This is a genomic window from Vibrio sp. 1580, assembly GCF_033340055.1.
Genome location: NZ_JAWOVT010000004.1, coordinates 57,672 through 288,357, shown reverse-complemented (window position 1 = coordinate 288,357; position 230,686 = coordinate 57,672). Strand labels below are relative to the sequence as shown.

Genomic DNA, 230,686 nt, shown 5'->3' with positions numbered 1-230,686 from the left:
TTTCTTGTTAAGAAAATGCCGCGAAGAACGCGGCATTTCTATATGTAATATCATCAGATCATCATTACCAGATAAGCGTATGGTGAGAAGCTAAGCGCAATGACCACTTGCCATTATTCGCATGGCGGTGCCATATGAATGACAGCTAAGCCCCCCAAAGAGGTTTCACGGTATTTTTTATTCATATCTTTACCAGTCTGATACATGGTTTCGATAACTTTATCTAACGAAATTAAGCATTTACTTGTGCGCTTTAATGCCATACGCGATGCATTAATCGCTTTCATTGCTCCCATGGCATTTCTTTCAATACAAGGTACTTGAACCAAGCCGCCAATCGGGTCACAAGTCATACCCAATGAATGCTCCATCGCAATTTCCGCAGCAATACAAATCTGCTCGTTACTGCCCCCTCTTAGCGCTGTTAAGCCAGCGGCAGCCATGGATGAAGAAACCCCAACTTCTCCCTGACACCCCACTTCTGCACCAGAAATTGACGCGTTAGTTTTATATAAGATGCCGATAGCGCCGGCGACTGCGAGAAAGTCTTTTAGCTGTTTAACATCGAGCTCTTTGATGAAGCGATGGTAGTACATCAATACCGCCGGAATCACCCCTGCTGCACCATTCGTTGGAGAAGTGACGACTTGCCCTCCTGCTGCATTTTCTTCACTAACCGCAAAGGCGAAGAGATTGATCCAATCCATGATCTCCATCGGATCGTTTTCAACTGCAGCGTTGGCTTCGAGCTTTTTCAAAAGGTTTGGTGCTCGACGAGTGACATTTAGACCACCTTCCAAAATCCCTTCCGTATCGAAGCCACGTTGCATGCAGAGCGACATCACTTTCCAAATTTGCTCTGCTCTTTGGTTAATTTCTTCGTCTGAGCGAAATGCGAGTTCGTTTTGGAGGATCATGCCTCCCAAGCTGAAACCGTTCGTCTCGGCTTTTTCCAGCATCTCATCTGCGGATGTAAACGGAAATGGTACTGCGACCTCATCTTGTTGCGTGCCGTTCTCTAGTTCGTCGGCGGTGGCGATGAATCCGCCCCCAATGGAGTAATAAATTTCAAACGCTACTTGATCTCCAGCAGCGTCTAATGCCGTAATCGTCATGCCATTTTCATGCAGGGGAAGGTTGTCGCTATGAAAGACGATGTCATGGTCGTAGCTAAACTCAATCTGGTGTGTACCGGCGAGCATGAGCGTATTATTGTCTATGGTATTTTGTAGCGCACTTTTGGCACTGCTCATTTTGATGGTATCAGGTTTATTTCCCATCAAACCAAGGACCGTGGCTCGGTCTGTATGGTGCCCTCGACCTGTCAGTGACAATGAGCCATAAAGGTCCACTTGCACCCGATGCACTTTCGCCATAGAGTCGCTAACTAGCTGAGTGAAATGGAATCCGGCAAGCATAGGACCATTAGTGTGGGAGCTGGATGGCCCGACACCAATTTTAAATATATCGAAAATCGACAGCATAATTGACTTCCTTTAGCAGTGAACCTTTATAAAGGTCTCTAGAACAGTGTTGTTAACTAGATGTTAAAGCTTGTGGGTCGGGAGTGAAAGAAGATTTTTGTAACACTGCCAACTAAGCGCGAGATTTTAAAATGAAGTTAGACAACATCGTCATCGTTTTAGGTAAACGCCTCGTCAATAACAGGTTGACCTCTGAGGGCATAACCAGAGTCGAAGCTTTGTCTTGTAGGACTGCATCACTACCGATAGAGCGAACGGTGATTGTTTTTTGTGGCGGAGTAACGCAAGGACAAAGTGTTTCTGAAGCAGAGGCGATGTACGCGTATTTTAGAACCCTAAACGCAGACTCTGTGAATCCGTTCCCTGAACGTCATATACTCTTAGAAACGGAGTCGTTGAACACGTTTCAAAACATGCGTTATGTTTCCCAAGTTTTGTGCAAAAGTGGGTTGTTCGAGTTATGGTTGGGGCATCCGGTTGAGGTTATCTTGCTGTCTAATGACTACCACCTCGAACGAATCATTGATATCCAGAATTTGATGGATGAGCAAGGCTTATTACGAGTACTTAAATCCGATTGCGAATCCATGGGGGTGACCCTCAATATTCCACTGGATATCAGCAAACATATTAGCGTGCCATACCCACATAAAGGGCTTATGGCGGACACATTCTTGCTACTCGATGAACTCACAACCTACCGAGTTTATTTAGAAGGGGTCAAGCATGGCGTATTTTTCCGAGATTTATCAATTGTCCGAAAAAAGCCACTTATGATCGCAAGAGATACTATTCACAAATTGCTCTCTTTACCGCTCGATAAAGAGGCTTTGCAACATATTGAAGAAATGAAAAAGGCCGTCGAAATGACGGCCTTGGATGAATCTGTAGGTGCTGCGGAAAAGGCATTAAGTATCTTCCATCCGATACTGACTGCATTGAACCGTCGCTTTGATCCTGAGTCTATTCATTAAGCTCGCGTTTTGTGCGGACGGCGCTTAATGCGATCAAGCAGTAGCAAAGCAGTTCTATACCTTCTTCTGAGATATTTTTAACATCACGGATGTAATTTTCGTCCATCACTTGTTGCCAAAAACTACCCATACCATACAAACGAGAGAAGACTAATAATAGCATTACAGCACCAACTAATAGCTTCATATGTGGCACCGTTAAAATGGTCGCCATTTCGTTCATGGTACCTTTACCACCTTGGTAAGCTTTGGCGCAAGCCAGTGCGGTGACAGCAAGTGCTGGGAAAACCCAAGAGCCATGATGAATCATGTCTGTCCAATAGTCCGTTTCGCGAATAATCAGTACTGCAAAAAATCCTGCAATCAAAATAGCCGCATGCTTTAGCTGAGGCTGTTGTTTCGATAAGCTGAAAAACGACCATGATGCAATAGCAAGCATCACAAGCTGGAGCGTTTCTGTAACGGAAAGCTCGCCAAGGCTTGATCCCAACACGACATAATCAAGACGAAGACTAAGGTTAACGAGAATACTTATAGCGACAATCATCAAGGCGTTTAAGCTTGATTTATAGATAATGCGCTTTGATTTTTCAGTAACAACGTTGCTTGGGGCTGACTCGGCTTCTTTTACTATTTGTGTTTTCATCTTGCTCACCTGTCCCAGAAAATGTGGAAGAAATGTGAATTAGTGTGATCTGTGTTTGGAATTTTATTGTCCAAGTGGAAAGTTATGTCAGGGGAATGTCAAGAATAGAACACTGTTCGATATAGGGTCGATGTGCGGTAAAGTCAGAGATATGTAAAAACAACGTAAGAACACTTTGATAAATCAAATAAAAAAGGAGCCCAAAGGCTCCTAAGTGATAGAGGGAAGGTGACGTATCGATAAAAATAATTAGTAGTTGTCACCCTCATTTTCTTTGTGATTCTCGCGATAGTATTCCCATTGCTCGACGCGTTCATTGTCCGACAGCACACAGTAAGTGACACGTTCGCCGTTTTCCGACACGGTATCCAGCTCACCACCTTGCTGAACACAGTATACGGCTGCGGGATTTGCAACGGAGGTATACTCAGTTGATCGGGTCGCTCCCTCGTAAGTTGAACAACCAGCCAGTACCAATGTTGCAGCCATAGCCATCATTAAATTTGTCTTTTTCATTCTTTATCTCCGCATGGGGTGGGCGAGTATTGTATTGATTATAGGCAACTTTAAGAGATTATTGTCTTATCGATGTTAAAAGTAAGAGGGACGTATAAGAATTTAGATATTCTCATTTATTGCTGATTAGCACGTCACACTTCTGTTCTTGGCGTATTGTTGTGAAGGTCATATCAATCACTTCCTGACAAGCGCTCGAACGTACCTGGCCTACAACAATGATTTAAAGTGTGAAATTCGGTAATATGCGCACAAAACATTGACCGTGGTATTTTCGATGAGACATTTAAAATCGACCGTTCATCCAGACATAGAGCATTTGGATGACAAAATTGTTTTTCAGCGCAATGCAGCGCGAGCCATTGTACTTGATGGTGAAGATGTGCTGTTGCTCTATACAGAACGTTACCATGACTACACGCTACCAGGCGGTGGTATTGATGATGGTGAAGATGTCATTGCTGGATTAGTCCGTGAATTAGAGGAAGAAACGGGCGCCCAAAATATACATGGTATTAAGCCTTTCGGAATCTTTGAGGAGTTTCGTCCGTGGTACAAGGATGACGCTGACGTGATGCACATGGTGTCGTATTGTTATACGTGTAAAATCGAACGTGAGCTAGGCGAAACGGCGTATGAAGATTACGAAGTTAAAAATGGAATGCGCCCGGTATGGATGAACATACACGAAGCAATTGCACACAATGAAAAAACGATGGCAGAAAGCCCGAAAAAAGGCATGAGCATTGAGCGCGAAACGTTTTTACTTCAGTTGATTTCTAAAGAATTACTATAAACAGTTAGTTTGCATCATTACGACTTAGCTTCTGTTGGCTCTATTGTGGGCAAAGATTTTAGAGCAATAAAAAAGTCCGGACTCCCCCCCGGAACCCGGACTTATTCCAGACGCGCAAGCGAAGCGTCATCTTGATATGTTAGATTTGTTTCGAACTATGAAAACAATAGCTGTTTTACATTTAGTGTGTAAATAATTATTAGGTCTGACCATTGGTTTTCATGTTTTTTTGCAAACGCAATGTGACGCATATCTACCCAATTGCCAAGCGCAATTGGGGCGCTTTTTAGTAAACCACTACTCTTTCTTATCTTTGAGATACCTTACCTCAACTTTTTTGCACACGTTTGCATAGAGATCACGAGTTTTCAAATCCGCCGAACAGGATCTTGTGATTTTACGTTTCTCTGACATTGAGCTCTGTCGTAGCTTTTATCACAAATTAACTAGCGGAGGCAGTCGGCTAAAGTCGACCAGCGGTTGTGAAATCATAGGAGCGTCTGGAGCAAATAAGAGTAAAGGTTGAAATGATGAGGATTGTAACTGACCGATATCTATCAACTTTTCCAATGCATAGAAGCGGCTGACATATTGGCGAGTCTCGTTAGGCAGCGTGAGTTGTTGGAAATCTCGACTTCCTGCTCGCTGAATAGCACGTGCAACACGTCCTTCTCCGGCATTGTATGCAGCTAAAGTGAGAGCCATATTTTGATCGAATTTGTTGTATAAAAACGCCAGGTACTTGAGCGCGGCCGTTGTGCTAGCTTCTGTGTCAAAGCGATCGTCTTGTTTTGTATTTATCGTTAATCCGAAACGTTTCGCTGTGGCTGGTATCAGTTGCCAAAGTCCGGCGGCGTTAGCGTGAGAAACGGCTTTGGGGTTGTAAGAAGATTCTAACATTGGCACTAAGGCTAGGCTATTTGGTAATGAGTGGTTTTGAAGCTGTTTGAAAATGTGGTTAATTACCGGTTTGGATGAATCGAGACGCTTGGCAATTTGTGGTTTGTATGGGGCTAATACTTGATACTGCGTTTGAATATCGACAGCATTTGGTTTTGCCTGGCATGTGAATGGAAGGTAGGACAGAAAGGCAATAAAAATAAAAAGGCCTACAGTACTCAGCCGAGATGGCGACTGAATCTGTAGGCAAGACGAACATCGTTTAGAACGATTTATCTTCATAAGTGTGTTGCACAGGTTGTTTGAGTTGACTGACCAACTCATGGAACGCCGCAGAGCTGTGGCCATTGCTCTGATTGTATTGTTGGCACTGACTTACCAACGTTTCCAATAGCGCCCATTGTTTTCTAGCTTGCATACCTATTTGGGCAGGCAAAGCATTGAAAATTCGTTTTACGCTGGCGTCATTACACGCTAACCCCAGCGCTCGCATACACTGGCTCCTGTCATTGGCGGAGCGGCTGAGTTTATTGAGTATCGGCATTTGTTTCTGAACATTGTCGTTCAGTGCCTCTCCATCAAACTTTAAGTACAATACCTTTTGCTGCTGAAGCAAAGGAAGCAGTTGTTGATAAAGCTTAATATCCTCAGATATAGAGCGAACAAATTGTTGAATTCGCTGCGATACTGCGCTTGCCATGATGTCTTCCTAGCGTTTTATTACTCGTGACCTGTATGGAACTGCATGATTGCCTTGGATAGCACTTTTGTATCTAGGCTAAGTTCACCACGCGCTAATGCGTTGCGTACTTGTTCTACTTTTTCCATATCAACATCAGGTAGTGATGCCATTTCAGCTTGAGCGCGATCTATCGCTACGGTATTCGCTTGAAATGCAGGCTCGTGTACTTTGCTCTGTTCGACGACGTCGACAGGCTGTTTGCTTGCTTGCTGTAATTTTGTTTGTGGGACATGACCGCCCGCGACTTTGTCGATTTTCATGCTGTGGTCCTCATCATCATGTTCTAAATTAAGTAGGCGGTTAGAATGTGATAAACATTAAATATTTTTTTTGTACTCGAAGTTCAGTGTTACTGACGAGAGCCAAAATTAAAAAATGTTACCCCGAGTCAAAAAATCAAAATTGAGTATGAACCTGGTTTAATCCAGTTACGACTGCTCTTATGACCTTGCCCGAACTTGGGTTTTCCACGTCAATTTGTTGCCCTTTCGCTCCATCTTCTAAGGCGACTCCTTTTGTGCTGGCACTAAATCCATTTTTGCTCGCAATGACTATGACTTCATTGCCTTTCTCGATTAGAGGTGGGGCCGACAAATTGGATGGATTAACCACTTGTCCAGCCCTCAAACGACGAGAGGTTTCTAAGCCTACTGCTTGCTCGGGGCGAGTATAAAAATCGTCTTGGCGAGAGATGGTTCGGGTTTCAAGCTTTATGTGTTTAGCCGTTACGACTTCATTTCGGCCAACCGTGGTTGTCGCGACTAAAACAGGCAGAGTCAGTGAAGACTTTATCGTAACGTTAATTCGCCATGGTGATGCGATATTGTCGCAGCTGACTGAGCGCTTGAGGTTACCGACTGGCAACGTGTTGTTGTCACGACCTGTGATAACTAAAGGCGATTGACATTCTGGCAAGTGATTGGCAGAACCGGGCACCCACATGTCGAAGTCCAGTTTGTACTCCCCCCACTGATTGGAGAGCGCTACGCGATCCACCTCTTGTTCGAAATCCGTTGCTACAACGGATTTTATCTCTTCAACGCTGAGGGTTTTGTCATTGGTGTTGGCGAATGCTTGTTCTGATGTCAAAGCGAGTAACGTCAGCATTATTGTTGAGGAAGTGGACACTTTCCTCTTGTTTTTAATGCTTTCCGAGAACCGGAAGTTTGGCTTCCATCCTTGTTTGTAAGTCATTGATATATATAGCTATTTTTTATGGCACGTATCTTGTTTGTATGTTGGCGTATTCGAGCCAACTGTAAGGAAGATGCATGGCGATCACATTTGAAAATGCTTTAGGAGTACATCCAGAGGCACTTAATTTTCGCGTTCAGCGTACCAAAGTCCTCGCCAGTAACCTAGCAAATGTTGACACCCCTGGGTATTTGGCGAAAGACCTAAGTTTCACCACCGTAATGAACCAAGTAACGGCAGGTGGTGTGAACAAACCGGTGCCAAAGTTCCAGGTTCAGGCCCAATACTCGGTGCCTTACCAGAATAGCAAAAATGGCAACACCGTAGAGCTTGGTGTTGAACAAGCAAAATTCACGCAAAACAACATGGACTTTCAAACTAGCCTGACGTTTCTCAACATGAAATTTAATGGCTTAGCGAAAGCGATTGAGGGACGTTAATTATGTCATTCACTGATATTTACTCGATCACTGGTTCCGCGATGACAGCACAAACTGTGCGTCTGAATACGGTAGCCAGTAACTTAGCAAACGCAGATGCAGTATCTGCAAATCCAGAAGATGCTTATAAAGCGCTTAAGCCAGTATTTGCGACTGTGTACCAAAAAACGCAAATGACAACAGAAAATGGAGCTTATCCCAATGCAGAAGTTCGCATTGTTGACGTTGTTAAAAATGCTGGAGATGTAGAGAAGCGTTTTGAGCCGAACAACCCACTGGCTAATGATGAAGGCTATGTGTTTTACCCAGATATTGATGTAGTTGCTGAAATGGCAGACATGATGTCCGCAACACGCAGCTTCGAAACGAATGTTGAAGTATTAGCCAATGTAAAAAGTATGCAGCAAGGTCTGCTTAGATTAGGGCAGGGCAGCTAATGAGTATTGCACAATACACCCCTTTATCGTCTGACGCTCCAGTAAATACAAAAGCAAAAGACAGCAACGGTATCTCACCAAACCCTAAAGACATGAACAGCGCTTCTTCATTGGAGAATGAGTTTATTTCTTTGATGGTGGCTCAAATTCAAAACCAAGACCCACTTAATCCCCTTGATGGTACGGAATACGTTGGTCAATTGGCTCAGTTCTCGCAGGTACAAAGTACCGAGAATATGTCTAAGACAATGCAACAGAGCATGGTGTTACTGGACAACATGCAAGTGCTATCAACAGCGGGCCTTGTTGGGCAAACGGTTTACGTCAATGCGGATGAATTTCAGCTTGGTGAAGACGTACAAAACGGAAAAATCGAACTCGCTCATAGCTCAAACCAAGTCACGTTAGTTGTTAAAGATGAATTTGGTCAATCAACTAAAGTGCCACTAGGTGCTCACGGCAAAGGTGACGTCGACTTTTCAATTAATCCTGAAGAACTTGGTCTTAAACCAGGCAAATACTCAGTGGCCGTAGAAGTGCAAGAAGGGCAAGCAAGTCCAAATGTGCTGATGGCAGGCACTGTTGAGCAAGTGCGCATTCCTAATACCGGTGGCGCAGCATTAGTCAATGTCCATGGCGTTGGCAACGTTCCTTTCTATCAAATCACTCAGTTTGGTGCTTAACCAAATACGGAAATCAGAGGTCTATTTATGAGTTTTAACATCGCACTAAGTGGTCTGGACGCGACCAACACAGAGCTAAACACAATCAGTCACAACATTGCCAACGCATCAACGTATGGTTTTAAAGGTGGCCGCACAGAATTCTCCGCTGTATATAACGGCATGCAACCTGGTGGTGTGGAAGTCGCGTCAATTTCACAGAACTTCGACAAAGACGGCAGTATCACAGGAACTGGCCGTGCGATGGACCTAGCTATTAATGGCGGTGGCTTTTTTGTTACTAAAGATAATATGGGTCAAATGTTGTACACACGTTCAGGTGTGTTCTCAACGGATAAGAACAACTTTGTTACGGCTAACAGCGGTGCAAAGCTTCAAGGTTACAGTGTCGATAGCAACAACAACCTAATGACAGGTTCTGTGGGTAATATTCAGGTATCGACTTCCTCACTGAATGCTAAAGCAACAGACAGCTTAGATTTTGTTGCGAACTTCGACGCAAGCGCGTCTGTTATTGATAAAGCCGTAACGCCATTCAATCCAAAAGATCCAAGCTCATTTAACTCGTCTTACACAACAAAAGTCTACGACTCACTGGGTAACTCGCACACGGTAACTCAGTACTTTACTAAGACTGCTTCTAACTCGTGGGAAGTGAACGTTCAAGTAGATGGCGGTACGACGCCAGTAGCAACTGTGCCTGTAACGTTTGGTAAAGACGGCTCGCTTTCAGCACCAACTGCGCCGTTTAATGTTTCATTCCCTGCTGCAGGCGCGAACGCGATGAGTGTAGACATTAACCTGAAAGGCAGCACGCAATTTGGTGCAGCTTTTGGCGTAAGTACTAATAGTCCTAACGGTTACACATCAGGTGAACTTGCAGGTGTACGCGTTGAAGGTAACGGCATGGTTTACGCGACTTACACTAACGGCCAATCACAGCTACAAGGTCAGGTTGTTCTTGCTGATTTTGCAAACACACAAGGCTTAGCGAAAGTGAGTGGAACATCATGGACTCAAAGCTTTAGCTCAGGTGCTCCAATTATGGGTGTTCCGGGTTCAGGTACGATGGGTGACCTAACTCCGGGTGCATTAGAAGGTTCTAACGTTGACTTAACCAGCGAGCTTGTTGCTCTAATGACTGCACAACGCAACTACCAAGCAAACGCAAAGACAATTTCTACCAGCGACAAGCTTACTCAAGCTTTGTTTAACGCGGTGTAATGGGAGTTTTGCATGGATAGTTTGTTATTTACGGCAACGTCGGGTGCCAGCCGAGTTCTTAAAGCGCAGCACGTTCGTTCAAACAACTTATCAAATGCTGATACTGCGGGTTTTCGAGCGGATATGGAGCGTGTGCGTAGTGTAGAGATGCAAGGCCCAGGTTTTGATGGTCGCACTATGGTTGTGACCAACTCTGCCTCAACACGTTTCGACGCTGGCGATATTGTGAAAACAGGACGTCCGTTGGACGTTGCGGTTATGGGGGAGGGATATCTCTCTGTAGAAACCCCAGCGGGTAACGAAGCTTACACCCGTGCAGGCAATATTCAGGTCGATACTTTTGGCGCTCTAACAATCAATGGGTTCCCTGTCCTCGGTGACAATGGTCCTTTGGTTGTACCGGATTATCAAAAGATTGAAATCAGCGAGCGTGGTCAAGTCTCAGTGATCCCACCAGGTGGCGGCGCAGAAATTGTGGCAGGCACTTTGAAGTTGGTTAAACCGGAAATTAATCAACTGCAAAAAGAGAGCGATAGCTTGCTGCACAGCGTAGATGGCGTGCCATTCGCGGCAGATGAAACCGTGCAACTCTCTCCTGAGCACATTGAGGGCAGTAACGTATCTGCTATTGATGAATTGGTTAGTGTGATGTCGCTGACGCGCAACTTTGAAATGCAAGTTCGCATGATGAAAACGGCGGAAACTCTAGCAAAAGCTGGTAACAAATTAATGGCGGCGAGCTAAGTCTCGCCCCGCAAGGAGTAAAAAATGCATTCAGCATTATGGGTAAGTAAGACAGGCATGGCAGCGCAAGACACGAAGATGACTGCCATTTCTAACAACCTAGCAAACGTAAACACGGTTGGCTTTAAGCGTGACCGAGTTGTATTTGAAGATCTTTTCTACAGCATTCAGCGTCAACCAGGCGCACAAGTAGACCAAGTTAACGAACTACCAAGTGGTATTCAGCTAGGTAGCGGTGTTCGCGTTGTTGGCACACAAAAAGTGTTCACGCAAGGTAATACCCAAAACACAACGCAAGAGTTGGATCTTGCTGTAATGGGTCAGGGTTTCTTCCAAATAGAAAACTCGGACGGACAGATCATGTATACACGTAATGGTCAGTTCCATCGAAACTCAGAAGGCTTAATGGTGAACAGTCAGGGCCTGCCTTTAGAGCCTCAAATCCAGATCCCAGACAATGCGGTCTCTTTCTCTGTGGGTGTTGATGGCACAGTGACTACAACAACAGCAGACGATCCAACACCTCAGCAGCTTGGTCAAATTACACTTGCAAAATTCATCAATCCAGCCGGCTTAGAGGCCATGGGTGGCAACTTATTCCGTGAAACGGAAGCCAGCGGTCCAGCTGATGAGCTGATTGCAGGAGCTGATGGCGCCGGCATTATCAAGCAAGGTGCACTGGAAGGGTCAAACGTACAAGTAGTAGAAGAGATGGTCGACATGATCACCACTCAACGTGCGTATGAGATGAATGCGAAAGTGGTCTCTGCTGCAGATGACATGCTGAAGTTTGTTTCGCAATCAATGTAAGTATGAAATTGGTGATGATGAAGGAAAAAGCAATGAAATGGCTTTCTAAGAGTTGGGCAGTAGCCGCCGTGTTGCTGGTGGGATGTGCTGGCCGTCAGGAATTTATTCCGCCTGAGCCGAATGCTGAGGAATATGCACCACCAACGCTCGATTACACGCTGCCGGAAACCCAATCTGGTAGCCTTTATCGTCACCAATACACGATGACTCTGTTCCAGGATCGTCGTGCTTACCGAGTTGGCGATGTATTAACGGTTCAATTATCAGAAGAAACCTCATCGAGTAAAAATGCGGGTACTAAGTTCGGTAAAAGTTCAGCAATTAACTTTGTGGCGCCGACCATAGGCACGAAAACTATCGATGAGTTAGGGGTTAGCGTGGATGGCAAACGTAACTTCGATGGCAGTGCATCAAGTTCACAAGGCAACAAGCTTCAAGGTGCCATTACGGTAACGGTACACGAAGTATTACCTAATGGCGTATTGCGTATCAGCGGTGAAAAATGGCTTCGTCTGAATCAAGGCGACGAGTTTATTCGTCTAACCGGTATCGTCCGTGTGGATGATATTAACCGCAGTAACCAAGTTTCTTCTCAACGAATTGCTGATGCAAGAATTACCTACGCAGGTCGCGGAGCGCTAGCTGACAGCAACGCAGCCGGGTGGCTAACTCAGTTCTTCAACAGCCCATGGGTACCTTTCTAATGAAGACAATGCAATCTTTCTTTATGTCTCTCCTATTGGTGTTGACCTTGGGACTACCAGGCACTTCACGTGCTGAAGCGGAAATTCCGATCATGGACTTGGTCGATGTTCGCGGCATTCGAGAAAACCAACTGGTTGGTTATGGTTTGGTGGTTGGCTTAGCCGGCCAAGGTGACCGAAACCAAGTGAAATTTACCTCTCAATCTATTACCAACATGCTACGTCAGTTTGGGGTTCAAATTGATGACAGTATGAACCCTAAGCTACGAAATGTGGCTTCTGTGAGTGTGACAGCGTCCGTTGATCCAATGGCAGGCCCAGGACAAACGTTGGATGTGGTTGTGTCTTCAATCGGTGATGCAAAGAGCCTTCGTGGTGGTACGTTATTGCTAACGCCTTTACGTGGTATTGATGGCGAAGTGTACGCGATTGCGCAAGGCAACGTGGTTGTGGGGGGCTTATCTGCAGAGGGGCGAAGTGGCTCCAAAGTAGAAGTGAACACACCAACGGCGGGTCGCGTTCCGAATGGTGCGACTTTAGAGAGAGAAATCAAAACCGATTTCAACCAACGTGATGAAATCACCCTAAACCTGCGCAAGCCTAGCTTCACTACAGCAAAAAATATTGCGCGTGAAATTAACAACACTTTTGGACCTAACGTTGCAGTTGCGATCAATAAAGCTCGCATTGATATGCGTGCACCAAAAGATACACAGCAGCGTGTCGTCATGATGTCGATGCTTGAAGAAATGAGCGTTGTTGAAGGCCGTAAACCTGCTCGTATTGTCTTTAACTCTCGCACTGGCACCGTGGTGATCGGTAAGAGTGTCAAAGTGAGTGAAGCAGCAGTAAGTCACGGTAACTTAACCGTGCGAATTTCTGAATCACAACAAGTTAGTCAGCCTAATGCGTTTGCAAATGGCGATACGAAAGTCGTTAACCAAACGGATCTTGATGTGAATGAAGATCTCGCTCAGATGGTGATTTGGCCTCCAGGCACGGAACTTAACACCATAGTTAATGCGGTAAATAGTTTAGGTGCCACGCCTACAGACTTGATGTCTATCCTGCAAGCTTTGAGTGAAGCGGGTGCGTTGAACGCTGAATTGGTCGTGATATAAGGAGTTAAGGATGAAGCTAGACAGTACCAATGAACAAACTCAGTTAAATTCGATGCTTTATCACGACAACAGTGCATTGGCTAACATCAAGCATAGTCGTGATCAAGAAGGCGCACTTGAAGTCGTCGCAGGTCAATTTGAGGCAATGTTCCTACAAATGGTGTTACGCCAAATGCGCAGCAGTAGTGATGCTCTTGCTGATAAAGACAGCCCGTTTGCCAGTCAGCAACAAGGGGTATTCCGTGATATGTATGACGGACAGCTGGCGATGGAACTAGCAAAGAAACAGAGCTCAGGCATTGCCAATATGCTCATCCAGCAGCTGAGCCCGTCTATGCGTGAGGTTGCTTTCGATGCTGCGCGCAACATCTCATCCGCTAACGATGGTAAAGGTTCGAATTCTGAATCTATCTCACAAGTAGATTCTAAAGAGGTGGAGAAGAATTCAAGCCTATTTAATACCGCTTCTCAAGCCGTCGCCTCTGTTAAACAGGTATTCGGTGAGGCCGGTATGACTACCGCGTTTTCTCAGCCGTTGATCAGAAAAATGGAGCTGTAAATGAACCTAGTTAATATTGCCCTTTCAGGTTTAGGCGCGAACCGTGTGGCCCTAGACGTAACCGCGCAAAACGTGGCAAACGTGAATACCGTGGGTTACAGTCGTCAACAAGCGTTGATGGCGTCTGTCGATGATGGTAAAGCCAATCGCTTAAGTCCAGGTTTAGGGGTAGAAGTCACTAGCATTCGCCGCGTTACTGATCAATTTCTGATTAAGCAAACGTGGTCGACTAACAGTATGGCGGCATACGCATCTGGATACACCAGTAACATGAGTCAGCTGGAGAATACGCTTGGTGCCGATGGTTTCAGTATATCGGCTGGCTTGGACTCGCTAAACGCTGCGCTTAACGATGCGACCGTTAAGCCGGAATCCATACCTTACCGCCAGCAGATCATTAACGAATCTGAAGCTTTGGCCCGCCGTTTTAATACGCTTACCGAGTCTTTATACAATCAACATAAAGACATGAGCGACCAACGTAATGCAGCGCTTAACCACGCGAATAGCCTTATGGAAAATATCGCGAAGGTGAACAAGCAACTGGTAGAGATGCAAGGTACAGGTGGTAACCCATCACAGTTAATGGATGAACGAGATAGGTTAATCGGTGAGTTATCTCAAACCATTGAAATCAAAACAACACAGCAGCATGACGGCAGTGTTCAGGTCACACTAACCTCTGGTCAACCGCTTGTGATGGGTACGGACCATGGCAAACTGGAAGCCATTCCTGACCCGAGTGATCCTTACTTGGCGGACTTACACGTCACGTTCTCGAATCAAAGTTTTGCGATTGGTGACTCGCTTGGTGGCAAATTAGGTGCGATTAATGACTATCAAACCGAAGTGTTGAAACCAAACCAATTGGCTCTGAATGACATGGCGAAAGCTCTCGCGGATGAATACAACGCCGTGCTTGCAACTGGCAAAGACTTAAATGGCAACCCAGGTAAACCTTTGTTCAGCTATGACCCAGCAAACCCTGCAGCCAGTTTGGATATTACCAAGCTAACTCCAGATGAGCTTGCGTTCTCAAGTGATGGAACACCTGGTAACGCAGATGCGTTGCAATCATTGATCGAGTTAAGCAACAAGCCAGTGGCGGTATCAGGTTACGGCTCAGTAAGCTTGAACGATGCCTTTAGTTCAATGGTGGGTCAAACCGCAATTAAAGCACGCCAAGCTAATGCTGATTATCAAGCGAAGTTAGCCATGAACAAGCAAGCGCACGCAGCTCGCGATAATGTTAGTTCCGTAAACAGCGATGAAGAAGCGGCTAACCTAATGATGTTTGCTAATGCGCACAATGCCAACATGAAAGTGATCAGCACAGCAAATCAACTGCTCGATTCTATTCTGCAGTTATTCTAAGAGGAAAGTTTAGATGCGAATTAGTGACAATCAATTTAGTCAAATGATGTTGCACAGCTTGCAGAGCAATAGCGCGGGATTAGGCGAAGCTCTGCAACAGATGTCTACTGGCAAGCGCTTAACCAAGCTGTCTGATGATCCAATGGCTTCGATCAAGTTGCTTAACTTAGACCGAGAAACCAGTGCGATTGCTCAGTACAAAAACAACATTGAAAACGTAAAAACGACGCTATCGAGTCAAGAAACCCATTTAGATTCGATCAAAGAAAGCTTAAAAAGCATGCGAGACATCGCGCTTTGGGGTGCGAACGGCTCTCTTACTGACGAAAGTCGTGGCGGTATGATTACAGAGCTTAAGAGTTACCGTGACTCTATTGAGTCGTCTTTTAACGCGCAGGATGAAGAAGGGCACTACCTTTTCTCTGGTACTAAAACGGATACTGCGGCTGTAAGTAAAGCGAGCGGCAGCTACGTAATTGAAGGTAATAGTGACAAGCGCGTAGTAACAATTGCTAAAGGTGTCACGATGGATTCCAATATGACTGCAAAAGAAATATTGGACCTTGGGGGAGGCCATAACGTGCTTAACCAAATTGATGCGCTGATCAAAGAGTTTGAGAGCCCTACCGCCAACTTCAGAGCTGAAGTTGAGGCGAGTATCAGCGCTATCGACGATACTTTTTCAAACGTACTAGGGACCATGACTGAGATTGGTGGTCGACACAACAACTTAGATCTTGTTGGTGGCGCGCACAGTGAAAACAAGCTGTTCGTTGACAAAGTATCTGGAGACCTCTCTGCTCTGGACTATGGTGAAGCGTCGGTACGATTGAGTAATTACATGGCCGCTTTGCAAGCAACGCAAGCAAGCTATGTGAAGATCGATGGTTTGTCGCTGTTTGACCGTTTATAAGGTTAGGAAGTTCTTTTTATGGTAATGAGTACAGTAGAGGTTAGACCCCATAGCATACGCTTAGGTGGACAAGAACAAGCCTCTATCATGCCGACCCGTTCTGCAGACTCAAGTACGGCAATTAAACCGCGCCCGGCGCAAATTCAGGCTGACACTGCGTCAGCCTACTCTGTATCTGGTATTCAGCTTACGCAGGGTCAGCAGCAAGCCACGGCGGTTCAGATCGCGTCCAAATCGCTGCAGGTGATTGGCAAAGAGCTCACGCAAATTAAACGTGGTTTGACGCAAGCTATTAATCAAGGCGTACAAAATGTTCCTGGTTTGCAGGATACATTGGTTCGCTCTAAAGCCACCATCCAAAAAGTCGTTGAGCAAGCACGTTTCGATGGCCAGAAAGTCCTAAATAACGAACTGCACTTAAAACTGGATAAAGCGGATATTCGTCGCTTTTCTATTCCAGGTTTGAATGTTCATCGCTTAAGCGACAAGGCCGAGCAAATCCGTTTGGATTTTCCTCAAGGTCAAGCGGTGATGATTCATTTTGATGGACAATCAGACGGTGAGCGAACGGTCAAAATGCTGGATCGCAGCTTGATTGCGTTAGGAATGCGAGCCTCATTAGCCGATGATGGCAGCATTTTATTTGAAGCCAGAGACAACGCTTATCAACAAATGCAGCAAAAGGTGATGGTAACGGGGGAAGGGCACCGATTCCCTGCGGGACAGCCTAACGTTTTGAACTTAAAGTCTGAGCCAGATGGTATTGCGGAGCTCGGGTTTGATCTAGGCTCACGCGACGGCATCAAGCAGACGATTGCCAAAGTAAATCAGCATCTGAAACAAGTTCAAACGAGCTTGCAGGAAGCGAAAGCTTTTCATGGTGAACTGAATACTCAAATGCGTTCTATCCAACCCAAAACCGCACAGCTTTCAGTCAATGAGGTGAATGCAAAACTGGATGGATTCATGCAAAAGTCTGGCGAGTTTACTTCGACTTTTCAGGCATTGAATGCGCAAGCAAACGTGCGTCGTCATACTGTGGTCGCTTTACTGAAGTAACGAACACTCCAATGATTCCCGGCTTTACACTGTTGTCGTCCCCCAATAACGAAAACAGCGCACTGTCGGGAATCTCTCTTTGACTCGTCTAGGGCTCGAGTGCTTTTGCCACCGAACGATTCAATTTCTGGAATAGCCATCCAAGTGCTATCAAAGATGCACCTAAGCCTAAGAAGCTTATTGCTCGCCAGAACCCATCCAGAGAGCTCACATCCCATAAGAATACTTTCAGTGCGACACCGGCAAGGACCACTAGACCGACACGCTGCATCATCAGCCCCTGTTGGGTCACGCCGCGCCAAGTCAGCAATCCACCTACGAGCAAGCCAGCCACTGAATAACTGAACAACTCTGCCATGCTGGTTGGCTGATACAGCATCATCGATGTGGTTTGCCAGAATTGACGGATAGACATCCCCAACCAAATGGCTGCAAGTAAAAAGCCTAGACTAGCAATCGCAAATCGATGAACTTGCAACGTATTCCAGCGTTTAAAGGTTGCGATAAGCAGGATGCAAGCTGGTAACAGCCAGCCGATACTCAGCATGTTAAAGATGGGAAGTGCTTGTGCCGAGACGTTATCAGTCACCAACGGCGATTCTGCCGTATTAAGCAAAATAATCAATATAGCGAACGCGCACCAAAGCAAGTAACTATAGATTTCGTAGATACGGCTTAAGCGTTGCGCAAATTGGCTGCGGTAGCTGTATACCAAACCCATAACTAATGCTTGATTGGCAAAGACTGCCGCACTTGTGAAGTCGATGTGCCCCAAGTAACCATATTGCCCCGTTAACCAGTAGTTAGTTTGGGTGAACAATGCCATTAAGAATACATGTAAAAACGCCCCTTCAAACCAGTTGGTCAGTTCTCGGTCCACTTGTTTTAGTGTTGAACGAGCGTAAGACAAGATGAAGAGAGAAGGCATATAACTCACAAGAACCCAAGCCCAATGCCCAGCTTCTACCGGTTGCCATTCGGGTATGAAAGGTAGCAGCGTGAGTCGGATAACCAGTATTCCCATTGCCACTTTAATCGCCCAACTCGCAGGTCGAAACAACCCGACTTGAGCCTGTAAGGCCATTATCGCAACTTGTATTGAGATTGCTGTTGTTAACCAAGTATCGCTCAACCAAACAAAAGCAAGACCTACGATTAAAGCATGCATAACGGCAGAGCATTCTAATGCCAACGAACGTGCACGCTGACCAAGCACAACGTAGTAAGTGGCCATCAATGCGCAGAATGCAGTCCAATACCACAGGTAGCCTTGCATAAATTCGTCAATATAAAACAACGTAATTAAGCTCATCGCGGGAGCCAGTACCAGCAGAAGCAGCCCACTGAGTTGCGAACGGTCACTAAGTGATTGGCAATATGTTCGATAGCAGATCAGCGCAATACTCACCGCCAATGCGAATAGGATGCTAGCTTCTCGCTCTAACATATACAGCGCATCAAAAGCGATAGTAAGAACAATCAGCGCGGTTGCCGAGACGAGAATGGATGGCAAAAATACACGTAATGACCAGCCTGTACGAAGTGCTGGTAGCCAGATGATCGCAACAAGCAGCGTATAACAGTACGCCATTTGTAGAGTGTTCAGCTCCGGCATTCTGGTGACGGCAGAAAAGGTCAATAAAGCAGTTGCGAGAGCGGTAGCGATCGGCGAGTTTGTCCACTTGCTTTGATAGTGACGAAAGCGAGGATTGAGCATCCAACCCATTCTCGGAACCGCGAAAATGAGATACAAAGTGATGGAGAGATAAATCGCGAGCCACGAGAACAACCGTTCTGTTGGTACACTCTCAATCAACAGCAACATCCAAATGACATGTGGAATCGCGATACTTGGCGTAATCCATGCCCTACGCACTTTTTGCATCAATAAGGTCGCCGCGAACGAAATTGCGCAGATGTATCCGGCTAACAAGAAGTAGTTGGGTTCATTACCCCCAATCCACAGTGGTGCTGTGTAGCCACCAATTAAGCCAAGCACGGCCATTAACGGCCCTTGTCGCAATGATAATGCTAAACTGAAAAATGCCGCTGAAGCCAAGATGATCAACGAGATACTCGGCGTTAGCATTTGATAAACCACAAAGGCAAAAATGACGGTGCAGTAAATGCCCGTTAATCCCGTACCGGTAACAGCAGCAGGAACATACGTAAAGCCTTGGGCTCGTGCTGCCCGTTGCGGATTCTGTTGTTCTTTACGGTGAAACCACTCGCCAACAAGCACCATAAGTAATGAGATCACAAAGGCAAAGGACACTCGCATAAATGGCGAAAACTGGATGTGACTACCAATCACCTGTACGAGATAACCTCCACCGATCAGCATGGCCAATGCGCCTACCCAAACCAACCAATTTTCTTGAATGTTGCTAAGCAGGCTCTGAACTTTACTCTGAAGGAATGACTCATTTTCTTGACTAAAAACATCCAGTTGCACTTCTCTTGTCTGGGCGTACCCTTGATTCGCAGCGCTCTGGTCCAAGTCTAGGTTGGTAGCTGGATCATGTTCCCCAGAGGATGAGACATCTTTCTGTGGTGATTCTATGTGAGGTGACGTCGCTACAGATGGTGTGTCTTTTTCGATGCTGAATTGTTGGTGCGCTTGTTGGTTTGAGCCCCCATGGACACTGGCTCGTAGTGATGTGACTTCCTCACGAAGTTTGGCTAGTTCTTTTTCTAAAAGTGCAGCTCGGTTGGCGGCTTTCACTCCGATGAGGATGGCGAGACACGCCATGAACAGTGCTAGTATTACGTACAATCCATTTCTCCTTGCGTACGTCGCGTGACACACGATTCTTAACTTTGAGCACTTACGCTAAAGCTTAGTTCATGCTCTATGCCTTAGCCTCATATAGTGCTAGGTTCCGCGCTTTCTTCAGAAATCATTCTACATAATGAAACTCAATGCGTAATGATGAATTCGACAAAGTCGCACACTTGTGTGCCACTTTAAGACCTGATGAACAAAAATGAGTCGTTAAGTCATTGGGGGTCAACTATATTCATAATTCTGATGCGATCGCCAAATGACTTCAAACATGTGCGTTTCGTAGCGATGTCATCGAAGGTCAGTCGTTTGATTTGCACGTTCGGTTGTTTCTATTTGACCGTAAGGCTGAATGTATTCGGGTATAGCGCATTCACGCGAAAAAAGACAAAAACAGGTAATTATTGATGCAAGTGGGTAATGAAGCGCTGGTGCTGTCAGCGGTTGGGGTTATTGGTTTAGGTTGCCAATGGTTAGCTTGGCGATTGCGTTTGCCAGCGATTTTATTTTTGTTGTTGGCAGGGCTGATCGTTGGGCCATTTATGCAGTGGTTAAACCCTGATGAGATATTAGGTAATTTGCTCTTTCCGTTGGTCTCTTTAGCGGTGGCAGTGATTTTATTTGAAGGCAGTTTGACCTTAAATTTTAAAGAAATTCGTGGCGTGAGTGGTTCGGTATGGAGCATTGTTTCCATCGGGGCGATCATTTCGTGGGCGGCGACCAGTATTGCAACACACTATTTCCTCGGCTTTACTTGGGAGCTTGCCATGTTGTTCGGCAGCTTAACCGTAGTAACAGGGCCGACGGTCATCGTGCCACTTCTACGAACCGTAAGACCTAACAGTACGCTTGCTAACATTTTGCGATGGGAAGGGATTTTGATTGACCCGCTCGGTGCGCTTTTTGTTGTGATGGTTTACGAGTTTATCGTATCTCACAGCGCGATAAATAGCGTCGAAGTGTTTGGGACGATCATTGCTGTCGGTGTCATGCTAGGTGCGGCCTCAGGCTATGCAGTTGCGACGATCATGCGTCGCTCTTGGCTACCGGAATATTTGCAGCCATTTGCGGTTTTGATGGTGGTTCTAGGTGTATTTTCGGTCTCTAACCACATTGAGTCTGAAGCTGGGTTACTAACCGTCACCGTAATGGGTATGTGGCTCGCAAACGCTAAAGACATCAATATTCAGCAAATTCTGCACTTTAAAGAGCATTTAACCATTTTACTGATCACCGGATTGTTCATCTTCCTTGCGGCTCGAATCAGTTTGGATGATTTTGCTGCGCTAGGTAGCGGTGCGTTATTGTTATTTGTATTTATGCAGTTAGTGTCGCGTCCGTTATCGATTTTTCTTTCAACCTTCCGCAGCAACTTGCGTCTCAAAGATAAGCTGTTTTTGTCTTGGGTTGCACCGCGCGGTATTGTTGCTGCTTCGATTTCGTCTCTTTTCGCGATCAAATTGACCGAATACGGCATTGATGAAGCGATTTTACTGGTCCCTATGACCTTCATGGTGATTATAGGAACGGTCGTGTTACAAAGTGCGACGGCACGTCCTGTAGCGCTGACATTGGGCGTCGCAGAGCCAGCACCACGCGGCTTCTTGTTGATTGGTGCTAACCGAGTAGCAAGAGAAATAGGGCAGGCGTTGTCGCGTTATGACCGTCGCGTATTAATGACTGACTCAAACTGGGAGTACATCAGTCAGGTTCGTATGTTGGGACTGGATTACTATTACGGCAACCCTATTTCTAGTCACGCGGACGACAACTTGAACTTGATAGGAATAGGTCAAGTGGTTGCATTAACGCCCGATCAGCATTTCAACATTATGGCTTGCATGCAATTCGTCGACGAGTTTGGGGAAGATAAAGTTCACTGCTTACAAAAAGTGAAAACCAACAGCAATGACAGCGAGAAGCACTCCGTGGCTCAGGAGTACCATGGTAAATTGCTGATGGGCGGCAATGTAAGCTATACCCAGCTAGCCAGTATGTTAAGTCGTGGTGCAGAGGTTAAACACACGAAATTGAGCGATAACTTCACGTATCAAGATTATTTAGCGCATCACAAAGGTAGTTCAGTTGTACCGCTGTTCCATGTAGAAGAAAAAGGAAAAATTCAATTCTGTGATGATCCCGAACAGTTTGAACCAACGACGACAAGCACTGTTGTGTCGCTAATTCTGTCGGACAGCGTAAAGTAAACTACAGAGCAATGTGATCCATTTGCATCATGGGTATCGTACGCTGATTATCTCAATTTGAAGAGAAACTTGCCGGCTTGTTGAAAACGGAAAGCGAGTTTCTTTTCTTATAATGTCAGGGGCAGTCGAGATTCATTACTCGTTTCGGAAAAGTAATCCGGCAAATTCACAAAATTCGCATTGACGTTACTGATAAGGATCGCAATACTGCGCGACTGTTTTACTTTAGGGTGACATTATGGCTCCGCAAACTAACCGAAAAGATTTACACCTAGATGCTGTTTTACATCATGATATGAGCATGAAGCATAAAACGGCGGGTTTTGAGTCTGTCGAGTTTGAACACTGTGCGCTGCCAGAATGTGACTTTCACGCGATCGATTTATCGACAGAGTTTCTTGGTCATCAATTAGCGCTACCGTTTTTGATTAGCTCGATGACTGGCGGAGCAAAAGACGCAGAAACGATCAATTGTCGTTTAGCTGAAGCAGCAAGTGAATTAGGTATTGCCATGGGTGTGGGCTCGCAACGGATTAGCTTAGAAGAAAGTCAGCATTCGGGCTTGGGTAAAACCATTCGTGAGTTGGCGAAAGAAGTACCGTTGTATTCCAATCTTGGAGCCGCTCAATTGCTCGATAAAGGTAAACTCGATAATGCGCAACGTGCGGTTGAGGCGATTCAAGCCGATGCCTTGTTTGTGCACGTTAATCCAATGCAGGAAGCGTTTCAGAAAAATGGCGACCACAATTGGGTTGGTGTTTTCCAGGCAATTGAGATGCTTAAATCTCGCGTGAAGGTTCCTATCATTATCAAAGAAGTCGGTTTTGGTATTAGCGGACACGTTGCGCAGCGATTAATTGATGCTGGTGTGGATGCAATTGACGTTGCGGGCGCGGGTGGCACAAGCTGGAGTGCGGTTGAAGGGTATTGCCAAGATAATCCGAAAATGCAGCGTGCAGCCGAGCTTTTCCGCGATTGGGGTGTCCCTACAGCAACATGTTTGGCTCAAATCCGCGCACTGCATCCTACATTACCCTTGATCGCCTCGGGAGGTGTTCATAACGGACTTGAAGCGGCGAAAGCCATTCATTTGGGGGCTAATCTCATTGGGCAAGCTGGTGCGGTATTAAAAGCTGCGACGATCAGCACGCAGTCTGTCGTCGATCACTTTGAACAAATGGCATTAGAGCTGCGTTTAACGTGCTTTGGTACTGGCTCTTTTAAGGTTGGTGAGCTAACAAAAGCGCGCTGCCTATAGCTTTTAGAATGGCGCGCTTTACACAGAGTCGCTCAATAATTTTTCGATGTCTTAACACGTAGACTGATAATTTCGTTATAGTTGATACAAAAGTCACTTCAGCTAGTGACGCCTTTATTCAGACACTTGAATGGGCACGTGTTGAAGAGATTGAGTTTAATTTTACTATTGTTTGCAACTGGAACCTTAAATTTATGAAAAAACTAGTCATGCTGATGTTGGCGGCTTCTGCTTTGACCGCTTGTAGTGATGAAGTGGGCACTGAAGGCTGGTGTAACGACATGCGCGATAAGCCAAAAACAGAATGGACAGCAGACAACGCGGTAGACTTTGCAAAGCATTGTGTTCTGCAAGATGGTGTCGGCAGCGAGCAATGGTGTGAAAACCTGAAAGATAAGCCGAAAGGTGACTGGACTGCAAACGAAGCGACCAGCTTTACTAAACACTGCATTTTTTAAGCACAGCGGAAAGCGCCTTTTCTGAGGCGACATTCTGTGAGGTAAACACCAAGCGTTATTGCTTGGTGTTTTTGTATCTAAAATAGCTCTATTTTTCACGTGTCAGCGCACTTCCCTCTGAATGGAAAGTTTTACATTTTCGTTTCATTTTTGAAAACCTGTATTGCCTGTCTTTAATTTTTCGTATTGCAATGGCATGGTGTCGAGATAGCCATCTAATTCAATTAGATTCATAACAAAAAGGAATTCAAATGGAAGTACTAAAAGGCTCATGTCTGTGCGGCAAGGTAAAGTTGGAAGTGGCAGATGAATTTAAGTACATGGGAAATTGCCATTGCTCTGAATGCCGCAAGTTCACAGGTTCTGACTATTCATCTGCCGGTGGTATTGCGTTGGATAAACTGCTTATTATCCAAGGGAAAGAAGATATTCAAACTTATCAGAAAAGCGAAAATACCATGCTATGCTTTTGTCGCCACTGCGGATCGAGCCTGTATTCGAAAAAGAACAATGGGATCGTCAATATTCGCCTTGGTATCTTGGATGACACACCTTCTCACAAGCCTGATTTCCATATTTTTGTCGCATCGAAAGCGCCATGGATCGAGATATCGGATAACCTGACTCAATTTGATGCAGGGCCCAGATAGTAGAGTTGTTGTAGATAAGTATTTAGAAACAGAGCGCGTTACAATACGCTTGCGACGCGCTCTGTGCTTTTACTTTGTATATTAGAACGGAGACGACTATTTGGCGTCTTGTAGTTCTTCTAAGCCACCGGCATTGTGCAGATTCGTAAAGCCTTGTGATTGTAAGTATTGATACGCTTTGCCAGAGCGGTTACCACTGCGACAGTACAACACGATAGCTTGATCTTTATCGACGTCTTGAAAATGTTTATCAAGTTCAGATAAAGGGAAGTTGACGGCATTATCCAAATGCCCTTCAGAAAACTCTTGCGGCGTGCGCACATCGACAATCATCGCGCCCTTGTCAATCAATTGCCACCCTTGTTCAGCGCGTTCAGAAGCCGACACGTTGGGGGAGAGGAAGCTCACGCACAACGTTGCAAGAAATAGAGATACGGCCTTTTTCATTGTTTGATTATCCTTTTTAAGAGTACGTAACCACTCTAGATTTGATTGAGCATATTTTCCATCATAAAGAGATGCTAAGTAGTTGTGAATGCGATAATTCGATAGAAAATTTTATTTAATTTAATAAAAAATTTTTATCAAATTCACCTCTTGAACTCTAATTTTTCGACCTTATTATTTTCATCGAAAGCGAGCTGTCGACTCGCAAATCCATCTTGATGTTTATTTTGTCTTTTATTTTTGGTTCCAAGTAGGAGGCACTTAAAAATGAAAATTCGTCCTTTAAATGACAAGCTAATTGTTGAAAGACAAGAGGTGGAAAATAAATCTGAAGGGGGAATCGTTTTAACTTCTCAGTCGGTGAAAAAATCAAACCGCGGGAAAGTCATCGCTGTTGGTTTGGGTAAACGCCTCGAAAATGGCGAACGCGCTGCGATGGAAGTCAAAGTGGGCGACCAAATCATTTTCAATGACGGTTACGGCGTGAAAACCGAGAAAATTGACGGCGCAGAATACTTAATTCTGTCCGAATCTGATGTGTTAGCAATCGTTGAGTAATTATTTTTGTAGTAGTTTTTTGAGGAGATAACCATGGCTGCAAAAGACGTATTATTTGCTAATGACGCACGTCAAAAAATGCTGAAAGGTGTGAACTTACTGGCGGACGCAGTAAAAGTGACACTAGGCCCGAAAGGCCGCAACGTTGTGCTTGATAAATCTTACGGCGCGCCAACCATCACCAAAGATGGCGTGTCTGTAGCGAAAGAAATCGAACTGAAAGATAAGTTCGAAAACATGGGCGCACAAATGGTGAAACAAGTGGCGTCCAAAGCGAATGATGAAGCGGGGGACGGTACAACGACGGCTACCGTACTGGCGCAATCTTTCATCAATGAAGGTCTTAAAGCGGTAGCCTCTGGCATGAACCCAATGGACCTAAAACGTGGTATCGACAAAGCCACTGAAGCGGCGGTTGAGAAACTACGTGAAATGTCTAAGCCATGCAGTGACAAAGAATCCATCACCCAAGTGGGTAGCATTTCTGCAAACAGCGATCGCGCGATCGGTGAAATCATTGCAGAAGCGATGGAAAAAGTGGGTCGCAATGGCGTGATTACGGTTGAAGAAGGCCAAGGTCTAAACAACGAATTGTCTGTGGTTGAAGGTATGCAATTCGACCGCGGTTACTTGTCGCCATACTTCATCACTAACCAAGAAAATGGCAGCGTAGAGCTAGACAACCCTTACATCCTATTGGTGGACAAAAAAGTCAGTAGCATCCGCGAGCTATTGCCTGTATTAGAAGAAGTGGCGAAATCTTCTCGCTCGCTATTGATCATTGCTGAAGACATCGAAGGTGAAGCGCTAGCGACATTGGTTGTGAACAACATGCGCGGCATCGTGCGTGCGACTGCGGTGAAAGCGCCTGGCTTTGGTGACAACCGTAAAGCGATGATGGAAGACATTGCGGTACTAACTGCTGGTACGGTCATCTCTGAAGAAATCGGCCTAGAGCTCGAAAAAGCAACGTTAGAGCAACTAGGTAGTGCGAAGAAAGTGACCATTACCAAAGACACAACAACCATTGTGGGTGGCGCAGCAGAAGCAAGCGCGATTGCTGATCGTGTGGCTTCGATTGAAAAACAAATCGAAACAACCACTTCTCAATACGACAAAGATAAGCTTCAACAACGTGTTGCGAAGCTATCTGGCGGCGTAGCGGTGATCAAGATCGGCGCTGCAACCGAAGTTGAGATGAAAGAGAAGAAAGATCGCGTGGACGATGCGCTACACGCTACTCGCGCAGCGGTTGAAGAAGGTATTGTTGCTGGTGGTGGTGTTGCCCTAACTAAGATCGCGAAAGAATTGGCGGATCTAAAAGGCGACAATGATGACCAAAACGTGGGTATCCGAGTTGCGCTACGTGCAATGGAAGAGCCTCTTCGTCAAATCGCAACTAACGCAGGTGACGAAGCTTCTGTTGTGGCGAACGCTGTCAAAGCTGGTGATTCCGATTACGGTTACAACGCTGCAACAGGTGAATACGGCAACATGATCGAAATGGGCATCTTGGACCCTGCGAAAGTAACACGTTCAGCGCTTCAATTCGCAGCGTCTGTTGCTGGCTTGATGATCACCACTGAAGCGATGATCACCAACCACGTTGAAGACAAAGAACTTGATATCTAACGTCATCAACCGTTAGTGATTAAGTAAGCGTTAAAATAACAATAACATTGCAAAACCTAAGCGGGCTCGCTTGAGCCCGCTAATCAGTCATTTGAGGTAAGTGTTATGACCCGTTTACCTGCGTTTTCTTTCTCAATATCTGAGCCGGGCGGTAATGAAGCTTCGTCAACGTGGCCGACTGCTATTCACTTCCCCCTCGTTCCAGCTGGGCCAGAGTTTTCGATCGAAAATGCTCTGCCTAAACGTCCGACAGTGACGATATTCACTATCGATCTGTCTCAGTTATTTAAAGGGGACGCTCGGGTCATCCATTAACTGTATCGAAACAGCCAGCGCACGTTGGCTGTTTTTTTCTAATTTAAAGTATTGAAAATGTAGATTTTTAATTGATTACTGCCACTTGTTCAATGATCAATTTGAATTGGGATAATCGGACCGCAAGCGTACTACACCTTTAAGCCCAGCATCGCGCCGAAAATGATCAATCCCGCCCCACATGCTTGATTGAGTCGATGCTTAATCTTCAACAAGAAAGCTTGTAGCTGGGATGACGTGAATAAAACAGCAACGATAGAAAACCAAATACCATGCAGCGCAATCATATAAATCCCGTAAAAAAAGGCGATGTGTTGCTGACTAGAGTCGGGAGAAATCACTTGGCTAAAAATACTCAGAAAAAACAGCATCGTCTTGGGATTGAGTAAATTACACAGAAATCCCTGCATGAAAAATCGCCACATTGAATACTCGCTCTGTTGAATGGTTTCTGAGTTTGACGCAGGCTGCGAGGAGAATATTCCTTTAATCCCAAGGTAGACAAGATAAGCGGCCCCAAGATAGCGCACGAGATTAAACAACCATTCATTTTGTGAAATTAAGTAACTGATCCCCAGCATGGAGTAAGCGATGTGGATGCTTATCGCCATGCTGATACCAATCGCACTGTACACGCCTGCTTTTCGTCCTTGATTTAAGCTATTTCTTAATACCAAAACAAAGTCTGCGCCAGGGCTAATAACAATAAGCACACCTAATAACGCAAGAGTTACAAATTCCATATCGGTTTCCTGTTTGAATGATGAAGTCTGGGATGTAGCGGAATTGTAGGCGTCTTTATTACTGACTATAATCGAAAAATATTCCCATATTGGTGAGAAAAACTCACAGATGCGTCACCTGAAATCTTTTTATGTCTTCCACGTTGCGGCGAGTTCTTCAAGCTACACTGAAGCGGCTGACAAACTAAACATTACCCACGGAGCCGTGAGTAAGCAGATCAAGCAACTTGAGCAATATCTGTCTCAACCTTTGTTCTTCAAAGAGGGCAGGAAAGTCGTGTTGACGGCAGAAGGCGAATTACTCAAGACATACACAGAAACGGCATTCCAAACGCTAGAAACAGGCGTGAATACGCTTATTCAAGAGAAGCATCAGCATCTTGAAGTGTCTTGTGAACCGACATTAACCATGCGCTGGTTGATGCCAAGGTTGGCCGCGTTTAATGATGAACACCGTGCTGATGTTCGTTTGTCGACGGCTGGTGGCCCGGTAACATTAGGATCAACTGGGCTTTCGATGGCGATTCGTCGAGACGATTTTGCGCAGCATCACGATTACGACAAAACCATTCTTGTGGAAGAGTGGGTGGGGCCGGTATTTTCTCCTGAGTATTGGCAATCCATTAAAGACAATTTGAAAGCAGCTCGATTGTTGAATAGCCAAACCAGACCGAATGCTTGGGCGGATTGGCAGCAATCAACACGTTGTGAAACTTTCAACGGCAACACTCAGCAATCATTCGCGCATTTTTATTTTTGCATACAAGCCGCGGTGGATGGCTTAGGCGTCGCAATGGGATCGTATCCTTTTGTCATGGACGATATTAAGCGTGGTAATTTGGTCGCACCATTTGGGTTTTCTCCATCAAGTTGCAATTACGTTTTATTGAGTCAAGATAAAAAGCGTACAGAACTCGAACATAAATTTATCACGTGGTTACAAACGCAAATGGCAGAGTGTGTGCCACTGTCATCACAGCAGATTAAGCAAGGCGAATAGAAGGCGTAGAGCGAGATTACGTCAGTCAGTTTTATGGAAAAAGCTTAGGAAATTGGAAATGGAAAACCTCAATATTGTTGAAATCAAATCATTTGTTCCGGCGAAAGATTACGCGCTATCAAAACGCTTTTATGAGGCGATTGGCTTTGAAATGGCGTCGGACTTCGGTGATGTAGCATACTTCTCTCAAGGTAGCTGCGCGTTTCTTTTACAGAATTTTTATGAGCCAGAACACGGCAATAACTTCATGATGCACTTGCTCGTAGAAGACGCAGAAAGCTGGCATCAGCACTTATCCAAAGTGGGTCATGAAGAATTTGGTTCGCGTTTGACAGAGCTAGTCGAGCAACCTTGGGGCATGCGCGAATGTTGTTTGTTTGACCCTAGTGGCGTTTTATGGCGAATTGGCCAGAACATGAATACTGACTAACGCCAGTCTTATTTTCACCACATCTACGCGCAGATATTGAGATCTCGATATCTGCGCGTTTTCTTTTTTTACTTAGCCTTGCCAACGTTTGTAGCGCACTCACGCCTTTTTCGAGGTGGTGTGCGATGGGCTAACGCCAAAAAACTCCTCAAGCAGCATGGCTTTGAGTTCCGCTCTGACTTCTGCGCCACCGATTAACGCCAAAAGTGCGAGTCCTCCTGGAATAAGGATGACCATTAATATCGGTCTTAAAATATACGAAAAGCAGAAGATGGTCGGGAAGAAAATCAATCCTTGGCCTAGTTTGTTTAATACGTACATGAGCGATTCCTTTTGTTTTTATATAAAATGAGCATGCTCAATTTTATAAATGAGCACGCTCAATTTGTCAATCTCAACCACGCAAGGTATGATCCTTTCAGGTTCATTAAGCAGACACATCAATGACGAAGCGACAACAAACCAGAGATAAAATTCTAAAAGCCGCATGGGCATCTTTTGCTCAAAATGGCTATGACATGACGACCACAAGGCAGATAGCGAGAGAAGCAGGAGTAGCCGATGGCACAGTGTTTAGCCATTTCCCGACTAAACTGTCGATTTTGCGCGAAGGGATGCTGGCGCAACTGCAACAGATCAGCCAAGAAACGCTAGTCAGTGTGGAAGGTAAAACCGATATCGACATTGGTTTGGCGCTGACGGAGAAATACTATCGCTACTATTTTGCGAACGTTGAGCTGAGCCGAGCTTTGTTGAAAGAGGTGATTTGGGATTTGGATTATTATCAGTCGTTTAACCAAGCTTTGTTTCAATCTGTAAACGGAAGCTCCGTCCTTGAGGGAAAAATACCGCTGATTTTTGACTGCTATTTTATGACGTTAATCTCGCACTTGAGCCGTGCAGAACCGGATGTTGAAGCGGCACTTGAAGAGCTTCATGCTAAGTTTCAGCAAATCATTGCGACTGCATAACATGGCCCCAACGCAGGAGCTGAAAGAATATACTGCCTGTCATTTTATTTGCTGGGCTCCCATTTTCTCGTTTCAGTTGGCGTCTCACCAAATAGCCGCTTGTAGCTTTGACTGAACTGCCCGAGATGGAAAAAACCAAAGTCAAAAGCGATTTCTGCAATTGTTCGATTATCTTCAGGGCTTTGTAGCACTCTACGTACTTGATTCAGGCGCATTCGATGTATGAACTGCTTTGGGGAAGTATTACAGCAATGTTCAAAGGTGTACTGTAGTGTGCGACGACTGACGTGTACTGCGTCACACAGTTCACTGACGGTTATCGGCGTACGGTAGTCTAGATCCTGTAGCTGTTGTTTTATACGGTGCATCACGTGTTGACGATGAGAGATTGATATCGGATGGCTCGTGTGCAGTGAACTGAGTGAGAACAACTCCAGCACAATATCTTTTAAGATTGCTTGATGTGTGGTTTCAGACCATCTTGGCTCGGCGGAACCAAGTAACATGCCTAAGCAGTATTTAAGTTGTTGAATGTGTTTTTCCGTCAACCCCGTTAAGTGCAATGTGTTGTTTTGGATGCTCCCAAGCTCAAGTTGATTTTCTATGATGTGAACGAAGTTTTTGTCGAGCACTATTCCATAGATAGAAAACTGCTCCGGTGTCATTAACTCAAAATCAGCGCCACCTTGCCTAAGCAAAAGTTGGCTTGAATTAAACTGACTGTGATTTAGGTGTAGCGGCTTATTTTCCGTACTCAAACCCAACCAAATACCTCCCTGTTCAATCCTGCATTGCTGTCTTAGCGAGCGGTTACTGTCTTCACGAAATACATGGAAATTGGGAAATCGTCGTTCTCGAATTTGACCTAAAAATCGACCATCGCTGAGTTGGTCATATTCCTGTTGCCAGTTTATCAGACTCGCAGCTTGTTGGTTTGCATCCTTAGTGTGATGGATGCACAGCATTGGTGCAGTTTGGGGCATTTGGTTACTCATCCTTGTGATGCTCATTCCTTTTTTGTGAGTCATGTTGGAGCAGTATTTACATAACTCATTGTTTATTATTGGTTTATAAATGTTGCCAGTTTTTGATAACGCTACGGAACACATTTGGCAATACTTTCTTAAAGCTTATTGATAGTTCAGCAAAAAGCGAACCAAATAGTGAAGAGGAAGAGCAATGACGGCAACTTATCGTCGGCAACAAGGAAGTAAAGTCTATACCTTTAAGTCATTAGCTGACTTGATGGCGAAAGCGACACCGGAGCGCTCAGGCGATGCGTTAGCCGGGGTTTGTGCTCAGTCAGCGGCAGAACGTGTAGTCGCACAAATGGCGCTGTCTGAGTTACCACTTAAAACGTTTCTTAACGAGGCGGTTATTCCATACGAAAGCGACGATATCACTCGCCTAATTATCGATACGCATGACCTTGCAGCCTTTAAGCCGATTGAGCACTTGACGGTCGGAGATTTTCGAAATTGGCTGCTGAGTGAAGAAGCCGATGGTGAAACGTTGGCTAAAATTCGTCAAGGTTTAACACCAGAAATGGTGGCCGCAGTCAGTAAGATTATGCGCAACCAGGATTTGATTCTCGTTGCTAAAAAATGCCAAGTTGTCACGGCTTTTCGGAATACGATTGGTTTGCCGAGTCGCCTGTCTACTCGCTTACAGCCGAATCATCCCACTGATTCTCTCAACGGTATCGCAGCGACCATTTTTGATGGTCTGATGTACGGAAATGGCGATGCGGTTATCGGTATCAATCCGGCAACAGATAATGTACCTCAAGCTATTAAGTTAATGAACTTAATGGATGAGGTGATTCAACACTATCAAATACCGACTCAGTCTTGTGTGTTAACTCATGTCACGAACACGATCGAAGCCATTGAAATGGGTGCACCAGTCGATCTCGTTTTTCAGTCGATAGGCGGCACGCAAGGGACGAATGATACCTTCGGAATCGACTTGTCGATTTTGAAAGAGGCCCATGAAGCCGCGTTGTCTTTGAATCGAGGTAGCGTAGGAAACAATGTGATGTATTTTGAAACCGGACAAGGTACAGCGCTGTCTGCGAATGCATTTCATGGGGTCGATCAGCAGACTTGTGAAGCCCGCGCTTATGCTGTCGCGAAACAGTTCGATCCTTTGTTGGTTAATACTGTCGTTGGGTTTATTGGCCCTGAGTATCTGTTTGATGGCAAACAGATCATTCGTGCTGGGCTTGAAGATCATTTCTGTGGAAAGTTGCTTGGTTTACCTATGGGTTGCGATATCTGTTACACCAATCATGCCTATGCCGATCAGAATGACATGGATAACTTGCTGACACTATTAGGTGTGGCCGAGTGCTCGTTCATCATGGGTATTCCAGGGTCTGATGACATCATGCTCAACTATCAAACTACCTCATTTCACGATGCCCTTTACGCAAGAAAAGTACTCGGTTTGAAGCCAGCACCAGAGTTTGAAAAATGGTTAATGGAGATGCAGATTTTCGAGAGCGTGCAAGACGTTCGGTTAAGTGAGCAAATCTCTCGCTCGTTTTCGGGAGCAATTAACCAACTGAATAAGGGGTATTCTCATGGGTAAAGTAATCACCATTGCTCAGTCCCCACAAGATGAGTCTGGAGTTGTCACACACAACCCTTGGGGCAAGTTACGCGACTTCACCTCTGCTCGGATCGCTCTGGGTCGCAGCGGAAACAGTGTACCAACCAACGAGTTACTCTCATTTCAGCTGGATCATGCCCAAGCTATGGATGCAGTGCATTGCAGTTTGAATGTTGACTCTCTCGTTGCTGGTTTATCGGACTCTTACTCGATTCTTGAAAATACCTTAGAACCTCCAGTGGTAGTGAGCAGTCAAGTGAGTGACCGGCTTATGTACCTGCAAAGGCCCGATCTAGGAAGGCTGCTTGATGAATCTTCTTGGCAAACGCTCAACTTGATAGCAAATGAGCATAACACTGACATTGATCTTGCGATTGTTATTGCTGATGGACTTTCTTCCGTCGCAATTCAAAATCATGCCGTGCCTGTTGTTACTCGATTGATTTCTCTTTTAAGCGCTGATGATGAACATCAATGGAAATTCGCACCTATCACAGTCGTAAAGCAAGGAAGAGTAGCGGTAGGGGATGATGTTGGTGAATGTTTTAACGCCAAGGCCGTGCTGGTTTTAATTGGAGAGAGACCCGGTCTAACTTCTCCGGATAGCATGGGTATGTATCTCACTTGGGGGGCTAAACGAGGCTCTAAAGATTCCCAAAGAAACTGCATTTCCAATGTGCGCCCTCAGGGGCTCAACTATGACGATGCCTGTGAACGCGCATTTTACTTGCTCAAGGAGGCTCGAAAATTACAACTGTCAGGAGTGAATCTGAAAGATCGCTCCGATATCAATGAGCCAAGTGGCGCAAGCGTTGAAGATAAACACAGCGACAACTTTTTAATTTCATCAAAGTAGAAGGATTTACTATGTCTAAACATCAGGAGTACTTGGCCAAAAGGCAGCTAAAAAGAGGCACCGCAGGTTGGATTTTACTTGCTGGCTTAGGTGTCTCGTATGTTATATCTGGTGACTTCGCCGGTTGGAACTTTGGCATCGCTCAAGCAGGATGGGGAGGCTTTCTTATTGCTGCTATCGCGATGGCAGTAATGTATTTCACGCTAGTATTGTCTTTAGCTGAAATGTCTGCGGCTATTCCTGCTGCGGGTGGTGGTTACAGCTTCGCAAGACAGGCGATGGGGCCGACAGGTGGCTTTTTCACTGGCTTATCAGTTTTGATTGAATATGCGCTCGCGCCTGCTGCGATAGTGATTTTTATTGGCTCAGCAGTGAATGAATTGGTTGGTATCGATGGCCCTGTTGTTTACGCACTTTTCTACGCCGTCTTTATCGCTATTCATATGGCAGGGGTTGGCGAAGCTCTCAAAGTAATGATGGTCATCAGCGGTTTGGCTGTGCTAGCTATTCTCATTACTGCTGCTGTGCTTATTGGTCACTTTGACGTTAATAACTTATTCGATATTGCTCCGGCGACGGCTCAGGCAACAGAAATCTTGCCGTTTGGGTGGTATGGCGTATGGGCTGCGTTGCCATTTGCAATGTGGTTGTTTCTTGCGGTTGAAGGTGTGCCTTTAGCGGCAGAGGAGGCAAAAAATCCGGCAAAAGATGTTCCCAAAGGCATCATTGGTGCGATGCTGTTTTTATTGCTAACCGCAACTCTCGTAGTCGTCCTTTTGGCTGGTGCGGTTGGCTCAAAGGTCATAGGCGATAGCGCGGTGCCATTAGTTGACGCCCTAAAGCTTACGGGCAATTCAACGGTAGCAATGGCCGTGAACTTACTTGGATTGGCTGGCCTTATCGCTTCTTTCTTTTCAATCATTTATGGTTACAGTCGCTTGGTGTTTGCGCTTTCCCGCGCGGGTTATTTACCGCAAACTTTGTCATTAACCAGTGACAAAAAAGTGCCTTCTCGTGCGCTTTTGGTTCCGGGCGTTTTTGGGTTCTTGGTTTCACTTACGGGTGAGGGGGACTTAATCTTGGCGATGGCTGTTGTCGGTGCGACTGTATCGTACGCATTAATGTCCTTGAGCCATATTTTATTGCGAATTAAACAGCCGGAATTAACTCGTCCATATAAAACGCCTGGTGGGATAATTACTTCGAGTATTTCTCTGGTGCTTTCTTTGGTCGCAATGACAGGTGTTTATGCTTTTGATCCCTCAGCCTTTTTTATGACAATGGGATTGTTTCTTATCGGTGGTGTTTATTATGGGTTATACAGCCGCAACAAATTGGTGGCAGCAACCGCCGAGGAAGAGTTTGCCATGCTGTCTGTAGCAGAGCTAGAGCTTGAATCAGATGTCGTACGATAGTCACTTTGATTCTTGTTATTCAGCATATTAAGGGAGCCATAGGCTCCCTTTGTCATTTCTATCAAAAGTGCATAGCGCACAAATGCATCACTTTAACTTTATAAGCGGTTAATCATGTGAAAGTCTAGTCTGGATAACGATGGCGAAGATCCATCACAGGTAAAGGTTAAGTTTTCAAGGAAAGAGCATGATAAACAAGGTATTTAATACACTTTTGGGAACAGAGTTACCGATTATTCAAGCGCCAATGGCTGGTGTGCAAGACAGCCAAATGACCATAGCCATCAGTAATGTTGGCGGGCTTGGCTCGTTACCTTGTGGAATGCTGAACAAAGACGCCATCGTAAAAGAACTTCAATTTATCAAGCAGGCAACTAACCGACCGTTTAACCTCAATTTCTTTTGCCATGAAATGCCGGAATATGACGCCAACAAGCACGAAAAGTGGCAAAAAACGCTGCAACCGTATTTTTCCGAGGTTGATGCAACCGTTCAGGCTCAGCCAAACGCTCCGACAAGGATGCCTTTCAATCATGATATTGCTGACGCGATTGAACCATTTGCACCGCCAGTGATCAGTTTCCACTTTGGTTTGCCAGATGATGATCTGTTAGCTCGAATTAGAGGGTGGGGAGGGAAGATCCTTTCGTCAGCGACTACGGTGGACGAGGCACTTTGGCTAGAAGCAAAAGGCGTTGACGGCATTATCGCCCAAGGCTTGGAGGCTGGTGGACACCGAGGTATGTTTTTATCGGATGATTTAACTACTCAATTAAGTTTGATGGCGTTATTACCACAAATCGCCAAACGGGTGAATTTGCCCGTTATTGCTGCAGGCGGAATCGCTGATAGAAGTGGGGTGGAAGCCGCGTTGAGATTAGGAGCGAGTGCCGTTCAAGTTGGCAGCGCCTATTTGTTGTGTGATGAGGCGAAAACATCGTCTTTACATCGATATGCCATTGCCAGTGAACGCGCGCAACATACCGCTGTGACCAATGTTTTCTCGGGCCGACCAGCGAGAGGCATTGTGAATCGCGCGATGTCGGAGCTAGGCTACATCAGTGAGTTTGCGCCGAAATTCCCATACGCCTCCATTGAAATGGCTCAACTAAGAGCGCTTATGGAAAAGCAAAACCGAGATGAATTCACACCGTTGTGGTGCGGACAAAACTCGTCGGGTTGTAAGGAAATATCGGCGGCAGAAATGACATTGTCATTAGTGGAAGGCATCGATTTAAACTGATATGCATCTTGCCTTTTAAAGCGATGCTGACTGAATGGTTACGAGTTATCCCTGTATTTATGTAGTAAATCTAATGGGATGTGGCAGTAATCATTCGGAAAGTTTGTGAGTCTGTCTTGGTGCTCATCATCACTTGGCACATAATTTGTGAGTGGCAGTACTTCTACGGCGATCTTGTCGGCGTCCGGTCGTGCTGCGATAAACGCTTTCGCGATGGTGAGATGCTGTTCGTTTTGGCTATAAACACCAGTACGGTACTTCTCACCTACGTCTTCACCTTGCTTGTTAACGCTGTAAGGGTCGATTATCTCAAACAAATACCCCATTAAAGTTTCAACCGAAACTTGCTCAGCATCGAACTGGGTTTTCACGCACTCTGCGTAGCCATCGTATTCGGATTGAGTGTTATCCGTTGTGCCATTTGCTCGCCCGGCTTCTGTGTTGATTACGCCCGGAAGGTGGCGCATAAATTCTTGCACGCCCCAAAGGCAGCCGCCTGCGAAGTAAATTTCTTCCATTACTTTGATCCTAGTCTCTATCGTTGTTGGGATGTAGGGAGTTAACCCCTCTTCTTCCATCCCATTTTCGTTGCCCTATTATCTGTTGATGGGAGCGATATTCGCAAGGTACAGCTTGGCTAATCAGACCACGCGTTTTTTCCTTTTTACTTTCAAGTTCTTTTCATATGAAACATCAGGTGAGTATACTGTAAGCTCATCAATAAGGAGCGAACCTGTGAACCCAAGACAAAATGAAATCCTGCAATTAGTGAACGACCGTAAACGCGTTCAAGTCACAGAGCTTTCTGACATCATTGGCGTGTCGGGTGTGACCATCAGACAGGATTTGAACTTTCTGGAGCAACAGGGCTACCTAAAGCGCGTTCACGGCGCAGCTACCGCGTTGCAAAGTGATGACATTGATGCCCGTCTAGAAGTACGTTTCGATATTAAACAATCGCTCGCAAACCAAGCTGCGGATTTGGTCGCACCGAATGAGACAGTGCTGATTGAAGGAGGCAGTGCCAATGCGTTGTTGGCTCGGACATTGGCTGAGCGCGGCGATGTGACCATTATTACGCCATCGGCGTATATCGCCCATCTCATCCGTAACACTTCTGCCAACATTATCTTGCTTGGTGGCGTATATCAGCACCAAGGCGAGAGCTTGGTCGGACCGCTGACTAAGTTGTGTATTGAGAACATTCATTTCAGCACGGCCTTCTTGGGTATTGACGGCTTCCATCAAGACACTGGCTTTACTAGCCGCGACATGATGCGTGCTGAGATCGCAGAAACCATCATTGCGAAAAAAAGGCGCAATATTGTTCTAACGGATTCTAGTAAATTTGGGCAAATTTATCCCTCATCAATTGGTAAGACTGACGAAATATCAGTGCTGCTGACTGACAAAGCCGCTCCGAAAAGCGACCTTGAACAAATCAAAAAGCGAGGTGTGGAAGTTATATTAGGCTGATTAAGCCACGCTTCGTTTTCGCTTCGCGAGCATTGCTGTTGGGGAGAAACCGGTGACTAGCATAGTGCCGCTAAGCACTAGAATTGTTCCTATGATGGTGTTAGAGCCGACGGGCTCATCTAGCACCAAGTAGCCCCATAAGATACCAAAAACAGGAACAAGAAAAGTGACAGTCAGTGCTGACGCTGGGCCGATATCAGAAACTAAGCGGAAATAGAGCAAATAAGCGAACCCTGTGCATACAACGCCGAGCGTGACAACAGAGCTCCATTCGAAATGACTTGGTTCTGCACGCATTGGTAAGAATGGTAGCAGCGGCAGTACCCAAATAACCGCCGCCCACATGCTGCCGTGAGCATTGTCAAAAGCAGGTACTTGTGGCGCATTTTTAGTGTAGTTGGTAGCAATGCCATAGCTGAAAGAAGCCATCAAACTGGCGGCAATAGGGAGCATGGCTTCTTCACCTATGGTTGAAGTATCTAAGCCGACCAAGACTGCAACGCCTCCAATGCCTATTAGCATACCGAGAACAGATTTCGCTGTGAGTGGGCTGCGGTACCAAACAAAGCCAACTAGTGCTCCCCATATTGGGGCGGTTGAGTTCAATATTGCTAAAGTTGATGCATTCAGTGTCTGGGCTGCGTACGCAAAGAGTAAAAATGGAACTGCGCTATTGAATAAGCCAATAATAAAGAAGTGTTTAGTATGCGCAGTTAACGTGAGTTTCTTTTTCAAATATACGGCGATCAATAACAAAGCGACGGCGGCAAATGTAACTCGAAATTCGATTAAGTAAGCCGGCCCGAATGTGTTGGCGGCGACTCGCATAAACAGAAACGAGCCACCCCAAATAGTAGCGAGGCAGAGTAAGCGAAAAAAACTGACGGCAGTCATTTGACATCCTTGGTCGAGGTCTAGCGCCTCATCGATTAATTGTTGCGCTAACAGTGAATTAAACCAAGGATGAGGTCAACCAGAAATGTAATGCCAGTTCCGGATCTGGCTAGCTTGGGCTCACGTTGATGGTGTGTTGTTGATTTATGATGACTTAATGGCTCTCTGACCATACTGCGAATTCATTTCCACTCGGTTCAGTGAAGTGGAATCGACAGCCGCCGGGGAATTCGAAAATAGGGCGGATAATTTTTCCACCATGCTGCTCTACTTTTGTCTGAGTGGCCTGAATGTCTGAGCTATAAAATACTAAAAGTGCGCCACCATTTGCGGTTTGGTTTATAAACTCAGATTTGAAGAATCCGCCATCCAACCCTTGTCCTGAAAATGCAGAATATTCTGGACCATAATCGGTAAAGCTCCAGTCAAAAGCACGCTCAAAAAATTGTTTGGTCGCACTGACATTAGTGGAACCAAATTCAACGTAATTCAATTTTTCATGTTGATGCATGGTGAAATCCTTCTCGGTTACTATCGTTTCTAGGCGAACTTTTCTACGATGATGTCGTCCGCTTTTTCGACAAATAATGCGCCATTATCTCTGAGCTCTGTCAGCACATTCTCTACATTATCAGGCAGCACCGCACGAGTTGAAGCAAGATTAACTACCACATTGTAGCCAAGTTCCAGCGCTTGCATGACGGATTTTTTCACGCAAAAGTCTAAGGCAAGGCCACCGATAACTAAGGTATCAATCCCGTTGAACTTTAGAAATTCATGCGCGCCTGTCGTTTTGGTGTCGGCAATATCATGGAAAAAAATACCGTAAGGGTGTGCGTCAGGATCCATACCTTTATTAACTTGAAAATCATAGTCCAACACGGGTGGTAAGCCATCTAGCAGCTCAGAACCTGTTGTGCCAAGCACACAGTGACGGTTCCACTTTATATCCACATTCGGTAAACCAACGGGCTCAAGCATATTGGCTGGCGATTCTGCATCCCATTTTGCTTTCGGTGGGTGCAAGTCACGACTGACCAGTTTTAATCGGCCTTTAGCATGATTGTTCAAAAGCTCCGGTACGATTTCCAACGCACCTGCAACGGGCAGTTCATTTGGACATAACTCACTAAAGCCTTTCTCTGGATCAACGTCGATCACTGCTGTAGTTTGATAGTTTACTCGAACAGTCATGGCAGACTCCTTGTCTGTCTGATTGTCTGCGTTTATCCACGCAAACAGTTTTGAAAAAAGGTTACTTCGTCGCTAGTCAGCGTATATACCATTGCGGGTTTTCCACCTTTGCCTTTGTTGGTAGAAGCGACTTTATTAGTGGGTTTTAGTACGCCTGAATCTATCAAGCGGCGCTTAATCGTCATTCGGCTGATATCAATACCAAACTCTTGATAAGCAGAAATGATGTCCGCAACCAAAAACTCTTTGTCTAATGCAAACAAAAGAACCGATGTGTATTCAATGGATGCACGAAGCTTTTGCCACGCTTTTTCAATGGTTTTTTGATGATCAAATGCGAGGGTTTCTTCTCCATTGAGAATAGCCTGTAGCGAAAACCATTTAAGTTGGCATTCCGGTACACCTGCATTATTTATTTGCTCTACATTGTTACGATCAACTAAGGCGTAGTGCGTAATGTTTAAGCTCCAGTCTTCTGGATCGCGCTTTGGATCACCGTCGATAAATGCTTCGCTAAAATGGCGAGGGTAGGTATGGATTTTCTCACGGCAAATTCGGCGACGCGCCGCTTCAAAGTTTTCATCGGCCGGGCGTCCGCCTTCACTGGTTAAGTCTTTATCAAAGACAAATCCGCCCGGTAGTGCCCAGACTCCATGGTATGGCCGATTTGGATTTGAACGTTTAATCAACAACACTTCCAATCCCTTATCGGCACAGCCAGATAGCCTGAATGGAATAATGTCGACAGATACGATCATGGTTGGGTCCTAATATTGATTTGTAAGTAATCTAGCGCATAACAAGTGGTCAATCAATGGGTAAGTAACGAGTTGTTAGAAACGTTTTCGGTAGTGTTCTTAATACGGTTTGAGCATAAATTTACGGATGACTCTGACTTATTCACAATACTTGCTCGAATTCTAGACAAAAAAACCTTATAAAAATGAGTGGTTAGTAACAAAAGTTGACAAACTATAGATGGGTGTTTATTGTTTACGCAAATTAGTTAGTAACAAAAAGTTATATACCCAGGAAGGGCATGTAGAAGGGCACCTAATGACCACCAAACTATTTTCTTCCCGCATCATTCAAAGCGCTTTGGATTTCGATGTCTACAAAGTCAATATGATGAGTGCTGTAACAGCGCTTTACCCTGATGCGATGGTGTCATATAAGTTTATCGTGCGCAGTGAGGAAGACCTCTCTGAGCTTTTGCCCGAGGTAAAAGCCGAAGTCCTTAAACTGCAAGATATTCAATTTACGCAAGAAGAAATTGAATATATTAAGCGTGTCGCGCCTTACCTGAATCCTGACTTTGTTGATGCACTGCGCCATTTCCGTTTCAACCCACAAAGTGATGTCTCTTTCCATAATAAAGCCATGGCTGATGGCTCAAGCCAGTTAAGAATTACCATTAACGGCTTGTGGCGAGATACCATCTTGTACGAAACGATCATCATGAGCATCGTGTCTGAAGTTCGTAGCCGTCAGCGTTGGTCAGATATCCCTGTTGCGCAATTTACCACTGTTTTAGAAGAGAAAATTCGGCACCTAAAGTCGGAACTAAAACGTCGTAACATCACTAACTTTAAATTTTCTGACATGTCGACGCGTCGACGTTTTTCCTTCCAAGCTCAGCGCACTATGCTGGAATATTTGTGCCAGGAAGTGCCGGAATGTTTGACAGGAACAAGCAACTATCACTTAGCAAAAGAGCTAAACTTGACGCCTATCGGCACCGTTGCTCATGAATGGTTTATGGGACACCAAGCTCTGGTGAATGTGCGAGATTCGCAAAAAGTGGCGTTGCAACGTTGGCAAAAAATGTTTAATGGTGCACTAGGTATTGCGTTAACCGATACGATTGGTATCGATGCTTTCCTTAAAGACTTTGATGAAGAACTAAGTAACGCGTACTTCGGTGTACGTCACGATAGTGGTTGCCCTTATAGCTGGGGTGAAAAAATGATTGCACACTACCAGTCGCTGAATATAGACCCATTAACAAAAACACTGGTGTTTACCGACGGACTTAACTTCGAACAAGCGTTAGATATTTGCGAGTATTTCCAAGGACGTATTCAGGTGAGTTTTGGTATCGGTACTTTTCTTGCCAATGATATGGGTGATTATGTCAATAAAGATGGTGAAGCCTACCAGCCACTTTCTATCGTGATAAAAATGGTCACGTGCAATGGTTCACCGGTCGCCAAAATCAGTGACGAACCTGAGAAAGCCATGTGTGAAGATATCTTCTTTTTGATGAATCTCAAGCGCCGCTTTGAACAACCTCTTGATTTAAATGAGTGTCGTAAAATGATTGATCGTTTAGAAACTGAAGGTCAAAATTATCTCATCGACGCGTAGGCGTTATCCTCTCTCCATGATAAGCACCCTCTATCGTTACGACAAATTTATATAGGTAAACGTGGAGGGTGATTTCGTTATAGTAATATACAGAAGTAACCAGATACAGCGCAGGAAAGCACTCAAAAGTTGATGTGTTATCTGCCTTTGATTGGTGTAAATCGATACGTTACAGCATCGTGGACGGTGTATCTCATCCGACACTAAACTCAGTCTAATCACGTAGTTTATTCCCACGTACCATGAGCTCACTCGGGTATAGACGTCTATCTGCTTTTATGACTTTGGGCTTCACGTAGTTGCTTGAATCAGGAGTCAAAATGAACCTAGTAGTACATTTGCAAAAGAAAGCGATCCGAAAATATGGCTATGAGATGGCCACTCGCCAAGCATGGAAGTGTGGTATCAAGGCAAATCTTGTAAAGCGCGTGATTGGCCTTTTTAAAGGACAAATTGTTTGTGTGGTTGAAGGTTGCCGAGCAGAGTTTTCTTCTCCTCTTAATAACCCCCTTCACGAAGATGGCAAGCAGGGGCGATATGTGTTTGTTGGCGGTGTATGCTGGGAACCAAATAACATTATAGCGCCTGGTTTCCCTGATTTTATGTTTATGCACGTGCGTAATCTAAGCCACCGTCATAAGTATTTAACGGATGACGAACTATTTTTGAGCTTGGCTTAAAAATAAATCTCATAGACTAGTCCAGTCCAATCATAATCAGTAGTGATACAGTTTTAGCTCTGTTGACATTCTGCTGAGTGTTTCTTGACGTATCTCTTATAAAACAGTGTTTCTTTACTTGTTAATAACAGAGGGTTTGTTTTCGTCTGATGTGATTTCCCTTTTGCGATTTACCATAACGCTCATCAAAGCAAACCATACTGGGATGTAAATCATGAATATGAAATCTATCGCAATTGCAACGGCAGTTGTTGCTGTACTAGCAGGCTGTAAAGACAAAACGCCACCAGCTCCAACTCAAGCAAACATTACTTTGGTTGAAGCGGTGACTGAAACGGTGAAAAAGCCGCACCAAGTATGTAAAGATGTGGTAGTAACCGAGCAAGTTGCCCCTGCGGATGACAATAAAATTATTGGTACGGTTGGTGGCGCAGCAGCTGGAGCTGCGCTGGGCAACCAAATCGGTGGTGGCTCAGGTAAAGTGATTGCAACTGCAGCTGGTACGATTGCTGGTGCACTGACAGGTCGTAAGATCCAGGAAAATGTGCAAAAAGGTGATGTAGTAACAACGACGAAAAAACAGTGTCATACAGAATATACGACATCTGATAAAGTAGTGGGTTACGACGTCACTTACGAAGTTTCAGGTGCACCAACGACGGTTCGTTTGGCGAGCAAGCCAGCGACAAAAACGTTCCCAATTCAAGATGGTAACGTTGTTCTACCACAATAGTTAGCGACTTAACCGAAGCGATTAACAAGCCCTTTTATCTTTGAGATGAAAGGGTTTTTTCACATAAGCGGCGTTTTCATCTGTTTTCCCATTGGAATGTGCGGCCAGAAATACCCGTTAATTTCCGCGTTCGATACAATCACTTTTCTTAAAGTACGAACGGAAAAAACATGGAAGATTTTTACCTGACCGAGCACGGTCTGGCTGGTTATTTCGAAGCGCAATGGTTCGACAAGTTCATTGAGGATCAACAGATTGAGATGATAACCAGTCGCTCAAAACAAGTCCCACTTTCTTTTTTGTCATCACCTCACTGCTCCCAAGTTGCTGATTTTATTGCGCAGGCGGTAATCGAAAGCAGCGTTCAGCCGTATTCCCTACTTGAGGTTGGGGCGGCGCTGGGAAGAAATTATTATGAGTTAGTGCAACGCTTACCTAACCTTAGAGAAGCGACGCTTGTGGAGCCTTCAAATAGGTTAATGGATGGCTTGAAGCAACTATTAATAGAAGAACAACGCGTCGAGCTTACTTACCTTCACGATGTGAACACCTTAAACACTTTAGAGGTAGAGAATAGAGATATCGTACAGAAATGTGCTCATGTTGATTTGACGCTAATTAACCAGCCTTTTGAGCTTGATACTCTCCAATCTCGCTTTGATTTAGTCGTATGTTTAAATGTGATTGATCAATGTGAGTCGCCACTTAGCGTGATCAATGCTCTAAAAAAAACCACCAAGGTGGGTGGGCTGATCGTTGTCTCTTGCACTTATCAGTGGAACGCGAAACACATCAAAAATAAAGAAGAGGCGGTTGATGATATCAAAGAATACTTTGCTGAAGGCTGGCGTCTAGTGTCGGAAGCCGATCATGAATATCGCATCCGGTTTAATGATCGCTTTGCAAGGCAGTTTTTATCTCACGTAGTCGCTTACGTAAAAACCGATTAGAGCCACATAAAAAAACCGAGCACTTACGGCTCGGTTTTTTAGTCTTTGGGTTAGAGCACAACTTTAAGTAACGTGCGCTTCTTGTTGCTCTTGCAACTTTTTCTTGCGACGCTCTCGTTTAGAAAGCCAAACCAGAGGCACAACAATCATAATGGTTCCTATTGCCATAAATATATCAGGCACTTCTCCAAACCAAATCAATCCCACAAACACGGCACCAATTAAGCCACTGTATTCAGCGCTGGCAATTTTGTTGCTATCGATCGAGCGGTAAGCGATGACACATGTTGCTGCATAAATCATGATGAACAAACTTGAGCCAGCAGCAACAGGGAAAGCACTCCAGTCCCAAGGTTCTGCTTCGATCAGAACAAGCAAGAAGGCTACTGGAATACCTGCCAAGTTTGTCATCAATAACGTTTGCATCACAGACTGATTTTTTGGCAGTTTTCGAATGAGCAAGTTATTGATTGCTAAAGTAATTGCAACAACTAAAGCTGAAATGGCTGCCCAATCGATTTGGTCTGGACGAATGATGACCAATACACCGGCAAAGCCCATTATCGCTGCGGCGACCGATTGCTTAGACAACTGTTCTCCAAAAAAGATTGCTGCAAGCGGCAACATGATTAATGGCGCGGCGTAAAAGATCGCGTTCGCAGTTGCGAGCGGTAAAGATGAGATCGCCAAAACCATGAATATTGCACCAAGTAACCATACGTGAGCGCGAACAGCATGCCACTTAAACCCTTCAAGAAAAGGCGCATTTTTTGTTAGCAAGTAGACTGGCAGCAGGAAAAGCACCGCTGAAATTTGTCGGAAAAAGACAAATTGAAAAATAGGCACTTCATTTCCGACACTTTTAATTAAAGAGTCCGAAAGCACCGCAATGAGATTTCCAACAATTAATAGCAGCATCGCTGCTCCGACCGATGTAACTTTCACTTTTTCCTCTCCTCTTTCTTTGCCAAAGAGTAGGTGATGTCATAGGATGAAGTGAAGTGATATTTATTAGTTTAAGTATGAGATTTTTAGATAATGAAATTGCCACCACTTAGAGCGGTTCACTGTTTTGAATCTGTTGCCAGAAACTCTAGCTTTTCGCTTGCTGCTGAAGAACTCAATGTGACGCAAAGTGCCGTTAGCCACCAGATACGATTATTAGAAGATTACTTGGGTGAATCATTGTTTATCCGCCAAGGCAGAAAGCTTTCTTTGTCCGATACGGGCACCCGCTATTTAGAGGATATTAGCCCAGCAATTAGCTCAATTGCGATGGCCAGCCAAAAGGTGCGAGAAGGGGACAAAGGCAGCATACGGTTGGCGATTTATAGCTCGCTTGCCGTAAAGTGGCTTATTCCGCGTTTGTCTGATTTTAAGCGCTTACATCCAGAAATCGATCTGACACTCAATATGGTCGTTGGTGATCCTGAACAGACAGACAGCGTTGGCGATTGTTTTATCACGGTAGAAAAGCCAAAGCGAAACTACATGTCGGTAAAGTTATACGCGGAGACGCTGTATCCGGTCTGCAGCCATAAAATCTGGAAAGAGTTACAAGATCAACCAATTCCAGAAGCGCTTTGGCGATACCCTATTTTGTCGACAGACTCAATTTATCGTGAGAGAGGAAAAGACTGGGCTGAGTGGTGCAGAGCGGGCGGTTACACCTTGCCGAAAGATGTCGATGTTCAACATTTTAGTCATATGTTGTTGGCAATAGAGGCGGCGCGTTATGACCAAGGCATCGCATTTGCGAATGATTTTATGCTTAATGAAAGAGATAAAGCGCACGATTTGGTGTATATCCCTTCGCATGGATTGGAAACCGGCGACAGCTTTTATTTTATTCATAAAAAGAGTCGAGCCAAGCAAGCGGAAATCATCAAGCTCACTAACTGGTTGAAGCAGCAATGCTTGTGAAATGACTAAATTGTCAAAATTAAGAAAGAAAGTGGCAAAGTTGTGTCTAAATATTTCATGTTTTATTGAGTTTTTATTCATTAACATCCACTTGGTTTTGAAACCAAGTGAAATGGATAGCATGGCATGCTTAAGGATGGGCAAAACACAACCTCAATAATTAACAGGCAGTGAAATACAATGTTTAAAAAAACATGGCTAATGACAGCCCTTCTAGCAACATGTTCTGTTGCAAACGCAGCTCCTTACGTTGGTGCATCTGTAGGTCAAGCATCGTTTGGTGATGTTAATGGCTCTATCAATGGTGGTGGTACTAACGCTAGCACTAAACTTAAACTTGAAGATGACTCAAGCCTTTCAGGCAAAGTATTCGGTGGTTACAAATTCAACGAATACATTTCTCTAGAAGCAGCCATTGGTGGCTACGATGCTTTAGACGGCAAAGTTGTTACTGTTGGTGATATGAAGTATCTATCGATTCAGCCAAAAGCGACTCTACCGATTGGCGATCGTTTCAACCTTTTTGCTAAAGCTGGTCTTTCTTACTTCAATGCTGAATTCAAAATTAGCAACTCTGTGATTGACGGTAGCGCAGGCCATACCACCATTTCTGACAGCACTGTAACAGGCATGTACGGTTTAGGCGCAGAGTTCGCTATTACTGAAAACTTTGCTCTACAAGTTGAATGGGAATACATGATGCCTGAGCTAGACATTGCGAAATTTGGCAATGAAAAAGTAACGGTTGATGCAGACATCAATGTATTCTCTGTAGGTATGAGCTACCGTTTCTAAGAATACTTATTCAAGTTACCTCTTGGCTTAGTAAACGTTTTTGACTTCTGTTGGTCGAGCTGAGTCCAAGCTTTGAATTTGTTTAGATATAGCACAGGAAGTTTAGTTGCTAAGCGTCCTGTGCTATTTTTTTGCTTTGGAATAACTCTTAGGAATCTTTGTGAACGATGTCAATCTTAGGTATCTGGATCTACTGTTAAAGCACTTTGAACCTCACCAGTATCACCTTGTTACGCTTTCTGAGCTAGAAGCGGTGATTTGCACGTCGAGGCGCAATGTTTCTATTGTGATGAAAAAGCTTGCCACTTACGATTGGGTCGATTGGCAACCTGCGATTGGCCGAAGTAACGCTAGCCGTCTCAGTATTAATATTTCCCTCCAACAAGCGATGACCGAGTTTTTGGTTGAGGAGCTTGGCAGAGGAAGAATGAACTCAATAACGAAACTTATTGATTGGTTCGGTCAAACCGCGGTTAGAGCACTAACTATCGCTTCTGAAAAAGTGAATCGATTGAATGAATCAAATAACGCTATTTTGATTTCTTCTTACCCTTGGGTATCCAAAATCGACCCTGCGAATACTTACCGTCACACTGAATTACACGTCGCGAAAAGCGTTTATGACGTATTGCTGACCCAAAATTCCAATGGTGGTATAGAGCCATCGTTAGCACACGAATGGAAAATGGAAGGCAAGGTAATGACGTTATGGTTGCGGCCGGGCATATATCGCCATGATGGTGAACCCCTTAACATACAGGATGTGGTTTGGAGTATAGAAAGACTCAGGGAGATAAAAGGACCAGTTCACGAGCTCTGGCAATGCATTGATAGCGTGGTTGCAGAAACATCTAACTGCTTAAAAATCATATTGAAGCATCCGAACAAGTTGTTTCCATACATGCTAGCAACTCCTCATGCGTCTATTCTGTGTCGAGATGTCGTCTCTTTCGGTTCTAGTTATTCCTACCACATCGGGACTGGGCCATTTAAAATTAGCGGCTGGAACCAGGAGAGTATGACTCTTGAAGCGCACAAAGAGTATTTTTCAGCACGCGCATTGTTAGATCAAATAACGCTGTCTCATGGTGATGTTAAAACCTTAAATATGTTGAGCTTTAACCAAAGCTCCGATCACGTTGAAGTGGAAAAAATTAGCGCATTTTCATATCTGACCTACCGCGAACGCGTGGAATCCCAACTCACAAAAGAGACTTGGTATCAACTTGCTGATTACATCCATGTGCAAAAGCGAATTTATGATGCGCCAAGTGCCGTTGACAGCATTCAGTTAGAGACTCATGAGCAAGATTTATCAATAACAGATGGTGGTGTGATACCTAAACTGAAAGGTAAAGTGGTATTAGCTGAACCTGTCTGGACGATACCGAGTCTAATTCGCCATTCCGAATGGTTGCACAGTGTGATTCGTGCAACGGGATTGGAGTTGGAGATCGTCGTTATTGATGACATTAGTTTTCCTGAGGTAGTGTCTCACCAAGCAGATTTGCTCTTCATTGAGGAAGTCATGGAAGCACCATTTGAATATGGCATCTTCGAATGGCTGTCGATAGCAACTGGACTGCGTTTTAGTTTTGATCAAAGCCAGATGTTAAGCCACAGAGAAAAGGTTCGCAGGGCGATGGCAGATGATGACTCGCTTCAGTCTTTATTAAACCTAGAGAAAGCGTTGCGCGATCAGTACCTATATTTGCCTTTGTTTGTTGGCTACGAAGAAGTGACAAAAACACAGCAAGTGCGAGGTGTGCAGGTGAAGAATACAGGCTATAGCGATTTACATAGGTTATGGATTGCTCATTCACACTAGAGTCTGTGTTCAAGATTATGCAAATGTCCAACGCATAAAGCCATCGAAATGATGGCTTTATAAGGGCGTATCGGATTAGAAGTTGTACGACACACTTGCGCCAACAACCCATTGGTTTGCACTATCAACGATAGATGAGTCGCTGATACCGCTGCCTAGGCGCGTGTATTGTGTCATTTGACTTACTTGCCAGTTGTCGTTGATTGGCATAACAAGTTTGTAGCCCACACCATAGCTTACCGTTGAATCACCTTTGTATGCTTTGCGGTTTGCGTTTGCTTCGCGTTGTTTTACACCAAAGTAGTAATCTACGTAGTCTTCACTTTGATAAGTTAGGTTAGCAAAAGGAACAAAATCAACACTACCGAATTTCATGATGTGGAAGTAAGTCGCGCCCGCTAAGTAACCTTTGTAAGCACCACTGATATCGTGCTGAAGGTACGTAGAAATGACGTTGTTTTGATCCAGTGTAAAGTCTGCGTTTAAACCTAGATCGACGGCGAAGCGGCGTTTATCTGTGCCTTTCAGGCTTTTCGCTGTATCACCGTCGCGCATTACACCGCTACCTACAAGGTAGGCACTCATGTTGATTAACTCATTGGTGTTACCGAAGAAGCGGTAGTTAATGCCACTTAGGTCGGCATTAAAGTCGTCACCATGGTAACCACCGTTGAGAATTGGTGCTGTATTATGCTTTTGATCTTTGAAAAGATCGCTGCCTTGAGCCACACCAGCTTCTACGTTCCAACCGCCTTCGTTGTTGTAGATGTTACCGTTACGAATGTAAGTATCGCCAGCGAAAGCTGAGCCAGCAGCTGTCAGAGTAAGTAGTGCAATTAATGTTTTTTTCATCATTTTTCCGAGTTGTTCTGTTTTGTTTTGAACACTGTACAAAATGACGTTGTAAGCATCTATCGGCAAAGCGTATGGAAATGTAATGAACAATCAGGGTAAGAAGCAGAATGTTGCTTCAGAATAGAAAGGTTGCTGGAATAGCTTTCGTTAAAACAGCGAAAAAATCCGAGCTGGGGTGGCTCGGATTTGGGGTATTTATCAGGTATTGATACTAACTTCTTACTGTTTCGTTAAGTTGTATAGTGGTGCTAGGTCACCCGTTACTTTTTCGCCATTCATGTCTAGCTTCATAAGTACGTTTTCACCAACAAAGTACTGGTTTGGTGCATCTTCATTTGTCAACGTTACGATGCTGCCATTTGCGTCCCAAGTGAATTGACCTTCAGATTTTGATTGACCGTCTTCTTTGTCTTGGTAGCTTTCTTCAAGTACGTAAGTGCCATCTTGATTTAGTGTGATGGTCATATCGATACCAGCACAATCCGCGCAAGGTAGTGTTCCTTTGTAGGTGCCGTTCCAGTCCAGAGCACTTTGTGCGTTGTGTTCAGAGTCTACAAATGTCTCTTCAGTAATTACCTGTTCTTCTTCTACTGGTAACGTGTCAATTGTCTCAGTCGTAACGTCTGCACTGGTGGTGACTTCAGTTTCCGTTGCCTGAGGTACTTCAACTGCGCTTGTTTCGGCAGGTTTCTCATCTTGACAGCCTGCAAGAATGATTACCGCGCCTGTTAGTGCCAACATTGTCTTTTTCATTTTATCCCTCTTTAAATCAAGATTTTGTATGAGAGTAATAGTAGACATTTATCGGGGATTTGCGTCATCAAAAAGCAATAGAATGATCTAACTATGTCAATAAAACCGGATATGAGCATGAAATTGTCAGGAAAATCAGAACAATGTAAATGTTGATTTGGGTATCAAGCTTGAGCCCACAGATAAATATCTAAAAAGGGGAGTGGGAGCGAGTTAATTGATAACAGCCCACATTATTGTGAGTTGTATTATCAACATCATCTAAGAAACGTTATTGAAGCTTGAGCGTGAAGTGCCTCGTTTTGTGCTTCGTTGATCAGAAAACAGCTCCGCAATAACCTGACGATTTAATTCGCCTTTCAAATGGCCGTGCTCATCGATGACGGGCAGTGAATGTTCACACGACATGACTTCAGTCAGCACTTGCTCAATGGCTAAATGTGGAGAGATGATAGGCACCTCTTCATAGATATCATCACGCCAATCTGATAGGTGAGTTAACTTCGCTGCGTTTAGCAATCCTTGCTGTGTTATCACGCCTTGATAGCCTGCATTGGTCTCATGGTAGGCATAATCACGTTTAACACGTTTCATTTCACTCAGCGCATCTTCAATGGTTTCAGCGCGAACACAGTACGAAGGTGGCTGCATCAGCGTTTCGACCGTCAGTGCTCGCGCTCTATTGACGTCTTTTACAAAGGCTTCAACGTACTCATCGGCAGGATGCAGTAAGATTTCGTCTGGTGAACCTTGTTGGACCAGTTCACCGTCTTTAAGAATCGCGATGCGATCGCCAAGTCGAAGCGCTTCATCTAAATCATGAGTAATGAAAATAATGGTTTTGTGCAGTTTCTGTTGCAGCTCTACCAACTGATCTTGCATTTCGCTTCGAATCAGAGGGTCCAATGCTGAGAAAGCCTCGTCCATCAACAGTATTTCGGCGTCGGTAGCCAGTGCCCGTGCAAGGCCCACACGCTGTTGCTGTCCACCCGATAGTTGAGCAGGATACTGGTGCTCATAACCCGTCAGTCCAACGGTTTCTAACCATTCATTTGCTTTTTCTAAGCGCGCCTCTTTACTCATTCCCTGAACTTCCAAACCATATGCGATGTTGTCGATAACAGTGCGATGAGGCAGCAAGCCAAAGCGTTGGAACACCATAGACATCTTGTGACGGCGAAACTGTTCAAGTTCTTTGTTAGAAAGTTGCATGACATCCACCCCTTCTACCAAGATCTGCCCCATGGTTGGATCAATTAATCTATTGAAGTGGCGAATCATGGTGGATTTTCCAGAACCGGATAATCCCATAATGACAAAAATTTCACCCTTTTGAATTTGCAGGTTGATGTCTTTTAGTCCGACCGTGTGGCCCGTTTCCGCTAAAACCTGCTCTTTACTATGTCCCAACTTAACGCGCTCAATCACGCTATTGGGTCTGGTACCGAAGATTTTATAAAGACCGCTGATTTCGATAAGTGGACTAGTCATTTTTTAAATCTCCTAAATGAGCTTGAGTGCGTTTCGCATACGCTTGTGAAGCACGATCAAAAAGGATTGCTAGGGCGACAATGGCTAAACCATTGAGAAGACCAAGAGTGAAATATTGATTGGTAATAGACTTTAGAACAGGCTGACCTAAACCTTTTACCCCAATCATTGATGCGATGACCACCATTGACAGTGCCATCATGATCGTTTGGTTAATTCCCGCCATGATGGTTGGCATTGCAAGCGGAAGCTGAACCCCAAAAAGCCGTTGCCGAGTGCTGGCACCAAATGCGGTTGCGGCTTCCAATACTTCTTTATCAACTAGACGAATGCCCAAATTGGTTAAACGAATAACCGGTGGAATCGCGTAGATCACTACTGCGATAAGGCCAGGAATTTTCCCGATGCCCAATAACATCACAACTGGAATGAGATACACAAATGCCGGCATGGTTTGCATGACGTCGAGTAATGGTGTTACCACCGACTGAATGCGATTAGAGCGCGCCATAGCGATGCCTATAGGGATACCAAGTGCGATGGCAAGCATAGTACATACAGTGATGATACTGAGCGTACGCATAGTGTCTTCCCACATTCCAAAATAGCCAATCAGAATCAGCGAACCAAAACATGCAGCGGCCAGTTTCCAAGAGCGGCTGGCGGCATAAACGAGAGTGGTGCAGACACCTAAAATAATGAACCAAGGTGTAGAAATCAGAAGTTTTTCAAACCAGACAAGAAACGCAAGGAGTGGATCAAACAGAGACTCAATGAGTTCACCATACTCGCGAGAGAAATCTCTGTAGGCGCCGTCGAGTGTTTTGCGAATCGCCCTGAGATCAGAGGCATCCATTTCCGGGAATTCGCTGAGCCAATTTGAGTCAGACATATGTACTTCCTTTTTCTGATATACCTAAGCGCTCTCAAGAAACTTAATTTGGCAAGAAGAGTAGGGCACCTAGGCCAAGTAATGTTCGTTCGACAGGTTCTGTATCGAAAGTATTACCCTTTAAGCTCAGGCCAATGTCGTCAAACTTCTCTTTTTCGTTTCTTAGGTATACATCCTTTTAAATAAAACAATCATTAGTGTTCAAACTAATGATTTGCTTGGATTATAGTTTTTCTTCTTCAATAAAATGAACACATTAGCGTGTATTTGTATGAAAAATCTGCGCAAACTAACGTTTTTATTATCCGGTTAATTAGAATTGATCTTTTTGTTCGTTTGTCATCAAAATCCCTAAATTATTAGATGTCTAATTAATGCTGATGTATTACGTATTTGTCGTGTTGATTTTTGCAAACTTAGTTTATTGGCATATGCTAAAAATGTTATTGGCATATGCCAGTTTAAGGCGTAATTTGACTCTGTGTTTTTGAGGGACAATGATGGCAAGACCAAAGATAGAAAGACGAATATGCGGACGTGCGGCTCACCATTGCTTTAAGCCCAATGGCATTCCATTTAATCAGTTGGAGCAAGTCGCCATATTACCAGAAGAGTTAGAAGCGCTACGTTTAGCCGACTTAGAGGGGCTTAGCCAGCAGCAAGCTGCGGAGCAGATGGGCGTTTCTAGACAAACTTTTGGTAACACAGTAAAAAGTGCAAGATTGAAAGTCGCAAAAAGTTTAGTTGAAGGTCATGCATTAGTTTTTCCGAATGAGGAGTCAAACTTATGATTTATGCTATTCCTAATGATGGTGAGCGGGTGGCAAACCACTTTGTAAAAGCACCATACATTGCTATTTATTCTGATACTGACGGTATGCTAAAAAACTTAGCGAACATAGCTTCTATGCCACAAGCGGGTTGTAATGCGAAGTCTCAGTTGATTCAGTCTCTACAAGGGTACAATGTGGATGCTGTTCTTGTGCGAAATATCGGTGAACGTGTATTGGCAAAGCTACTTAGCAGTGGCACGCCAGTATTTAGGCTGTCTACTCGTAGTTCCTTGGAAGATGTGCTTGCGGTTCCAAGAGAGCCTTTGATTGAGCCCTCTCAAGGACGCCCATCAAACAATCATAAGAAAAGTGTTCACAAACAAAAAGGCGGCTGCGGCTCCTGTGGTTGTGGTGGCCAAAAATCAAAACCCTCCTTGTTGGCAAGACCTAAGGCGCTACTCAAAGCAACATCTAGCCCTGCTATACTTAAGCTAGAGTCGATGGCTAATAAGGCAGGTTAATATGGTTTGGTTATTTACCTTTCTTGGTTTTCTCGCAATCATTTTGTTGATGTCACTTGGCGTCATTTTTCACAACAAGCGCATTCAAGGAAGTTGCGGCGGTTTAAACAACGTCGGTGTTGATAAAGTATGCAACTGCGAAACCTCATGCGCAGAACCTGAAAGGCGTTTATATCAAATCTCAGAGCCTAACTCATCACCTGAGCGCTAAGGCTTTTGGCCCATTGCGGCAAGGTTTGCCGAAACCAGTCCAAATACTTGCTGGTCTGCGGATTCTCTCTGGAGACCAGTATGTTGACTACCTCGACAACGATCCACGCTTTTGCTAGTCCGATATCGCGCGCCAATTCTGTTGTTTCACCTTTCTCTGCGCACTTTATATATTTGTCTGCTACGTTCAAGTAATCATCAAATGTGCCCATGCCCTCGATGAGCGGCGCTAAATCTATCGCGACATGCCCTGTAGAAAAGCGCTCCCAGTCGAACAGCACCAGCTCGCCATTTTGGCGCTGTCCCCAGTTTCCTGCATTGGTGTCTCCGGAGATCAAGTTCTGCCCATCGAAAAGGTGCGCCGATCGTTGTTGTAGCTGGTGGAAGAACTGTTCTGTCTCTGAGCCCAGTTTAAGTGTTGCGAGTGCTTGTTGAGTCGCTTGTGGTGTCCACTGGTGGCGGTGATAAACACCATCTGATGTTGGTGGAAGTCGGTGCAGTTTGACGAGTTGTTCAATGACTCGATCATCTTCAAGTAAGAATGCTTGCTCGACTGCGTGGGGAACGTATTCAACGTACAGAACGTTTTTCTGGTCGTCGAGTTGAATCAAGCGCGGTACGTGTATTCCAAGCGCGTTAAACTGCTCGGCATAGCGTTGATAAAACGCCACTTCTATTTGAGTAGGGTTACGTTTTTCTATTACTTGGACGCCATCTTTTTCGATGAGAAAAACTTTGGCACTGCCCATTTGGTTGAGTTCTTGTTGCGACACCGGACTTCCTGTCTTCATGTAGAGAAATCTCACCTTAATCGCTGTACTCACGTTTGCCAATAGCCACGACAAAGTGCCTCAAAAATATTAAATGCAACTGTTTAAATATGATTTTGCTGTGAGTGTCTAAATTTTACACAGTCTCGCCTGTACTCCGATAAATTCGTTCTACGCTTACTATTCGTCTTAATAAAGGAGAACCAAAATGGCTGTAATGAAGCAGGATATTCCAAATCGTGTAACGGTTTACCATGACAATATCGATCAAGAACAAGAGCTGAAAAATGCGATGCTGCCAGAGAAACCGCGCTACTTTAACGGTGCTCCGACTTACAAAGCGAACAGCATCGAAGAGTTTGAAAGCAAAATCAGTCAGATAGGTTTGTCTCTCGATAAATAATTTTTCTTTTACCTAAAAGCGCCCTCAAAATGAGGGCGCTTTTTTGTTTATGTGATTGATTTGAATCTTAGGGAATTAACCTTGTTGTGCACTGCCTTGGCAGACCTGTTTTTGCACTGCTGGTGGCGCGGGCTCGTAATGGCTTAAAGTCATACTAAAACTGCCTTCACCACCCGTGATGGAGCGCAATCGACGAGCGTAATCTTGCAGCTCATTTACTGGTGACTTGGCTCTGAGTAAAGTGAAGCTGCTGTCTATTGGCTCGGAGCCTTCGATTAAGCCTCGGTTTCCAGATAAATCACCAGAAACATCGCCAACATTCGCGGTTGGGATGTGCAGTTCCATCTGGACAATGGGTTCTAGCACAATAGGATCTGCGTTGTTAATCGCATCTAAAAAGGCTTTCTTACCTGCGATGACAAACGCTATTTCTTTCGAATCGACGGAGTGATATTTACCGTCATAAACGGTGACTTCCACATCCTTAATTGGGTTGCCAGAAATCGCGCCTTCCTCTAACGCTTGCAAAATACCTTTTTCAACAGCAGGAATGAGCGCGGTTGGAATGGCGCCACCCACCACTTTGTTGATGAACTTAAATCCGGCACCACGTTCGAGTGGACGAACCTTCAATTGCACTTCACCAAATTGGCCTGCACCGCCACTTTGTTTTTTGTGTCGATAATGCCCTTCGGCAGGTTTGGTGATGGTTTCAAAGTATTCGACGCTTGGTTGGCAGGTTTCGACGTCCAGTTTGTACACGTTCGCCATCTTTTCTAATGCGACTTTGAGGTGAAACTCCCCTTGGCCGCTGATGATGGTTTCGTTGGTGCGAGCGCGATGTTCGATGCGCAGCGAAGGATCTTCACTGGCAATTTTATTCAGCACATCTCCTAATTTTTGCTCATCTCCACGCTTAAGAGGCTTCAAGCACAAAGAATACATGGAGTCAGGAAGGTCCAACGTTTTGAGTTGAACACCATCTTCTTCGTGAGAGTCATGAACGATTGAATCGAATTCGAGATCATCCACTTTGGCTAAAACGCAGAAGTCGCCTGCAAGCGCGCGAGGGATCTCGGTTCTATCTTTGCCCTGCAGTTGATATAAGTGCCCAACTTTAAATGCCTTGTTGCTTTCGCCAATATAAAGCTGGCTGCCCGCATTGATTTCACCCTGATACACACGTAAGTAGGCAAGTTTTCCCATATATGGGTCGACGCTGACTTTGTACACGTGTGCGACGGTGTGCTCTAAGGTTTCGCAATTTACTTTGATTTTTTTGCCGTTCTTTTCCAGTAGAGGAGGGTTACCCTCGTTTGGCATGGGCATGATCTCCGCCAAGGTGCGCAGCAGCAACTCGACGCCCGCGCCGGTTTGTGCTGAGACAAAACAGACCGGAATCACATGTCCAGTTCTCAGTGCTTCTTCAAACGGATCATGCAGTTGCTCTGCGGTGAGTTCAGAGCCTTGTTCCAGATACAGTTCCATCAGTTCTTCATCGACTTCGATGACTTGGTCAATTAAGGTCTCATGAGCTTCATCTACTGTTGCAAGTAAGGTTTCTCGTCCCAATTCTGGTTCGAAATAGCAGTCAACTACAGATTCCCCGTCAGTCGAAGGTAAGTTGATCGGCAAGCAGTGGTCACCAAAATGCTCAACGATGTTCTCCATCAATCTCTCTAACTGATTACCGTGGTTATCGAGCTTATTGATGATGATCATCTGACATTTTTGCTGCTCTTTTGCAAAGGTGAATAAGCGATCGGAAGTTTGGTTAAGCGGTGTTTGAGGGTCGATGACAAGGGCGGATGTTTCAACGGCAGGAAAAACGCTGATAGTACGGCCAAGTAACTCGTTTTGTCCCGGAGTGTCGATGATATTGAGCCGGTGTTTATTCCAGCGCAGTGCGACTGGCGTTGCTTCAATACTGTGTTGATATTGGATGGATTGAGGGTCGAAGTCGGTAACAGTATCGCCTTTTTCTACGCTGCCTAAATGGTGGGTGGCATCGCAGGTGAAGAGCAGTTTTTCTATCAGTGTGGTTTTACCGGTCCCGGTTTGACCGACAAAAGCGATATTGCGTATTTTATTGATAGGCATAAAGCCTCCTTGCAAGATGGCGTGAAAAACCTACGAATTGCTAGGAAGTGGGTTGTTATAGAAACCCACGCACTGCATTGGAGTAGGGCGGGATTACCGCCTATTCGTTTTCCACGTCATTTTCCGGATGACTCGATGCATAAGACCACCTTCTTGGACTACTGGAATCTTAGCATGCCTCAATAACCATATAATCTATGTGATTTATTTCATGATGGGGCTGATTGTTTTTTAATCGAGATCATAAACTCAGAGGTTCTGACTTTTGGAGCAAAACCTCTGGATTGTTTAGGCTATTTGGAAAGAACGATTTCGCCGTCGCGATAAACCAAGCTTGGCGTTACATCTTGTCCTAGTAACACCGGGCCATCAAGATCGACAACGCTTGCCTGAGCAGCAATAGGTAACGCGGCTCGCATCGCCAGCGACGTCCCCAACATACAACCGGACATGAGGCTAAAACCGAGTTTTTGGGCGTCGTCGGCTAATAATAGTGCTTCAGTGAGCCCGCCAGTTTTATCTAGCTTAATATTCACCATTTCATATTTGCCAACCAACTGATGCAATTGCTCTCTGGTGTGACAACTTTCATCGGCGCAAAGTGGAATGGGGTGCGGAATGCTGGCGAGTACGTTATCGCAGTCTTGTGGCAACGGTTGTTCGATCATGGTGATGTCTAGCGGTTCGAGTTGAGCAAATACCGTCGCGAGGTCGAGGCCTTGCCACGCTTCATTCGCATCTAAAACAATTTGCGCGTGCGGCGCAGCATCGCGTACTGCTGCAACGCGCTCAAGCACGTGTTCACCATCCAGTTTTACCTTAAGCAGTTTTGCGCCTTGGCTAAGATAAGCTTGTGCGTGTTTTGCCATCGCTTGCGGCGTGTCGATAGAAACCGTCATCGCCGTCACAATCGCCTCTGGTAACGTAAAGAGGTCGTGAACCTGTTGCTTGTGGCTCAAAAGCGCGTGAAGATGCCAAAGGGCGCAATCCAATGCATTTCTTGCCGCCCCCGCGGGCAATAACGATTGAAGCTGGCTTTTGAGAACCATGACATCAGCTTCGCCTTTGGCATACAAACTTTGCAGTTCATGTGCGGCGTGAGAAATCGCCTTAATCACCGATTCAACCGATTCACCATAACGAGGGTATGGCGTGCATTCACCTTGGGCGGTCATGCCTCGATGTTCAATTGTCACTCGGACTACGTGGCACTCTGTCCGACTGCCGCGAGAGATGCGAAATGGTGTCGCCATGGCAAGCGTGACAGGTTCTACATGAATTTTCATCTCACTAGTTTTCCCTAAACCACAGTTATTTTCTAAACCGTAAATGTTTCTTAAATCGTAAGGAGCCTATCTGCAACCGCATCAACGCCAAAACGTACAGGGTCGGTGACGGGCACTTGGTATTTGTCGCTCCAATCCTGGCATAACTGGGCTGCATCTTCTTCGCTGAGCGCCGAAGTGTTTAAGCAAATACCCACTAATTGAGCGTTTGGATTTGTTAGGCGAGCAGCGGCCAGATTCGCTTCTATCGTTTGTTCAATGGTTGGCAAGCTCGCATGTGGTAAGTTGCGGATGTGCGGGCGACCAATCTCATGGCACAGTATCAGAGCGTCAGCTTGTGCGCCGTGAAGTAAGCCCAAACTTACGCCAGCAAATGAAGGGTTAAACAATGAACCTTGCCCTTCGATGATGTCCCAATCGTGATCGGTGAACTCAGGGCTGATCGCTTCTACTGCGCCGGAGATAAAATCGGCAACTACAGCATCAATCGAAATGCCACTGCCTGCGATGAGAATTCCGGTTTGACCCGTTGCTTTGAACTCTGCACGACAGTTTTTACGCTTCAATGCATACTCAATGGCAAGGGCAGAGTACATTTTGCCAACGGAGCAATCTGTTCCTACAGTAAGTACTCGCTTGCCTGCACGAGCTTTGCCATTGCCGACCTTGAGCGGGGCATCATAATGGCGAACATCATACAGTTTGGTTAATCCGCGTTGTTCTAGATCGGCAAGAGGATCAAATTCCGCCAAACGTTGGTGCATGCCCGATGCAATTTCAAATCCCATCTCTGCCGCTTCAAGTAAGGTTGCTTGCCAAGCTTCGGGAATGACGCCTCCTGGATTTGCCGTGCCGAGCACCAGCGTTTTTGCTCCTTGCTGCTGCGCTTGTTGTAGTGTCATGTCGGTTAAACCAAGCGATACGGTTTCTGGCGTCAGGCGGATTTGGCCAAGACAAATCTCAGGTCGCCATTGGTATATGCCACGCGCGGTTTTTGCTGCGAGTGGATCGGTTACATCGCCAAGAAAGAGTAGGTAAGGTTGAGCAATTTGCATGATGGTTCCCTTCGTCATCGTTATTGCTCATTAATGTAGCCAGACTGATTTAGGAAACCGAATGCTTATTTGTTAGGCAGGCATAACTTCAGGTTATACCTTTAAACCATTTGTTGTTTTAGGGCGGTGATAAATTGCTTTGTCGCAATGGATTGAGGTGTGTGCTCTGCGAATAAAACAGAGACGGAGAAGGACATATTTGGCTCCAAAGCATGCACGGAAACGGCATTATCTTGGCGATATTGTTTTGCAGTCCAAGGGTCTACAATCGCGAATCCTGCTTCGTTTTTCACCAGTTCAGCCGCCGCGGAGTAGCTGCGGACGGTGATGGCATGTTGATAATGTTCGTCACGCGCCGATAAGGTTTGATGCAGCAATAAGCCCAGAGGGTCTCGGCTATCTAAACCGATAATGGGTAAATCGTGACTGATGAGTTCTTCTAAAGTGACGGTTTTTTCTGTGGGTATCGCTGCGCTTTTAGGGGCAATTAGCGCCAAGTTTTCTTTTAATAACATGTGTCCCATGATCGCTGGTGGCGTTTCTTCACCGAACGCAATGGCGACATCCAATTCATGTTTCAGTAAACCTGAGCACAGCTCATCGCGATTGGCCGTTAAGAGCTCAAAGGAGATGCTGTGCTCTTTCGACAACAACGCGACAGTCGGCGTTAACAAGTGTGCGGCCAAAACAGGCGGAGCACCAACTCGTAAATGTTGAGTTCCCTGTTTGACTTTGTTGGTCAGAGAGCGAAATTGTCCGAGTTGTTGATAGACTTTTTCAGCCTCTGGCAATAAGGCTTTGGCTTCTTGAGTTGGAACGAGACGGCCCTTTACACGCTCAAATAAAGCGAAGCTCAGTTGTTGTTCTGTATGGGCGAGAACTCGAGTGACATTAGGTTGGGAAACGTGCAGTAAGCGAGCCGCGCCTGACACCGTTCCTGCTTGCATAATGGCGTAAAAGACTTCTAATTGCCTTAAGTTCACTGCGATTTCTCTCTGCTCATGTTGGTCACCTCAGAATACCCAACCTTGCTGATAAGCGATAGAGGCAAAAGTGCTGGCGTAAAAAATAGGAAGACGATGTTGGTTGCCTTCCTATCTCGCTTTTTCAATTTCTCAACTTCTCAATTTCTCAACTTCTCAATTTCTATGCTTCACTTTGCTGCTGCATGAAGGGGCAGGTCGTTAAACGGCTCGACGTCTCGGCTGAGTAATCCCATCAAAATCACTGCCAATACCATGACAGCAGCTGCGATTGCAAAACCGTATTGTGTTAGTTCGTAATGACTCAATATTGCAATCAGGACGTAACTGAGAGATTGAATGGTGGTGGCAAACATGCTGATGCCGCCATCGACGCGACCTCGTTGATGAACCGCTACGGTGTGATGCATCCAGTTGACTCTCGCAATGCGATTTAGCGCGTTAAATACGCCAAACAGCGCCGTAAACAATAAGATGGTCAGCGGGCTCATCGCAAAACTCATCCCGATAAGCGCAAAAGAGACCATAACCATCGAAGCGAACATAATGTGGCTATGGGAGGAACGGCTTAGCACTTTGGTGACAATAAAGCCGGTTAGCAACGAGCCGAGGCCAAAACTGATGTTGAACCCTGCAAACCAATCGCCAGAGATGCCTTGTTCAGAAAACCAAATCGGTACCAGTTTGCTCAAATACGTCAATGCAGGATAAGAGAGGCAAGAGAGCAGAATAAAGCCATAAAATCGGGGTTCGAGACGGAATATTTGTTTGCTCTCTTTGAGTTGCGCGATGAAAGCAACGGATTTTGATGCCCTTAATTGTTGGGTATAAGGCGTCAGAATATAGAACATCGCTGCTAACGCAGAGGCGCTGGCCGCAAACAAAGCAAACTCTTTCATACCCCACATTTCAAGCAAAACAATACCCAACGCGCCAGCTCCGAGGGTTGTGGATTGCATTACAATTTCTTGCTGACCCGAAATTTTCGCATACTCATGGTGCTGATAATTTTCTTGGGTGAAAGCGTTGTTGGTCGTCCATGCAAAATTACTCGAAACCCAATACACCAATTGTGCAAAAGCCAGCAACCAGTGTGACTCGAACCCTAACCAATAAGCAATGAACACCACCAAAGCCATACCCGATTGAATCCATTGATTGAGCACGAGTAGTACTTTGCGTGAATGTCGGTCAATTAAAGTGGAAAAGAAAGGCGTTGCTAGAAAAGAAATCGCGGTGCAGCTCAGAGAAACTAAAGCGACGAATGTACCCATGTTAGGTTCGGAAAGCATGACCCATGGCAGTGCCATCATGAATAAGCCAGAGGAGATACTGTCGAAGAAGCGGCCAGCTAAGTACGGCTGAGTTTTATTTTTCATTATGTTTGCCTCTAACTCCCGATGGATTTCAAAAGGTTGATGTCCAACTGTCTTGTGTTTAACAACCAAGTCGTTCGCGCTGAACACATTATCTTGAGATCGCCGGGGTTTAGCGTTAATTAAGATGGTGCAACTTTAAAACCTCAAGTAAACTTGAGGTAAAGCATTTTTTTAACAAAATTGATACACAGGGAGTCAAGGATGGAAATCAGCGTAGGAGAAGTGGCAAAACGTTCTGGAGTGAAAGTATCTGCCCTACATTTTTACGAGCAAAAAGGACTGATTTCGAGTTGGAGAAATCAAGGTAATCAGCGTCGCTACCATCGCAGTGTGTTGCGCCGTGTTGCGGTGATCAAAGCAGCGCAGCAAGTTGGGTTGTCGTTAGAAGAAATTAAACATGCGTTAGATGAACTGCCGAAACACCAAGCCCCTAACAAAGCGCAATGGGAAGAAATGGCAAGCCATTGGCATGAACAGTTAGAACAAAAGATTCAAAAACTTAAAGCGTTGCAAAACGATTTAGGCGGATGCATTGGCTGCGGGTGCTTGTCGTTAGAAACCTGCGCACTGCGAAACCCAGAAGATGTATTAGGGAAAGACCACTCGGGGTCGAACTTAACGTTAGAAGAAGAGTAGCGATTATCTCTATTCTTTGTCGAAACTGTCGACTACGATCGCGCCCATCGAAGCAGGCATTGTGATGACGATAACGCGCTTTATCGCAACCAAAGGCTCATTCATGAGTGGCAGCTTATCAAGACAGAAAAGAACTAACGCTACCACAACGGCCGCAATGAGGTACGCGATAACCACACGAAAAATAAAGATGGATACGCGATTCTTGATGTGGCTTTGAAACACGCTTTGATACGCGAAAAAACTGAGGAAAATGACAGAAAGACTTAACAGCATGAGCAAGTTTGCCATTGGTAGGCTCTCACCCAATCGCCACGCCTCCTCCGAAAATGAGATCGGGACTGCTAGGGCAAAAGCACCAACCAATACTTGGCTAGCGTCTTCTAGATTAAAGTGGCTGCTCATGCTGTTTATTCCATTATTCGCTTGCTAGATGTAAGAGCTTTTCAAAACGCTCATTACCGTGCAGCAATTCGAGGTCTCGTTCTTCGGCAAGTAAATCACGAATGGATGGGCTGTATTCAATTGCGCGTTCCAAGTCTTCAATAGCTTGCTCTTCGATACCAAGGCGAGAGTATGCACACGCGCGTTGATACAGTGCAGGGCCGTTGGTGTAATCGACTTCAAGTACGCGGTTACAAATGCTAAGTGCCCAATGGTATTCGTTGATTTCCATCGCTGCGTCGGCTTTGTAAGTCAACGCTTCTAAATCACCTGGACGAATTAATAAGATTTCATCATAGATTTCAATACGTTGTTCTGGAGTTTGAGAGCTTTGTGCACGTAGCCATAAGTTATGGATCTCGTTGATTTTCTCAATCTCTTTGTTGTTTTCACTGATAATGCGAGTTTTGCGTTTTAAATCTCGCTCAAGGGCGACAAACTTTTTCTCGTATTCTTGGGCGATCTTCTCCAATCGTTTATCAGCCATCTCTTTGGTGTTGTGTTTAAACTCGCGCAGAGATTGCCATCCGACAAAGGCAATCAGCGATGCGACACCAGCAATGATGTAGAAGAAGTATGTAACGGTCACGTTGGCATAGTTCAACGATTTATCTGCGACCGTTAGCTCGCGATCGGTGATCTCTGTGATCATTCGCTTTTCTAGGCTTTGATAGTCCTGACGTAGCGCTTTTAGTTCATCTAAAATATAGCGTTCCATTAATGGTCTATCTAACAGATCCGATTCTGAATACTTTTCCTCCGATGCCATTGTTGGCAAGGCAAGTATCAGCGAGAAAAAAATACCAATAAATAAGCGCATATAACGTCCTTTCACGAGAAGAGTACAGATAGACCATGCAACAATAGCAAATAGCACAAACGTTTAGCAAAGTTATTACAAAAGAAATAACAGTCGTCTACGTAGAAGTCATATTCTTGTTGTTTTTCAGTTTGTTCCTGGTGGTTATTTGTTGTGATATCTTTTATCCTCCTTGCGAATTTATGATTAATGGAGTGAGCATGGACGCGCGAGCTAAGGATTACTTAGAACAATTCCTAGAATTATTATCACCAGAACAAAGGGAAGCTGTACCATCAGTCAGTGCTGACTATTATTGTGCCGACGAATACAACGCGAATGTATGCGCAGATTTGGTTCGTATTGGACAGAAAACTGCATCGTGCAGTTTGGAGCTTTGGTATCGAGAACATGGTGAAACCATGCCCCAAGTCGGTCATTTACAAGTAGTGACGAATTGGGATGGGGACCCGGTTTGCGTGATACGAATTACTGACGTAAGTACATGCAAATATGAGGATGTAACCGCAGAGTTTGCCTTCGCAGAAGGCGAAGGTGATAGAACCTTAAACTGGTGGCGTGATGCTCATACTGCATTTTTTAAAGCTGAATGCGATGAGTTGAACATCGATTGGCATGAGAAACGTACGCTGGTTTTAGAGCGTTTTGAAGTGGTGTATCCCGTCAATTAATCTCTGATAGCAGCACTGATTTGAAGTGCTGCTTTCTTTACTGAGAGACCATTTTTAGCGCTTTCGAGCGGTCACACTAAACATGTGCCAATGTTTTTGGCTTCCGACTACAGTGGTCCCGCCTTCATCTCTTTCATGCAATGAAATGAGGTCGTAACCTTCGAATAAGCTTTCCACTTCCTTTTTTGTTAATGCGGTAATGTTTGGGTGCATTTCGGAGGTAACCCAGGAGTCTTTCACTCCCAAGAAATCGCCGCAGAAGATACCGCCCGGTTGTAATGCGCTGTCTATTTTTGTCCAGACTTGTTTGAAGCCTGTGTCAGGGCAAAAGAACAAACTGGCATTTGCGATAACCAAGCTGCACTGAGGGTAATTAAATTCAGTAAAACAGCACTGCGAAACCGAAAATCGTTTATTACCTTCAAAGCGTGTTAAACAAGTTTTTACTGCATCTTCATTGCTATCACATGCGTGAACCTTAAATCCCTGTTCGAGTAGAAAGTGGCTGTCTCGACCTATTCCGCAGCCAATATCAAGAGCGACTTTGCCTTCTATCTTAAGTCGGTTTAGGGCATTTTCCACGTTTGGGCGGTGAGGTTGGCTTAAAATTTTCTGATAGTATTCATTCCATTGCGCTGGCATTGAACTTCCTTATGTTGGTTGTGTCCCCTGCCCAAAACTAGCGTCCATTTTGTTTTGCTTGACTGGGGAGGTTTGTAGTATTGGCAGCTGTTATAGCTGATCTTCAATTGGTAATATTCCGGAGAACCAAGCGCCCATTTTTCGCCATACTCCTGCTTCTGGTTCGGAGTCGTATTCTTCGCCTGTTTTTACGTCGGTCCAGACAATGTCCCCGTCGCGCAGAGTTAAGGCATAGGCGTTACTCGACAGTTGACTCGGCAGTTGTTCTAGAAACATTTGCACATATTCTGGCTGTTCGATAACAACGGCCATTTCGGTATTCAAAGCGGCCGAACGTGGGTCCCAGTTCATCGAACCAACGAAAAGTGTTTTGTTATCAATCGTCATTGCTTTAGCGTGTAAACTTGCTCTGCTACTCCCCGTGAGGCTCCACTTACTTTTGAGTTTCGCGCTCGCTTTTACTTCCCAAAGCTTTATTCCAGCTTCGAGTAGATCTTTTCGATATTTTGCGTACCAACCATGCACGGCAAACACATCGTTAGACGCGAGGCTATTGGTCACAATCGTGATATCAACGCCTCGCTTGGCCGCGTTACTTAATGCTTGAGTACCTACTTCAGTTGGAACGAAATAGGGAGAGATGAGCACAAATGAATCCTCAACACTTTTAACCAGCTCCGTTAAATTATCAATAAGTTGGCTCTCTCGGGTCGCGACTTTATCGGGCAGATCAAACCATACTTTCGCTTCTCCCCAGTAGAGCTTGAGTTTGCCTTGTTTTAGATCTTGGTACATATCCAGTTGAGTGAAGTCATAGCGGCCGGTTGAAAACTTTTCCTCTAACCGGAGTTTATTGACCTGCTTTTGAATCGCTTGGTCGGTAATTTGCTGTGAATTCGGTGTAATCCATTCCATTGGTATCGAATAGGCGCTATTCCAGTAGAGGTCGAACTGATCGGCAGTTTGTTGTACCGCCTCACCATAGAGCAGAAGATCAAAATCACCAAACTCAACTTGCGATTCAAAAGAGAAGTATTCATTGCCGATATTTCTACCTCCGACAATGGCGGAAACACTGTCTGCAATCAGAGACTTATTGTGCATACGACGATTAAGGCGTTTAAAATCGCTAGCAAGAGCGAACCAACGGGAGTCGCGATACTGATGCGGGTTAAATAAGCGGATTTCTATATTAGGATGTGCATTGAGGGCAGCCATCACATCGTCGTTTCGCTTTTGCATATCGTCAAGCAACAGCCTTACTCGAACACCACGCTTTGCCGCTTCATACAAGCGCCACGTTATTAGCTGACTCGTTTCGTCACCACGGTAAATATAGTATTGAAGATCAAGGCTTTTCTGGGCGGACTCGATCAAAGAGGTTCGAGCAAGAAGGGCATCGTGTCCCTGATTTAACGGTGCAAAGCCAGTTATGGACTTAGGGTCTCTCCCGTAAGCTTCAAAGTACTGCGCAAGAACAGAATCCTTTTGATAACCGAGCTGAAAGCTGGTGGACTTTTCACTGGCGTCATTCAACGATACGGATGAGCATGCCGATAAAATAGTGAGCAGCGAGGGGAAGAGCAACTTGGCGAGCGTTTGTAACAAAGCACATTTCCTTGTCTTACAGAGTGTTACCTACTCCAAATTATAGACTTAAGCTGACGCCACATGCACCCAGAACCGTTTGATAACGAGCGATTAATCAATGAATTGCCATAGAGCCTGCACTAAGTTCAACTTTTAGAGCGCAGATAATCATTTATTTTAATTATCATTATGGCCGTATTGGTCATAATCACTAATATCTGGTGATTATGACCAATAGCACACTGGATAAAATAATGGTTTTTATATAACCATATGATTTCTAATAAATAAATGCTTGGCATGTCATTTGCTGTTTAGAATAAAAGTTAAGTCAGAGCAACTTGCGCAGTTGGTTAATTTTTTGTTAATTTTATTAACTTTGAATTGGCAATAACTATCTAGTTCGCTGCTTAAAAGACTAGGCAAGTGCCGCTTTGATGTTTATTCAAATTCAATTCTCTCACCACCATGCTTACCGGGAGCAATGGACTGAATAAAAGTGTGGTGTTGAAAACAACAATAAAAAAGGATTTTCGATGTTAGCAAAACCCATATTACGTTGGCTTTTACCCTTCGTCGTCGTTGGAGGCTCTTATGCAGGATATGCTGCAATTGCCGCAACTGCGCCGGAAAAAGAGTCAACCAAAGATGCAATTACAGAGCCTACTGTTCAGGCTTCTTCTCTTTTTCCTACCGATCACAAAGTGGTGATTACCAGTCACGGAGAATTAGTCCCTTTTGAAAAAACACACCTTTCCGCGCAAGTTAGTGGTGAAGTTACAAGTTGGCACCCGAATTTTGTGACGGGTGGCATCGTAAAACGAGGAGAGGTTCTTTTCACAATTGAAAGTGACAACTATGAAGCGTCGGTTTTACAAGCTGAAGCCGATTTAGCTAGTGCACGCGCAAACTTGATTGAGGAACAAGCGAAAGCCGAAGTGGCAAAACGTCAGGCAAAGAGACTGAGCGATAAGCAAGTGACGGATCTGTATTTACGCAAACCTCACGTTTTGAGCGCACAAGCCCAAGTGAAGTCGGCTCAAGCGGCACTCAAACGAGCAAAAAGAGAGTTAGAAAATTGCAAAGTCGTTGCACCTTACGATGCGCTGGTTGTTGAGCGTGATATTGGTGTTGGTCAATTTGTTACATCTGGTTCTCGAGTTGCCACGTTAAACAACATCGAAGTGGCAGAGGTGCACGTACCCATTGCCGGTTTTGATAGTGCATTTTTACCTGAATCCATTGGTGAACTCACTGCGACAGTGACGCAGCAAGGTGTGTTTTCTACCACTAGAGAAGGTCGAGTAGTTCGTGATCTAGGCATGATTGATAGCGCTACCCGAATGATTAACATGGTCATTCAAATCGCGGACCCATACGGTGTCGATAACCAGCTGCCTCCAATTAAATTCGGCTCCTACGTTGAAGTGAGCTTCACTGGTAAGGAACTTAAGCACATCTACCGCTTGCCACAGGAATTAGTTAAAAACCGTACCGTGTGGGTGGTGAATGGCGATAATCAACTTCAACCCAGAACCGTCACGGTTTTGAGAGCAGAAGGTGAGTTTTTGCTGGTTGGCGAAGGTTTAGAGCAAAGTGATAAGTTGGTACTGACCTTACCAGAGTACCCTCAAAAAGGCATGGCGGTACAAATCGCAAAAAAGAGTGACGACTCCGAAACCGTCGTACAGTAAGTAGGAGTATGTCATGGAAGATACTAAACAAAAGGGCTTAATTGCCTATTTTGCGAATAATCCCGTCGCTGCCAACCTTTTGATGGTGTTCATCATTATCATGGGTGTGGTGAGTTTTCTCTTTATTCAAAGGCAGATGTTTCCGAATATTGAGGTGAACTACATTGATGTTCGTGCGACTTATCCTGGCGCTTCTCCTCAAGAGATAGAAGAGAGTATTCTCGTTAAGGTCGAGGAATCGATTAAAGACGTCACCGGGATTAAAAAAGCAGTCTCAACGGCCTCTAGAGGTAGCGCGTATGTTTCCATCGAGGTAGACGTTAATGCCGATATCAAGCGTGTCTTGGATGATGTAAACCAACGTATTGATACCTTGTCTAACTTACCAGCGGGTATGGAACCAATCAATGTCTACCAAGTTGAATGGCGCCAAGATGTAATCGAAATGGGGTTAGTTGGGGACCGACCGCTCGAGGAGCTTAAACTGCTTGCTAAGCAAATCGAAGATGAATTACTTCAGTTAGAAAACGTCATGCTGGTGTATCTGAGTGCGCCAGAAGAAGAAATAGCGATTGAAGTTGACCCACTTGTTCTTCGTAAATACGACCTGACGTTGAGCGATATCAGCAGCGCGATCAGCCGTTACTCAGCCAACTTTTCTGCGGGCGAAGTAAAAACAAACTCAGGGATGATTGCAGTAAGGATTGAAAACCAATACTACCGTGGTGATGAGTTTAGAAATATTCCTGTAAAGCTTGGCGCAAATGGTGCAAAGGTTCTGTTGCAAGATATTGCCACAATAAAAGATGGCTTTACGGAAGAAGAGCGCTACTTTGAATACTCAGGTCAGAATGCGATCTACATGTCTGTTGAAGCAACTCGTGACCAGAACATTATCCCTGTTGCACAGTCCGTTCGTAATTATATTGAAGCAAAAAACAAGACATTGCCGCAGGATGTTAAGCTCAAAGTCTTAGTTGATACGACTTACTATTTAAATGGGCGTCTCGACATGATGTTGAAAAACTTGCTGCAAGGCGCTGCATTAGTCGCGATTATGCTGACCATTTTCCTACGTTTCCGCTTGGCTATGTGGGTAATGATTGGGCTACCTGTCTGTTTTCTCGGTGCCGTAATGATGATGCCTGCATTAGGGATCACGGTAAACATCGTGTCTCTTTTTGCCTTCATTATGGTGCTCGGTATTGTAGTTGATGACGCCATCGTGATGGGAGAAAGTGCGTACAGTGAAATCGAAGAAAAGGGCGGTGGCGTCGAAAACGTGGTTCGTGGTGTAAAACGTGTTGCCACACCAGCCACTTTCGGTGTGTTAACCACAATTGCTGTGTTTGCCCCTTTCTTGTTGTCTAGCGGTATTGATAGTGCCTTCTTTTATGGTATCGCGGGGGTCGTGATTCTTTGTTTGATCTTCAGTTTGATTGAATCGAAGCTGATCCTACCAGCGCACTTGGCGCATACCCATTTTAAGCCAGTTAAACCAGGTGGCTGGCGTGACCGATTTAACCAACGTTTTTTTGGTTTTGTAAATGGTCCATATCGTAACTTTGTAACAACATGCACCCATTGGCGCTGGACAGTGTTTGCGGTGTTCTGTGGTTTACTGCTGATCAGCGCGGCTTTGATCAACGCGAATTATGTTCGGGTGATCCCTAACCCTAAAGTGCCGACTGACTATCCTTCGATCACTATTGAAATGAATGATACCGTTTCAAGTGAGCAGACAATCAGTGCACTCAAGACTATTGAACGTGTCATGCAAAAGATCGAATCTGAGACCATTGCGGAACATGGTCAAGGAATGATTCGTGATGTGCTGTCGTACAACAGAAGCCGCACCGAAGGTCGAGTATTAGTACCTCTTGTTGATGAAGAGTTACGCCCGTTCAATACATTTGAACTGGCTCGACGTTGGCGTGAAGCTATGCCTGTTATTCCAGGTATGAAGAGCATCAAAATCCGCGAGCAGAGTGCGGGTGGTGGTGACAGAGATGAGTTTGGTTACTTGTTGTTTGGTTCTAACATCAATGAGCTCAACGAGGCTGGGCGTTACTTGATAGAGCGTTTACAGCAGGAAGAAGGGTTATATGATATTTCATCTTCTATTGATTCTGGAAGCAAAGAAGTACTCCTGTCTCTTGCGCCTGTAGCGTACGATCTCGGTCTGGATCTCACCATGATCGCAGAGCAAGTTGGTGGCAGCTTTTATGGTGGCGAAGCACAGCGCATTATTCGTGATGGTGAAGAAATTAAAGTTATGGTGCGTTACCCGCAATTGACGCGTGAAGCATTCTCATCATTGCGTTACGCTGTGATTACCACACCAGCAGGTAAGAAGGTCATGCTAGGTGATGTGGTGAAGATCAATGAGCAGCCGGGCGTGAGTAGCATTCGACGTGAAGGCGGGTATCAAACCGTTTATGTTTATGGTTCCATAGACGAAGAATTGGTTGAGCCTCAAGAAATCGTTAAGGTCATTGACGACAATATCTTGCCGGATATGAAGCAAGCGTTCTCGAGTGTGAAAACAGAATTGGGTGGTGATATTGAAGAGCAGGCTGCGCAGCGTAATGAACAGATTTTGTTCTTTATTGCAGGCATGATCATCGTCTACATCTTGTTAGCTGTACCGTTAAAAAGTTATACCCAACCTTTGATTGTAATGTCCGTCATTCCGTTTAGTCTGACGGGGGCGATTTGGGGCCATTTCTGGCTAGGTTTAGACATCAGTATGATGTCGACATTTGGTTTGATCGCCGCTGCTGGCGTGGTTATTAACGACTCTCTGGTTATGACAGATTACGTAAACCAAGTGAGAGAAAAGGGTATGAACATCAAACAAGCGGTTGTTGAGGCGGGTTGTGCTCGTTTTCGAGCTATCACGCTCACCTCAATAACGACGTTTGCGGGTGTATTGCCGATAATGTTTGAAACGAGTTTGCAGGCGCGTTTTGTCATACCGATGGCTGTCGCTTTGGGCTTTGCGGTGTTGTACGCAACGGTTCTGACTTTATTGTTGGTGCCTTGTTTGTATTTAATGCTTGAAGATATTAAAAATATTTTCAGATCGATTAAGAGGTTTATCCATCGTTTGATTAATCGTTTCAGAAAGTCGCCAGTGACGTCGAGCGTTGAAGCAAGCGTATCGAGTTAACAAGCTTGATGTTAACGATTAGGAGCAGCCTTCGGGCTGCTTTTTTGTTTCCGCATTTTGATTCAAAGTGATTTTTTAGTGGGCAGTTACGTAATTATCTGATGAGAAAACTGCCTGACAAAGTATTTCTAATATGTATGTTTCTAATGTTTTAAATTCGCATGGTTAATTTGACACTTGGTTAGCGAAATTTACCAGACGAAGATAACGTTGAATATGAGGCTTTATTTAAGTTGTTGAAAAATAACAAAATAAAAGTTGGCATCGTATGTGCAATATATAAATTGTAATTAAAATTAACTGCTAATCCTCAAGGAGCTTATTATGAAAAGCGTATTTCTATCTACTCTAAGTCTTATTGCTGTAATGTCATCACCAATCGCTGCTGCTAACACTTTAGACAAAGAGGAGTGGAGCTCAGATTTACGTCAGGACTTTTCTGAGATGAAACATGAAGCTATAGCAGATATTCAGCAAATGAACATGGATGCCATTCACGCACGTGATGAGCGTATCGTGAAAAACATTAAAGATGAGCAAGAACAGTTAGTAAAGGTAACGTGCCACAAAGAGAAAGCAAGCAAGTCATAAACGCCGCTAAAAGAGACTAACAGACGAAAATGAATCCAATACGAGTTCGGTGTTAGTTAGCAGTAAGCACTGACCTTGTTGCTCAACTTGCCAGCCTTTTAAGGCTGGCTTTTTTGTTTCTCATTTCATGGGTGGAGATCAGATCCTCAAGCTTATTATCAATAGTTGGCGTGTTTGATGAGCTATTGCTGGATGGAGCGGATGTAACTTTTAAAAGTGTAGATTTCAGTAAAGTGGAGGTGATGTTAGATATTTAAAATTTAGAAAAGATCCGATCTCCTTTTTGACCTTCATAATACCTTAGTATGTGGTTCACTTTTATTTGAAGAGGGATTAGTAATGACTTGGGAATTTATTGAAAGGAAAGAGGCTTTTGATTACATTGGGCTAAATAATAAGTCGGTTAATGAGGTTGAACAATTCTTACATGGAAGAGTGAGACTTTCAGCTGCACTCTTTAGCAATAAAAAACTATACTTATCAAGACAATCCCTCGTCATGCTTGCGTCTCTGAATGAATATGATCAGAAGCAAGTTGTCAAAGAAATGTATTTTCTTTCATCTAATCCAAGCACACCCTCTGTAGTTAGACACAAACGCAATCCATTGCTTCGAATATTTCGAACTAGGTATCCCTTCAAAAATTATCATTACTTATTAACTTGTATCCTTAGAGACGGGAAAGTTGTAATTCATGATATTGCTTTTGATCGACAGTTGCATGGTAAGTCTATTTTTAAGCATTCACATCAAAGAACCCAAATGTATCATGTGAAGAAAGAAACAGGTAAAAATGGTGAGTATAATGGAGTGCAGAACAATGATGAAGCAAAGTTATTGTTGGCTGAGTGGGACCACACTAAAGCTCAAGTAACTCATCAAGTCAATACGCTTCATGCAACGGTAAATGGAATGTTGAATGATTATGAGAAAGCGGCGACACTGATGGGGGTACATACGCAGGTGGCGTACAAAGAAGATAAGCCAACAGAGTATACGTTGTTTCACAACCCTTCTGATAATGCGAAGCTGGACCTTATTGAATGTGTTTATGACAAAACTCGTTTACTTCGCACAATGCTCAACACCTAGCAGCAGTAATGAAACAATGTGCAGAGCAGGGTAAGGAAGTAAAATGGACAGTGCATAGCCAAGGTGCCATTATTTTTAACTCTGCTCTTGAGTATGTTAGAAAAAATAATCCGAGCTTAAGACTATTGAATCAACAAATCGTTGTGCATGCAGGGGGAACAAATACAACGAAGATAGGGAAAAATGCACAGCAGCTTGGTTTGAAAGTTAATTACACAAAAACCCGAACGAATCCCTTTGATATTGTCCCAAATATTGCTGCGAGACAAACTCCATTATCTGCAAGTAGTCTCGTTCGTTGTTGTAAATTCTTGGGATTAGTGATGAATGGAGAGGTCACAGAGAGCCCACATACATTACCCTATTTCGGTGTGGAATCTTATCGACGACAACTGATGATGTCTGGTAATAATATGGCTAGTAAACGTTTAAAAGATATTGATGAATATTTAAAGAACAAGGGTTAGATATATGGGCCTTATTAAAATGTATAAAGATGGCTTTCGAGGAAAGCCAGATTTTGCAAACTTGTTACATAATGTATTCCAGATAGATGACTTAGTGCTGTCATTTGAGTGTCCGAACAACATATATGAAGGACATGTATACCAAGATTTTATTGAATTACAACGGTTCAATATTGATTCAAAAGTAGAGCGGCATGAAAAGTTTATAAAATTGGCCACGATTTATTTCTCTTTTCAAAATAAAATAATAAATCCACTATTACCAATCAATAAACAAGGTGGTTTATATATTCGGTTAAGGATTAAATCTTCAGATAAATATATTACTAGTGTTAATGAACTATCTTCATTTATAGAGAAAGAGTACGTGGATTTTTATCATGCTGTAGAGTCACCTGACGGCTCTCGAAAAGGTGATCATACAGAGTTGATGAATGATGCCATTGCGTACGCAAATCATCGTTGGGGAATGGACCCGATAAACGAAGAAAAAAAGAGAGCGAAAGAAGAGTTCCTTGTAGGAGAGTTTCTTCGTGGTTACCCTCCAATCAAATGCCAAGATATCAAGATTGGTGAAAATACATTTTCAAAATATGTAGAAGGAAATTTGGAGTATAAAAAAGACTATCGAAGAGTGTACAATTTGCCTATCAAAAATGAGTTTTACTTTAGTATTGAATTTTTATATGAAATCGAGCCTATGTTTGCTCAAAAAAAGTTTTTAGATTGGGTAAGACACGCGGATGAAATCTTTGAAAAAAATGTTTTAGAGTTGCTAGCACTGTCTCCGCTTATTGATTCACATACTACCTCCAAATCCGAAAGGTTGACAAAAAAAAGTTGATCCAGAGCGTTCATACTTAACTTAAAGAAAAAAGCCCGCGAAAAATGCTTTCACGGGCGAAAAAAGGGCACCAAATTGGGTGTCTATTCATTTTGGAGGTGGTCGAACGTCCATATAAAACTGACAATAGGCTTGGTGAGAGGCTTACCACCAGCACGACCAACGAGGCTAAAGTTAACATTGTTGTAATGATTGTTAAAATGTTAATTCTTCAATCAATGTTTTCATTATCGTGAGTTTAAATTGTGAATGTGTTGCCTGCGTGTATTTTTACTCTGTGAAATTCCGTTTTTGACAATAAGACATATTATAAATCTTGTGTTGGTTATTTGATTTGGTTATATAAAACTCAACATACTTAATCCTTAACTGTTCATATTCACACTTAATGAGACACAATAACCCTCTGTTTGTTAAGTGATTGTGTGTTTTTTAACGCATTGGTATTGAACAAAAAGCGACCTAAGCCGCTCTTGTGCATTTTGATAAGTTTACTTATCAGTCGTTTTAGATTTCTTCGTGCTTATGGACTAGGCCGAAGTCAGCTAAAATGGCATACGCAGCAGGGATCATAAACAACACCAGCAGAGTGGATGCGAAAATACCAAACACGATAGAGATAACCAGTGGTTGGATAACCTGTGCTTGCAAACTGGTTTCAGTCAGTAACGGAAGCAAACCTGCTGCAGTGGTCATTGATGTCAGGAATACTGCTCTAAAGCGTTCCCGACTGGCTTTGACTACTGAGTCGTGCACATTATCCCCTTCATCGACATGATGGCGTATGTACTGAACTAACAGAATCGAGTCATTCACCACAATCCCCGCTAGTGAGACAAAGCCCATCATACTCGGCATACTTAATGAGTGACCGAGTAGGATGTGTCCCCATACCACGCCAATAAAGGCGAGTGGAATCGCAAGCATGACGACGAATGGTTCCAAATAACTGCGGAATTGGTAACTCAGAATCGCAAACACGCCAAATAAACCAAGCAAGAAGCCTTTACCCATTGATGCGCCAGTTTCAGCGGTATCTTTGGCTTCGCCTTCAAAATCAAAGCGAAGACCAGGATACTTTTGCATAAGCTTTGGCGCCTCATCCTGTTGGAACTGACGAATAATGGCGGTTGAGTTGGCTTTCGTATTGTTGATATCGCCGAATACGCTCACAGTCCTCAAGCCATCAATGCGCTGGATTCTTACGTAATTACGTTGGAAATCCAAAGTCGCAATGGTTGCGAGGGGGATTTGACTGCCATCGGACAAGATAATCGGAAAGTTTGCCAATTGCTGTAAGTCACCGGCTTGTGCTTTATCGAGGCGAACTTCGATTGAAATGTTTTCTACCCCAACTTGGATCTCGTCTGCGGTTTGGCCAAAGAAAGCTGCACGCAATTGATTGGCGATGAGTTGGCCGTTAATCCCGTAAGCTTCTGCGCCCGGACGCAGTTTTACCAAGACTTCTTCTTTACCCATACGCATGTCATCCAACACGCCATGGACACCGTCAAACTCATTTAAGTATTGTTGAATGTCGATAGAGGCGGCTTTGAGCGCATCCAGTTCATCATGCTTCGCTCGAATTTCAATCGCTCGTCCACCCGGCCCCATGGTCGGTTGTTTAAATACCAGCGAGATAGGATCGGCAAGTTCACCAATGTCTTCACGCCATGCGTCGATAAATTCATCGATGAGTGTGTTACGACTCTCGGCGCCCAGCAAATCCAGACGTACCGTGGCAATGTGAGGGCCAGATTCATTCGCGTCGGCGTTAGCGTTGAATTGACTGGTAATGTGTAGAACCAATGGATTGCCGTCTTCCACTTTCTCTGTCCATTCTTTATCTAGCTTTTGAGCGGAAGCGACGATCTTATCGACGACAGCTTCCGTTTGAGACAGAGAAGAACCCGGAGGAAGAATAATACGCGCTTCTGCAATGTCGCCATCCAATTCAGGGAAGGGTTGGAACTTGAGTAAACCACCTACTAACGTGGCCGCGGAGATAAGAAGCAAGGCAACCACACCGCCCATAAAGGCATAGCGATACTCGACCACTTTATCTACTGCGTTGACCAAGGTGGTGTTGCGGAAGTTTTCAAAAGAAGCGAGCAGCTTTTGTTTGAACTTCGGTGTTTTTCGCTCTTGCTTTTGTTTGTGTAGTGAGTGAGAAAGGTGGTTAGGTAGAATCAAGAAGGCTTCCACCAAACTTAAACTCAGTACGAGGATCAGAACTTGAGGAACCGCTTTAAGTACCGCACCCATTTCACCTTGCAAAAATAACAAGCTACCGAAAATACACACCGTAGTTAAAAAGGAAGAGATGACCCCCGGCAGTACCTTTTTCACTCCTTTTATCACGGCATCATCGATCTCTTCTCCTCGGTCGAGGTGAGCGGCAATCGATTCGGCAATAACGATGGCGTCATCCATCATGATACCGATGGCCATGAGTAACCCGACCAAAGACATGATGTTGATGGACAGGCCAAGTTGCGCCATCAAAAATAACCCACCTAAGAAGGCAACAGGTAAACCAGCTGCGACCCAAAAAGAGTAGCGAAAACTAAAGAACAACCACATGGTGGCGAAGACCAGAATGATACCTTGCCAACCGTTTTTGACCATCATGGTCAGGCGATCCCAAAGCACGGATGAAAGGTCATTGGTCATTTGTAGCATCACACCGTCTGGCGCGATGGCTTGTTGTTCTTCGACAAATTGAGCAACACGTTCTTTAATGCGCAGTGCATCGTCTTCTTTGTTTTTGCTGACTTTTAGTAGGGCAGAAGGGTGACCATCGAAGAGGACTTTCTGTTCGTCCAATTCAAACCCGTCGGTAATCGTCGAAATATCTCTTAGACGGATGATTGAGCCATTTGTACCAGAGCCCACGACGATAGTCTCAAGCTCTTCCGGCGTCACGCGTCGTTCGTCAAAGCGGATCAGAAAGTTCTTATCTGGCGTTTCGACATTACCACTTGGCAACTTGACGTTTTGACGACCAATCTGGTCCGCAATATCACCAACACTCAAACCAAGTTGTCGGATAGCTTGAGTGTCTAACTCTACTCGGTATTGGTGGTCAGAGAAGCCAGCAACTTCAACCAAAGAGACATCGTAATCGATTTTTAACGTGCGTTTAAGCTGTTCGGCATACGCTTTTAGCTCTGGCCATGTGGTATCTGCGGTGATGGCGACATCCACAACTGGCTCGTTCCAATCGAGCTCTTGGACCACAGGAGATTCAATCTCTTGTGGGAAGTCGTTTATCGAGTTGATCTGGGTTTGAACATCAACCAGCATGCGGCCGATGTCGGCTTCTTCATTCAGTTTTAAGATAAGACGCGCAGAACCCTCAATCGCTTCACACTGAGTTTCTTTGATGTTGGCAAGGCCATCGACAGCATCTTCCATTCGGATACAGATGCTCTCTTCTACCTCTTGAGGGGAAGCGCCGGGGTAAACCACACCAGCTAGGATGTAGGGCGGATCAAACTCAGGAAAAGTTTCACGCTTAATCGTGGAAAGTGAAGAAATCCCCAATATCAGCAGCGTTAGCATCAGCAAGTTGGCTGCTGTTGGATGCTTGGCGAAGAATCGGATCATGAATCAGACTCCTCAATAGCCGTTTCTGACTGTTCAGGTGACTCTTTCAATAGCATGCCGTTAATCGCAGGCAGCAAATCGTTGATGATCAGCTTCTGACCTTGCTCTAGTTCACCATCGATCACCACTTGGTTATTGCGACGATATAACACTTCAACCGTGACGACTTGCAGACGGTTGTCATCTCCCATCAGGTAAATCTTATCGCCATGAAGCGCACGCTCTGGGATGACCCAACTCGGGTTCTCTTGTCCCTCAATCAAGGCACGCACAAACATGCCGTTCACCAATGGAGGCGCAGACGTTGGGTTTAATGCACGGTAGTCTTGTTCAATTTCCAGAATCACACCGGCAGTCGCTTGGCTTGGATCAACCGTTTCACTGATGCGTGCAACTTTCGCAGGCCAGCTTGCAGAGAGGTTACCGCTGCTGAGTTCAATGTTGGCATGAATCGCATTCATATCAGGTTGTGGAATACCAGATTCATCGCGGACAAACTCACCGATGCTCGCCGCCAAAGTTTGCATGTCATGAATGGATAGTTGAGCTTCCACTTCCATGACATCAATACCATGTCCTGTCACCATGGTTTGTTGGAGGTTAACCACTTGCTTTTTCTCAATTTCTACGTCAGCAATACGCAAATCGTAAGGAAGCGTGATGATGGTCTTATCAAGCGAGCGTTCGGCCTCATCCACTTTTGATGCATTAACTTTAACTAGGGCTTCCGCGACTCGTTTCTCATCCGGCATCAAACCAATTTGATTTTCAATATCCAGTACTAACTTACGTTGAGAGAGTGCGCTTTGCTCTTGCTGATCTACATCCGATTGAGACGTTAGGCCTTTTTTACGTAGGTTTTGCTTACGGTCTAACTCTTTGTTGGCGATAACCAGACGGTTGGCTTCTATCTTGAGGGTGCTTTTGAGATTCGCTTCTTCTTGGTTCAGCTTAGCCAGAGAGGTTTGGGCAGATTTGAGATCGGCTTGAGCTTGAACCAGTTTCAACTCGTAATCGAGCGGGTCGATGCGCAAGATTTCTGTCCCTGCTTGCAACACTTGTCCTTTTTCCAGTTGCGGATGGCGGTAGACCACTTTACCCGTCACTTCGGCTATCGCTTTCCATTCCACTTTTGGGGTGATCTTGCCAAACCCTATGGCTACTGGAGCAATGGCTTTTAGCTCAAGTGGAATCGTCTCGACCAACCGTGCACGATCTCCAGAGGGTTTTACGGGCAAATCTGGTTTGAGGCTAATCGCCAAAAACAGAATGACGACCCCCACCGCAAGAGCAGGAAAGAACAGCAGCTTTTTATTTACTTTCATATTGGTCGCCCGAGTCTAAAAATCCATGTTTCATCAGTTGTATGTTGTGTTCGAATAATCGGTTCAAGAAGGCTTCAGAAAGTTCAATGCCATGAATGGCGAGCAGTGCTGGTGGTGCCATAAAAGGAAACACCATCAAGCTGATGTAAGAGACGCGACAAAGTTGAGGGTCGGCGTCTTTTCGTAAAACGCCACTGTCGATCAACTTATCAAAGATCACGCCTTGCATTGGCTTGCTGATATCTGCGAAGACTTTTTCGAGCAGTTTGCGTTGGGTTTCCGATGGGGGCATATTCATAACTTGGGCAACTAAGCGTGGGAACTGTGGTACCTTGATCATTTCGCGGTAGTAGGTGCGCATTAGATCGAGAAAGTTTTGCTCGTTACTGTTGGATACCAACGTCTGCATCTGCTTTTGCATCGGTGACAGTGTTTCGCGCAACATGGTCTCGAACAAGCCTTCTTTGTTGCCAAAGTAGTAACGAATCATCGCCACGTTCACGCCTGCTTTCTGCGCGACTAGGCGAGTAGAGACCTTGTCATAAGCCATAATGGTGAAGAGTTCGCGCGCGTGGAAAATCAGTTTTTCCCGTGCGTCGATATTATCTGTGGGTCTTCCCGCCCTTCGATGCGCTTCCGTCACAATCTTCTCTCAAAATATTAAACATTTGATTAATTATAAGACGCTGATTTCTCATGCGACATGTGAAAAATTAATCAGTATTTAATCAAGTGATTAATTTGTGATGAAGAGAAGTAAAAAAGAGCAGAAAGAACTGCTCTTTGAACAAATAGAAAAGTATTTACTTAGGAAGAACGGTCTTGTGAGGCTAGCTCACCCCCAACTTAACACACTCCAATTCGGTCTGTTGGCGTGTTCTTTTAGTTGTGGGCATGGATTTACCAGATAAGCGTAGTTCGCGTATTCACAAAGCGGTAAATCGTTGATTGAATCGGTATAGAAATGGATTTCGGAATAACGCTCAGGCTGATTTTCTAGCCACTGTTTTAATCGCGTGACTTTGCCTTCACGATAACTCGGGATACCGTCGATTTCAGCAGTATAACGGTTGTTTTTCTCGATTAAATCAATTCCGAGTGCGGTTGGAATATTAAGACGGCGACCAACGGCTTCCACCAAAAAAGTGACGCTGGCAGAGATGATAACCATATCTATACCATCACGAGACAGTTGCTCAATCAGGGTTTTGGCTTGAGGGAACTGTTTAGGCAAAATATGGCTTTCAACACATTCTTCAACCAAGGCGTTTACTTCTTCAATCGGCATGTTTTCTAGTGGCTTCATGGAGAACGCTAGGTAATCTTCCATGTCCATTTTGCCTTCAGAGTACAAGGCCATTAGACGCTGATCTTCCATAATAAATAAAGGATCAGTCGCGATGCCTTTCTCAACCATAAACTCGTTCCAAATCATTGCGCAGTCAGCGTTTATTAGGGTTTCATCCATATCAAAAACATACAAAGGTTTGGACATGTTTAGGCTCTCACTGGTTGAATTTCGTTTAGGTTAAAGAGTAGCTCTAGTTGGCTGCCATTCGCTAGTAAGCGTTCTGAAGAGCGGTTAAGCAAGTCAACAGTGAGCTCACACTCTTCAACGTTCACTTGATAGCGAATAACATTACCTAGAAGCTGGTGGTTGGTGATCGTACCTACTTGTGGCGCTGAGATGTGGCTATCATATTGACGACCTTGCTCTTTTACATATATAGACTCTGGGCGAATCGCTACTTTCCATTCGGTATCAATGTTGAAGAGTTGCTTGGCTTTATTGGCCTCTACAAGGTTGTAGTGCCCCATGAAACCGGCCACAAACTCGTTAGCAGGATGAGTATAAATTTCTTCAGGTGTTCCTGCTTGAACAATTTCTCCTTTACTCATTAGGAAGATACGATCAGACATAATCATCGCCTCTTCTTGGTCATGAGTTACGAAGATAGTGGTGAGATTCATCTCTTTCTGAATGTCTCGGATTTGCTGACGAAGGTGTTTGCGGATTTTGGCATCAAGCGCAGAAAGTGGTTCATCAAGCAATAATATGCGAGGTTTCACCACCAACGCTCGAGCGAGTGCGACACGCTGGCGCTGACCGCCAGAAAGTTGATGCGGATAGTGTTTTTCTTTACCTGCCAGATCCACCAGTTTGATGACTTTAGCCACTTCACGTCGAATATCATCATTCTCAAGCTTTTTCATTTTTAAGCCAAATGCAATGTTGCCTTCGACGGTCATATTGGGAAACAGCGCATACGATTGAAAGACCATCCCAATACCACGTTCTTGCGGGACTTGATGCGTGATATCTTCTCTGTTTACCCAAATCTCGCCTCCATCGACAGGGTTAAGCCCAGCAAGGCTGCGAAGTAGTGTCGATTTACCACAACCGCTAGGGCCCAAAAGCGTAATGAATTCACCTTGCTCGATGTTAAAGTGAATATCCTCAAATACGGTGTTATCACCAAAACGTTTAGTTAGATTTTTCGCTGTTACGTAGCTCATTGTTTGACTCCTCGGCTGAAACGACTTGCCAACCAAGTCAGTAAAAAAATAAATAGGAAGTAGGTCATCACTAAGGCAGACGTAAAGTGGCCGCTCGTCTGACGCATGTTATACAAGTAGATTTGCAGGGTTTCATAACGTGTGCCGACTAAAATATTGGCGAACACAAACTCTCCCAATAGAAATGAAAATGAAAGGAAAAGCGATGCCATCAGTCCTTTTTTGAGGTTAGGTAAAATGACCATCAAAAACGCTTTGGTTGTGCTTGCCCCTAGCAAGTGTGCAGCGTCCATTAAATCGTTAAGGTTAATTGCTTCGAAGCTATTAGAAATCGCACGATACATGAACGGTAACGCGATGGTGAAGTAAGTACCTACTAGAATCCAAGGAGTACCGATAAGGGAGATTTCACTGTCAGCATAAAGTTGAAGCAAGCCGACGGAGGACACCACTGGTGGTACAGCGAATGGTAGCAAAATCAATACGTTCATGAGCTTATCCAGCTTCGGAAAGTAGTAAAACACCACGAATATCGCTGGCAGAACCAGAAGCACACTGAGGGTTAGCGAAGCAATACAAATAAACAGCGAACGCCCAAACGCTTGCAAAAAGCGTGGGTCGGTCAGCAATTTAACGTACCAATCAAAAGTGAAACCATCTGGAAGCACCGTGGCACCCCAGCGTGATGAAAGCGAATAGACAAAGGTCGCTAAAATCGGGATGAGCATGATCCCAACAATGGAATAAACCACCGTTTTATGGAATCGAGTATTAACGTTGTTCATGACTACTTCCTACCTGCATAGCTTTTCGAAATGAGCCATTGGTTAATCACTGTGATAAAGGCAAGTAACGCCATTAGAATCACCGAAATTGCAGCGGCGAGATTAGGTTCAAGGAACAGGTCTCCCGATACCAGACTCGCAATTCGAATTGTGATGACGTTATAGTTACCGGAGGTCAGCGCATAAACACTCGCATATGCGCCAATTGCGTTGGCTATTAAGATAATAAAGGTACCGAATAAGGCTGGTGAGAGCACTGGCAGCGCGATTTTCGCCCAATACTGTGATGTTTTGGCTCCCAGTAGCGCAGCAGCTGCTTGCCAATCATCGCTCAACGCGTCGAACGCAGGGTAGAGCAACAACACCGCCAGCGGGATTTGGAAGTAGATGTAAATGGCCAGCAGACCCCATTTACCATAAAGGTCGAAATCACCGAGTAAGCCATACTGCTTGAGCAAAAGGGTAATCGCCCCATTGGTGCCCAAAATAATGATAAAAGCGAATGACAGAGGTACGCCTGCAAAGTTGCTGCTCATGTTCGTAAACGCAATCACACCGTCGCGGACTTTAGAATCGACTCTGCGCAGAGAAGAGACCAACAGAGTCGCAATGGCTAAGCCAAAAATGCTCGACCATACAGCTAACCACAAACTGTTGCCAAACGCCTGCATCATAAAGGCGGAGTCGAGCACTTCAATGTAGTTATCGAAGGCAAACTCGCCATCGTAGATAAAGCTGTTTAACAGTACCCAAATCATCGGTGCGAGTTGAAATAGATAGAAAAACAGTGCGAAAGGCGCCAACCAAATGGCTGGCTTAAAGCGCTTTAACCAAGTACTTGCCAAATTTGAACGTGATTCGCTAGAGCTTGGAGAGAGGACTGAACTGCTCATAGTGCTAACAATTCCTGAGTGTATGGCTTCGTGTGGTCAAGGTTTAGCAATTGACAAACGGTGCCACAAATATCAGTTTGCTTAATATGGCAATCTTGATGGGTAAACTTATCACCAATGACAAACAGGGGAACTTCTCGCTCTTCAGGCAAAATCCCACCGTGAGAAAGATCGTTGTTCATGCCATGATCGCTGGTCACAATGATTTGATACCCATCAGCAAGCCATTGTTCGATGTAGTTGGAAAGAATAATGTCTGCACCTCGCGCACAATTGCGGTATTGGCGAGAGTCTAGGCCAAACTTATGTCCTGTATCGTCGATATTCATCGGATGGATCAATAAGAAATCAGGTTGATAGTTGCGACGTAAATACTCTGCGTCCAGGAACAAGGCTTCATCAGGATAATGATCCCAATGGTAAAAGCAGCCATGCTGGATATTCAGGGTTTCATCATGCGTGAAACGATCGCGAACAGGTTCAAATGGTGTGCGATTATAAAGCTCACTTACCCAATGGTAGGCAGCCGCAGCGGTCACTTTTCCTTGGGCTTTTGCCAAACTGAAAATGGAATCGTGTTTGGATAGACGAACGATATTGTTGTTTACGATGCCGCTTTCTACAGGGCGAACGCCCGTTAAAATGCACTCATAAAGTGGGCGAGACATAGAGGGCAGCTCACACTGCACAGGATAAAGCGTTGCGCGAGTTTCTTGTTGGGAACGACTTTGTTCTAGAAGACCATTGAGGTAGCCCATGCAATCACGGGCTACCTGATAGTTCAGTCCATCTAGAACAACAAGGATGACCTTATTGCTCATAACGACTTACTCTTATTGCTGGTGGATTAAGACACTTTCTTGCCATTGACGTGGCAGCTTACGTGCGGACTTTTCCCAAGCTGAGAAGTCAGTCACTGGGTGAACATTGCTGTATTGGTCATTAGCAATTAGCTTGTCTTGCACTGCTTGAGGCAGTGTGATGTTGGTGCGGATTGGACGCGCATAACCTTCTGCTAAGTTGATTTGCCCTTGATCGCTGAAGATGTATTCACGAGCAAGCTTTGCTGCATTAGGGTTCTTCGCGTATTTATTGATTATGGTTGTATAACCAGAAATCACAGAGCCATCTTGAGGAATGCTCACTGTAAAGCGGTCGCGGTCAATTTTGTCGCGGTAGTTCAATGCATTGAAGTCCCACATGATCGCCACTTCCACTTCGCCTTTTTCTAGGTTGGCGATGTTCGGATCGGTAAATGAAAGACGACCTTGCTTCGCGAGTTCAGAAAAGAATTTGAGCGCAGGCTTGAGGTTGGATTCGTCCCCACCGTTGGCGAACGCTGCGGCGAGAACCGCGTTGTTTGCCTGTGCTGCTACGCCTACGTCACCTACGGTCACTTTGTAGTCGCCTTTTAATAGGTCATCCCACGTTTTTGGCGCGTCTTTTACGAGGTTATTGTTGGAGATAAAAGAAATAGTGCCAGTGTAAGCAAGTGCCCAATGACCATCTTCGTCTTTTGCCCAATCTGGGATGTCATTCCAAGTTGTTGGTTTATATGGCTGAGTGACGCCTTTTTTAACCGCTACACGTGCGAAGGCAAAGCCTACGTCACCAATGTCTGCGGTCGCGTTTTTCTTCTCAGCTTCGAATTTTGCGATTTCTTGAGCCGAGCTCATATCCGTGTCTTGGTGCTTAAGGTTGTAATTTGACTTTAAATCAGCCCAAGTGTCTTTCCAGTTTGCCCAACTGTCAGGCATACCCACACTGTAAACCGCCCCTTCTTTTTGTGCTGCAGCTACCAAAGATTCAATATCGGCTTCTTTCGCTACTGTTGGCGTAGCGAGCGTTACCGCAATGATTGCCGCTGGTGCGGTAATTGAACGACTTAGCAAAGTTTTCATTGTCTCCATCCTTCTGGACTAGGTCAGTAAGTTCGCTTTGTATGCTATGGATGGAATGTGACGATTTAGCGCAAGTAATTTGACAGTTTTGCTGATTTTATATGGCACTTATATTTCATACGTTCAGTATGTGTTCTGTTGATTAATGTCATATTTTTGTTACGTAAACGCCTTATGTTATTCGTCAAATTATCGTTGGACTAGATCAGAATGAGAGCGACAGGCACCGGACAATTTGGTACCCAATTAGGAAAAATTAGAAGCAGCTTAAAACAGCAGATTCTTTCCGGCATCATGTCGGAAGGACAAAAACTGCCGTCAGAGAGAGAGCTCAGTGAGCTGTTTTCTACGACTCGAATCACTATCAAAGATGCGTTGGTGTCTTTGGAAACGGAAGGTCTTATTTATCGAGAAGAGCGCCGGGGTTGGTATGTATCTCCTGAGCGTATCTGTTACAACCCGTTGTCTCGTTCTCACTTCCATCAGATGATTCGAGAGCAGCATCGTATTGCAGAAACTAAGCTACTCAACGTGCGAAGTGAAATGGCCGCAGGTGAGTATGCCAAATCGTTAGAGGTTGAGCGAATTACCCCAATTTATGTGATTGAACGGTTACGTTTTATTGATGGGCGAGCGGTATTGTTTGTTGAGAACGTGCTCAAAGCGGCACTGTTTGAGGGTATATTGTCTGAGAACCTCACCATGTCCCTGACGGGCATTTATCGTGAGAAGTATGGTTACGAGACAAAGCGCTCTCGTTTTGATGTGATTCCCACGTCAGCTCCTGCTCATGTCGCTAAGGCGTTGAACCTAGCTGAAGGACAACCCGTTCTGAAAATTCGGCGGGTAAACTACAAACAAGATGGGCATTTAATGGACTGCGAATTCGAGTATTGGCGTCCAGACGCAGTGATGATTCGCATTGATAGTGTAGGATAAAGCGCAGAATTAAAAAGAGCCCAATGAAGGGCTCTTTTTCGCATATTGGTTAGAGAGGCGGTTTAAACGAGGCCTTGCTCTTTTGCCATTCTGCTTGCAATGCCGGGTGCTTTCCAAATGCTTGGCAGCAAAATGAAAGACACAGGCACGGCAGTAATTACAATGAAAGACTGCAATGCAGAAATACCACCAGAGCCCATTGAGATAAGCGCAATAGCGACAATACCCATAATCAGCCCCCAGAACGAGCGAATCACTGCGTTTGGTTCTGTTGAGCCCGTCATCACTACACTGATTGTGTAAGTCATCGAGTCACCCGTCGTCACGATAAATGTTGTCGTTAAGATCAGGAACAGAACCGAAATGATCATTGGGTAAGGTAATTCACCAGTAATCGCTAGCAGTGCTGCGGGCAAGTTAAAGCCTTCAAACGCAGATGAAATCAAACCAGGGTTATCAAGTTCAAACGCAAGGCCACTGCCACCAACGATACTAAACCAGAAGCAAGTAATCAGCGGTGCCGCGATGCTAATAGACATGATTAATTGGCGAATTGTACGACCACGAGAGATACGAGCAATAAAGATCGCCATCATTGGGCCATAACCGATAAACCAACCCCAGAAGAATACTGTCCACCAACTTAGCCAGCCTGTATCACCACGGTAAAGTGCCATAGGGAAGAAGTTATCCACCATACGACCAACGCCTTGCACGTAGCCATCAACGATAAAGCTTGTCGGCCCGAAGAACAGGATGTAACCAATTAACAGTACAGACAAAATGATGTTGTAACGACTGACGATTTGAATACCCTTGCTCAAACCGCTCAGTGCGGAAAGGGTATACATCAGGATCGCCGCCATAATAACCATACTTTGCGTTACGAACGTATCTGGCAGGCCAAACAATGAGTTTAGCGCGTAGCTAATTTGTAAACCTAAGAAGCCGATAGGACCGATGGTTCCTGCCGCTACGGCAATGATGCTACATGCGTCAGCAACATCACCAATCCAGCCTTTAATGGCTTTATCACCAAACACAGGGTAAAGCAGAGTACGCGGCTTAAGAGGCAGGCCTTTATCGTAATGCAAGTGCATTAAGACAATGGAAGATAGACCACCAAGGATCGCCCAAGCTAAGAAGCCCCAGTGCATAAAAGACTGAGATAGGGCATTGATTGCGGCAGTTTTCGGTGAGGCTTCCCCATATAGAGGCGGAGCAGTCACAAAGTGCGCGATAGGCTCAGCAGCGGCCCAGAACACACCACCACCTGCAAGTAGAGTACAGAGTACGATTGACAACCACTTAAAGTTATCAATATCAGGTTTCGCTAGACCACCTAGGCGCACATAACCAGTGCGACCAAACGCAAGAGCCAAACCAATTAGGAAATTCAGAAGAAGCAGTACTTGCCAGTAAGCTCCGAAATATTTAGTAGCAAAGCCGAAGCCGGTGTTAACCATTGCGGTTAGAGAGTCGGTATTCGTTAGAGCAAGTAAAACGAATAGAGTGAGGAAGCTACCACTTAACCAAAAGACAGGATTGGTGAGTTCGAGGCGCTTGAGTAAAGATGGGGGATGAATAGCAGAATAGTCAGCATCCTGAATAGGCGCTGTGTGGGAGGCGGCATTCGTCATATTTGACATAATTACTTCGCTTTTTAGGGCTATGAAGCCGTGCATTTCCCCTCACATCGTTTCAACGAAAAGTGTGAGGATGTTCAAAAAGCCGATGATGTTAACATGTCGAAGTTGCAAATATAACCTTAGATTTCGATTAATTTTTAACAGGTTAGCCAAGTTGCTGATTTTTGGGTAGAGATCAAAAGAAAGAGTTTTTACGTGAAATGCACCGCATTTCGTATGTAATTAACATTTCCCTTGTTTTTGCATGGGATTGTCAGGATTACATTGAGAAAACATGTTTTTCCCAAGCTAAGGTGTCACTCGATGGCTCACTTCGAACTTAACGGGCAGTGGATGCTTACCTCGCCACAGCGTCCCAATCTTGAAATTCCAATGTTTATTCCGGGCGATAATGTGTCGGCGCTTTTACAAGCAGAGCAGATTCCAGATCCTTATTTTGCCGATAATGAAAACAAAGCTCGATGGACTGAAGAGTGTGAGTGGCATATCTCACGTGAGTTTGACGTCGACGCGTTTACGTTGTCTGCCAAGCAAATTTGGATGACGCTAACTCGTGTAGATACCTTGGCAACCTTCTATGTTAATGATGAGTTAGCACTAACTTGCAGCAACATGTTTACCCAGCAACGTGTGGATATTAAACCGCATTTAAAGCAAGGTACTAACACGATTCGGGTTGAGTTTGCTCGGGTGGATTTAGAAGGTATCGCAAGAGCAAAAAAACTGCCATTTCCTATTCCATCGGCAATGGGCAACAACCAAATTCCACACATGAACTTGATCCGCAAAACACAATGCCATTCCGGATGGGACTGGGGCATTTGCTTGATGGTATCGGGTATTTACGACCCCATTCAAATCGACATTGTGAATGAGCTTTGGCTCAAAGGCTTCTCGACAGAGCAGCAATGGCAAGCCGATGGGAGTGTGTTTCTTGATGTAGTAGTTGAAGTGGAAACGGACAGTCAACGCCATGAAATGATGGTTGAATTTAATGGTGAGCGTCAATGTATTCAAACAAAAGGAAGTGGTCACTATCATTGCCAGTTCCACATTTTGGAGCCTCAACGCTGGTGGCCATCGGGTTATGGCGAAGCGTATCTCTATCCTATTACCATTTCTTGCAGAGAGCAAAAGTTAACGCACAACATTGGTTTGCGTCAGTTAACCCTAAATAACCAAGCTGATGAGCACGGCTCTGCAATGGAATTTATCGTCAATGGCGTACCGATTAATGCTAAAGGTGCCAACTGGATCCCTATTGACGCAATGCCGGGGCGAGAGTACGAAACACGTTATCGCAACCTTTTGCAAAGTGCGGTTGACGCCAACATGAACATGATTCGCGTATGGGGCGGTGGTCAGTACGAGAGTGAAACCTTTTATAACCTTTGTGATGAACTTGGCTTGTTGGTGTGGCAAGACATGATGTTCGCCTGCTCGTTGTACCCATCAAACGACGAGTTTTTAAAAGACGTAGAAGAAGAACTTAGATTCCAAATCCCGAGGCTTAAGAAGCACCCATCAATCGCACTTTGGTGTGGTGACAATGAAGTGATTGGAGCTATTGGTTGGTATGACGAATCTAAGCGCAGCAAAGTCAAATACACGGTTAACTACGATCGCCTCAACCGCATGATTGAGAAGGAGATTACCGAGCAAGATAGCACTCGCCGTTTCTGGCCAAGTTCCCCATGTAATGGTGAACTGGATTTCGGTGATGCGTGGCATGATGATAGTAAAGGCGATATGCACTTTTGGGACGTTTGGCATTCAGGAAAATCATTCAGTGCCTACATTGACGTGAATCCTCGTTTTTGCTCTGAGTTTGGTTTTCAATCTTGGCCATCTTTTGCTGAAGTTAAGCGGTTTGTCCCTGAGCAAGACTGGAATATTACATCCCCAACTTTCGAACAACATCAGAAGAACCCGCGTGGTAATAGTATTATAACAGAGATGTTCACGCGCTATTTTCGTTTTCCCTCTGGATTTGAGAGCATGCTGTATTTAAGTCAAGTTCAGCAGGCAATCGCGATCAAAACTGCATGCGATCATTGGCGTGCCATTTCTCCAGTTTGTCGCGGCATGCTGTACTGGCAACTCAACGATAACTGGCCTGTCAGCTCTTGGTCTAGTTTGGAATACAGTGGTCGATGGAAGCAGTTGCACTACCATGCGAAGCGATTTTTTGCGCCACAGTATTTGGTATTTTCCGAGCATACAGGCAAGTTGAGCCTACATTTGCTCAATGATGCCAAAGAGTCCGCAAGCGTCAACGCACTGCTTAAGTGGGTAGATTGGCAAGGGGAAGAAAAGCAATGTTGGAGCTTAGAACAAACAGTCATAGCAGACAGCAATACGATTTTGTGGCAGTTGGATGAATTGATCGAGAAGGATGAACTTACGTCAGGCTTCTTCTATGTTGAAGCGCAAATCGGTGAAGACAGAATAAGCAACACATGGTTTAGTACTCACGAGCTAAAAACCTTGCCGATAGCGAAAGCCAATATAGGTGTCTCTATTGAAGGGAGGAAAATTACATTGATTGCGGATAAGCCTGCGTTTTTTGTTCATTTGGAGAGTGATGCTGATGGAAGGTTCAGTGACTCTAGTTTTACTCTGTTGGCCAAGGTTCCAATGACGGTTGAGTATTTAGGTGATGATGTTTCAGGTATGCAGCAGTCGTTGAGGGTATGCCACCTTAATGATTAAAGCGGGCATAGAACATCTACATGCTGATAACTAAAAAGGGAGCGTTTGCTCCCTTTTTAGTTACCAAGTATCCGTTATTAAGCTCAGGTTGAGACAGAAGTTTATTTAAGTTTCTGATGGACCCGATAGCTAACGACAAAGCCAATGTAGAATAGTGCAGCAAGAGTAATCACTGCCGTCGCGTACGCCAGCAGGCTGTTTAACCCTAAACCAAAAGCCAAAGTGAAGGCGATACCATGAATGGCTTCCGCAGGGATTCGGTACCAAGCAGAGTGGACGGAAGATCCGAAGAGGATAAAGGTATTAAGTAAGACAATCGTGCCGCCTATAAAGCCGACCCATCTGCTGTTGTTCATGTTGCAGTCTCAGGGGTTACCGAGGTAACGTAACAAAATATTTCAGGATCGTATTATACAACCGATCATCGCGAAAAGCGCTAGAGAAATTTCGCGGATAAAACAGAGTGTTTTAATTCGAACAGAAGAATACGACATAGCCAACTTAATACAGGAATAACAAAACATGTTGAGATTTATACAACGTCGCCGCATTAAGAAAGTGATTAAGCTAATGAGTACCAGATTGATAGTGGGATACGGCAGTCGTGAGTACTTTTCGGTTGGTCAGGTAAAGACGAGCACCAGCGAGTTAAGCTTAAGCGCGTGCCAACAAAAAATTGCGTTGGCGTTGTATGCGAATCCGCAAGATCTTGATTTGGAAAACCAACCAGAATTGCAAGCAATACGCTCAGACGTGGCGCATGATTTCTTTTCTGGTGCCGATTATACCGCTCAAGATGTGCTTAATTTACTCGGCTCTGGTGGCTGGAAAGGCGGTCGAATGGAAGATGGAATGTCTCATCATTTTGGTATGCACAGTCGATATTAAAAACATGCGTTAATTTTATAAATTCGATAAATATTTTTGCTGTTAAAGATTAATTAAATTTTCTTTCAATTGGGTAATAATTACCTAATTATGCACCCGAATCCCAGCGCGTCGCTGGACTGGTTGGATCGCATACCATGAAATTAATCATCAAAGGATTGGGGCTGAGTGCTCTTGTGCTCAGCATGTTTGCTCATGCAGATAGCAAAACGTTGAACGTTTATGCATGGGGTGGCTATTTGCCGGAAGCATCGTTAAAAGCGTTTGAAAAACAAGAAGGCGTTACGATTAATTATTCGACCTTTGAGAATAATGAATCAATGTATACCAAGCTAAAATTGCTAAAAGGTTCTGGTTACGATGTGGTTTTTGCTTCTGCGTACTTCATTGAAAAAATGGGGCGAGAAGGGCTGCTTTCGAAAATAGATCACGCTCAAGTGCCAAACATGCAAGACACAATGGACGGTTTACTTGGCCAAGCGCACGATCCTAAAAATGATTACTCGCTGCCTTATATTTGGGGCATTACCGGGATCAGCTACAACGAATCCATGGTTGAGCAACCAGTGACCAAATGGGCAGACTTATGGGAGTCTCAATACGAACAACAAGTCATGTTGATTGATGACGTCCGCGACGTGTTCGGTATGGCGCTGAAGAAAAATGGCCATAGCGTGAATACAAAAGACGAAGCTGAAATCGAGCAGGCTTTTGATTCTCTAGTAGCGCTGAAAAACAACGTATTACTGTACAACTCAGATGCGCCGCAAGTCCCTTACGTGTCCGGTGAAACATCGGTCGGCATGCAATGGAACGGCAACGCATTCCAAGGACAGGTTGAAATGCCTGAGCTGAAGTTCGTGATGCCGGAAGAGGGCGCGGTATTGTGGATGGACAACTTCACTATTCCGTCTGGCAGTAAAAACAAAGCATTGGCGCATAAATTTATTAACTTCATGTACCAATCAGAGAACCAAGCGGAAATCGTGACCAGTTTGGGTTATGCGTCGGCAACGAACGCTGGGCGTGACAAATTGCCAGAAGAGTTGAAAAATAACCGTACTATTTTCCCTTCATCAGAAGACATGAAAAAAGGCGAGTTTATTAATGATGTTGGCGCAGAAACGTTAGCGATTTACGAAAAGTACTGGCAACGTTTAAGAACGCAATAAGCAACGCCTTTGCCTATTGTTAGGCTTAAAATCGTTCAAATTTGAATTCCCCTCATCACGAAAGCGGTGAGGGGAATTTTTTATGGGCTTTGTACTGCGAGTGTTACTACGCGGCACGCTTCACGAGGCAGAAGTGCTTTTTACCGCGTTGCAGTAACCAATATTGATCAAACAGTGGGAAGCTCAAACTTGGGTTATCAGCCGACACTTTTTCACCGTTTACACTGATGGCGTTGTTGCTGATGTGTTCGCGTGCAACACGCTTCGAACTTGCTAAACCCGACTCAATCAACAGCTCAACCAAATCTTGTTGTGCGCTCTCAATGCTTGGTAAACCATCCAACTCCAATTGTTTTAATTCACCCAAACTCAGTTGTTGCACATTACCGCTGAATAAAGCTTGAGTGATGCGCTCGGCGCTAGCTAGGCCTTCTTCGCCATGAACAAATCGCGTCATTTCCTCAGCGAGGATACGTTGTGCTTGTGGCTTACCTTGGCTTGCTTGGTCTTGCGCTTCAATGCTGGCAATTTCTTCGCAGCTCAAGAATGTGTAGTAACGCAAGAAGTGGTAAACGTCTGCGTCTTCTGCGCCAAGCCAGAACTGGTAGAACGCGTAAGGAGAGGTTTTGCTAGGATCTAGCCATACTGCACCGCCTTCGGTTTTGCCAAATTTGGTACCATCGGATTTGGTGATCAGCGGCAGAGTTAAGCCAAATACTTGCTCACCATTTTGACGGCGAGTTAAATCGATCCCGCTGACGATGTTTCCCCATTGGTCATTGCCACCGATTTGCAAACGGCAACCGTATCGACGGTTTAGCTCGGCAAAATCGTACGATTGCAGTAGGGCGTAGCTAAATTCGGTGAAGGAGATACCTTGGTCAGGTCGTTGCAGGCGTTGTTTTACCGATTCTCGGTTGACCATAGTATTGATCGAGAAGTGCTTACCCACATCGCGGAAGAAGTCGATCACATTGATCGCTTTCATCCAGTCAGCGTTGTTCACCATGATCATCGGCTTGGTCAGTTGGTGGTTCATCAACTGCTGAATTTGATTAGAAAGATCGTTAACCCAGCCTGAGACGATTTCCTCTGAGTTCAGACTGCGCTCAGTCGCTTTAAAGCTTGGGTCGCCAATCATGCCCGTTGCACCGCCAATCAAGGCAACAGCTTGGTGTCCGGCATCTTGAAAGCGCTTAAGCATAATCAAAGGCACGAGGTGGCCGATATGCAAGCTGCCAGCTGTAGGATCGAAGCCGCAGTAAACGGTTTGTGGCTGTGAGAGAAGTGTCTGAATTTCTTCCAAATCGCTGGCTTGTGCAATCAAGCCACGATCTTGTAAATCTTGCAGTAATGGTGTCGTCATTCTTTTTGTCTGTCTTAGTGGTTGTTACATTTAGACTAAAACGCGACACCTTTTCTCGATATATCCCTTAAGGGACAGTTTTTATCTTGAATGGAGAATGAGGTGATTGAGGAAAAGCTGGAATAACTCACTCAATGAAGACACATTTAATTGCGAGTAAATTCGCTTTCGATGATTTTTGACCGTGCCTTGAACTAAGTGTAACCGCGCGGCAATTTCTTTGGTGTCAAACCCTTGAGCGAGAAGCGAAGCCACCTCTTGTTCGCGACGGGTGAGTGATTCTACGCCAAACGTTGCTAAAGCTTGCTCAATGGCTAATCGCATACTGCCAGAATAAGCACTCTGTGCAAAAACAGGCTCAGAAAAGGTAAATTCCGTTTGTTTCCAATGCTGCTGACAAAGCGACTGAATTATCGGGAAATAGGGCTTTAGCTTATTGATTTGTTGCTGAGAAAAGTATTTTCCATCAGTCATATATCCGAAGTACAGCATGACCCAACGGCCAGATTCAACTTCGACTAGCATGCTAAGCTCGTCTTTCCACCCTGTTTGATGATAGAACTGCTCGCAGTATGAGGTGAAGTCAACGCCTTTACGCGCCACGTCTTTGAGCGTAAATACGCCTTGTTGCTTTGTCTCGTTTAGTTTGAGAAAAAAAGGGTCATTTTGAAATGAGTCAGTAAGGTAGCGTTGAAAAAGTAACTCTCGCTCGTTCTCAATTGAGTCGTAGAGATAAATAGGATGTTTACCTTCTCGGTAACCTAAAATAACTGCGCAATCAAAATGAAAAAGAGTGCGAATGACACGCATAAGTTTAGGAGTAAAGTTAGGCGTGTTAAGAGCAGAAATTGCTTCTGCTAGCAGATTATTAAAGTTATTGTCAGGCATGGGATACCGAATTGCAGGTGGTTTTGCGCAAGCATAACCAAAAGCAATCCAACGAGAAAGGGAAGTCGCCATCTTCTGGTGACTTCCATAGAGAAAGTTGCGTAAGTGCTCAGTTTTGAGGAATCATATCCCCGTTAACTTATTGATAAGGGTGCATAACAACGGTTTTATTTAAGCAATTAGTTGCTATGCATTACTGCGAGTTAGTGAGCTCTTCGTTAACCCAGTATTTAGAACCAGACACGTTAGCATCGATGAGTAAACCTTTAGCGTTCAACTGATAGACGGCGACGCCGCTGTTAAATTGTTTTGAAAGTTGCTCTGAATCTTCGCCCGCAACAGCAGAGGCTTCACTTGTGGCCTCCCATCCTTCGTTGACGAACGTATCAAAATCTTCTTTGCTCTCAAACAGAACCACTTGTTGGTAAAATTTGCCGCCAGCCCCAAGTGCAACGCCCAAACCAAACATATTCATATAAGTGCGTTCTTCTGTTTCCTTATTCACTGCGACTCCTGACCCTGAGTTGGTGTGAAACAGCAAAGATAATTTACGAGAATCAAAGACCGCGTAGCCGTACGCGTTGTCGTAAATAGCTTTTGCCTCCGGCTTTTCATTAAATAACTTGAGCAAAGCGCTATCTGCCATTAAGTCCACGGCTTGGCGAGCTTCTTCTGGCGTATCGCCTTCCATCAGCTCATCAATTTTTTTGTCGGCAGCATCTATCCATTCTTTGCTTTTCTCGATGCTGGCTTCTGTCCATTCGCCTGCGGTATTGATCGCTTCCTCGGACCAGTTCGTGAAATCTTGCCACGCTTGTTTTGAAAACGCTTTGGTATCGTCCCAAGCATCTTGTGCAGTATCAGAAACTGCGTCGCCAAGCTCAGACATTTTATTGGAAATTTCATCCCAATCGGCATAAGCAGGGGATGCCAGGAGCATCAATGTAGTAAGGAGTGCGATAGGCTTTTTCATCAAATTCTCTCTGGAGTTATCGATATACCATTCATTTTAGGTCATCAGACTTTGATAATGAAATTGACTAAATGACGAACTTGAGAGAGGAATCACGAACTGATTGTGAAATGACGTGTGAATAACAAAGCCCTCACAAGGGGAGTGTGAGGGCTAGAGTTTATCGTGTGTTACTTGCTGCTAACTTTACCGAGTTTTAACCAAGTATCGATAACCGTATCTGGGTTTAGTGATACAGAGCTAATACCTTGATCCATTAGCCATTCCGCTAAGTCGTCGTGGTCTGATGGGCCTTGACCACAAATACCAACGTATTTGCCTGCTTTTGTTGCTGCATCAATCGCCATCTGAAGCATCACCTTAACCGCTGGGTTACGCTCATCAAATAGATGTGCAACATCGCCAGAGTCACGGTCAAGACCAAGCGTTAGCTGAGTCATGTCGTTTGAGCCAATCGAGAAGCCATCAAAGTACTTTAAGAACTCATCGGCAAGGACCGCGTTGGATGGCAGTTCGCACATCATGATGACTTTAAGGCCCTGATCGCCACGGCGCAGATCAAACTTCGCTAGCAAATCAATCACTGATGCTGCTTCGCTTGGTGTACGAACAAATGGGATCATGATTTCAACGTTTTTCAGACCCATTTCGTTACGAACGCGTTTGATTGCTTGAGTTTCTAACTCGAAGCAGTCTTCAAACACTGGAGAAATGTAACGAGACGCGCCACGGAAGCCAAGCATTGGGTTTTCTTCATGCGGTTCGTATGCTTTACCGCCAACCAAGTTGCTGTATTCGTTAGACTTAAAGTCAGACATACGAACAATAACGCGTTTCGGCCAAAATGCCGCAGCAATGGTTGCGATACCTTCTGTCAGTTTGCTTACGTAGAAATCGATAGGATCTTTGTAACCACGAATACGCTGAGTGATTTCTGTTTTTAGCTCATCGCTTTGTGCATCAAAGTTAAGTAATGCTTTCGGGTGGATACCAATCATCTTATTGATGATGAATTCAAGGCGCGCAAGACCAACACCTTCATTTGGAATTTGTGCGAAGTCAAACGCGCGATCAGGGTTACCCACGTTCATCATCACTTTTGTTGGTAGCAGTGGCAGTTCATCAACAGAAGAGCGTTTTACATCAAACTCAAGTTCACCTTGGTAAACGTAGCCCGTTTCACCTTCAGAACAAGATACGGTCACGGTTGCACCATCGGTTAACTTGCTTGTCGCATCGCCACAGCCAACGATTGCAGGAATACCAAGCTCACGAGCGATGATGGCAGCGTGGCAAGTACGGCCACCACGGTTGGTTACGATTGCAGATGCTTTTTTCATCACTGGTTCCCAATCTGGGTCAGTCATGTCTGTAACTAGCACGTCACCTTCTTGGACTAAAGACATTTGGTCCAGAGAGTCAACCAAGCGAACCACGCCTTTACCGATGCGCTGACCGATTGCACGACCTTCAACCAAAACATCTGCTTTGTTTTGTAGCTCGTAGCGCTCAATCACGTTTTGTTCCGTTTGTGAACATACGGTTTCAGGACGCGCTTGAACAATGTACAGCTTGCCATCAATACCATCTTTTGCCCATTCAATGTCCATTGGACGCTGATAGTGCTTTTCGATGATCATTGCTTGTTTTGCGAGCTCTTTGATCTCGTCGTCGTTCAATGAGAACGTGTTGCGTTCTTCATCAGAAGTATCAACGATATCAACTTGTTTGCCGATTTCTTGGTTATCTGAGTAGATCATTTTGATCAACTTAGAACCAAATGTTTTCTTAACGATTGGGTGTTCGCCTACTTCAAGCATTGGCTTGTGAACGTAGAACTCGTCAGGGTTTACTGCACCTTGAACGACCATCTCGCCTAGACCCCATGAAGAGGTGATGAAGACAACTTGGTCGAAACCCGATTCAGTGTCTAGTGTAAACATAACACCCGACGAGGCTTTATCTGAACGCACCATACGTTGGATACCCGCAGATAGCGAAATGCCACGGTGGTCGAACCCTTGGTGAACGCGGTAAGAAATCGCACGGTCGTTAAATAGAGAAGCGTAAACGTGCTTAGTTGCTTCTAGTACTGCGTCGATGCCTTTCACGTTCAAAAACGTTTCTTGCTGACCAGCAAAAGAAGCATCAGGTAGGTCTTCTGCCGTAGCAGATGAACGAACTGCGACTGAAAGCTCAGGATTGCCTTCGATCAGTTCTTGGTAATTTTCACGAATTTCTTGTTCAAGGTCCGCAGGGAAAGGGGCCTCTAATACCCATTGACGAATGTTTGCACCTGTCTTACGCAGAGCTTCTACATCTTCAACGTCTAGTTCATCGAGTAATTGGTGAATACGCTCATCCAAACCTTCGTGGTCAAGGAATTGGTTAAACGCGTATGAGGTTGTCGCAAAACCATTTGGTACAGAAACGCCTGCGTTTGCTAGGTTAGAAACCATTTCGCCAAGTGAAGCATTCTTACCGCCGACTTTGTCGACATCATCCATGGATAGGCCATTGAACCAGAGGGTGTTCTTTTGCATGTCTTTCTCCAGAAACATTGCAGCTTAGTAGGGGGACTTAAATCGATCTAAACAATCGCATGTTGGCTGTTATTACACGTTGACCATACATTGCTTCATTCAGATTGATATCAAAGGCAAACGATTACGTTCTGGCTGAAAAAAATTCAAACGAATTTTTAAAGCTGTGGTGAACCTAACTGAAAGCCAAACTGATTTATTAATATTATGTGTACCATCCTACTCAAAAGATTTTGAAAAATTAAACAGAAATGCAAATAAATAACCAAAGTCGTGATGTGTTCTATGTTTCTGACGGTACGGCGATAACATGTGAGACATTAGGGCATGTTGTTCTCGGTCAATTTCCGTTCATTCCTAACGAAAAAACCTTTCCGTTTGTTGAAAGCCAGGACAAAGCTACTGACGTAGTCAAAGAAATTGAAACTTCCTACCAGCGCAATGGCGTCAAACCTCTGGTCTTTTTCTCAATTGTCGTTCCAGAAGTACGTGAAATGCTGCTTGAAGCGCCAGCATACAGTTACGATGTGTTGGAGAGTATTGTGCAGAAAGTGCAAGACGACATTCAGATGGCACCAAAGCCTAAGTTGCAGCGTTCTCGCAGCGTGGGGAAAGATTCCGACACCTATTTTGACCGTATTGCGGCTATTGAATACACATTGGCGCATGATGATGGCATCACACTAAAAGGGTTGGATCAAGCTGATATCATCTTACTTGGCGTGTCGCGTAGTGGAAAAACGCCGACTAGCTTGTATATGGCGATGCAATTTGGTTTACGTGTTGTGAACTATCCGTTCATTGCGGAAGATGTGAAGATGATGCGTTTGTTGCCTGAATTTGAGATCCATCGTCATAAGTTGTTTGGGCTGACGATCGATCCCGAGCGCTTGACTGAAATCCGTGAGAATCGTTTGTCTGGAAGTGATTACGCTAGCACAGAGCAGTGCAAGCTGGAGCTAGACACTGTTGAGGCTTTGTTTAGAAGAGAGGCGATCCCATATATCAATACGTCCTCTCTGTCTGTTGAGGAAATTACTACGCGTATTCTGGAAAAAGCAGGAATGAAGCGTCGCTTGTTTGGCTAACAAGAGACGCTCATGTCGCCATGTGTAAGAGGAGGTAAGGTGTGTACCTCCTCTATCGAATGAACCTTAGACAGAATTAATAGTATTGGAACATCTTTTGGATGTCTTGATAGTTTTTGGTCTGAGTTAGTGACAGCATCAGTAAGATACGTGCTTTTTGTGGGTTCAATGTACCAGCGGCAACAAAGCCGTATTTTTCGTCATCAATTTCAGCATCCAAAGTGGTTGAGCCGCTAGGCGTTCGGGAGCTTCTTACAACAACAACGCCATCTTTACTCGCTTTCTCTAGCTCATCAAACACAGTGTGGTACAAGTTACCATTACCGACACCAGCACTTACGATGCCGTCAAACTTCGCATCCACAAAGGCTTTCACTGGCAAATTGGAGGCATTTGCATAGTTATAAACAATACCGACCTTAGGCAACTTAGTAAGCTTTGATACATCGAATGGGGTTTCTGTCGTATGTTTACGCTCTGGGCTTCGTTGATATTTGGCATCGCTATTATGAATGTAGCCGATAGCACCAAAGTTGGGTGACTGGAAAGTGCTGACGGAGGTTGTATTGGTTTTTGTCACATCTCGCGCATCGAAAATCGTGTCATTCATTGCGACTAGCACGCCACGTCCTTCTGAATCTTCATCGGTGGCTGTTACGACTGCATTGTATAAGTTGACTGGTCCATCAGCACTCATTGCGGTGGAAGGACGCATTGCACCAACGATCACGACAGGCTTTTTGCTCTTGACGGTCAGATCAAGGAAGTAAGCGGTTTCCTCTAACGTATCCGTACCATGAGTAATGACGATGCCGTCAACATCATCTTGAGCGAGTAGCTCATTAACTCTTTTCGATAATTTTAGCCACACTTCATCATTCATATCTTGTGAACCGATACTGACCACTTGCTCTCCAGAAATATCGGCAATGTTGGTCATACTCGGCACCGCAGAAATCAATGATTCAACGCCGACTTTACCTGCTGTGTAGTTTGACTCGGTTGCAGATTGACCTGCGCCTGCTATGGTGCCGCCAGTGGCAAGAATTTTAATGTTCGGAAGATCGGATTGCGCGAAAGACAAAGAACTAAGGCACAAACCAAGGGTTATCGTACTGAGGCGGAAAAGATTTTTCGTCATGGGAATCACCTGCTGTTAGGTTGGATGTTGGGGAACTCATCTATCCTAAAAACAGCGGGTTAGATTTTTTGAGTACTAGTTCAACAAATTGCAGATGAAGATCGTGATCAACTAATCACTTAAAGAATATCAAATCAACCAGTTAACCTAATTGACGTGCTTCTTTAACAAGTGAGATGTGCTAGTAACGTGCACAACGTGTTAAGCCCTATAATTTATTGATTTATAAATAAAGGCGGTAGGAGTCTCGTGATGAGGTTACTAAATATGAATTTAGCCGTGTAATTTTCCAAAGTTTACAGTGTAAAAAAAAGCGGCTTTACCCCGGAACAGATAAAAGCCGCTTGCCAATGATGTGTTAATTCACATCTTATCGCATAATCATTTGTTCACGACCAGGACCCACAGACACCATTTTTACTGGTACGCCCATGAGTTCCTCAATGCGTAGAACGTATTTCTGTGCTGCTACTGGAAGCTCTTCAAACTTACGACAACCTGTGATGTCCTCGCTCCAGCTTTCCATCTTTTCGTAGATTGGCGCAAGAGAGGCAGTTTGAGGCCAGATTGGGTTTTCGCTATGGTCGCCTTCGTAGCCAACACAGATTTTTAGATCTTTAAGACCTGTCAGACAGTCTACTTTGGTCAGTGCGATTTCAGTTGCGGCTTGCAGTTCAACGCCATTCTTCGTAGCGACTGCGTCGAAGTAGCCCATGTCGCGTGGACGACCCGTAGTTGCACCGAACTCGCCAGCAAGTTCGCGGAAAGCGTCTTGCTCTTCCATTGCAGTGATCAACGTACCAGTACCCACTGATGAGCTGAAGGCTTTTGCAACCGCAATAACGCGTTCAGGACGAAGTGCCGGAAGGCCACTACCGATACCCGCGTACATTGATACAACGTTAGAAGATGTTGTCCAAGGGTACTCACCGTAAACAAGGTCACGACCCGCGCCAAGCTGCGCTTCGAACAATAGAGTTTTGTCTTTCGCTTGTAGTTCTTTTAGAGGAAGCGTTACGTTGCAAATTGAATCGCGCCAAGGTGCAGAGACTTCTAGCAGCCAGTTCGCCAGTTCTTCAGCGGTTTGTTCAAACTCGAACGTCGGGTAAAGTGCACGCAGTTGCGGCAGTTTCCAATCCATCATGAATTGAAGGCGTTCAACCAATACTTCTGGTTGCTTCAACCAACCAACTAGGATGCCTTTCTTCATTACGCGGTCACCGTAAGCAGGTGCAATACCTTGACGAGTTGAACCGTATGCTTTGTCGCCTAAACGTTGTTCTTCTAGCGTATCTTCTAGTGCGTGTAGAGGTAGACACAGTGTTGCGCGATCAGAGATGCACATATTCACTTTTACGCCCGCTTCTTCAACTTCCGCAATCTCCTGAGACAGCAACGCAGGGCTGATAACCATACCCGGACCTAACACTGCCAAACAGTCTGGGTTGAATACGCCACTTGGTAGCTGGTGCAGCTTAAACGTACCTAGATCGTTAACCACGGTGTGACCCGCGTTGTTACCACCTTGGAAACGAATGCTCGCAGAAGCTTGCTCTGCCAAAAAGTCAACGATGCGGCCTTTGCCTTCATCACCCCAGTTTGCACCCACAACAACGATAGACGACATAATTTAATCTCCAAAAACAGATGCAAAAATCTTAAGGTGTTCGCCATAATAAGAGAAATTAATTATACTCATTAACTTGATAAGAATCTCATATCGGAATTGGCAATGTTAGATTTGAACTGGCTGCGAACCTTCGTCACTCTTGCAGAGGTAAAACACTTTGGTAAAACAGCGACGGAACTGCACATGACGCAGCCGAACGTAAGTTTGCATATCAAGCAGTTGGAGCAAGCCACGCGCACGAAATTGATTGAGCGAAATCCCGTGCAGTTGACGCAAGCGGGGAAGCGTTTGTTAGCTACGGCGCAGCGGATGCTCAATGAGCTGCAAATTTGTCAGTCAGATCTCAATGCCATCAACGATCTTACGCAGGGGACGCTTTCTATTGCGGCGAGCGATATTGTTTCACGTTTACTGCTTATCAAACCATTTCAGCAATTCAAAAGTGAATATCCGGGGATCGACTTGGCATTGTTCAACACCACATCTTCTCAAGCGGTGGATTTGGTGAAAAGTGCGCGTGCCGATATCGGCTTTGTTATCGCACAAAAAGAGAGTCAACCGCTGCATTTTACGCCTCTCACGCAGATTCACTGGTGTGCGTTTGGCGATAACTTTTTTGAGTGGCAAGACAATGGAAAAGAGAGCCAGACGCTGATCCTGCTAGGGCACGATACTCGAACCCGAGAGCTGATTGATGCGTCTTTACCTGAGCTAAATCTGCCTAAGCATCGCGTGATGGAAGTGGGCAGTGTGGAAGCACAAATCGACTGGGCGGAAGCAGGGTTTGGGACTGCTATTGTGCCGGATTTCTCGCTCGATCCGAGATTAAAGCTTTCCCGAGAAGTTACGCCTTTGCCAAGTTTTCCAAACACTGATTTCGGCTACATCGTGCGTCAAAATCAGGTGTTATCCAAAGCGGCAAAACAGTTGTTGGCTTGGGTTGGCGAGAATGTGTCGGTGGTTGAGGGCTAAGACGATGAAAGAAAAGGCCATGAAAGAGACGAAGATTACGATTTCGCTCCCATCCTTGATTCACCGTATTGGGGGCGACCATGCCAAGCGAGCGAAAACACTCGCAGCAGAAAAACAGTGCGATCTTAAGCGAATTAGACGATCTCGTCACTGGCAAATCTCGGGCGAGGCTTTGGATGTAAAAGCGTTTTTAGAGCATCTCAAAAACGAAGAAGCAGAGACGATGCGATTTGCGATCAACAAAATCGAACAAGCTCTACTTGCTCACCAAGACAAATTGGAACCTTTGGACGTGAAGTTGATACGTTTGGTGAGACAAAACCCAAACATCACCTTAGCGGAGCTGATGGCTGAAACGAACTGCACGTTAGTTCAAGCTCGCACGGCACGATTTGATGCTGAGTTGCTTTAAGATCGGTTTGTGGTTTACTCACTTTATTAACAGATGTTAGGGTACCGATCAAAATCACTCACTAAGACCATTTTATTATGGATATTTGGCAGCTTCTCCTTTTTATTCCAGCTTGCTTCGCTCTAAATATGGCTCCAGGTCCAAACAATTTATTGGCAATGAATAATGCGCGTTGTTACGGCTTTAGGGCCGCGTTTACGGCCAGTTTAGGCAGAATTGCTGCTTTTTCAGCGATGATTGCGTTGTCTGCATCAGGTCTGGCTGTGATTTTGTATACGTCAGAAATGCTATTTTTGGCAATAAAGTTGGTAGGGGCGCTGTATCTACTGTGGATTGCGTTCAACCTTTGGCGCTCAGAGTCCAGCCCGATCTCTGACTTGGACAATTCGCGCAACTACGCAGGACTGGCGAAACAAGAATTTACGCTCGCTGCTGGCAACCCGAAAGCGATACTTATTTTTACTGCATTCTTGCCGCAATTTGTTGATGCCAATGCCAACGTTCAAGAGCAGTTTTTTGCCCTTGGCTCGACGTTTTTGATATTAGAAATGGTCGCCATTTCAATCTATGCCATCTTTGGTTTGTACTTGAGGCACTGGTTTTCAAATCCAAAAATGGCGAAACGTTTCAATCGCGGATGTTCGTTGTTTTTAGCCGCATCAGGTGCGAATTTGCTACTAAGTAAGCAATAACAACACATCATCTCCGTAGATTATTTTTCTATAAAAAGAGCCGCTGATGTTACATCAGCGGCTCTTTTCGTTGATGCATCGATTATTTATTGTTACCACATCAAATCGTCAGGCACGACGAAATCTGCGTATGGATCGTCTTCTGCTGGAATGTCCGATTCAGGTTCTTTTTGTTCGATGATGACGGACTCATCACGTTGAGCAATTTTATTCGCTACTCCACGTGGAATGACAACATAGCTTTCACCAAAAATTGCGATTGCCAAAATACCTTTGATCAACTGCTCGCGGATAAGTGAATCTACATAAAGTGATTTCACTAGCGTACCGTGCGTGAAGTTGTATTTGATGTCGCCATCTTTTAAGTCGATCTTGTTCATCTCAATCAATTGATTGATCTGCGCTTTGATCTCTTTGTTTAATCGCTCAGCATTTTGCTGCTCGCTCAATTGTTTATCACGCTCTAACTGTTGGCGTTTATTCTCTTCAACCGCCGCTTTTACTTCGCGTGCTTGAACGCGTGATTTTTTAGAGCCTTTCTTCGCTTTCTTTAGTTTCTTTTCATTAACTAAGCCAGCTTTCAGCATTTGTTCTTGAAGGGTAAGTTTTGCCATGTTTTATCCAGTTAGTGCGCAATTTTGGGCATTTTACCCACTATTGCCACTTGTAGTAAATAATAGTGCTTTCTATGGGTCTAAAATGTTTGGTTGGCTTGTTATCTCTTTAATGGAAAGTGCAAAGCGGGCCTTCTCCAAAGCCCGCGAGCATTACTGAAATCTAGGTGGGTTATGGCTGCCACTGTTTAGATGTGACGAGGTTATCCATCACTTTGTTTACCGCTTGATGCGCTTTGTCGACAATGGTGTCTATATCGTTGCGATTCGCGATAAGCGGTGGAGCAAAACCGAGGATGTCACCATGTGGCATAGCGCGAGCGATTAAGCCTTGCTCTAAACAGGCCGCCGCGATTTGCGGGCCTACTTTCAAGTTTGGATCAAAGTGTGCTCGGCGAAGCTTGTCTGAAGAAAACTCCAACGCATGCAACAAGCCAACGCCACGAGTATCACCGACTAATGGATGATCGTTAAACGTCTCTGCCATACGTTGCTGCAAGTAAGCGCCGACTTCGGCCGCGTTTTGCACTAAGCCTTCACGTTCAATGATATCGAGGTTGCAGTTCGCGGCTGCCGCCCCCATTGGGTGACCAGAGTAGGTATAACCGTGTCCGATAGCGCCCCATTGGTCGGTGCCGTTTTCTAGCACACTCCAAACTCGTTCACCGACGATCACGCCAGACAGCGGTTGATACGCTGAGGTTAACCCTTTCGCTACCGTGATGAGATCTGGTTTCATGTCGTAATGGAGTGAGCCAAAATCGGAGCCGAGGCGACCAAAGCCACACACCACTTCATCCGCAATCAAGAGCACATCGTATTTGTCGAGCACTTTGCGAATCGCCTGCCAGTACCCTGCTGGTGGTGGCACAATACCGCCAGTACCGAGCACTGGTTCTGCAATCATTGCTGCTACCGTTTCTGGGCCTTCTTCCAAGATCATCGCTTCGAGTTGATCTGCGCAATATTGAGAGAATTCGAGCTCAGACATACTCTCGTCTTCACGGCGATAATAATATGGCGCGATGGTGTGTTTGATACGCTCAAGTGGTAAATCAAAATGGGCGTGGAACAGCGGCAAACCTGTCATTGAACCGGACGCGATACTTGAACCATGGTAGCCGCGGTCACGCGAAATGATTTTTTTCTTCTCTGGTAGACCACGAGCATTGTTGTAATACCACACCAACTTAAGTTGAGTTTCGTTCGCGTCGCTGCCTGACATGCCGTAGTAAACTTTGCTCATGCCTTCAGGCGCAATTTTGATGATGCGATCTGACAGTGTCACGAGCGCTTCGTTCGTATGACCGACGTACGTGTGGTAGTACGCCAGTTCTTTGGCTTGCTCATAAATCGCATCGGCCATTTCGGTCCTGCCATAGCCAATGTTTACACAATACAACCCGGCAAAGCCGTCTATCAGCTCGATGCCTTCTGAATCGGTGATGCGTATTCCGCTTCCGCTCGAGATAATTCTTCCCGGAAGCTCCCCGGCCGCATACTGCTTTAGGTGGGTTGAGGCATGAAATACTCTCTGACGATCGATCTCTAAAAGTTGTTGGGTTTTGTTACTCATGATCCTTCTCCTCGAATAATTGGATATCCATATTTCGTGTCTCAACTGCCACTGACGGTTGGTAAAGCGCCTAAGCAGCAGTATTTGATTTCGCTGTATTCTTCAAATCCGTGACGGCTTCCTTCTCGTCCAAGACCAGACTGTTTCACGCCGCCGAATGGGATAGGGTGCCCTGTCATTTTGACGGAGTTCACGCTCACCATGCCAAACTCCAAACCGCGCATGCAGTGCCAAATTTGGTGAATATCGTGACCATAAACATAGGCAGCTAAGCCGTACTCAGTGTCGTTGCTCATTTCAATCACGGTATCTAAGTCTTGGTAAGGCAATACGCCTGCCACAGGACAAAAATTCTCTTCGCGATACACCGCCATTTCAGGGGTTACATCGGCTAGCAATGTCGGCGCGAAGAAGTTTTCGCCTGGTACGGGCTGGTGGTATCCCGCTACCAATCGCGCGCCTTTGTCGAGCGCGTCACGCACCAAATCATGCGCTTTATCCACCGCAGTGCGATTAATAAGCGGTCCCATGGTGGTTTTTTCGTCTAAGCCATTGCCCAAAACGATGTGGCTCATTTCTTTGGCAAACGCTTCCAAAAACGCTTCGTACTTATCGTCGGGGACGAAAATACGGTTTGCGGCCAAGCAGTCTTGTCCTGCGGTTTGAAACTTCGCATCCACGGCGGCTTTGGCTGCTTGCTCGACATCCATATCTGGCAGCACGATGAAAGGGGCGTTACCACCGAGCTCCATACTGCACTTCTTCACGGTTTGTGCCGCGTCGCGTAGCAATAGTTTGCCTACTCGAGTTGAGCCTGTGAACGAGAGCGCTTTGACTTTATCGGAGTGACACAAGGTTTGTGACACCATCACCGCATCGCCAGTGATCACGTTAAATACACCAGGTGGAAAGCCAGCTCGGTCTGCTAACTCTGCCAACGCTAACGCAGAAAAAGGCGTTTCACTGGCGGGCTTAATGAGCACCGGACAGCCTATTGCTAGTGCGGCTGCGGCTTTGCGTGTGATCATGGCATTAGGAAAGTTCCATGGCGTAATCAGTGCTGCGACACCAATTGGCTCGCGCACCGTTGATAGCTGCGCATTCGGAATATGACTTGGGATGGTTTCGCCATAACAGCGGCGTGATTCTTCGGCAAACCAACGAACAAAGGATGCGCCGTAGTCAATCTCACCTACAGCATCACCTAGTATTTTTCCTTGCTCCATCACCATCAAATGAGCAAGGTCTTGCTTTGATTCTAGAATCAGGTCGTGCCAACGCATGAGAATTTCAGCGCGCTCTTCTGCTTGCATTTTTCGCCATTGACGAAAGGCTTGGTCGGCTTCATCAATCGCTTGATAGAGTTGTTGCTGAGATAGCTTAGTGATGTAACCGATGACCGTGCCATCTGCTGGATTATCCACCGGATGAAATTGATCACCACTTACCCATTTGCCATTCACGTACGCTAAACCTCTCACCAAACGTACGTCTTTCATTATCGCCATCATGTCGTGTGAGGCTTTTAATTCTTCAGTGTGTAAGCTGTGCAGTGCTGCCATGAGTCCTTCTCCCAGCATCGTTGTCCATAATGAAACTGTAATGGAGAAGTGACCGAAATAATTTCTGATACCGAGGTTTAAAACGTCAGAACTTTCTTTTTAGTGCCGTTAAATATGGTGTTTTTTCTGTTCACGCCTGATACGCATTTTCCCTTTTATAACAAAGCGTTTTGGTTTACTTCGAATGTGCCCGCATCACGTTTGATTGTTTTTGTCACAATGTAAGTAAAGTAGCGCTCAATGCCCACATCTGAGTCTAACCAGTTGTCGATAAGCCGCTGATATTGGTCGATATCTTCTGACTGAATTTTAAGGATGTAATCGATACCACCGCCCGTGGCATAGCAATCAGTGACTTCTGGTGAATGTTGAACCAGTTGCTCGAAGCGTTTGAACGCTTGGGCGTTGTGTTCTTTGAGCGTAACTTCAACCATAACCGACGTTCGTTTGAACAAAATATCGGTATTTACTTTTGCTCCGTAACCTTCAATGATGCCTGCTTCTTCCAGTTTTTTGACGCGCTCCCAGCAAGGGCTCACGGATAGGTTGATGGCCTCGGCAAGGTGAGATTTGGTGATACGACCATTATCATGAAGTATTTGTAGAATTTTTACGTCGTAGCGATCGAGGCGCATTATGAGTCTCCCTGTTGAATACTAATCATTTCATAAAGGCTGATGACTGGTCGCTGTTATAAGGTGCTTTCCAGTTTGCTTCTGGTATGCCATTTGTTTTGATTTCTTTAGTTGGCTTTTCAATCAGCCTATCTCGCCGCAGTCTTCGGCTATAACTGCGATAGTGTCACCGATATTCACCATAGCAGGAAAACGACGTGCCGCGAAAATACCATTGCGCTGTGACTTGTACTCAACGGGGGCGGTACCTGTGCGCTCGGTCGAGAAGATTCTCACTAATACATCTCCCTTTTTGACGGTATCGCCAAGATCAAATAAGTATTCTGTGATGCCGTGGTGCTGGCTTTGCACATAACAACTTGCATCAGGCATATCTAATAACTTAGTTGGTTGGGTTGGTTGTTCGTAGTCACCGGGCAAGTTGCCTGAGAAGCGTAAGAAGTTGCGAATGCCACGGTCGGAATAAGCGATGGTTTCTGGAGTGCTGGTTCCGCCTCCTCTTAGTTCGGTGGTAACAAAGATTTTTCCCTGAGACTCCACGGCAGTGTCATACAGGCTGGTGGCGTCCATTTCGAGCAAGATCATGGTGTAAGGTGCGCCAAACAGTTTTGCACCTAATATGCAGGCTTCTTCTTGATCGAGATTGTCGAGACGATGGGCAGCGGCGAACGGCACGATATCTAACGTTTTACCACCTGAGTGAATGTCTAACGCAAAATCGCACTTAGGAACTAGGTAACGAGTAAAATAATCCGCAATTTTCTCGGTCACTGTGCCTATGGGGTTGCCGGGAAAGCTGCGATTTAAATTCCCCTTATCGATAAACGACGTACGTGAGGTATTTTGTACCGCAGGTAAGTTCATCATGGGTACAATAATGACACGACCTTGGATTTGATCTGCCTGAAGCGAGTTCGTCAATTTTAGCAGGCTGGTGATGCCTTCGTATTCGTCTCCGTGATTACCGCCAGTAAGCAGTGCGGTTGGTCCGTGACCATTTTTGATCACGGTGATAGGTATCATAATACTGCCCCAAGCGGAGTCGTCATGTGAATAGGGCAGCGTTAAAAAGCCGTGCTGTACACCTTCTCGGTCAAAGTCTATGGTGGCTGTGATCGAGCTTTTTTGCATATCAAGTCCTTTTAGTTCTCAGACCTGGCTCAACAGAGCTTAAGGTTTGAAAAATTAGTGTTTAACAAATAAGTGGCGTGGAAAATCACACAATGTTTTTGCTCCATCATGGGTAATGACGATGCTTTCCGTTGTTTCTAACCCCCAATCTTTGAACCACAGCCCCGGCATAAAATGGAATGTCATGCCTTCTTTCAAGATGGTTTTATCGGTGTCTCGCAAACTCATGGTTCGTTCCCCCCAATCTGGTGGGTAGCTCAAACCTATTGGGTAGCCACAACGGGCACCTTCGCGTGAGAATCCCGCTTTATCGAGAACCTGGTTTAGTGCATTGGCGATGTCGGCGCAGGTATTTCCGGGCTTTGCCACTTTCAAGCCCGCTTCAAGTCCTAGAGTCAGGGCTTCGTCGGCTCGTTTAAACTTGTCGTCAGGCTCGCCAAGAAAAATAGTGCGTGAGAGTGGGCAATGGTAACGGCGGTGCGCCCCTGCGATTTCAAAAAACGTCCCTTCGCCTTTCTTGAAGGGTCTGTCATCCCAAGTCAGGTGAGGTGCGGAAGCATCAGAACCTGATGGCAAAAGCGGCACAATCGCGGTGTAATCGCCAAAGTGGTCTTCATGCCCGAGCACGGCTTGGCGGTTAATCTCGGCAACAAGGTGGTGTTTCGGTAATCCAGGTTCAATCATGTCGAACGCGACGCGGTGCATATTTTCAACAATGCGAGCGGCACGGTACATGTACGCCAGTTCTTGATCGGATTTAACGGCGCGGCACCAGTTGACTAGTCCAGTTGCATCGAGAAGTTGAGCATTCGGTAGGTGCGTAGTGAGTGATTCGTAAGCGGTGGCGCTAAAGTAATAGTTATCTTTTTCTACGCCGATGCGACCACGATCCCAAAGGCGCGGAGCCAGTACGGCTTCGACTAGGAAATCCATCGGGTGTAACGGCGGGTTCATTACATAATGGTCTGGATAGTAGGTAATGTTTTCTGCCGACATATACGCAGTCCTGTATGCTCCGTTGGCATCTTGGCAGCGTCCAAACCAAACAGGTTCATCAGATGGACCAACAACGACACATTGTGGCACGTAAAAAGACCACCCATCATAGCCTGTCAGCCACGCCATGTTAGAAGGGTCATGAATGATAAGGACATCCAATTCTCTTTCTTCCATCGATTGCCGAACTTTCGTTAACCGATCCTGGAACTCATCCAGTGTAAAATGCAAAGCAACGCCTCTCATATTTTCTCCTTGTTAGAAATCCGACGCCTTATGGGCCTTCGGAGACGCTGAGGTATTTCTACCTTCTACCAGCTAGCCAGATCTGCGTTAAAAATGATTGCAATTTACCTCTGGGGTTGTATTTGGATTGAACGATGCTGTTTAACATGTTTGTTTAACCCATACATTTCATGTCAATCATTACAATTGTGGTTTATTTTTGTGCATTTCACCTCGTTTTGTGAGTTAAAGTTCGCCATTTGTTAAATGGAAGTTACAATGAGCATTAAAAATGAATCAATTAAAATATTGTGTCATGACAATTTCTTTGAACCCGATCATTCGGCCAGGCACCGCTAAATACATCTCCATTGGTAACTATCTTGTCGAATGTGTCCGCAGTGGTTATCTAAAACCGGGGACTCGATTACCCACACATCGTGAGTTTGCAGAACAAATTGGCGTCAGCGTACAAACGGTGAGCCATGCATATGGTTATGCAGAGAAAAAAGGGGCGATCGAGTCTTGGGTTGGGAATGGTACTTTTGTCAAATCAGGTTTTGTGGATGAAAGTACGGACACGGAGTTCATGCTGACACAAGAGATGAAAGAAACGCCGGATGAAATTGATATGTCGATTGCACATCCAGTGGTGACCGATCGCCACATTACGCTTTTTAATCAGGCGTTAATGGAGATTGCTGGGCAAACAAACAATCGTGGTTTGATCAGTAAAGCAAAGCCGGTAACAGGTCAGCCTCATCATATTGAGTCAGGAGCACGATTTCTAAGTAGCCAAGGGCTGGATGTGGGTGCCGATCAAATATTACTCACAAATGGAGCATGCCATGGTTTAACGTTGGCTTTAAGCACAGTTGTTGAACACGGTGATTTAGTTGCTTGTGGTCACTTGGTTGATCATGGCTTGATCTCTCGCTCGAGAATGCTTGGATTTAAGTTGCAACCACTTGAAATGGATGAGTTTGGTATAACGCCGGATGCATTTGAATGGGCATGTAAACACAAACCAATCAAGGTATTGTGTTGCACACCTAGCATGGCTAACCCGACTAGTGCGCATATGGATCTTGCACGCCGAGAGGCGATAGCGAATATTGCGCAGCAATACGACATCTATGTCATTGAAGATGACGTGTATGGAGCACTAGAACCTAACCGTGTCCCACCCCTTGCCACATTGTTACCCGAACAAGCTTTCTATGTAACCAGTTTAACCAAAGTTGTAGCGCCAGGCATGCGCACTGGCTATCTGACGGTCCCACGTCATTTTTTGCAGCACGCGATTGGTCGTTTAGCCGCAACGAGTTGGTCTGCGACTCCATTACCATTTGAAGTTGCTCATTTGTGGATCGAGAACGGTACGTTAAATCGACTTATTCGCTTTCAAGTCAATGAGTTTGCTAAGCGACAGCGAATAGCAAAAGCCGCTTTAGAAGGGCATGTTTATAGCTCGCACCCGAATGGACAACACATTTGGTTGAGACTACCCGAGCAGTGGAATAGCGATGACCTGGTTGCTTCGGCAAAGCGTTCAGGGGTGCAGATCACTGGATATAAACCGTTTGTTCTCGATACAAATCAGCCAATGCCTTACGTGCGAATCAGCTTGGGAGCAGAAACAAACCGAGGCTACATCAAACACGGGTTATCTGTGATTGCTGAAATTCTCGATACCAACCCTCCCACCTCACATTTTTTGGTTTGAGCGATAGGTTATTTATGCTTTTATCTGATGGACTTAAACGTTTGTAACTGAGTTTTTTCTTGTCGCCATTGCCTCGGCGATTTCCCCGTCCAACGGCGAAAGTGGCGGCTGAAGACCGCAGTTTCTGCATAGCCCAGTTGCAACGCGATATCGGTAATACTCTGAATATTCTCATGCAATCGCTGTTCGGCGAAATCCTGACGCACTTGTTGTAAAAGCTGCCGATAATTTGTGCCCTGTTGTTTCAGCTTGTTTTGCAGCATTCTCGGATGCAGGTCCAATGCTCTTGCAACGCGCTCAACGCTGCATTCTCCGGTTGAGAGCAGACGGCCAATCATATTTGCCGCTTGGTCACTGAGATTATTAGGGTAACGGGTCTGCAGCTCTTTGAGGTGTTGCTGAAAATGGCGCTCTAGTGCGTCTTCATCTTGGTGGTTCTTAGCGTTAAGTAGACTCGCTTTAAGTAGGATACCGTCAAACTTATCACCGAAACGCAGTTTGTTCTGCTGGGCAAATGCGCTCTGTTCTGCCTCGAAGCTGGCGTGTTGGTTGAGGTGTAAAGAGAAGTGGCTCGCTTCAATATCAAGTAAGCTCGTAACAAACATGGCTAAGTGCGACACACTCAACTGCATCAACTGCGCGATACCGCGTTCGCTGTGCACATCAATATTGAGCGACAACCGTACCCAATCATCTTGTGGCGTCATGTTGAGAGTGACTCCTGACGAATGCAGATAGAGAAAATCATTCACCCGCACCAAGGCTTCACCGACCGTTTCTGCGCGGGAAACCAACATCGGCAAATCACCTAAACTTTGCAGGTTTTGGCGCTCGGCGAGCAACGCACCAAACAGCGGTTGCTTACAACGAGCAGCCGCTTCCTCCAGCAATTCCGCCAACCTAGGGTAGGCGAGATACGTATCGGGATTGCGAAACTGCGCAGCAGACAGCCCGACGGCAGCCATAATCTCAACCGGATTCTGCCCTAGTTCGGAAACCAAGCTATCAAATTTATCGGCAGCGCCACTTCGTACGATATACATGTCTCGATTTTTAAATGTTAACAGGTTGTAAATCGCAATGTATCAAATTTACTTCGCAAAAGGTCAAGTGAGTGTCAACGAGTTGATCTAAGTTACATTTTGATAACAACAGCACATAGACGAGAAGCCGTATGGAACTTATCAATAAAACCGCGATTGTCACCGGCGCTGCAGGTGGAATTGGCCAAGCCATTATTCACAAACTGCTGGAACAAGGCGCGAAAGTACTTGCTGTCGACATTTCCCCTCAATCATTAAATGTGTATCAAGACTTCGATGCAGATCAGCTACGAACATTTGTTGCGGACGTCACCAATTACCAAGAAGTAGAAGCCATGGTCAAGCATGCAGCCGAACAGTTTGGCTCGCTTGACATCATGGTCAACAACGCAGGCATTGGCGCGCCGAAACCTCTGCTTGACCACGACCCAATTGCCGATTTTGAGCCGATCTCAAAGGTCAACCAAAATGGTGTCTACTACGGCATTCTCGCCGCTGGGCGACAATTCCAAGCACAAGGCACGCCGGGCGTGATCCTCAATACTTCTTCTGTTTACGCACGAATGGCGTCTGAGATGACCTTTACCTACAACGTCAGCAAAGCCGCAGTCGATATGATGACCAAATGCGCCGCATTAGAACTCGCACCATTGGGTATTCGTGTTTGCTCCGTCGCTCCGGGACGCGTTGATACTCCGATGTTAAGGCAATACGAAGAGATTGGCCTGTGGGACCACATTCGCAAAGAACAGATGCGTCAAAACTTCACACAACCAGAAGAGATTGCTGATGTGGTGGCGTTTCTGGTCAGCGAGAAAGCCAACTGTATCAACGGCTGCACCGTCAGTGCATCTGACGGCTTCGAGAACTTTAAGTACCCACTCATGGGATAGGCGAGCACGCCACATTACAGCAATAGCGAGGATGTAAGTTATGTCATTACCAGAAGTTATTCAGCATCAAGATTTCCTATTAACTCTTAATACTAATGAGGAGTCGCTCATCAAAGACGCACTACCGGGTGTGGATGTTTACCCATTGTTTCTTGATCCAGAAAACGGTACGTGGGTGATTCGCGCCAAATTCAAACCGGGTATCACTCTACCTAAGCACTTCCACACTGGTGTGGTGCACTTCTATACACTGAGTGGCGCGTGGCACTACATCGAGTATCCAGACCAAGTCCAAACCGCTGGTAGCTACTTATATGAGCCGGGCGGTTCGATTCATACCTTTCACTGTCCAGAAGAGTCGGGTGGTGCAGATGGCTTTATGGTGATCCAAGGTGCAAACATTAACTTTGACGAAGAAGGCAACTTCATCAATATCATGGATGCGGGTTGGATTGAGCAAGTTGTTATTGCAACAGCGAAAGCACAACGCTTTACCGCGCGTTACATCAAACCGGGTGCGATTGCTGGCCTGAGTGATGATCTTGCGGAGTAACCCCATGCAACAGATGAACAGTATCGTAATGCAGGATGGTAGTGTCCGCCTGAAGCAAGTCGAAATCCCCAAACCCGCTTCGGGACAAGTGTTGGTTCGCAGTCTCGCCTGTGGCATTTGTGGCTCCGACCTTCACATTACTCGACACGCGGATGAGGTATTTGATGTATTCCACCAGCTCGGGTTGATGCCTGATGAAGCCGGTGAGCACGCTCAAGTGATGTTGGGGCATGAGTTCTGTGCGGAAATTATCGAATACGGTGCCGATACGCAGCAAACGTTGTCCGTTGGTAGCCGAGTCACCTCAGTGCCGATGTTGCTCAGCCAAAATGGCGCGGGCGTTGGTGTTACTCCGGGTACTTATGGCGCTTACTCTGAGTACTTCCTGCTTGATGAAGCGTTATTGCTACCTGTGCCAGACGGAATGCCATCTGAGGCGGCGGCACTGACTGAACCACTGGCGGTCGGTTTGCACGCGGTCAATCGCAGTGAAATCGAGACGGAAGAAACCGCGCTGGTTGTCGGTTGCGGTCCTATAGGGCTGGCGGTGATTGCTGCACTGAAACAACGTGGTGTGAGCAATATTCTTGCTGTCGATCTTCAGGAAGAGAAGCTGCGACTTGCCAGCGAGTTTGGCGCAAATCGATTGATCAACCCGATCAAGGAAGACGAGATCGCTGTTGGTGAGCAGTACGCGATGAACTCACGTCTGGTCATTTATGAATGTGTTGGCAAGCATACTTTGATTGACGATTTTCTGCGCCGTGCTCCTGCCCGATCACGAATCGTTGTATCAGGCATTCATACGACACCCGCAATCATTAACTACGCGTACGCGACAGTAAAAGAGCTCGATTTGAGATTCTCTTACTACTACCAACCGCACGAGTTTGAGCAATGCCTACAAGCGATTGCCGAACATAAGTTACCTTGGCAGAAAATGCTTACCGCCAAAGTGGGAATCGATGGTGTGGAAGATGCGTTTAGACAGCTAATGACGCCAAATGATCACATCAAAGTCGTTATCGAACCTTGGCGCTGCGGCGCGTTAGAAGTGATTTAACTCTTGGCCAAATTAAGCTAGCTAAAACCAATTTTAGTTTGGTGACAGCCCCAACCGTAGCAGCTAGGTTGGGGCTTTTTTTTGTTAGGCCTGTTCTGCGCATTCCTGTTGCAGAGCAGGGTAATCGGTGTAGCCTCGTTCGTTTCCGCCAAACAACGTTGATCCATCGAGTTCTGCCAACGGATGGTGATGTTGCAATCGAGAGACCAAGTCTGGGTTTGCTACGAATGGTCGTCCGAATGCGACAAGATCCGCGTAGCCTTTCTCTAACACTTCGTTTGCTCGTTGAGGATTGTAGCGACCTGCGACAATGATAGCGTTGCGAAAGCGCTTTCTAAGTTCGATTCGAAACGTCTCGGGAATCGTTGGTGCATCGGCCCAATCGGCCTCGGACAAGTGCAAGTAGGCAATGTCGCGCTCCTGTAGCTGTTTTGATGCTTCCAAGATCGTTGGCACGATATCTGGGCAGTCCATATCTTTAAACGTAATGAATGGTGCCAATCTCACTCCAACTCGATGCGCACCAACAGCGGCGATAACTGCATCCACTACTTCGATAAGAAAACGGATACGATTTTCTCGTGAACCACCGTAGTTGTCTGTTCGATGGTTTGAGTTGGTTCTTAAGAACTGATCGATCAGATACCCATTCCCGCCATGGATTTCTACACCATCAAAACCCGATTCAATGGCGCGTTTGGCTGCGTTCGCGAAATCACCGACAACTCGGTTGATATCCGCTTGTGTCATGGCGCGTGGCTCAACACAATCGACCATATTGCCGTTGCCTTGTTCATCTGCAATCCAAACTTGCGTCTCTACCGGAGCGAGCGCAGATGGCGCGATAGGCTGTTCACCATTTTGGAATGTTGGGTGAGACACTCTGCCCACATGCCATAGCTGACAAAACATCGCTGCGCCTTGTGATTTGACCGCTTGGGTCACACCCTGCCAGCCCGCCACTTGCGCATCGGTGTAAACGCCAGGGGTGAACGAATAGCCTTGAGAATCGTCCGAAATTTGTGTGGCTTCGGAAATGATCAGCCCGGCAGAAGCGCGCTGTTGATAATACGTTGCCATCATCTCATTCGGGATGTTGCCCGGCTGAGTGGTGCGTGCGCGAGTCATTGGTGCCATGACAATACGGTTTTGTAGTGACAACGATTTCAGTTGAGCTGGTTCAAACAGCTTGTTTGGTCTTTGTTTCATGTTGCGCTCCTTAGATAAGTACTGGCACGTTGGTCGCTTTCCGAGCGGTTGCCATCCAGTGAAGTACGGCTGGATCCCATTGCACTTCGGGCGCACTGAAAAAGCCGCGTAGAATGGAAAACATAATGGCTTGATCAACCAGTGACGTTTGCTTTTCTGAACTTAGGTTGAGCAAGGGTTTAGTTTGTTCTATCAAAGCGGCGACTTCTTTCGCAATCGCAGGTGTATCGTTAATCAAAGCTTCAAAATTTAACGCTTCGGTTTCTTTTCTTTCGCGCCATGCTTGTTTAGCGGTTTCTGTTGCAAATTCCGGTAACGTCATGTTTGACCAACGCGGATACCCGACTTTTTGTAGCGGTAAAAACGCTTGTTTTTGCCAGTCTAAAACCGGTTTGGAGGGTTGGCTGTTTTCGCTGGAAGATGCCAATTCAAGGAAGTAGTTGATGATGTCTAAGCTTTCCGCCATGGCTTCACCATCGTCTTTGATCAAAAGAGGAACTTGTTTTGCGCCGATGATGTTTGTGGTAGTGCTCTCGTCGTCATAAGCAATGTTGATGACGTCGAGCTGAATATTCAGCATGCCTGCAACAAAACGGACGCGGGCGCTAAAGGGGCAATGTTCATAAATGTACAGTTTCATTTTTTGTTTCCTATCTCTTGGCTGGGCAGGGCGTGTTGTTGTGCGTTGAACACAGTGACGCCGAATACAGCGTGACGGCGTTTAACTTTGCCCTGTCACATAACGTTCTGGGTCTAAACAATGTCGATAGGGTCAGTATATGGATTCGACTTAATTTGATAATTGGGTAATATCTGAATTGATTATTCAGTTTTTCCAAATAATAAGGGCGCGAAGGTGGATAAGTTTTCGGATATGACGTTGTTTGTCAGCATCGTTAAACATCAAGGTCTGGCAGCGGCGGGAAGGGAGTTAGGTTTATCTCCAGCGACGGTAACGGCAAGGCTGCAAGCGATAGAAGAACGCTATGGCGTAAAGCTGCTCAACCGAAGCACACGCCACGTATCACTCACGGACGCAGGGGCAATGTACCATCAAGCTTGTCTGAACATCATTGATAGTGTGAAAGAGACGGAAAACTTGCTGCAAACGGGTATTTCGGAAGTGCGCGGAACGTTGAAAATTTCAGCTCCACGAGATATTGGCAAACAAATTATTTCGCCGATGGTGTCGGCTTTTTCTGAGCAATATCCGGATATGACGCCTTATCTTTATCTTAATGACAATTTATCGAACTTGGCTGAATCGGGGCTCGATTTGGTGATTCGTTACGGCGAGTTAGCGGACAGTAATCTCATTTCGCGCAAGCTGGCATCGAGTCAACGTGTGCTGTGTGCGTCACCTGATTATTTGGGGAAGCAAGGTGTCCCAAACTGTCCACAAGATCTCGCGGATCATCGCTGCTTAGCCATGGTGCGTAGCAATGAAGAATTAAAAACGTGGCACTTTAAAGATGAAGAGTCTCACCAAACGATCATGGTCACGCCAAAGCGCTTTTCTGATGATGGTGAAGTGATTCGACAATGGGCGTTGGAGGGGGCGGGGATTGCGTTGAAATCGATTTTAGATATTCAGCAAGACCTCAAACAGCAACGTTTAGTAACGGTTTTGGATGGGTATATGAAAAACTTCAGCGCCTTCTCGCAAGGCGCTGAAGCGGATCTGCATGTCATTTATCAAAGCCGTCAATATCAACCGAAAAGAGTTCGCCTGTTTTTGGACTTTCTAGTTGAGCAATTTAGCGCGCTGAGTGATGCCAGCAATCAGCTCTAGATGCGATTCAGAGGTTTCTCTGCGGTGGCGATAAATCCCGACGGTGCCAGGGTTTGGTTCTTTTTCCATGGTTAAGCATCGTAAGCCAAAGGATTCCAAATACGGTTGCAGATGGCGAGTATAAGACATCACCGCGACGCTTTCTTTCAGTACATCAATGCTGGCGAGCAGAGAATCCACTTCGTAAGTCGGTCTGTCATCCAGTTGCTGCCTTTCGCGTTCATTTTGTTTCGGGATTGGGTTATCGATGACGTGAGCGAATTTCTTAGCGTCATAAGTGACCGAAAGAGCGGGGTATTCGTGCAGCATCTCTTCGGTGACGGCTTTCCCTAGAAGTGGGTGGCTTGGGGAAACAAAATAGGCATCAACCGTTTGAAATAGTGGAATAAACGTAACATCGCATTTAGACGACAAGCCGACAATCTCGTGGCCGATGAAGAATTCAATCTGTTCGTTGATTAATGAATCCATCAAGCCTAAGTGGTTGCCAAATTCGACGTGCGTAGATGCCGATGGTTGCTTGGTCAGATGGTCATTGAGTGCTTGTTTGACGAACAGCGGCCACCACGCATCGCCAGTACCCATTTTAATTTTTCCGACTTGGTACTGTTTCCGTTCATCAATGCTTTGCATCATTTGGTTGTATTCATGCTGCATCGCGTTGCTATGGCGATAGAGGATGCGTCCGTATTCGGTCAACACCATGCCATTAGGATGACGTTCAAACAGCGTCACGCCGAGATTCTCTTCCAGCTTCTTTAAATTGCTTGTTACCGTTGGCTGGCTTAACCCTGCCATTCTTGCCGCAGCACTGATGCTTTGGCAGCGTGCAACCAGTAAAAATTGCTGCAGAGATTTGTCCATTTTCTTTCCCCTCTAAGAACGAGGGGTATTTTGCACAATTTCATTTATAAATCACAAATCTGTAATCTCATTTGATTGAAATTATGCGCATTTCATAGATCTACATCACTGTTGGGGTTTGACGTATAGATGTTATCTATAGCTCGCTCCTGACTTCCTATTTTCCCATCAAAAGGGTGTTCTTTAGACTGTCGCCAAAACAACAATCTAAGGGATGAACATGAAACCGAGTTTTATTGCGCTTGCTGTCGCGTCTTGTATTGGTCTTGCTGGATGTGGGTCAGATTCCTCTGATGCGCCTGTGCCGGTCGACAAACCAATTATTTCAGCCGACTTATATTTACGTGGTTTAAATGGGGATTGGGGCACGGCAGAGCATGCCAAGCTAAACTATTTGGGTAATAACGAGTACGAAACCGTACTGCGCGTCGCTCGAGGTAGCAATCAGTTCAAGATTGCTGATCCGGGTTGGCAGATCCAATACACCTATTTTGAGGAGCCCGCGGCGTTCGATAAAGCTCAAGAGTACCTGCCAAAACCGGACACGAATGAAGCGTGTATGAACGATGATTGCAACTCTGAGATCACGTTTGAAGACAAAGGGTATTACAAGTTTTCTGTGAGCTTTGCCGATGAAAGTCGCGCGACAATGACTGTGACGAAAGCAACGCAAGAAGAAGCGGAAAAATACTACTCTGATGCGATTCTCGACCCTGCAATGGTGCATGAAGGGCATCAGAATAAAGAAGTGAAACTGTTCGCCAATTACGATGACTCGAGTGATACCGTGATTTTTTCGGTGAAAGATCCTAAAGCTGAGCTGCGTGAATTTGGTATTTCAACGACGACAGAATTGCGTGATGCGCTCGACCAAGGCTTAGTGATTAATGAACAAACAGGGCCGCGAGTGGTGTCGGGTGATGTCGCGTTTGACGCGTTGTTTGCGTTGACGATGAAAGAGCTAGACCAGCTTGCCGTTTCTGAAATCAAAGACGGCAATTACAACTACAACAACCCAATCAAAGCGGAAGTTTTTGAGACGGGCGCGAAGTGGCATTACGTATGGACGCGTGATTTGGCGTACGCAGCAGACCTTTCGCTTGCATTGATGAATCCAACTCGGGTGCAAAATGGTTTGAATTTCAAATTGTCCGCTTTCCGCGACACGACCGATCAGCAATACGATGGCGAGCAGATTGTGCAAGACACGGGCACTGGCGGCAGTTGGCCAATCAGTACCGACCGCACGACTTGGGCGCTTGGTGCTGAACGCTTACTTTCGGCATTGGATGGAGAAGAGTACAACCAATTTGCCGAGCGCGCTTACAAAGCGATCAGTAATACACTTGAAGCCGATCGCCTGGCGGCTTTTGATGCGAAATCTGGTTTATACACTGGTGAGCAATCATTCCTTGATTGGCGTGAGCAAACGTATTCAACGTGGACGCCAAACGATGTCAATGCGATTGGTAGCAGCAAAGCGTTATCGACAAACGTGGTTCACTACCGCGCGATTCAGCTCGCGGCTAAGTTGGCAGAGAAGTACGATTCAACCAACGCGGTCAAATACACCGAGTGGGCTGCACAGCTAAAAACCGCTATCAACGAGCAGTTTTGGAATGCCGAACGCGGTATGTACGTAAGTTATTTGTTTGATAATGGCAAAGACATCGCGGTCGACAAATATGACATGTTGGGCGAAGCACTGGCGATCATCAGTGGTGTGGCAAGTGATGCGCAGGCGAAACAAATCATGGCCAATTACCCACACAGTGAGTTTGGCGTGCCGGTTTATTTCCCTCAACAACCAGACGTGCCTGTGTACCATAACCGCGCAATTTGGCCATTTGTTACCGCGTACAGCTTGCGCGCCGCGCATCAAACACAAAACGTGGCAGCAGCGAACAATGCCATTCAATCGTTGGTTCGTGGTACAGCGACCAATTTATCCAACATGGAAAACTTAGAGTGGCTTTCTGGTAAGTCATTCATCATCCATAGTGATCATGGCGAAGATCCGAGCTTGGATGGCCCAGTGATTAACTCTCAGCGTCAGCTTTGGTCTGTGGGTGGCTACTTGAACATGGTGGTAGAGACCCTATTTGGCATCCATACCGAAACAGGTAAGTTGGAAGTGAAGCCATTTATCACAAGTTGGGTGCGCAATAACTTGTTGGCTCAGTCTGAACAAATCACGTTGGAAAACTTTGCCTTCAAAGGAAAGAACTACTCGGTAACGATTGACTTGCCTGAAGTAAGCAAAGATGAAACAGGTTACTACCCAGTTGAAAATGTCACGATGGACGAAGAGGGGCATTTCCACGTGACACTGGGCGCGCTTGTGAATGTAGATAGCAGCATTACTTTAGTTTCTGGGGTGAAACCGTATGTGAGTGAAGATAGCCGCGTTTATTCTCCGCAAGAGCCAACATTGGTGGTAAAAAGCGTTGATAATTCGGTTTCGATTGACGTGATGAGCAAGTACAACGTGAACTTGTATCGCAATGGCGAGCTGATTCAAAAGAACGTGATTGCTCAATCTTATTCCGATACGCCAACAGGTTTTGCGTGTTATTTGGCTGAAAGCATTAACGATAAAGGTTTCCGCTCTAATCCGAGCCAACCAGTTTGTGTCGGTGAAGAGATCCGCATCAAACTTGATGGCGAATATCAGCCACTCAAAGACAATGTCTCAGTGGTTACGGTGAGCAAAGAGAGTGCCATCGTAAAAGGTGCAGAGTCGTTTACAGCTCCTGTAACGGGCACTTACCAGTTCGATGCTTGGTACAACAATAACCTGGGGCAACTTAATACTGGCATCACGAACACCGTGAAATTGTTAGAGGTATTGGATGATGCAGGTAAAGTGGTTGGTCAAGGTTACTTGCAGATGGGCCATATTGGTGAAAACCAAGGTATGCGTTACTCAACGCCAATTGAAGTGACGTTGGAGCAGGGGAAAACCTATCAGATCGCGCTGAAGGACCACTTCAATATGAGTTACCTCAAATCGAATGAAACCTACATTTACGCTGGTGGTATTGAGGGTGAAAAAAACGAAGCGCAAATCGCAGATATTCGAATCACACCTTTAATGTAGGCTGTTTTAACAAAGCTGCGTTCTAAAAACTGTGTTCTAAGAAAAACAAAGCCGCTGAGATTATCAGCGGCTTTGTTGTATTTGCTATCGGGGGCCGTTTACAGGTTAGTTTGCCGCCTGCGGACGAGGTTTACGGCGCTGACCTGACGGTTTGTTTCCTGCAGGTTTAGCATTGTTTGGCTTGCGGTTACCTGACGGTTTACCAGCGTTGCCACTCTTATTACCGTTTGGTTTATTTCCATTCGGTTTATTGCCATTTGGCTTGTTGCCGTTAGGTTTGCGGTCATCTGGTTTGCTGTTTGCACGACCTTGGCCTTCACGGTTGCCTTTAGGCTTGCCCGCACCGCCTTGGTTGGTGCTGTTTTTGTTGCCGTTGTTACCACCGTTGAAGCGACGTTTAGGTTTGTTTGCACCATTGCCTGCTTTCTTTTCGGCTGCTGGAGCGTTTTCACCCGAAGCATTTGGCGCTTTTGGTTTTTTCGGCTTCTTAGGTTTTTTCGGTTTGATTGGGCGAGTATCCAGTGTAGATTCTGGCACCACATTGGTTGGCGCAAAACCTTCCAACTCTTTACGTGGTAGTACTTCTTGAATCAAACGTTCAATCGCAAACAACTCAGATGCTTCTAGCGCGCACACTAGTGAAATCGCTTTACCTACTTCGCCCGCACGGCCAGTACGACCAATACGGTGAACGTAGTCTTCCGCCACTTTAGGTAGCTCAAAGTTCACCACTTGCGGCAATTGAGGAATATCGATACCGCGTGCAGCAATGTCCGTCGCGACTAACACACGAATTTCACCCGATTTAAAATCCGCCAGTGCTTTGGTACGCGCGCCTTGGCTCTTGTTACCGTGGATGGCAGCAGCAGGTAGATTTTGTTCGATCAGGAACTTCGCTAGACGGTTTGCTCCGTGTTTTGTTTTCGTAAACACCAGCACTTGCTTCCAATCGCCGTCTTTGATCAATTTAACCAACATCGGAGCTTTCTTCTTCACGTCTGCTGGGTAGATGCTTTGCTCAACCGTTCTCGCCGTCGAGTTTGCCGGGTTCACTGAAATCTCAACCGGGTTGTTCACCAAGCCTTTCGCAAGGTCACGGATTTCATCCGAGAAAGTCGCCGAGAAAAGTAGGTTCTGACGCTGTTTTGGTAGCAGAGCTAGGATCTTACGAATGTCACGGATAAAGCCCATATCCAACATACGGTCTGCTTCATCGAGCACTAGCACTTCCAGTTGGTCGAACTTCACCGCATTTTGGTTGTACAAATCCATCAGGCGCCCTGGTGTCGCGACCAACACATCCGCACCTTTGCGAAGACGCTGCATTTGCGGGTTGATCTTCACACCACCAAAAACCACCGCACTGCTTAGTGGAAGGTGACGGCCGTACATAAACACGTTTTCTTGCACCTGAGCCGCAAGTTCACGCGTTGGCGTCAGGATAAGTGCACGAACTTGGTTAGCACGAACGCGAGGGCCGTTCGATAAACGCTCAAGAATCGGTAGCGTAAAGCCTGCGGTTTTACCTGTACCAGTCTGCGCTGCTGCCATTACGTCTTTCCCTTCCAAAATAGCAGGAATTGCTTTTGCCTGAATTGGTGAAGGGGTGTCGTAGCCTTTCTCTTGAATAGCTTTAAGGATTGGAGCAGATAGACCTAACGAGGTAAAACCCATATGTATGATTCTCAATTGTAGAGTTAGATAACAACGCGCCGAAAATAAATCGGTGCGAAAAGTGCGACATTCTGAGGCTTTTACGCGCAGGCTTCAACTAATTCCGTCATGGATAAATATTTGAACTGGATCTCATTTCTTTTTGGCAGGCAAAACTGATAACTGGTTTGGTCGATCGATTGAATGGTTTTACGTTGGCGATGCCCATTCTTACATCGCTATCACGGTATGCAGTTTTAGTTTATCAAATGCTGTTCGGAGTGTGGGGGAGGCTTGCTCCTTTCATTACTCCGCTTTTGCATGCGTTAAAAACGCACTCGTCAATTGCTGAAAGAGCGAATCTACCGACGGGCGGTCGGATATATGATGGAAGAGCGGTGTGTGGACATCACCACGAATATCATCGCTGTGACCGCAAAGCTGATTACACATTCGTACTGGTTCGACAATCTTCTCGACGTCGGCATCAATCAGAATGCATGCTTGTGATAACACCACTTGTCCGCCGCCTTTTTTAAGTAAAACACGCTGTGCGGTTCCCACGATTTTTTGCCCGTCAATGTTGAGGTTGTACTCGCCATCGCAGTAGGAATAAGGCGTTGCATGAACATCCACTTTCACGCCGAGCTGTTTAAAGAAAACCGTTAATATCGCACATAAATCGAGATACGCTTTTTTGATGTTGTAAGGCTCGCCTTCTGGCCAGTGGTAAATGTGGGATAGATTGATAATACCTGGCACTTGAGGGACTGGTGCACCACCGGTTTTACGGGAAAAGAGTTTCCAGCCCGACATGTTTAACGCATGTTCTAACTCATTAGACACTGGCCATTTCTTACCAGCGGGAAGCACGAGCGTTGGGTTTTTTATTTGCCAAAGCAATAGCACTTGCGAGAGTTGGTTGGACTGAACTTGTTTAATGAGCTCATCTTCTTTGTCAAATGCATCAGCGACTTCCGTAGCTGTGTAGCGAATTAGCTTATTTTTAGCAACCAAACTCTATCCCTCGCGGCTATTTAATCGTTACTGTTGTATCTCAGATACAGCTTTATTGCTAGGTCTGAGTGATTAGGCTTTTGCTCGCTAGCTGTATGATCATCTTTTGGATCTTTTCCGTTGTCCATTAATTCTGCTTGAACACGCGATAAAAAGTTTTTGCTAGTCATCACATCAGCCATTCATAAAATCTGCCATCTATGAAAAATTTTGGCGATATAAGTATGAAAAAGCGAGTGATGACTCTCGCGTTAGCGGCATCATTAACGGGATGTGTGACGTTCCCAACTCAAGAATCTGAGCAAGTACAGGTGCTTTGGGACAATGTGAATGCGATTGAAAACTGTGAACTAATGGGTACCGTGATCGGTTCAGAAGGACACTTTTACGACTATTGGCTTCACGCAGATAAAGACATGGTTTGGGGTACGTTAAACCAAATGTGCATCAAGGCGGCAGATTTAGGCGCAGATACCTTGTACTTATATCAACCGTTGAGCTTTTCTACGTCAGTGACGATGTTTGCAAATGCTTACAAGTGCAAACAGTAGCGATTTTCTTGCTCATAATTGAAAGACAGGCGCTGCTCGCCTGTCTTTGATGCGTTCTACAAATACTGGCGACTTTGCGTTAATTGACGTTTGCTGTCGCCACCGCTGATGTATCAGAGAACGACAATGTAAAGTCTCGCTCGGTATTAAGCACTTTGGCTGGAAACTCTAAGCTCAACTGCGTATGTGGCGCGACTTCTGAAGCAATGCTAGTAACGAATTTTCGGGTTTCTCCAGGAGAGATCGATATGTCACTTCCACCTTGTGATGAGAGCTCAGCGATACCCATTGTTTCAAGTGTGTTACCTGCAGTATCCGCCAGGTGTAGTAAAGATTCTGACTTGTAGATTAATTCTCCACTTTCTGTGCGATATGCATTAAACGTGTTGAAATTTGGTTGTAATGATCCTTGTGAACCAATGTTAGTAACGGAAAATGTCACATTAGCGCCATCAAAGTTCTCGACTCTTACGAGTACGTTACCGTCTTGGTAACGAGCGGCTGCTGCCGCGGTTGCTTGTTGTTTCTGCCGCTGTTTCTCTTTTTCAATGTCGCTTAACTGTTTCTGCTCATTAGCGATTCGATTCTTTGCCATGGAGTACGACTGATCGACCATTGCTATTAAAGCGGGGATTGAATACAAAGTGAGGCCTTCCAAATGGTCAAAGTCGATTTTGGCATGTTGAGTACGTTTATGATTAGAAAATTGGCAGTAACCATCAATCAAACTGATGAAAGCCACTTCAAAAGTGCCTTGTAATCGGCTTACTTCCTGTGCTGCTTTCTCTAGATTTGAGCGGACTTTCCGAATCTCTTCCAAACTCTTTTGTGAAAGACGACCGTTTGGCGATACGTCGTTAGAAACCGAAACCAGTTCTTCGGTCACAAATGGATTGTTTTCGGCTGGAATCACCGTAGTTATACGGTTGGATTTGGTGATGTCTTCGCCCAATAAAACCATCATTTTTTGCGATGCGGCGGTTGTGTTGCCCGCTAATACGTCACTACAGTTTGGCGACGTATTGGCATACACTGCGAATGCGGTAAAAAGTGAAAGTGTAACGGACCAGCCGATGGTGACGAGTCCTGTCGTGGTTCGAGTATTCATCCTGATAACCCCTCTGTCATTTGGTGCGATTCACTGACGTAATTGCCAATCAAAAGATTGGCTCGCGACATTCAGAATGGTTCTGGTCAACCCTTCGTAGTGGGTATGCCCACAGATGCTTTTTTAGTCGTTTATCAACCGCTAAGCCACGATTGATAAAGTGTCTGAAATTGAGAGCATTAACGCTGCGAAGTTGATGTCTTTGACTGAAAGATAGACGTAACTTTTCTAACCATCAAATACGTGATTGAGTTCTCATTTTTATATGAGTGAGAGGTTCAAGAGAAAACAGGCACTTACTGTAGAGAGTTGATTTGAAGGAAAATATAAATTTTTTTGGGGAACTTTTTTGATGCTGCCTTTGAGACTTTTTTTGAATCTCAAAGGCAGGTTCTTACACTCGCGTTCAATTACAACGTGTTGAGGACATCCGCGAGTCGAGAGACAGCTGTCGTCAGTTCTTCTGGTGTAGCATTGGTAAAGTTAAGACGCAGAGCGGCTTTTACCTTTGAACCTTCTGGATAAAAGACCGGGCTCGGCACTACGGCAACCCAGTTTGCGAGAAGGTTTTTCGCCAGTTCGAAGGTGTCGCATTCTGGAATCTCGACCCAAACGAACATGCCACCATCGACGGGTTTGAGTACGCAACTTTCTGGCAGCTGTTTTTGCAGCTCAGCAAACATGACATCGTAACGTGATTTGTAAAGCGCACAGATGGTTGAAATGTGCGTTTCGAAGTTGTCATGTTGCAGCAGACCATGCAGCAAAGCTTGCATAGGAATACTAGAGTGCAGATCGGCACCTTGTTTAATTTTGATGAGTGGCTCAAGGTAGCTGCTTTTGCCCGTAACTACACCAATACGCAAGCCTGGTGAAGCTATTTTGGAGAAAGAGCGCAATACGATGGAGTGCTGTGGGCAGAAGTCCGAAACCAGTGGAAGCGCTTCACCAGAAAAACGCAGCTCGCGGTATGGCGCGTCTTCGATGAATGCCACGTCGTATTGTATACAAAGCTCGGCAACTTTTTGGCGAGTCTCTAGCGCCCAGCATACGCCCGTTGGGTTGTGAAAATCGGGTACGGCGTAGAACATTTTTGGTTGCTGCGTGGCAAAGCATTGTTCGAGTTCTTCTAGGTTTGGGCCACACTCGGTTTGTGAAACGGTCACGATGTTGGCTTGCACTAGACCGAATACTTGCATAGCACCAAGGTAGCTCGGTGCTTCCATCACCACTTTATCGCCCGGATTTACGTACGCACGCGCAATCAAATCTAGCCCTTGCTGAGAGCCCGTTGTGATCATAGCCAAATGAGATTCCGGCAGCTGGTAATAATCGGTCAAAAAGTTAAGTAGCGGGGCGTAGCCTGCTGTTGCGCCGTATTGAAACACCTCTGGCATATTAGCGAGGTTTTCGAGCGTCGGTTTCATTAAGTCGATCGGGAAGGTTTTTTCGTCCGGCAAGCCACCTGCAAGAGAAATGACGTTCTTATCGCTCGCTGCTGCGAGGATCTCTCGGATATAGGATGACTTAGTTTGTTGTAATGACTGTGCGATTTCCATGTGCTGTGCTTCTCGTAATTGTCTTTTTTTATGTCAGAAATAGTATAGGTAAATTGCCAAGCTTGGTGTGTCCATTTATGCTGTTAAACATGTCCATTTATGCTATTTAAGCGAAAGTTTACTCCGTGAGCCATCAACAAGTTTCCAGAATCAATGACGTGCTGTTTTACATTCACCAGGACATTAGCAGAGATTTATCGGCTAAAGAGCTAGCAGATGTAGCAGCCTATTCTGAACAGCACTTCCATCGTATTTTTAAAGATGTGGTAGGGGAGTCTGTCCATCAATATATCCGTCGAACAAGAATGGAATACGCCGCCAATCAACTGATGTTTGATACCAGCTCATCGGTGTTAGACATTGCTAACAAGTGCGGCTTTAGCTCGGTATCTTCTTTTAGCCGAGCGTTTAAAGCAACGTTCGCTATGTCTCCTGGTGCGTGGCGAAAGCATGATTTACAAGTCGCAGAAAAGCCGTATCTAAAAGATCCAGAAGTGGCTGCGGGTTATCATCGGGTTGCTAAACGCGAGTTGCCAGAACCTAAAATTATGGAGGTTCCACAACGCTTTGCGGCTTATGTGCGGCATGAGGGTTATAGCCGTTCCATTCGTAATGCGTGGCTGATTTTGAAGGCGTGGGCAAGCTCTGAGAATCGGGACTTTTCGGTTCAATACGGTTTGCATCACTCCAACCCCGCTTGGGTTGAGCTCGATAAGTGTCGCTATGTGGCTTGTATGGCGATTGATAAGCCGCTTAAAGTACGCGGTGTCGTGAATCAAATGACGATTCCGGGTGGTTTGCATGCTGTTTTTCGCTTAACAGGGGTATATGGAGAGCTTCTTCCTCAATTGAGTATGGTGTTAGAGAAGTGGTTGCCGAATTCAGGCTTTAAGCAGCGTTCTACTCCCGCTTATGTTCACTATCATAAAAACCATTTCCTTAGCCATGATGAGGCGTTTGAGCTGGACTTCTATCTGCCCATCAGTTTTTTCTAACTGGAGTATTTATTTACTATCCGTAAGGAAGAAAATGCTAAGCTCTATATGGTGATTTGTTACAAATAATTGAAAATTAAATGAACATCGATCATGTAAAGCTATTTGTCCGTTTGGCTTCGACACACAACATCAGCATGGCTGGTCAGGAGCTTGGACTTTCTCCTGCTGTCGCTAGTGCGCACATCAACAAACTTGAGGACAGCTTAGGAGTTCGTTTAGTTCATCGCACCACACGCAAAGTTTCCTTAACTGAAGAAGGGCAGGCTTTTTTACCTCACGCGGAGGAGGTCCTTGCAACAGTGGAGGCAGCAAGGGGAGCTGTTGGCTCAGGGCAGAGTGCGCCAACGGGAGTATTACGTATAACCGCCTCTGCAACTTTTGGTCGCTTGCATATTGTGCCCGCATTAAAAGGTTTTATGGCGCGTTACCCAGGGTTAACCGTGGACTGCCGATTTTCTGATTCCATTATTGATCTGGTTGAGGGAGGTTTCGATGTCGCCATTCGTGTCGCTGAGTTGAAAGATTCTTCATTGGTCGCAAGAAAGCTTGCGCCAGATCGTCGTATTATCGTTGCATCACCAGATTATATTGAACAATTTGGGAGACCTAACAAGCCCCAAGACTTGACGAATCATCAATGTATTAACTTAGTTGGAATGAATAATTGGTCATTCAATACAAAAGATGGAATGGTCAATGTAAGAACTTCTGGTCGTTTTAAAACTGATAATGGTGATGCGATGAGAGACGCGACGGTAAACGGGTTAGGTATTTCTATCAACTCGGTTTGGAGTGTTTATCAAGAATTACAAAGTGGTCAGCTAGTGGAAGTACTCGAAGATCACCCTTTAGCGATGGATGCTGGGATTTGGGCTGTGTACCCAAGCTCTCGTTTAATTGCGCCTAAGGTGCGTGCCTTTATTGATTTCTTTGCTGAATACTATGGCACGCCACCTTATTGGGAGTTTGCGGAAAAGTGATAACAAGTTTCACTTATCGAATACATTGTTTTTAAGGTCCGAATAAAAACGAACCTCAAGATAATTCTTAATTGTTATTAATAGAGTTTGCTTAGGATTAATTCAATACTATCAATTATCTGCTGTGTTTTGCTTTGATCTAATGCATCAGGGTGTGGGGGCGCGAATGCTTCAATGTCATTATCGAAGTACATACCATGCGCTTGAGCAAACTCTTCTGATAGCGCAGCGCGAGTTAGAATATCTGCTCCTAAGCGGATATCACCACCAGCAACCCCATAAGCATCTTTAACCATCTTACTACCTAGGAATGATTTTGGGTTTACTGATACCAACATAGGGCCAGTGTTCTTAAGCTTTAGTCCGATTGCTCGTGACCACATCGTTAATGCCAATTTGCTTTGGGCATATGCTTCGCCATCTGACAATGGTTTATTACCGACTAAAGCGCTAGTGTTTACTGTTGTTTGTGCAGCTGAAGACAAATTAACCACACGACCCGTATCACCGAGCAACGGCAATAGCTCTCTAGTGAGTAAGTAGGGAGCAATGGTGTTGACTGCGAAGCGTACATCAAGACCCTCTTTAGTTCTTGGATTTGGTGTTGCGTACACACCAGCATTGTTAATGATGACGTCTAAATGATTGAACCGTTCTGTTATCTCCATCACTATCTGTTTTACCGCATTGGGAGAGGATAAATCAGCAACAAGGCTTTCAACTTTACCACTTTTCATCTCCCTCAAACTTTGCTCAACTTGTTGAACTTTCTCTATATTCCGGCCATGGATTATTACGTGTTGTTCACGGTTAATTAACATTTTCGCGGTTTCTAAACCAATACCGTCAATAGATCCAGTAACTAGAATTGTCTTTCGCATGATCGCTCTCATTGTTGAGGGTTATTATAGAACGATCATAGTGGCATCTTTTGCATTCGACTATTGAGACTAAAAAGAAAACACTTTCTAGGAAAAATTGAAAATAACTTTGTTGTTCTTTTTGTGGACGGTGCGACGAATTAACGTCTCATTAGATGCTACGGTTATACATGTGGTGCTCAAAAATTAGGCACTATTTTGTACTCAAATAATAGCCAAGAGGTCTCTATGTTAGGTGAAAATCACTCATTAACTCATGAATTCCCAGAACATTTGGATACCATTACCCAGCTTACCGAAAACGATGCATCATTTGCTGAAACCGTTAAAAACTACAATGCTTTAGATAAGGAAATCCGCGTACTAGAACTTCAAGGAAGCCCGATTGATGATCACGAAATGAACGTGTTAAAACATAACCGGGCTGAGCTCAAAGACTGGCTCCACTCGCGAATAATGGGTTCTTAGTAACGAAATGATCATCGGCTCGTAAATTGCGGGCCGATTTTAGTTCCAATGGACGATGCCAAGTTTGCAAACATTAGGAGTGCTGAGCAGGAGCTTGGAGCGGCAGGTGACCAGTTTTTACCCAAATGATCGTTTCTTGCTCTACAAAAGGAAAATGCTCGCTCATATGTGGGCTTCGGATCCAAGAGAGAGCGGGATAGGTACCTAGCTCGTCTCTAAACTCTCCTGACAATACGAAAATCTCTTCACCACCAAAGTGACGGTGTGGTTGAAATTTCTCACCTTTTGGCCATTTAACCAACGCGACATGTTCGTGCTCAAAATTATGTAGAGGCATGACTTGCAACCCACCGACACCACTCTGCCAGCTCGCTTGGTTTGTATTAATGCGAACTGTTTCAAGATCCTCAGATTCGAACTGATTTAGTTTAACTAAAATCACACAGCCTTCTTCGCTAAATGGTGCGTGTTGACTTCCTGGAGGGTTACGAAGGTAAGTGCCGGCAGGGTAGTCACCGTATTCGTCAGAGAATACTCCCTCGAGCACCAATATTTCTTCTCCTTGAGGGTGAGGATGAGTCGAAAACTGCGAATTTGGCTCGTATTTAACGACGCTGGTGGTATGCCCTGATTCTTTGGCTTCTCGTTCCAAAGGTTTGCGCCACACACCTTTGGAAGGGCTGGCGATCCATTCCTGTTGAGCAGTATCTATCACGATTCTTTTTGAAAAATCCATATTCAACATATTGAAATTCCGTTACTTATTTAATTACTAATTCTCATTAGTATACGTTTAAAAAACATCAATTGATTCATTTGTTGATAGCCTAATTCATGGATTGAGTACGAACATGAAATCGGAACCTAATTTAAATTTCTGCTTGTGTAATGAGAATTGTTATATTATAACATCGCAAAATTAAATGTTATAACATAACAAAAAGGAAAAAGTAGTGAATAAGAAATTGGTGTCTCTCGTGATCGGTAGCATTTTTGCATCCCCTGTTTTTGCCGACACACTATCGAACCCACAGATTGGTGTTGTTGTTGATGGCTACTACCAAGATGGCCAACGTCATAATTCTGAGCGCGAAGAAGGCTTTGGTCTAGGCCATACGGAATTAAACTTCTCATCGAATATCGACGACAAGTTTTACGGCGCATTGACCGCGGTTCTTGAAAGTCACGGTGATGAGACAGAATTAGAGCTTGAAGAGGCATTCATCGAAACTTTGGCATTGCCATATGGTGTAAATGTGCGCGCTGGCCGATTCCTATCTGACTTTGGTTATCTGAATAACCAACACATGCACACCGATAGCTTTGTCGAGCGTCCAATTGCTTATCGTACTTTCCTTGGCTCGCACTACTACGATGATGGTGTACGTGCAAACATCGTGTTGCCAACCGACCTTTACGTAAAATTTGGTGTAGAAGCGCTTAGTGGTAGCAAAATGTCTTCTGTCGAAGATGGTTCTGAAGTTGGCGTGTACACCACGACGCTGAAGCTTGGGAATGACTTCTCCGAATCTTCAAGTTGGCAGTTTGGTTTAAGTTACCTGCGCAACGAAAACGGCAAGGTTAAAGAGTTCGAAGATCACGACCACGGTCATGAAGAAGAGCATGATCACGATCACCATCACCATCATGGCGCAGCAGTGACAGGTGCGAACCTTTACGGGGCTGATTTTGTTTGGAAATGGGCACCAGACGGTAATTACAAATACAGCAACTTCACGCTATCGGCTGAATACATGCTGTTAGACGGTGTGGTAGACAGCAAATATAAAAACGATGCAGAGTCACCAGACAACTTAAGCGCTTACTATGTTTCGGGCGTTTATCGCTTCAACCCAAGCTGGTCAGCAGGTCTACGTTACGGCGAAGCAGAAAGCTACGATGGTCATGCACACGGTGACCACATGCATTTCACTGAGCTGAATGATAAAGAAATGGATGCGATGATCGCATGGGATTCTTCTCATTTCGGTACTATCCGTGCGCAATACACTCGCATTGATAACCAAGACAGCGAGACAGACAACGTGTTCACTCTGCAATATGTGATGACATTTGGAGCGCACGGTGCTCATGCATTCTAAGCTGACATTGAATAAATGCAGTTTGGTGATGATGGCGGCAGGAGCTGCCATCATCTCTTCGCCTGCTTTGGCTCTCAACATCTTCGTTTGTGAGCCAGAATGGAAAGCCTTTCTTGAAAGCCACGCGCCAGATGCCAGTATTTATTCAGCGACAACGGCTAAGCAAGACCCACATTACGTACAAGCTCGCCCTTCTTTGATTGCGAAGATGCGCCAAGCGGACATGGCAATGTGTTCGGGCGCAGAACTAGAGGTGGGGTGGTTACCTATGCTGCAAGTTCGTAGCAGCAATGCGGCGGTGCAAAATGGTGCGCCGAGCATGATCTACGCGACGGACTTCGTGCGCATGTTAGATACTCATGCTCACGTTGACCGTAGCATGGGAGATATACACGCTCACGGTAACCCACATGTTCAATTTGCGGCAAATGACATGATTCCATTATCTCGTAAAGTCACGGAGCGCCTAAAAGCGATTGATCCCGACAACGCACCAAGTTACCAAGTGAATGGTATGAAGTTTCGTGCTCATTGGCGTAAAAAGCTTAAAGAATGGAATGAGAAAGGGGCTGCTTTAAAGGGTAAGCAAGTTGTCGGTTATCACGCGACGTATCGTTATTTGTACGATTGGCTCGGAATGAAGCAGATTGCCGATCTCGAACCTAAACCGGGCATTTCACCGACCACATCTCACCTGCAATCACTTACCAAGTTAGATGCTGACAGTTTTGATGCGATTGTTTACTCTTCTCATCAGGATCAGCGTCCAGCGAACTGGTTGCAAGATCATACTGACAAACCTGTGATTCAACTGCCATTGACCGTTTCTGAGGGTGAAAGCTTGGATGGGATGTACGATCAGGTCATTGATGATTTACTGGATGTGTTAGTGCCGCCCGTTCCTGTGAAGATCTAAGTATGGCGGATTATGCATGGCTTTTACCTGCGGTTTTGTGTGGTTTAATTGCGTTGGTTGGCAACATCGTTCTGGGGCAACAAGTTCTTAATCGTCAGATCATCTTTATAGATTTGGCGGTGGCGCAAGTCGCGGCATTGGGGGCCGCACTAAGCCACTACTGGTTAAGCCAATACGCGCTGTTCTCAGGCTCATTCTTTGGCGAAATGATTGGCCCTTGGGTGATGTCTTTGATGCTTTGCGGTTTGATTGCCTTAATGGAGAAACGATACCAGCAACATTTAGAGCCTATGATTGGCAGCTTGTTTGTTGTGTCTGCATCGCTGGCGATCCTGCTAGTGAGTAAAGACCCACACGGCGGAGACTTTATTCAAGGCATTCTTAATGGGCAATTGTTATGGGCGACTTGGGCAGACGTTTGGCCTTTGGCACTCATTACCGCTGCGATGTTGCTATTGGTTTGGTTAAAACCTGCGTTTATGCGCGGTAGTGGTTTTTATCTGATCTTTGCTATTCTGATGCCCATTACGGTCAAGTTAACCGGCATTTATTTAGAATTTGCTTTGTTGGTGATTCCAGCTTTATGTGCGGCAGCATTGAAGGGAACTCGATTCTTTGTCGCCAGTATCAGCATTGGTATTGTTGGGATCTTATCGGGTATTGCCGCATCGGCTCGCTATGACTTACCGAGTGGTGCGAGTATTGTGATCACCCTGTTTATTGCTGGCATGTTGTTTAATCTCTTGCTTCAGCCTTTTCTGGTGAAAGTAACAAAACCAACTTTTGTAAGAGATGAAGAGACAAGTAATATTGGTCTGATGAAGTAGTATTTGATTAATCAGACCAATACTTTTCTATCCAAGTCCTCCAATCGCGTAACTTTGCGCCTTCCAACACACTTTCTTACGTTGATCTTGCCATAGTCATCAAGTTGCCTTGATTAGTTCACATCCGACTCCCAGACTGTTTCTATAGTTTTTATAAGATATAAAAGACCCTGCGTATGAGAAGCGCAGCTGTAACGCGACTAGGCATAAAAACAAAAAACGCTAGGGATACAAGCGAATTTGTAATCTCAACATTTAAGGAAGACCAAGATGAAACCGGAAAAAGTAGCAGTAGTCACTGGTGCGGCTCGTGGTATTGGCCAAGCGATTTGTGAGCAATTACTGGAGGATGGATTCCACGTAATCGGGCTAGACATATCTCCCGTGGAATGGAGTCAGTCGGCGCAGCTAAGCAGTTATCAAGTCAACTTGTGTGATGCCGAAGCCGTAAGTGAAGTAGTAGAAAGTGTTGTAGAGCAGCACGGAAGAATCGATGCTCTGGTTAACAACGCAGGCATCACTCGAGATGCACTGTTGCCAGACATGTTAGAGCAAGACTGGGACAGCGTGATCGACGTGAACCTGAAAGCGGTGTTCTTACTCACCCAACGTGTTGCTCCTGTCATGCTAGAGCAGGGTGCAGGTAGTATTGTTAGCATTTCTTCTATAGTGGGAACGGATGGTAACATCGGCCAGAGCAACTATGGCGCAAGTAAAGGCGGCGTCATCTCAATGAGCAAAGGTTGGGCGAAAGAACTTTCAAGAAAGGGTGCACAGATACGCGTCAACTGTGTCGCGCCAGGCTTTATCGCCACCGATATGACCAAGAACCTGCCAGAGAAAGTCATTCAAATGATGGAAGGCAAAACCCCATTAGGGCGCATGGGCTCAGTTCAAGATATTGCCAATGGCGTCTCTTTCCTAACCTCAGACAAGAGCGCCTACATTACAGGCCAAGTGCTCAAGATTGACGGTGGGTTGGTCTTATAGCTCGCTAATCAAAACGTCAAATACCAAACGCCCTTTACTTATATGAAGGGCGTTTTTGTTTGAGGAATGTTATTCGGGCTTTTGACACTTTCACTTTATTCGTTTCGCACTGCCGGACTTGTATGATTAAGTATAGAGTGAGTACACATAATTCACTTTTACATCGTTCTCTGTTATTAACCTAGATATGTAGCTAATCAAAAATATTAACTTCGAAATAGAATAGCTGTTGAGGTATTAAAGTATGATTTTGTTGCCCATGGTATTAATTTAAATGATAATGCCAAGAAATAATTAACTTTGAATACTCACTATGTACTTAAAAACTGTACTGTTTAGCGCGTCAACTCTTCTTATTTTGGGTTGTAACTCCGAATCAACTAACCCATCTACTGAAGAAAGCGGATGGATAGTTGTAAGCTCTCACTCCGAGCCAAGAAAGCATCAGGTAATTTACGAAAAACATAGCAGGAAAGGTCTAAGTCTTGCCACTAACGTTCCGGATCTTGACCTGCCTTTAACTTACCAACTGGCGAACCAAATTATTGAGGTCAAAGAAGAGCTTACATTTGGTGAAAATATTGACGGGAATCGCCTAACTTGGAAAGCTATTGGCAATTCTAAACTTAGAGAAAATCAAGTCCACTACGGAGTTAATAAAGATTACTCAGCTTCTAATGAAGGTATTGCTATCGGTTATGTTAACTTTGAGTCGAGGTTTGAGGCTGAAGGACAGCTTGGAATCGAAAAGTTAGTAATTGCGATGTATAACGATGTCAAGAGTGTCGAATTTTACTCTGGATGGGATAGTTCTAAAATATCTTGTTACCAAAATACGTTTGATGAAGACTTAGCTTGTTACGGTGAAATTTTAATTAACGACGATATAGTTCATGTTTTTGATAAATATCTGTCGTATGAATATGTAAACATGGTTTACGACACCGTTATGTCCAAAGGTCGAGAAGATATAATTGAGGCAGATTTTCAACATCAAATTAAATACTTACTAGTTGAAGAGAATAACGTTGAGATGCATTAGCTTGATTACTTTTTGGTAATGAGTGGCTTTTCGAAGCCGAAGTGACCATGAGCAAGATTATTAGATTTTACAAAACTCATTTATGTTCAAAAAATGAGTTTTGTAGATATTAAAATGCATGGAGCCAAATGCTCTCACTGATTCTATGAAGTTTTTTGTGCGCTCTAACCACAAGACAATCTATAAAAGACGTTGAGCCAACGTCTTTGCCACAATGCCACCTGTTAATAAGGCTTTCAATGCCTCTTTCTCATTACTATTCAAATGTGCGCTGGTTAATGATTTTTCTGTAAGTAACACAATTGAACGTGATAGAAGTAACAAAATTACCTCTTTGCGGTAACGTTCCCGAAAAGTTTATATATTATCGCCCTCATTGATATAAGTAGTAGAGACGCTCTGAGTACGAGCGCTCTGAAATTCAGGCTTTAGATGGACATTTAAAGTCACCATAAGTTTGCGATTTTTCTTGGGAACGTTTGCAATATGCCTAAGTATAAATTTACGTGAGACTATGGAAATGAAACTACACACTTTGACGATGGCAGTAGCGCTTGGACTGGTTACTGCACCTGTATTCGCAGCAACAGATGTTGACGCTCTTGAAAAGCGAATTAATGAATTAGAACAGAGACTTGAACAGACAGAAAAAGCATCCACAGAAGCAAATGAGAAAGCCTCAAGCTTTGAGTTTCACGGCTACGCTCGTTCCGGGCTACTGATTAATGACGATCTGAATGGTGCAGTGGGTACTGGTCCTTACATGACGGCAGCTGGTGCTATTGGCGCTCCAGTTGGGCGATTAGGGGTAGAGGATGATCACTATGTGGAAGCAAACCTTATTCACAAACGTTTTGCAGATGATGGTTCCAGCGCATTGTTCCGAATCATGTTGGCAGATAGTACGGAAACCAATAACGAATGGACGGCGAGCGAGAGTCAATTAAACGTTCGTCAGGTATATGCTGAGCTAAACAAGTTGAGTATGTTCTCTGAATCAAGAGCTTTTGCTGACGCGACGTTTTGGGCTGGTAAACGATTTGATCGTGATAACTTTGACATTCACTTCTTTGACTCGGATATTGTTTTCTTATCTGGCACTGGTGCTGGTGTGTATGACGTCCAAATGAGCGAATCATGGAAAGCAAACTTCTCGATCTATGGTCGTGATTTTGGTGAGATTGATAGCTCGTCAACGGATGTTGAAAACTATATCGCGACAATGAACAACCGCTTCGGTAATTGGCAATTGATGCTGAGCGGCATGACGTCAGCTGATAACAATGATCGCGTAGAAGGAGCAGCGGACAAAGGTTTACATGCGATGTTTGCTTACCATGGCGATACCTTCTTTGGCATGAGTGAAGGCTTCTCTAAAACCGGTATTTTGATGGGTGATGGACTGGGTGCGGAACTTAAAGGCATCGGTTCAAACGGAGATTTGTTAGAAGACGCAAAAGCCGTACGCTTGTTCAGCTATGGTGTAACACGCATCGGCGACAACTGGCGTGTAGCACCTGCGTTGCTAGCAGAACACAGCCAAGATCGCTTTGCTAAAAATGATGAATTTACGTGGGCATCGTTCAACATCCGCTTAGCGCAAGAGTTTACGCAGAACTTTGAGATGGTTTATGAAGGCTCATACCAATACATGGACCTAGACAATGCGATTGATAAAGCAAGTGGCAGTTTTTACAAAGCGACAATCGCACCAACGCTTAAGATGTCTACCGCTGCAGGTTTCTTTGACCGTCCGGAGCTACGTTTTGCAGTTAGCTACGTTGATTGGAGCGAAGACTTGAATGGCTACTCGATTAGCCAGGATGCGGGTGCTGCAACGATGGGTGATGGTGGTGAAGTTCTGTTTGCACTGCAAATGGAAACTTGGTTCTAAAGGGATCTAACCGACAAAGAGTAATAAGAAAAGCGCCAACTGATTTCAGTTGGCGCTTTTTCATTAACAGGACTGACGCTCAATTGTTTTGAAGGTTAGTACCATCTTACTCATTTCAAAACTTCTGTTGGCAATTCTATCTAGTAGCAGTTTCGCACCATTTTCACCCGCTTTATCAAATGCATAGTTAAATGTTGATAAGGTTGGGGTACACACTGATGCGAGCTCATCATCACCAACTCCTAGCACTAAAACGTCTTTACCCGGTGTTAACCCGAGCTCTTGAATCGCTCTCATCGCACCGATAGCAATACGGTCTGTCGCACAGAACAAGCCATCTAGCTTAGGGTTCTTTGTTAAGTGTTGTTTTGCCAATGAATAGCCAGAATCGATGGTAAAGTCACCACGAGCATGGAAGGCGATCTCAAAACCATGGTGTTGCAGCGCTTGAACAAATCCTTCAGAGCGTTGCTTATCTACCGCGATATCGTCACCTTGCACGCCAATAAAACCCATGGTTTGGCAACCTTTTGCAACCAGTCTATTTCCCGCTTCAAACCCTACTCGTGCGTCATCATGAATGATGCTTGGAATATTAAACATGGAACCATCTTGACCGACGAGCACAACTGGAACGGCTGAGTTTTGAATTGCTTTTACCAGCTTGGAATCGAGGTGGGTGGCGTAAAGAATGATCCCTTCAACCCGTTTTTGGTTAAAGATCTGAATGTATTCCAGTTCTTTTTCGTGGGCTTGGTGAGTGCTAGCAAGTAAGACATGTTTCCCTGCTTTTTCAAGGACATCGGTTAATCCATCGACACCTTGGGATGTGGCATGAGAGGAAACCCGAGGAACAATGACACCAACCAGATTGGTCTTTTGAGATTTTAGATCTTTAGCGACTTGGTTTGGCACATAGCCACACTCCGCTACTGCTTGGCGGACTTTCAGTTTTGTCGCTTCTTTTACGCCATATTCATCGTTTATAACCCGTGACACTGTTGATTTTGATACGCCAGCCAGACGGGCGACATCATGCAGACTCGCCATTGTTCCTATCCATTCTGTTTTTCGTTTTTGGGATTGTTTGCAAAGAGAAGATGAAAAGCTCTTTGATAAGTAGCGATTCTAACCTCCTATACTGCTCTTAGGGAGAGAATTTGACGATCATTCTCACATTCTCTCTGCTTTATCTTTGATCATTTGGTTTTATTGAGCAAAAATCTATTTTGCAAACGTTCCCGAAGATTTCGCAAGCTCAGATAATAATCCAATGGGGTATGAAATGAATTATCCGGCAGTAGCAAAAGAGTTGTTAACTCTATTAGGTGGTAAAAGCAACATCACCGCACTTGCGCATTGTGCGACACGCTTACGCCTTGCCGTTGCAGATGAGCAAAAAATAGATGAACAAGCGATTGATAGCCTTGAAGGAGTAAAAGGGCAGTTCAAAGTTGCGGGTCAGTACCAAATCATTTTTGGATCTGGCATCGTAAACCAAGTTTATGCAGAAATGGCGAAGTTGACGGGGATGAGTGAAATGTCCACCAACGACGTTGCGTCTGCTGGCGCAGAGAAACAAAACATTGTTCAGCGCGCGGTGAAAGGGCTGTCTGATATTTTCGTTCCAATCATTCCAGCAATCGTCGCTGGTGGTTTGTTGATGGGTATCTATAACCTATTGACTGCTCAAGGCTTGTTCATTGATGGCAAATCTTTGATTGATGCCAACCCAGGACTGACAGACTTGGCGAACATGATCAACACGTTTGCGAACGCGCCGTTTGTTTACCTGCCTATTCTGCTGGCATTTTCAGCCAGTAAGAAGTTTGGCGGTAACCCATATTTAGGGGCGGCGCTAGGTATGTTGATGGTTCACCCTGACTTGCTGAATGGTTGGGGATTCGGCGGCGCATCTGTGTCTGGCAACATTCCGGTTTGGAATATTCTTGGCTTTGAAATCCAAAAAGTGGGCTACCAAGGTTCGGTGTTACCGGTTTTGGTATCGGCATTCATTCTTGCGAAGGTTGAGCTAGGCTTACGTAAAGTCATACCTTCTGTTTTAGACAACCTTTTAACGCCATTACTGGCGATTTTCATAGCGGGTTTGCTGACGTTTACTGTCGTCGGTCCGTTCACGCGTGATATTGGTTTCCTATTGGGTGATGGTCTGAACTGGCTATACAACACTGCTGGCTTTGTTGGTGGTGCGGTATTTGGTCTTATTTATGCTCCGTTTGTTATTACTGGTATGCATCACAGCTTCATTGCGATTGAAACTCAACTTCTTGCGGATATTGCGACGACGGGCGGCACCTTTATCTTTCCTATTGCGGCGATGTCTAACGTTTCTCAAGGAGCGGCAGCGTTGGCGGTGGGCGTGATGAGCAAAGATAAGAAGATGAAAGGTATTGCGATTCCATCTGGTGTTACGGGTTTGCTAGGTATTACAGAACCGGCTATGTTTGGTGTTAACTTAAAACTACGTTACCCATTTATTGCGGCAGTTTGCGCTGCGGCGTTATCAAGTGCGTTCATCACAATGTTTAATGTGAAAGCTCAGGCATTGGGCGCAGCTGGTCTTCCAGGTATCATTTCCATTACGCCAGAGAAGATTGGGTACTACATCGCGGGTATGGTGATCGCGTTCTTGACCGCATTTGTTCTCACCATTGTTCTTGGTATGCGTGACCGCGCTAAAGTCGGTAGAAAAGCAGCGGCTTAATCTGAACTCCTTAGGGGTGGAGTCCCCCAAAATCCACTTCTTTTCCTAAATGTTTGGGGTGCTAGCCAAGCACTAATGGCTTGGCTAGCCTTTTTCAATTTTTACTTGGTAGTGAAGGTGTTCAACACGTTGGACTATCAGGGCTTTAATTTCAAGGTAAGCAAGATGAATCAAGTGTGGGTAACTGGTGATGCTGTTGTCGATCTAATACCGGAATCTGAGACTTCTTTACTCAAATGTCCCGGTGGTGCACCAGCGAATGTCGCCGTAGCAATTGCTCGTCTATCTGGTAAGAGTGCGTTTTTTGGACGTGTAGGTGATGACCCATTTGGTCGCTTCATGCAATCAACGCTCGATCAAGAGGGCGTGAGCACGGAGTTTCTCGTTAAAGACCCAGAGCAAAGAACATCAACAGTGGTGGTGGATTTAGATGATCAAGGTGAACGCAGCTTTACGTTTATGGTAAAACCGAGCGCTGATCAGTTTATGTCTGTTGAAGACATCCCAAACTTTAAGCAAGGTGACTGGCTACACGTTTGCTCAATTTCACTGGCAAATGAGCCAAGTAGAAGCAGCACATTTGAGGCGATCAAAAGAGCAAAAGCCGCTGGTGGTTTCATTAGCTTTGACCCTAACTTGCGTGATGAAGTGTGGCAAGATCAATCAGAAATCCAAGCTGTCGTGATGAAGGCTGTAGCGATGGCCGATGTGGTTAAGTTCTCTGAAGAAGAGCTTTTGTTCTTAACTGACTCAACGTCGATGGCGCAAGGTTTACAACAAATAGCCTCTTTGAATATTGCTTTGGTCTTGGTGACACAAGGTGCGAAAGGTGTTTGGCGCGTCTTTGAAAGTCAGAGTGAACTGATCACAGGTCAAGTCGTTAGTCCGATTGACACCACAGGTGCGGGTGATGCTTTTGTCGGAGGGCTACTGGCATGCCTGTCTCGGCATGACGATTGGAAAAATCATCCTGTTGTTAGCTCTGCGATTCAATGGGCAAATGGCTGTGGTGCATTAGCGACGACGCAAAAAGGCGCAATGACCGCGCTTCCGACCCAGACAGAGTTGCTGCAATTTATTGGGCAATGATCTTCAGATCCAATTTCAGTTGAGAAAAATTATGAGCTTAAACAACCGTTGGACTGTAGAGCAAAGATATCGTCGACTTGAGCAAATCCCTCAGTGTGATATCGAAGAAATGACACTTTCACGTCAGCAAGATAAAGGCTTTCCTAGTTTTCATATCGCCCCTAGATTTGGGCTGTTAAATGACCCAAATGGGTTGTGCTATTTCAATGGTGAGCACCACATCTTTTACCAGTGGACGCCTGTGGGACCAGTCCATGGAATGAAGTATTGGTATCACCTTTCTACTAAAGACTTCATCCATTTTACTGATCATGGCGTGGGTCTTCATCCCGACCAAGACTACGATTCACATGGTGTCTATTCGGGCGGCGCTTTGGTGGAAAACAACAAGGCTTTGCTGTTTTTTACTGGCAACAAGCGTGACCAAAACTGGAATCGAATCCCAACACAGTGTTTTGCCACCATGGATTCAGACGGCAGCATTGAAAAGCACGGTGTAGTCATTGAGAACGAACATTACACGGAGCACTTTCGTGACCCAAAAGTTTGGAAGAAAGGCGACGACTATTTGATGGTGGTGGGTGCTCAAACCAAAACCGAGCATGGTTCTATGGCGCTCTATCAAAGCAAAGATTTGAAAACGTGGCAGCATAAAGGTCCTATCAAGACCAAGTTCTCTGACCTTGGGTACATGTGGGAGTGTCCTGATTTATTTGAGATTAATGGTCAATCGGTGATGCTGTTTTCTCCACAGGGCGTGAGCAGTAGTAATCCTTATGATTTCAAAAACATCTATTCTGTCGCGTATATCGTGGGTGATCAGTTGAACCTAGAGTCGATGACTTTAGAAAACCACCAAGATATTTTACAGCCAGATTATGGGTTTGATTTCTACGCCCCACAAACCTATTTAGATGAGAATGGGCGTCGCATTCTTATTGCATGGATAGGGTTGCCAGAAATCGACACGCCATCGGTCACACACCAGTGGGCAGGAATGTTGTCTCTTCCTAGAGAACTAACGTTGAAAGATGGTTTTCTTGTTCAAACTCCACTCCCTGAATTGGAGAGTTTAAGAAAAGAAGAGGTAGTCTTTGCACAGTCCCATACACTGGAAAGCACAAGTTGTTTGATCCAATTAGACCTTGAGGGCGATGGCTTTGAACTTGAGCTGAGTAACCTCAAAGGTGACAACATCGTCTTTAGTGCGACAAAGCACGAGTTTATGCTGGACCGTCGTCACATGTCTCATTTGTACGCAGAAGAATTTGGTAGCATTCGAAAAGCACCAAGATTGGACGCTAAGCAGACGATTGATATATATATCGACAATTCTGTCATCGAGATTTTCATTAATGGTGGCAAACACACGATGACCAGTCGTTTCTTTATTGATGACCTGAATACGGTAACGTTGAGAGGGTTGGAGCAAGCAAGGCTTTTCCCTTTGAAAGGTATTTCTGGTTTGTTTGAATCTGCTAAGTAACGGTTTCGAATACATTAAAACGCCCTTCATTGATTTAGTGAAGGGCGTTTTTCTTTCTAACTATCTAACTTAACTGCCTATCACGCACGTAAGTTGTTTGAACTAAGGTATCCAGAACAACTTCATTCTTGGTGACTTTGAAGTTTAGCGGTTGTTCTAAATCCCCAAATAGAGGTGCGCCGCCGAGTGTAGCTTACTCATCGTTGGCATCTCGAACCTAGTTCACATTATCGCGACGTTTTTACTTATAGCGTGAAAGAAAATCCCATAACCAAAGGTTCTAACTAAAAGAGATTGCAGGACTTTTATTTAGCGAATTCGACCTAATATCTTGAGTATGCCTAATCGCAGTTGGCGAAGAGGTGATGTTAATAATGCTTGCTGGCGCGTAAGACCCGTCAGTTTGAAGATGCATTCAAACACAATAAGGGAAAACAATGGCTAACGAATACATTCCACCAAAAGTTTGGACAAACGATAATGAAAACGGCGGTCAGTGGGCGAGCATCAACCGTCCGGATTCTGGCGCACGTCATGAGCAAGAGCTTCCAATTGGTGAGCACCCATTCCAACTTTACTCAATGGGTACCCCAAATGGTCAGAAAGTGACGATCATGTTTGAAGAGCTTTTGGCGGCTGGCGTAACGGCAGCAGAATACGATGCATACCTGATTAAGATTGGCGATGGTGACCAGTTTGGCTCTGGCTTTGTAGCTGTTAACCCAAACTCAAAAATTCCGGCATTGGTTGACCGTTCGGGTTCTGAGCCAGTGAACGTGTTTGAATCTGGCAACATCTTGTTTTATCTAGCAGAGAAATTTGATCATTTCTTACCAAAAGAAGGCGCTAAGCGTGCTGAGGTAATGAACTGGTTATTCTGGCTGCAAGGTTCTGCGCCATACCTAGGCGGTGGTTTTGGTCACTTCTACGCGTACGCACCAGAGAAGTTCGAGTACCCAATCAACCGCTTTACAATGGAAGCAAAACGTCAGTTAGATGTATTAGACAAGCGTCTTGCGAACAATGAATTCCTAGGTGGCGATGAGTACAGCATCGCTGATATCGCAACATGGCCATGGTACGGCAACCTTGTGTTGGGTCGTGCTTACGATGCGGCTGAATTCTTAGACGTAGAAAGCTACAAAAACGTTGTGCGTTGGGCAAAAGTAATTGATGAGCGTGAAGCGGTAAAACGTGGTCGAATTGTGAACCGTTCATGGGGTGAAGAATGGGAGCAGTTACCTGAGCGCCACAGCGCAGAAGATATTGATAAAGTATTGAAACTTAAACCATAAGCAATCTTGGCCTAGCTACGTCAAATGAGTTTAGTTTTATCTATGCTTATACAGTGACCTTAATCAAATCTATAGCGCACCATATACGGTGCGCTATTTTTATTCTCATTTAGTCTCGAAATTCTAATTTATATCACCTATTGAAGAGCATTTAGTTCGTAGATGAATCTTTAATGTATTTATATGTTATGATGCAAAACAAAGCTCATATTTCCATGTTAAATATGGACTGGTTATACTTCTTTCTAATAATTAAACTATTTAAAAATTATAAACCGATTTTATATCCATTATAAATAAAATTAATGATAATTAATATTTGACATAACCACTAAATTTATGTGGAATATGCGAGTTGATTTGTTTTGAAGAAATAAAATTAATTTCTAGTACTTTTATTTAAGACAAGCTTAGCTTTTAGCGATGTTTAATTATTAATGCTTATATCATGAAAGAGGATATGTATGATGTCGTCGTTTGAGTCGTATTGGGTTGGGGTACGTCAAAGAATAGCTACACAAACCCAAGGTAACCGCAGTTTAAAGTCTCTAGTCATTAAAAAGCAGCGTGTGAACTTAAATAACAGTGGGTTATCCTTTCGCGCTAAGTCCGGATGCCTTATCCCTCACTGTTATACCAAGTTCTCTGATGAGATAAACCTAAAAACATCGAAAAAATCGTCTCTTAGTTTTAAGAAAGGAAAGCTGTATTTTTCTCCGATTTAATAATAAATGAAATTTACATAAATTATAATATTAGGTTTTTAAATTTATCGATAATTAATTACGATTTTATGATGCGTTTTCAATATGTTTTCTTGGTAAGTAATTAACTGGACTTATTGTTGGTTGTTTTTGTTGTTTTCTATTTAGATATGGATAAAAGCTCAACTACTTTTCCTATACCAACTTACTCCCTGAATTGACTTGCGCGCTTTTTCTCCCCTCTCAAAAAACATAGCGTTACGGAATTATTTTCGCTCCTGTTTCATTCTTCAAGACGAAAGCTCTACCTACCTCTCATTATTTTCGACAAACATTGAGTAAAAGTAACCAATCGTAACAAGGTGGCTGTAACTGAGCGCCGTTTCAATATACTCGTTTTTTAACTAGGTAATCCCGCGCTTTGAATTCATTCGGGTACCGTTTGTAAGCCTTAAATGCTACTAAGATAAGATGTCATGATGAGAAAAAGTACTATATTACACACAGTGTTAATTACAGGGTTCGCTGCTGTATCCTCGTTGGCTTATGCTGCGCCTTCAGTTGTGCCAAATGCGCCGGAACTCAGTTCTCGTGGTTATGTTTTGATGGACTTCCATACGGGGAAAGTACTGGTTGAACGTGATGCCCACAAACGTTTAAACCCCGCGAGTTTAACGAAGTTGATGACTGCTTATGTAGCTGGTCAAGAAATTAATACAGGCAATATTACGTTGAATGATGAGGTTGTCATCAGCCGAAATGCTTGGGCAAAAAATTTCCCAGATTCTTCAAAAATGTTTATTGAAGTCAATACTTCCGTTTCTTTGTCTGACTTATACCGTGGTCTGATTGTTCAATCTGGTAACGATGCCAGTGTTGCTATTGCTGAGTATGTTGCGGGAAGTGAATCAGGGTTTGTGAGTTTGATGAATAGTTGGGCCGCCAAGCTTGAATTGTCTAACACGGCATTCACCAACCCTCACGGCCTAGACAGTGACGGTTTATATTCGACACCTTATGATATTGCCAAGTTGGGCCAAGCGATTATTCGTGACTTACCTGATATCTATCCGCTGTATAGCGAAACCTCGTTTACTTACAATGGCATCACTCAATACAACCGTAATGGCTTGCTTCGTGATCGTAGTATGAATGTCGATGGCATGAAAACTGGATATACAAGCGGTGCGGGTTATAGTCTAGCGACTTCTGCAATACAAGGTGATATGCGTCTGATTGCTGTAGTGATGGGAGCGAAGAGCGAGAATGTTCGTGAATCAGAAAGCAAGCAGCTGTTAAGTTATGGCTTCCGCTTTTACGATACGGTAATGCCGACTGAGGCGGGTGCGGAACTTGCGAAAGCTCGAGTTTGGATGGGCGAAAAAGACGAGCTTACTGTTGGCGTAGCTAACGATGTTTATCTCACTTTGCCAAAAGGAGATGTAAAAAATCTGCAAGCGGAAGTTGAATACAACGGTGATTTAGTTGCGCCAATTTCTGAGCAACAAGTGGTTGGTAAAGTGCTTTACAAAGTCGAAGGTAAGGTCGTAAATGAAGCCGAGCTCGTTGCATTGGAGTCTGTGGAGGAAGGCAGTTTATTCAAGCGAATTTTAGACTGGTTTAAGCAATTGGTCGCTAGCTGGTTCTAAACAGTAGCGAACTTCTGTCTATATCACTCTATCTTGTTAATGTTCTATTAAATCAATTTACTAAGGCGACCAACGTGGTCGCCTTACGTTTTTGGAATACTCGTTGCGTTAAAACACAGGCCCTCTTGTAAGGGTGTGTTTTTACCTGACCAAGAGCGTTTTGTGTTTTTGGGTGCGAGAGAAAAGAAACTAGAACAAGAATGGAGTGACACGTGCACAAGATTTTATCTTTGACATTGATTTTATCGCTCATGGGCTGCGCTATGCCTTACCAGCAGGAGGTCGATAGCGGCCAATGTGTTGGAGTCATGACCTCTCAGGATGCATATGGTTATTTAAACCCAAACCATTACACGATGCAGGTACTCGCGCTAAAGCAAGAAAAAGATGTGAAAGATTATATTCGCTATATCGATCCTAAGCATCCGGTTTGGGTTAACTGGAAAAACAGCCGAGGCACGCGTTGGTATACGGTAACTGTTGGTGATTTTAAAACGAAGCAGGATGCCTACAATGCGCTTTCTTCATTACCAAGCCGTGTAAAGCAGTCATCCCCGTTTGTGCTGACTTTTGCGGAAATGCAGCGTAAGCAACAAACGAGTGTTGTGAGAATGCGTTAACCAACAAAAAACGGAAGCGATGGCTTCCGTTTTTGTATTTAGGAGTAAGCTTAAAGCGCCGCTAAAATCGTTTCTGCTTTGCTTGCTTCAAACTCTTTTGGCTCTTCAACGTTAAGCTTAGCCACTGTGCCGTTTTCAATGATCATCGCGTAACGTTGTGAGCGAATACCACCAAAGCCGCCTGTATCCATTTCAAGACCCAATGCTTTAGTAAAGCTAGCGTCGCCATCACCCAACATCAGAATCTCAGAAGCGTTTTGAGCTTCGCCCCACGCTTGCATCACAAATGCATCGTTTACAGAAACGCAAGCAATTAAATCAACACCTTTTGCCTTTAGCTCATCAGCTAATACCACATAGCCTGGTAGATGAGCTTCTGAACAGGTAGGGGTGAATGCGCCAGGTACAGCAAAGAGTACGACTTTCTTGTTCGCAAACAGTTCTGTAACGTCGTGGTTAACCATACCATCGGCAGTCAACTCACTTAGAGTTGCAACTGGTAGAGCTTGGCCTTGTTGAATCATGATTCTATTCCTTTTTGTGTGCTAGTTTAGCTTTCTCAGTCTAGCGTTTATAAATGCGGTTAACCACAGAGTCTTTGTAGGGTTTTAATACCTACGCGTTTGACCTTAGGCGTGGCACTGATGCCTTTATTGCAACGCTTCGTGCTGGTTTACGTATTGGCTAACAAGGTGACGATACTTCGCCTTTAACTCGTTATCGATAAAGCTGGCATCAATCGCGTTCATTGTAAATTGGGCAAGTTCACTCTTACTCATTGGATGTGCGTTGTTGACGGCCAAAAAGTTGTCCGTCATGTAGCCACCAAAGTACACAGGATCGTCTGAGTTAATCGTTACGGCGACCCCTTTTCGTAGCAAATCCACAATATTGTGATCTCTCATATCGTCGAATACACATAGCTTAAGATTCGATAACGGACACACTGTCAGTGGCATTTGGCTTTCGATTAAGGATTCAACTAATGCTTCATCATCAACACAGCGAACACCGTGATCCACGCGGCTCACGTAAAGCATTTCAATTGCATCGCTAATATTTTGTGCGGGGCCTTCTTCTCCTGCGTGAGCAACGGTAAGTAAGCCTTCTTCTACTGCTTGTTTAAATACGCGCTTGAATTTAGCTGGCGGATGACCTTGTTCTGAAGAATCTAGTCCAACACCAATGATCTTATCACGGTGTTTCAGAATAGCCTGTAGGGTCTCTATGGCGCTCTCTTCTGGAAGGTGACGGAGAAAACACGCAATAATTTGCGAGGTAATGCCAAGTTTTTCGTGACCATCTTTTAGCGCGCGAGCGATTCCATTGATAACGGTGTCAAAGTCTATGCCGCGTTCTGTGTGTGTTTGAGGGTCAAAAAAGATTTCGGTATGAATAACGTTGTCTTCTTTACAGTGCAGTAAGTATTCCCAAGTGAGATCGTAAAAATCTTGCTCCGTACGCAGAACTCCCGCTCCTTGGTAATAGAGGTCGAGAAATGATTGTAAGTCTGTGAACTGATATGCGCTGCGTAGTTCACTCGGAGAAGAGTAAGGGATCTCGATGCCGTTTCGTTTTGCTAATTTGAATAAGAGTTCCGGCTCAAGTGAACCTTCGATATGTAAGTGCAGCTCTACTTTTGGAAGACCTTGAATAAATGCGTTCATATTCCACCTTATGTGTATTGTGGATGCAGTTACTCTAAGAATAGGTATAGATAGAAATAAATCGAACGCTATCACAAAGAGTAAGACCCACGATGATCTCAACTCTTCGTAATCAGCACTTTGCGGGAACTGGTAGAGACCCCCAAACCATATCATTGGGGTTATACGAAGCAAACGAGAGGGATTATACGCAAAAATATCGCTTTGGCTATACGCAAATAACCTAGCTGTCATTAGTCACGGGGTTTCCTGTGAGCGAAACGACTATTTGCAAGTCACTTGAGTATAGAGGAGCCAGTTGTTTTTGCGTGTGTGAGAGGCACGTGTAATTAGAAGAGTAGTCTAAAAGAGTGGAGATTCGTTTGAGCAAAGGTAGGTGGCGGTACCTTGCACAACGATAAAGGCAGAGAAAGCACTAGAGAGCATTTATAGATCGAATAACTTATCAAATTCTCTTTGTTCCATAATGTCTTCTATGCGGCGTCGAGTTTTCTGCTTTACCGCCGCCGCGTTTTGTTCAGACTCTTTTTTGTCTTTTTCTGACTGCTTCTTACTTTTTCTAGCCATTGGATACCTTCCAAATTAGTTGCATTATCCATTAATGCATGAAAATTGAATCAGTTAACAGTAAAACTTCCTAACTTTGAACCTGAATCACAGAGAATAGTTCCAGATTGCGTTTTCTCACAATATTCAAAATCGATCATAAAGCTATGAGAAAGAAGTTTCGGTAATACGTGTCTTCGTAAAATATCACCATTTAATTGATGTATTTTAGCGTTCCAAGAGGTTTGAGGTTGTTCTAAATTAAATTCAATTTCTAACATTTATTCTCCTGTTTTTTAGTGATTTTCTCTTTGTTAAGTAATTGATACCAATGCCTTTGACGGCCAGTTCTTTTTGAGGACATGATTTTTCCTATAAATAATAAATTAAGCAGTACTATTCAGTTTATTTTAGATAGCACAAAGCAATGCCTAAAATTAGGCTGAGTGATTGATGAAAGAATATTTTTGAAGGAGAGAGGTTTGGTGCAGCATGGGCATGCTACACCAAGAAAAGCAGTCTTATAGAGGAGTTACTTCAGTCGCTTGAGGACCTTTTTTACCTTGCTCTACATTGAAGCTTACTTTCTGACCTTCAGTCAGTGTTTTGAAACCGTCAGAAACGATAGCGTTAAAGTGTACGAATACATCTTGGCCGCCGTTGTCTTGAGATAGAAAACCGAAGCCTTTAGTTTCGTTAAACCATTTTACTGAACCAGTTACTTTAGACATAAAAATACCTTTGAATTAAACATTAAAATTATGATTTGTTTTGTGGATCTTTTCTAAGCTATTGAATGTTCAATCAAGAGGAAGTTGTACGCAGGTGTCTGAATTGGGGATTCAAGATTTTACTGAGAGGAAACTTAAACTAAATGTTGCATTAACAGCTCTCTTCTAAGAGCCAAGGCACACTATACACCTTGTTTAGAAAATAGCTACATTTATTTTAGATAAATTAAATGTGCTCATTATTAACTCGATAAATTGTATTGTTCGAAAAAGTTGAATAAGTAGAACGAATAGTATGGCTCATAATTTTAGCTCATCAACCTAAAATAGAACCTTATCGATAGCCATAGATTGAACATGCGATTTGCAAGCGGTCACAAAGATAAACTAGGAGAACTAGTATGAGTACATTCAGAGAAATTCGTCAGCTTATTCCTGCGCAACCTACTGCTGATGGCGATGGAGTGAAAATTCGCCGAGTAGCGGGTTTCAATCATGCTAGCTTTTCTCCATTTTTGATGATGGATGAACTCAAATCAGAAGACCGTGCTGACTATATCGGCGGTTTCCCTCCGCATCCGCACCGCGGTATCGAGACGCTTACTTATATGTTGAAAGGTCATTTCCAGCATCGTGATCATATGGATAATGTTGGCGAGCTTCGTTCCGGTGGTGCACAGTGGATGGCGGCAGGAAGAGGCGTCATCCATAGCGAAATGCCTATTATGAAGGAAGGCGAACTGCATGGTTTCCAAATTTGGATTAACCAGCCTGCGAAAAATAAGATGCAGCCAGCTCAATATCATGACTTTCAACCTGAAACGATCACTGAGTTTGATACTCCGAATACGGGGGTTGTACGTTTGATTGCGGGTCATATGACTATAAACAACGAACGAATTCAGGGGCCGCTAACAGAGACAGGTGTTGCTGCCACGGTAGCCGATTGGAGAGCGATGGGTGGTCAAGCTTTGAATTTGAACACGGAGCAAGACAACAACATGATGCTCTATGTCTATAAAGGTCGTATTCAATTAAAAGGTCGTGAGATCAATCAAGGCGAAATGGCCATTTTATCGAAAGGTGAATGGGCTGAATTGCAGGCCGAAAAAGAGAGTGGTGCACTGATCTTTATAGGTGAGCCAATTAATGAACCCGTGGTGCATTATGGCCCTTTTGTCATGAATAGCATGGAAGAGATAGAACAAGCCATCCAAGACTACAACTCTGGGTTGTTTGAAACTTACTAGTTTTGACAGCCTACTCGCTTTTTCAGTTAGCGAGCAAATTAAAACAGTTTTGAGCCTGAATATTGGGCTCGACCAGAAGCAAATACGATAATCCACTGCCATCGAATTTGCGTTAGCCACGTTTAATCCACGTGGCTTTTTTCTACTTCTGACTCCATCGTATGATGGCTTCCTTTCCTGCTTCAATTCCTAACTCATAAGCATGACGCAGTGGTGCTGGCGATCGACTCAGCCGTTTCAACTTGAATGTTTCAGGAGGACACACTTGAATGATTTCGATACCAGGTGGTGGGTTGTTGATCAGCGCTAAGGTCTGATTGTAGCGAACTTCACGTGTCAACATCGGTTCAATTAATCCGGGCGTTTCTTTCAACATCTTCCTAGTTAGGGCGCTGAATCTTCCTCTTGGCTTTTGATAGCTTGCGGGCTGACTGCGTAAAACCATAATCTTTTTGGCTCCTCGCTTTATTGCTTCTGCAACAGGAAGTGCGTCTGAGACGCCACCATCAACGTATTGAATTCCGTTCAGTGATACGCCATTTCGGTAAAGTACAGGCAGTGCGCTGCTGGCTTTCATTGTTTCTGCCAAGTCGTCGACATCAGGAAGGTGGTACTCCGCTTGCCCATTGTCTTGACGCGTCACGCCTAAAAAGAAAGGTCGTGAATCGGCTTTGAGGGCAGATTTATCGATGCCAAGTTCTTCGAGGGTGACATTCCACATCCAGTCTAAGTTCATCATATCACCACCACGTAGAAGTTGAGATGGAGAGATAAATTCTTTTCTTAAGCTGTAATCGAGGTAGATTTTTAAGTTACGTCCGGGCATTTTAGCTAAGTAGGCAGCCAAGTTGCTGGCACCCGCAGACACTCCCCAAAAGCTATCAAATGGAGAGAACTCGCTAGCAAGAAAATGATCGAGTATGCCGCATGAAAATACGCCTCGCATGGCTCCACCTTCGACAATCAATGCTCGAGAGCCTACTTTTTCCATCACTTCGCTCCACTCTTTATCAATCGGATAATAGCGTGCAGCTTAACGCATAATGGTTTTATACCCAAGTGGGCCAAAGGTCTAGGTTGCGTTCCTTTGAATAAAAAGGGCATCAACGGATGCCCTTGTCACTTTTAGCCTATGGAATTGCGGGTAATTGAGTCGCTAATTTAGTGAAGGAGACCGAGCCAATTAGCCCCCTTACATAGAGCCATACCTGTAGTCCCATACTGATCGTTGTTGGAATAGTTTGATGATCACTTGTTAAATAGGCATACAAACACTATCCAGAGCGTTGTAAGCAAAAGTAATGGGGTGAATACTTTCTGGATAGAAGCGCCATCAGTTAAATTGTAAATTTTGATGGATTCATTATAGAACGCTCGTTTGAATTCTTTGAAGCTAATGTCGCTCTTCGCATGCGACTGTTCATAGTGCTGGTGCGCTGCGTCCGATAGTTGGTATTCCAAGTCTTGGAGCTCGTACTCCTTGTTAAAAAACGCATCCCAAGCCGAAAGGCGGGCTATCGTTTTAGGAGATGGATCCCCATTTAGTTTCTCTAGACGTTTAGCATAAGCTGCTTGATATTTATCCACGGTATATTCCTGTCTGAATAGACGTTGAGTTAGAACATATGTAAAAAAGAAAAATAAGTAATAAAAGGTTTTTTACGTTCTATACCTGTGATAAATGCTAAAAATTTCAATGCTCTAGCACTCCGATGTCGCAAATGATATTGATGGAATTGCTCTGCGACAAATAAAATAATTACTCTAGATAACAACGAATTTTTGTTGTTTTTTTTAAAAACTGCTCATGAGATTGAGTGGGGATTTTTACCGAGAAGAATTTCGCTACTGTAACTGTCTATATTTACTCAAAAAGAGAAAATCTTAGAAGCTTTCTTTGATTGATGTGAGATATTTTAGGTCGAAAAGCATTAATTTTGGCTATGCTTATAGTTCGTCTTTTTTGTTGTTGAACTCTACTTCGAGGGGGAAAGAACCCATATTTCGAGCATAGGATAGCTCGCTTTTTCGTTACGTCGTTCTTGGAGTTTGAATCAGTGACGACGCTATGAGTCTAGCATCTTGAACTCGATTGGGCGTATTAATTAATTATAAAAGTAAAGCAGTGCTGAGCTAGGATAAACTTCAACGTAAAGGTGACGGTATGAATATACAATCAGCCATTATTGAATATGCGATAGCGATTATAGGCTTACTTTTGACGGGCGTTACCCTCTGAGCATGACTGCCCAGAGGATAGAAAGTGCATTAGCCGATCGCTAACGATTGATGTTATATCGAGCCATTGCAGCTTCTTCAGACGATACAACCGTTTTACCAATTGGTGCGAGTGAAATAACCGCTAGTTTGAGGTGTTGGAGCGCAAACGGAATGCCGATTATGGTGACAAAGCATGCTGCTGCAGAAAGTACGTGACCGATAGCTAACCAAAGGCCTGCAAACACAAACCAAAGGACGTTACCAATAACGCCGAGCGGACTCGTGCCAATGTCCATTTCATTGGTCAATTCATCGCGTGAGATGGCCTCTTTACCGAATGGGAAAAAGGAAAAATTACCCATAACGATACACGCACGCCCCCAAGGTATTCCGATGATGCTAATAAAGGCCAAAATACCAAAAAACCACCATAGCAACCCCATAAATACGCCACCAAATACAAACCAAATGATGTTACCAAGTGTTCTCATTCTATTTCCTTTATTCTTGAATGTGATGATTCAGATACCTGAGAGCACCGTAAAACAAATCTAAACCGTCTGTTTTGTCGATGTGTGCTTTTGTGCCCTCATTCACCTGATTGATAGAATAATCGCCGTAGTCTTAACAGAGAATGAATGCCTTCCTTAATGCAAGTCTTTTTAGTATAAAGCGTAATACTCAATCAAGCATATAGCCAAGAATCGCATTATCTAGAGACAACTTTCTCGAGATATTGACAAATTTGCTCTGCCAATCGATGGCTGGCAATGTTGCGTGTTACTACTTCATCAGCAATATTTCCAGACTCAACGACGCCAAACCAATCGAGCAACATCGAATGGAAACCTTTACTCGTCAGCATTGGCGTCCAGTCTTTCAAATTGATTTTTTGCTCTTGGTTAGCTTGCCATAGTTTGCCTTCAACGAAGGAGTCGAACTCAACTGCCTTGTTTGCATAACAAGCTTGAACGCGCTCTGTAGTGATACCGAAGTGGCGATTCATCGAGGCGTGGAGCAAAGTATCTCCATGTTGCCACTGAATATCTAAACGCGCCAACTGACCACCTTCAAGTTGATGAGTTACATAAGCATCTTTTAGATCGGCTTTGGCTGTGACGTTAACGCTGTCTAATGGGTGAATAAAATCATCAAATATAAAGGTACGAACATCCCCCGGTAGTTGGTGACGGTTCTTTTCCCAGCGTAGCGACTTTAAGTCAGATATGTTGCCTTGCTGCACTTGTGGCATATGTTGGTTGTAAAGTGGAATGTGACGACGGTTAAAGCCCACATAGAGTGGCTGTCTCTCTTTTTCGGCAATGTCGTACAGCTTTTCCACGTCATCAGCACTATTCGCTAATGGTTTGTCGACAAAGGTTGGAATTCCATGCTGCAGAAAAAATGCCGCTATTTGAGGGTGTACGCTTGTTGCCGCATGAATCATGACGGCATCGACGCCAAAGTGTAGAAGTTGCTGGTAGTCTTGGCAGATCTCTGAGACTCGATACTGCTTAGCCAGGCTCTCAAGTGTGTTTGGGTTGCGGGTACAAAATACAAGTTCGATATTTGGAAGCTGAGTGATAACAGGAAGGTATGCTTTCTGAGCGATATCCCCTAGACCAATAATACCAATTTTCATCCTAGTCCTTATCTCGATGTATGGGTCGCGGACTGTCAGTATAACGCTTGGCGCGGCGATGAGTTTAAATACCTTGTTAGAAAAAGCCTGATTCACACTTTGAGCCAGGCTTTATTGAATGATTTAGGAAACGGCTCGGCAGGCTTTGAATATATCTAACTTGCTATCGTAGGCTTGAGTTTGTACATCCATAATGCCTAATAAAGAGTGGAACACGTTATCATGTGAGTATTGGCCTGCATTCTGTGCTTGTTTATACAAACAGTCGGTATTGATCTGCTTCGCTTGTTTAAAGCCCGAAGACAGCCACATAATCAAAGGAACGCGTTTTTGGAAATCTGGTGCAAGGCCATAAGGCATACCATGTAAGAACAATCCGTTTTCGCCTAGTGACTCACCGTGATCCGATATATAAATTAGCGCGGTATTATACTCAGACTCTAACGCTTTAAGTTTTTTGATGGTTTCTGCCAATACATGATCGGTGTAGCGTATTGTATTGTCATATGTGTTCACTATTTGTTCGATGCTACAGTTTTCGATATCTGCACGTGGACAGTCTGGTTTAAAGAAGGCGTTGTCTCTTGGGTAACGCTGAAAGTAGGTCGGACCGTGGCTTCCTATAAGGTGCATGGCGACCACTCGGTTACCGTGCATATCCGCGACTTCCTGATCAAAATGATCTAATAGCGCCATGTCGTAACAAGTTTGGCCATTACACATAGGGCTTACTTGCTTTCGATCCACTTCGATTTTCTTGATCTTGTGGGCTACTTCTTTATCCCCACCGTCATTTTCTTTCCAAATGAGGTCAACCCCGGCGCGCTGCATTATATCGAGAGCATTGTCCTGGTTATCCGCTTTGGTGCGTTCAAACTCGTTTCGCGTGAGCTGTGAAAACATACAAGGCACAGATACAGCAGTCGCGGTGCCACAAGATGCGACGTCTTGAAATGAGATAACATCCAATTTACTAGTATAAGGGTTTGTCTCTCGTGTATAGCCATTGAGTTGGTAGTTCTGCGTTCGAGCGGTTTCTCCTACGACAAAAACCAGTAGTGTTGGTTTGCGCTGTGCTTGCTGTACGGCGCTATCTGACTGCTTTGCATCTGTGCCGATTTCTCGATATGGCTCTGGCGTGGTGAAATATTTCTCCTTCACATACCCGGTCGCGCTGTAAACGAACTGGGTGGGTATGATGATTTTTTTTAGGTGGCTATTGTTGCGCCCTACAGATGCGTAGTCTTGATAGTACACGCTGGCAATGACGGCGATGACAGCTAGCGACGACAGCATCGATACTAATTTGGTAACAGAGAAGTACAGTAATTGGTGACGTTGAGATTGCAGCTTGACCTTAAAGACAATTATCGCTGGGATAACTCCCATAATCAGCGTCCAAATTACAGAGTGAGCACTCAGGTAAGAACTCGCCTCGCTCGAATCGGTTTCAACAATATTGGCAATCATTCCAGAATCGAAAAGTGTGCCATAGTTATAGCTTGCGTAGCTCACCACACTTGAAACAATGATTAAAATTATAAAGAACGGCTTGCCGATCCAAGGCCAACTAAATAAATTAAAAAGGAAATTGAGCGCGGCAAGAAAGAAAATTGGTATTGTGATAATAAATCCAATCTTGACATTATCTAAGTGTGTAAAGATGCCGATCAGTTCTTTATAAATAGGGATATTTACGACGAGAGCGAAATACAGCGCCAACAGGAAAGTAAAGGTAACGTAAGAGATACCTCTCTGTTGTAAATCATGTGTCTTCATAATGAGTGTCTTGAATAAAAATTAGAGCAAGAACGAAGCCCATATAAAAAGGGCAAGAGTTAACGCAACAAATACTGCTGCTGAGCCAATATCTTTGGCTCTACCACTGAGCTCGTGCCAGTCATCGCTAACACGGTCGACAACCGCTTCTACGGCGGAATTAATGAGTTCGACGATCAATACCAAGAACAGGCTACTGATCATCAGCACTCTTTCGTATGTGGTGACAGGAAGGAAAAAAGCACAGACGGAAAGCACCAAGGCGAGAATCAATTCTTGTCTAAAAGCGGCTTCGTGTGTCCATGCGGCTTTCAATCCTTGAAATGAATAGCCGGTCGCATCCATGACACGGCGTATACCTGTTTTACCTGGCTTCAAAATATGACCTTACTATTTAAGCATTGGGATGGAACACATATCCCAGAGAGGTAACGAGATTAATCGTTACAGCGTGAAACATTTGTGAATAGAATCCATCGCGCGATAATTTAAGAAAAGTGCTTATTTAATCAAGATCGTAGACGGTATAGCCTTTGTGCTGGAGGCATTTACGCAATACGAGAGATTGAGTTTTGGTTGAATCATTTGTTCCACTCAAAGCACCAGCTCCAGCTCCTACAGCACCGCCGGCAGCAGCACCGACAGCCGCTCCACCTAATCCGTCTTCTAGCGCACCAGCAGCTGCGCCGATCAATGCGCCTGTAATTGCCCCATTAGTGGCTTCAGATTTCGCTGCCTCTGATTTGTCGACATTTTCTGCATAGCCTTGGCAGTAAAGAAAGTCTTGTTCATATGTACTAGGGTCGACATTGGTCATGTCGACGACAGGTTTTTGGTTGTAGGCGCAAGCTGTAAGCGTAGAAGTAAGCGCCATAATCAGGATAAAAGATTTATACATGAGTACTATCCATTTAGTGTGTGAATCTTATGGATTAAATGTACACTGTTTTATTGCTGGGCTCTGTCGCTTGAGTGTATTGAAGTGTCGTCTTCTGTAAACGGGGTAGGAAGGTTAAGTTAACTGTCTGATTTTTTGAGGCTAAGTGTGAAGCAAGCTCCTCCAAGTGGGCTATGGCAAATCGAAACTTCTCCACGTTGAAGCTCCATTATCTGTCTGACAATCGCCAAACCGAGCCCAAACCCGCTCGTCTTTTTGTTGCGAGATTCATCCGCGCTGTAAAATGGTTCGAATAGATGAGGCCAATGCTTTTCTTCAATACCTATGCCATCATCATGAACATTGATGAAGCAGCGGTGCTGATCGTGTTTTATCTCCACTAAAATCTGCTTATCTGCGTACCGCATTGCATTGCGCAGCAAGTTATCTAAGGCTCGCTTTAACAATTTTGGGTCAGCAAACGCGAGAACGTTTTCTGAGTTTACTTCTTGAAGCGAGATAGCGAGCGTAGTCTCTTTTTGCCATCTCTGTCGTAACTCTTTGACTAAGTTGAATAGGACGACTTCTTCTTGAGTTTGTAATGCTGTGTCAGGACGCTCCATCTTTGCGTAGTAAAGCAATTCTTCAACCATTTCTTCCATCTCGTCAATGTCTTCGACGATACTGTAAACATACTTTTTCTGTTGTTCAGTTAAGGTTGAATCCGATAACAAATCTGCTTGCCATTGTAAGCGGAAGATTGGGGTACGCAATTCATGTGCAACGGCGTTAGTTAGCATTTTATTGCTAGTGATCAAGCGAGATACTTTATCGGCCATCGTGTTAAAGCTTTTGTTTAACGTCCCAACAGACTTAGCGCTTGAGGTACTAGCTCGAGCCTTGAAGTTACCTGAGGCAAACTCAACGGTCACTCTCTCTAGCTCTCGAATCCGACGGCTTAAGAACCAGATCAACAATATGCAATACAGAGCAAATCCAGCTAAAAAGAACAACCAAACGATATTGTCATCAAAGTTGGCAGCTTTAACCACAGGGCTATTCGGATTATCGCTCATTTTAAAGATAGGCGTGCTCGCATCTAGGCGGAACCAGATATCCCTTTCTTCATCGTAAGCGACGTTAACGGAGGTATCACTTTCAAACGCCTTTTTGATGTCTGTTGGAAGCTCTTCAAGCGTATGAGGCACCAACAAACGATGGCTTGATGTGGCAAATTGTTCCAACTGTTGTTGAGTATATTCTAATCCGTGTTCTTTATAGATAGGGTAGATCAGATCGTGAAAAGCTTGACCCTCATGCTCTTGTAACAGGTAGTCATAATCTGTGTTGATCTCATAAACTAAGAACTCGTATCCCCACAAGCTAGCCATAAACAGAATGATAAGGCCAACAAAGCTTTCCAGATAAATCCGTCTCATTATTCATTCCATGCATCAGGCATAAATAGGTAGCCTTTGCCGCGAACGGTAATGATTTTTTGTGGTGAGCAAGAAGCATCGCCTAGCTTCTTTCTCAGTGTCACTATGCGATTATCAATGGTGCGGTCTGTTCCATCGTATTCAATACCACGCAGTGTTTTGGTCAGCCACTCGCGTGATAGTGTTTTTTCAGCATGCGTTGCAAGAACCCACAACAAATCGAACTCGCCGTCTGTCAGCGCAATTTCTTCTTGGTTCATTACGCACGATTTACGCAACCGGTTTAAACACAGAACACCAATTTGTAGGCCGTTTTCGGACTCGGTAGGCGCCGCCTCTTTTCTTCTTAATAGCATGCGAATACGAGCCAGCAATACGCGAGGTTTGATGGGTTTAGTAACAAAGTCATCTGCGCCTATTTCTAATGCGGCGACATGATCGAAGTCATCATCACTTGCTGTTAGCATCAACACTTTGCCTTTGTAGCATTCTCGGATTTGACGACATACACTCAGACCATCTTGCCCGGGTAGCATCAAATCTAACAGCACCACGTCTGGTTGTGTGTCAATAATCGCATTGGGTGCGTCCGTCCCATTGTCGATACATTTGACCTGAAAACCTTGTTCAACAAAATACTCTCCCAACATAGTTTGTAATTTGGGATCGTCTTCCACAATGATTAGAGATGGTTTGATTTGTTGTGCGTTCATTTAAGTGATGTATACAATATTTAATATCAATGGAACTTAAACAAATTTACGAATTATTTCAAATAAAGCTTTCTCAGAATAAGGTTATCGGATGAGTTAATTGGATAAAATTGCCAATTAATGATTTAAATCTAATCACTAATCACTAATCACATTTCGAGAGATGTAAAAAGGCGCAACGTTTGCGCCTAGATATGGAATCTTAAAGCGAAATTACCGCTTATTCGGTGGTACACACGACGCTGTTGTCGCTGCCAAAAACATTTGGAACGTAAGCATCAGCTTGTGGGTCATTTTCCCACTTCGCATCATCGAGCAAGTAACGGAACTGAACATTCTGCGCTTTAGGTAAGCGGGTTTTAAATTTAAACTGACGACTTTTCTTCACTAATTTCATCGGTTCTGGCTGCCAGTTGTTGAAGTCTCCAGCAATTTGGACAGAGTCCCACTGATCTTTATCTAGCTCGAACGTGACTTCGACTTCATCTTTTGTCTTAAAGAATCTTTTTTTAAGCATTGATCTTTCCTTGTTCGTACAAAAACCGTTCTAACTATTACTCGTGTTTCATAATGATTTCAAGTTTTATCGAATTGTTGCTGGTATCTGATGAGGGGAGTATCCGAACGGTGAATAGCTCGTTGTGCTGATTTCGTGTACTGAGGGAGCGTTAGAGAGAAAATTCACTAGCCTAAAATGGTCAAAGAACAGAGTTTGTTAGCGAGCCGAGAGTCCGTATCTTGAAGTCAAATCGTTATCATGTATTATCTTAAATCACCATTTTCCTTGATGTAGCTATGTTGAAGTTTAACCGTACATTGTTGACTGCGATAGTTTGCTTAGTTGCTATGCTTTTGAGTAGTGTCGCTCCTGTGGCGCAGGCTTCCGCTCCGATGAAAACAATTGAAGTACGCGATCTTATTGTTCAACAGGCTGCTCTGCACAAACAACTTGGCATCAATGACGACTGCGTAGAATCACATCACGATGAGTCAGCCATCAATAAGGCACAACAATCTCACACGAGTTGTAGCTCTTCCTGCATGGTCAAAATTCCCGCCAACTTATCTCAAAACGACTTACTGCTTCTTCCTTATAGCCTTGCATTGATTGATAGGCCTCTAGTCGAAAAAGTAGTGACTGTGATCACCAAGCTTTATCGTCCTCCGATTGTTTAATTCCTCATCTCAAATTACTTGGGGTTTACCCCTTTTTACCAAATGAAATGATTTGGCATTTGAATGCCACAAGGAAATAAACAATGAAAAAACTACTTGCCTTATGTAGTGCACTTTTACTGACTTTTACCGCTCATGCAGCGCAATTTGAAGAAGGGAAGCACTACAAAGTTCTGGATGTTAAGAAAGCATCGAAACCTGTTGTGACGGAATTCTTTTCTTTTTATTGCCCACATTGCTACAAGTTTGAGTCGCTTATTGAGCGTTTAAAACCTGCTCTGCCAAAAGAGGCAAAGTTTGAAAAGGTGCATGTGGGCTTCATGGGCGGAGATATGGCGATTCCGATGGCCAAGTCCTACGCGACGATGGTGTCGCTAGGAGTTGAAGATACAATGATTCCTGCCATGTTTGCCCAAATTCATCAAAAGCGACAAGCGCCAAAAGACGAAGCTGAGCTGAAACAACTCTTCGTTGATAATGGCGTCGAAGGTAAGAAGTTTGATGCGGCGTACAATAGTTTCGCCGTAAACTCAATGCAGAAAGGTTTTGATAAGCAATTCTCTGCTAGCACGTTGAGAGGGGTTCCGGGTGTGGTTGTGAACAATAAATACATTGTTTTGGCCAACGAAATTCGTACTTACGACGAGTACAATCAATTAGTTAATTACTTATTGACGCTGTAACTGTAAATAGCATTGATGCTTAAAAATGGCGACGGTAGAGTCGCCATTTTTTATGCTTATCACACTCGTATTATCTAAGAACGCTTGTACATGCTTGAGTCGGAACACTAGTCATAAATATGGCATGCGGATAAAACAAGCTAGCAGCAGTGATTGCAACATTACATGGCTGAGCAATCGTAGTTTTAATCACATTGGTAAGCACAGCACCTGTATTATTTACTGTTTGAGCGGCGGCTTGTTGTGCCTGGTAAGACACGCAACCTGTCGTTGCATTGATCATCGCAGTGCTAAACAAAAGTTTGCGAAAAAACATATTCATATCCTTTGTGAATGCTTTGAACTACTTATATGTGGATTGATTCATAAATGAAACAAAACAGTGTTCAAAATATGTGTGCATTCACGAAATGAACATTGTTTTATAAAAAGACGTTTTTTTGTGATCTTAGTACTGGACAGACCAGGTTATGAAACTAAAGCCAATCCGTGCATTACGATTACGCCGAAGGTCAGTTTGCTCCTCATTCCTTGATATCCCTTGGGCTCGGCGTCTTGTTCGACTTTCCTCACGAGCTTTTCTGCATACCAAACAGCAAGATACCCAATTGCTAAGAGTAGGGTTGCGACTGCGTAATGTTTGTGGCCCTGCAGTAATGCGCCCCAAGCCAGTAAGACAAAAAGGTTGCTGAGAATTAATACATTTCGGCTAAGGCGATGGTAGTAATGCTCAATGCCATTACCCCAAAGGATGCCGGATAAAAAACTTAATATAACGGCGCTATATGCGATGAAAAATTGCTGACCACTTAAATTGAAGAGTGAGATGTCAGTGAAAATCAGCCCTAAACTAAACACAAATGGAACCAGGCCTAAGTAACCGAGTTGTAGCATGGTTGAGCGTGTTGTCATGGTCGTCACCTTATAATTGTTGCTCTATCATATTGGTTAGCGTAGTACTTGTCGGTGATGTGGAGCTTGGAAAAGTAGCAATAACTTTACCTTCAGAGCTAATTAGAAACTTGTAGAAGTTCCATTTTGGTGTTATGCCTGCTTGGTTAGTAATCTGGTTGAAGACTGGGTTCGCATCTACACCTAATACTGAAGAGCGAGCCATCATTGGAAAGGTTACCCCGTAATCGAGATAACAGACTTTCGCTGTGTTTGTTTCGCTTCCTCTATCTTGTCGAAAGTCATTGCTCGGGAAACCGATAACGGTGAAGTTTTGGTCTTTGTAAGTTTGATAGAGGGTTTCTAACTGTTCAAACTGAGGAGTGAAGCCGCACTGGCTTGCTGTATTGACGATTAGTAGTGTCTTTCCCTTAAAGCTTTCGCATAGATCGACTTCTTCCGTTGAGTTTAACAACCTTTGCTTACCTTGAAGAATATCAGGGCACTCAGATGCAAGAGCAAGCGAATTCATGGAGAGAAAGCTAACGAGAGCGGCGAAGTTCAGTAATCCTTTCATGGTGTTGTTCCCCTTGTTTTCAATAAGTATAACTACTTAAGTGCAAAGAGGATCGATCAAAAAAGCCGCACAAATGCGCGGCTTTTTCAAGAGCTGAGATCTGACTATGCCAGTTTCAACTCGAACTGGTTCAGGTACATTACCATGTCTTCAATCGTCAGTACCGGCATGTTGTGCAGGCGACCGAATGCTACGATCTCCGGTGCCTTTGCCATCGTGCCATCTGGATTGGTCACTTCACACAGTACGCCAGCGGGTTGAAGCCCTGCCATTTGCATCAGATCAATCGTACCTTCTGTGTGACCACGGCGAGTCATTACACCACCTGGACGTGCGCGCAGAGGGAATACGTGACCCGGGCGAGCAAGATCTTCCGGTTTTGCGTGCGGGTTTGCCGCCGTTTTAATGGTCGTTACGCGGTCTGCTGCTGAAACACCCGTTGTTACACCAACTTTCGCTTCAATAGAAACCGTAAATGCGGTTTGGTTTGCGCTGTTGTTGTTTACCACCATTGGAGGCAGTTCCAGTTTGTCTGCTTGAGCATCTGTTAAGCACAAACAAACGATGCCGCTACATTCGCGGATCATCAATGCCATTTGCTCGTTAGTGAGGTGCTCGACTGAATAAATGATATCGCCTTCGTTTTCGCGATCTTCATCATCAAGAAGCAGTACGCCACGGCCTTCTTTTAAAGCGATAAGTGCGTTTTCAACGCGAGTAATTGGGTCGCCGAATTCGGCAAGTAGTGATGACTGATTCATGGTTAACTCCTAAATTTCACCAGAATCAGGGCGGTATGAGAGATCGCCGTAAAATACGATCAAAAAGAAGTGCACCAGCATTCTTAGCGATCTGACTCGCTATGCTGGTGTATTCTTATTCTCTTTCATCCGGACTATAACCGTCGGCTCTGGCATCTCACCAGATCTGCTGACCTCGACGAATCGAGCGCTCGCGGGCTCACTTGAAAAAGTATACCGCCGGTGGGGAATTTCGCCCCGCCCTGAGAACAATTAAAAATGTACCACTTCATCCAAGTTGTGAAGAAGTGGAGCTAGGATAGTACTGCGAACTGAATAGCTTGGAAAGTCGATTCCATCTGTATGATGGAAAAGTGTGCTATCGACGGAAATAATCTGTGCGAATAAAGTGATCAATCTGCTGCGGCACGAAGGTGTTGTAAATCAGGCTCGTATGCGTTTGCTTCACTTCGATATGATCTTGCATACCGTCCAGTCTTGTCTCTTCTACGGTAACGGTACCGTCCGACATGGTGTTGTCATTACGGATCAACAATGGGCGAGCGCCAATCGGCATCGTTCCTGCGATACTGCCGAGTTTTTGAGGGAAATCCCAGGCGTCATCATGTTTGTTTAATCCGTGGTGTGGCGAATTGCCTAAAATTGCACCCAATCCGAGATCTTGAATTCGACCTACAATGGACGCGCCTTTAAGAGGCGAACCGATAGCGACAACATGAGAGATTAAGTTAGTACTCGGTTTTCTGTTGGCGAGATAGCGCTTAATCATCAAGCCTCCCAAGCTGTGTCCCACGAGCACGTTTGTGGTCAGTGGATTAAGCGAATGATCAATAGAATCAAACAGTGAAGACTCATCGATAGCAACAGTGTTATAGCTGAGTACTTGCGTTTCGTATCCGAGTTTTCTCAGCTTTTGGCTAAGAGGCTGCATGACCAGCCCATGCATATAAAGACCATGTAAGATGATGATTTTCATAATACCTCCTAGATTTATGACGTCGTAGATATCCTACTCTAATTAACAAAGAACTACTTGTGCTTTGTGGTGCATATTTACGTTTTGCTGCAAAGTTTGACTGCTGTAGCAAGCGACTCAGCCCAGTAAATCCTGTACTTGTTGTTGCAATTGATGACGATTTAAAGACGCAGGACTTAACACTTCACCGATAACAACATCCACTTTTGACCAAAAACGAGTCGGTCGTTTTGTGAGAGCATGTCCGCCTTTGTGGCTGAAAAAAGAACCCCAAAGCCCTTTTAACGCCATAGGGATGACAGGAACAGGGTTACGTTCAAGGATTTTCTCTACACCAGGGCGAAACTCACCCAATTGACCGTTAGACGTTAAACGACCCTCAGGGAAGATACAGACAACCTCACCGTCGTTAAGTGCTTGTTCAATCTGTTCAAATGCTCGTCGGTAAGTGTCGGCACACTTACGTGGAGAACAGATCGGGATAACACCGGCATGACGGAATACATATTTAAGAACAGGTAGCTCGCTGATGGACTTGTCCATCACAAAACGAACCGGGCGAGTAGAGGTTCCCATCAAAATCAATGCATCGACATAGCTAACATGGTTAGCCACGATTAACGCAGCACCTTGTTCAGGGATATGTTGGCGCCCCTTTACGGACACACGATACATACAATGGCTGAGTAAATAACTGATAAAGCGTTGTGTAAATTCCGGTACTTGGCGATAGACATAGATCGCCACGAAAAAGTTACCTATTGCCATCATGGCAAACAGTTCCACAATAGAAAGCTCTAGTACGCTGAGTACAACGATCGAAACCAAAGCAGACACCACCATAAACAACGCATTCATGATGTTGTTAGCAGCAATGGCACGTGCACACTCCCCTTTGTTTGAACGCGATTGGATGAACGCATAAAGAGGAACGATAAAGACACCGCCGCTTAAACCAACAAGGAACAGGTCAATCATGACGCGCAGATGTTTTGATTCAGCAACGAAGCTTTGCACATCATAAAAGTGCACCGGAAGTGATGGATAACTTGGGACTGCCCATAGCAAGTCGACGCCAAAGACTGTCAGACCAAGGATACCGAATGGCAAAATACCAAGCTCAACGTGGTTGAAAGAAAGTTTTTCACACAACCAAGAGCCTGTAGCGATACCAATGGAAAACAATGCCAACAGTAAAGAAACGACAGTGCTATCTGCGAACAAATGTTCGCGTGCGAAGTTAGGGAATTGAGTTAGGTAAGTCGCACCCATGAACCAGAACCAACTAATGGCAAGAATAGACATCCAGATGCCTCTCTGTTTTTTTGCCACTTTTAACGTGTCCTTTAAACCAGAAATCGGTTCAAATTTCGCTTTGTCATTCGATTGGCTAGGCATCGCTGGAATATTCACGCTGCTCATGAACCCAAGCAAAGACAAGGCAATCACGGTACAAGAAGCAATCAAGGTACCATTAGGAATGGATAGCAGCAGGCCTGCACAAAGCGTACCTATAAGAATCGAAAGGAACGTGCCCATTTCAACCCAAGCATTTCCTTTAACAAGCTCATTTGGTTTGAGCGCTTGTGGTAGCAAGGCGTATTTCACGGGACCAAAATAGGCCGATTGAGTGCCTGTCATAAACAGCAGAACCAGCATCAGCATGGCACTTTGGGTGGCAATAGCGGTTGCTGCGCAAGACATGATAGCTAGTTCGATGAGCTTTAGACGTCGGATTAACTTGGCTTTGTCCATGCAGTCAGCGACGGCACCAGCATGCGCTGAGAATAGAAAGAAAGGTAGGATGAATAAGCCTGCCGCCAAATTAACGAATAGATTGACGGATATTGGTAGGTTATCAATTTGGCTGTATGTCACCATCAATAACAGAACGTTTTTGTAGATGTTGTCATTGAGTGCGCCAAGGCATTGCGTCACAAAGTAAGGAAAAAAGCGTTTTGAGAAAAACATACGGGCCCCGATTAAACAAAGTCGAATGAGATGGGAGCACTTTATGCTCAATGAACGATTAAACCAGCTTTCTTTTTCAAGTGATGTTGTATGCCACCAAAAGTAACGAAATTCGTTACTTTCATTTCCATTCGTTTATTGAGTTACTAATTCCGAGACTTCTGAGTAGGTTTTCTTTCCCATGGTTCAAACAGAGGGAACGTCCAACGACGCATCGCAATAATCAGAGAGGTGCCGTGTTTTTCGTCCATATCGAGAGAGCTATCATTTTGGCAAGCCTGATAAAACTCATCGATGACCTTTTGCAGTTTCTGTTGTAGCTTCTTGTTGGTTGGTACACTCATCAATCCTGTTGCCATGGAGAACTTTTCATCTTCACCAGAAAAGTAGCTTTGGAAAAAGGCGTCTTGAACTTGCTGTTGGAAGAACCGTTGAATAGGGCCGCCCATCTGCCACTTAAATGTCGGAGATATACGCAAACGAATTTTGTTATTTGGCTGCAAGTCGATGATGTTCAGACGATCCAAATGAGCAAGCTTTTGCACCAGTTCAAATTCATTGAAGGTGTATTGCTGAACGATTTGCTCAAACTGATAGCCATTTACAACACAGATTGCCACGAGTAGCAGGGCTTTATCATCAACCAACTGCTTTTCTTGCTCTAACGTTAGCGACTCTAGACCTTTATTGTGCGCAGCCGCAAGCTTAAACAGGTCCGCCATTTCTAAACCAATCAATTGGCAAATGCGTTCTAAGCGTTCAAGACTAATGTGTTGACCTTCAGCGAGTAAACGTTTGACGCTTCCTTCACTTAAATCAAGGTGTTGTGCAACATCAGCATAATGCAGCCCAGCTAACTTTAGTTGGCGTTTAAGCTCTTTAATTAACGTATAGCTTTCTGACATTTACGCTGTTACCTCGTCGTGTAACTGCTCTAGGTACGTTTGCATAAAGGTTTTGCGTTTTTGCGCTTCGCGTCTTGCTGACTCTGTGTTCATAGTTTCAGCGATTTTGAATAACTTGGTCTGAAAGTGATCCAGAGTGAATTGTTTATCGTTAAGTTCACGTTCTTCGGCAAATATATCGCTGTCGTTGTAAAGTTGCGCGTTAAATTGAGTGCTGACTTGAATGCATCGCGTCACGCCAATTGCGCCTAAAGCGTCCAGACGGTCGGCATCTTGGACGATTTTGGCTTCTAACGTATTTGGCCTGATGTTTGCGCTAAAGCTGTGTGCCTCTATCGCATGAGCAATGGCATCATGATATTGCTGGGGATAATCGATACTCTCTAAAAATGCGACCGCTTTTTTGGCTGCGATGATTGAGCTCTCTTTGCGATTTGGGTGATCTTTCGGGTAAGTAAAGCAATCATGCAAATAGGCAGCCGGTAATACAATCGCGATGTCTGCATTTTCTTCTTTGCAGAGCTGTTTCGCTGTTTTGACCACGCGTTTTACGTGTTTAAGATCATGAGCTGCATCTACTTGCATCTCTTGCTGCATAAATTCCAAAAATTGCGGTTCTATCTGGCTTAATGACGTCATGGTTCATATCTACAACTAAAATGAAGTCAGAAGTATGCCCAACGCTTAGAATAATTTCCAAGTGCGATGGTGTAATTGAGATTCAGCCACCAGAACCTTGTGCAACGTTTGGTACTGAGCCGTTTTATATGGCCTTTCAATGTGTTCAGTGGTTTATGAGACAAGAATAGACAGAGCGAGCAGTGATGTTTACCAGTAGAAAAAAGGCCTGACGATGTCGTCAGGCCTTTTTCTTTTCGCCGATCTTTTTAGCGTTTGAACGTTACTTGCTCTGCTTGTTCAAGATGAATATGAGTTGTCGCAGGCTGTGTTTCTGCAATCACTTTACCGTGACGAACAGAGTAACGAACCGGCACTTGGCGACGTACTGCGTCAAAACCATTTTCTGCGGGAAGAATCAGTAAACTACCTGGTTTGCCTTCTTCAATGCCGTGCTTGTCTTGAATGTTCAGTGTACGTGCTGAATTGGTGCTGATCAGATCCAGTGAGTTGTTGATTTGGTCGTAACCCATCACCTGACACACGTGCAGACCCATATGCAGCACTTGCAGCATGTTTGCAGTGCCTAGTGGGTACCAAGGGTCAAATACATCATCGTGTCCAAAGCAGACGTTGATGTTGGCATTCAGCATCTCTTTCACTCGTGTTACGCCGCGACGTTTTGGGTAATCATCAAAACGGCCTTGTAAGTGAATGTTCACCAATGGATTTGCCACGAAGTTGATACCGGACATGCGTAATAAACGGAACAGGCGAGATGCGTATGCACCGTTGTAGGAACCCATCGCTGTGGTGTGACTGGCCGTGACTTTATTCCCCATATCAAACTTGTGCGCTAATGCTGCCAGTGTTTCAACGAAGCGAGATTGTTCGTCATCGATTTCATCACAATGCACGTCGATCAGGCGGTCGTATTTTTGCGCTAACTCGAATACGTAGTGCAGCGATTCAATGCCATATTCGCGTGTGAATTCAAAGTGTGGAATCGCGCCAATCACGTCCGCACCTAATTTGACGGCTTCTTCTAGCAGCTCTTTGCCATTTGGGTAAGAGAGAATTCCTTCCTGCGGGAAGGCGACGATTTGGATATCTACCCATTCTTTCATCTCTTCACGCACTTCTACCATCGCTTTTAGGGCAATTAGGGTAGGGTCTGAAACATCGACGTGGGTACGAACGTGTTGTACGCCGTTTGCTATCTGCCATTTTAAGGTTTGTTTTGCGCGCGCTTTCACGTCTTCAATCGACAGCATTTCTTTGCGCTCAGCCCAACGTTCAATACCCTCAAACAATGTGCCAGAGATGTTCCAGCTTGGCTCGCCTGCGGTTTGAGTTGTATCTAAGTGAATGTGTGGCTCGCAGAAAGGCGCAACCGCCATACCGCCTTCAGCATCGATGATGTCACCGTTATGACTAAGCTCCACATCGTTGCTTTCAATGTGCTTGAATTGACCATCTTCAATCAAAATTTGCTGCAGACCTTCTTGTCCTTTTAGCGTTACGTTTTTGATCAGTAGTGTTGTCATGATGGTTCCTTACGCTGGCTGTGTAGCCAGTGCTTTTTTGTTAAGAATAGGATTAAGAATCAGGAAGCTAATTGCGCCGCCAAGTACAGCGTTAATCGGCACTACGCCAGGCAGGAAGTGTCCCGCACCAACGCCAATCACGACAGCGATAATGCCAGCCCAGTTAACGTTTTGGAATTGGGCGGCTTCAAAGTTTGCGTAGCGTTTACGGTTCGTGAAGAAGTCAGCGATGATCACACCGCCAATCGGTGGAATTGCCAAAGATAAGAAGGTCAGCCAGCCAACAAAGTTATTGTAGAGCCAGAGAGCGCAAAGTGTGCCAACAAGACCGTTCGCCATTGAGATGTATTTACTTGGTAAGCCTGTGATGTTGGAAAATCCAAGACCCGATGCGTAGAGCGCGTTGTCGTTGGTCGTCCAGATGTTCAAGCCAAGAACGATGATAGCTGGAATAAGAAGACCTTGCGCGATCATCACTTCAGAAATGTCTGATTGACCCGTCACCGACGCACCTGCCGCGCCAAAGATAAACATTAACGAGTTACCGATGAAAAATGCCACCATGGTGATCATCACGGCGCTGCGCGGCTTTTTACCAAAGCGTACGAAATCCGCCGTTAATGTACCAGCACTGACAAAAGAGCCGACAACCATCGCGAGAGCTATTGAAAAATCGAGTGGCTCGGTTGGTTGAACCTGTTGTAGTTCGCTTATACCGCCAACACTATTTACTGCCTCGATGACAGAGTAGCCGCCAAGTAGCGCAATGGCAGGAACGGCAATTGCTGACAACACCATCAGTGCGGAGATGCCAAAGTAAACGGTCGCGGTCATGAGCAAACCGGAGACGAGGATCAAAGTATTGGTATCGATGCCCGTTGCTTTGTGCACCGGAATCGCAAACATCGCGACACCAACTCCAAACCACCCAACTTGAGTACCGCCAAGAAGAGCAGAAGGAAGCCAAGAGCCTTTAGAACCAAAAGAGAAACGAGCAAGAAGGTGAGTAGAGAGACCAGTAGAAGCGCCGATGTAACCGAGGAAAGAAGTGTAAATACCGAGGATTAGGTTACCGATGAGAACAGCGAGGAAAAAATCATTAAAGGAGAGCCCAGTACCGAGAGAACCCCCAGTCCACATACTTGCGGAGAAAAAAGTGAGTCCTAACATCACCATTGTAAGTGACGCCACGCCTTTTCTGGCCGTGTTAGGAACTGGTCCAAGACTGTAGTTATTGTCTCCAGCCATTATTACCTCCGCACATTGAAATATTAAATTATAGCACCTGATTTTCAGGCAAACGGCGCGTATTATCGTGATGTAAATTTAATAGTCAATGATAAAATTGCAATTTAAACGTTTGCTTTGTTTTTTATGTGTATTTTTTCTTTTAATAACAATGGTTTGATTTTTAAATTCTAAAGGTGGAAATTTTGATTTTACGTATTTTCTATGATTTATAGACAGGTTTTCTATGTGAAATGAATGTTTTGAATTGCTATTTGTTTTTATGGATTAAATTTATCTATAACTCTGGATTGTTCAGTCGATTTCTATGAAAAGAAAACGATTTCATGATGAGGTTTTTGGTTTGGACGTTATTTGTTCTTTTCTGGGTGTGTTTTCTTGGTTTTATTTTATGTAGGTGATTTATTTTTGTTGAAGCTGGCATTTCTAATGGTTTAGTGGGCGAATATTTGAATTTTATAAACAGTAAACAATCTGTTGTGGGTAAGAAAAGTACAACCGAGCTCGGTCAGAGGATAAGAGGGCAATAGCCACATAAAAAAATAGCCAACCGCAAAGAGTGCGATTGGCTTATATACATGTGAACAAAATCAAGTTCACTAACAACGTCAGTTGGCTAGGTGACCCTCGGCTTAAGAAGGGTCGATTTATATAATGCAGTTACTGTGCCAACTTTAATATGCCCTAAAACACGTAGTTTCTGTGACATGCGTTGCTTAAAGTTTGAGTGTGTTTGCAATTTGCAACTGCGTTATGCAATTTGACTCTATTATGCTAATGATTGATTAATAAACAATGAACCTTTTAAAGCATGACTAAACTCGCCGTTCCTAAAAAGGCGAAAAAACCTACTACATCTGTCACTGTTGTTAGAATCACCGAGCCAGCCAAAGCGGGGTCCAATTTAAACTTATCCAGAATGATGGGAATCAGCACACCAAATAAAGCTGCGGTAATAATATTGACGATAATGGCCAGCGCGATGGTCCCACCTAGAACCGGAGATTGAAACCACAATCCGGCGAGCCCGCCGATGATTAACGCCCAAGCAATGCCGTTCAGAGAGCCAATACCCAACTCATTTTTCAATAGCTTGAAACGGTTACCTGGGGTGATCTGATTAAGCGCCATCGCACGAATCATTAGAGTGAGCGTTTGGCTGCCAGCAATGCCCCCCATGGATGCAACAATTGGCATGAGCACCGCCAAAGCCACCACCTGCGCAATTACATCTTCAAATAGTCCGATAGTGACAGACGCCAAAATCGCAGTAAGCAAATTGATGCCTAACCAAACACCGCGCTTTTGCGAGCTTTTTAATACTGGCGCAAACAAGTCATCGCCTTCATCCATACCTGTACCGGCCATCAAACGTGCTTCGTAGATTTCACGCTGTGTACTCAATGCAAACTGCCAATCGACTTCACCGATCAGTGTTTGGTCTGCATCAGTTACAGGGAGAGCGGGCAGTGTGCTGTGTTCTAATGCCTCTACCGCTTCAGGAAGCATCATTTTACTGTCTAGAACCGTCACAGCCTCAATAACGAGTGTTTTTAAGCGAGTATCGGGGTCACCACGTAAGATATCGAAGTAGTTGACCGTTCCACGATACTGTTTATTACGATTAATCAGATACACCTGTTGAGGCGTGTCGTAGCTATAGCGCTCCATTAACTGCTTAGCTGTCCCAATCGTAATGTTGAAGGGCAGGGTGATGATCTTACGTTCAGCCCAGTGGCCGAGTTCTTCATCAGCATACTCGTTTGCTTGATCGTAAAGTTCCAACTCATCTTTTTCTATCAACGAGAGCGCTTCGTTGATGATCGACTCTGGCAACGAATCGGCCCATTCGATGAGCGACAAGTTGTCGAGTTTAGCGAGAGTGAGCTTTAGCTCGACTTCAGATAACGCATTGATGATAGAGAAACGTACGTCCGCACGCATTTCCGTTAACACGTCGATATGTAGCTCTAGTGGTAAAGCTCGCCATAAGCGAACACGATCGTCGATTGGAAATGCTTCTAGAATCAGGGCAACCGCGCCGGGCTCGAGGCCCGCTTCAATAGATTCATTGAGCGTTGCGACTTGATCCGCTTCTTCGGCTTGGCCAATTTGCTGGATTAGAGTGGAGAGATCTTGAAACTTGCTCACCGAGTACCCCGATAGTTAATTCGTTTTATGGAAGTATGGCATGTTATTGAGATGCACAACTATGCATCTTAACCTTGCTCAAGGTACTTGAAAGTAACAGAAAAACAATAGGCTATTTGCTGTTGATGGTGAGATATGGCTGTACCAATTGGCGAATGTTCACTTTTGCGCCAATACGGGCTGCCAGCAAGTACATTCCGCCTATTTTTCTGTGCAAAAATAGGGCATCTGCTGGTGGAGTATGCCAGTATTCTTGTTCCATGCTTAAAATAGTGCCAGCTTCGCGAAGCTTTTGTGCTAAGCCACTGGCTTTAAAGTCATAAGGCTCATCAACTAACATCGGTTCACATGCCATTTTCACTAGATCGAGAATCGCTTGGCGCTGGTCTGGAAGGATGGTTTGGCTGAAGAAGCCTATTTGTTCAAGCGCATCATTTAAGCCTTGTTCGTCATTATTCACGACAGACGCAAAAGCTTGGCGATAGCCGGTACTGAACCGTTCGCTGTATTCGCGGGTCGCCCCGAAATCTAGCAAGCCGATTTGACGAGTGTTTTCGATATATAAGTAGTTGGCGAAGTTTGGGTCGGTTTGTACCATCTTAAATTCGAACAGCTCTCGAAACAGTAATTCGAGTAGGCTGTGCATGACAAAATCCCGTGTACTCTGATCATAATGTTCGATTTGCTCAATCGGGCTACCATCAATGAATTCCATCGCGAGAACGGAGTCTGAGCAACTTTCAGTATGAATCTTCGGTACGACAAAATGAGGGTGCTCCTTCAAAGCGTCATGATAACGAATGGCAAATTGTGCCTCTCGTGCGTAATCGGCCTCGTCATGTAGCTGCTTTTTCGCTTCTTCGAGCAATCCTTTGTAGTCGACAGACTCGGGAATCAACCCAACGACCTTGAGCAGTGTACCGACATTATCGACGTCGCTATCGATACTTTTCCGTATGCCCGGATATTGCACTTTGACGGCTAGGTTATCGCCCGCATCGCTGTAAGCTTGGTGCACTTGTCCTATTGATGCACTGGCGATTGGTTTGAAGTTAAATGACAGAAACTCAGCTTTCCAATTCGTTCCTAGCGAACTTTCCATTACTGCGTTGAGTTGTTTTGCAGGCATTGGGTCTGCGTTGGAACGAAGACGGGAAAGAATATCGGCAAGTTCAGGTTCTAAAACATCACCAGCATCCATTGACAGCATTTGACCAAGCTTCATTGCAGCGCCACGTAGGTGAGCAAGTTGGTCAGTTAAACGCGCGATGTTCTGTGGCGTCAGCAAGAGGTCTTTCGCTTTTGGTTTGTTGCCTTTGGCTATCTGCTTCGTGCCTTCTGTAATCACATTGCCTGCGACACGGGTAGCAAGTGAAGCGAACTTGCTGAATCTTGAGATGCGATGGGTAGGTAGGCTTCTTTCCTTTGCCGACATGAATCTTCTCCGCTATTTACTAACTAATTGTTATACGGGAAAAGGATATGTTTGGATACAAATGAAAAGAAAACCGCCAGCGTAACTGGCGGTTTGCGAGTTTAGATAGAGTAGAAGAAGTACAGTTGAGACTTCATTCGGATGATGATCCCGCGAATCACATCCAAGAAGGCCATGAAGCCTATCGGTTTTTCACCGCTGACCCATGCGAGGCCAACAGAGCCAACAGGGATGTCGTAGCCTTCTGGCTCATCAATCTTAAGACGAACAAAGTGGTGTTTGTTCTGTAAGTTCTTTCCAGTGGTGACACGTACGGAATCATCGAAACCCAGTAGATTACCTTGTGACTCACCTGTTGCTTCAACAATGCCTTCGACGGTCGCTGAGAAGATCTTACCTGGGTAAACGGACGAAGAGAATTCCGCTGGCTGACCCGGTTTGATGTTACGAATCGCCTGGTGGTTGACTCGCATCAGCACGTACTTCTCGTTAGTGTACATGTTGATACGCGGCATCATCGATACACGCTGACCTTCACGCAGGATAAAGTTGGTGACAAAGCCATCTGTTGGGGCATGAACTTTTGTGCTATTCAAATCCCATTGCGCTTTTGCAATTTGCTCTTCAGCTTGGCGCAGTTCGGCTTGTTTAGTTTCAACTGCAAGTTCCGCTTTATGAATCGCCAGTTTTGCACGGGAAATATCGACTTGTTTCTTCTTGATTTGAGACTCAAGGGTCAACACGTTGTGACGTGCCATATCAACCGCACTCGATTGTTTGTCGATATCGCTTTCCGTGATGGTGTTGTGCACTACTCGGTTTTGCTCAACATAACGATCTAGCATTTTTTTCTGCAATTTGTAGTCAACTTTCGCCGCTTCCAACTGGCTCTTTGATGTTTCTAGATCTTGCACTAGCGCTTCGTGGTTAGCTTCTTCAATCTCGATGTCGCCTTTTGCCGTAGCTAATGCAACGCGAGCAGAATCAGCGGATACGTTCGCTTGATTTAATGCGATTTTGTATTGCGTTGGGTCAAGTTCATAAATTAGCTGACCTTCTTTAACTTTCTGATTCGGCTCAATGTAAATGTGGTCAACTTTACCTTTTACATTGGTTGAATCTGGACGCAATTGGATGTGTGGTGACTGCACGACAGAACCGCCGGATAAATCCATCGGGGTGAAGTTAATCAAACCTACCCAGACGAACATTAGCCAACCCAAGCCGCCAAGATAAGCGAACGATTTGGTTGCTTTGTTCCAAGGCATGCCAACCAAACGCAACAGATAGATGAAGAGTGCCCATACCGCTAAACCTTCTAACATTATGCTTCCTCTTTTGGCTGTGTTTCTGTTTGCGGTTTACTTTTCCATGTATCACGCAGATTGATGATGGCTTTTTCCATATCAACAAATGCAAAGATCACGGCTAGCACCCAAACCCAGTGCCAGACAAACCCTATCCAGGTCAGCGCAGTGATGAGCCCTAACTGATGATGGTCTTTGCTGTGTGCTTTATTGATAGGCAATTCATGGATTTTCCAAAAGCCGTAACACGCGCCCGCGACACTCGCAATTAAAACGACAGCAGCGACAACATGTAACGCCGTATCTGCGCCTGTACCGACAAATGGGACACTCAGTAAACTCATTAAACACTCCTCTATCAAACTGTTGGCGTATTGTGATCTGAATTTGATTTGCGGCTTTCTTTGTGACAGATTCAATCACTATAGGATTAAATTTGATGTAATTGGTTATGAAAACGGTTCGGTTTATTCGCGCGATGGGCATTCTAAACATGCATAACCTCGCGTTATCTAAATACAATTTGGACTCGGATGAGTTAGGAATCCCAGTATCGGTGTTTCGTAACCCAATGACACTGATCCCGCTAAAAGCCGTTGCGGAATGGTATCGTTGTGTTGAACAAGCCAGTGCTGACCCGGATGTGGTGTTGAGTCTCAGCCGGGGTATTGAACTGCAAAAGCTAGGGCCAGTGGGACGCTGGTTATTCTCCGGCAATGATTTAGCCAGTACCATTCGGCGAGTGAATTATGGTGTGAGCAATCTACAATCAGGGGCGTTTTTTGCTGGCGAACAGTCGGGTAAAATCATCAAATGGACTTACCACAACCCGTTTATAGAAACGTCAGTAAAGGTGCACGATAGTATCCGCTGTGCGGTATTTATGATTAAGGTGTTACGCGAATTTCTTGGCAAAGATTACCAGCCTTTACGTGTCAAGGTTTCAGGCTCGAGAAAAAATACTGAGCGATACCGGGAATATTTCGGCTGCGAGGTGGAATGGAGTCAGCCAAAAACAGAGATATGGATCCCGGGAGATGACCGATTAGCCTCCCGCCAAGTGAGCCATCGAGAAGACAGCCGTCTAGCGATGAGTTTTTCCGACTTGGATGATTTGCTTAATATGCCCGATCCAGAAGACGAGTTGAAAGTGATTTATGAAGTGGTGAACTACAGCAGCCATTATGGATTGCCAACGTTAGAGCGCGTGTCTTCTCTGCTTGATTTATCTGAACAGCAGTTTCAACGTCGTTTGCATAAATTAGGGCTCAATTTTTCGACGGTTTCTGGCTATGTATTGAGTAATATTGCAGCTGGTTTGTTGAGTAAGCGCGTGAGTATTGATGACATTGCCACGCGCCTTGGTTACACCAATGTGGCGAGCTTCAATCGTATGTTTAAGAAACATCGTGGATTAACGCCCAAGCAGTATACGGGAAGATTAGAGAAGTAGTGCTCCACTTATCTCTATGAGTACAAGCAATAAAAGCCCTCAAAGTTGAGGGCTTTGTTATTTTTTTGTGTCGTTTTATGTGGTGGCTATTTCTTAGGACGCCAACTTAGTGCACTTGCAACAGCGCCGATGGCAATTACATCCTTTTTTTGTTCGCTAAGTTCAGGGAGCATCTGTACCGCAATGGTACCGTTCGTCTGCACTGCGGCAATTTCTTGTGTGCCCTCCTTAAAGCTATAACCCAATGGAATGTCTACCGCCATCATGGCGTCAGGACTAGTATGTACAGTTTCTACATTAAAGTGGGTGCTACCAATACGCACTACGCCTGTCTCTTTTTTTTCAAAGCTGATGTCGATGAGAGCCGATTTTGGCTCCATCGCAAACTCACCGACTTTTTTACCATCTTGAGTAATGTCACAGGTGTAAGGATCATTCCCACCAAAATCGACGCCCATGTAGTTAACCGACATACCGCCTCCGGTGCAGTTCAAAAGCCAAGTTTCTCCGCTGTCGATACGAGTCACTTCTGCGCCCATTGAACCTTCTTTGAAAGAGATACGGTTAAACCAACTTGAGTTAGAAGCACTGCGTGAATACTTGCCTTTGTACTTACCAGCAAAATCAAAATGGCCATCTGCACCGAATCCCCAAAAATCACCGTCGGTTTTGATCAGCATTTCTGGTTGTGCTTTTACGGCATCAGTACGATCCATGACGGCTAGGCCACCACAACCAGCAAGGAGCAAGGGAGCGAATAGAATAAGTTTCTTCATGTTTTTCATTGTTTATAGCTTGGTTACATCTAGGGTTTGGTCGGTGAATTGGATGTTCTGAATGTCGTACAACTCGTCAGTGCCTGTATTTGGGCACTCAACAGAAACGCTCTTTGCTTTGATAACAGTACATTCCGCCAGTTTGTGTGGCACGATATAGGTGTTGATACCGCCTTCACCATAAATGCTGTTGTCTTTGCTGTTGCCTTCAAAAGTATTGTTTTGATCATTACCGATCACATTCATCGCGTCGTCGCCAATGATCTTCACTTTTGTTAACCACTGAGATTTGTAGGTGTACGCTTCTATCAAACCGTCTTTGTTGGGAGCCATACGGAAGGTAGGTACTGTGCCTGGATTTGTCTTTTCTGTGTAGAGCTTGACGCCCGCAGAGTCGATATTCGCGGTATATTGCAAGTATCCGTGGAATAAGCCACTGATCCAATCAACGGCTTGTGGATCTTGGGTTTGCATTTCTTCACGCGTTAACGCTTGGTAGCCATCTAAACCATGTCCGTTTGCTTTTGCTACACCCATGTAAGCTTCAAAAGCGGCAGCAAAATATTCGTGAGAATATGAAGGGCCCGTTTGTTTAACACTTTCAGGATCGAAGTCGTCTGATTTCCAATCGTCCCAGTCATACTGAGTAGGGCGCCACACCGTCGGTTTGCCCGATTGAATATCGTTATAGATGCTTAACGCATGAGCTTGAATGTCATTTTGCAGTGCCGCAGTCGCCGTGTTAGGTGCAATACCTTGCGCTTGGACCAAGTGTAAAATTTCTTCAAAAGCGGCGTCTCGTTCGGCTTTTTTGCCAAGATTGGCGCAGTAATCGGCAAAATTACTCATGTAATGGCAATCGCCTTCAACTGTCAGTTCTCGATACATTAAAGATTGGCTATTCCTTAGCCAGTTTGGTGTTTCTTTACTAGTTACTAATGTTGACGCGATAGATGTGACAAGTGTATCCATATCATCTTCGTTAAGTACCATCATGCTTACAACAAACTTTTCTAGAGAACTCGTATCAAAAGAGTGTGCTAAGCCCGAGTTTGTAACTGCGTCGTTCAGTTTGTCTTGGCGAATCAGTTCGTTGATAAAGATTTTGGTTAACATCTCATCATTCTGTTCGTCGTTTTCGGTCAGCATTAGTGTGGCATCACGCTCGGCTAATGTCTTAGCGATACGAGACTTGTCAGCACCGTACTTAGAGTCTGGTTGGTTTGTGAGAAGGTGTTGGATGATTTTGGCTGCACGAAAGATTTTTTCATTATTCGCACCGTCATCAACAGCCACAATGTGAAATGTATCGTTGTTGTTTGCTTCGGAAAGGGAGATTTTCACATAGTGGGTGAAGCCCGAATCAGCAGCCACTTTTAACTTGGCTGGAAACTTTGTAGAAACGACAGTTGGGATTGTGACAGTGCTCAATGTTGGCATTGGTGGTGTTGGAGGTGTCGTTGTCGATGGTTTCGAATTAGATTCACTGCCGCCACAAGCAGTTAGACTTATCGCGCAAAATATGGCTAAAGGTGTTAATTTGGAATATCTCATTTCATGTTACTCGTAGACTTTATTAGAGCAGGAAACTTAGAAGCAACATAAAGTCCTGTCTATATAAGCAAACTAAGTCATATATGTTGATATTATTTTTTGGTAAGACCTATTATTCGATATATTTAAAAATATAGTGGATTTTTATTCCGAATTTTATTTTCTATGTGAAGCTATATTCTGATAATGAATAAAACCTCAGGTTATTGCATGGCTTTAGGGGTATAGAATGATTAGGATTATCGTATATGTATGGTTTGTAAGCGTATGTAAGCCTGCGTTTTATTAAAATTATCATTTAAGTAGGTTGCGCACTATAGGACGAGCGATATACTCCCTCCATCATATTGGTGGAGTAAATGATTCATGGTGGGTAATACAATCTTACTGGTAGAAGACGACTCAGAGATTGCTCGATTAACCAAAATGTACCTCGAAGCCGAAGGATATACGGTAACTGTCATCGATAACGGTCAAAATGCATTAGAAACGATTAAGGGGCTCAAGCCGGACCTAGTGCTGTTAGATTTGATGTTACCAGGAAAAAATGGCGCAGAAATATGTCAAGAGGCGCGTAAGTTTTATCATGGTATTATCATTGTTTTGACTGCGACCGATGATGAAATGAGCGAGGTGAGCTTATTTAAGTTTGGTGCTGATGATTACCTTACCAAACCGATAAAAGGCAATATCCTTCTCGCCCGTATTGAAGCAGCGTTGCGTCGCTATTGTCGTCAAGTTGATATCGTTGAAGAAGAAAAGCTGAGCCGATATGGCATTAGTCTTTGTCTTCGTCGCTCCCAAGCATTTTATTTGCAAAAAGATATTGGTTTAACGAGTTCTGAGTTTGAAATTTTAGAGCTCCTGATGCTGAATGTCGATAAGCCAGTATCTCGTGAATCATGTTGCCGTCTTGCCCGAGGCATTGAATACTGTATTACTGATCGTTCGATTGATATGCGTATATCCTCACTAAGGAAGAAATTCTCTAAGGCTCATATCCATACGGCTACCATTAAAACCATACGTCACCACGGCTACATGCTGACAGGTAAATGACGCATGTTTTCCCTGTTTACTCGTCTATATGTGGGGTTAGTAACTGGCCTTGCGCTGACTGTTGCTTTGTTTCTCTTTATGGGGGAAGAGTACATGCGCAAAACAGAAGTCGGTGTTTTTTTGAGTGACGGTGCTTATTTTGTCGATCAATACATTGAGCAACGAGGCACTCCGGATTCTCTCTACAAGAAGTTAACCGAAAACGGCAAGCAAGATTTCTTTATCTTTGATTTAACATTGGTTGAAAACTGGGACGGATCACCGCCTTGTCGAGATTGTAATCTGCTGTACCGTATGCAAGGGATACCTGTTTATCTTATTGATGGCAGTACCTATGCTGCGGTATTCCCTTTGCCTAACACTTCGAAGAGTTTAGTTTTCAAAGAAAAAACGGATTTCTTTAGCCCACACGTTGATTGGAATGAAGATTCTGAGATTGTATTTATACTTACTCTACTTTTGGTTGTTGTATGCAGTTTAGGCATTATGGTTTACATACCTGTACGACGTCTTGACCGCCAAATTCGGCAACTAACGGCTGCGCAACAACAATTTGGTTCTGGTGAGTTGAATACGCGAGTCGAGCTAAAGCAATTTTCGCAACCCGTGAAAGAGCTCGCCCAAGGCTTCAACTGCATGTCTGAAGAGATTGAGAGACGAGTGCGCCAAACACACATCTTTACTCAAGCTATTCCTCATGAAGTGCGCACTCCGCTGAGTCGTATTCAGCTAGCGACGGATTTAGCTCGACGCACGAGTGGTGAAATGCAGGCAGAGTTACATGACGATATTGAACGATACGTTGATGTAGTGACGGATTTAACATCCGACATCGTCATGCTGTCTCGCTTGAGTGTGAAAAACCACTCATGGATCGATTCTGTTGAAACCATGGAACTGCCACTTTGGTGTAAAAGCCGCATGAATTACCTAGGCTTAGAGTCCGCCATGTTGAGAGCAGAAAATGAACTCGCGAACCAATTGATTCACTTTCAGCCTACTTTGGGTAACCTCGTCCTCGATAATTTACTGCAAAACGCCAAGCGTTACGGTGAATCCTGCGTTGAGGTGACGATTCGAACGGTAGCGGATTGCTGGAGCATCGATATTGAGGACGATGGTCCGGGCATCCCTGAGGCGATGCGAGAAGAAGTATTTATGCCATTTTCGCGCTTAGACAAAAGCCGCAACGCCGACATGAAAGGCTTTGGTTTAGGGCTTGCCATCGCTACCAGTGCAGCGCGGCAACTGGGGTGGGAGCTTTCTGTCGGCGAGAGTCACTTAGGCGGCGCACGTTTTACGGTGCTTATTCCTGCCAACGGTTAGAGTAGGCACTGCGGTAGTCTGGCTCTGCGATACCTTCATACAAATCGTCACAAGCTTGCAGCGGACCTACGACGGTTCGGTAGGGTAGGACACCTGCCCAAACAGGGATGTCCATGTCTTCCGCATCGTCGTTGACGCCAAAATTGCTGATTTTCACTGATGCTTCTAGGAGTGGAATACGCAGCAGCATGGTGGCTTTGAGTTCTTTTTCATTACTCAAACGGACTTGTTCTGTTCTCCCCGGAGCGATCTGTTCAATAAAGTGATTCAGCAACCTGTCTTTCTCTTGGTTATCTTCCACCATCTCAAACTGGCCAAAGACCACAACACTGCGATAATGCGCACTGTGGTGAAACGCACTTCGAGCCAATACCCAACCATCAAACAAAGTAAAGGTTAAGCACGTTTGCACTCCTTGTTTGAGTGAGCGTAATAGTCGACTGTTGTTGGCACCATGGATATACACGTAATCATCGACACGCCATGCCAGCATAGGGATGACCACAGGGCCTGACTCGTTGGTTATCGCAATATGAGCGATTAGGCTTTCATCTATGATGGCGTGCAGTTTGCTAACATCAGAGACGGCTTTATGTGCGCCTTTCTTAATTTCCGTTCTATTGGTGTTGGATAGCATTTTCTCTCCTTGCTTGCTCACGATTACGAGCGATTTATCCTCATTCTTTGATTGCAATGTAGCGTTTAACTGGTAGCTTAAAGAGAGCCAGTTTTAACTAATGGATGGATCCAGTTTGTCTTTGATTGATATCGGTGACCTACATTTAAAAGACAGTGAAGGAACGCGTCAGCAAGCGTTGTTTTTGGCTATTCGCAAGAAAATTGTTCAAGGACTGTGGGTGAAGAATGGGAAGCTGCCTTCTACGCGGAAGCTTTCACAAGAGCTTAATCTAAGTAGGAATACCGTGATTTCTGCCTACGAACAGTTAGTGGCGGAAGGGTACTTGAACAGCCAAAAAGGTTCTGGTTTTTATGTTGCCGTAGAACTGCCAGAGCAGTACTTGCCTGAACCTAGTTCAGTTCAGAGAGACTCATCACCGAAAGCTCACTTTGATATCAACCGCGCATTTGCACCGGGTGTACCGGATTTGGACGCATTTCCGATGGCGCAATGGCAAAAGTTACTCACTCGCCATATGTCTCGTACTTGCTTGTTGGGGAATCAAGATATTCAGGGTAGTTGGGCATTGCGCTGTGCTTTAGCTGACTACCTCGCATCAAGCCGTTCAGTGAATTGTTCTCCAGAGCGCATTATTATTACCTCTGGGGCGCAGCAAGCGTTGTCGATTGCGACGATGGTAGTGCTCAAACAAGGTGATAAGGTTCTGATGGAGCAACCAGGTTACGCGCAAATGCGGAAGTTGATTCAGTTCCAAAACTATCAATTTGAGCCTTTGTTCGTAACAGAGAAATTAGGTTTTGATGTGGAAGCGGTGACCTCAAGCGATGCCGATGCGCTGTATATTACACCAAGTAATCAATATCCGATGGGTACCACACTCAATACCGAGCAAAGAGGAAAGATCATCAACTGGGCGGTCGAACAATCAAGTTGGATCATCGAGGATGATTATGACAGCGAATTTCAGTTTGCTCATCGTCCCTATACCAGCTTACAGGGGCTAGCAGCTCAAATGGGTCGAGATGATCGTGTGTTGTATGTGGGTTCCTTCAGTAAAGTGATGTTTAACGGATTGCGGCTTGGCTACCTTGTAGTTCCTGAACGCTTAGTAGAGCAATGCTTAGTGGTTAAGGATGCGTTAAGTGGTGATTCGCCGACGCATACACAAGAAGCATTGGCAGACTTTATTACTGAAGGTGGGTTATTACGTCATATTCGAAAAATGCGTCGACTGTACAAAACTAAGCATGAACAGATGCATGTATCCATTCAACAGCATTTTGGCGACCGTGTTTGCGTCGTTAGCCAAGCGGCGGGGCTTCATGTTACGTTGAAATGGCAAGGCGGTATGGATGAGCAGCGTTTTATAAAACTAGCAGAGCATGAAGGGATCATCTTGCGACCTTTGAGCTATTATGAACACCCAGATTTTCAAGCACGTCACTGGCATGGTGCCGTGCTTGGTTACGGCAATATCGCGTTAGAGAACATAGACGCTGGTATCCAACGTTTAGCTCACATATTTCGAAATGGGAAGCGATGACTATTCAACTACACGTGTTTGTCGCTTATGTCGCCACTGTTTCCAAGGCAGTAAAAGTAGAGTAAAAATGCCAAGTGCATAAAACATTGACCAGCCTAAACATATAAAAACACCGGTACAAAGCAGTAGGGACAGTCCCGCGAGTGTTTTACCAAATCCTCGAAGCAATTTGAAAGCGGCTAACATCGCCAACATGTAAACCAGAACGAATACACTGTTTGCGAGTTTTAGGAAAAACTCCAGATCGAGCTGTGATAGGGTTCCTATCACACAAGATATCAATAATATGCCGCCAACTAATATGGTGGCTGAGAAAGGGACACCACGACGTGAAATCTTGGCTAGTGGACTAGAAGGACGATGTTCACGAGCTTGAGCCCAGACCATTCGCGCTAGGCTCTGTGTGTATAAGTTAACGCTCGCGAAACAAGCGGAGAAACCTATCAAGCTGATTATCCATTTGGCTCCATCGCCTAGTAGTTGGGCACTAAGCCAGGGGATGGATGCGTTATCAAATTGAGCGTTACCATACGCGCCAAATTTTAAAATAACGACAGAGCATGCCCAATAGGTAGCCCCTGCTACAAAACAACCGACCACAATGGCAATAGGGAAATCTCTTTGAGGGTTTTTGAACTCTTCCCCCATATGGGCAAAAGCCTCTATGCCAACAAAACACCAGAACATCACGCCTAACGCTGCGGTAATAGGCCAAATTGACTCTTGTGTGATGGCGGGCATCACAAGATCGGCGCTGTTAACGTCGCCTTTCCATAAAAATGCGCCAACAAGTGCGAAGACACTCAAAGCAATAAGAGTTTGTAAATGACCTGATGATTTTGTGCCCATCAAGTTGACGAACACAAGTAGTACTACCGTCAGAATTTGTGCAAACAGATTGTTGCTAATAGGTTCTGGCAATATTTGTTGTAGGAAGCCTGCGGCGAGTGCAATCGCGGCCGGAACCCCTACCGGAATGACACTAACAAATAGCCAAGCGACACTACTTTCCAGTTTGGTGTTAAAGGCTTTGCGTACAAAAAAGGCTGTTCCGCCCGCGTTGGGGTATCGTTTACCCAGTTGAGCAAAAGTCAGCGCAATAGGACAAATCGCGATGAACAATAAAATCCAAGCCCATAGTGAAAAATGGCCAGCTATACCTGCTGCGATAGCCGGGATCATAAACAGCCCCGTTCCCATTAATGTGGTGGATAACTGTGCGATACCTGATGTGAGTGAAATGTCTTTTTTGAGCTCTTCCATGCGAATTGATTCATCCAATGTTATGAGGCTTATTACGAAAAAGCTTGTGGCTTCTGGTTATTTCGTTTTATGTGTTTAAGCGATGCTATTTATGTGCTGAGTACTTAAGTTGGGAATTTGATTTCAATGTGTTATCTATTTTCTGTTGAAATGGATAACAGCACTCATCTCATGCCCGCCAAATAGCATATCCAAAATGTTAATAACAAAATGATTTACTAAACCGTCAATATGACGGTTGTTTTAAATAATTCCAACAAAATGTTGGTTTCTTATGCAGTTAGAATCGGTATAGAATGAGAAAAATAAGGAAAGCTTGGTAACGGTATGGACAAGTTTGATCATAAGATTGTGGATCTGCTCAGGCACAACGCTCGGCTGTCGGTGACTGAAATTGCGGATAAAGTAAACCTTTCTCGTTCTGCGGTAACGGCCCGTATTCGCAAGCTAGAGCATGACAAAGTGATTCTAGGGTATCACGCTGAAATTGCGCCTTCGGGTGGGGATTCGATTTGCGCCTATTTTGCCTTAAAGTTCGATAAATCAACCTCTACGTATTATTGCGAATCATACGCGGACGAATTATACAAAATTGATGGCGTAAAATGGTGTCATGCGATCAGCGGTGAGACGGACATGATGGTTTTTGTCGAAGTGCCTACGATGGCTCGCTTGAACGAAATCAGAGATCAAATTCAACGATATCCAGAGCTTCGAAACCTGATGACTCATACCGTCTTAGCTGAATTCTTTAACACGACTGGGAACCTGTTTGTGAAGTGACCATGAATGGATGCCATGTTGAAAACCCTTCTGAGCGAATATGTTAAACAACATTAATTTGAATCTACTTAGATCCTTGCATGTACTTTTAGAGGAGTGTCATGTCAGCCGGACCGCAGACCGTTTGCACATTACGCAGTCTGCCGTCAGTCGACAGCTTGCACAATTGCGCGATCTGTGTGGTGACCCACTGCTTATTCGTCAAGGTAATCAACTGATACCAACGCCACGAGCAATAGCATTAAAATCAAAGCTTGATGCATTACTGGCTGAATTTGACCATTTACTCGATGACCAACCTTTTGAGCCGCGGCAGTGGCAAGGTGAGCTTGTTATTGCTTCTAGTGACTACGTGGCGCAATACGTATTGCCCGATATTGCCTCTCACTTGGGTGAACAAGCGCCACAGTTAGATATGGCGTACCGACTGTGGCAACCCAACTTTCTTGATAAACTTCATGAGACGGGCATCCATATCGCGTCTTCTATGTATCCAGAAAAACCACAGAGTGTGTCGAGCGTTAAAATTGGTGAGGATTCATCAGTTTGTTTGATGAAATCTTCTCATCCGTTAGCAAAGCAGGACCAGATCAGTATTGAAGACTTGATTTCATATTCACACATCAAAGTGACTGGCGGCGGAGACAAAGATTCCTACACTGATTTAGCATTGAAAGAGCTAGGGCACACCCGCCACGTTACCTTTAAGGTTCCATTCTTCTCTGCTGCGATCAATCGCTTAGTTGCAAGTGAGCACCTGATGGTGGCTCCTGAACATATTGCCGTTAACCTCGCTAAACATTGGGACTTAACCCATAAAGCATTACCACTCGAAACACCTATTCATCAATATTGGTTAATGTGGCACCCCAAATACGACACGGATCCTGCGCATAAATGGGTGCGAGAAGAGATTCGCTCAGTAATGCAAATCTCTGAATATTCCATTCGCTAATACGTACACCGTTTAGCCATGACTTGAAGTCATGATTAGTATGAATAACTTTGATTTCTAATTATACCTCTTCCGTTGATAGAGTGAGCGTCAAAGAGGGGAGATTCTTATGACACTAACAGTTTGGTTATCACTTTTTACCGTGTGTTTATTAGGGGCTATATCACCAGGTCCCAGTTTAGCTATTGTCGCTAAGCACTCGTTGGCTGGTGGACGTATCAATGGATTAGCTACGGCTTGGGCTCATGCGTTTGGCATTGGTATATATGCGTTTATTACCTTGATTGGGCTCGCTGTTGTTTTGCAGCAAAGCCCGATGCTGTTCAAGACGATTAGCCTTGTGGGTGCGGCATATCTTGCGTATTTAGGGTTTAATGCTTTGCGTTCAAAAGGTGGTGTGGCTGCGAAGTTGGAGTCAGGTGAGGAAACAACGGTAATCCAGTCTGCGCGAGAAGGCTTTTTTATCTCGATTTTAAGTCCCAAAATTGCTTTGTTTTTTATCGCATTATTCAGTCAGTTTGTCGCGCTCGGTAATGATTTGAGTAATCAGATGATCATTGTTGCCACGCCGTTTGTTGTGGATGGGCTTTGGTACACCTTTATTACCCTAGTGCTATCGAGCTCTAAAGTCGTTGACAGAATTCGCTCTAAGGCAGTGTTGATTGATCGTTTGTCAGGGGTAGTACTCATGCTGCTGGCTCTTAGAGTGGTCGTAACGGTATAGACAAGCTCGCAAGACAGAAATACTAAAAGCAGCCCGTGTGGCTGCTTTTCAAAAAAGCACCCTGCCATTTTAAGGACAGGGTGAAAGCAAGAAGTTTCTCAGGAGCGGTCGGGGGAGAGAAACTCATCTAAATCTTATTTACTTACCGGCGAACCTCTTCAAATTCACCTTCAATCGCATCTGCTTTACCTGTATTAAATTCATATTCTTCGTGCATTTCTCTCTGCATTTTCTTGACGCGCTTTTCAATACGCTTGCCGGTAATTAATGCTGAGATGGTCAACGGAATCGCAATGATCAAGCTAAATACTAACGTAAAAAAGCCGGTAATCAGTGCTAGTGCAGTTACAATAATCCGATTCATAATCATGACCTCTCTGTAATTTATGTGCTCAGATTAATGCTGTGAACATGAACAAAACATGAATGCTGACGTCCACTTTGTCCGGAGAGTGTCAAATGAATGAAACGAAAAAACGCCTGAGGGTGATCAGGCGTATAAACGGGGAAAAATATTAGTAATGCGCATGGCGCTTATTATTTAGAACAAATATGAGATATTGTCCGTTACGCTATGTGGTTAACGTTGTGGAGCAAAGTTCACCTATCGAGGGAATGTTTGGTAACGAACACCCATCATTTGTTCCATACAGTGCACAACTTGGCAGCTGTAACCGAATTCGTTGTCGTACCAGATGTAAAGTACACAACGCTTGTCTTGTGCGATAGTCGCTTGACCATCTACGACGCCTGCATGGCGAGAGCCAACTAAGTCAGTTGATACAATTTCTGTTGAATCGGTGTAGTCAATCTGTGCCGAAAGCTCAGAGTTCAACGCCATTTCACGCAAGTAATCGTTCAGTGAATCACGGTCTACGTCTTCACCTAAGTTTAGATTAGCGACTGCCATAGAAACGTTTGGTGTCGGTACGCGAATCGCGTTGCCTGTTAGCTTGCCTGCAAGCTCTGGCAATGCTTTAGCAACTGCTTTTGCCGCACCTGTTGAAGTCAGAACCATGTTTAGTGAAGCACTACGTCCGCGACGGTCACCAGAGTGGAAGTTGTCGATCAAATTTTGGTCGTTTGTGTATGAGTGCACGGTTTCAATATGGCCAGAAAGAACACCATATTTATCGTTCAGAGCCTTAAGGACTGGCGTGATTGCATTTGTTGTACAGCTTGCCGCAGAGATGATGGTGTCATCTTCTTTAATTACCGACTCATTTACACCGAATACAACGTTTTTGATGTCACCTTTACCTGGTGCTGTTAGCAGTACTTTCTCTGCGCCTTGACACGCTAAGTGTTGGCTCAGGCCTTCAGAATCACGCCAAACACCTGTGTTATCAACAACTAGCGCGTTATTGATACCGAAAGCTGAATAGTCTACTTCGCTTGGGTTATTTGCGTAGATAATTTGGATGTAGTTGCCGTTAACGATCAGTGCTTTACGCTCTTCATCGATAACAATACTACCGTTGAACTGGCCGTGAACTGAGTCACGACGCAGCAGGCTAGCACGCTTCTCCAAATCGCCTTTTTTACCGCCACGAACCACAATCGCACGTAGTCTTAGTGGGTAACCTGGACCACTTTTCTCAATGAGAAGGCGAGTAAGTAGTCGACCAATGCGACCGAACCCGTAAAGAACCACATCACGCGCTTTCAGTGAAGAATCTGCGTCGCGAGCGCCATCAAGTGCAGTGATAAGGAAATCGTTTAGAGAGCTTGTATCGTCATGTTCATTCCAGTACATAGTTGCCAATTGGCCAACATCGACACGGCATGAAGAAATGCTCATTTCACAAAGCGCTTGAATAAAAGGCATCGTGTGCTCAAGCGAAAGTGGGTTACCGGTATAACGTCTTGCAACGCGATGAGTTTTGAGAATGTCTATAGTAGTAGCATTAATAAGCGTTTTACCAAACAGAACCACTTCGATTCCTTTTTGACGATATAGCTTACCAATTAGAGGGGAAATAGATTCAGCAATCGTTTGGCTAGTTTGCCAGTCTTGGAGATATTTCTCTGGACTCATTGTTGTATTAGACCTTTCACGTTTTGGGGGCTAACCATACTCTCTGCTGTTGCCTCTTCGGCAGCGTGCAAGAGTGTGGTGGGTTATGTAATCGGGTTGTAATAGTTATGTGTGCGGATTCTAAGGTCGGAGTCCTTATTCTGCTAGGAAAATTAAATCCAGTGTAAAACACTACTCAAGGGGACGTTAGTGGTGGATTAATGTGACTAAAGCAGTGGTTTTCACGTATTGACATTTAGAAAGTAACTTACTTTTTTTGCGATGATAACGTTTGCTTTCAAATTAGTTTTGTTGACAAAAATGGATATTTTGCATTTTTGTGTGATTTGACTCGATAAGGCAACTCAATAGGTAAACATACAATAGATGATTTTCTGAAAAGTGATGCGACTCTTAGTTGTGAGTGAAACTTTATTGTTTGCATCCAACTTTAAGATTAAAAAATATGACTTAAATCACAATTTCTACTGCATTAGCCGATGATAAAACACTCACAATAACCATAGTCTAGGTAGGTGAATGTTGTTTGAAAGTAACAATGTCGTATATGCCTTTCAATGCGAGAAACTAGTCTAATATTAAATAAACGGATGAAATCAACCATTAGGCTGATGGATGTTGAGATTATCAATAAAAACACGCTTAGCGCTCCTCGCACTATTACCCGCTGTGGTAATAGTGGTGTTTGCAGTTCAGCAGTTTTCTGATAATGCGTTGCGCGTGAGCCGTCTCAATCAAACGGTTAGCAATATTCAAGGTTTCCAATTGATATCCAAGGCCTCCCACTTTATTTACTCCATAGAGAAAGTACGCCGACAGCCTGATCTTCAAGTCTCTGCAGCCATTAATATTGAAGAACAAGGTGAAGTTATTTCTTCTTTGCATCAAAAGTTTGTGAGTAACCCTAATACTGCTGAGTATGCTGATGAACTGAAAGAAGCCATGCTGGGGGTATTGTCAGGTAGATTGAGTGAGATGGAAGACCTGGGTGATTGGGCATTTCAACAGCTCCAAAATATGTCGCGCTCTTTGTTGCAAAATCATCAATGGTATGGCGGTGACGACGGCATTCGCATGCAAAATTTTATTGCCTACCTTGCTCAGCTCTCTTTTTGGACACAGAAAGAAGCTTGGCTGACGAACCGTTTAGTCCAAGACCCTAAGAGTCGGCTAAGTCAAAGTATGTTTTATCAGGCGATTGACCGACAGCAGCAAAATTTGGATGCGTTTTTAAACTTAGGTGGGTCATACGAGCAAGTGGATAAATTGCTTGGCTTGTTTACTTCGCCGAGATATCAGAGAAACTTGGCGTCTCGCGGACAATTAATGTCAGGAGACATGTCACCAAGTGACTACGCCGCGTATTTAAAAGAACTCGATTTTCGTGTGCAGCGCTTACAAGTGCTCATTGATGGGTTCACCAAACAAACTGAGCAGTCGCTTCTCACGCAGGTTCATGAACAAAAGGCCAATATAGCGATGATCAGTTTTGGCGTTGCCTTAGTGGTTATCTTGCTTTGTTGGCTCGGATTTAGTACTTGGTTCCGAGTTAACAGCAAACTCGATGCGATCATTCATACTTTAAACGCGTTGATCAACTCTGAAGAGAAGCAAACAAAAGTCAAAGTTGATGGAAGTGATGAACTGACCATTTTTGCTCAGCAAGTGAATCGAGTGGTTGAAGAAATGCAGAGACAAACTGAAGAAATACTGCATGCAAAAGAGTCAGCAGTATCGGCTAATCGTGCAAAATCTGTGTTTCTTGCCAACATGTCACATGAAATACGCACGCCCCTTAACGGGATCATGGGCATGACAGAAATACTCTCTCAAAGTGAGTTGTCTTCGCATCAACAAGAAGTTGTTGATGACATTGACTCCTCATCTCAAACACTGCTTACTTTACTTAACGATATATTGGATCTCTCTAAAATCGAGTCTGGACGATTGGAGCTGTCACTAGTAGAAGCGGATATCCGAGAAGTCGTGTATCAGTCGATGATTTTATTCCAATCCAAAGCAACATCTAAACAACTAAAGTTAGGTATTAATTTAGCTGAAAATATCCCCATTCGCGTGATGGTCGATGATCATCGTGTCAAACAGGTAGTTACGAATCTGGTATCGAATGCGGTTAAGTTTACCGAAAGTGGGCATGTATGCGTTGATGTTAGTTATGAGGAGTTACTTGAGAAAGAACGTGGAGTGCTGACGTTTAAAGTAGAAGATACCGGAATAGGCATTGATCAAGATAAGTTAACCACGATTTTTGAACCCTTTACTCAGGAAGATGAAGGAGTGTCGAGGCAATTTGGCGGTACAGGGTTGGGTTTGGCAATTTGTTGTCAGCTTGTGTCGATGATGGGGGGCAAGCTCGTAGCAACATCTACAAAAGGAGTGGGCACATGCTTTGAATTCTCGATTGAGGTTGAAGCAATTCCGGTGTTTGGCTGGCGTTCGGAGGTGATTAATAAAGGGCTTTTGATCTGCTCAAATTACGACTACGCCGACCAAGTATTAAAAGAGTGTCGCTTAGCGAAAATCAATCTCTTTGGTGTTAATAATGTGAATGAAGTGCAAGCGATAAATGATGACTTTGATGTCATATTTCTGTGCCACAGTAACGACGCTAATACCGATGAAGTCTTGGATAATCTATCATTTAATTACGATCTTCGCCGTGTGATTATTTGCCAGCATCATTTATCCACTCCCTACGAAAATGCAGAAAAAGTACATGCCGTACTCACATTACCTTTCCTTGGCAATCGATTTAAGCATGTCATTGATGATTTAGCTAAGGTTGAAAAGACTATATCAAGTGACAATGTCACCAATAATGTTGTCAGCTCTGAATATCGAGCGTCGCGCTCTCATCGGAGGATCTTAATTGCGGAGGATAATTTGATGAACCAGAAAATAGCGAGTTTTTTTCTGGATAAAGCAGGTTATGACTATTTGATAACAAGCAACGGCCAAGAAGCGTTAGAAGCCATCACAAAGGGAGAAGAATTCGATGCAATTTTAATGGACTGCATGATGCCCGTGATGGATGGACTGACCGCGACGAAAGAAATTCGTCGTTGGGAAAAGAAAGCAGGACGTGAAAAAACGATGATTATCGCACTCACTGCGAGTGTTTTGGAAGAAGACATCCACAACTGTTTTGCGGCAGGCATGGATGCTTATTTACCTAAGCCGTATAAATCGAACCAGTTATTTGAGCTCTTTAGTGAATTAAAACTCGCCTAGCTAACATTTCAACTTAGACAAGGTGTCAAAACGATTAAGCCCCACTTCAGGGGCTTCGTTCTGATTATTCATTGTTGTGCGTTGGCTTGAGCGCCTGCGAGTTTGCGTATGGTTTGGCGATAGGTTAGGTATGCGGAAACACCAGCTAACAGGTTGCCGATACAAGCGCCTAAGAGTAAACCTCGGATTCCATCCATTTGAGCGCCAACCCACAAGCACGGTAGGAAAAAGACAAACAAGCGCAGCGCTGAAATAGTGAGCGCGGTGTAAGATTTGCCTAATGCATTACAAAGAGAAACCATTAGCATACAAACCCCTAATGAACCCAAACTGATCGGCACTATCAGTAAATGCATTTCCAAGACTTGCTCCACTTGCACATCACTTGTCATCAATAATGCGAGTGGGTTTGCGACGGCAAATGTAATGGCAGCAATCAAAAGTTGGAAACCTAGAATGAATTTTACGGCAATACTGACGAGCCTTTGGATATCCTCATAGTTCTTTGCCCCAAGTAAGCGTCCAACCATTGGAGGCATAGACATTGTCAGCGCCAAGACCGAAACGATAGCAAAGAACTCATAGCGTGAACCAAGCGCCCAAGCGGCGACTGCTGCGGTTCCAAAGCTTGCCAATAATTTTGTTGCTAGCATGGAAGACAACGGTGGCAGCAGTTGGCTAATCATCGCAGGGCCCATAATGTTACCGATAGATGCAACACTTTTGGCTACGTTAAGATCTTGCCATTGTGTCGTTGCCCAGTGATTCTTTTTCACGCGAGGAGCGACGACTAAAATACCAAACCCAAAAGCGACGATGGTTGCTATTGCCGCTCCGTTAATACCCAAGTCAAATGTGAAAATAAATAGCGGATCGAGCACAAGGTTCACGCCGCTGGTTATCATCATCATTGTGCCAGGTAACATTGTATTGCCATTAGCTCGGCAGATACTGTAATAAAAATACAAAACCGCACCAGTCCATGAGCTTAATAACCACCAAGGCCAGTAACTGTCGATTATCGGCATAACAGATTCTGGAGCGCTTAATAGAGCTAAAATGGGGTAGCGCAAAAGCCAAATTAGCCCGCCAAAAATAGCGACACCAATTGAGCCGATCATCAATACTAATCCGCCCAGTTGTTTGGCATACCGACTTTCATTCGCCCCAAGAGCTTTAGAAATGACCGCTGTCGTTGCGATCCCTAGACCGACTTGAATGCCGATAATGACCATTTGCAAAGGCAGAGTGAAACCTTGAGCGGCTAACGGTAAAACGCCGAGCTGACCGATAAACGCGCTATCCACAAGCTGAAAGCTCATTAAAGACAGAACGCCAAAAAGCATTGGCCAGGTCATCGTAAATAATTGTTTTGCAAGCGTTGGTTGTGTACTTGTCGTAGTTGAAGACATAGAAAGCTGAATGCGTTAGGAATAAGAGTTAGATTGATTGTACACGGCGGTTAGTTTAGAGACAAAAATAAACCCCGAGGAAGATATTCTTGCTCGGGGTTCGAAAATCTAGCTTACGCGTTTATTTTTTGCCGCTAGTTTGCTTGTCTTCTTCAGTCAGCTCACGAATGCGACGGCTGATGTCACGACGTGCTTTAGAGATCTCAGCGCTTTTAATGATGTGGTCATCTACACGATCTTCATAGTCTGCTTTCATATTTTTGATGATTGCGACGATTTCATCGTGAGTCATTTCTGGTTTGATGTAGTCTAGAAGGTTTTCTAGAAGATCAACACGTTTGCGGTTATCACGAACTTTCTTCTCGTTATCAAGAAGCTCACGTTTTAGTTTGTTTTTACGACGAGCTTGGTTAACGATTTCAAATACGCTACTCATAGTTCTCTTTCCTAATTTTATGAATATCTTCCTCGATTAAAGCACAACATCCAGTGGCATAACAGTCTTTAGATCAATAGCAATGCAGAGTTGAACATTTCTCAACCAATTGCGTTGTGTCCATATAATCGTGCTGCTTTCTTCGAGTTTTGGCCAACATTGTAGAATCCATCGATTCATTGTCATAACGTGACCTTCACTATATTATCAACACCATTGAATGCAAAATGATGAACTTGATATGGACTCTGGTAACACTGCGGAGCAAGTAAATAGTCAAGATAATGAGCAAGTCACTCGCTCTGTGGCTGAAAAGTTAAAAACGGCGTATATCAACGCTCGCGAGCAACTCGAAATCATCGAAGTTGAGCTTAATCGTTCAAAAATAATGATGGTCGACCAAGATGGCAATTTGACGAGAGTGCCGATTCTCTCGGAGCATTGATACCTGACCCTATTCGTAAGGGGTGTCAGGTCTTACGCTATGCTTTAGCCTGACACCAACACCTGAACCGCTAACGCTTCTTGCACTGCTGTGTGAATTTATGGCGTATGATTTCGAAGCGATTTAGGTACAAAGTCAAATGCAAAAATAATAAGGAAATGCATTATGAAAGTTGAGCTAACGGCAATTGAAGCACGAGTTATTGGTTGCTTGATCGAAAAAGAAGTCACTACCCCAGATCTTTACCCCCTCAGCCTAAACGCATTAACCAACGCGTGTAATCAAAAAAGCAACCGTGATCCCGTGATGTCACTCTCTGAGTCAGACGTTCTCGATGCCGTTGATGCTCTTATTGAGCGCAGGCTCGTCAGTGACGAAAGTGCGTTCAACAGCCGCGTCAGCAAGTATCAACACCGTTTCTGTAATACGGAATTTGGTGATTTAAAGCTGACAGAGCAGGAGAAGGGCATTGTATGCTGTATGCTTTTGCGCGGTGCTCAAACACCTGGGGAAATTCGTACTCGTACTAATCGTCTCGCGACATTTCATGATGTAAAAGAAGTGGAAACGGTCCTTGAGCATTTAGCAAGCGAAGAGAAAGGACCATTAGTGGTCAAATTACCACGTGAGGCTGGTAAGCGGGAGTCGCGTTATATGCATTTGTTCTGTGGTGATGTTGATGCGTCCGAACTTGCAGCGCCTGTGTCTGCTGCAAGCTCGAGCTCCGATCGAGTAAGTCAGCTAGAGCTCGAAGTCGCTCAGCTGAAAGAAGAGCTGGATGAATTAAAAGCTAAGGTTGAGTCACTGCTTTCATGATGGAAAATACAACGCAGCGTTGGAGTGTCTACCTGATACGAAATAACCGCAACGCGTTGTATTGTGGTGTTACCAATGATGTTGAACGAAGATTCAATCAGCACCAAACCGGAAAAGGAGCGAAAGCTTTGAAGGGAAAAGGCCCTTTGGTATTGGAATGGTCATCGGATTTTGAGTCAAAGACGCTTGCCATGCGAGCAGAGTACTATATTAAGCAACTAACTAAAGCGAAAAAAGAGCTGCTCGTTATGTCAAAAGCAAATATTGTCGTCGACGAACATCAACAAATGATGTTAGAGATAGTGGCACTCTGATAAGCCCTTGCTACGCAAAGATACACGGAAACCGCCTATGTCACATTGGCGGTTTCTTTTTGTTTTTGGAGTACCATGTAGGAATAAACTGACGCATAATGGGCTGGTGTTCTGTTTAAAGGGCCTGAATATGAAAAGCGCGAAATGTCTCTACGTTATCGAGACAAAGGAAGCGACTCAATGTACTTTATTTGCATCCACTCAGACCAAGAACCAATTTACTATTGAAACAGGCACTAAGAGGAAGGTAGATTACAAGAGTATAGGATGACTCGGCTAGGTAATGAATAGAGCTGAATTAGGCTCATAAAAAAGCTAAAAGAGCAGTAGATGAAAAAAGCGTTAGTATTCTCCCTGATTTCAATGGCCGCTTTTGCGCCGAATGTGCAGGCCACCCAAGTTCTTAATGGGTATTGGGCATATCAAGAGTTTTTAGACCAGTTTCCACAACAGAAGCAGTTAACTAGTGCGTTGGCTGAAGTGGTAAGAGAAACCCCTGTACCCGTAGCAAAAGACAAAAAGCGTCCACTGAAAATTTCTGTTGTTTATCCAGGGCAGCAGATCTCTGATTATTGGATTCGAAACATCGATGCGTTTGAAAAACGCCTAGATAAGCTTGATATCGACTATCAACTAAATCAAGTGTTTACTCGTCCTAATGCAGATATAAAGCAGCAAAGTTTGTCTTTAATGGAGGCGCTGAAAAGCAACTCCGATTACTTGATCTTTACTCTAGATACCACAAGACATCGTAAGTTTGTTGAGCATGTCTTAGATTCAAAGAAAACCAAGTTAATTTTACAAAATATCACCACACCTGTTAGGGATTGGGAACATCATCAGCCGTTTCTTTATGTTGGTTTCGACCACGCAGAAGGAAGTCGTGAATTGGCCGTTGAGTTTGGCAAGCGTTTCCCTAAACATAGCCACTATAGTGTTCTCTACTTCTCAGAGGGCTACATTAGTGACATCAGAGGCAACACTTTTATCAACCAAGTGAACCGCGATAATCAATTTGAACTACAATCTGCTTACTACACCAAAGCAACAAAGCAATCTGGGTATGAAGCTGCAAAAGCCAGTTTGGAGAAGTATCCGGACGTTGACTTCATTTACGCGTGTTCTACCGATGTAGCATTAGGTGCTGTTGACGCTCTTAAAGAGTTAGGTCGTGATGATGTCATGATCAATGGTTGGGGCGGCGGTTCAGCAGAGTTAGAGGCGCTTTCTAAAGGGGAGTTAGACGTTACCGTTATGCGTATGAACGATGATACAGGTATTGCAATGGCTGAGGCCATTAAGTGGGATTTAGAAGGAAAGCCAGTTCCCACCGTTTACTCTGGTGATTTTGAAGTCGTTACCAAATCGGACTCTCCAGAAAGAATTGAAGCATTAAGAAAACGTGCATTTAGATACTCAGATAATTGATGACAACTACATCAAAAACAAGAAAGCGTCGCTCACTGTCGACGCTTATTACCAAAATAATTATTCTCGTACTTGCTCCGATCATTCTAGGCATCTTTGTTCAGAGTTATTACTTCTCGAAGCAGATTATTTGGCAGGAAGTCGACCGAACCAAGCAGCAGACCTCTGCCCTGATCCTGAACATTTTTGATAGCCATTTTGCAGCGATTCAGATTCATCACAACAGCAATTCGAAAAGTGATGTTGTATTGGATTTTTATACAGAACGTGATGAAGAGGCACTCAATTACTTTTTCATGAGTATTGACCAGAGTGATCCTTCCCATACACCGGAGTTTCGTTTCCTAACCGATCATCAAGGTATTATTTGGGACGATGGCAACGCGCATTTCTATGGCATCAACAACCTGATACTTAGCCGACTTGCCAGTCAAGTGACCTTTAGCAACAACTGGTATTATCTACCCTCACAGACCCCGATGGGAACTCGCCATCTGTTACTTCGTCGCGTACCCGTTTTACAACCTAAAACCGGTGAAGTGATGGGGTACTCTTACAATGTTGTTGTTTTAGATAATAACTTTGGGTTGATGGAAAGGCTAAAAAATGAAGGCAACGTCGACAATGTTGTGTTGGTCGCTAACAACACACCATTGGCAAGCTCATTAGTAGGAGATGAGGCTTATCAAATATTTGACGTACTCAAACGACGAGAGTCCCAGCACAAGCTTGACCAATTATTGATCATCAAAACCCCTATTGAGGTAAATGCCGCCGAGACTGACTTGTGCTTGCTTACTGTGCAAGACAATCAGAGCGTGGTGACATTGCAAATCCAACACCTGCTAGCAATGCTAGCCTCAGTTATCGGTATGGTCATGATTGCGCTAATGACTAAAGAATGGATCGAGAATCGAGTAGTTGAAGAGTTAGGATCCCTGATGGCATATACCCGCTCGGCTCGTGAAGAAAAAGGATTTGAGCGTTTTGAGGGGTCAGATATTGAGGAATTCGATCATATTGGTTCGACACTAGAAAACACTTTTGAAGAGCTTGAAGCACAAAAGCGCTCTTTCCGCGACCTGTTTAACTTTGCGTTATCACCTATTATGGTGTGGTCTGAATCGGGTGTGCTTGTCCAAATCAATCCGGCAGCACGCAAAGAGTTAGTCATGGAAAACGATGTTGAAACCATGCACCCAGTGTTCAAAGGTTTCAAAGAAAAGTTGATGCCACACCTTCGCATGGCGGCTCAGGGAGCTACGTTGACAGGCGTTAATGTGCCAATTGGAGATAAAGTATATCGCTGGAACTTATCGCCGATTCGAGTTGATGGAGATATTAGCGGTATTATTGTTCAAGGTCAGGATATTACCACGCTAATTGAGGCGGAAAAACAGAGTAACTTGGCGCGCAAAGAAGCAGAGAAATCTGCTCAAGCCCGTGCCGACTTTCTGGCTAAAATGAGCCATGAGATCCGAACGCCAATCAATGGAATTTTAGGGGTTGCTCAATTGCTAAAAGACTCTGTGGAAACAGAAGAGCAGAATAACCAAATTGACGTACTTCGACATAGTGGTGAGCACTTACTTGCTGTTTTGAATGATATTTTGGACTTTTCGAAGATTGAGCAGGGTAAGTTTAATATCCAAAAGCACCCGTTTTCTTTCACTGATACAATTCGAACGTTAGAAAACATTTATCGTCCTATTTGTGAAAGTAAAGGCGTCAACCTTGTCATTGAAAACAAAATAGATCCCAATGTTGAAATCTTTACTGACCAAGTTCGTCTAAACCAAATTTTATTCAACCTAGTCAGTAACTCAGTAAAGTTTACGCCCTCGGGTAGCGTGCGCTTGCATGCTGAACTTGAGCAGTTCTATGGCGCTGACAATAGCGTGCTGGTCGTGGAAATTACGGATACAGGTATCGGCATCGAGTCTGACAAACTCGACCAAATGTTCGAACCTTTTGTTCAAGAAGAAGCAACAACGACTCGAGAATACGGCGGCAGTGGCTTAGGGCTGACCATTGTGAAGAGCCTCGTCGACATGCTGGAAGGTGATGTTCAAGTCCGCAGTCAGAAAGGTTTAGGAACGACTTTTGTCATTACAATGCCAGTGAAAGATCGTGAGCGAGTACTCACCCCTCTTGATTCGAGTTTGCGAGTTAAGCCAGATGAACTATTTGCAGAGAGTCTCAAAGTGTTGTTGGTAGAGGATAACCATACTAACGCATTCATTCTAAAAGCGTTTTGTAACAAGTACAAAATGCAGGTTGATTGGGCGAAAGATGGGTTAGAAGCAATGGAATTCTTAAAAGATCATACTTACGATTTGATACTGATGGACAACCAGCTTCCGCATCTTGGTGGAATTGAAACGACCAAAGAGATCCGACAAAAGCTAAAACTAGGCACGCCAATTTATGCGTGTACTGCTGACACCGCGAAAGAAACCAGTGACGCCTTTATGGAATCGGGTGCGAATTACGTGCTTCTCAAGCCGATTAAAGAAAATGCGCTCCATGAAGCATTTGTGGATTTTAAGCAGCGGTTCTTAGTTGAGCGAACATAAGGAATTGGCTCACTACGAGATAACCCAATTATTCATTATCTGAAAAGCACAACACCATGACAGTGGGTTGTGCTTTTTTGTATCTGACCCTTTTACTCTTATACAAATCAGACTTTATTGGTCTCGACGTTTGTTGTGTACATCGCTGCATTTCAAGTTCAAACATAGTGTTGTGTTACTTAGATTTCTGTCCCTTCACTGACACACCCAACGTGATTTCAATCACAAAAAGATATTTACTTAGCGTGCTAACTATTTTATATTACTTAGCACGCTAAGTAATTGAGTAGATCTTATGATTCAAGACATCAACAGTTTGCGAGACCTTTCTCTGGCTGAAAAATTATCTCGTGTTGCTCGTTTGTGGAAAATGGTTGCAGATCGCGAGTTAGAGCCTTTAAACCTAACGTATCCGCGTTGGACTGCGTTATGGAAGCTTTATCGAATGGGTGACAACATCAGTCAGAAGCATTTGGCTGAAGCGCTTGAGATCGAGTTAGCGTCGTTGATGCGAACATTAAAATTATTAGAAGAGCAATCTCTGATCGTTCGCCATTGCTGTGAACATGATAAGCGAGCACGCATTGTTAGCCTCACAGAAGAGGGGAAAATCCTACTAAAGCGAATGGAGGCTCGAATTCTTCAAGTTCGAAGCAAGCTCCTAACGGACATCAACGACCAGGAACTTCAGCAGCTTTCATTGATTCTTGATCAGATTGCTCTCAATGCGCTTGATTCACTTAGCGAATAAGTCAGAAAACCGAATTAAAAGAGAAGTAAACGCCTATGACTCCAGATCAAAAATTCGCACGTTGGATCAAATATTCTTGCGTCGCGTTTGTCCTTGTCTTTGCCTATTTTCTAGTTGCAGATCTCGTCATGCCGTTGACGCCTCAGGCAATGGCAACGCGTGTGGTAACTAAAGTGGCCCCCCGTGTGAGTGGGCAGATTACACATCTTTATGTTGCCAACAACCAAGAAATAAGCCAAGGCGATCTACTATTTCAGATTGATCCCCAGCCTTATCAGCTCGCCGTAGAAAAGGCTCAACTTAACCTTGAGCGTGTGATTCAAAACAACGAACAACTTGATGCTTCTATTGCTGCGGCAAAAGCAGACGTTGAAGCGAGCAAAATCGTGGCGGAACAAAAAGTTCGCGAAGCAAAACGTCTTAATACCCTGTTTCACCGTAATGGTACTTCGCAACAACAGCGCGATGACGCACAGAGCAGTGCAACGGCAGCTAAAGCGAACTTACTGGCCGCACGTGCTCGTTTAAAAGAGTTGGAAGTAAACCGCGGTGATTTAGGCGCGACGAATGTGAATATCCGCGTAGCGCAAAACCAGCTAAAACAAGCGGAACTTAATCTGTCTTACACTCAAGTCTCGGCGGAACATGATGGCGTTGTCGCTAACTTGCAGCTGGAGACGGGGGCCTATGCGGCAGCTGGTACACCTCTTGTCGCTTTAGTCTCCGATGACGTGGATATCATTGCCGACTTTCGTGAAAAGAGTTTACGACACTTTAATCAGAACAGCCGTGCGTTAGTGGCTTTTGATAGCTTGCCTGGTGATGTATTTGAAGCTCGTATTACGAGTGTGGATGCCGGGGTCAGCTCGGGTCAGTTCGATGCGGATGGTCGCTTAGCAACACCAACTGACTCAAACCGTTGGGTGAGAGACGCGCAGCGCTTACGTTTACATTTAGCTATCGATGAGCCTCAGCAGCGTGCATTTCCAGCAGGGGCACGAGCAACCGTGCAGTTGTTGCCAGAAAACGCATTATCTGGCTGGTTAGCGAGATGCCAGATCCAATTCTTGAGTCTTCTTCATTATATTTATTAACGAGGAGGCGATATGAAGTTATGGGACCACCCCATGTCGGAAAACGACTTCCGTCAGTGTTTGCGCATTGCAACTGGTGCGACTATTGGTTTCACTTTATGTAAAGTATTTGGTTGGAACTATGGTGTATTCTTTACTGTAACCCCGATGCTGTTACTTGGAATGGTGCCAGTCATGAGTCTACATGCCGCACGACAACTGATTTTTTCAGCGGTTGTGTGTGGATTAGAAGTTGGGGTGCTTGGTGGGTTGTTTGGTGGGCACCCAGGCATGATGACAATCATTGCATTCGGGTTGTTCCTATATAAATTCGCCTGTATGTCAAAAGGGAGCTTGTTCTTATTTGGAGCGAACAGCGTACTGAGCTTAAGCATCATGCTGCATTTTGCTAGTTATCCAACCACTGACTTAAATGACCTAATATTTAGCAACCTGCAAGCGAATGTTATTTCAGTGATCGTTGCTTATGTGGTGACATTTTTGATTCCCGATGCGGAACCTCGTCAGCCACCAGCGAAACCGTCGCAGCCTAAACAGAGTCATCGAATGCGTCATGAAGCCCTTATGGGGGCGAGTATCGCTACAATGTCTTTCCTTGTATTCCAGCTATTTGACCTCAGTGACTCTATGTCTGCTCAGGCGACAACCTTACTTTTATTGTTTCCTATGCATTGGAACGGTGCTTTAGGGTATGCGCGAAAAAGAGCAATGGGGACCTTGATGGGGGTGACCTTTGGTATTGTCGGACAACTTGTATTATACGATTGGTCGGATACCTTATTGTTTATCGTCCCATTGCTTTGGATTGGTGCGATGATGTTCAGCTATATGCACGTGAAAGAATCTAGCGGTTCGGGAGCGGGATTTGGCGGCTTAACCACATTAGGCATTTTGTTCGGCCAATATCTTACTCCGGATGGTGACTTAATGTTCAGTGCGCTGTATCGCGTGAGCAGTATTTTGTTTGCTATTGTTGCGACGCTGCTTGTGACCTATACGGTTCACAGAATACTCAACAGCTTTGAGGCGACGCGCTTTAGCGAGCAGTAAGCTCAGACGTTACTGGTTAGAAAGGATTGCTCCAGTAACTCTGTTTTTAGTTCGTGAGTCATCTCAATGGAACTAGCAAACTTAATTCCAACTACCCATCCCTTCGCCAATTTCTTAATGTTGGCAATGACACATCGATTTTCTTCTCCGATATAGTGGCTTAACGGGCATTCGATGGTAACACTCTCACCCACGTTGAATTCGGGCTCAATCAAGGTTGATATACCAACACCTGCTAGAGAGAAATCGATAAGGCTACCGTCGTAGACATTCCCTGCATGAATAACGTTACAGTCCATTTGCAACTTGTAACGCTCATGTTCTCGAACTGGTTTGGTTGCAAATGTTCCTGGAATGCGGATAAACAAAAGGGGGGATGGTCGAACGGTCGTCGTCAGTACGCTGGACTTAAACGCAATGACATGGCCTAACTCCGTATCTGATACACCACGCACGATGACATCGGCGTTGGGGAGTTTCCTCATCACTTGCTCTTCAAGCAAACGCATTGGTATATCAAGAATCAAATAAGCATTTTCTTTCATCCCAAGATAGGTGGTGGAATACGTATATTGATCCTTAGGCCCAAATTCGAAATTAGTAGAAAGTTTCATTCCCGGTTTGAGAAACCTATGCAGTTCATCTTTACTATGAGTGGCTGGCATCACATTGGCGTTTTAATTTTTAGTTAAGCTGAGGCTATCAAAACGCCATTTTGTTATTCAAGATAGTAAGGCATAAGTTTTTGTAAAATCATCGCTATCTGTGAAGTGGTGGGCGATAAGTTTGGTTCATTCCACCTTTCATAAAGATTTGGCTTGCCACAATACTGCCGCATGTGACCAACATCAGCGCTAACCAAGTGAGAGAATCTGGTTGTTCACCAAAAATTGGAACGGCAAGAAGTGTCGCGACGACTGGAGTTAATGAACCAAAAGCAGCGCTGGCTTCGGCACCGATGATCCTAATTGCATAAATGAAAGTGAAAGAAGCGATTAAACCTGCGCCAACACCTTGTAGCATCGCGTGGCCAAATAACTCCTCCCATGGCCACTGGCTGAACGGTGTTACCACCAAATAACTGTCTACCCACCCGAAACCAACGGCGATGATGAGCAGAGCCAAAGACGCGATTGCAACGAATCCTGCACAGACGTGTGCATTAAGATTGGCGACACGAGCGCTGATGGTGAAAGCAGCCCACATGACGCTGCCAGTTAGAAACAGGATATGCCCTTGTAATTGAGACCAGTTGTACTCTGCGCCGCTATTAGAAAGAAGGAATACGAAAATCCCTAACAGCACCGTAGAAAGCCCGATTAAGCGGTGAGCACTCAGCGACTGTTGATAACAAAGTACCGCGATAGCAGAAACAAACAATGGCAAAGTGCCAGGTACTAATGCACTGCCGTGCGCCACGGGAGCGAAATGCATAGCCGTTCCGACGACCAGAAGATAGGGAAGGCCGCTTCCAACCACAACACCAACCAGGTAGCGTTTAGGCACCACGCGCAGCGACTGTTTATGCTTAATCACAAATGGTAATAAAATTATACTTGGGATTAGAAAGCGAACTAACGCGATATCGGCTGGCTGCAAGGCAGAAATTGCGCCCCCTTTTAAAGAAATAAAGAAACCAGACCAAAGCAGTAAGGTCGTTAATATAGCTGCGTATCCCAAGATCATTATCGACATGTCCATTTGTAAATGATGTGTTAATTGTTGAATAAAACTCTTGCCAAAGGGAGGCAAAGTTTGACGTAATTAGGCTTGATGTTGGTGATAAATTGCGTATAAGTGTTAATTGTTGGTGATTAAAGGCACGGAAGAATAAATGGATAAAATTGACAGGCAACTTATCAACCTAATGCAGAAGGATGCCACTCTGACAACGGCAGAACTTGCTGACCAAGTAGGGCTATCGGCATCACCTTGTGCAAGACGCATTAAGCGTTTGGAGCAGGAAGGTGTAATAAGTGGTTATCGAGCTATTGTGTCCAGAGACACTGTAGGCATCGCGATGACTGTATTTGTTGAAGTGAGTTTAAATAACCACCAAGCTTCTTCGATTGATGAGTTTGAACATGCCGTTGTTGAGATGGATGAAGTGATCTCATGCCATGTCGTATCAGGGGCCTATGATTACCTGTTAGAGGTGGTCAGTAAAGATCTCGCTGGTTATGAAACATTTACTAGAAAGTTACAGCGATTAGAAAATGTGAAAGATATTCATACCCACCTAGCGATTAGACAAGTGAAAGGAAATGGCAGTTTGCCGATTTATGCATAAGAAAGATGAAATTTTTCGATAGACTTAAGATTGCCCACTATCATCGAAAGCGATATAGACAGTTTGGTAAAGACAGAGCCCGAACTCTGGGATGGGCAGATAAGTATAGTCAGATCAGCCGTTTTGAGGTGTTGTGCCGAGGGTTAACGTTAGACGGTTCAAGTATTTTAGATATTGGGTGCGGCTACGGAGACTTGTTAGCGTTTATCGAACTTACGGGGGGGCTTCCTCAAAGCTACATTGGCATTGATCAGCAAAAACAGTTTATCTCTGAAGCCAGAAAACGAGATTTTCGCACGCAAAGTAAGTTTATATGCGGTGACTTTTCAACGTTGGTATTGCCTCGTTGCGATTTTGTTTTTGCTTCCGGATCATTGAACTATCAATCCACCAACCCAAATCATACCATTGAAATGATTGATAAAATGTACCGAGCGACAGAGAAAGGTTGTGTGTTTAACTTGTTGGATGAATCCAAACTACCCAGCATGAAAATGTTAGCGTCGCACAATAAAGAAGGTGTCTTTCGCTATTGTCGGTTGCTGTGTCCGAATACACGATTGATTGAGGGGTACTCCGAGCACGACTTTACGATTGCCATGATCAAAAAAGCGGAGTCCGTTTCCTGACTCCGCTTTATAAATTCTTAAGCCTTATTGGTTTTTGTATTGTGAGATTTCACAGTTACCTGTGTATCTATCAACCTTGAATGAGAACGCGGCTGAATGGTATTCCCTCCCATCACTCCATATTGTTTCTCCGAAGATTTTACACAGATCCAAATCACTGATTGAACCGAACTCTTTTACGTGCCTAACTACTGACAAAAACTTGGCTTTGGTAGCATTAGGACATTCCCTGTTACTTAATCGATTGATAACCATGTTTGTAGCATCATCTCCAGCCAAATGTGACTTTTTATTAAATTTTATTAATGGCTAAACTAACCAAAAAATGTCCATAAGTAAAGCATTAATGTGACGTGTGTCTCTATAAATTGATTGTCTTGGTCATGGTTTAGTCAAGTTTGTCAAAAGGAACAATCCCATTATTTACATTTGATATCATTCACGACTAAGGAAAGATAAAAAGCACGAATAACGTCCAATATTGGAGTGAAAAACCAACATCGTCTATTCAGAACTGGCTCTGTTTTTACTTCGAAACATCTTGAGCGTATTGAAGCGCTCGAGCTTCTTTATCATAGACTTGTGACAGAGTTTGATATTGTGAAGAGAGGTGCTTGTAATCTTCAGCAAGTTCCAAAGCGTTGGTGTTATACCATTCCGCGGTTATTTGATTGGCTATTTTGTTTGACTCGCGGCACTTTTGGGCCAGTATCTCCCACCCATTTGCTGACCATTGGGATTGTGTGCTCAATTTAAGCAGCTGATTCGCTTTAGTTGTGAGCTCTTCTTTGTATTGAATCGATGCTTTTAATTGCGCTTTGAACACATTTTGGTTCGACTTGGCACGCCAAAGTAGCACGAGCTCATGCAGTGAAAAGGTTTCGGACAATAACTGACGCTGTTTATGTTCGGTTAAAAGTGTATTGAATACCTCAACATGCTGATTGTAATTGGACTCTAAACGATTGAATTGGGTAAGATTGTCATTCCACGACGATGGGTTACATTGAATATTGGCGTGCCCCGTTATCGGGAACAGAAGAAATAGTAGTATCCAATTGAGTCTGTTGATCATTATTGCTCGCGTTAGTTGACCTGCTCTTTTGAGTATATACCCAAATTTCTACGACATGCGTGCTGCTGGTGGGATAAGAATAAAGAATGAAAAGGAAAAGGGCATGAAGAAAATTCTCGTCGCATTGATTGTCATGCTGTTGCTCGGCGGAGCGGGGGCTGGATACTATTTCTTCTTTATGCAGAAAGATGAACCTGAAGCACCAAAGGCTACACAAGTCGAGCAATCGTCACTGCAAAAAGAAACATCCAAACCGATTCTGGATTTAGAAGCCGCTCCCCCGGAAGTTACCGAGTACTACGTTATTGAGCGTCGTGTCAATGTTTACAACAAGCCTAACCTTAATGCTTTAGTTGTCGATACGCTCTATAAGGGAGAAAAAGTATCGGTGTTAGAAAAAGTAGATGGGTGGTACCGAATCTCCGGTTATCTTGTCTATGAAGAGGGTGGAGAAGAAAAAGCCGAATGGTTGAATGCTGAAGGGTTATCGGATGCAGAGCCAGTTATTAAAGAGCAAGAGCGCTTAGAGATATTGGATGAATACCTACAGAAGTCGGATGATTTAAAAGTTCACTTGGATATTTTCCGTAAGAAAACACAGCAATTGTTAGACGATGAAACCTGTGATCCGAGTGATTTTGAGGAGCTCGGTGGTTGGGTGCGTTCTGTGACGTTCAAAAAGCGCAACGTTTACTTCATCTATTGTGGCGGTTTGGAGCAAGAGAATAAGATCTACTTAGATGTTGATAAGGGCGAGATTTTTTATCGATAGCTCACCACTAATTACACTCGTTCTCTAAAGACGTTTTGATAAAAGCAATAACGATGCAAACCTGAAATCAGAGATTTATAACTTTTTAGTTGTGAACCATAATCAATAGGAATACTATCATTAAGCCAAGTGACCTAACTTGGTTCTTTGTTTTTTTAGTGAGTTCCTATGCCTTGGATTTACCTTAGAAAATTGATTTTGCTGCTATTTGCAATGGTATTGCTACCAGTGCATGTATCTGCTGCGCAAATCGATCACAAGGCTCACGTACCGCACTTTTCTAAGCTACAACCTTTTGTAGCCGTAAGTGTATCGCCAAACTCTTCCGTCGATTTTTCTGAAGTTTCAGAAGAAAGCTCTCAATCTCCAGTATCTGAAGGTCATGCAAGTCTCGATTCCGTTGCTTTGTTTAACTCTCAGCGCTGGACGTCTTACTTACGGGAAGGGCTTGATGACGAGCACGTAGATTTTGTCGGCGATCTCACGACTCCGTTTTACGCTGATGCGGGTTACGCATACAGCTTGATGGACATTAACTGGCGTCACAACCAGTCCACATTTTATCATTTCACAAGCGATCATCGCATTTCTGGTTGGAAAGATACCAATGCCATGTACGTCGCACTCAATAGTCAGTTTTCTGCCTAAACACCATCTATTTGCACCATTGTGCACTCTTAACACGACGATTGTATTCGACAGGACGTGAGCGTTCTGAGCATTTCATACCCTGAATTTATTCTGGGAGCATCTGTCGTGTGTTAAGTCTTGTTATTAAAAGCTTCACTTCATTGTGAAGGGATGATGTTTACATGAAAAAAACGCCAAAGCAGCAAAAGAACAGAAAGCTGATGAATCACTACTCAGCTTGGAAATATGTCGTATTAATCACGACGGTCATTATCTTAACTTTAAGTGCGATCCCAACTTGGTTTGGCGAACAGCCTTCTATTCAGTTGACGTTTGCGGATCAAAACAACAGTGAAATGTCGGTTGTTCATCTGAATCAACTGCTAAAAACCAACCATATTTCAGCCGACAAAATCATCGAAAAAGACGGCAAAACAACCATTGTATTCGATGGTGAAGATGCGCAAAGTAAAGCTCGTGCGTTGTTAAACAAAGAGCTAAATAAAGACGACAGCAGCACTTTCTCATACGTATCGGTTGCGCCAGAATGGTTGAATGAGATGGGCTTTAGCCCAATTAAACTCGGTCTTGACCTTCGTGGTGGCGTTCAGTTCTTGTTGAATGTTGATGTGAATAAAGCGTTTGAAGAGCAACGTGATGCGTTGATTGATGAAATCAAAGCGAATTTACGTGATCAACGTGTCCGTGGTGTGCAAGTTCGAGCAGAAAGCGGCAACCGAATTACGGTAAACAGTGACAGCGAGCAAGCATTGTCGGAAGTGAACAAGTTCTTGCGTCAAAATTACCCTGGCTGGATTTCAAAAAGTTCATCTCGTGGCTTTGTGCTTGAACCGAGTGAACAAAATATCCAAGAATTTCAATCGTCGACTCTTCAACAAAACCTGAAGATCATGCGTGGTCGTATTGAAGAACTTGGTATCACAGAAGCACTAGTGCAACGCCAAGGTAAAGAGAGCATTCGAATTGAACTCCCTGGTGTACAAGATCCTGCTCAAGCGAAAAACGTTATTGGTGCAACAGCAAGCTTGGCGTTTTATGAAGTGAAAGATGCGAGCCAAGCACACAGCAGCCAAGATCTTGTTCTTCAAGACAATGACGGTCGTACGGTGATTTTGGCAAAACGACCAGTCCTAACGGGTGAGCACATCGTAAACGCTCGTGCTGGTGTCGACAAAATGGGCATGTCAGAAGTCAATATTTCTCTTGACCACGCTGGTGGTAAGAAAATGAGTGACTTCTCAGCAACTCACATCGGCAAGCCAATGGCGACCGTTTACCGTGAATACAAAACAAACGATCGCGGTGTAACTGAGCGTAGTGAGCGCGTTATCAGCGTCGCGACTATTCAATCTCAGCTTGGTAGCCAGTTCCGTATTACTGGGGCAGGTAGCATGGACGATGCGCAGCAGTTGGCGCTATTGCTTCGCGCGGGGTCACTGACCGCGCCGGTTACTATTGTGGAAGAGCGAACAATCGGTGCTTCTCTGGGTGCAGAAAACATTGAAAACGGTTTTGCAGCACTGGCTTTAGGTATGGGACTAACACTGACCTTTATGGCACTTTGGTACCGCCGCTTAGGTTGGGTAGCGAACGTGGCGCTTTGCGCCAACATGCTTTGTTTGCTTGGCTTAATCGCCTTGTTACCAGGAGCGGTTCTAACGCTTCCGGGTATTGCCGGTTTAGTGTTAACCGTCGGTATGGCAGTAGACACCAACGTTATTATCTTTGAACGTATTAAGGACAAAATGCGTGAAGGCCGCAGCTTCGCTCAAGCGATTGATCTTGGCTTTGACAGCGCATTCTCGACCATCCTTGATGCCAACATTACTACCATGATCACCGCCGTGATTTTGTACGCCATCGGTAATGGCCCAATCCAAGGCTTTGCATTAACACTCGGATTAGGTTTGTTAACCAGTATGTTTACAGGCGTATTTGCCTCTCGAGCAATGATCAATTTAATTTGGGGCCGCGATGCCCGTCGTGATGTGAGGGTTTAATCATGGTCGAAATGCTAAAACAAAATATTCGTAAAATTCGCTACTTTACTACGCTAGTTTCCATCATTTTAACGGTGATCGCGATCGTCGCTCTAGGCTTTAAAGGGTTGAACCTAGGTTTGGACTTCACTGGCGGTATGGTGACAGAAGTAAAGGTAGATAAGCAGCTAACTAACCATGATCTGCTTGACGTTCTGCAACCAAAGCTTGGTGAATCTGCGTCAGTGACACGCTCTGGTGAAGATGGCCGTTGGGTGATTCGTTACTCTGCGCCGGAAGATGGACAAACGTTGCCAAGTGTAGAAGAGGTGTTGAAGCCAATCTCTCACCAAGTTGATGTTGTCAGCAACAGTATAGTTGGCGCTCAAGTTGGCCAAGACTTGTTTGAACAAGGTGGCTTAGCATTGTTGATTTGTGTGTTGAGTATTCTCGGTTACTTGTGTTTCCGTTTTGAGTGGCGTTTGGCCAGTGGTTCACTGTTTGCTTTGGCCCATGATGTGATCTTAGTGCTTGGTTTCTTTGCAATTACTCAAATGGAGTTCAACTTAACCGTTTTTGCAGCGGTGTTAGCAATTTTAGGTTACTCATTGAATGACTCGATCATCATTGCAGACCGAATCCGTGAGCTGTTGATTGCGAAACAGAGTTGGAAAACAGAAGACATCAATGATCAAGCTGTTATCGCGACGTTTTCACGCACTATGGTGACATCTGGTACGACATTGATCACTGTTGGTGCATTATGGATTATGGGAGGAGCGCCTTTGGCTGGTTTCTCAACCGCCATGTTTATTGGCGTTCTGTCGGGTACATGGTCTTCGATTTCGATTGGTACTGTGCTGCCGGAGTGGTTGAAACTGGAGCCGAAACATTATCTTCCAGTTGAGATTGACGCAGCGCCGTAGCATTATTTTTAAGGTAAAAGTGCTTGCGCCACTCATCTTGAGTGGCGCTTTTTTGTGCTTATTTCACGCGCATCAAGCGATGTTTCACAAGTCCCAAATCGAACTCTAAGACTTGTGAGCGCTTCATTGCTTCGACTTTATTCAACATCGACTCTTGGTAGCCTTTCTTCTTCATCCACTGAAGAGGTACAGAGAAAGCATCTTCATTAACGACATAAGACTCGCCTTTATGCTCACCGCTATAGACGTTCACAACCCAAACTCGGGCTTGAAAGTCCAATACTTCACCCATGACTTTAGCGATTTTATTCAGAATATTTTTCATTGTTTCCAGTTTGCCTTAGCTTAGTAGCAACCAGACACCAACTCCCATCATTAAAGTGCCTGCGATACGGTTCATTAGGCGTACATTCTTAGACTGACCTAATACGTGTTTCAACCCTTTACCACCAGTAGCGTACAGAGACATGCAAATGAACTCAAACAGTAAAATAATGGAGACAAGTATGATCAGTTGCGGTGCAAGCGCTGCGTTTTGGTCTATAAAAGGCGGTAAAAGAGAAATCATAAATGCCCAGCCTTTTGGGTTTGCGATTGCGGTAACGAAGCCTTGCATGATAAGTGCGATATTGTCACTCTTTGGTGTTTCTAAGTTGTCGACATTAATCGCAAGTTTCCCTCGCGATCGCCACATTTCAACTCCAAGATAGAGTAAATAACCGCCACCAATGAACTTTAACGCGATAAACATCCAAGGATAATTGAGCATAATCGCAGCGATACCTAACACCGCAGAGACTGACACCAGCGCAACACCGAGAAGCTCTCCTATCATCATCCATAACGTGCGACGATAACCGATACTCATACCTAACGTTAGGGCGAGAGTCATGCACATACCAGGCGTGATTGAGACAAAAAAGAAAGTAGGGATGAACATACTGAGCAATGCAAGATTCATATCTGTTGATGATTTAGTGATTAAAGAGAAGCCACAAAGATAGTGCAAAGTGGAAAAGGATGCTACTACAAAGCGAGCGATTACTTTCACTAGTAGCTAGTTGATGTTCTTCGAATATATAAATTTAAAATGAAATTATATTTTAATCTATGCGTCATAATAGTGCGTATTGCACCAGTATGAGACAAGCTCTTATATCATTTTTAGATTAAATATATTTAATTTATTATATTTTATCGGTATTAATCATCACTGTATTAAAATAATCGAATTGATAACTAAATTATCATTAAATACAGTAATTAAATGATATGTTTGATAATTATTTTTACTGATAATTGAATTATTATTCTAATCTCAAGTTTGTTGTAATCATATAGGCTTAAAATTCAGATCTTAAATCATGACATAATGTAACGTCTACCATTCTGTATGTAAGTACATGATATTTAATAATTATGTTTCTATTTCTGTTGGTGTGGCTTTTGTGGAAGTGTGATTTAAAACAATGACTTATGTAAAATTAACCATTTTATAACATTTCACGGGTAATGAGATCTAAATCAATCTTATGCAATTGGGTGAGTTTTTTATTTGAAATGTAATATTTCTAGGTTAACTTAAAATAAAGGCAGCACGGGATTGGTTGTCAAAAGAATAAATAAACACGTCAGTTGGTGAACTATTTCATCAGTGTATTAAGTTTGCTTTTTAAATGCCGTTAAGAATGGAGTCTTCAATGAAGAAAGTCGCTTTGATCACTGGATCAAAAGGCGGAATTGGTTCTGCTATTTCCTCTCAATTAGTCAATGACGGTTACCGTGTAATCGCTACTTATTTCACAGGTAACTACGAATGTGCGCTGGAGTGGTTCAACAGCAAAGGGTTTACCAAAGATCAGGTTCGCCTTTTTGAGTTGGATGTAACAAACACGACAGAGTGTGCAGAGAAATTGGCGCAATTGCTTGGGGAGGAAGGAACCATTGATGTTGTTGTCAACAACGCAGGAATCACACGTGATGGCGTGTTTAAAAAGATGACTGCGCAAGCTTGGAATGATGTCATCAATACCAACCTCAATAGTTTATTCAACGTTACGCAACCCCTCTTTGCTGCAATGTGCGAAAAAGGCGGTGGTCGTGTCATCAATATCTCTTCAGTCAATGGTCTTAAAGGACAGTTTGGTCAAGCAAACTACTCGGCGGCGAAAGCTGGGATGATCGGTTTCTCTAAAGCCTTAGCATACGAAGGTGCTCGCTCGGGTGTGACAGTTAATGTTATCGCTCCGGGTTACACGGGTACGCCAATGGTTGAGCAAATGAAGCCAGAAGTGCTGGAATCTATCACGAACCAAATTCCAATGAAACGTCTTGCGACACCAGAAGAAATTGCAGCATCAGTGAGCTTCTTGGTCAGCGATGCGGGCGCCTATATCACCGGAGAGACTTTGTCGGTGAACGGCGGCCTATACATGCACTAAGGAGATAAGATGATGGAAAAAGTATTTATCGTAGCGGCGAAGCGTACTCCAATTGGTGCTTTTGGTGGTAGCCTGAAAAATACTTCTGCTGGCGATCTGGCAGCAGTAGCGATTAAGGGCGCGTTGGAAGCGGCAAAGTTGCCTGGCGACAAGGTTGACGAAGTGATTGTTGGCAACGTTGTTGGTGCAGGTCAAGGAATGGGTGTTGGCCGCCAAGCGGCACTGTTTGCGGGGGTTCCTGAATCTGTTCCTGCATATGGCGTAAACATGGTTTGCGGTAGTGGCATGAAAACGGTCATGGATGCCGTGTCCCATATCCGTAGTGGCGATGCTGAGATCGTTGTTGCAGCGGGTGTTGAAGTCATGTCGCAGATTCCGTTTGCTGCACCAAGCAGCATTCGTGATGGCAACAAAATGGGCAATCTGGAGCTAAAAGATCTGCTCGTAGCAGACGGTTTAACCGATGTTTACAACCAATATCACATGGGTGTGACGGCAGAAAACGTAGCAAAACAAATCGGCTTAACTCGCCAGCAGCAAGACGAATACGCGCTGTCTAGCCAACAGAAAGCGGTAGCCGCTATCGAAGCTGGCAAATTTCAAGACGAAATTGTGCCAGTGGAAGTAAAGCAACGCCGTGAAACCGTGATGTTTGATACGGATGAATACCCAAAAGCGAACGCGACAATGGAAGCCTTAAGCAAGCTACGTCCTGCTTTTGACCGCGAAGGCACTGTGACTGCGGGTAATGCATCAGGCATTAACGATGGAGCGAGTGCGATTATCGTGGCGTCTGAAAGCGCAGTTAAAGCGCATGGATTAACGCCGCTTGCTGAGATCGTAAGCTATGCGCAATCGGGTCTTGATCCGAAGATCATGGGCCTAGGTCCTGTTGAGTCGGTCAATAAAGCACTCGCAAAAGCGGAACTCAGTGTACACGACATCGACGTTTACGAGTTAAACGAAGCATTTGCAGCGCAAGCACTTGGCGTGATTCATCAGTTGGCGGAAACAAACCAAGTTCCAGTTAACGCGATTCAAGATAAAGCGAACTTTAACGGTGGTGCTATCGCGCTAGGACACCCGCTTGGTGCTTCTGGCAACCGAATCTTAGTCACGCTGGTTCACGAGCTTCATAAGCAAAATGGTCAATATGGCGTTGCTTCACTTTGTGTGGGCGGCGGCATGGGCACGGCTGTGGTTGTAAAGACAGTTAAGTAATTATTTAAACGGACATTTTTAATTCTTTCTCTAGGAGACAAACCATGTACACAGATTTCTTCAAAACATTTAGCGATCAAACTGAAAAAAATCTAGAACCTTACTTGAAGTTCAACAAGCTAGTGACAAAAAACGTAGAAGTGTTGACCGAGCTTCAATTGAACGCCATTCGCACATACAGTGAAGTGGGTCTAAACCAGATGAAAGCAGCGACAGAAATCAAAGACGTAACGTCATTGACTGCTTTCAACAGTCAGCAACTAAGCGTACTTACTAAACTTTCTCAACAAATGATGGATGACAGCAACAAGCTTCAAGCGATTGCAAAAGAGTTCAAAGAAGACGTTGAGAAAATGACTTCGGAAAATCTAAAGACTGTTACTCCAGCGTAATTTGTCCGATTCTCGCCGCCCCTAGATTTGGGCGGCGTTGTTTTTTCCGAATATAGGAGTAAGACTATGTTTCAACACTTCTTTTCGGACTATCTTGTGAAGCTTCAGGAAACCAATCATCAGTGGTGGCATGATTTCGAAGTGAACAAGGCAGTCGTGAACTCTCCTTTAAACAAGGCCATGCAAGAAGTGAACTTTGAGGATACTGCCAAACTGTTCGAACAAGCTGCGAATCAGCCTGCTGCGATTTTAAAGCTGCAAGCACAGTGGTGGGAACAGCAGCTGCAAATTTGGCAGAATGTTGCATTGGCAGGGAACCAAGCACAAATCGTCGAAGCTGAAAAAGGGGATAAGCGTTTCTCAAACGAAGCGTGGCAAAATGAAGCCATGTATAGCTTCATCAAACAATCCTACCTTTTATTTAGTAAGACCTATCTGGACACCATCGAGTCTTTGGAAGGCTTAGATGAAAAGACGAAAGAACGTATTATTTTCTTCTCTCGCCAAGCCATTAACGCCCTTTCTCCTTCCAACTTCATCGCAACTAACCCAGAGCTTTTGAAGCTGACACTTGAGCAAAACGGCCAAAATCTACTGGCTGGCTTAGAGCAGTTGAAAGAAGACGTTGAGTCGAGCGCAGACATTTTAAAAGTGCGTATGACGAATAACAATGCATTCCGCGTGGGAGATGACGTTGCGACGACACAGGGCAATGTGGTTTTTCAAAACGAATTGTTTGAGTTGATTCAATATCGACCTCTAACAGAGAAAGTGAATGCGACGCCGCTGCTCATCGTCCCACCTTTCATCAATAAATACTACATCCTTGATTTAACGGCAAAGAACTCAATGGTTCGATGGTTGTTAGAGCAGGGGCACAGTGTATTTATGATGTCTTGGCGCAATCCAGGCAAGGCACAAGCGCACATAGAGTTTGGTGACTACGTGACAGAAGGCGTAGTGAAAGCCGTCGCTGCAATTGAAGATATAACAGGACAAGAACAAATCAATGCTGCTGGTTACTGTATTGGTGGTACTGTTTTAGCAAGCACGGTTGCGTACTACGCTGCAAAACGTATGAAGAAGCGCATTAAGTCTGCCACTTTCTTCACCACGTTGCTCGACTTCTCTCAACCAGGTGAAGTCGGCGCGTATATCAATGACACCATTGTTAGTGCAATTGAAGCGCAAAATAACGCAAAAGGGTATATGGACGGCCGTTCCTTAAGCGTGACGTTTAGTTTACTGCGTGAAAACAGCTTGTACTGGAACTACTACGTCGACAATTACTTGAAGGGTAACAGTCCGGTTGATTTCGACTTGTTGTACTGGAATAGCGATAGCACCAACGTCAGCGCTGCATCTCATAATTTCTTGCTTCGCGAGCTCTATTTAGAGAACAAGCTGGTGCAAGATAAAGGCGTCAAAATTGGTGGAGTATGGATTGATCTAAATAAGATCAAAATTCCTAGCTATTTTGTGTCAACGAAAGAAGACCACATTGCGTTATGGCAGGGAACTTACCGTGGTGCGCTGAACACGGGTGGTAACAAAACGTTTGTCCTCGGTGAGTCTGGTCATATTGCGGGCATCGTGAACCCTCCAGCTAAAAATAAGTATGGTTATTGGTTGAACGATAATTTGGATGACTCTGCTGATGAGTGGTTGAATAACGCGGAACACAAAGAGGGATCGTGGTGGACACACTGGAACGAGTGGTTACTCCAATTCAACCCTAAAGAGCAAGTTGAGCCTTTCCCTATTGGCTCAGAAAACCATCCGGTTATTGATGAGGCGCCAGGACAATACGTCAAACAGGTTCTGCCAGTAAAAGAATCTTAAACAACTCCCTATAGCAGTAAATCTTAGCGGCCTTTATGGTCGCTTTTTTTATGTATGATTGCTTGTTTATTGTTGGCAAGTACCATTGAGTAATAAATAAAAAGCGCCGAGCATTTGCTCGGCGCTCAGTGTCAACAAATAGGCTAGTTGACGAGTAGAGATGCGTTACGTTACACCTCTTTATCCTTACCAAATGACAGCAGCCAGAGAGAGATTGCTGCTACCGCCACAAAGCCGGAAAGAATAATCACTGGCATAGCACTGTAGCCAAGGATATGCCAAATTACAGATTCTAATGTACTCATGGTAAGTCTCCTTAGTGCCAGCCTTCAACGCCGCTCATGTCTGGTAGTTTGTGCGCAATACCTTTGTGACAGTCTACACATGTTTTCTCGCCTGAAGCGAGAGCGGTGGAGTGTTGTTCTGCCGCACGTGATCCTTGCTGAGAGTAATCCATGAAATCAAACTCATGACAGTTACGACATTCAAGAGAGTCATTCTTCTTCATACGTGCCCACTCTCGCTCTGCGAGGTGTCCACGACGCTCTTGGAACTTCTCTGGCGTATCGATCGTCTTCGTTACGAAGTGTGCAAATAGCTCTTTAGATGCCTGTACTTTACGAACGATCTTATCCGTCCATTCATGAGGAACGTGACAGTCTGAACAAATCGCACGAACACCAGATCGGTTGGAGTAGTGAATTGTTTCTTGAATTTCAGCAACGATCGGCGCGTGACAGCCAGAACAGAATTCTTCTGTGTTGGTTGCTTCCATACCTGTGTTGAATGCGCCCCAAAATAGAAGGCCACCAGCGAAGCCTAGAAATAAAACCACACCAGCGGCAGCTTTACTCGGGCTCGACAGTCTCTTCCAAAACGCTTTAAGTATTTTCATAAGTAACCTCTTAGTACTCGCGTTTCAATTACTGAAGCGAATCGACTGCCTTAAACTCGTTTTCCACTAGTGGTTTTGCATCCGTTTGTGGAACGTGACATTGCAAACAGAAGTAACGACGTGGAGACATATCTGCCAGTACCGCATCTTCTCTGTTTACATAGTGCGTTACGCTAATTTTAGTCGCACCTGACTCTTTTGCATTTTTCCAGCTATGGCATGCAAGACACTTGTTAGCATTTAACGAAATTTCGTAGTGACGAATGCTGTGTGGGATCAACGGTGGTTGATAAACATAGCTGTCTTCAACAATTTGATCTTTAGGGAAGTCTTTGAACTCGTCTGCTGGACGCGTATCTTCCAATTGAGACATTCCACGTAAAGATTCTAGACCACCAATACCACCTGGATTATCCAACTCAGCTTGCGCAATGCCTGTCACTAACGCACCTACAGATAAAACTGCGACAAGTAATTTTTTCATCATTTCATCTCCGCCTTTATGGCTTAAATTCTTTATTAGGCCGCCATAATGACGGCCGTAGCATTCAGTATCTGAAGGTTAAGCAATCTTAGTGATTTTGACTGGGCACTTCTTAAAGTCTGTCTGTTTAGACAGTGGATCAGTCGCATCTAGGATAAGCTTGTTAATCAAAATACGTGCATCAAAGAACGGTACGAATACCAAGCCTTTTGGCGGACGGTTACGACCGCGAGTTTCAACACGAACGCGTACTTCACCGCGTTTGTTTGCCATGAGTACTTCTTCACCACGACGAACATTGCGTGCTTTTGCGTCTTCTGGGTGCATGTAACACACTGCGTCTGGTACTGCTTTGTATAATTCAGGTACACGACGAGTCATGGTGCCTGTGTGCCAATGTTCAAGAACACGACCAGTACATAACCACATATCAAATTCATCGTTCGGTACTTCTGGTGGCGCTTCGTATGGCGCGGAAATGATCTTCGCTTTGCCGTCAGCATTGCCGTAGAAGTCCCAACCAGAACCTTCTTTCGCGTATGGGTCTGAACCTTCTTTAAAGCGCCACTGTGTTTCTTTACCATCAACAACAGGCCAACGTAGACCACGTACTTCATGGTAACGGTCGTATGGAGCCAAATCATGCCCGTGACCACGGCCAAATGTTGCGTATTCCTCAAACAGACCTTTTTGGACATAGAAACCGAAGTGGTGAGCATCGTCATTCAGTTCACGAGCTTCTTCGATAGGGAATTTGTCGACGTTACCATTGCGGTAAAGTACGTCGTACATTGTTTTACCACGGTATTGAGGCGCTTTCGCTAGAAGCTCTTCAGGCCACACTTCTTCCATTTTGAAGCGTTTCGAGAACTCCATTAGCTGCCACAGGTCGGATTTTGCTTGACCGACTGTGCCCACTTGTTGGTACCAAGCTTGGGTACGACGCTCTGCGTTACCGTAAGCACCTTCTTTTTCAATCCACATTGCGGTAGGAAGAATAAGGTCTGCTGCTTGTGCTGTTGCTGTCGGGTATGGGTCAGACACAACGATGAAGTTTTCTGGGTTGCGGTAACCTGGAAGACGCTCTGTGTTGATGTTTGGACCGGCTTGCATGTTGTTGTTACATTGAACCCAGTAACAGTTCAGAACGCCGTCATTCAGCATACGGTCTTGCAATACGGCGTGGAAGCCAGGTTTTGGTGGAATCGTACCTTCTGGCAGTTTCCAGATGTCTTCTGCAATCTTACGGTGTTTAGGGTTAGCAACCACCATGTCCGCTGGTAGGCGGTGAGCAAACGTACCAACCTCACGAGCGGTACCACATGCTGATGGTTGGCCCGTTAGTGAGAATGGGCTGTTCCCCGGAGTCGAGATCTTACCGGTTAGTAGGTGGATGTTGTAAACCAAGTTATTCATCCATACACCACGAGTATGCTGGTTCATACCCATCGTCCATAGAGACATCACTTTCGTGTTTGGATCCGCGTATTGCTTCGCAAGCTCGATAAGCTTCTCTTTCTCAACACCAGAGATTTCAGATGCTTTTTCTACTGTGTATGGCGCTACTGATTTCTTGTACTCTTCGAATGAGATAGAAGTGAGTTTGCCAGAGTTCGGGTTCTTCGCTGCTTTTTGTAGCGGATCATCGTCACGTAGACCGTAGCCGATGTCAGTGTCTGCTTGAGTGAAGTTCGTGTGTTTGTTCACGAAGTCCCAGTTTACTGCATCGTTTTCGATGATGTAGTTTGCGATGAAGTTAGCAATTGCAAGGTCAGACTGAGGATTGAAAATGTAGCCGTGGTCTGCCAACTCAAATGAACGATGGTAGTAAGTAGAAAGCACGTTCACTTTAACGTGAGGGTGGCTTAGGCGGCGGTCAGTAATGCGAGTCCATAGAACCGGGTGCATCTCTGCCATGTTTGAGCCCCAAAGAACGAAAGCGTCTGCGTTCTCAAAGTCATCGTAACAACCCATTGGCTCATCGATACCGAATGCGCGCATGAAACCTACAACGGCAGAAGCCATACAGTGACGAGCGTTTGGATCAATGTTGTTTGATCGGAAGCCTGCTTTCATTAACTTTGACGCAGCGTAGCCTTCCATTACTGTCCATTGGCCTGAGCCAAACATACCTACGCTTGTTGGGCCTTTTTTCTCGAGGGAAGCTTTCCATTTCTCAGCCATGATGTCGAAAGCGTCATCCCAAGAGATAGGTGTAAATTCACCATCTTTGTGGAATTTGCCATCTTTCATTCGTAGCATCGGTTGAGTTAGACGGTCTTGACCGTACATGATCTTAGAAAGGAAGTAACCTTTGATGCAGTTCAGACCTTTGTTTACTGGTGCTTCTGGGTCACCCTGTGTTGCTACCACTTTGCCGTTTTGAGTGCCAACAAGAACAGAACAGCCTGTACCACAGAAACGACAAGGTGCTTTGTCCCATGTGATTTTGGTTTGATCAGAGCTTGCAATCAGGTTGGCTGCAGATGCTGGTAGTGTCACACCTGCGACAGCAGCAGCTGATGCAGCCGCGTTTGCTTTCACAAACGCACGTCTTGTCATTTTCATACTTCACCCTCGATTTGGGAATGTTGTGTTCCAGTGTCTTCTTCATCCGTTTCTTCAAGCCCAGTTTCGATTTGGTGATAAACCAATACCGTGCTTAAGACGTTCGGTAAATTATTAATGGCATCGATAGTGTCTGTGATGAAACCTTGGTTCTCAGTTTCAAGTACGACGATAATCTTGCCTTCAGGACTGTCACCATAGATTTCCGCATTTTCGTGTGCTTCTATCTTTTGTTTGATTTCGTCCAAATGTTCCGGCAGCACATGTACTACCAAACTTGAAATATGCACTTCATTTAGTGACATATAGCTCTCTCATTTATTTTTATTGCCTTTGGCCGACGACATTCGGCTTAGGCTGTTGTATTGCTCACATTGATGGATGAAGTCGGGCACACTGAAACACAGGCGCCGCAGCCGTTACACTCATCAAGGTCTAAATTGGGTTGTGCTACTTTCCCCAGTTCTAATTTGAACTGAATTGCCATCGGGTCGCACATATCCCCACAGCTTCGGCATTCGACATTTTGTTTTGCTAAGCAGTTATCGTTGATACTTGCTTTTGCTTGCCAAGGTTGTTCTGTTTCTGGCAAGAAAAGGGGCTCAGGACAGGCGTTTGCACATTGATAGCAAAATGTGCATTCATCGATGGAAAAATCGACCGAGGGGAATCCGCCATCACTTTTGGTTATAATCTTTGTTTCACAGGCCTCAATGCATTTACCGCAGCGAGTGCAATCGTCCGTAAACTGTTGCGGTTTAGTTAACCAAGGCAAACGTACGGCGTTGTCGGGGTGCGCTTTTCTTGCAAAGAGTCTTCTTCTGGAAAGGTCTACCACTTAGTCACCTCGAAACTTGGAACCCAAACTAAGCATAGTCCACAATTTTCATTAATAAACTGTCATTTAAACTAACGAAATTGTAGTTTTTGACATATTTGTATAAATACCTCTTAGGGGGTAAATGGTATGCAATATTGTTTTGGATCAATAAATTCCGTCGCAGGTGATCACATATTGATAAAGTTGAAAGGTAATGGGTTCATTGCACGTACAAATAGGATTGTTAATGGGCGAGGAACTCAGATTGTTTAAAAATGTGAAAAAGTCGGTGACGCGCACGATTGCGTCCGCGATGCTTCTTATTTTGCTGCTCTCAGTCGCTACGACTGGTTTTGCGATTTTTACGTTAGCATCCAGTTTGAACGATGCTGAAGCCGTCAATGTTGCTGGCTCGATGCGAATGCAAAGCTACCGTCTGGCGAATGATATTCAGGTTAAATCTGTTGACTATTCTTCACATATTGACGCATTTGAACATTCGATATATTCACCTTCAATGAAAGCGCTTCAGCATTGGTCTGTGCCAGAAGACATCACTCACGATTACTACCGTCTTATTATCAGATGGCATGAACTCAAGGCGGTGCTTAGAGGAGACAACCCGGCAGAATATCAACTCCTAGTGGCCGGTTTTGTTGAACAAATCGATGAGTTTGTATTTAAGCTACAAAGCTTTTCGGAGCAAAAACTGATTAACTTAGCCTGGATCGGCGGGTTAGGGTTGGGTGGCATTCTTTGTGTCAGTATGTTTGTCGTTCATTTTGTGCGCCTCGAAGTTGTTCGGCCTCTGCGTGCTTTAGTTTTTGCTAGCGAGCAAATTAAAAATCGCTCATTTAATATATCGCTCAATGTATCTAGCGATAATGAAATGGGAATACTGACTCGAACCTTTAATCGGATGGCGACAGACCTTGGTAAGTTGTACCGAGGATTAGAACAAGCGGTTGATGAGAAAACACGTAAATTGCAGCATGCCAACCAGTCTTTAGAGGTGCTGTATGACTCGTCAAAAGAACTCACGGCGTCGCGTATTAATCAAGACAATTTCCAGGCGATTTTGCAGCATATCGTCAGTCTTGAGGGCATTAAAGCGGTCAAACTTGAAATCGAGCAGCTGGGAGAACCGAGCTGGATATTGATGGAAGGAGAAGAATGCTGCCAAGATTGTGATGAAGATTGCCACGGTAAAGCCCTGATGCTAGATGGTGAGCACTTGGGCTATTTATATTGGAAAGCAGGGTTACCTTGTCCGAACGAGGCTCTTATTGACAACTTCGTGCAGATTTTATCACGCGCCGTGTATTACAATCGGGCGCAGCGCCAAGCAGAACAAATTCTGCTGATGGAAGAGCGAGCCACTATTGCTCGGGAGTTGCATGATTCATTGGCTCAAGCACTCTCTTACTTGAAAATTCAGGTCGCTTTGTTGAAGAGAAGCGTAAAGAACTTGCCTGACGAAAAGGCGATCGCGCAGGCTAATCAAGTTATTGCCGAGCTAGATACGGGCTTATCTGCCGCGTATACGCAGTTACGCGAGTTACTGACGACGTTTCGTCTTACGATTAAAGAGGGCAGTTTTGGCCAAGCATTGCAAGACATGGTTGAAACGCTCAGTGAACAAACTGCTGCGGACATTACGCTAAAAAATAGACTTTCATCAACTGAACTGGATGCACATCAGCAGGTTCATTTACTACAGTTGATAAGAGAAGCGGCAATTAATGCAATCAAACATGCGCAAGCAGATAATATTCACATTCAATGTCTCGATAATGATGGAAAAGTCACAGTAACCGTTAGCGACGATGGAATAGGCTTTGAACATCAAGACGAAAAATTAAATCATTACGGTATGAGTATCATGCAAGAGCGGGCCGCTAGACTGCATGCCGATCTGCACATCGAAGCATCGATAAACAAAGGTTGTACCGTAAAATTAGAATTCCAACATAGTAAGGAAGTAAACAGTGACAGTGTGTAAAGTAATGCTGGTGGATGATCATCCACTCATGCGAAGAGGTATCCACCAGCTTTTAAGCTTTGAGCCTGAGTTTGAGGTCATTGCAGAAGCAAGTAATGGCGCGGATGCAGTAGCGAAAGCGCATGAGCTAGAACTGGATCTTGTACTTCTTGATCTTAATATGAAAGGCATGTCTGGCCTTGATACTTTGCAAGCACTGCGTGCAGATGGCTGTGAAGCCAGAATTGTCATTCTAACCGTTTCAGATAGCCCAGCAGATATAGAAGCAATAGTTCGAAGTGGTGCCGATGGCTATTTATTGAAAGACACTGAGCCTGATGAGTTGGTTGAGTTGCTAAAACAAGCGCATCAAGGGGACAAGGCATACAGCCAAGAAGTTTCTAAGTATTTGAGTGAACGCTCAGAGCAAGAGGACGTGTTTGATACACTGACCGATCGTGAATCTCAGATCTTAAGAGAGGTGGCAAGAGGTTTCCGCAACAAGCAAATTGCCGATCGTCTTTTTATCTCTGAGTCTACGGTTAAAGTACATATGAAGAGTTTACTTAAAAAGCTTCAAGTTCCTTCTCGTACTGCAGCAACCGTCCTTTATCTTGAGCGCTTTGGCGACATCAAATAACATTGTTGGATTTGAATCTGTAATAATAAATAAAATCAAACAGTTATATTGATTCTGACGAATAAAAAAACCGCCTGTTAGGCGGTTTTTTTACTTGTCTGGGCGAATAGAGTACAAGTCACTGTTGTGCTTACCACACTCCAAATAGTACTGATAAGCCACTTTTTTGCTTTCAGCAATGACTCTCATGCAGTGCATTTTCCCCTGTTCAAAATATCGAATCTCATATTCTACACTGGTATCAAGTTGCTCAGCGGCTGCCATACTTCGCCTCCATAAACCATCCAAAAAACATCCATGCAAATTATATGCCGTTATAGGGAGCGTCGTCCGGTACGTTTTTTAGCCGATAATTGCGCTCTAACTCACTTTTTTGCGGATAGCTGTGTTCAAAAAGTTAATTTCAAACTCTATATATTATTAAGGTGGCAATCAATATTTGTCACACTGGTGTAAGTTTGCCGCAATACTAAGTGATACAGGTTGAGTATAGAACTTAATCAACAGAAAAGGGAATACGAATAAGTGACTAAATTAAAGGGTGTATCTAATAAGGCGCTTCGTTATGGTCTTCTATTTTGCTTCGTATTTCTGCTTGCCGGTTGTGCGAAAAAGTTTTTATACAGCAATATCGATTGGTTCGTGCTCGATTACTTAGAGGACTATGTCTCGTTGCAAGGGGAACAAGAAGTCCTGGTGGAAGAGCGCTTATTATTGTTGGCAGACTGGCACAAGAAAGAGGAGTTACCATTATATATCGAACATTTAAAAGACCT

At 44.6% G+C, this 230,686-nt stretch carries 225 protein-coding genes, 2 pseudogenes and 2 riboswitches (1 of these 229 running past the window's edge); of the genes and pseudogenes, 111 read left to right on the top strand and 116 right to left on the bottom strand.

What is annotated here, in order from left to right; translation table 11 throughout:
* Window positions 1-113: 113 nt before the first annotated feature.
* Window positions 114-1,484 carry an L-serine ammonia-lyase gene (locus R7093_RS08715; protein ID WP_017819764.1) on the bottom strand — a complete coding sequence of 457 codons (1,371 nt, stop codon included), beginning with the start codon at window positions 1,482-1,484 and terminating at the stop codon, window positions 114-116.
* A gap of 131 nt (window positions 1,485-1,615) precedes the next feature.
* Here R7093_RS08715 and R7093_RS08710 point away from each other — a divergent pair, with 131 nt between their 5' ends.
* Window positions 1,616-2,458: a YdcF family protein gene (locus R7093_RS08710; RefSeq protein ID WP_054579234.1), complete on the top strand. Its 843-nt coding sequence runs from the start codon at window positions 1,616-1,618 to the stop codon at window positions 2,456-2,458.
* Here R7093_RS08710 and R7093_RS08705 read toward each other — a convergent pair.
* Together R7093_RS08705 and R7093_RS08700 are read right to left on the bottom strand one after the other, a co-directional pair.
* Window positions 2,448-3,104 carry a hypothetical protein gene (locus R7093_RS08705; RefSeq protein ID WP_005374025.1) on the bottom strand — a complete coding sequence of 219 codons (657 nt, stop codon included), beginning with the start codon at window positions 3,102-3,104 and terminating at the stop codon, window positions 2,448-2,450. The genes R7093_RS08710 and R7093_RS08705 overlap by 11 nt on opposite strands.
* A 249-nt stretch (window positions 3,105-3,353) precedes the next feature.
* The gene (locus R7093_RS08700; RefSeq protein ID WP_005374023.1) at window positions 3,354-3,620 is read right to left on the bottom strand and encodes a DUF333 domain-containing protein; all 267 of its coding nucleotides are present in this window, start codon (window positions 3,618-3,620) and stop codon (window positions 3,354-3,356) included.
* Between the two features lie 277 nt (window positions 3,621-3,897).
* Between R7093_RS08700 and R7093_RS08695 the strand changes: the two genes are divergently transcribed.
* On the top strand, window positions 3,898-4,416 hold the full coding sequence (locus R7093_RS08695) for an NUDIX hydrolase (protein WP_005374021.1): 519 nt from the start codon (window positions 3,898-3,900) through the stop codon (window positions 4,414-4,416).
* Window positions 4,417-4,851: 435 nt separating this feature from the next.
* Here R7093_RS08695 and R7093_RS08690 read toward each other — a convergent pair whose 3' ends face one another.
* The 4 genes from R7093_RS08690 to flgA all read right to left on the bottom strand — a co-directional run bounded on the left by R7093_RS08690 (window position 4,852) and on the right by flgA (window position 7,252).
* Window positions 4,852-5,598 (bottom strand): lytic transglycosylase domain-containing protein, encoded by a 747-nt coding sequence (locus tag R7093_RS08690; RefSeq protein ID WP_042523341.1) that lies wholly within the window; start codon window positions 5,596-5,598, stop codon window positions 4,852-4,854.
* Window positions 5,579-6,016: a flagellar export chaperone FlgN gene (gene flgN / locus R7093_RS08685; RefSeq protein ID WP_005374018.1), complete on the bottom strand. Its 438-nt coding sequence runs from the start codon at window positions 6,014-6,016 to the stop codon at window positions 5,579-5,581. The genes R7093_RS08690 and flgN overlap by 20 nt, the downstream gene beginning before the upstream one ends.
* A 20-nt stretch (window positions 6,017-6,036) precedes the next feature.
* Complete coding sequence (gene flgM, locus R7093_RS08680; RefSeq protein WP_005374016.1) at window positions 6,037-6,318, bottom strand: flagellar biosynthesis anti-sigma factor FlgM; 282 nt, start codon at window positions 6,316-6,318, stop codon at window positions 6,037-6,039.
* Between the two features lie 136 nt (window positions 6,319-6,454).
* Complete coding sequence (gene flgA / locus R7093_RS08675; RefSeq protein ID WP_031777223.1) at window positions 6,455-7,252, bottom strand: flagellar basal body P-ring formation chaperone FlgA; 798 nt, start codon at window positions 7,250-7,252, stop codon at window positions 6,455-6,457.
* A gap of 77 nt (window positions 7,253-7,329) precedes the next feature.
* On the opposite strand from flgA, the gene flgB reads away from it, so the two are divergent.
* From flgB to R7093_RS08615, 12 genes are read left to right on the top strand one after another with little or no spacing between them, the layout of a single operon-like run.
* Window positions 7,330-7,692 (top strand): flagellar basal body rod protein FlgB, encoded by a 363-nt coding sequence (gene flgB / locus R7093_RS08670; RefSeq protein ID WP_005374013.1) that lies wholly within the window; start codon window positions 7,330-7,332, stop codon window positions 7,690-7,692.
* A gap of 2 nt (window positions 7,693-7,694) precedes the next feature.
* Window positions 7,695-8,129, top strand: coding sequence for a flagellar basal body rod protein FlgC (gene flgC, locus R7093_RS08665; protein ID WP_318146615.1), 435 nt, complete (start codon window positions 7,695-7,697; stop codon window positions 8,127-8,129).
* Complete coding sequence (flgD, locus tag R7093_RS08660; protein WP_005384410.1) at window positions 8,129-8,812, top strand: flagellar hook assembly protein FlgD; 684 nt, start codon at window positions 8,129-8,131, stop codon at window positions 8,810-8,812. The genes flgC and flgD overlap by 1 nt, the downstream gene beginning before the upstream one ends.
* A 27-nt stretch (window positions 8,813-8,839) precedes the next feature.
* The gene (gene flgE, locus R7093_RS08655) at window positions 8,840-10,036 is read left to right on the top strand and encodes a flagellar hook protein FlgE (protein ID WP_005374010.1); all 1,197 of its coding nucleotides are present in this window, start codon (window positions 8,840-8,842) and stop codon (window positions 10,034-10,036) included.
* 12 nt (window positions 10,037-10,048) lie between these two features.
* Window positions 10,049-10,780, top strand: a complete 732-nt coding sequence (gene flgF / locus R7093_RS08650; protein ID WP_005374009.1) for a flagellar basal-body rod protein FlgF — start codon at window positions 10,049-10,051, stop codon at window positions 10,778-10,780.
* Between the two features lie 24 nt (window positions 10,781-10,804).
* Window positions 10,805-11,590, top strand: a complete 786-nt coding sequence (flgG, locus tag R7093_RS08645) for a flagellar basal-body rod protein FlgG (protein WP_005374008.1) — start codon at window positions 10,805-10,807, stop codon at window positions 11,588-11,590.
* A gap of 32 nt (window positions 11,591-11,622) precedes the next feature.
* Window positions 11,623-12,294 (top strand): flagellar basal body L-ring protein FlgH, encoded by a 672-nt coding sequence (gene flgH, locus R7093_RS08640; protein WP_017635111.1) that lies wholly within the window; start codon window positions 11,623-11,625, stop codon window positions 12,292-12,294.
* Window positions 12,279-13,415 (top strand): flagellar basal body P-ring protein FlgI, encoded by a 1,137-nt coding sequence (locus R7093_RS08635; protein WP_086026720.1) that lies wholly within the window; start codon window positions 12,279-12,281, stop codon window positions 13,413-13,415. The genes flgH and R7093_RS08635 overlap by 16 nt, the downstream gene beginning before the upstream one ends.
* Before the next feature lie 10 nt (window positions 13,416-13,425).
* Window positions 13,426-13,974, top strand: a complete 549-nt coding sequence (locus tag R7093_RS08630; RefSeq protein ID WP_005384422.1) for a rod-binding protein — start codon at window positions 13,426-13,428, stop codon at window positions 13,972-13,974.
* Window positions 13,975-15,348 (top strand): flagellar hook-associated protein FlgK, encoded by a 1,374-nt coding sequence (gene flgK / locus R7093_RS08625; protein WP_005374000.1) that lies wholly within the window; start codon window positions 13,975-13,977, stop codon window positions 15,346-15,348.
* A gap of 13 nt (window positions 15,349-15,361) precedes the next feature.
* Window positions 15,362-16,261 (top strand): flagellar hook-associated protein FlgL, encoded by a 900-nt coding sequence (gene flgL / locus R7093_RS08620; RefSeq protein WP_005373998.1) that lies wholly within the window; start codon window positions 15,362-15,364, stop codon window positions 16,259-16,261.
* 18 nt (window positions 16,262-16,279) lie between these two features.
* Entirely contained in the window at window positions 16,280-17,320 is a 1,041-nt protein-coding gene (locus tag R7093_RS08615) for a flagellin (protein WP_318146614.1), read from the top strand.
* 88 nt (window positions 17,321-17,408) lie between these two features.
* Here R7093_RS08615 and R7093_RS08610 read toward each other — a convergent pair whose 3' ends face one another.
* Window positions 17,409-20,072 (bottom strand): DUF2339 domain-containing protein, encoded by a 2,664-nt coding sequence (locus tag R7093_RS08610; protein ID WP_411913250.1) that lies wholly within the window; start codon window positions 20,070-20,072, stop codon window positions 17,409-17,411.
* A gap of 440 nt (window positions 20,073-20,512) precedes the next feature.
* Between R7093_RS08610 and R7093_RS08605 the strand changes: the two genes are divergently transcribed.
* The 4 genes from R7093_RS08605 to R7093_RS08590 all read left to right on the top strand — a co-directional run bounded on the left by R7093_RS08605 (window position 20,513) and on the right by R7093_RS08590 (window position 24,678).
* Window positions 20,513-22,312, top strand: coding sequence for a cation:proton antiporter (locus R7093_RS08605; protein WP_104976290.1), 1,800 nt, complete (start codon window positions 20,513-20,515; stop codon window positions 22,310-22,312).
* Window positions 22,313-22,550: 238 nt separating this feature from the next.
* Window positions 22,551-23,570 carry a type 2 isopentenyl-diphosphate Delta-isomerase gene (gene fni, locus R7093_RS08600; RefSeq protein WP_005373993.1) on the top strand — a complete coding sequence of 340 codons (1,020 nt, stop codon included), beginning with the start codon at window positions 22,551-22,553 and terminating at the stop codon, window positions 23,568-23,570.
* A 194-nt stretch (window positions 23,571-23,764) separates the two neighbouring features.
* Window positions 23,765-24,028 (top strand): DUF3012 domain-containing protein, encoded by a 264-nt coding sequence (locus tag R7093_RS08595; RefSeq protein ID WP_005373992.1) that lies wholly within the window; start codon window positions 23,765-23,767, stop codon window positions 24,026-24,028.
* A 251-nt stretch (window positions 24,029-24,279) separates the two neighbouring features.
* Window positions 24,280-24,678, top strand: a complete 399-nt coding sequence (locus R7093_RS08590) for a GFA family protein (RefSeq protein ID WP_005373991.1) — start codon at window positions 24,280-24,282, stop codon at window positions 24,676-24,678.
* A gap of 96 nt (window positions 24,679-24,774) precedes the next feature.
* Here R7093_RS08590 and R7093_RS08585 read toward each other — a convergent pair whose 3' ends face one another.
* Window positions 24,775-25,125, bottom strand: coding sequence for a rhodanese-like domain-containing protein (locus R7093_RS08585; protein ID WP_151515805.1), 351 nt, complete (start codon window positions 25,123-25,125; stop codon window positions 24,775-24,777).
* Between the two features lie 267 nt (window positions 25,126-25,392).
* On the opposite strand from R7093_RS08585, the gene R7093_RS08580 reads away from it, so the two are divergent.
* The 3 genes from R7093_RS08580 to R7093_RS08570 all read left to right on the top strand — a co-directional run bounded on the left by R7093_RS08580 (window position 25,393) and on the right by R7093_RS08570 (window position 27,630).
* On the top strand, window positions 25,393-25,683 hold the full coding sequence (locus tag R7093_RS08580) for a co-chaperone GroES (protein ID WP_005373989.1): 291 nt from the start codon (window positions 25,393-25,395) through the stop codon (window positions 25,681-25,683).
* A gap of 33 nt (window positions 25,684-25,716) precedes the next feature.
* Window positions 25,717-27,315 carry a chaperonin GroEL gene (gene groL, locus R7093_RS08575; RefSeq protein WP_053304624.1) on the top strand — a complete coding sequence of 533 codons (1,599 nt, stop codon included), beginning with the start codon at window positions 25,717-25,719 and terminating at the stop codon, window positions 27,313-27,315.
* A gap of 105 nt (window positions 27,316-27,420) precedes the next feature.
* Complete coding sequence (locus R7093_RS08570; RefSeq protein WP_005373984.1) at window positions 27,421-27,630, top strand: hypothetical protein; 210 nt, start codon at window positions 27,421-27,423, stop codon at window positions 27,628-27,630.
* 131 nt (window positions 27,631-27,761) lie between these two features.
* Here R7093_RS08570 and R7093_RS08565 read toward each other — a convergent pair whose 3' ends face one another.
* Window positions 27,762-28,373 carry a LysE family translocator gene (locus tag R7093_RS08565; protein ID WP_033906294.1) on the bottom strand — a complete coding sequence of 204 codons (612 nt, stop codon included), beginning with the start codon at window positions 28,371-28,373 and terminating at the stop codon, window positions 27,762-27,764.
* Between the two features lie 109 nt (window positions 28,374-28,482).
* On the opposite strand from R7093_RS08565, the gene R7093_RS08560 reads away from it, so the two are divergent.
* Both R7093_RS08560 and R7093_RS08555 read left to right on the top strand, forming a co-directional pair.
* Entirely contained in the window at window positions 28,483-29,373 is an 891-nt protein-coding gene (locus R7093_RS08560; RefSeq protein ID WP_213885412.1) for a LysR family transcriptional regulator, read from the top strand.
* 58 nt (window positions 29,374-29,431) lie between these two features.
* On the top strand, window positions 29,432-29,803 hold the full coding sequence (locus tag R7093_RS08555) for a VOC family protein (RefSeq protein WP_005373979.1): 372 nt from the start codon (window positions 29,432-29,434) through the stop codon (window positions 29,801-29,803).
* A 99-nt stretch (window positions 29,804-29,902) separates the two neighbouring features.
* Here the strand turns inward: R7093_RS08555 and R7093_RS08550 are convergent, their stop codons facing one another.
* A complete protein-coding gene (locus tag R7093_RS08550) occupies window positions 29,903-30,124 on the bottom strand; it encodes a hypothetical protein (RefSeq protein WP_017635120.1) in 222 nt (73 codons plus the stop codon).
* 122 nt (window positions 30,125-30,246) lie between these two features.
* On the opposite strand from R7093_RS08550, the gene R7093_RS08545 reads away from it, so the two are divergent.
* Window positions 30,247-30,774 (top strand): TetR/AcrR family transcriptional regulator, encoded by a 528-nt coding sequence (locus tag R7093_RS08545; RefSeq protein ID WP_005373975.1) that lies wholly within the window; start codon window positions 30,247-30,249, stop codon window positions 30,772-30,774.
* Window positions 30,775-30,818: 44 nt separating this feature from the next.
* On the opposite strand, the gene R7093_RS08540 is transcribed toward R7093_RS08545, so the two are convergent.
* Entirely contained in the window at window positions 30,819-31,769 is a 951-nt protein-coding gene (locus R7093_RS08540; protein ID WP_225491674.1) for a helix-turn-helix domain-containing protein, read from the bottom strand.
* A 184-nt stretch (window positions 31,770-31,953) separates the two neighbouring features.
* Here R7093_RS08540 and R7093_RS08535 point away from each other — a divergent pair, with 184 nt between their 5' ends.
* From R7093_RS08535 to R7093_RS08520, 4 genes are all read left to right on the top strand, one after another.
* Window positions 31,954-33,366, top strand: coding sequence for an ethanolamine ammonia-lyase subunit EutB (locus R7093_RS08535; protein ID WP_115386484.1), 1,413 nt, complete (start codon window positions 31,954-31,956; stop codon window positions 33,364-33,366).
* Window positions 33,359-34,243: an ethanolamine ammonia-lyase subunit EutC gene (gene eutC, locus R7093_RS08530; protein ID WP_225491675.1), complete on the top strand. Its 885-nt coding sequence runs from the start codon at window positions 33,359-33,361 to the stop codon at window positions 34,241-34,243. Before R7093_RS08535 ends, eutC begins: the two co-directional genes overlap by 8 nt.
* Window positions 34,244-34,254: 11 nt before the next feature.
* Complete coding sequence (gene eat, locus R7093_RS08525; protein ID WP_047102787.1) at window positions 34,255-35,658, top strand: ethanolamine permease; 1,404 nt, start codon at window positions 34,255-34,257, stop codon at window positions 35,656-35,658.
* 187 nt (window positions 35,659-35,845) lie between these two features.
* On the top strand, window positions 35,846-36,901 hold the full coding sequence (locus tag R7093_RS08520; protein ID WP_047102786.1) for an NAD(P)H-dependent flavin oxidoreductase: 1,056 nt from the start codon (window positions 35,846-35,848) through the stop codon (window positions 36,899-36,901).
* A gap of 38 nt (window positions 36,902-36,939) precedes the next feature.
* Here the strand turns inward: R7093_RS08520 and R7093_RS08515 are convergent, their stop codons facing one another.
* Complete coding sequence (locus tag R7093_RS08515; protein WP_005388723.1) at window positions 36,940-37,419, bottom strand: peptide-methionine (S)-S-oxide reductase; 480 nt, start codon at window positions 37,417-37,419, stop codon at window positions 36,940-36,942.
* 217 nt (window positions 37,420-37,636) lie between these two features.
* On the opposite strand from R7093_RS08515, the gene R7093_RS08510 reads away from it, so the two are divergent.
* Entirely contained in the window at window positions 37,637-38,377 is a 741-nt protein-coding gene (locus R7093_RS08510; RefSeq protein WP_017635127.1) for a DNA-binding transcriptional regulator YciT, read from the top strand.
* On the opposite strand, the gene R7093_RS08505 is transcribed toward R7093_RS08510, so the two are convergent.
* The 4 genes from R7093_RS08505 to R7093_RS08490 form a co-directional block, all read right to left on the bottom strand.
* The gene (locus tag R7093_RS08505) at window positions 38,378-39,271 is read right to left on the bottom strand and encodes a DMT family transporter (protein WP_318146613.1); all 894 of its coding nucleotides are present in this window, start codon (window positions 39,269-39,271) and stop codon (window positions 38,378-38,380) included.
* Window positions 39,272-39,425: 154 nt separating this feature from the next.
* Window positions 39,426-39,782 carry a VOC family protein gene (locus R7093_RS08500; protein ID WP_042523322.1) on the bottom strand — a complete coding sequence of 119 codons (357 nt, stop codon included), beginning with the start codon at window positions 39,780-39,782 and terminating at the stop codon, window positions 39,426-39,428.
* A gap of 29 nt (window positions 39,783-39,811) precedes the next feature.
* A complete protein-coding gene (locus R7093_RS08495) occupies window positions 39,812-40,465 on the bottom strand; it encodes an isochorismatase family protein (protein ID WP_033906301.1) in 654 nt (217 codons plus the stop codon).
* 32 nt (window positions 40,466-40,497) lie between these two features.
* A complete protein-coding gene (locus R7093_RS08490) occupies window positions 40,498-41,223 on the bottom strand; it encodes an NUDIX domain-containing protein (protein ID WP_005373953.1) in 726 nt (241 codons plus the stop codon).
* A gap of 298 nt (window positions 41,224-41,521) precedes the next feature.
* On the opposite strand from R7093_RS08490, the gene pncB reads away from it, so the two are divergent.
* From pncB to R7093_RS08470, 4 genes are all read left to right on the top strand, one after another.
* A complete protein-coding gene (gene pncB / locus R7093_RS08485; RefSeq protein WP_047102848.1) occupies window positions 41,522-42,832 on the top strand; it encodes a nicotinate phosphoribosyltransferase in 1,311 nt (436 codons plus the stop codon).
* A 320-nt stretch (window positions 42,833-43,152) separates the two neighbouring features.
* A complete protein-coding gene (locus R7093_RS08480) occupies window positions 43,153-43,512 on the top strand; it encodes a hypothetical protein (RefSeq protein ID WP_033906302.1) in 360 nt (119 codons plus the stop codon).
* 214 nt (window positions 43,513-43,726) lie between these two features.
* Window positions 43,727-44,245, top strand: coding sequence for a glycine zipper 2TM domain-containing protein (locus R7093_RS08475; protein ID WP_005373945.1), 519 nt, complete (start codon window positions 43,727-43,729; stop codon window positions 44,243-44,245).
* Between the two features lie 170 nt (window positions 44,246-44,415).
* Window positions 44,416-45,195: a methyltransferase domain-containing protein gene (locus R7093_RS08470; RefSeq protein ID WP_025768005.1), complete on the top strand. Its 780-nt coding sequence runs from the start codon at window positions 44,416-44,418 to the stop codon at window positions 45,193-45,195.
* Window positions 45,196-45,258: 63 nt separating this feature from the next.
* Here R7093_RS08470 and R7093_RS08465 read toward each other — a convergent pair whose 3' ends face one another.
* Window positions 45,259-46,140 carry a DMT family transporter gene (locus R7093_RS08465; RefSeq protein WP_005373940.1) on the bottom strand — a complete coding sequence of 294 codons (882 nt, stop codon included), beginning with the start codon at window positions 46,138-46,140 and terminating at the stop codon, window positions 45,259-45,261.
* A gap of 93 nt (window positions 46,141-46,233) precedes the next feature.
* On the opposite strand from R7093_RS08465, the gene R7093_RS08460 reads away from it, so the two are divergent.
* The 3 genes from R7093_RS08460 (at window position 46,234) to R7093_RS08450 (ending at window position 49,741) form a co-directional block, all read left to right on the top strand.
* Complete coding sequence (locus tag R7093_RS08460; protein ID WP_005387224.1) at window positions 46,234-47,118, top strand: LysR family transcriptional regulator; 885 nt, start codon at window positions 46,234-46,236, stop codon at window positions 47,116-47,118.
* A gap of 180 nt (window positions 47,119-47,298) precedes the next feature.
* Window positions 47,299-47,913: an outer membrane beta-barrel protein gene (locus R7093_RS08455; protein ID WP_005373936.1), complete on the top strand. Its 615-nt coding sequence runs from the start codon at window positions 47,299-47,301 to the stop codon at window positions 47,911-47,913.
* Between the two features lie 160 nt (window positions 47,914-48,073).
* Window positions 48,074-49,741, top strand: coding sequence for an ABC transporter substrate-binding protein (locus R7093_RS08450; protein ID WP_318101173.1), 1,668 nt, complete (start codon window positions 48,074-48,076; stop codon window positions 49,739-49,741).
* Between the two features lie 75 nt (window positions 49,742-49,816).
* Here the strand turns inward: R7093_RS08450 and ompV are convergent, their stop codons facing one another.
* From ompV to R7093_RS08430, 4 genes are all read right to left on the bottom strand, one after another.
* Complete coding sequence (gene ompV / locus R7093_RS08445; RefSeq protein WP_017635134.1) at window positions 49,817-50,593, bottom strand: outer membrane protein OmpV; 777 nt, start codon at window positions 50,591-50,593, stop codon at window positions 49,817-49,819.
* Between the two features lie 222 nt (window positions 50,594-50,815).
* Window positions 50,816-51,349 carry a copper resistance protein NlpE gene (locus R7093_RS08440; RefSeq protein WP_005373930.1) on the bottom strand — a complete coding sequence of 178 codons (534 nt, stop codon included), beginning with the start codon at window positions 51,347-51,349 and terminating at the stop codon, window positions 50,816-50,818.
* A 261-nt stretch (window positions 51,350-51,610) separates the two neighbouring features.
* Window positions 51,611-52,840 (bottom strand): glycine betaine/L-proline ABC transporter ATP-binding protein, encoded by a 1,230-nt coding sequence (locus tag R7093_RS08435; RefSeq protein ID WP_213913800.1) that lies wholly within the window; start codon window positions 52,838-52,840, stop codon window positions 51,611-51,613.
* Window positions 52,833-53,732, bottom strand: a complete 900-nt coding sequence (locus R7093_RS08430) for a proline/glycine betaine ABC transporter permease (RefSeq protein WP_318146612.1) — start codon at window positions 53,730-53,732, stop codon at window positions 52,833-52,835. The genes R7093_RS08435 and R7093_RS08430 overlap by 8 nt, the downstream gene beginning before the upstream one ends.
* 500 nt (window positions 53,733-54,232) lie before the next feature.
* Here R7093_RS08430 and R7093_RS08425 point away from each other — a divergent pair, with 500 nt between their 5' ends.
* Genes R7093_RS08425 through nqrM form a run of 3 tightly spaced genes read left to right on the top strand, consistent with a single transcriptional unit; the run spans window position 54,233 to window position 55,237 of the window.
* Entirely contained in the window at window positions 54,233-54,523 is a 291-nt protein-coding gene (locus R7093_RS08425; protein WP_005373924.1) for a DUF134 domain-containing protein, read from the top strand.
* Complete coding sequence (locus tag R7093_RS08420; protein ID WP_005387209.1) at window positions 54,520-55,026, top strand: NifB/NifX family molybdenum-iron cluster-binding protein; 507 nt, start codon at window positions 54,520-54,522, stop codon at window positions 55,024-55,026. Before R7093_RS08425 ends, R7093_RS08420 begins: the two co-directional genes overlap by 4 nt.
* A gap of 1 nt (window position 55,027) precedes the next feature.
* Window positions 55,028-55,237: a (Na+)-NQR maturation NqrM gene (nqrM, locus tag R7093_RS08415; protein WP_017635136.1), complete on the top strand. Its 210-nt coding sequence runs from the start codon at window positions 55,028-55,030 to the stop codon at window positions 55,235-55,237.
* On the opposite strand, the gene R7093_RS08410 is transcribed toward nqrM, so the two are convergent.
* On the bottom strand, window positions 55,215-56,027 hold the full coding sequence (locus tag R7093_RS08410) for an aminoglycoside phosphotransferase family protein (protein WP_050550085.1): 813 nt from the start codon (window positions 56,025-56,027) through the stop codon (window positions 55,215-55,217). The two genes, nqrM and R7093_RS08410, sit on opposite strands and share 23 nt — an antisense overlap.
* Window positions 56,028-56,214: 187 nt before the next feature.
* Between R7093_RS08410 and R7093_RS08405 the strand changes: the two genes are divergently transcribed.
* Window positions 56,215-56,409 carry a hypothetical protein gene (locus R7093_RS08405; protein ID WP_005373920.1) on the top strand — a complete coding sequence of 65 codons (195 nt, stop codon included), beginning with the start codon at window positions 56,215-56,217 and terminating at the stop codon, window positions 56,407-56,409.
* Between the two features lie 75 nt (window positions 56,410-56,484).
* Here R7093_RS08405 and fusA read toward each other — a convergent pair whose 3' ends face one another.
* The 5 genes from fusA to R7093_RS08380 all read right to left on the bottom strand — a co-directional run bounded on the left by fusA (window position 56,485) and on the right by R7093_RS08380 (window position 63,212).
* Window positions 56,485-58,509 (bottom strand): elongation factor G, encoded by a 2,025-nt coding sequence (gene fusA / locus R7093_RS08400; protein ID WP_104980430.1) that lies wholly within the window; start codon window positions 58,507-58,509, stop codon window positions 56,485-56,487.
* A gap of 293 nt (window positions 58,510-58,802) precedes the next feature.
* The gene (gene dgcA, locus R7093_RS08395; RefSeq protein WP_318146611.1) at window positions 58,803-59,795 is read right to left on the bottom strand and encodes an N-acetyl-D-Glu racemase DgcA; all 993 of its coding nucleotides are present in this window, start codon (window positions 59,793-59,795) and stop codon (window positions 58,803-58,805) included.
* A 50-nt stretch (window positions 59,796-59,845) separates the two neighbouring features.
* Window positions 59,846-60,850, bottom strand: a complete 1,005-nt coding sequence (gene dgcN, locus R7093_RS08390) for an N-acetyltransferase DgcN (protein ID WP_158159504.1) — start codon at window positions 60,848-60,850, stop codon at window positions 59,846-59,848.
* A gap of 101 nt (window positions 60,851-60,951) precedes the next feature.
* The gene (locus R7093_RS08385; protein ID WP_085569193.1) at window positions 60,952-61,833 is read right to left on the bottom strand and encodes a LysR family transcriptional regulator; all 882 of its coding nucleotides are present in this window, start codon (window positions 61,831-61,833) and stop codon (window positions 60,952-60,954) included.
* A 170-nt stretch (window positions 61,834-62,003) separates the two neighbouring features.
* Window positions 62,004-63,212, bottom strand: a complete 1,209-nt coding sequence (locus tag R7093_RS08380) for an MFS transporter (RefSeq protein ID WP_042523295.1) — start codon at window positions 63,210-63,212, stop codon at window positions 62,004-62,006.
* Window positions 63,213-63,413: 201 nt separating this feature from the next.
* Between R7093_RS08380 and soxR the strand changes: the two genes are divergently transcribed.
* Window positions 63,414-63,848 (top strand): redox-sensitive transcriptional activator SoxR, encoded by a 435-nt coding sequence (gene soxR, locus R7093_RS08375; RefSeq protein ID WP_005373898.1) that lies wholly within the window; start codon window positions 63,414-63,416, stop codon window positions 63,846-63,848.
* Window positions 63,849-63,857: 9 nt separating this feature from the next.
* On the opposite strand, the gene R7093_RS08370 is transcribed toward soxR, so the two are convergent.
* Together R7093_RS08370 and R7093_RS08365 are read right to left on the bottom strand one after the other, a co-directional pair.
* Window positions 63,858-64,253, bottom strand: a complete 396-nt coding sequence (locus R7093_RS08370) for a DUF2391 family protein (protein WP_005373896.1) — start codon at window positions 64,251-64,253, stop codon at window positions 63,858-63,860.
* A gap of 13 nt (window positions 64,254-64,266) precedes the next feature.
* The gene (locus R7093_RS08365; protein WP_005373890.1) at window positions 64,267-65,112 is read right to left on the bottom strand and encodes a tetratricopeptide repeat protein; all 846 of its coding nucleotides are present in this window, start codon (window positions 65,110-65,112) and stop codon (window positions 64,267-64,269) included.
* A 200-nt stretch (window positions 65,113-65,312) separates the two neighbouring features.
* Between R7093_RS08365 and R7093_RS08360 the strand changes: the two genes are divergently transcribed.
* On the top strand, window positions 65,313-65,783 hold the full coding sequence (locus tag R7093_RS08360; protein WP_005373887.1) for an ASCH domain-containing protein: 471 nt from the start codon (window positions 65,313-65,315) through the stop codon (window positions 65,781-65,783).
* 54 nt (window positions 65,784-65,837) lie between these two features.
* On the opposite strand, the gene R7093_RS08355 is transcribed toward R7093_RS08360, so the two are convergent.
* Both R7093_RS08355 and R7093_RS08350 read right to left on the bottom strand, forming a co-directional pair.
* Entirely contained in the window at window positions 65,838-66,425 is a 588-nt protein-coding gene (locus tag R7093_RS08355; protein WP_222716442.1) for a class I SAM-dependent methyltransferase, read from the bottom strand.
* A gap of 90 nt (window positions 66,426-66,515) precedes the next feature.
* On the bottom strand, window positions 66,516-68,033 hold the full coding sequence (locus tag R7093_RS08350) for a phospholipase D family protein (protein ID WP_318146610.1): 1,518 nt from the start codon (window positions 68,031-68,033) through the stop codon (window positions 66,516-66,518).
* Between the two features lie 518 nt (window positions 68,034-68,551).
* On the opposite strand from R7093_RS08350, the gene R7093_RS08345 reads away from it, so the two are divergent.
* The 6 genes from R7093_RS08345 (at window position 68,552) to R7093_RS08320 (ending at window position 75,875) form a co-directional block, all read left to right on the top strand.
* On the top strand, window positions 68,552-69,709 hold the full coding sequence (locus R7093_RS08345) for an efflux RND transporter periplasmic adaptor subunit (RefSeq protein ID WP_318071631.1): 1,158 nt from the start codon (window positions 68,552-68,554) through the stop codon (window positions 69,707-69,709).
* A gap of 13 nt (window positions 69,710-69,722) precedes the next feature.
* Window positions 69,723-72,881 (top strand): efflux RND transporter permease subunit, encoded by a 3,159-nt coding sequence (locus R7093_RS08340; RefSeq protein WP_318146609.1) that lies wholly within the window; start codon window positions 69,723-69,725, stop codon window positions 72,879-72,881.
* A 324-nt stretch (window positions 72,882-73,205) separates the two neighbouring features.
* Window positions 73,206-73,472 carry a hypothetical protein gene (locus R7093_RS08335; protein WP_005373876.1) on the top strand — a complete coding sequence of 89 codons (267 nt, stop codon included), beginning with the start codon at window positions 73,206-73,208 and terminating at the stop codon, window positions 73,470-73,472.
* 339 nt (window positions 73,473-73,811) lie between these two features.
* Window positions 73,812-74,564 carry a hypothetical protein gene (locus R7093_RS08330; protein ID WP_318146608.1) on the top strand — a complete coding sequence of 251 codons (753 nt, stop codon included), beginning with the start codon at window positions 73,812-73,814 and terminating at the stop codon, window positions 74,562-74,564.
* 8 nt (window positions 74,565-74,572) lie between these two features.
* Window positions 74,573-75,031 carry a hypothetical protein gene (locus tag R7093_RS08325; protein ID WP_318146607.1) on the top strand — a complete coding sequence of 153 codons (459 nt, stop codon included), beginning with the start codon at window positions 74,573-74,575 and terminating at the stop codon, window positions 75,029-75,031.
* Window positions 75,032-75,035: 4 nt separating this feature from the next.
* Window positions 75,036-75,875 carry a hypothetical protein gene (locus R7093_RS08320; protein WP_025767990.1) on the top strand — a complete coding sequence of 280 codons (840 nt, stop codon included), beginning with the start codon at window positions 75,036-75,038 and terminating at the stop codon, window positions 75,873-75,875.
* A gap of 507 nt (window positions 75,876-76,382) precedes the next feature.
* Here the strand turns inward: R7093_RS08320 and R7093_RS08315 are convergent.
* The 9 genes from R7093_RS08315 to R7093_RS08275 all read right to left on the bottom strand — a co-directional run bounded on the left by R7093_RS08315 (window position 76,383) and on the right by R7093_RS08275 (window position 86,905).
* Window positions 76,383-79,484 carry an efflux RND transporter permease subunit gene (locus R7093_RS08315; protein WP_065275149.1) on the bottom strand — a complete coding sequence of 1,034 codons (3,102 nt, stop codon included), beginning with the start codon at window positions 79,482-79,484 and terminating at the stop codon, window positions 76,383-76,385.
* Window positions 79,481-80,809, bottom strand: coding sequence for an efflux RND transporter periplasmic adaptor subunit (locus R7093_RS08310; RefSeq protein ID WP_053349324.1), 1,329 nt, complete (start codon window positions 80,807-80,809; stop codon window positions 79,481-79,483). The genes R7093_RS08315 and R7093_RS08310 overlap by 4 nt, the downstream gene beginning before the upstream one ends.
* Window positions 80,796-81,452, bottom strand: a complete 657-nt coding sequence (locus R7093_RS08305) for a TetR/AcrR family transcriptional regulator (protein WP_053349323.1) — start codon at window positions 81,450-81,452, stop codon at window positions 80,796-80,798. Before R7093_RS08305 ends, R7093_RS08310 begins: the two co-directional genes overlap by 14 nt.
* Window positions 81,453-81,644: 192 nt before the next feature.
* A complete protein-coding gene (locus tag R7093_RS08300; protein ID WP_053304601.1) occupies window positions 81,645-82,304 on the bottom strand; it encodes an HAD family hydrolase in 660 nt (219 codons plus the stop codon).
* 2 nt (window positions 82,305-82,306) lie between these two features.
* Window positions 82,307-83,326, bottom strand: a complete 1,020-nt coding sequence (locus R7093_RS08295) for an ABC transporter ATP-binding protein (protein WP_318146606.1) — start codon at window positions 83,324-83,326, stop codon at window positions 82,307-82,309.
* Entirely contained in the window at window positions 83,323-84,111 is a 789-nt protein-coding gene (locus R7093_RS08290) for an ABC transporter permease (RefSeq protein ID WP_017633567.1), read from the bottom strand. The genes R7093_RS08295 and R7093_RS08290 overlap by 4 nt, the downstream gene beginning before the upstream one ends.
* 2 nt (window positions 84,112-84,113) lie before the next feature.
* Window positions 84,114-85,004, bottom strand: coding sequence for an ABC transporter permease (locus tag R7093_RS08285; protein ID WP_017633568.1), 891 nt, complete (start codon window positions 85,002-85,004; stop codon window positions 84,114-84,116).
* Complete coding sequence (locus R7093_RS08280) at window positions 85,001-85,825, bottom strand: alkaline phosphatase family protein (protein WP_213907141.1); 825 nt, start codon at window positions 85,823-85,825, stop codon at window positions 85,001-85,003. The genes R7093_RS08285 and R7093_RS08280 overlap by 4 nt, the downstream gene beginning before the upstream one ends.
* A 12-nt stretch (window positions 85,826-85,837) precedes the next feature.
* Window positions 85,838-86,905, bottom strand: a complete 1,068-nt coding sequence (locus R7093_RS08275; RefSeq protein ID WP_005373851.1) for an ABC transporter substrate-binding protein — start codon at window positions 86,903-86,905, stop codon at window positions 85,838-85,840.
* A gap of 210 nt (window positions 86,906-87,115) precedes the next feature.
* On the opposite strand from R7093_RS08275, the gene R7093_RS08270 reads away from it, so the two are divergent.
* The gene (locus R7093_RS08270) at window positions 87,116-87,844 is read left to right on the top strand and encodes a UTRA domain-containing protein (protein ID WP_005387087.1); all 729 of its coding nucleotides are present in this window, start codon (window positions 87,116-87,118) and stop codon (window positions 87,842-87,844) included.
* Between the two features lie 62 nt (window positions 87,845-87,906).
* Here the strand turns inward: R7093_RS08270 and R7093_RS08265 are convergent, their stop codons facing one another.
* On the bottom strand, window positions 87,907-89,493 hold the full coding sequence (locus R7093_RS08265) for a BCCT family transporter (protein WP_005373846.1): 1,587 nt from the start codon (window positions 89,491-89,493) through the stop codon (window positions 87,907-87,909).
* Between the two features lie 303 nt (window positions 89,494-89,796).
* Here R7093_RS08265 and R7093_RS08260 point away from each other — a divergent pair, with 303 nt between their 5' ends.
* Window positions 89,797-92,205, top strand: a complete 2,409-nt coding sequence (locus tag R7093_RS08260; protein WP_318146605.1) for a beta-mannosidase — start codon at window positions 89,797-89,799, stop codon at window positions 92,203-92,205.
* A 101-nt stretch (window positions 92,206-92,306) separates the two neighbouring features.
* Here R7093_RS08260 and R7093_RS08255 read toward each other — a convergent pair whose 3' ends face one another.
* Window positions 92,307-92,561 carry a hypothetical protein gene (locus R7093_RS08255; protein ID WP_086047535.1) on the bottom strand — a complete coding sequence of 85 codons (255 nt, stop codon included), beginning with the start codon at window positions 92,559-92,561 and terminating at the stop codon, window positions 92,307-92,309.
* Between the two features lie 166 nt (window positions 92,562-92,727).
* On the opposite strand from R7093_RS08255, the gene R7093_RS08250 reads away from it, so the two are divergent.
* Window positions 92,728-93,093 (top strand): DUF6559 family protein, encoded by a 366-nt coding sequence (locus R7093_RS08250; protein ID WP_054576155.1) that lies wholly within the window; start codon window positions 92,728-92,730, stop codon window positions 93,091-93,093.
* A 137-nt stretch (window positions 93,094-93,230) separates the two neighbouring features.
* The gene (locus R7093_RS08245; protein WP_047102765.1) at window positions 93,231-94,265 is read left to right on the top strand and encodes a PotD/PotF family extracellular solute-binding protein; all 1,035 of its coding nucleotides are present in this window, start codon (window positions 93,231-93,233) and stop codon (window positions 94,263-94,265) included.
* A 106-nt stretch (window positions 94,266-94,371) separates the two neighbouring features.
* On the opposite strand, the gene tyrS is transcribed toward R7093_RS08245, so the two are convergent.
* The 4 genes from tyrS to ppsA all read right to left on the bottom strand — a co-directional run bounded on the left by tyrS (window position 94,372) and on the right by ppsA (window position 100,035).
* Complete coding sequence (gene tyrS / locus R7093_RS08240; protein ID WP_054577720.1) at window positions 94,372-95,631, bottom strand: tyrosine--tRNA ligase; 1,260 nt, start codon at window positions 95,629-95,631, stop codon at window positions 94,372-94,374.
* 81 nt (window positions 95,632-95,712) lie between these two features.
* The gene (locus R7093_RS08235) at window positions 95,713-96,519 is read right to left on the bottom strand and encodes a response regulator transcription factor (protein WP_021707696.1); all 807 of its coding nucleotides are present in this window, start codon (window positions 96,517-96,519) and stop codon (window positions 95,713-95,715) included.
* Between the two features lie 193 nt (window positions 96,520-96,712).
* Window positions 96,713-97,492 carry a hypothetical protein gene (locus R7093_RS08230; RefSeq protein ID WP_005373824.1) on the bottom strand — a complete coding sequence of 260 codons (780 nt, stop codon included), beginning with the start codon at window positions 97,490-97,492 and terminating at the stop codon, window positions 96,713-96,715.
* A gap of 170 nt (window positions 97,493-97,662) precedes the next feature.
* Entirely contained in the window at window positions 97,663-100,035 is a 2,373-nt protein-coding gene (ppsA, locus tag R7093_RS08225) for a phosphoenolpyruvate synthase (RefSeq protein WP_318146604.1), read from the bottom strand.
* A 251-nt stretch (window positions 100,036-100,286) separates the two neighbouring features.
* Between ppsA and R7093_RS08220 the strand changes: the two genes are divergently transcribed.
* Window positions 100,287-101,123 (top strand): pyruvate, water dikinase regulatory protein, encoded by an 837-nt coding sequence (locus R7093_RS08220; protein ID WP_318146603.1) that lies wholly within the window; start codon window positions 100,287-100,289, stop codon window positions 101,121-101,123.
* 76 nt (window positions 101,124-101,199) lie between these two features.
* Here R7093_RS08220 and ansB read toward each other — a convergent pair whose 3' ends face one another.
* Together ansB and R7093_RS08210 are read right to left on the bottom strand one after the other, a co-directional pair.
* Complete coding sequence (gene ansB, locus R7093_RS08215; RefSeq protein WP_053304594.1) at window positions 101,200-102,264, bottom strand: L-asparaginase 2; 1,065 nt, start codon at window positions 102,262-102,264, stop codon at window positions 101,200-101,202.
* A gap of 370 nt (window positions 102,265-102,634) precedes the next feature.
* Entirely contained in the window at window positions 102,635-103,891 is a 1,257-nt protein-coding gene (locus R7093_RS08210) for an adenylosuccinate synthase (RefSeq protein ID WP_158155762.1), read from the bottom strand.
* A gap of 105 nt (window positions 103,892-103,996) precedes the next feature.
* Here R7093_RS08210 and R7093_RS08205 point away from each other — a divergent pair, with 105 nt between their 5' ends.
* The 3 genes from R7093_RS08205 (at window position 103,997) to R7093_RS08195 (ending at window position 105,970) form a co-directional block, all read left to right on the top strand.
* The gene (locus R7093_RS08205) at window positions 103,997-104,866 is read left to right on the top strand and encodes a LysR family transcriptional regulator (RefSeq protein ID WP_062731066.1); all 870 of its coding nucleotides are present in this window, start codon (window positions 103,997-103,999) and stop codon (window positions 104,864-104,866) included.
* Window positions 104,867-104,885: 19 nt separating this feature from the next.
* Window positions 104,886-105,278, top strand: coding sequence for a ribosome recycling factor family protein (locus tag R7093_RS08200; RefSeq protein WP_017819813.1), 393 nt, complete (start codon window positions 104,886-104,888; stop codon window positions 105,276-105,278).
* 77 nt (window positions 105,279-105,355) lie between these two features.
* Complete coding sequence (locus tag R7093_RS08195; RefSeq protein ID WP_017633575.1) at window positions 105,356-105,970, top strand: LysE family translocator; 615 nt, start codon at window positions 105,356-105,358, stop codon at window positions 105,968-105,970.
* Between the two features lie 92 nt (window positions 105,971-106,062).
* On the opposite strand, the gene R7093_RS08190 is transcribed toward R7093_RS08195, so the two are convergent.
* The 6 genes from R7093_RS08190 to doeA all read right to left on the bottom strand — a co-directional run bounded on the left by R7093_RS08190 (window position 106,063) and on the right by doeA (window position 112,730).
* Window positions 106,063-106,584 carry a DUF2058 domain-containing protein gene (locus R7093_RS08190; RefSeq protein WP_033906326.1) on the bottom strand — a complete coding sequence of 174 codons (522 nt, stop codon included), beginning with the start codon at window positions 106,582-106,584 and terminating at the stop codon, window positions 106,063-106,065.
* A gap of 172 nt (window positions 106,585-106,756) precedes the next feature.
* On the bottom strand, window positions 106,757-108,160 hold the full coding sequence (locus R7093_RS08185; protein ID WP_318146602.1) for an aspartate aminotransferase family protein: 1,404 nt from the start codon (window positions 108,158-108,160) through the stop codon (window positions 106,757-106,759).
* Between the two features lie 41 nt (window positions 108,161-108,201).
* A complete protein-coding gene (locus R7093_RS08180; RefSeq protein WP_318146601.1) occupies window positions 108,202-109,722 on the bottom strand; it encodes an NAD-dependent succinate-semialdehyde dehydrogenase in 1,521 nt (506 codons plus the stop codon).
* A gap of 155 nt (window positions 109,723-109,877) precedes the next feature.
* Window positions 109,878-110,357: an Lrp/AsnC family transcriptional regulator gene (locus R7093_RS08175; RefSeq protein ID WP_005387046.1), complete on the bottom strand. Its 480-nt coding sequence runs from the start codon at window positions 110,355-110,357 to the stop codon at window positions 109,878-109,880.
* A gap of 123 nt (window positions 110,358-110,480) precedes the next feature.
* Window positions 110,481-111,488, bottom strand: a complete 1,008-nt coding sequence (doeB, locus tag R7093_RS08170) for a N(2)-acetyl-L-2,4-diaminobutanoate deacetylase DoeB (RefSeq protein WP_318146600.1) — start codon at window positions 111,486-111,488, stop codon at window positions 110,481-110,483.
* Window positions 111,489-111,542: 54 nt separating this feature from the next.
* Window positions 111,543-112,730: an ectoine hydrolase DoeA gene (gene doeA, locus R7093_RS08165; RefSeq protein ID WP_213874345.1), complete on the bottom strand. Its 1,188-nt coding sequence runs from the start codon at window positions 112,728-112,730 to the stop codon at window positions 111,543-111,545.
* A gap of 271 nt (window positions 112,731-113,001) precedes the next feature.
* Between doeA and R7093_RS08160 the strand changes: the two genes are divergently transcribed.
* Window positions 113,002-114,435: a PLP-dependent aminotransferase family protein gene (locus tag R7093_RS08160; RefSeq protein ID WP_080996812.1), complete on the top strand. Its 1,434-nt coding sequence runs from the start codon at window positions 113,002-113,004 to the stop codon at window positions 114,433-114,435.
* 20 nt (window positions 114,436-114,455) lie between these two features.
* Here R7093_RS08160 and R7093_RS08155 read toward each other — a convergent pair whose 3' ends face one another.
* The gene (locus R7093_RS08155) at window positions 114,456-115,478 is read right to left on the bottom strand and encodes a helix-turn-helix domain-containing protein (RefSeq protein WP_170890203.1); all 1,023 of its coding nucleotides are present in this window, start codon (window positions 115,476-115,478) and stop codon (window positions 114,456-114,458) included.
* A gap of 131 nt (window positions 115,479-115,609) precedes the next feature.
* Between R7093_RS08155 and R7093_RS08150 the strand changes: the two genes are divergently transcribed.
* The 3 genes from R7093_RS08150 to R7093_RS08140 are packed head-to-tail and all read left to right on the top strand — an operon-like array spanning window position 115,610 to window position 117,987.
* A complete protein-coding gene (locus R7093_RS08150) occupies window positions 115,610-116,371 on the top strand; it encodes an SDR family oxidoreductase (protein ID WP_318146599.1) in 762 nt (253 codons plus the stop codon).
* 40 nt (window positions 116,372-116,411) lie between these two features.
* Window positions 116,412-116,924: a 2,4'-dihydroxyacetophenone dioxygenase family protein gene (locus R7093_RS08145; RefSeq protein ID WP_318146598.1), complete on the top strand. Its 513-nt coding sequence runs from the start codon at window positions 116,412-116,414 to the stop codon at window positions 116,922-116,924.
* A 4-nt stretch (window positions 116,925-116,928) separates the two neighbouring features.
* Window positions 116,929-117,987 (top strand): zinc-binding dehydrogenase, encoded by a 1,059-nt coding sequence (locus R7093_RS08140; RefSeq protein ID WP_318146597.1) that lies wholly within the window; start codon window positions 116,929-116,931, stop codon window positions 117,985-117,987.
* An 84-nt stretch (window positions 117,988-118,071) separates the two neighbouring features.
* Here the strand turns inward: R7093_RS08140 and R7093_RS08135 are convergent, their stop codons facing one another.
* Together R7093_RS08135 and grxB are read right to left on the bottom strand one after the other, a co-directional pair.
* Window positions 118,072-119,196, bottom strand: a complete 1,125-nt coding sequence (locus tag R7093_RS08135; protein ID WP_140067198.1) for an alkene reductase — start codon at window positions 119,194-119,196, stop codon at window positions 118,072-118,074.
* A 10-nt stretch (window positions 119,197-119,206) separates the two neighbouring features.
* Window positions 119,207-119,836 carry a glutaredoxin 2 gene (gene grxB, locus R7093_RS08130; protein WP_318146596.1) on the bottom strand — a complete coding sequence of 210 codons (630 nt, stop codon included), beginning with the start codon at window positions 119,834-119,836 and terminating at the stop codon, window positions 119,207-119,209.
* Window positions 119,837-120,052: 216 nt separating this feature from the next.
* Between grxB and R7093_RS08125 the strand changes: the two genes are divergently transcribed.
* Entirely contained in the window at window positions 120,053-120,988 is a 936-nt protein-coding gene (locus R7093_RS08125; RefSeq protein ID WP_213866901.1) for a LysR family transcriptional regulator, read from the top strand.
* On the opposite strand, the gene R7093_RS08120 is transcribed toward R7093_RS08125, so the two are convergent.
* Window positions 120,941-121,852 (bottom strand): LysR family transcriptional regulator, encoded by a 912-nt coding sequence (locus R7093_RS08120; protein WP_213866902.1) that lies wholly within the window; start codon window positions 121,850-121,852, stop codon window positions 120,941-120,943. The two genes, R7093_RS08125 and R7093_RS08120, sit on opposite strands and share 48 nt — an antisense overlap.
* Window positions 121,853-122,072: 220 nt before the next feature.
* Here R7093_RS08120 and R7093_RS08115 point away from each other — a divergent pair, with 220 nt between their 5' ends.
* Window positions 122,073-124,952: an MGH1-like glycoside hydrolase domain-containing protein gene (locus tag R7093_RS08115; RefSeq protein ID WP_318146595.1), complete on the top strand. Its 2,880-nt coding sequence runs from the start codon at window positions 122,073-122,075 to the stop codon at window positions 124,950-124,952.
* A gap of 105 nt (window positions 124,953-125,057) precedes the next feature.
* Here the strand turns inward: R7093_RS08115 and R7093_RS08110 are convergent, their stop codons facing one another.
* Complete coding sequence (locus R7093_RS08110; RefSeq protein WP_318146594.1) at window positions 125,058-126,626, bottom strand: DEAD/DEAH box helicase; 1,569 nt, start codon at window positions 126,624-126,626, stop codon at window positions 125,058-125,060.
* Between the two features lie 148 nt (window positions 126,627-126,774).
* On the opposite strand from R7093_RS08110, the pseudogene R7093_RS28665 reads away from it, so the two are divergent.
* Window positions 126,775-126,852 (top strand): annotated as a pseudogene (locus tag R7093_RS28665) (VOC family protein); the annotation flags it as partial.
* A gap of 59 nt (window positions 126,853-126,911) precedes the next feature.
* Here R7093_RS28665 and R7093_RS08105 read toward each other — a convergent pair.
* Entirely contained in the window at window positions 126,912-127,622 is a 711-nt protein-coding gene (locus R7093_RS08105) for a biotin/lipoate A/B protein ligase family protein (RefSeq protein WP_054576141.1), read from the bottom strand.
* Between the two features lie 224 nt (window positions 127,623-127,846).
* Here R7093_RS08105 and R7093_RS08100 point away from each other — a divergent pair, with 224 nt between their 5' ends.
* On the top strand, window positions 127,847-128,173 hold the full coding sequence (locus R7093_RS08100) for a DUF4156 domain-containing protein (protein WP_053304580.1): 327 nt from the start codon (window positions 127,847-127,849) through the stop codon (window positions 128,171-128,173).
* Window positions 128,174-128,252: 79 nt separating this feature from the next.
* Here the strand turns inward: R7093_RS08100 and R7093_RS08095 are convergent, their stop codons facing one another.
* Both R7093_RS08095 and R7093_RS08090 read right to left on the bottom strand, forming a co-directional pair.
* A complete protein-coding gene (locus R7093_RS08095; RefSeq protein ID WP_053304579.1) occupies window positions 128,253-129,281 on the bottom strand; it encodes a hypothetical protein in 1,029 nt (342 codons plus the stop codon).
* A gap of 410 nt (window positions 129,282-129,691) precedes the next feature.
* The gene (locus R7093_RS08090; protein WP_017819834.1) at window positions 129,692-130,840 is read right to left on the bottom strand and encodes a PLP-dependent aminotransferase family protein; all 1,149 of its coding nucleotides are present in this window, start codon (window positions 130,838-130,840) and stop codon (window positions 129,692-129,694) included.
* A gap of 125 nt (window positions 130,841-130,965) precedes the next feature.
* Between R7093_RS08090 and R7093_RS08085 the strand changes: the two genes are divergently transcribed.
* On the top strand, window positions 130,966-131,835 hold the full coding sequence (locus R7093_RS08085; protein ID WP_005387011.1) for a GyrI-like domain-containing protein: 870 nt from the start codon (window positions 130,966-130,968) through the stop codon (window positions 131,833-131,835).
* An 80-nt stretch (window positions 131,836-131,915) separates the two neighbouring features.
* Window positions 131,916-132,818, top strand: a complete 903-nt coding sequence (locus tag R7093_RS08080) for a LysR family transcriptional regulator (protein WP_086047522.1) — start codon at window positions 131,916-131,918, stop codon at window positions 132,816-132,818.
* 77 nt (window positions 132,819-132,895) lie between these two features.
* Here R7093_RS08080 and R7093_RS08075 read toward each other — a convergent pair whose 3' ends face one another.
* Entirely contained in the window at window positions 132,896-133,699 is an 804-nt protein-coding gene (locus R7093_RS08075; protein ID WP_318146593.1) for an SDR family NAD(P)-dependent oxidoreductase, read from the bottom strand.
* A 228-nt stretch (window positions 133,700-133,927) separates the two neighbouring features.
* On the opposite strand from R7093_RS08075, the gene R7093_RS08070 reads away from it, so the two are divergent.
* On the top strand, window positions 133,928-134,167 hold the full coding sequence (locus tag R7093_RS08070; protein ID WP_005373737.1) for a YdcH family protein: 240 nt from the start codon (window positions 133,928-133,930) through the stop codon (window positions 134,165-134,167).
* A 73-nt stretch (window positions 134,168-134,240) separates the two neighbouring features.
* Here the strand turns inward: R7093_RS08070 and R7093_RS08065 are convergent, their stop codons facing one another.
* On the bottom strand, window positions 134,241-134,912 hold the full coding sequence (locus tag R7093_RS08065) for a cupin domain-containing protein (RefSeq protein ID WP_005387008.1): 672 nt from the start codon (window positions 134,910-134,912) through the stop codon (window positions 134,241-134,243).
* A 208-nt stretch (window positions 134,913-135,120) separates the two neighbouring features.
* Between R7093_RS08065 and R7093_RS08060 the strand changes: the two genes are divergently transcribed.
* The 6 genes from R7093_RS08060 to R7093_RS08035 all read left to right on the top strand — a co-directional run bounded on the left by R7093_RS08060 (window position 135,121) and on the right by R7093_RS08035 (window position 141,938).
* Window positions 135,121-136,269, top strand: a complete 1,149-nt coding sequence (locus R7093_RS08060; protein WP_167416168.1) for a hypothetical protein — start codon at window positions 135,121-135,123, stop codon at window positions 136,267-136,269.
* On the top strand, window positions 136,259-137,185 hold the full coding sequence (locus R7093_RS08055) for a metal ABC transporter solute-binding protein, Zn/Mn family (RefSeq protein ID WP_206957464.1): 927 nt from the start codon (window positions 136,259-136,261) through the stop codon (window positions 137,183-137,185). The genes R7093_RS08060 and R7093_RS08055 overlap by 11 nt, the downstream gene beginning before the upstream one ends.
* 2 nt (window positions 137,186-137,187) lie before the next feature.
* Window positions 137,188-138,012, top strand: a complete 825-nt coding sequence (locus R7093_RS08050) for a metal ABC transporter permease (protein ID WP_318146592.1) — start codon at window positions 137,188-137,190, stop codon at window positions 138,010-138,012.
* A gap of 270 nt (window positions 138,013-138,282) precedes the next feature.
* Window positions 138,283-139,002: a 3-oxoacyl-ACP reductase FabG gene (gene fabG / locus R7093_RS08045; RefSeq protein ID WP_033906346.1), complete on the top strand. Its 720-nt coding sequence runs from the start codon at window positions 138,283-138,285 to the stop codon at window positions 139,000-139,002.
* 313 nt (window positions 139,003-139,315) lie between these two features.
* The gene (locus R7093_RS08040) at window positions 139,316-140,044 is read left to right on the top strand and encodes a hypothetical protein (protein ID WP_053808946.1); all 729 of its coding nucleotides are present in this window, start codon (window positions 139,316-139,318) and stop codon (window positions 140,042-140,044) included.
* A 520-nt stretch (window positions 140,045-140,564) separates the two neighbouring features.
* Window positions 140,565-141,938: a carbohydrate porin gene (locus tag R7093_RS08035; protein WP_042523226.1), complete on the top strand. Its 1,374-nt coding sequence runs from the start codon at window positions 140,565-140,567 to the stop codon at window positions 141,936-141,938.
* A 63-nt stretch (window positions 141,939-142,001) separates the two neighbouring features.
* On the opposite strand, the gene R7093_RS08030 is transcribed toward R7093_RS08035, so the two are convergent.
* Window positions 142,002-142,988: a LacI family DNA-binding transcriptional regulator gene (locus tag R7093_RS08030; RefSeq protein WP_005373712.1), complete on the bottom strand. Its 987-nt coding sequence runs from the start codon at window positions 142,986-142,988 to the stop codon at window positions 142,002-142,004.
* 235 nt (window positions 142,989-143,223) lie between these two features.
* On the opposite strand from R7093_RS08030, the gene R7093_RS08025 reads away from it, so the two are divergent.
* The 3 genes from R7093_RS08025 (at window position 143,224) to R7093_RS08015 (ending at window position 147,238) form a co-directional block, all read left to right on the top strand.
* A complete protein-coding gene (locus R7093_RS08025; protein WP_025767958.1) occupies window positions 143,224-144,663 on the top strand; it encodes a sucrose-specific PTS transporter subunit IIBC in 1,440 nt (479 codons plus the stop codon).
* 165 nt (window positions 144,664-144,828) lie between these two features.
* Window positions 144,829-145,752: an aminoimidazole riboside kinase gene (locus R7093_RS08020; protein WP_053349293.1), complete on the top strand. Its 924-nt coding sequence runs from the start codon at window positions 144,829-144,831 to the stop codon at window positions 145,750-145,752.
* A gap of 31 nt (window positions 145,753-145,783) precedes the next feature.
* Window positions 145,784-147,238 (top strand): sucrose-6-phosphate hydrolase, encoded by a 1,455-nt coding sequence (locus tag R7093_RS08015; protein WP_042523221.1) that lies wholly within the window; start codon window positions 145,784-145,786, stop codon window positions 147,236-147,238.
* A 64-nt stretch (window positions 147,239-147,302) separates the two neighbouring features.
* Here R7093_RS08015 and R7093_RS08010 read toward each other — a convergent pair.
* Window positions 147,303-147,422 (bottom strand): annotated as a pseudogene (locus R7093_RS08010) (dihydrofolate reductase); the annotation flags it as partial.
* A 253-nt stretch (window positions 147,423-147,675) separates the two neighbouring features.
* On the opposite strand from R7093_RS08010, the gene yghU reads away from it, so the two are divergent.
* The 3 genes from yghU to R7093_RS07995 all read left to right on the top strand — a co-directional run bounded on the left by yghU (window position 147,676) and on the right by R7093_RS07995 (window position 151,506).
* Window positions 147,676-148,533, top strand: a complete 858-nt coding sequence (yghU, locus tag R7093_RS08005) for a glutathione-dependent disulfide-bond oxidoreductase (RefSeq protein ID WP_053349291.1) — start codon at window positions 147,676-147,678, stop codon at window positions 148,531-148,533.
* A gap of 1,183 nt (window positions 148,534-149,716) precedes the next feature.
* The gene (locus tag R7093_RS08000; RefSeq protein ID WP_031778835.1) at window positions 149,717-150,886 is read left to right on the top strand and encodes a D-alanyl-D-alanine carboxypeptidase family protein; all 1,170 of its coding nucleotides are present in this window, start codon (window positions 149,717-149,719) and stop codon (window positions 150,884-150,886) included.
* A gap of 212 nt (window positions 150,887-151,098) precedes the next feature.
* Entirely contained in the window at window positions 151,099-151,506 is a 408-nt protein-coding gene (locus R7093_RS07995; RefSeq protein ID WP_005373701.1) for an SPOR domain-containing protein, read from the top strand.
* A 50-nt stretch (window positions 151,507-151,556) separates the two neighbouring features.
* Here R7093_RS07995 and R7093_RS07990 read toward each other — a convergent pair whose 3' ends face one another.
* The 5 genes from R7093_RS07990 to R7093_RS07970 form a co-directional block, all read right to left on the bottom strand.
* Window positions 151,557-152,030 carry a peroxiredoxin gene (locus R7093_RS07990; protein ID WP_053304562.1) on the bottom strand — a complete coding sequence of 158 codons (474 nt, stop codon included), beginning with the start codon at window positions 152,028-152,030 and terminating at the stop codon, window positions 151,557-151,559.
* Between the two features lie 126 nt (window positions 152,031-152,156).
* Entirely contained in the window at window positions 152,157-153,173 is a 1,017-nt protein-coding gene (locus R7093_RS07985; protein WP_318146591.1) for an adenosine deaminase, read from the bottom strand.
* Between the two features lie 89 nt (window positions 153,174-153,262).
* A riboswitch (purine riboswitch) is annotated at window positions 153,263-153,362 on the bottom strand.
* Between the two features lie 237 nt (window positions 153,363-153,599).
* Entirely contained in the window at window positions 153,600-153,740 is a 141-nt protein-coding gene (locus R7093_RS07980; RefSeq protein ID WP_017633782.1) for a PA3496 family putative envelope integrity protein, read from the bottom strand.
* A gap of 50 nt (window positions 153,741-153,790) precedes the next feature.
* Window positions 153,791-154,000 (bottom strand): hypothetical protein, encoded by a 210-nt coding sequence (locus R7093_RS07975; RefSeq protein WP_005373692.1) that lies wholly within the window; start codon window positions 153,998-154,000, stop codon window positions 153,791-153,793.
* A 240-nt stretch (window positions 154,001-154,240) separates the two neighbouring features.
* Window positions 154,241-154,450, bottom strand: a complete 210-nt coding sequence (locus tag R7093_RS07970) for a cold-shock protein (protein ID WP_005373691.1) — start codon at window positions 154,448-154,450, stop codon at window positions 154,241-154,243.
* 401 nt (window positions 154,451-154,851) lie between these two features.
* Between R7093_RS07970 and R7093_RS07965 the strand changes: the two genes are divergently transcribed.
* Window positions 154,852-155,700, top strand: a complete 849-nt coding sequence (locus tag R7093_RS07965; protein ID WP_258497200.1) for a pirin family protein — start codon at window positions 154,852-154,854, stop codon at window positions 155,698-155,700.
* A gap of 142 nt (window positions 155,701-155,842) precedes the next feature.
* Here R7093_RS07965 and R7093_RS07960 read toward each other — a convergent pair whose 3' ends face one another.
* The 10 genes from R7093_RS07960 to R7093_RS07915 form a co-directional block, all read right to left on the bottom strand.
* Window positions 155,843-156,691: a patatin family protein gene (locus tag R7093_RS07960; RefSeq protein ID WP_054576131.1), complete on the bottom strand. Its 849-nt coding sequence runs from the start codon at window positions 156,689-156,691 to the stop codon at window positions 155,843-155,845.
* 257 nt (window positions 156,692-156,948) lie between these two features.
* Window positions 156,949-157,287, bottom strand: a complete 339-nt coding sequence (locus R7093_RS07955; RefSeq protein WP_017635147.1) for a hypothetical protein — start codon at window positions 157,285-157,287, stop codon at window positions 156,949-156,951.
* A gap of 692 nt (window positions 157,288-157,979) precedes the next feature.
* Window positions 157,980-158,411, bottom strand: coding sequence for a YccF domain-containing protein (locus R7093_RS07950; protein WP_005373685.1), 432 nt, complete (start codon window positions 158,409-158,411; stop codon window positions 157,980-157,982).
* Between the two features lie 218 nt (window positions 158,412-158,629).
* Window positions 158,630-159,562, bottom strand: coding sequence for a Gfo/Idh/MocA family protein (locus tag R7093_RS07945; protein ID WP_047102739.1), 933 nt, complete (start codon window positions 159,560-159,562; stop codon window positions 158,630-158,632).
* A gap of 123 nt (window positions 159,563-159,685) precedes the next feature.
* Window positions 159,686-161,341 carry a phosphoethanolamine--lipid A transferase gene (locus tag R7093_RS07940; RefSeq protein WP_318146590.1) on the bottom strand — a complete coding sequence of 552 codons (1,656 nt, stop codon included), beginning with the start codon at window positions 161,339-161,341 and terminating at the stop codon, window positions 159,686-159,688.
* A gap of 21 nt (window positions 161,342-161,362) precedes the next feature.
* Complete coding sequence (locus tag R7093_RS07935) at window positions 161,363-161,719, bottom strand: diacylglycerol kinase (RefSeq protein WP_017635149.1); 357 nt, start codon at window positions 161,717-161,719, stop codon at window positions 161,363-161,365.
* A gap of 127 nt (window positions 161,720-161,846) precedes the next feature.
* On the bottom strand, window positions 161,847-162,239 hold the full coding sequence (locus R7093_RS07930; RefSeq protein WP_047102737.1) for a hypothetical protein: 393 nt from the start codon (window positions 162,237-162,239) through the stop codon (window positions 161,847-161,849).
* Window positions 162,240-162,358: 119 nt separating this feature from the next.
* On the bottom strand, window positions 162,359-163,657 hold the full coding sequence (locus R7093_RS07925; protein WP_005373675.1) for an ATP-binding protein: 1,299 nt from the start codon (window positions 163,655-163,657) through the stop codon (window positions 162,359-162,361).
* Window positions 163,657-164,370 (bottom strand): response regulator, encoded by a 714-nt coding sequence (locus R7093_RS07920; protein WP_005373673.1) that lies wholly within the window; start codon window positions 164,368-164,370, stop codon window positions 163,657-163,659. Before R7093_RS07920 ends, R7093_RS07925 begins: the two co-directional genes overlap by 1 nt.
* 220 nt (window positions 164,371-164,590) lie before the next feature.
* Window positions 164,591-164,887: an isoamylase early set domain-containing protein gene (locus tag R7093_RS07915; RefSeq protein WP_017635151.1), complete on the bottom strand. Its 297-nt coding sequence runs from the start codon at window positions 164,885-164,887 to the stop codon at window positions 164,591-164,593.
* Window positions 164,888-165,165: 278 nt separating this feature from the next.
* Between R7093_RS07915 and R7093_RS07910 the strand changes: the two genes are divergently transcribed.
* Window positions 165,166-165,546: a hypothetical protein gene (locus R7093_RS07910; RefSeq protein ID WP_047102736.1), complete on the top strand. Its 381-nt coding sequence runs from the start codon at window positions 165,166-165,168 to the stop codon at window positions 165,544-165,546.
* Between the two features lie 83 nt (window positions 165,547-165,629).
* Window positions 165,630-166,229 carry a thiol:disulfide interchange protein DsbA/DsbL gene (locus R7093_RS07905; RefSeq protein ID WP_005373667.1) on the top strand — a complete coding sequence of 200 codons (600 nt, stop codon included), beginning with the start codon at window positions 165,630-165,632 and terminating at the stop codon, window positions 166,227-166,229.
* Window positions 166,230-166,299: 70 nt separating this feature from the next.
* Here R7093_RS07905 and R7093_RS07900 read toward each other — a convergent pair whose 3' ends face one another.
* The 14 genes from R7093_RS07900 to R7093_RS07835 all read right to left on the bottom strand — a co-directional run bounded on the left by R7093_RS07900 (window position 166,300) and on the right by R7093_RS07835 (window position 180,960).
* Window positions 166,300-166,545 (bottom strand): hypothetical protein, encoded by a 246-nt coding sequence (locus R7093_RS07900; protein ID WP_005373664.1) that lies wholly within the window; start codon window positions 166,543-166,545, stop codon window positions 166,300-166,302.
* Between the two features lie 152 nt (window positions 166,546-166,697).
* Window positions 166,698-167,141 carry a DUF3429 domain-containing protein gene (locus R7093_RS07895; RefSeq protein WP_017819861.1) on the bottom strand — a complete coding sequence of 148 codons (444 nt, stop codon included), beginning with the start codon at window positions 167,139-167,141 and terminating at the stop codon, window positions 166,698-166,700.
* A 10-nt stretch (window positions 167,142-167,151) separates the two neighbouring features.
* Complete coding sequence (locus tag R7093_RS07890; protein WP_047102735.1) at window positions 167,152-167,697, bottom strand: glutathione peroxidase; 546 nt, start codon at window positions 167,695-167,697, stop codon at window positions 167,152-167,154.
* A 104-nt stretch (window positions 167,698-167,801) separates the two neighbouring features.
* A complete protein-coding gene (gene ribB, locus R7093_RS07885) occupies window positions 167,802-168,458 on the bottom strand; it encodes a 3,4-dihydroxy-2-butanone-4-phosphate synthase (protein ID WP_005373655.1) in 657 nt (218 codons plus the stop codon).
* A gap of 113 nt (window positions 168,459-168,571) precedes the next feature.
* Window positions 168,572-168,712: riboswitch (FMN riboswitch) on the bottom strand.
* 104 nt (window positions 168,713-168,816) lie between these two features.
* On the bottom strand, window positions 168,817-169,434 hold the full coding sequence (locus tag R7093_RS07880; protein WP_005373653.1) for a hypothetical protein: 618 nt from the start codon (window positions 169,432-169,434) through the stop codon (window positions 168,817-168,819).
* Window positions 169,435-169,551: 117 nt separating this feature from the next.
* Entirely contained in the window at window positions 169,552-171,405 is a 1,854-nt protein-coding gene (locus R7093_RS07875) for an MFS transporter (protein ID WP_318146589.1), read from the bottom strand.
* Window positions 171,406-171,551: 146 nt separating this feature from the next.
* Window positions 171,552-172,310 (bottom strand): helix-turn-helix domain-containing protein, encoded by a 759-nt coding sequence (locus R7093_RS07870; protein ID WP_005373649.1) that lies wholly within the window; start codon window positions 172,308-172,310, stop codon window positions 171,552-171,554.
* Window positions 172,311-172,949, bottom strand: coding sequence for an HD domain-containing protein (locus R7093_RS07865; RefSeq protein WP_017819864.1), 639 nt, complete (start codon window positions 172,947-172,949; stop codon window positions 172,311-172,313). It lies immediately after the preceding gene.
* A gap of 248 nt (window positions 172,950-173,197) precedes the next feature.
* The gene (locus tag R7093_RS07860; RefSeq protein WP_005373646.1) at window positions 173,198-174,475 is read right to left on the bottom strand and encodes a cytosine deaminase; all 1,278 of its coding nucleotides are present in this window, start codon (window positions 174,473-174,475) and stop codon (window positions 173,198-173,200) included.
* Between the two features lie 9 nt (window positions 174,476-174,484).
* Window positions 174,485-175,723 carry a cytosine permease gene (codB, locus tag R7093_RS07855; RefSeq protein WP_005373644.1) on the bottom strand — a complete coding sequence of 413 codons (1,239 nt, stop codon included), beginning with the start codon at window positions 175,721-175,723 and terminating at the stop codon, window positions 174,485-174,487.
* An 804-nt stretch (window positions 175,724-176,527) separates the two neighbouring features.
* Entirely contained in the window at window positions 176,528-177,874 is a 1,347-nt protein-coding gene (locus R7093_RS07850; RefSeq protein ID WP_005373641.1) for a magnesium transporter, read from the bottom strand.
* A 112-nt stretch (window positions 177,875-177,986) separates the two neighbouring features.
* On the bottom strand, window positions 177,987-179,309 hold the full coding sequence (locus R7093_RS07845) for an ABC1 kinase family protein (RefSeq protein ID WP_005373639.1): 1,323 nt from the start codon (window positions 179,307-179,309) through the stop codon (window positions 177,987-177,989).
* 101 nt (window positions 179,310-179,410) lie between these two features.
* Window positions 179,411-180,634: an HlyD family secretion protein gene (locus R7093_RS07840; protein ID WP_005373637.1), complete on the bottom strand. Its 1,224-nt coding sequence runs from the start codon at window positions 180,632-180,634 to the stop codon at window positions 179,411-179,413.
* Window positions 180,634-180,960 (bottom strand): MFS transporter, encoded by a 327-nt coding sequence (locus R7093_RS07835; protein WP_005373635.1) that lies wholly within the window; start codon window positions 180,958-180,960, stop codon window positions 180,634-180,636. Before R7093_RS07835 ends, R7093_RS07840 begins: the two co-directional genes overlap by 1 nt.
* A 107-nt stretch (window positions 180,961-181,067) precedes the next feature.
* Between R7093_RS07835 and R7093_RS07830 the strand changes: the two genes are divergently transcribed.
* Entirely contained in the window at window positions 181,068-182,069 is a 1,002-nt protein-coding gene (locus R7093_RS07830; protein ID WP_005373633.1) for an AraC family transcriptional regulator, read from the top strand.
* Window positions 182,070-182,155: 86 nt separating this feature from the next.
* Here the strand turns inward: R7093_RS07830 and R7093_RS07825 are convergent, their stop codons facing one another.
* Window positions 182,156-182,845: a hypothetical protein gene (locus tag R7093_RS07825; protein WP_031778833.1), complete on the bottom strand. Its 690-nt coding sequence runs from the start codon at window positions 182,843-182,845 to the stop codon at window positions 182,156-182,158.
* Between the two features lie 12 nt (window positions 182,846-182,857).
* Window positions 182,858-184,399 (bottom strand): hypothetical protein, encoded by a 1,542-nt coding sequence (locus R7093_RS07820; RefSeq protein WP_031778832.1) that lies wholly within the window; start codon window positions 184,397-184,399, stop codon window positions 182,858-182,860.
* Between the two features lie 366 nt (window positions 184,400-184,765).
* Between R7093_RS07820 and R7093_RS07815 the strand changes: the two genes are divergently transcribed.
* Together R7093_RS07815 and R7093_RS07810 are read left to right on the top strand one after the other, a co-directional pair.
* A complete protein-coding gene (locus tag R7093_RS07815) occupies window positions 184,766-185,458 on the top strand; it encodes a response regulator transcription factor (protein ID WP_005373624.1) in 693 nt (230 codons plus the stop codon).
* A 3-nt stretch (window positions 185,459-185,461) separates the two neighbouring features.
* Window positions 185,462-186,784 carry an ATP-binding protein gene (locus R7093_RS07810; protein ID WP_017819871.1) on the top strand — a complete coding sequence of 441 codons (1,323 nt, stop codon included), beginning with the start codon at window positions 185,462-185,464 and terminating at the stop codon, window positions 186,782-186,784.
* Here the strand turns inward: R7093_RS07810 and R7093_RS07805 are convergent.
* Window positions 186,765-187,421, bottom strand: a complete 657-nt coding sequence (locus tag R7093_RS07805) for a pyridoxamine 5'-phosphate oxidase family protein (protein WP_005373620.1) — start codon at window positions 187,419-187,421, stop codon at window positions 186,765-186,767. The genes R7093_RS07810 and R7093_RS07805 overlap by 20 nt on opposite strands.
* A gap of 100 nt (window positions 187,422-187,521) precedes the next feature.
* Between R7093_RS07805 and R7093_RS07800 the strand changes: the two genes are divergently transcribed.
* Entirely contained in the window at window positions 187,522-188,967 is a 1,446-nt protein-coding gene (locus tag R7093_RS07800) for a PLP-dependent aminotransferase family protein (protein WP_318146588.1), read from the top strand.
* Here the strand turns inward: R7093_RS07800 and yjeH are convergent, their stop codons facing one another.
* On the bottom strand, window positions 188,968-190,230 hold the full coding sequence (gene yjeH, locus R7093_RS07795; protein ID WP_226083296.1) for an L-methionine/branched-chain amino acid transporter: 1,263 nt from the start codon (window positions 190,228-190,230) through the stop codon (window positions 188,968-188,970).
* 327 nt (window positions 190,231-190,557) lie between these two features.
* On the opposite strand from yjeH, the gene R7093_RS07790 reads away from it, so the two are divergent.
* The 3 genes from R7093_RS07790 to R7093_RS07780 all read left to right on the top strand — a co-directional run bounded on the left by R7093_RS07790 (window position 190,558) and on the right by R7093_RS07780 (window position 192,692).
* A complete protein-coding gene (locus R7093_RS07790; RefSeq protein WP_005373615.1) occupies window positions 190,558-191,013 on the top strand; it encodes an Lrp/AsnC family transcriptional regulator in 456 nt (151 codons plus the stop codon).
* A gap of 40 nt (window positions 191,014-191,053) precedes the next feature.
* Complete coding sequence (locus R7093_RS07785) at window positions 191,054-191,968, top strand: LysR family transcriptional regulator (RefSeq protein WP_017819875.1); 915 nt, start codon at window positions 191,054-191,056, stop codon at window positions 191,966-191,968.
* Between the two features lie 109 nt (window positions 191,969-192,077).
* Entirely contained in the window at window positions 192,078-192,692 is a 615-nt protein-coding gene (locus R7093_RS07780; RefSeq protein ID WP_318146587.1) for a LysE family translocator, read from the top strand.
* A 142-nt stretch (window positions 192,693-192,834) separates the two neighbouring features.
* Here R7093_RS07780 and R7093_RS07775 read toward each other — a convergent pair whose 3' ends face one another.
* Both R7093_RS07775 and R7093_RS07770 read right to left on the bottom strand, forming a co-directional pair.
* Window positions 192,835-193,056 carry a hypothetical protein gene (locus tag R7093_RS07775; protein ID WP_047101504.1) on the bottom strand — a complete coding sequence of 74 codons (222 nt, stop codon included), beginning with the start codon at window positions 193,054-193,056 and terminating at the stop codon, window positions 192,835-192,837.
* A gap of 240 nt (window positions 193,057-193,296) precedes the next feature.
* Complete coding sequence (locus R7093_RS07770) at window positions 193,297-194,730, bottom strand: glyceraldehyde-3-phosphate dehydrogenase (protein ID WP_047101184.1); 1,434 nt, start codon at window positions 194,728-194,730, stop codon at window positions 193,297-193,299.
* Between the two features lie 615 nt (window positions 194,731-195,345).
* On the opposite strand from R7093_RS07770, the gene R7093_RS07765 reads away from it, so the two are divergent.
* The gene (locus R7093_RS07765) at window positions 195,346-197,982 is read left to right on the top strand and encodes an ATP-binding protein (protein WP_047101186.1); all 2,637 of its coding nucleotides are present in this window, start codon (window positions 195,346-195,348) and stop codon (window positions 197,980-197,982) included.
* A gap of 68 nt (window positions 197,983-198,050) precedes the next feature.
* On the opposite strand, the gene R7093_RS07760 is transcribed toward R7093_RS07765, so the two are convergent.
* Entirely contained in the window at window positions 198,051-199,394 is a 1,344-nt protein-coding gene (locus R7093_RS07760; protein ID WP_025767935.1) for an MATE family efflux transporter, read from the bottom strand.
* Between the two features lie 121 nt (window positions 199,395-199,515).
* Window positions 199,516-199,830: a DUF496 family protein gene (locus R7093_RS07755; protein ID WP_005373603.1), complete on the bottom strand. Its 315-nt coding sequence runs from the start codon at window positions 199,828-199,830 to the stop codon at window positions 199,516-199,518.
* 241 nt (window positions 199,831-200,071) lie between these two features.
* On the opposite strand from R7093_RS07755, the gene R7093_RS07750 reads away from it, so the two are divergent.
* From R7093_RS07750 to R7093_RS07715, 8 genes are all read left to right on the top strand, one after another.
* A complete protein-coding gene (locus tag R7093_RS07750; RefSeq protein WP_031777159.1) occupies window positions 200,072-200,275 on the top strand; it encodes a hypothetical protein in 204 nt (67 codons plus the stop codon).
* Window positions 200,276-200,440: 165 nt separating this feature from the next.
* Window positions 200,441-201,091, top strand: coding sequence for a YceH family protein (locus tag R7093_RS07745; RefSeq protein WP_005373594.1), 651 nt, complete (start codon window positions 200,441-200,443; stop codon window positions 201,089-201,091).
* Window positions 201,088-201,405 carry a GIY-YIG nuclease family protein gene (locus R7093_RS07740; RefSeq protein WP_053304534.1) on the top strand — a complete coding sequence of 106 codons (318 nt, stop codon included), beginning with the start codon at window positions 201,088-201,090 and terminating at the stop codon, window positions 201,403-201,405. The genes R7093_RS07745 and R7093_RS07740 overlap by 4 nt, the downstream gene beginning before the upstream one ends.
* Window positions 201,406-201,735: 330 nt before the next feature.
* Complete coding sequence (locus R7093_RS07735; protein ID WP_005385634.1) at window positions 201,736-202,833, top strand: autoinducer 2-binding periplasmic protein LuxP; 1,098 nt, start codon at window positions 201,736-201,738, stop codon at window positions 202,831-202,833.
* Window positions 202,833-205,409, top strand: coding sequence for a quorum-sensing autoinducer 2 sensor kinase/phosphatase LuxQ (gene luxQ, locus R7093_RS07730; RefSeq protein ID WP_213970202.1), 2,577 nt, complete (start codon window positions 202,833-202,835; stop codon window positions 205,407-205,409). The genes R7093_RS07735 and luxQ overlap by 1 nt, the downstream gene beginning before the upstream one ends.
* Window positions 205,410-205,704: 295 nt before the next feature.
* Entirely contained in the window at window positions 205,705-206,160 is a 456-nt protein-coding gene (locus tag R7093_RS07725; protein WP_047101198.1) for a MarR family transcriptional regulator, read from the top strand.
* A 35-nt stretch (window positions 206,161-206,195) separates the two neighbouring features.
* Complete coding sequence (locus R7093_RS07720; RefSeq protein WP_047101199.1) at window positions 206,196-207,254, top strand: HlyD family secretion protein; 1,059 nt, start codon at window positions 206,196-206,198, stop codon at window positions 207,252-207,254.
* Between the two features lie 12 nt (window positions 207,255-207,266).
* The gene (locus R7093_RS07715; protein WP_017635179.1) at window positions 207,267-208,304 is read left to right on the top strand and encodes a DUF2955 domain-containing protein; all 1,038 of its coding nucleotides are present in this window, start codon (window positions 207,267-207,269) and stop codon (window positions 208,302-208,304) included.
* 2 nt (window positions 208,305-208,306) lie between these two features.
* Here R7093_RS07715 and R7093_RS07710 read toward each other — a convergent pair whose 3' ends face one another.
* Both R7093_RS07710 and R7093_RS07705 read right to left on the bottom strand, forming a co-directional pair.
* Window positions 208,307-208,969: a flagellar brake protein gene (locus R7093_RS07710; protein WP_047101201.1), complete on the bottom strand. Its 663-nt coding sequence runs from the start codon at window positions 208,967-208,969 to the stop codon at window positions 208,307-208,309.
* Between the two features lie 94 nt (window positions 208,970-209,063).
* Window positions 209,064-209,990, bottom strand: coding sequence for a DMT family transporter (locus R7093_RS07705; RefSeq protein WP_047101203.1), 927 nt, complete (start codon window positions 209,988-209,990; stop codon window positions 209,064-209,066).
* A 148-nt stretch (window positions 209,991-210,138) separates the two neighbouring features.
* On the opposite strand from R7093_RS07705, the gene R7093_RS07700 reads away from it, so the two are divergent.
* Both R7093_RS07700 and R7093_RS07695 read left to right on the top strand, forming a co-directional pair.
* Window positions 210,139-210,594: an Lrp/AsnC family transcriptional regulator gene (locus tag R7093_RS07700; RefSeq protein WP_005373581.1), complete on the top strand. Its 456-nt coding sequence runs from the start codon at window positions 210,139-210,141 to the stop codon at window positions 210,592-210,594.
* Between the two features lie 5 nt (window positions 210,595-210,599).
* Complete coding sequence (locus R7093_RS07695) at window positions 210,600-211,223, top strand: class I SAM-dependent methyltransferase (RefSeq protein ID WP_047101205.1); 624 nt, start codon at window positions 210,600-210,602, stop codon at window positions 211,221-211,223.
* A gap of 526 nt (window positions 211,224-211,749) precedes the next feature.
* Here the strand turns inward: R7093_RS07695 and R7093_RS07685 are convergent.
* Complete coding sequence (locus tag R7093_RS07685) at window positions 211,750-212,298, bottom strand: ATPase (protein ID WP_318146586.1); 549 nt, start codon at window positions 212,296-212,298, stop codon at window positions 211,750-211,752.
* 103 nt (window positions 212,299-212,401) lie between these two features.
* Between R7093_RS07685 and R7093_RS07680 the strand changes: the two genes are divergently transcribed.
* The 4 genes from R7093_RS07680 to secF all read left to right on the top strand — a co-directional run bounded on the left by R7093_RS07680 (window position 212,402) and on the right by secF (window position 216,626).
* Window positions 212,402-213,070 (top strand): SH3 domain-containing protein, encoded by a 669-nt coding sequence (locus tag R7093_RS07680; protein WP_047101210.1) that lies wholly within the window; start codon window positions 212,402-212,404, stop codon window positions 213,068-213,070.
* 168 nt (window positions 213,071-213,238) lie between these two features.
* Complete coding sequence (locus R7093_RS07675) at window positions 213,239-213,718, top strand: hypothetical protein (RefSeq protein ID WP_047101211.1); 480 nt, start codon at window positions 213,239-213,241, stop codon at window positions 213,716-213,718.
* Between the two features lie 164 nt (window positions 213,719-213,882).
* Window positions 213,883-215,721 carry a protein translocase subunit SecD gene (secD, locus tag R7093_RS07670; protein WP_047101213.1) on the top strand — a complete coding sequence of 613 codons (1,839 nt, stop codon included), beginning with the start codon at window positions 213,883-213,885 and terminating at the stop codon, window positions 215,719-215,721.
* A 2-nt stretch (window positions 215,722-215,723) separates the two neighbouring features.
* Window positions 215,724-216,626, top strand: a complete 903-nt coding sequence (gene secF, locus R7093_RS07665) for a protein translocase subunit SecF (protein WP_005373567.1) — start codon at window positions 215,724-215,726, stop codon at window positions 216,624-216,626.
* A gap of 58 nt (window positions 216,627-216,684) precedes the next feature.
* Here secF and R7093_RS07660 read toward each other — a convergent pair whose 3' ends face one another.
* Window positions 216,685-216,951, bottom strand: a complete 267-nt coding sequence (locus tag R7093_RS07660) for a hypothetical protein (protein ID WP_017635186.1) — start codon at window positions 216,949-216,951, stop codon at window positions 216,685-216,687.
* Window positions 216,952-216,966: 15 nt separating this feature from the next.
* Window positions 216,967-217,587: a LysE family translocator gene (locus R7093_RS07655; RefSeq protein ID WP_021035942.1), complete on the bottom strand. Its 621-nt coding sequence runs from the start codon at window positions 217,585-217,587 to the stop codon at window positions 216,967-216,969.
* A gap of 739 nt (window positions 217,588-218,326) precedes the next feature.
* Here R7093_RS07655 and R7093_RS07650 point away from each other — a divergent pair.
* The 4 genes from R7093_RS07650 (at window position 218,327) to phaC (ending at window position 222,522) form a co-directional block, all read left to right on the top strand.
* Entirely contained in the window at window positions 218,327-219,067 is a 741-nt protein-coding gene (locus R7093_RS07650; protein WP_005373555.1) for an SDR family oxidoreductase, read from the top strand.
* A 12-nt stretch (window positions 219,068-219,079) separates the two neighbouring features.
* Window positions 219,080-220,288, top strand: coding sequence for an acetyl-CoA C-acetyltransferase (locus R7093_RS07645; RefSeq protein ID WP_047101506.1), 1,209 nt, complete (start codon window positions 219,080-219,082; stop codon window positions 220,286-220,288).
* Window positions 220,289-220,332: 44 nt separating this feature from the next.
* The gene (locus R7093_RS07640; protein ID WP_005373550.1) at window positions 220,333-220,680 is read left to right on the top strand and encodes a phasin family protein; all 348 of its coding nucleotides are present in this window, start codon (window positions 220,333-220,335) and stop codon (window positions 220,678-220,680) included.
* A gap of 66 nt (window positions 220,681-220,746) precedes the next feature.
* On the top strand, window positions 220,747-222,522 hold the full coding sequence (phaC, locus tag R7093_RS07635; protein WP_047101215.1) for a class I poly(R)-hydroxyalkanoic acid synthase: 1,776 nt from the start codon (window positions 220,747-220,749) through the stop codon (window positions 222,520-222,522).
* 170 nt (window positions 222,523-222,692) lie between these two features.
* On the opposite strand, the gene R7093_RS07630 is transcribed toward phaC, so the two are convergent.
* The 6 genes from R7093_RS07630 to napF all read right to left on the bottom strand — a co-directional run bounded on the left by R7093_RS07630 (window position 222,693) and on the right by napF (window position 227,307).
* On the bottom strand, window positions 222,693-222,827 hold the full coding sequence (locus R7093_RS07630; RefSeq protein ID WP_005373546.1) for a TIGR02808 family protein: 135 nt from the start codon (window positions 222,825-222,827) through the stop codon (window positions 222,693-222,695).
* An 11-nt stretch (window positions 222,828-222,838) separates the two neighbouring features.
* Window positions 222,839-223,417, bottom strand: coding sequence for a NapC/NirT family cytochrome c (locus R7093_RS07625; protein ID WP_005373542.1), 579 nt, complete (start codon window positions 223,415-223,417; stop codon window positions 222,839-222,841).
* Between the two features lie 28 nt (window positions 223,418-223,445).
* Complete coding sequence (locus R7093_RS07620) at window positions 223,446-223,901, bottom strand: nitrate reductase cytochrome c-type subunit (protein ID WP_005389061.1); 456 nt, start codon at window positions 223,899-223,901, stop codon at window positions 223,446-223,448.
* 78 nt (window positions 223,902-223,979) lie between these two features.
* Entirely contained in the window at window positions 223,980-226,469 is a 2,490-nt protein-coding gene (gene napA, locus R7093_RS07615; protein WP_005373537.1) for a periplasmic nitrate reductase subunit alpha, read from the bottom strand.
* Window positions 226,466-226,774 carry a chaperone NapD gene (locus R7093_RS07610; protein WP_005373535.1) on the bottom strand — a complete coding sequence of 103 codons (309 nt, stop codon included), beginning with the start codon at window positions 226,772-226,774 and terminating at the stop codon, window positions 226,466-226,468. Before R7093_RS07610 ends, napA begins: the two co-directional genes overlap by 4 nt.
* Before the next feature lie 47 nt (window positions 226,775-226,821).
* Window positions 226,822-227,307: a ferredoxin-type protein NapF gene (napF, locus tag R7093_RS07605; RefSeq protein ID WP_005373529.1), complete on the bottom strand. Its 486-nt coding sequence runs from the start codon at window positions 227,305-227,307 to the stop codon at window positions 226,822-226,824.
* A 247-nt stretch (window positions 227,308-227,554) separates the two neighbouring features.
* Between napF and narQ the strand changes: the two genes are divergently transcribed.
* Window positions 227,555-229,291: a nitrate/nitrite two-component system sensor histidine kinase NarQ gene (narQ, locus tag R7093_RS07600; RefSeq protein WP_025767926.1), complete on the top strand. Its 1,737-nt coding sequence runs from the start codon at window positions 227,555-227,557 to the stop codon at window positions 229,289-229,291.
* 4 nt (window positions 229,292-229,295) lie between these two features.
* Window positions 229,296-229,910, top strand: coding sequence for a response regulator (locus tag R7093_RS07595; protein WP_031777156.1), 615 nt, complete (start codon window positions 229,296-229,298; stop codon window positions 229,908-229,910).
* 90 nt (window positions 229,911-230,000) lie between these two features.
* On the opposite strand, the gene R7093_RS07590 is transcribed toward R7093_RS07595, so the two are convergent.
* A complete protein-coding gene (locus R7093_RS07590) occupies window positions 230,001-230,174 on the bottom strand; it encodes a hypothetical protein (protein ID WP_005373524.1) in 174 nt (57 codons plus the stop codon).
* Between the two features lie 261 nt (window positions 230,175-230,435).
* Between R7093_RS07590 and R7093_RS07585 the strand changes: the two genes are divergently transcribed.
* Window positions 230,436-230,686, top strand: the start of a protein-coding gene (locus R7093_RS07585) for a DUF6279 family lipoprotein (RefSeq protein ID WP_047101217.1). The gene runs 613 nt beyond the window's last position; the window shows 251 of its 864 coding nt (coding positions 1-251); its start codon is at window positions 230,436-230,438; its stop codon lies off the right edge, out of view.

Coding starts and splice junctions, on each gene's coding strand:
- R7093_RS08475 (WP_005373945.1), top strand. CDS start 43,727: ATGAATATGAAATCTATCGCAATTGCAACGGCAGTTGTTGCTGTACTA.
- R7093_RS08460 (WP_005387224.1), top strand. CDS start 46,234: ATGAAATTGCCACCACTTAGAGCGGTTCACTGTTTTGAATCTGTTGCC.
- R7093_RS08035 (WP_042523226.1), top strand. CDS start 140,565: ATGAAACTACACACTTTGACGATGGCAGTAGCGCTTGGACTGGTTACT.
- R7093_RS07610 (WP_005373535.1), bottom strand. CDS start 226,774: ATGTCACTAAATGAAGTGCATATTTCAAGTTTGGTAGTACATGTGCTG.
- flgL (WP_005373998.1), top strand. CDS start 15,362: ATGCGAATTAGTGACAATCAATTTAGTCAAATGATGTTGCACAGCTTG.
- R7093_RS08630 (WP_005384422.1), top strand. CDS start 13,426: ATGAAGCTAGACAGTACCAATGAACAAACTCAGTTAAATTCGATGCTT.
- R7093_RS08020 (WP_053349293.1), top strand. CDS start 144,829: ATGAATCAAGTGTGGGTAACTGGTGATGCTGTTGTCGATCTAATACCG.
- eutC (WP_225491675.1), top strand. CDS start 33,359: ATGGGTAAAGTAATCACCATTGCTCAGTCCCCACAAGATGAGTCTGGA.
- R7093_RS07895 (WP_017819861.1), bottom strand. CDS start 167,141: ATGACAACACGCTCAACCATGCTACAACTCGGTTACTTAGGCCTGGTT.
- nqrM (WP_017635136.1), top strand. CDS start 55,028: ATGGTTTGGTTATTTACCTTTCTTGGTTTTCTCGCAATCATTTTGTTG.
- R7093_RS08455 (WP_005373936.1), top strand. CDS start 47,299: ATGTTTAAAAAAACATGGCTAATGACAGCCCTTCTAGCAACATGTTCT.
- R7093_RS08595 (WP_005373992.1), top strand. CDS start 23,765: ATGAAAAAACTAGTCATGCTGATGTTGGCGGCTTCTGCTTTGACCGCT.
- R7093_RS08100 (WP_053304580.1), top strand. CDS start 127,847: ATGAAAAAGCGAGTGATGACTCTCGCGTTAGCGGCATCATTAACGGGA.
- R7093_RS08360 (WP_005373887.1), top strand. CDS start 65,313: ATGGACGCGCGAGCTAAGGATTACTTAGAACAATTCCTAGAATTATTA.
- R7093_RS08250 (WP_054576155.1), top strand. CDS start 92,728: ATGTTGAGATTTATACAACGTCGCCGCATTAAGAAAGTGATTAAGCTA.
- flgN (WP_005374018.1), bottom strand. CDS start 6,016: ATGGCAAGCGCAGTATCGCAGCGAATTCAACAATTTGTTCGCTCTATA.
- R7093_RS08260 (WP_318146605.1), top strand. CDS start 89,797: ATGGCTCACTTCGAACTTAACGGGCAGTGGATGCTTACCTCGCCACAG.
- doeA (WP_213874345.1), bottom strand. CDS start 112,730: ATGAGAGGCGTTGCTTTGCATTTTACACTGGATGAGTTCCAGGATCGG.
- R7093_RS08705 (WP_005374025.1), bottom strand. CDS start 3,104: ATGAAAACACAAATAGTAAAAGAAGCCGAGTCAGCCCCAAGCAACGTT.
- R7093_RS08000 (WP_031778835.1), top strand. CDS start 149,717: ATGAGAAAAAGTACTATATTACACACAGTGTTAATTACAGGGTTCGCT.
- R7093_RS07830 (WP_005373633.1), top strand. CDS start 181,068: ATGAAAACGGTTCGGTTTATTCGCGCGATGGGCATTCTAAACATGCAT.
- flgB (WP_005374013.1), top strand. CDS start 7,330: ATGGCGATCACATTTGAAAATGCTTTAGGAGTACATCCAGAGGCACTT.
- R7093_RS07835 (WP_005373635.1), bottom strand. CDS start 180,960: ATGAGTTTACTGAGTGTCCCATTTGTCGGTACAGGCGCAGATACGGCG.
- R7093_RS08140 (WP_318146597.1), top strand. CDS start 116,929: ATGCAACAGATGAACAGTATCGTAATGCAGGATGGTAGTGTCCGCCTG.
- fusA (WP_104980430.1), bottom strand. CDS start 58,509: ATGCCTATCAATAAAATACGCAATATCGCTTTTGTCGGTCAAACCGGG.
- phaC (WP_047101215.1), top strand. CDS start 220,747: ATGTTTCAACACTTCTTTTCGGACTATCTTGTGAAGCTTCAGGAAACC.
- luxQ (WP_213970202.1), top strand. CDS start 202,833: ATGACAACTACATCAAAAACAAGAAAGCGTCGCTCACTGTCGACGCTT.
- R7093_RS08715 (WP_017819764.1), bottom strand. CDS start 1,484: ATGCTGTCGATTTTCGATATATTTAAAATTGGTGTCGGGCCATCCAGC.
- pncB (WP_047102848.1), top strand. CDS start 41,522: ATGACCACCAAACTATTTTCTTCCCGCATCATTCAAAGCGCTTTGGAT.
- R7093_RS07825 (WP_031778833.1), bottom strand. CDS start 182,845: ATGAAGAAACTTATTCTATTCGCTCCCTTGCTCCTTGCTGGTTGTGGT.
- R7093_RS08295 (WP_318146606.1), bottom strand. CDS start 83,326: ATGAGCTACGTAACAGCGAAAAATCTAACTAAACGTTTTGGTGATAAC.
- yghU (WP_053349291.1), top strand. CDS start 147,676: ATGGCTAACGAATACATTCCACCAAAAGTTTGGACAAACGATAATGAA.
- R7093_RS07765 (WP_047101186.1), top strand. CDS start 195,346: ATGTTGAGATTATCAATAAAAACACGCTTAGCGCTCCTCGCACTATTA.
- R7093_RS07910 (WP_047102736.1), top strand. CDS start 165,166: ATGTTGAAGTTTAACCGTACATTGTTGACTGCGATAGTTTGCTTAGTT.
- R7093_RS08505 (WP_318146613.1), bottom strand. CDS start 39,271: ATGACTGCCGTCAGTTTTTTTCGCTTACTCTGCCTCGCTACTATTTGG.
- R7093_RS07975 (WP_005373692.1), bottom strand. CDS start 154,000: ATGTTAGAAATTGAATTTAATTTAGAACAACCTCAAACCTCTTGGAAC.
- R7093_RS07620 (WP_005389061.1), bottom strand. CDS start 223,901: ATGAAAAAATTACTTGTCGCAGTTTTATCTGTAGGTGCGTTAGTGACA.
- R7093_RS07820 (WP_031778832.1), bottom strand. CDS start 184,399: ATGAGATATTCCAAATTAACACCTTTAGCCATATTTTGCGCGATAAGT.
- dgcN (WP_158159504.1), bottom strand. CDS start 60,850: ATGCAAATTGCTCAACCTTACCTACTCTTTCTTGGCGATGTAACCGAT.
- R7093_RS08330 (WP_318146608.1), top strand. CDS start 73,812: ATGACTTGGGAATTTATTGAAAGGAAAGAGGCTTTTGATTACATTGGG.
- R7093_RS07595 (WP_031777156.1), top strand. CDS start 229,296: ATGCTGGTGGATGATCATCCACTCATGCGAAGAGGTATCCACCAGCTT.
- R7093_RS08520 (WP_047102786.1), top strand. CDS start 35,846: ATGATAAACAAGGTATTTAATACACTTTTGGGAACAGAGTTACCGATT.
- R7093_RS08545 (WP_005373975.1), top strand. CDS start 30,247: ATGACGAAGCGACAACAAACCAGAGATAAAATTCTAAAAGCCGCATGG.
- R7093_RS07805 (WP_005373620.1), bottom strand. CDS start 187,421: ATGCTATCCAACACCAATAGAACGGAAATTAAGAAAGGCGCACATAAA.
- R7093_RS08285 (WP_017633568.1), bottom strand. CDS start 85,004: ATGAGCAGTTCAGTCCTCTCTCCAAGCTCTAGCGAATCACGTTCAAAT.
- R7093_RS07875 (WP_318146589.1), bottom strand. CDS start 171,405: ATGTTTTTCTCAAAACGCTTTTTTCCTTACTTTGTGACGCAATGCCTT.
- R7093_RS07870 (WP_005373649.1), bottom strand. CDS start 172,310: ATGTCAGAAAGCTATACGTTAATTAAAGAGCTTAAACGCCAACTAAAG.
- R7093_RS07880 (WP_005373653.1), bottom strand. CDS start 169,434: ATGAAAATCATCATCTTACATGGTCTTTATATGCATGGGCTGGTCATG.
- R7093_RS08135 (WP_140067198.1), bottom strand. CDS start 119,196: ATGAAACAAAGACCAAACAAGCTGTTTGAACCAGCTCAACTGAAATCG.
- R7093_RS08550 (WP_017635120.1), bottom strand. CDS start 30,124: ATGTACGTATTAAACAAACTAGGCCAAGGATTGATTTTCTTCCCGACC.
- R7093_RS07645 (WP_047101506.1), top strand. CDS start 219,080: ATGGAAAAAGTATTTATCGTAGCGGCGAAGCGTACTCCAATTGGTGCT.
- R7093_RS08410 (WP_050550085.1), bottom strand. CDS start 56,027: ATGAAGACAGGAAGTCCGGTGTCGCAACAAGAACTCAACCAAATGGGC.
- tyrS (WP_054577720.1), bottom strand. CDS start 95,631: ATGACGACACCATTACTGCAAGATTTACAAGATCGTGGCTTGATTGCA.
- R7093_RS08430 (WP_318146612.1), bottom strand. CDS start 53,732: ATGTCTGACTCAAATTGGCTCAGCGAATTCCCGGAAATGGATGCCTCT.
- R7093_RS08155 (WP_170890203.1), bottom strand. CDS start 115,478: ATGTATATCGTACGAAGTGGCGCTGCCGATAAATTTGATAGCTTGGTT.
- R7093_RS08175 (WP_005387046.1), bottom strand. CDS start 110,357: ATGCGCCTCGATCGCTACGACGTAAAAATTCTACAAATACTTCATGAT.
- R7093_RS08690 (WP_042523341.1), bottom strand. CDS start 5,598: ATGAAGATAAATCGTTCTAAACGATGTTCGTCTTGCCTACAGATTCAG.
- R7093_RS08255 (WP_086047535.1), bottom strand. CDS start 92,561: ATGAACAACAGCAGATGGGTCGGCTTTATAGGCGGCACGATTGTCTTA.
- R7093_RS07925 (WP_005373675.1), bottom strand. CDS start 163,657: ATGAGACGGATTTATCTGGAAAGCTTTGTTGGCCTTATCATTCTGTTT.
- R7093_RS08095 (WP_053304579.1), bottom strand. CDS start 129,281: ATGAATACTCGAACCACGACAGGACTCGTCACCATCGGCTGGTCCGTT.
- R7093_RS07860 (WP_005373646.1), bottom strand. CDS start 174,475: ATGACAACACTACTGATCAAAAACGTAACGCTAAAAGGACAAGAAGGT.
- R7093_RS08435 (WP_213913800.1), bottom strand. CDS start 52,840: ATGACTAGTCCACTTATCGAAATCAGCGGTCTTTATAAAATCTTCGGT.
- R7093_RS08405 (WP_005373920.1), top strand. CDS start 56,215: ATGGCTGTAATGAAGCAGGATATTCCAAATCGTGTAACGGTTTACCAT.
- R7093_RS08500 (WP_042523322.1), bottom strand. CDS start 39,782: ATGCATCAACATGAAAAATTGAATTACGTTGAATTTGGTTCCACTAAT.
- R7093_RS08325 (WP_318146607.1), top strand. CDS start 74,573: ATGAAACAATGTGCAGAGCAGGGTAAGGAAGTAAAATGGACAGTGCAT.
- R7093_RS08380 (WP_042523295.1), bottom strand. CDS start 63,212: ATGAAAAATAAAACTCAGCCGTACTTAGCTGGCCGCTTCTTCGACAGT.
- R7093_RS07815 (WP_005373624.1), top strand. CDS start 184,766: ATGGTGGGTAATACAATCTTACTGGTAGAAGACGACTCAGAGATTGCT.
- R7093_RS08540 (WP_225491674.1), bottom strand. CDS start 31,769: ATGAGTAACCAAATGCCCCAAACTGCACCAATGCTGTGCATCCATCAC.
- R7093_RS08515 (WP_005388723.1), bottom strand. CDS start 37,419: ATGGAAGAAATTTACTTCGCAGGCGGCTGCCTTTGGGGCGTGCAAGAA.
- R7093_RS07940 (WP_318146590.1), bottom strand. CDS start 161,341: ATGAAGACACATGATTTACAACAGAGAGGTATCTCTTACGTTACCTTT.
- R7093_RS08065 (WP_005387008.1), bottom strand. CDS start 134,912: ATGTTGAATATGGATTTTTCAAAAAGAATCGTGATAGATACTGCTCAA.
- eat (WP_047102787.1), top strand. CDS start 34,255: ATGTCTAAACATCAGGAGTACTTGGCCAAAAGGCAGCTAAAAAGAGGC.
- R7093_RS08200 (WP_017819813.1), top strand. CDS start 104,886: ATGAAAGAGACGAAGATTACGATTTCGCTCCCATCCTTGATTCACCGT.
- R7093_RS08190 (WP_033906326.1), bottom strand. CDS start 106,584: ATGGCAAAACTTACCCTTCAAGAACAAATGCTGAAAGCTGGCTTAGTT.
- R7093_RS08205 (WP_062731066.1), top strand. CDS start 103,997: ATGTTAGATTTGAACTGGCTGCGAACCTTCGTCACTCTTGCAGAGGTA.
- R7093_RS07735 (WP_005385634.1), top strand. CDS start 201,736: ATGAAAAAAGCGTTAGTATTCTCCCTGATTTCAATGGCCGCTTTTGCG.
- R7093_RS08555 (WP_005373979.1), top strand. CDS start 29,432: ATGGAAAACCTCAATATTGTTGAAATCAAATCATTTGTTCCGGCGAAA.
- R7093_RS07900 (WP_005373664.1), bottom strand. CDS start 166,545: ATGTTTTTTCGCAAACTTTTGTTTAGCACTGCGATGATCAATGCAACG.
- R7093_RS07590 (WP_005373524.1), bottom strand. CDS start 230,174: ATGGCAGCCGCTGAGCAACTTGATACCAGTGTAGAATATGAGATTCGA.
- R7093_RS08535 (WP_115386484.1), top strand. CDS start 31,954: ATGACGGCAACTTATCGTCGGCAACAAGGAAGTAAAGTCTATACCTTT.
- R7093_RS08355 (WP_222716442.1), bottom strand. CDS start 66,425: ATGCCAGCGCAATGGAATGAATACTATCAGAAAATTTTAAGCCAACCT.
- R7093_RS07640 (WP_005373550.1), top strand. CDS start 220,333: ATGTACACAGATTTCTTCAAAACATTTAGCGATCAAACTGAAAAAAAT.
- R7093_RS07685 (WP_318146586.1), bottom strand. CDS start 212,298: ATGATCAACAGACTCAATTGGATACTACTATTTCTTCTGTTCCCGATA.
- R7093_RS07675 (WP_047101211.1), top strand. CDS start 213,239: ATGCCTTGGATTTACCTTAGAAAATTGATTTTGCTGCTATTTGCAATG.
- R7093_RS07945 (WP_047102739.1), bottom strand. CDS start 159,562: ATGAAAATTGGTATTATTGGTCTAGGGGATATCGCTCAGAAAGCATAC.
- R7093_RS08050 (WP_318146592.1), top strand. CDS start 137,188: ATGGCGGATTATGCATGGCTTTTACCTGCGGTTTTGTGTGGTTTAATT.
- R7093_RS07985 (WP_318146591.1), bottom strand. CDS start 153,173: ATGAACGCATTTATTCAAGGTCTTCCAAAAGTAGAGCTGCACTTACAT.
- R7093_RS07845 (WP_005373639.1), bottom strand. CDS start 179,309: ATGTCGGCAAAGGAAAGAAGCCTACCTACCCATCGCATCTCAAGATTC.
- flgH (WP_017635111.1), top strand. CDS start 11,623: ATGAAATGGCTTTCTAAGAGTTGGGCAGTAGCCGCCGTGTTGCTGGTG.
- R7093_RS08275 (WP_005373851.1), bottom strand. CDS start 86,905: ATGAAAACTTTGCTAAGTCGTTCAATTACCGCACCAGCGGCAATCATT.
- R7093_RS08270 (WP_005387087.1), top strand. CDS start 87,116: ATGAGAGCGACAGGCACCGGACAATTTGGTACCCAATTAGGAAAAATT.
- secF (WP_005373567.1), top strand. CDS start 215,724: ATGGTCGAAATGCTAAAACAAAATATTCGTAAAATTCGCTACTTTACT.
- R7093_RS08245 (WP_047102765.1), top strand. CDS start 93,231: ATGAAATTAATCATCAAAGGATTGGGGCTGAGTGCTCTTGTGCTCAGC.
- R7093_RS08145 (WP_318146598.1), top strand. CDS start 116,412: ATGTCATTACCAGAAGTTATTCAGCATCAAGATTTCCTATTAACTCTT.
- groL (WP_053304624.1), top strand. CDS start 25,717: ATGGCTGCAAAAGACGTATTATTTGCTAATGACGCACGTCAAAAAATG.
- R7093_RS08195 (WP_017633575.1), top strand. CDS start 105,356: ATGGATATTTGGCAGCTTCTCCTTTTTATTCCAGCTTGCTTCGCTCTA.
- R7093_RS07720 (WP_047101199.1), top strand. CDS start 206,196: ATGACTCCAGATCAAAAATTCGCACGTTGGATCAAATATTCTTGCGTC.
- R7093_RS08120 (WP_213866902.1), bottom strand. CDS start 121,852: ATGGACAAATCTCTGCAGCAATTTTTACTGGTTGCACGCTGCCAAAGC.
- R7093_RS07725 (WP_047101198.1), top strand. CDS start 205,705: ATGATTCAAGACATCAACAGTTTGCGAGACCTTTCTCTGGCTGAAAAA.
- R7093_RS07630 (WP_005373546.1), bottom strand. CDS start 222,827: ATGAGTACATTAGAATCTGTAATTTGGCATATCCTTGGCTACAGTGCT.
- R7093_RS07865 (WP_017819864.1), bottom strand. CDS start 172,949: ATGACGTCATTAAGCCAGATAGAACCGCAATTTTTGGAATTTATGCAG.
- R7093_RS08615 (WP_318146614.1), top strand. CDS start 16,280: ATGGTAATGAGTACAGTAGAGGTTAGACCCCATAGCATACGCTTAGGT.
- R7093_RS07960 (WP_054576131.1), bottom strand. CDS start 156,691: ATGGAAAAAGTAGGCTCTCGAGCATTGATTGTCGAAGGTGGAGCCATG.
- R7093_RS08700 (WP_005374023.1), bottom strand. CDS start 3,620: ATGAAAAAGACAAATTTAATGATGGCTATGGCTGCAACATTGGTACTG.
- R7093_RS08365 (WP_005373890.1), bottom strand. CDS start 65,112: ATGCGCTTATTTATTGGTATTTTTTTCTCGCTGATACTTGCCTTGCCA.
- ompV (WP_017635134.1), bottom strand. CDS start 50,593: ATGAAAAAAACATTAATTGCACTACTTACTCTGACAGCTGCTGGCTCA.
- flgE (WP_005374010.1), top strand. CDS start 8,840: ATGAGTTTTAACATCGCACTAAGTGGTCTGGACGCGACCAACACAGAG.
- R7093_RS08110 (WP_318146594.1), bottom strand. CDS start 126,626: ATGGGTTTTACCTCGTTAGGTCTATCTGCTCCAATCCTTAAAGCTATT.
- R7093_RS08580 (WP_005373989.1), top strand. CDS start 25,393: ATGAAAATTCGTCCTTTAAATGACAAGCTAATTGTTGAAAGACAAGAG.
- R7093_RS07655 (WP_021035942.1), bottom strand. CDS start 217,587: ATGAATCTTGCATTGCTCAGTATGTTCATCCCTACTTTCTTTTTTGTC.
- R7093_RS08230 (WP_005373824.1), bottom strand. CDS start 97,492: ATGAAAAAGCCTATCGCACTCCTTACTACATTGATGCTCCTGGCATCC.
- R7093_RS08015 (WP_042523221.1), top strand. CDS start 145,784: ATGAGCTTAAACAACCGTTGGACTGTAGAGCAAAGATATCGTCGACTT.
- R7093_RS07800 (WP_318146588.1), top strand. CDS start 187,522: ATGGATGGATCCAGTTTGTCTTTGATTGATATCGGTGACCTACATTTA.
- R7093_RS07840 (WP_005373637.1), bottom strand. CDS start 180,634: ATGTTAGAAGGTTTAGCGGTATGGGCACTCTTCATCTATCTGTTGCGT.
- R7093_RS08480 (WP_033906302.1), top strand. CDS start 43,153: ATGAACCTAGTAGTACATTTGCAAAAGAAAGCGATCCGAAAATATGGC.
- codB (WP_005373644.1), bottom strand. CDS start 175,723: ATGGCTGGAGACAATAACTACAGTCTTGGACCAGTTCCTAACACGGCC.
- yjeH (WP_226083296.1), bottom strand. CDS start 190,230: ATGGAAGAGCTCAAAAAAGACATTTCACTCACATCAGGTATCGCACAG.
- R7093_RS07915 (WP_017635151.1), bottom strand. CDS start 164,887: ATGCTTAAAAAAAGATTCTTTAAGACAAAAGATGAAGTCGAAGTCACG.
- R7093_RS07700 (WP_005373581.1), top strand. CDS start 210,139: ATGGATAAAATTGACAGGCAACTTATCAACCTAATGCAGAAGGATGCC.
- R7093_RS08055 (WP_206957464.1), top strand. CDS start 136,259: ATGCATTCTAAGCTGACATTGAATAAATGCAGTTTGGTGATGATGGCG.
- R7093_RS08420 (WP_005387209.1), top strand. CDS start 54,520: ATGATTTATGCTATTCCTAATGATGGTGAGCGGGTGGCAAACCACTTT.
- R7093_RS08160 (WP_080996812.1), top strand. CDS start 113,002: ATGAATCAATTAAAATATTGTGTCATGACAATTTCTTTGAACCCGATC.
- R7093_RS08320 (WP_025767990.1), top strand. CDS start 75,036: ATGGGCCTTATTAAAATGTATAAAGATGGCTTTCGAGGAAAGCCAGAT.
- R7093_RS08290 (WP_017633567.1), bottom strand. CDS start 84,111: ATGAACAACGTTAATACTCGATTCCATAAAACGGTGGTTTATTCCATT.
- R7093_RS07680 (WP_047101210.1), top strand. CDS start 212,402: ATGAAGAAAATTCTCGTCGCATTGATTGTCATGCTGTTGCTCGGCGGA.
- R7093_RS08345 (WP_318071631.1), top strand. CDS start 68,552: ATGTTAGCAAAACCCATATTACGTTGGCTTTTACCCTTCGTCGTCGTT.
- R7093_RS08370 (WP_005373896.1), bottom strand. CDS start 64,253: ATGAGCAGCCACTTTAATCTAGAAGACGCTAGCCAAGTATTGGTTGGT.
- R7093_RS07755 (WP_005373603.1), bottom strand. CDS start 199,830: ATGAGTAGCGTATTTGAAATCGTTAACCAAGCTCGTCGTAAAAACAAA.
- R7093_RS08605 (WP_104976290.1), top strand. CDS start 20,513: ATGCAAGTGGGTAATGAAGCGCTGGTGCTGTCAGCGGTTGGGGTTATT.
- R7093_RS07760 (WP_025767935.1), bottom strand. CDS start 199,394: ATGTCTTCAACTACGACAAGTACACAACCAACGCTTGCAAAACAATTA.
- R7093_RS08180 (WP_318146601.1), bottom strand. CDS start 109,722: ATGGCAGCACTGCACAGCTTACACACTGAAGAATTAAAAGCCTCACAC.
- R7093_RS07770 (WP_047101184.1), bottom strand. CDS start 194,730: ATGAGTCCAGAGAAATATCTCCAAGACTGGCAAACTAGCCAAACGATT.
- R7093_RS08560 (WP_213885412.1), top strand. CDS start 28,483: ATGCGTCACCTGAAATCTTTTTATGTCTTCCACGTTGCGGCGAGTTCT.
- fni (WP_005373993.1), top strand. CDS start 22,551: ATGGCTCCGCAAACTAACCGAAAAGATTTACACCTAGATGCTGTTTTA.
- R7093_RS07715 (WP_017635179.1), top strand. CDS start 207,267: ATGAAGTTATGGGACCACCCCATGTCGGAAAACGACTTCCGTCAGTGT.
- R7093_RS07660 (WP_017635186.1), bottom strand. CDS start 216,951: ATGAAAAATATTCTGAATAAAATCGCTAAAGTCATGGGTGAAGTATTG.
- R7093_RS07980 (WP_017633782.1), bottom strand. CDS start 153,740: ATGGCTAGAAAAAGTAAGAAGCAGTCAGAAAAAGACAAAAAAGAGTCT.
- R7093_RS08610 (WP_411913250.1), bottom strand. CDS start 20,072: ATGGCGTGTCTCGCCATCCTCATCGGAGTGAAAGCCGCCAACCGAGCT.
- R7093_RS07710 (WP_047101201.1), bottom strand. CDS start 208,969: ATGCCAGCCACTCATAGTAAAGATGAACTGCATAGGTTTCTCAAACCG.
- R7093_RS07780 (WP_318146587.1), top strand. CDS start 192,078: ATGACACTAACAGTTTGGTTATCACTTTTTACCGTGTGTTTATTAGGG.
- R7093_RS08695 (WP_005374021.1), top strand. CDS start 3,898: ATGAGACATTTAAAATCGACCGTTCATCCAGACATAGAGCATTTGGAT.
- R7093_RS07750 (WP_031777159.1), top strand. CDS start 200,072: ATGGACTCTGGTAACACTGCGGAGCAAGTAAATAGTCAAGATAATGAG.
- R7093_RS08315 (WP_065275149.1), bottom strand. CDS start 79,484: ATGATCCGATTCTTCGCCAAGCATCCAACAGCAGCCAACTTGCTGATG.
- secD (WP_047101213.1), top strand. CDS start 213,883: ATGAAAAAAACGCCAAAGCAGCAAAAGAACAGAAAGCTGATGAATCAC.
- grxB (WP_318146596.1), bottom strand. CDS start 119,836: ATGAAACTGTACATTTATGAACATTGCCCCTTTAGCGCCCGCGTCCGT.
- R7093_RS07625 (WP_005373542.1), bottom strand. CDS start 223,417: ATGAAAATACTTAAAGCGTTTTGGAAGAGACTGTCGAGCCCGAGTAAA.
- flgC (WP_318146615.1), top strand. CDS start 7,695: ATGTCATTCACTGATATTTACTCGATCACTGGTTCCGCGATGACAGCA.
- R7093_RS08150 (WP_318146599.1), top strand. CDS start 115,610: ATGGAACTTATCAATAAAACCGCGATTGTCACCGGCGCTGCAGGTGGA.
- doeB (WP_318146600.1), bottom strand. CDS start 111,488: ATGCAAAAAAGCTCGATCACAGCCACCATAGACTTTGACCGAGAAGGT.
- R7093_RS08565 (WP_033906294.1), bottom strand. CDS start 28,373: ATGGAATTTGTAACTCTTGCGTTATTAGGTGTGCTTATTGTTATTAGC.
- R7093_RS08090 (WP_017819834.1), bottom strand. CDS start 130,840: ATGGAAATCGCACAGTCATTACAACAAACTAAGTCATCCTATATCCGA.
- ribB (WP_005373655.1), bottom strand. CDS start 168,458: ATGAATCAGTCATCACTACTTGCCGAATTCGGCGACCCAATTACTCGC.
- flgK (WP_005374000.1), top strand. CDS start 13,975: ATGAACCTAGTTAATATTGCCCTTTCAGGTTTAGGCGCGAACCGTGTG.
- R7093_RS07745 (WP_005373594.1), top strand. CDS start 200,441: ATGAAAGTTGAGCTAACGGCAATTGAAGCACGAGTTATTGGTTGCTTG.
- ppsA (WP_318146604.1), bottom strand. CDS start 100,035: ATGCAAAAGAACACCCTCTGGTTCAATGGCCTATCCATGGATGATGTC.
- R7093_RS08710 (WP_054579234.1), top strand. CDS start 1,616: ATGAAGTTAGACAACATCGTCATCGTTTTAGGTAAACGCCTCGTCAAT.
- R7093_RS07950 (WP_005373685.1), bottom strand. CDS start 158,411: ATGAGAACACTTGGTAACATCATTTGGTTTGTATTTGGTGGCGTATTT.
- R7093_RS07965 (WP_258497200.1), top strand. CDS start 154,852: ATGAGTACATTCAGAGAAATTCGTCAGCTTATTCCTGCGCAACCTACT.
- R7093_RS08265 (WP_005373846.1), bottom strand. CDS start 89,493: ATGTCAAATATGACGAATGCCGCCTCCCACACAGCGCCTATTCAGGAT.
- R7093_RS07920 (WP_005373673.1), bottom strand. CDS start 164,370: ATGAACGCACAACAAATCAAACCATCTCTAATCATTGTGGAAGACGAT.
- fabG (WP_033906346.1), top strand. CDS start 138,283: ATGAAACCGGAAAAAGTAGCAGTAGTCACTGGTGCGGCTCGTGGTATT.
- R7093_RS08310 (WP_053349324.1), bottom strand. CDS start 80,809: ATGAAAGTAAATAAAAAGCTGCTGTTCTTTCCTGCTCTTGCGGTGGGG.
- R7093_RS07810 (WP_017819871.1), top strand. CDS start 185,462: ATGTTTTCCCTGTTTACTCGTCTATATGTGGGGTTAGTAACTGGCCTT.
- R7093_RS08300 (WP_053304601.1), bottom strand. CDS start 82,304: ATGTCCAAACCTTTGTATGTTTTTGATATGGATGAAACCCTAATAAAC.
- R7093_RS08490 (WP_005373953.1), bottom strand. CDS start 41,223: ATGATCGTATCTGTCGACATTATTCCATTCAGGCTATCTGGCTGTGCC.
- R7093_RS08070 (WP_005373737.1), top strand. CDS start 133,928: ATGTTAGGTGAAAATCACTCATTAACTCATGAATTCCCAGAACATTTG.
- R7093_RS08220 (WP_318146603.1), top strand. CDS start 100,287: ATGCAAATAAATAACCAAAGTCGTGATGTGTTCTATGTTTCTGACGGT.
- R7093_RS08495 (WP_033906301.1), bottom strand. CDS start 40,465: ATGACTGTTCGAGTAAACTATCAAACTACAGCAGTGATCGACGTTGAT.
- R7093_RS07705 (WP_047101203.1), bottom strand. CDS start 209,990: ATGATCTTGGGATACGCAGCTATATTAACGACCTTACTGCTTTGGTCT.
- R7093_RS08235 (WP_021707696.1), bottom strand. CDS start 96,519: ATGCCTGACAATAACTTTAATAATCTGCTAGCAGAAGCAATTTCTGCT.
- flgF (WP_005374009.1), top strand. CDS start 10,049: ATGGATAGTTTGTTATTTACGGCAACGTCGGGTGCCAGCCGAGTTCTT.
- R7093_RS07785 (WP_017819875.1), top strand. CDS start 191,054: ATGTTAAACAACATTAATTTGAATCTACTTAGATCCTTGCATGTACTT.
- flgG (WP_005374008.1), top strand. CDS start 10,805: ATGCATTCAGCATTATGGGTAAGTAAGACAGGCATGGCAGCGCAAGAC.
- R7093_RS07970 (WP_005373691.1), bottom strand. CDS start 154,450: ATGTCTAAAGTAACTGGTTCAGTAAAATGGTTTAACGAAACTAAAGGC.
- R7093_RS08425 (WP_005373924.1), top strand. CDS start 54,233: ATGGCAAGACCAAAGATAGAAAGACGAATATGCGGACGTGCGGCTCAC.
- R7093_RS08210 (WP_158155762.1), bottom strand. CDS start 103,891: ATGTCGTCTATCGTTGTTGTGGGTGCAAACTGGGGTGATGAAGGCAAA.
- dgcA (WP_318146611.1), bottom strand. CDS start 59,795: ATGAAAATTCATGTAGAACCTGTCACGCTTGCCATGGCGACACCATTT.
- R7093_RS08280 (WP_213907141.1), bottom strand. CDS start 85,825: ATGAGCAATAAGGTCATCCTTGTTGTTCTAGATGGACTGAACTATCAG.
- R7093_RS07890 (WP_047102735.1), bottom strand. CDS start 167,697: ATGAAAGGATTACTGAACTTCGCCGCTCTCGTTAGCTTTCTCTCCATG.
- R7093_RS08340 (WP_318146609.1), top strand. CDS start 69,723: ATGGAAGATACTAAACAAAAGGGCTTAATTGCCTATTTTGCGAATAAT.
- R7093_RS07695 (WP_047101205.1), top strand. CDS start 210,600: ATGAAATTTTTCGATAGACTTAAGATTGCCCACTATCATCGAAAGCGA.
- R7093_RS08030 (WP_005373712.1), bottom strand. CDS start 142,988: ATGGCGAGTCTGCATGATGTCGCCCGTCTGGCTGGCGTATCAAAATCA.
- R7093_RS07905 (WP_005373667.1), top strand. CDS start 165,630: ATGAAAAAACTACTTGCCTTATGTAGTGCACTTTTACTGACTTTTACC.
- R7093_RS08025 (WP_025767958.1), top strand. CDS start 143,224: ATGAATTATCCGGCAGTAGCAAAAGAGTTGTTAACTCTATTAGGTGGT.
- napA (WP_005373537.1), bottom strand. CDS start 226,469: ATGAAAATGACAAGACGTGCGTTTGTGAAAGCAAACGCGGCTGCATCA.
- flgM (WP_005374016.1), bottom strand. CDS start 6,318: ATGAAAATCGACAAAGTCGCGGGCGGTCATGTCCCACAAACAAAATTA.
- R7093_RS07740 (WP_053304534.1), top strand. CDS start 201,088: ATGATGGAAAATACAACGCAGCGTTGGAGTGTCTACCTGATACGAAAT.
- flgD (WP_005384410.1), top strand. CDS start 8,129: ATGAGTATTGCACAATACACCCCTTTATCGTCTGACGCTCCAGTAAAT.
- R7093_RS08080 (WP_086047522.1), top strand. CDS start 131,916: ATGAACATCGATCATGTAAAGCTATTTGTCCGTTTGGCTTCGACACAC.
- R7093_RS08570 (WP_005373984.1), top strand. CDS start 27,421: ATGACCCGTTTACCTGCGTTTTCTTTCTCAATATCTGAGCCGGGCGGT.
- R7093_RS08075 (WP_318146593.1), bottom strand. CDS start 133,699: ATGCGAAAGACAATTCTAGTTACTGGATCTATTGACGGTATTGGTTTA.
- R7093_RS07930 (WP_047102737.1), bottom strand. CDS start 162,239: ATGTATAAATCTTTTATCCTGATTATGGCGCTTACTTCTACGCTTACA.
- R7093_RS08040 (WP_053808946.1), top strand. CDS start 139,316: ATGTACTTAAAAACTGTACTGTTTAGCGCGTCAACTCTTCTTATTTTG.
- R7093_RS08635 (WP_086026720.1), top strand. CDS start 12,279: ATGGGTACCTTTCTAATGAAGACAATGCAATCTTTCTTTATGTCTCTC.
- R7093_RS08590 (WP_005373991.1), top strand. CDS start 24,280: ATGGAAGTACTAAAAGGCTCATGTCTGTGCGGCAAGGTAAAGTTGGAA.
- R7093_RS08440 (WP_005373930.1), bottom strand. CDS start 51,349: ATGAAAAAGACAATGTTGGCACTAACAGGCGCGGTAATCATTCTTGCA.
- R7093_RS08185 (WP_318146602.1), bottom strand. CDS start 108,160: ATGAGTAACAAAACCCAACAACTTTTAGAGATCGATCGTCAGAGAGTA.
- R7093_RS08335 (WP_005373876.1), top strand. CDS start 73,206: ATGAAAAGCGTATTTCTATCTACTCTAAGTCTTATTGCTGTAATGTCA.
- R7093_RS07990 (WP_053304562.1), bottom strand. CDS start 152,030: ATGATTCAACAAGGCCAAGCTCTACCAGTTGCAACTCTAAGTGAGTTG.
- ansB (WP_053304594.1), bottom strand. CDS start 102,264: ATGACGAAAAATCTTTTCCGCCTCAGTACGATAACCCTTGGTTTGTGC.
- R7093_RS07650 (WP_005373555.1), top strand. CDS start 218,327: ATGAAGAAAGTCGCTTTGATCACTGGATCAAAAGGCGGAATTGGTTCT.
- flgA (WP_031777223.1), bottom strand. CDS start 7,252: ATGACTTACAAACAAGGATGGAAGCCAAACTTCCGGTTCTCGGAAAGC.
- R7093_RS08470 (WP_025768005.1), top strand. CDS start 44,416: ATGGAAGATTTTTACCTGACCGAGCACGGTCTGGCTGGTTATTTCGAA.
- R7093_RS08585 (WP_151515805.1), bottom strand. CDS start 25,125: ATGAAAAAGGCCGTATCTCTATTTCTTGCAACGTTGTGCGTGAGCTTC.
- R7093_RS08115 (WP_318146595.1), top strand. CDS start 122,073: ATGAAACCGAGTTTTATTGCGCTTGCTGTCGCGTCTTGTATTGGTCTT.
- R7093_RS07790 (WP_005373615.1), top strand. CDS start 190,558: ATGGACAAGTTTGATCATAAGATTGTGGATCTGCTCAGGCACAACGCT.
- R7093_RS07775 (WP_047101504.1), bottom strand. CDS start 193,056: ATGAATCGGATTATTGTAACTGCACTAGCACTGATTACCGGCTTTTTT.
- soxR (WP_005373898.1), top strand. CDS start 63,414: ATGGAAATCAGCGTAGGAGAAGTGGCAAAACGTTCTGGAGTGAAAGTA.